We start from the raw sequence: 230,686 nt of genomic DNA on the forward strand, positions 1-230,686 counted from the left end.
CGTAATAATTCAACTCCGGCGTCCAGCTTACCCCGCCGTCATAGTTGTATACTTCGCCTGTCTTCCAGTCGTACTGGTTTCCGTAGTCGCCGCCGGGTATCCTTAAAAAAGACACACCAAGCTTTTTAATTTTTGCGACCGTGACATTGTCCCTGTACGCGCCTACCGGATGCCATGCAGCCAGGTTGTTGCCGTACATTTTGTGTTTGTCAATAGGAAGCTTTCTTATTGATTTGGAAGCGTCTATTGTAACAGCTGATGCTTTTGTCTTTGGAGCGGCGTCCGGTATTAATTCTATCGCGCCAAGATTGTTATCTTTTCCCGCTGCCACAACCGCGGATGAAACTGTCTTATCTTTATATCCGTCCCTTACAACCACAACCTTATAGTCATCGGCCGGAATTGTGGCGGAAAAATTTCCCGATCCGTCTGTCTTTAAAAGCTGATCGCCTATTACTACAAGCGCCTTTTCAAGGCCTTTTCCTGAAGTCTTATCTTTAACAGTTCCCTTTACCTGCGCTGATTCACCTAAAAGTTTGCCCCTTATTGAATCCACATATATAGGGCCCGACCACGCTTCTGTGCTGTTTACAACAATATATACTTTCCAGACTTCGCCTTTTACTTTGGTATTGTCTATCGGAAAAACCACTTCGTTCATTCCCGGCTTTATCTGTTTCTTTAACTGATACCATGCATTTGCCTTACCTGAAATTACAAAGTACATTTCCTGGTACGTCATTCCTTTTACGGACGCTTCCGGTACGTATACATCCATTGTAAGTTCTTTTAACTTGTGAAAATCTGCCGAAAACGGCCCTTCGAATAATGCAATATCCTGGTTCCAGCCTTTAACGCCTTTAAGGTCTATCTTTAAAGCTGATGTCCCTCCGGTTACAAATTCCGCGCCTTTTGCCACAGAGCATGCCGCCGCATTCTTGTTTACACCGTGCCAGCCTTCTGTAGTACCCGAGTCAAAACCCCATAAAGGTTTCTGACCGGAGGTACCCTCGGCAAAAACTGATGCCGAGAAAAGAAGAAAAAGCGCCGTTACTGCCAAAATCACTGCATTTTTCGTCCTCATTTTAATTCCTCCTCCATTTTTTACTGCATATATTTGACTCATTTTTTATAATATTGTTTACCTAAAAAAGCACCACATCATCTATCCATATTTCAATTGCCGCGCCGTTTCCGTTTTTGTGCTGCCACTTAAAAAGGTGTACATTTTTAAGCACGGCCTCAATATCAGCGCCATATTTACGCCCCGCCCATTCCGGCTGCTTAAGGTCATCCCTGAAAACTATATTAACTTCGTTCCAGTCATCACCTATAAATGACGTAATGTCTTTCTGGTAATCTGCGTAATTAGTAAGGGATTCGCAGGTCATTCTTTCTTTTATACAGTTATTGGATTCATGCGGAAGAATAAAATAAACACTGCCTCCCGCTGTATTACCTTTTATCTTAAACCTTATGCCGTTATATTTTGATATATCAGACCCCTGGCACTGCGGGCACTGTGATTTATTGTCAAACCTGACTACAACACCTATATAATTATAATTGTAGCCCAAATTATTACCTGTAGTTCCTGTTATACGCACAGCCCATCCGGTATTTCCATATCCGGGCCTGCTCATTATAAATCCTTCTCCGGGTGTGTTAAATTCAGGCGGCCAGACGTAAGAATTTCCGCCCTGATGAATATCGCTGTAAGTTGACCAGACTCCCCCGCTTTTATTAAATTTATCGCCGTCATCCATGTTATCCACAACAAATATTGTAACAGCTGTAAAGGCAAAAACAGCGGCAATTGATAAAGCCGCGGCATAGCGGTGTATAAAATCAGGTTTTTTAACGCTATTTTTGGAAACCGCGCAATTTATAAGGGCATTTTTCAGGTAATATTTACCTGTTTCATTATTAATCTCTGATAATCTGGCTTTGTTAAGCTTTTCTATCAGGTCTTTTTCTTCCATTTTTATCATCTCCTTACTTATTCTTACACTCTTATAATGCAGGCCGGTTCAAAGCGTTGCGTTTATTTTTCACTTTTTTCAAGTTTTTTTCTTAACATCATAAGCCCTCTTGAAAGCAGGGATTTAACAGTCCCCCCGTTCTTGCCCAGCGCTTCGGCTATCTGCGGCACTGTCATTTCCTGAAAAAATCTTAATACAATTACATCCTGATATTTGGAATCCATTGCATAGAGGGCTGTCTTTATATCCTGATAATCTTTATTTTTGTCAATTTCTTCCTGCGCCTTAGTAAGTTCATGGTCAATTGCCTCTGCTGATTCTTTATCCAATACCCCTTCTTCACCTATTGCGTCGTCATATAAAACAGGATCATATTTTCTTTTTCTGAAAAACATATTTACTTCATTACCTGCTATACGGTACAGCCACGCGGAAAAAGGAACGCCTGTAAACCTGTATGTGTGTAATTTATTAAGGGCTTTGAAGAAAGTTTCCGATGTGATATCAGCCGCAGTTTCCGCGCTGCCGGTTTTATGAAGCACGTATCTAAGGATAGGTTTGTAGTATTTTTCAAACAATTCCCCAAAAGCTGCCGGATTTGTTTTTGCCCTCTCTATTATTTCCTGTTCATTAAACTCAGGCATATATTCCAAATTCCCCGTAAATTTTATTTTATAAAGCCGCAAAAAAATTACTATATTTTTATAACTTATTAACCCTGCCGGCCTACGCTTTGGTAACTCTGTTTCTTCCGTTATGTTTTGAAGTGTAAAGCGCCTTATCGGCGCGTTCTATTAAGCCTCTTCTTGAAATCGCGTCACCCGGATATGTTGCAACACCCATGCTTAAAGTAACGCCGATTACAGTACCATTAAAGTTAAGTTTTGTTTTCTCTATCTCTTTTCTTATTTTAACCGCCTTGATATGCGCCGCTTCTTTATCTGTATCCGGCATTATAATTACAAATTCCTCACCGCCATACCTTGCAACTGTCTCCGCAGGGCTTGTGCTGTTTTTTAAAATTACCGCGATATTCTTCAGTATAAAATCCCCTGCAAGATGCCCGTATGTGTCATTAACTTTCTTGAAGAAATCTATATCACACATCACAAGGGAAAGCTGGTTATCATACCTTCCCGCCCTTTTAACTTCATCTTCCAGTTTTTCCTGAAAATACCTGTGGACATAAAGCCCGGTTAAACTGTCAGTTACGGATATCTGCTGTATTTCCTCGTACAGATTTACCTTTTCAAGCGAAATAGCTATCTGGTTGGCAAGTATTTTCATGCTTTCCACCTGTTTGTCATTGAAAAGATTTTCCGCGGAACCCGATATTATCATCAGGCCAAGCAGCTTTTTTTCAACCACAAAAGGCACTTTTAAAACACTTTTATGAAAATGCACATCATCAAGTCCGGACGCGGCATAGGATATTTCAAGCCCGGTCTTCTCATTGATAACAGATTTAATAATCTGCTTCTCTTTTTCCTTTATATATTCTTCATCATAACCCATTGAAGAAGCAATATAAAAAGAATCCGCCTTTTTAAACACAAGAAGCACGTTTACCTTCTCCGGCTCTATCTCAAAATTATATTTAAGAACTTTTTTCAGTATCTCTTTTATTATCTGTGCCATATCATCATATTTCATGGCAAAACTGAGCCCTTTGGCGGCCGTATAAAGAGATGTAATGCCTTTTATCTCCGACTCTATATTGTTATCTTCTTTTTCGGCAAGATTCACAGATTCGCTTTTCACCAGTTCTAAATCCTGCTTCTTTTTCATTATTTCTACTTCCCTTAATTTCAGTTTAAGTTCATTACGGGCAAAAGGCACTGACAGCATATAAAGCAGAATGAACCACAGGCCGCCTAAAAGGGCTGCCGAAACAGATATGGTTTTTAACTTAAAAGACAGAATAAATATCAGAACAACAGCAGACAGAAGAAATAAATTCATCTGTATTCCCGTGTTTTCCCTTGCCGCCAGAAGGATTATTAAACCAAGAAAGAAAACCGCATACTGCGCTGTTGAAAGCCCAAAAAAATGACCAAGAAGGTATATTAAAGCAGCTCCCGCGATAAGCGCCGGATATAAAATAATCCATTTACTTTTCATCGTAAATATCCTCCCAGAACGTTATGCGGTTTCTTCCATTTTCTTTGGAATAATAAAGCGCTTTATCGGCGTTATTAACCATCTCGCCAAGTTTACACCTGTTATTAAATTCCATTCCTCCGCCGCTTAACGTAAGCCTGGTTTTTTCTGTTTCATTTACATTAATTATAAGCTTTTCAAAATTTCCGCGGATCCTTTCAGCCACAAACCTTGCCCCGTTAAGGTTTGTGTTTGGAAGTACTATGGCAAATTCCTCGCCGCCGTAACGCCCTATTATATCCACATCCCTTAAATTTTCCTTTAAGAACTCTCCAAGCAGCCTTAACACTTTATCCCCAAATGTATGCCCGTGAGTGTCATTGCACTCTTTAAAATGATCTATATCTATCATAAGATAAGAGAATGTTTCATTAAGTTCTTTTGCCCTTTTAAATTCTTCATCCAGTTTTTCCATAAAATGGCGCCTGATAAACAGCCCTGTAAGGCCGTCCTTAGTGGCAAGTTCGCGTGTTTTTGTATAAAGCATCGCGTTCTGAACGGCGTTAGTACACAAATCTCCAAGGTAGTTTAAAAGTCTGGCGTCTTCAGCGTCAAACATTTTTGGAACATTGGAATAAAATTTAAGCAGCCCTATTATCTTTGTATTTACAATCAGCGGGATGGCTATCATGGACTTAAATTTAATCCAGTCCCTTCTTACAAGCTTAAATCTGAAATCTTCATCAATATTTTTTATTATTAAAGTATATTTGTTTTTTATGACCCAGTCGTCAAACGGGTCTTTTCTGTATACCTTTATAGTGCCTCGGATAAAGGTTTCTTTCTCATGATTTTCCAAAGCCGGATAAAAAATGTCATTATCCTCATCACGGATAAGCAGCATAAATTCCGCCTGTTTATCCCCAAGAATACTGTTCATGCCGTCATTAATTATTTTAACTATCACTTTTCTGTCAAGCGCGGATGTCAGTTTCTGCGCTATTTCATTAAGTTTTAAGTAATTTCTTATTCTGCCTTTATTGGCTTCAATAACACCGTGAATTTTATTAATTTTTTCAGTGAATTCAATGTGTTCTTTTTCTATTTCACCTTCCCATAGTTCGTACTGCCCTTCTTTCATCTCTATATCTTCTATCCATTTTAATAACACAAAAGAAAAAATTATGGACAGCAGAACAAATGCGGCGTATGGGACCGGAGATTCCCCCTGCATCGTCCTTAAAAAAAATATAAGGTTTACAAAAATATACAGAAGCCCATAGATAAGCCCCGCGCTCTTTCCCATTGAGAAAAACGAGTAAATCATGGCAAATAATCCCAGCGACATAATTATGGGATTGTCAAAAACCAGGGAAAAAACTATTATCGCAATGCTGATAAGCGCCAGCACAGCTGAATTTACAGCAACAAAAGCGATGTTCTTGTTATTGCGGAAATAAAACCTGTTTAAGACTGCCAGCCTATCCATTAAACACCGCGCTTTTACGCAGGTATCTTATAAACGCGTCCACTATTACCGGGTCAAACTGCGTCCCGGAATTTTTTCTTAATTCAGAAATGGCAAGTTCCGCCGGAAGCATGTCCCTGTAAGCCCTGGCAGAGACCATAGTATCAAAAGCATCCGCTACGTGAATTATCCTTGCGCCCACCGGAATTTCTTCCGCTTTTAACTTGTCCGGATAACCTTTTCCGTCATATCTTTCATGATGGTGAAGTATTATAGGAACAATTGCAGCCAGTGAATCAATTTCCTTTATAATTTTCGCGCCTATTACGGGATGATCCCTTACAATTAAAAATTCTTCTTCGGTCAGTTTGGAAGGTTTCTTTATTATTTCATCCGGCATTCCTATTTTTCCGATATCGTGCAGAAGCCCTGCGTATTTTATTATTTCTATTTCCCTCTCCTGCAGCATCATTTCTTCCGCTATGTGTGTGCCGTACTCTGATACTTTCTGTGAATGCCCGGAAGTGTAATGATCTTTTGCGTCTACCGTAGTAGACAGCGCTTTTATTATATTAACTTCGTCCTTTTTCATGCTTTCATAAAGTTTTACATTTTCTATCGCAAGGGCTGCCTGTTTTGACAGTATTGTCAGCAGCGATAAATCCCTGCTGGTTATGTCGCCTTCAGGCGTGTCAGTTATCAGGTCAAGAAGCCCCACAGGTTTATCGTGCGCGATTAAAGGTACAAGCACAAATGTCAGTTTCTCGCTGTCGTCAATATCCTCTTCTATGTCAGGCAGGGCGATAGTCCTGCCTTTTTTCAGAGCCCATTCAATGACCTTCTTTTTATTCTGCAGGTTAATTTTATTCTCTATTTTTCTGCTTATGTTGCGTTTTAAAGCCACATCAAGTTCCCCTGTTGAATCGTCCGTTAAAAAAAGCAGGGCTCCGTGGCATGGTATGACCTCTGACGCAAGGTCTAAAAGCGAATTTAAAACACGCTCTAAAGTCCTGGCTTCGGCAATTATATCAACAAGCCTGTAAAGGGTTGTCAGTTCTTCAAAGGACTGCCTTAACCCTTCGTTAATGACTTCCAGGTTTTTTATGTATTCTTTAAGCTGTTTTACTTCTTCATCGGAATCCATTTTTTCCCCTTATAATCAGAATGAAGTCATGTTAAAGAATGCCTGAGCTTCATTAAGTTCCGAATCCAGTTTTGCCATAAGTTCATCTTCCGCTTTTTCATCAAGGTTTAAAAGCGCCCTTGCGTCGCCGCTTAACGGCATTATTACAGTATCCCCGGAATTACCAAGCCCTTTTTTATTGCACAGGGTGTTTGCCACATTTACAATTGTTGCCATTACGTTTTCTTCCTGTTCATCTTCCGGATGATGGTGAAAATTAATACCGGCCTGAAGTTCATGCGGCAGATTCCATTTTTCCGCCATTATCCTTCCCACTTCCTGGTGGTCGATGCCTATTATCTGTTTTTCTGACTGATATAAAGGAATTTTTCTCTCTGCCGAATCTTTTAATGCCGCAACAAATTCATCGTGCATGTACTGTTCAAAAAAAGTCTTGCCTATATCATGAAGAAGCCCCGCCGTAAAAGCGCTTTCATGTGATTTGTATTTAATTTTTTTAGCAAGCAGGCTGCAGCACAAAGCCACGCCCACGCTGTGCTTCCAGAATTCCTGATGGGAGAAAAAAGCATTCCTGTCATCGCCGGTGAAAATTTTATGCACAGATACCGTTAACGCCAGGTTTCTTATGGTATCAAACCCAAGGATTGACACAGCCTGCGTGATATTTTTTATTCTGAAAGGAAAACCGTAAAAAGCCGAATTGGCAAGCCTTAAAACCTTTGCGGTTAAAGCCTGATCCACCATTATTATGTTGCTTAAATCAGAGGCCGATGTAAGCGGATTGGAAACAACCTGAATTACCCTTGCCACAACGACAGAGAGCGTAGGAAGGGCTTTTATGCGTTCAAGAATCCTTTGTATTTTCTCTTCCTGCTGGTGAAGTTTATCATCCATTAAAGCCCTCGCTGATTTTATTTACCGCCTTTAACACCTTTAGGCAAAGGTCTTTTTTTGTTTTATTATTATAAATTATATACCTGCTATATGCAATCTTTTTCGGCTCCGGGAATGAAACCTGATATGATTTTATGGTTCTATATTTTTTCTTTTTAAACGGCGCAACCCTTTTATTCCAGACATTTATATCGGTCTTTATGTATATAATCTCATCCGCTTTTCTGTAAAACCCGCTTTCAAACAGCACAGCCATATCCAGGATTACAACTTTTTCATCAAGGCAGTTTATATGTTTTAAAAGCGCTTTATTCATGGCGGGATATACAAGTTTAATAAAATCCCTGTAAGCCCGGCGGGAACCAAAAACAATTTCCCCAAGTTTTTTTCTGTCTATCTGCAGGCCTTCTGCAAGTATTCCCTTTTTATACCTTTTCACAAGCGCAGTATATAAAGCGCACCCCGGCGCGTATATGGAATGCACAAATTCATCCACATCTATTACCATAAAGCCTTTTTTACGCAGAAAATTAGCGGCAACAGTCTTGCCCGAACCCGTAAAACCCGTTAATGCTATTATCTTTTTTACCGCACTCTTTTTCATTTTATTCACCGCTTGGTTTTATTATTCCGCTTATATTTAATTGTTTATGTCTTCGCTTATGCTTAACTGCTTTTCGCTTAATTGCCTATGTCTTCGCTTATGCTTAACTGCTTTTTGCTTAATTGCCTATGTCTTCGCTTATGCTTAACTGCTTTTTGCTTAATTGCTTATACTATCCGCATTCAAACCAGTTTTCCCCCGTACCCACCGTTACGGTCACAGGTACTGTTAAATCCGCCGCGCCTTCCATAAGTTTAACCGCCATGGCGCGCGCTGCAGATGTTTCTTTTTCCGGAACGGAAAAAACAAGTTCATCATGTACCTGCAGTATCATTTTTGTCTTCATCTTTTTATTTTCAAGTTCACTTTGAATATCTATCATTGCTTTTTTTATGATATCCGCGGCCGTTCCCTGAATAGGCGCGTTTATTGCCGCCCGCTCCGAAAGTTCCCTTACAGTCCTGTTGGCGCTGTTAATATCCTTAAAATACCTGCGCCTTCCCATTAACGTTTCCACATAGCCGTTCTCGCGCGCGGACGCAATTGTGTCCTGCTGATATTTTTTCACACCCGGGAAGTTGGCAAAAAATTTGTCTATGTATTCAGACGCTTCATAATTGCTTATCTTAAGCTGCTTGGCAAGCCCGTACGGGCTCATACCGTAAATGATTCCAAAATTAATCGTCTTGGCAAACCGCCTTTGTTCATGGGTAAGTTTTTCTTTGGAAACTTCAAAAACTTCGCAGCCTGTTATTGTGTGAATGTCCTCGCCTTTTTTAAACGCGTCTATCAGTTTTTTGTCATTTGATACATGCGCCATTATGCGCAGTTCTATCTGCGAATAGTCCGCTTTAAGCACTGTTTCGCCCGCGCCAAGCGGGATGAATATTTTTCTGATAGCTTTTGCCTCTTCGCTTCTTACCGGAATATTCTGTATATTCGGATTACTTGATGACAGCCTGCCGGTTGCCGCGACAGTCTGATTATAAGACGGGAATATTTTGTCATCGCGGTTCATAAAAGACAGTATGACATCAAGAAAGCCGCCTTTTAACTTGGTCAAAGACCTGTACTTTAAAATTTCAGCCACTGCCGGATGCGCGTCTTCAAGGTTTGACAGCACTTCAACATCCGTGGAATAGCCTGTCTTTGTTTTCTTCTGTGTTTTTAACTTAAGTTTTTCAAACAATATCACAGAAAGCTGTTTGGGCGAATTTATATTAAACTCCTCACCGGTAAGTTTATAAATTGTTTTTTCTGAAGCGGCTATCTCTTTTTCTGTATCCTTGATAAGCTGCTGCAGAAACTTTCTGTCTATTTTAAGCCCCTCTTTTTCCATAACCGCCAGCACGCGCGACAGCGGAAGTTCTATCCCCGAATACATGGAACTTAAGGAAGCTTTTTTCATTTTTTTGCCAAGTTCAAAAGCAAGGTCTTCAGCGTGGGCGCACAGCGAAAAAACATATTTGTCTATATTCTCTTTTTCTGCCAGTTCTATCATTATCTTTTTTGCGCCCCTGCCTGCAAGTTCATCAAAAGAAAGAAAAGTACCGCCAAGATACTCCGAAAATACACCTGCGGCATCCTTAAAGTTTCTTTCCGGGTCCACAAGATAAGACGCCAGCATTACGTCAAAGATATTTTCTTTATCATCAAGCGCCGAATCCCTGAATATGCCCTTGGCGGAATTGGTTATTATTTTTTTTCCTTTTAAGTATTCAGGCAATCCGGTATATGAAGAACCGAACATATGCCAGTATTTTTTGCCGTCTGACACCGCGGCTATTTCCACGTTTTCTTCCCCGCCAAAAAAAACAGAAACAGTATCAGCGGCAGTAAGTTCTTTTTTTATCTCATCAAAAGAAGTTATATTTACGGATTTCTTCTGCGCCTTTACCTCTTGTTTTACCTGCCCGCCCGATACAAGCGATTTAAAATTATATTTTATAAACTCTTTGTCAAGGGCTGCCGTATCCATTGAACACACCGTACATTCTTCGCTTTTAAAATTAATTTTTTCAAGGGGTGTTTTGTCGGTATTAAGCGTTATTAACTGCCTGCTTATTTTCATTTCTTCAATGCCGGCAAGGATAAGCTTTTTAGCGCGCTCCGGCTTGATTTTTTTCGCGTTTTTTATGATGCCGTCAATGGAATCATATTCTTTTACCAGCGCGTACGCCGTCTTTTCGCCTATGCCTTTTACGCCCGGAATATTATCCGCGGAATCGCCCATAAGCGATAATACATCTATTATCTGGTGCGGCTCTATTCCCATTTTAAGTTTTACAGATTCGGGAGTCAGAATAGTTTCGCCGTCCCTGCCAATCCTTAAGATACTTATATTCTTATTTACAATCTGTATAAGGTCTTTATCCCCGGTTAAAACCGTCACTTTCATTTTTTTCTTTTCAGCGTCATGCGCGGCTGACGCAATTAAATCATCCGCTTCATAACCCTGCTCTTCCAGAAGCGGAATCTTTCCCGCTGCCGCTATTTGCTTTATCAGTTTCATCTGTATTTTTAAGGAATCCGGCATCTTCTGGCGCTTTTCTTTATATCCCGGAAACATTTCATTTCTGTAAGTCCTGCCCGGGTAATCAAACGCTATGCAGAAGCAGTCCGGTTTTTTATCTTTTATTATCCTAAGCAGCATATTGTAGAATCCATAAACCGCGTGGACTTCCATGCCGTCCGCCGTGGTCAAAGGCGGCATTCCAAAAAACGCCCTGTAAGCAAAAGAGTTGCCGTCAGCTATATAAAAAGTTCCCATTATTCATCCCCTTCGTCATCGCTGCCATAGCGTTTTGAAACGTTTCTTTTGTCATATGTTATTTTCACCAGATAAAGCCCCTGCGGCGGCGCCGTATTTCTTACAAGCGCCCTGTCCTGTGTCTCAAGCATTTTTTTAATGTCCTCCGCCGATATCTGCCCCTGCCCGTAAAGGACAATTATGGCGGTAAGGCGGCGGACCATATTATAAAGAAAACTTTTACCTTTAAAATCCAAAATAATCCACTTCCCGTTTTTCTTGACTTTTATCGAGTCTATCGTGCGGGTGTATTCTTTTGTGTCATTGCCGTTTTTGGAAAAGGAAAAAAAGTTATGCCTGCCGGTTAAAATAGATGCTGCCTGCCGTAATTTTTCAACATCAAGTTTTTCAGGTATGTGCCAGCTGCGGCCGTTATACACCGCGTAATACTGCACAGAATTACAGATGACATATCTGTACAATTTTTGTTTTACGTTATATCGGGGGTTTAAGCCTGCCGGCGCGTCTTCAACAGACATTACCCGGATGTCGTCCGGAAGAAGTCCGTTTAATATTGGTTTGAAGTTTTTTGCGGGAATTGAAGTATCCGCGGAAAAAGACACCACCTGCCCGTAAGCGTGAACGCCGGCGTCTGTCCTTCCCGCTCCGAACGTTTTGATATCCGCGCCGAAAAACTTAAACAGCGCGTGTTCCAGTATCCCCTGAACGGTCAGAAACTTATCCTGCCTCTGCCATCCATAATATTTGGCCCCGTCATATGACAGGACCATTTTATACGTCTTTCTGCTCATCTTTTTTTGCCTGTTTCACGTTATTTCTGCCTGAATGCTTTGCTTTATACAAAGCGGCATCGGCCCTTTCGACAAGCGCCTGTTTTAAAATAGCGTGCGTGGGATATTCTGCCACGCCAAGGCTTATGGTGACATTTATAAGTTTATCGTCTCCGTAAAACGCGTGTTCTTCTATCGCTTTTCTTATTTTTTCCGCGGTTTCCATGGCGGATTCAATTTCGGTTTCCGGCATTATTACCGTGAACTCTTCGCCTCCGTAACGGCACAGCGAATCCACGGGTGAAATCTGCCCGCGCACGACTTCTATTGTTTCCTGAAGCACCACATCGCCGATACCGTGCCCGTAAGTATCGTTAATATTTTTAAAATGGTCTATGTCAAGCATGATAAGCGACATCTTATTTCTGAACCGTTTGGCAAGGTTAAGTTCTTCTTCCATCTTGGTTTCAAAATACCTGCGGTTATAAGCGCCGGTAAGCCCGTCAATTATCGCGCGCCTTTCGCTTTCTTCTTTTTGTTCCCTTAGAACGCTGGTGGCGTCTTTCACGTGTTCAATAACTTCCTTTTCAAGCTTCTTTCCCGTCTGCCTTCTTAACTGGCTTACAATTTCAACAGACTTATTTTTAATCTCTGTCTTTACAAGGTTAATTATTTCCGGCAGCTGTTTTTTCATCTCTTTGTCTATCTCTTTTTTAATCTGGTTGCGTACCTGCCCCCTGATACTGCGCCGCATCATTTTCAGGGAAGCAAGTTCTTTGTTTATGGTCTTTTTAATATTGCCTATAACCACAACAGTTATTTCTTTTTCAATCTCGCTGTTCATTTCGCCAAGAAACTGTTCTTCCTTTTTTAACATTTCTTCGTAAATTTCCTGGAATTCCACGCCTATTTTTCTGGCGTCTTTAAGCTGTTCCTTTAAATTCTTAACTTCGCCTATGACCATTTCAAGGTCTTTTTTTATCTCTTTTAATTCTTTATCTTCAGCCATTTACATCCTCTCCCTTTTTGTTATCCCAATTATATCAAAACACGTTTCAAGAGTTTTCTTAAGCGCCTTTATCAGCACAGCCCTTTTGGGCGACACTTCGCCGGTTTCCGATATTACCCTGTGCTTATTGTAAAAAGAGTGGAACTTGGAAACCAGTTCAAACATTGCCGCCACAAGCGTGGACGGCGCGTACCTGGCCGCCGCTTCTTTTATCACGTCCGGCATATTCAGCATATACAACAGTATGTCCTCTTCTTCAGGTTCCAGAGCGGAAAAATCCGCTTCTTTGGATTCATAATCTTTGTCTGCCGCCTCTTTTATCTTAAGCAGAATCCCGCACGCCCTGGCATAAGCGTACTGCACATAAAACACAGGGTTTTTGTCAGACTGTTCCTTTGCAAGCTCTATATCAAAATCCAGGTGCGAATTATAATTACGCATAATGAAGAAATATCTTGCCGCGTCTTTACCCACTTCGTCAATCAAATCATCCAGCGCCGCAATCTTGCCCGCGCGTTTGCTCATCTTTACTTTTTCGCCGTTCTCCATAAGGTTAACCTGCTGCAGTATAAGCACATCCAGCCGTTCTTTCTCATAGCCCAGCCCCTGCACAATGGCTTCCATTCTCTTTATATATCCGTGATGGTCAGGCCCAAGTATATTTATTACACGGTCAAAGCCGCGCTTTTCCAGCTTGTTTAACATGTATGCTATATCGCTTGCAAAATAAGTAAACTGCCCGTCCTGCTTTTTTACAACCCTGTCCTTGTCGTCGCCGAACTCTGTTGTCTTAAACCAGACCGCGCCTTCTTCTTCCTTAAACAAACCGCGCTTTTCTATTTTTTCAAAAGCCTCTTCCACTTCTTTGCTTTTATGAAGTTCAGATTCGTAAAACCAGTTATCAAATGCCACGCCGAATTTTTCCAGTGTCTGTTTCTGCCACTGTATCATCTTTTCAAGGCCAATCTTTCTGAAGTAGTTGTCCTTTAAGTCAAAATTATCTTTATATTCCGCTACAAGAGAATCGCCCTTTTCCGCTTTTATCTTTTCCGCAAGTTCAATTACATACTGCCCAAGATAGCCGCCTTCGGGAATATTGGCGGGCGTACCAAAAAGCTCCATGTATCTTTCTTTAAGCGACAAACCAAACAAATCCATCTGCCTGCCGTAATCATTCACATAATCTTCTTTTACAACATGATATCCTGACATGGACAGAAGTTTTCCAAGCGAATCGCCATAAGACGCCGCCCTTCCGCTTACAACAACAAGGGGCCCGACAGGATTAGCGCTTACAAATTCAAGGTTTATCTTCTTGCCGCTTCCGGTGTTATTACAGAAAAAACTGTCATCAGAAAGAAGCATTTCTACCTGCTGTGCATAGTATGCCGGAGAGATGAAGAAATTCACATAACCCGGCTTTACCGGCTGTGGATCAACTATGTTTTTATTGGTTTTAAGCAGTTCCGCCACCGCGGCAGCCGCATCAAAAGGGCTCTTTTTAATGGCTTTTGAGAGCAAAAAGCCCGCATTTACGCCATAAGTACCGTGTGTGCCAACAGGCGCTTTATCAACCTTTATGGAGTCAACATTCAGCTCTATTTCAAAGTTTTCCCGCGCGCAATCCCTGAAAATCCCTTTTAAATAATCATTAAATGCCATTATATCTCCCTAATTAAAATTTGACCTATTATATGGTTAAAACACTTAAAAATCAATGAAATTTAGGGGTTTTAGCCGCACAAATAAAAAAGCCCGGTCCGGTACACTTTCCGGATCGGGCTTCTTAATTATTTAATAACTTATCAGTTATATTTTCTTCTGATTTCAATTTCCGCCTTAAGCCAGTCCCCAAGTTCGTCGCCTGCTTTTCCTGCGGCTGTCCTTTTTCTGAATATTTCATCCGCCATCGCATGAATCTCTTTCTGAATAGCTTCTTCTGAAGGTTTCTGGTGTGGTTTCTTTTCGTCTTTTGACATTTATTCCCTCCTTCATTTATGTTTCCCTGTTGATAATATTATATCCCATAGAAAATATTAAGCAAGGGAATAAAAAAAGGAGGCTTAGATGGTTTGATGCTTAGAGGCTTGGCAGGAACTGAGGTTTGGATGCTTAGAAGCTTGGTAAAAACGGCTAAATCTTAAACTTATCTTTTATCGCTTAAGTATTTGCTCTCCGCTTATGCTTATCTGCTTATAGCTTAAAACGCTTTCTTTTAAAGCATACTTCCGCGGACTAAAGGCCGCGTCTATAATGTCATAAACCAACTACAACTGCCGCGCCTTAAAAGGCGCGCCTACCAAGACAAAACCAAACTTCTGAGCAGCCGAGCTGCCGAGCCGCGGCTTATTCCAGCCTTGATTCCCTTATCAGTTCCTTATAATCATCAAACCAGTAAGCTTTGGGGTTTCTTTTTGCTATAACAAATTTTGAACTGTTACTTTCAAGCTTTGCCCTGTGATATTTAAAAAATATCCTGTCTTCGGTCAAGCCTACCACTTCAATCTTTCCTGTGGCGTGTGACATTACAAACTTCGCCCTTTTAGCAAGCCCTGAACAGTGCGACTTTGCCTTTTCAAAAATCCTGTATCCCTCTTCTACCGGGACTGCAAAGTCTTTATTAGCAAGGGTTGGCCTGCACTGAAAAACATAATATGGCGGAACCCCCATAAAAGAAAGTTTGCGTAAAAGCTGTGCCAATGTTTCTACATTATCATTAATTCCCCTAAGCAGCGGGGTCTGATTTGCCATTATAGCACCGGCTCTGATAAGTACATTTAACGCTTTAATTGCCTTGGGTGTAAGTTCCCTTGGATGGTTAAAATGCACCATAAAATATATCTTTCTTTCGTCTTCCGAGTATTTTCTGACCATAGCGGCAAAAGACGGGTCTTTTAAAATTCTGTCAGGATTATAAGCCGGCATTTTAGTCCCTATCCTTATAATCTGAACCGTTTTAACCTTTCTTAACTTGCCTATTATTTCGCTTAATTTTTTTGTGGGTAACATTAACGGATCGCCGCCGGTCAATAACACATTGGTTATTTCCTTATGTTTTTTTATGTACGCCGCGGCTTTATTAATATCCACGCAGCCGGCTTCACCTTTTTTGATAAATATGCGCTTTCTGAAACAAAACCTGCATATACTGCCGCAGGTGCCGCTTACTAAAAGCAGGGCTGTTGACCTGTATTTATGCTGCATGCCGGGCATTACAAGGTTTGATTTTTCTTTTGAAGGGTCATAACTTCCCCATCGGTCCATTTCAAGAAGTTCAGGAATAACTATTCTGCGTATAGGATCTTTCTTGTTTTTCCAGTCTATCAGAGATAAATAATAGTCATTAACTTTAAATTCATACTTATCCGTGACTTTTTTCAGATTTGTCTTTTCTTTTTCCGAAAGCCCGCTGATTTTACCGATATCCGTGATGTACTTCATAAAGCACCTCCTTTAAGATTGCATAACCACTATAAAAGATGTGCGGAGTAATGTAAAGGGGGAAATCGCAAGCTAGGCAGCTAGGCAGCTAGGCAGCTTGGCAGCTTGGCAGCTTGGAAGATCGGAAGGTCGGAAGGTCGGAAGGTCGGCGCGATCTCCGCTTATTCTTATCTGCTTATAGCTTAAAACGCTTTCTTTTAAAACGCACTGCCGCGGGCTGAAGACCCGCGTCTACCAAGACAAATACAAACATATATCAACTACAACTACTGCGCATAATACCGAGCAATTTTATTATAGGCTCGGTATTAAAAAGGTGCGCCTGCCAAATCTTAACCAAGCATCCAAGCCTCTAAGCGTCCAAGCATCTAAATGAATGTCTTCCTATGCTCTATTATAAAAGTTTCAATGATTTCCCTGTCATTTTCTTTTAATATCATAAAATCAAGCCCTGTTATGTATCCTTTATGCTTATCTTCCCATCTTGTATTTGCAACTTCACAGCACATCAGCGTTTTTGTGCCTTTATGATTTTCCATCATTATTTCCACTTCTATCACATCGCCCGGTTCGGGTTTTTCAGGCAGAATAATGCTTATCCCTTTTAAAGATATATCGTGAATTTCAGCGTCTTTTTTTTCTTCCGGATTCTCACTTACATAATCATGTATTAAGTTGTATAAAACCCTATTTTTCATTTCAACCCTGCTATGTGACCTTCTTTCATCAATCCTATTTACAGTCATCGCAATCACCTCAACTGATAGTATGCATATAGCATGCCTGAATTTCTTCAGTTGAAACGATTGAATGCGCCTTACGAAAACGCTGTACGTGCCGTGCGGCACACCCTGTATTCAAAGTGTCCCATACGGTACAGACAGCGAAAATTATTTTTTGGAGGTTTTTTTCTTTTTTATAGGTTTAGCAGCATCATCAGATACCCTGTGCGTTACATTTACATGCTTTTTCAAATACTGCCCGGTGTATGATTTGGCGCACTGCATTACTTCTTCCGGCGTCCCTTCAACTACAATATTACCGCCTTTATCCCCGCCTTCCGGGCCAAGGTCAATCACATAGTCTGCATTTTTAATTACATCAAGGTTATGTTCAATAACAATTACCGTATTGCCCCGCTCCACAAGTTCATTTAAAACATGAAGCAGTTTTTCAATATCCGCAAAGTGTAATCCTGTCGTAGGTTCATCAAGAATATACAATGTCTGCCCGGTTGACCTTTTACACAATTCTGTGGCAAGTTTTATCCTCTGCGCTTCACCGCCTGATAATGTGGTTGCCGACTGCCCAAGTTTAATATACCCAAGCCCCACTTCGTCCATTGTCTTTAATACCCTGTAGGCATTGGGAATATTCTGAAAAAAGCCCATAGCGTCTTCCACCCTCATATCAAGGACTTCGTGTATGTTTTTATTTTTATACAGTATCTCCAGCGTTTCCCTGTTGTATCTTTTTCCGCCGCACTCTTCGCACGGCACATACACGTCAGGCAGAAAGTGCATTTCTATTTTTATTATTCCATCGCCCGCGCACGCTTCACAGCGGCCGCCTTTTACGTTAAAGCTGAACCTGCCGGATTCATACCCGCGCATCTTTGATTCTTTTGTTTCCGAAAAAAGATCCCTTATTTCGCCAAACACACCGGTATATGTGGCCGCATTAGACCTTGGCGTCCTGCCTATGGGGCTTTGGTCTATCTCTATGACCTTGTCAATATGATGCCAGTTATTAAGTTCTTTATACCCATCCGGTTTGTAATTGGTATGGTAAACCTTGTGCAGAAGCGCCGGATAAAAGGTTTCCCCTATAAGCGATGACTTACCCGAGCCGGAAACCCCGGTTACGGCAACAAAAGAACCAAGCGGGAATTTTACCGAAACATTTTTTAAATTATTGGTGGTAACACCTGAAATTTCAACAAACTTTTCGCTTGTCCTTCTTTTTTTATTAATCTGTATTTTATCCCTGTTCATCAGATATCCGGCCGTAAGCGAGTTCCTGCATTTCATTATTTCTTTCAGCGTTCCCTGGCATACCACTTCGCCGCCGTGAACACCGGGCCCCGGACCCATGTCAACTATGTAATCACAGTGAAGCATTGTCTCTTCATCATGTTCCACCACAATGACCGTATTACCAAGGTCGCGCAGGTTCTTAAGAGCCTGTATCAGTTTCATATTATCACGCTGATGAAGGCCTATGCTGGGCTCGTCCAGAATATAAAGCACGCCCATAAGGCCCACCCCTATCTGGTTTGCAAGGTGAATCCTCTGGAATTCTCCTCCGGACAGCGTACCTGCTTTGCGTTCAAGGGTAAGGTATGAAAGTCCCACGTTTAAAAGAAATTCCAGCCTTCCTTTTATTTCTTTAAGGATAAGTTTGGCAATTGCGGCATCCCTTTCATTAAGCTTAAGCGTGGTAAAAAACTCATACGCTTTTTCTATGGAAAATTCCGTGGCTTTAATAATTGATTTGCCGTTGATTAAAACCGACAGGCTTTCCGGTTTTAACCTTTTCCCGCCGCAGACATGGCAAAGTTTTTCGCTCATATATCTGCCTAAAATATCTTCCCTTATTTTTTCCGTGGAAGTTTCGCGGTACCTTCTTTCCAGAAAAGGCACAAGCCCTTCAAAACCGCCTGTATACTTATATTCCCCGTCATGCGATTTATATTTGTAATCAAATTTAATATCTTCTTCAAGCCCATATAGAATGGCCTTTCTGGCTTTTTCGGGCAGTTTTTCAAAGGGCACATCAAAACTGAATTTTAAATGTTTGCCCAGCGACGCCAGCATCTGCCAGTAATAGCCATCCTGATTGCGCCACGGCTTTAAAGCGCCCTCTTTAAGCGACAGTTTAGGCTCCAGAATTAATTTTTCATCCACCTGAATCTTTGTCCCAAGCCCCGTGCATTCAGTACAGGCGCCGAAAGGGTTATTAAAGGAGAACATCCTTGGCTGAAGTTTCGCCATTGAAAAACCGCACTTTGGGCAGGACAGTTTTTCGGAAAAAAGCGTGTCTTTCTTTGTGTTAAAATCCGTGATAATAACCGCGCCTTCAGCAAGCTTTATGGCAAGTTCCACAGACTGAGTAAGCCTGCCTTTGATATCAGGTTTAACTTCAAGCCTGTCCACTACAATTTCTATACTGTGTTTTTTATTTTTTTCAAGTTTTATATCCGTATCAAGTTCTTTAAGTTCGCCGTTGACCCTTACCCTTAAAAAACCCTCTTTTTTTATCTTATCAAACAGCTGATGGTATTCGCCCTTTCTTCCGCTGACAACCGGCGCAAGCACCATTATTTTGGCATCATTCATGTCCGTCAATATTTTATCCACTATCATCTGAACTGTCTGTGACTTTATCGGGGTGCCGTCATTCGGGCAGTGCGGAACGCCTATGCGCGCGAATAATAACCTTAAATAATCATAAATTTCGGTAATTGTGCCCACGGTGGAACGCGGATTATTGCCGGCGCTTTTCTGTTCAATGGCAATAGCCGGGGAAAGCCCTTCTATAATATCCACATCGGGTTTCTGCATCTGCCCTAAAAACATCCTTGAATATGCGGACAAAGATTCCATGTAGCGCCTTTGCCCTTCCGCATAAATGGTATCAAACGCCAGTGAAGACTTGCCGGAACCTGATACCCCGGTTAAAACAATAAATTTATCCCTTGGAAGGGTTATGTCTATATTCTTTAAATTATGTTCACGCGCGCCTTTAATTACTATGTCTTTTGCCATGTTAAGCTCCTGTAAAATCATAATAGTTACGAATACTCATTATAACAGAAAAAAATGGGATTGAAAACAAAGGGACAGCAGAATCAGATGCTTGGAGGCTTGGATGCTTAGAAGCTTGGTAAAAACAGCTAAATCTTAAACTTATCTTTTTCCGCTTATGCTTATCTGCTTATAGCTTTAAACGCTTTTTTTAATATACTTCCGCGGGCTGCCGTCACCGCCATAGTGCCTGGTAATACCTCATCTGCCAAACCTAAACCAAACATCTAAACATCCAAGCTTCTAAGCCTCTAAATCCGCTTATCTGCCTATACCTTAATTTTAATATGACCACCATACGCTGGCAGTACTTATTTCAGGTTCGTTTCTTCCTCCCATTATCCACATCTTGCCGTCATATATACACCCGGCAAACGACTCTCTCCAGAGCGCGGATGAATCCGTTGATATCTGTGTCCATGTAACACCGTCCGTACTTGACCAGGCATCGCCCAGCGTTGTCGAATTATACCCGCCTATTACCCACATCCTGCTCTGATGAACAAAACTTACATGTGCTGCCCTTGGGGCAAAACCTGCAGCTGCAGTTTCCTGAATCCATGTTATACCGTCAGACGACGACCATACATCATTTAAATAAGTCTCCGTTGCGTCTAAACCGCCAATTACCCAAATTTTATTGTTATAACTTAAAACCGTATGAAGTTTTCTTTTGGAAAATTCCGGATTTGAAGCTGCTAAATTCCACAAAGCTCCGTCAGAAGAATAATAAACGCTGTTTAATAAAGAATATGCCTGATCTCTGCCTCCAATTATCCACATCTTCTGACCTGTCCCATCATCAAATAAAGCGGACGCATGGTAAGTGCGTCTTCCAAAAGCCGCGTTCCCGGTTGTCATAAGCCAATCAGTACCATTAACAGATTCAAAAACTTCGGCAGACGCATTTGCTCCATCAGAACCTGCCAGCACATATATTTTTCCGTTATACACATGAGCGGTATGCTGAATTTTAAATGGCATAGGCGTATTCTGCGGAACATATGTCCATGTTATACCGTCAGCAGATTTAAAAGTTGGTGTATTTCCCGTTCCCTCAGAATAGTTCATCCCTCCTGTTACCCACATTTTTTCTCCGGTTCCATCATCAAAAACAAAACTTGCAAACTCCCCTCTTCTCCCAAATTCCGCGGCTCCTGTTGCCTTTGTCCATACCGTTCCCGGCAGCGCGGTATTTGTTGCTGTTGCAGTATATGTATGCGTATAAGTTGCTGTGGCTGTATTGGTGTCAGTTCCTGTCTCTGTAACTGTGTGAGTATTTGTATGAGTCTCTGTCGCCGTATAAGTGGACGTTGGTGTATATTCTGTCAGTTGAAAGCTTAGTGTATAATTATAAATGAATCCATCAGGGACATTCGGGCTTGTTATCTTCAGCCCATACAATCCGGGTGTAAGTGAAATTGAAATTTTGGAATAGCCGTTGCCATTACTGTTATCATCAGCTGTAATCAGGCCGCTGCAAGGATCAGAAAAAAGTTGAAGATAGGTATCCCCGCCATCGCCGCCGGAAGTTGTTATATCCGCCAGACAGTGGGCGTTAACGGTGAAATGAACCCAGTCGTCGTCAGTATCCCACGACTGCCTTGTCTGTGTTTCCCCGTTTTCTATGGGCTTTGAAAAACCGCAGCCGTCATCATCTTCATAAATATCGGGGGTTAATTCAGGGGTGGCCGTATTTGTATACGTATGGGTGGGTTCTGCTGTATGGGTATAAGTTGATGTTAAAACAGTATAAAGAATATGATAACCGGGATTATCTTCAAAATTTTCCACTTTTACATAGTAAGTTCCCGCCTCAAGAACCGCATTTATACCGGAATAATTACCGGCAAGATTTCCTGAATCATAACGGTAATAGTCATTTGAAACAACGCCTGAAGCCATATATAAAAAAATTCTATTCGCAGCCGATATCGGCGCCCCGCCTGTAATAATTGATATATATGCCGGTTCCGGCAGCATTAAAAACGCCCAGTCAATTGAATTATCGGGATAGTCCGCCGCGTGCAATTGCATAACTTCAGGCGTCAGCTGCGGTGCTGTAGACCATTCATTATCCTGCGGCTCCCACGAGTCTATGGGGGTCGGAGTTTCAGATGATGTGAATGTGGGTTCGGCAGTATAAGTGTCCGTTGAAGTCGGAAGCACTCCGGGCTCTGTCACAAGCTGTATTGTGTAATTAAGTTCCGCGGGAATACCCATAAAATTGGGCAGGTTTATGAAATATGTTCCCGCCCCAAGCACAGCGTAGCGTATAAAAGTATTTTCTTCTGTATATGAGGATACTTCCCCGTAAATATCAGTTGAAGCGTCAGATTCATAAAGATAAGCGTTAAGCCCGGCGTAAGCGTTTCCTGTCTTGACAATTACTGAAACGCCCTTTGTTTCGTACAGCTCAAACCACATCCAGTCCGTATCACTTATCGGATAAATTGAAGCATAACGGATGGTATCAACAGGCAATTCTACGGCCGTGATACTTGTGTTTTCATCTTCGTAAGCGTCCTGCGAAGGAACCTGCGTGTATGTGAATGTAGGCTGAACTGTATAAGTATAAGTGGGGGTTTCAGTTTCTGTATATGTCTGTGTGTACGTTTCAGTAAACGTTTCCTGTGGCGTATCTGTATAAGTATTGGTAAAAGTATAAGTGCTTAAAGGGTCAACGGTATTTGTTTCAGTAAAGGTGGGTATTAGCGGAGGTGTTAACGTCAGGTTTGGTGTTGGCAATTCGCCGTCCGGAGCCGAAGGACTTGCAGGATTTGTTTTGGAAGAACAGCTTATTACCAGGCCATAAATTAAAAGGACAACAATGACTGCAGCAAGGGTTTTTTTAGCCATATGCTCCTCCATATATTTTAATCAATTATACCAAATAAACTGTCATTTTAAAAACCCGCTTACTTTTCAAGTATTTTAATTACTGCGGAAGGATTTGTAAGCCTGCCTTCTTTTATAATAGCTTCAACCCTTTGATAAGCAAAATCCCTGGTCTTTTTATCTTTTGTTTTTATATAAATTCCCGCCCAGTATTCCGCGGCAAACTGGGGTGTCTTTATCTGCTCGTAGATATTCCCAAGAATCCTTTCCACTATAGCAGGGTGGTCTTCAAAGCGCAGCGCGTCTTCCAGCAGCTTAATATATTCACTTTCTTTATTTTCCTGTTTATAAAGAATGGCGCCAAGATAAAGGCGCAGCTGCCAGATCTTGGGATTAAAATCCAGCCCTTTTCTTATTACCTTTAACGCCTCATCCACCCTGTTAAGATTAAACGCCAGAATAGACGAGCCATAAGTATACGCGAAAGAAAAATAGGGGTCCACATCAGTGATGTCATCAATATAAGTTACCAGATTTTTATGCCTGTTAACATTCTGGCTTCTATCGCCATAATACTGAAGGAAATTTATATATTCAACATCCCCGGCAAGCGACCTTACCCCGAATCCCGCGGCGCCCAGATGAAGAAATTTCCTGTAAGAATCCGGGTTTATAAAGTACCACGAAGGCTGGTTTGAAAAAACTTTAGCCGTTGCTTTTTCGTTTATAAAGGCAGACCCCGCCAAAAGACAGATTATTAAAACGGGTAAAAGATACTTCTTCATATGCTCAGTACTCCTTCTTCTCAAAAAAGTAAGCGGCTGCCATAAGCGTCGCGGTTGAATAAACAGCCGCGTAAAGTAATGTCAGTCCAAGATACTGCGCTGAAAAAAGCCCTGAAGGGCTGAAAATCTTGTCTTTAAGATTAAACAGCTCCAGATTTGGAATTAAATAATAAAAAATATTTATCACAACATTTATCACCGCGTTGTTAATGTTTTCTGACAAATATTTAAGATGTATTGTAAGGTGCCCCAGGATATATACAAAAAATAAGAATATAACCGCGCCCGGCACCGATGTGGAAATAATGCTTAACAACAGGGCTGTTGAAGTAAGAACCGCAAGGCTGATAAAAATAAGCCCTGCTGCTGTTAACAGTTTAAGGCTCCACGGATCGCCGCCCCTTATCTGTATAATTACCATAAGCGTCACAAGCATAAGCAGCACATTCATAAGTATAGTCAGTACAATCCCCGCATATTTTCCGGTTAAATATTCAAGCCTTGACACGGGCTTTACAAGTATCATTGACAGCGTCTTTAATTCCGTTTCTTCAAACATCTGTACCGTTATGGACAGCGCAAGCGTAAGAAACCCAAAAAGCCCTATCGCAAACAGCCCGAAATCAGTAACCATCTTTACTTCCACTTCCTGCGCAAGTTCGCTTATAACAAGTGCAAAACCTATGCCAAACACCGCGAACATAATAAGGACGTTTAATATCTTATTCCTGAAACTCTGCTTAAATACATATTCAGCCACCGCCGCTATGCGCCTCATTTCAGTTTACCTCCTACCGTTTTCACAAAATACTTTTCCACTTCACCGTATTTCCGCTTAATCTCCGATACAGTTTTTATTTCAGTAATTTTACCGCCGTGAAGAATTGCCACTTTATCACATATTTTTTCCACTTCACTTAGGATATGGGAATTAAAAAAAATGGTTTTACCCTGTTTTTTAAGATTAAGAATGATATCCCTTGTTTCTTTATATCCCAGCGGATCCAGCCCTGACATGGGTTCATCCAACAGCAGCAGTTCCGGGTCATTTAAAAGCGCCTGCGCCAAACCAAGCCTGCCCTGCATGCCTTTTGAAAACCCTTTAATCCTTACGTCATTTTTTTTATTAAGCCCTGTCAGTTCAAGTACTTCTTCTATTTTTTGTTTTTTATTTTTTTCATCAATACCGAATATATCAGCAAAATATGATAATACCTCGCGAGCTTTTAAGTACTTTGGAAAATAAGGCAGTTCTGAAAGGTACCCCACCCTTGCGCGTACAGACCTCTCTTCAATTGACCCGCCAAGTATTGACACTGTTCCTTTTGTGGGTTTTAAAAGCCCCAGCAGCACTTTCATAAGGGTAGTCTTTCCCGCGCCGTTTAAACCTAAAAGGCCGAAAACCTCACCCTTTACCACATTAAAGGAAATATCCTGAACCGCAGTCACACGGTCATTTTTCCAGAAATCCTGCGCCTTATAAATTTTTGTAAGGCCGCTTACTTCAATTACATTCATTTAAGGCCTCCGTTATATTAGTTTTCTTTCAACTCCAAAGAAATAGTAAAATAAAAAGCTGTGCCTTTGCCTTCCTGCGATTCCACGCGAATTGTACCGCCGTGCTGTTCAACCACTTTTTTACATACAGAAAGTCCTATACCCGTCCCCGGATACTTATCTTTTGTATGTAACTGCTGAAAAATTACAAAAACTTTCTCAAAATAAGCCTTATCAATTCCTATTCCGTTATCTTTGACATAAAATTCATATAACCCGTTCTTCTTTTCACAGCCAATTCTTATTTCCGGCTTTTTGTCGGATATGAATTTAAGCGAATTTGCCATAAGGTTCTGAAAAAGCTGCACCATCTGCGTCCTGTCCGCGTAAATTACAGGCAGTTTTGTTTCCACAATTACATCCGCGTTTATTTCATGAATCCTTAATTCAAGGCTGTTAATTACCTCTTTTACAAGATCGTCCATATCAACATCCATAAATTCAATATTAGTCCTGCCAAGGCGCGAATACATAAGAAGGTCGCTTATTAACCGCTGCATCCGCTTGGCGCCGTCTGCGGCATAACCAATATAATCTTTAGCGTCATTATCCAGTTTATCCGCGTATTTTTTTTCCAGCAGTTTCACATAACTTGAAACCATCCTTAACGGCTCTTTCAAATCATGCGAAGCCACATAGGCAAATTCTTCCAGGTCTTTATTTGACCTTTTAAGTTCTTCCATAGCCATTATAATCTTCTGCTCTGCTCTCTTTTTATCGGTAATATCCCTTGAAACACCCCTGAACATAAGTGTTTTTTCACCGGCTATTTCAAAAGGTATAACTTTTGTATCCGCAGCTACCCGCGTCCCGTTCTTATGTATAATTTCGCCTTCCATGCTTATTACTTCTTTATTTTCTGATCTTTTGGATAATTCTATAAATTCATTCCATTTGTCTTCAGGTGCAAGTTTGCCCCTGATATCAATTCCAACAATCTCTTCCGGTGAATATCCTGTAAGTTTATAAACCTGCGGATTGCTGTACCGTATTATCCCCAACTCGTCCATTTCCCAAATCCAGTCTGCTGTATTTTCCGCCATGTCCCTGAATTTTTTTTCGCTTTCTTTAAGGGCATCTTCCGCTTTTTTACGTTCTTCTATATTTCGCACAACAGCTATTACCCTGTCTTCTCCGGCTATTACGGCTTTTTTAAGGCTGACTTCCGCCCAGAACGGTTCATTGTCCCACGTGCTTGCGTGCCATTCAAACACCTGAGGTATCCCTTCCGCCGCTTTGCGCGAGTATTCAATTTTCCTTTCTTCGGAATCAAAATGTTTATCATATAAACCGGGGGACAGCGCCTGTTCTTTTGTACAACGGTACATTTCAAGCATTTTTTTATTAACATCAACCAGGTGGAAATCTTTCAGGTCATGAATAAATATAGCGTCATTTACTGAATCAAATATCTCCCTGTAATTATGCTCCGACTGGCGCAGAGCATTCTCAATTCTAAATATATCCTCCATATTTGAAATCATCGCAAAAGCGCCGATAAACTCGCCTGTGTCCGAAAAAAGCGGCGTCCCTTTAATAATTACAGGCACCTTTGACCCGTCTTTTTTAACAAACTCCATTTTGAACGGATCGGTTTTATCATACTGCTGCGATTTTAACAGATACTCTTTAATTATCTCGACACTAACCCCTTTAACAAAAATTGATACCGGCTCGCCTATAAGTTCATCTTTTGTATATCCCAGAATCCGGCACATGGCCGGATTAATATCAATTGTATACCCGTTCTTGTCAATCTGCCAGAAACCTTCCTGCGTACTGTTAAGTATCCTTCTAAGATGCCTTTCGCTTTCCACCACGTGCCTTTCCGCAATTTTTCTTTTGGTCACGCTCCTCAAAGACAAAAACATAAATATAAGGATAAGCATTACTCCGGCACAGCTAATGGCGATTATGCTCATAAAAACCGGCCAAAGTTCTTTGTTAATTGATTCTCTCTCCGCTGTCATGACCATCCATCCGTTATATCCGGCGGGAAGCGCATAATACAGAAACTTTTCTTTATCAGCAACAAACTTTTCCTTCTTAAATACCCATTTTATACCGGATAAATTTAAACCTTCAAAACGCCTTACATCATCCGGCCATTGTCTATTTTTTAATCCGGTAATATCCACGGTTTTAAAAATCAGTTCTTTGTCATTCGAAGCAAAAATAACACCTTCGGGCGTTATAAGAACTGCAATTCCGCTTACCGCATCCATTATTTTTTCTATCTCTTCCATACCCATTTTAACGGCAATAACTATCCGCCTGTTATTAATATTTATGGCTCTGGAACAGTATATTCCCCTTTTTCCGGTTATCACCCCAAGGGCGGAATACATATAATTACTTTCAGTTACCGCATTTTTAAAATACGGCCTGAATGAAAAGTTTTCCCCCCTAAGCGATATGCCTTCAGAAACAGCGGACGCGAACACTTTCCCTTTGCCGTCCATAACGTAAATAAGATCCACATTTGTTGAAGCCGCCAGCACATTAAGCATTGACTGCATTTCACGATTGGAAGTATCGCCGTTGATTTTAAGCAGATTGATGAAATCTTCGCTCAATCTGAGCGAATCCACAATATCATTCAGTTTTGCAAATATTTTGCCTTCAACAAGAAAAGACAGTTTTTCCGCTTCTTTTCTGATAATCCTTTTCTGGCTCTCTGTTTCCATCTTAAAATAAATAACTGAAATAAACGCAATTCCAATAAACACACATATGATAAAAAATATGGCAGGAATCCCAAAAAAATCCCTGTTTTTAAACAAATTAAAATTAATTTTTACGGCCATAAAACCCCCCTGTTTTTTTGGGGCTATGTCCCAATATGCAGCGGTTCCACTATTTTCTTTATCAGCACTATTGCCGACAAGGATGTCAGATAGCTTGTCTTGGGATTATTGGGCGAAGGGAAATTTTCCGTTATCGCCCTGAACCTTCCAAAATCGCCTTCCACAATAAGCTCGTGTTTATTTGTGCTTACAAACGGGTCTGCTATTATTTTTACCCTTGTTGCATCCGGGCCGATGCCCGCTATACTTAATGTGGCCGCCACATTTATATTAGCCGGAAAACCGATAACAGCTTCCCTTGCGGTGCCGTCAAAGATAACCGTTTCAGTTACTATTTCATCAGGGTTAATGCCTTTATCCTCAAGATATTTTACCCCTTTAAAAGCCTTTGGCGGTTTTCTTGTTATAAGGGTAACCTGCTTTAATCCGCGGTATTTGGCGGCATCCAGACCGTCTATACCCACTACCGCGCCAGACGGCACGTATACGTTAATCAGCTTGCTCCTTGCCTGTTCCACCAGATCCATATTTTCCAGCACGCCTCCGGCGCTTAAAAACACAATATCCCTGTTATATTTAATCGCCAGTTTAAAAATATCAGTAACCGCGGCTTTCTGAGCGCATTCCACAACAAGGTCGCATTTTTTAATCAGTTTTTCCATATCAAGAAGGGCCGGTTTTGTTTTTTTAAGTTTAGAAACAAGCAGATGATATTTTGACTTATCCGTATCACAGCAAGCTTCAAGAATCACATTAATATCACCGTTATCAACGGCACAGGCTATCTCTGTGCCTATTGCCCCGCAACCTATAATCCCAAGTTTTTTTTCTCTGCGAAACAGCATTATTTTTTCACCTTTTTCTTTAATATTTTATTTTTATCGTCAACTTTTACAATTTTCGCCTCTTGATACAATAACTCTTCTTCATTCATAAAACCATAAGCAATAATAATGACTTTATCGCCCGCTTCCACAAGCCTGGCTGCAGCGCCGTTTACGCATATTTCCCCTGAATTCTTCCTGCCTGATATCACATAAGTTTCAAACCGCTGCCCGTTATTAAGGTCAAGCACGTGAACTTTTTCATGCACACGTATTCCTGCAGCCTGCGTCAGCGCGGGGTCTATTGTAATGCTGCCTTCGTATTCCAGGTGTTTATCTGTGACTGTAGCACGGTGAATCTTTGATTTAAGCATTTCTATCATCATTTCTTTCCTCCGGTTGTGCCGGACAAATTAATCATTTGTCCTTATAATCGTATTGTCAATCAGCCTCGTTTTTCCGACGTATATGGCGGCCGCTATCAGCGCTTCGCCGGATATTCTGTCGGTTTTTTCAAGCGTGTACGGATTTACCACTTCCACATAATCTATCTCCACTTTTTCTTCCTTTAATTTTCTCTTTATTTCCCTTACAATGACCGCAGCGTCGCGTTCACCAAGTTCCGCCATACTTTCCGCCATCTGAAGCGATTTATAAAGGGCAGGAGCCGTATTGCGCTCTTCAGGTGAAAGGTATGAATTTCTGGAACTTAAAGCAAGGCCGTCTTTTTCCCTTGCCGTGGGGCAGATTACAACACCGGTGTCGTAATTCATGTCTTTCATCATTTTAGTCAATATTATTACCTGCTGCATATCCTTGTGCCCCAAAAACATTTTATCGGGCTTTACCGCGTTTATCAGTTTTGCGACAACCGTGGTTACGCCTTTAAAATGCCCCGGCCTTGAAAGCCCGCACAGCACTTTTGTCATTTCGTTTTCCACATTTAAATATGTGGCGTAGCCTTCCGGATACATTTCATCAGCAGAAGGAATAAATACGCAGTCAACTTCTTTTATTTCTTCAAGTAAAGACAGGTCGCGTTCTTCATCACGCGGGTATTTAGAAAAATCTTCATTTGGGCCAAACTGTGCCGGGTTTACAAAGATACTTACCACAACTTTTGTGGATTCCTTTGCCGCGGCTTTCACAAGCGAAAGGTGGCCTTCATGCAGGTACCCCATAGTTGGTACAAAACCAATCACGTGGGGAGTTTTTCTTGCCGCCCTTCTGATTGAATCTGAATATTTCTGCATTTCATTTATATTTCTAATTATCTTCAAAAAGCCTCCGTTAAAAACTGTGTTTTTTTCCGGGAAACCTGCCGGACCTTACTTCGCCGGAAAATTTTGTTATATCAGCTAAAACCCTTTTGCCTATTGTGTCATATTGTTTTACAAATTTCGGGGTAAAGTCCGGAAAAAATCCAAGCATATCATGTGTAACCAGCACCTGCCCGTCACACCCTGCCCCGCTTCCTATTCCTATTACAGGTATTGAAACCGATTTTGTTATCTTTGCGGCGGCAGATGCTTTCACTTTTTCAACTGTAATTGCAAAAACCCCCGCTTTTTCAAGCGCGGCCGCGCTTTGAATAAGTTCTTTCTCTTCCTTATCCGTCTTTCCAATCACAGGATAACCGCCGTATTTTTTTACCGACTGCGGCTGAAGCCCAATGTGCCCCATGACAGGTATTCCAATTTCTATAATGGCTTTTACCTGCGGAATAATTTCAATTCCGCCTTCTATCTTAACCGCGTTTGCGCCTGATTCTTTTATTATTCTGCCTGCATTTTTCTTTGCGTCGCTGACAGACGCCTGATACGACATAAACGGCATGTCTGTTACAACAAAAGTATCCGCGGCGCCGCGTTTTACCGCTTTTGTGTGATAAATCATGTCATCTACCGTAACCGGAATTGTCTCTTTTCTTCCCTGAAAAACCATACCAAGGGAATCGCCGACAAGAATTATATCTACACCCGCTTTTTCAAGCAGAAAAGCGGTAATGTATTCATACGCGGTAAGCATGACTATTTTTTTATTATTTTTTAATCCGGTTATAGAATTTATGGTAAGCATTTTATTTCATTCTTGGCGTATAGTAGTTTATTCCGCCCTTAATATTAAGGACGTAATCCCGTATAAGTTCGTATGCTTTCCTATCATTAACAAAATCAACTTCATCCGTGTTTACAATTACAAGGGGTGTGCTGCGCGGGAAATGGGAAAAAAAATAATTATATGCCTCTGACAGCTCGCTTATGTAATCCTTGCTTATTGATTTTTCGTATTTTCTGCCGCGCTTTTTTATGCGTTCCATAAGTGTTTCAACGCTGGCCTGCATATAAACAACAAGGTCCGGTTTCAAAAGCCCGCCTTCATCAACAACCGCTTTATGTATTTTTTCATATAAGGAAAGTTCATTCTCTTCAAGCGTAACATAGGCAAACAGGCGGTCCTTATCAAGGATGTAATCCGCAACTATACCGGAATCAAAAAGGTCCATCTGTTTTAAAGGTTCCTGCTGTTTTATCCTGTTAATTAAGAAGAAAAGCTGGGTCTGAAAAGCATAACTGCCCATGTCCTTATAAAACTTTTCAAGAAAAGGGTTGTTGTCCACCTGTTCTAAAACAGGTTTTGCCTTTAAATCTTCGGCAAGCATGCGGGCAAAAGTGGTTTTGCCGGCCCCAAGCACGCCTTCCACAGCTATGTAATGAAAATTATTCATTAACCGCTCCAATTCTTGTTATTTTTTCTTTATTACCGCACGCTTTAACCAGTTCTTTTACACTTAAGTTCAGCCCCGGATGAACGAAATTCCCGGCTATTTCTGTTAAAGGCACAAGTACAAAAAGCCGTTTTTGCATCTCGGCATGCGGAATAATAAGCCTGCCGCTGTTAATCATTATATTACCATAAAATACTATGTCAATATCAATTATGCGGGGGCCCCATCTGCGGACTCCCGCCTGCCTTCTTCCCATTGACTTTTCAATACTCTTTATTGCATCCAGCAGTTCAAAAGGCAATAACTTTGTTTTTGCTTTAACTGCAATGTTGTAAAAGTCAGCCTGACGTTTGTATCCGACAGGTTCTGTCAGATACAGAGCAGAAGTTTTAAGTATCTTAACAGAGATATTTTTTAACCTGCTTAAAGCTTCATGAATATTTTTTTCTCTGCTGCCGGTATTAGACCCCAGCGAAAGATAAATAATCATAACTATTAACTTATCTTTCTTAACCTCTCCAGCGCCTTGTGAATTACCGGTTCATCCACGGTAAGCGCTATCCTTACATATTTATCAGCCGATTTCCCAAAACCTATTCCGGGCGTCAATACAAGCCCCGCCTCTTCAAGAAGTTTTGAAGCAAATTCCATTGATGTATATTTACCCGGTATTTTTATCCACAGGTATAAAGTCCCTTTGGATTCAATCACTTCATATCCAAGCTCACGCAGCCCTTTTGTAAATACTTTGGCGCGTTTTTTATAAAGTTCTCTTATCTCTTTTTCTTCCTTTTCACATTCAAAAAGCGCCCTTGCGGAAGCTTCCTGCAGCGCGGAAACCGTGCCCGAATCCATATTTTCCTTTACAAGGGCAAGCCCGTTAATTATCTTCTCCCCGCCCACTGCAAATCCCACTCTCCACCCTGTCATATTATATGTCTTGGACATTGAATAAAATTCAATGACATGGTCTTTTGCCCCCGGTATCTGAAGCATGGAAACAGGTTTGTCTTTTGGGTCAAAATATATTTCCGAATATGGCGCGTCCTGCGAAATTATAAAACCGTATTTTTTTGCTTTGGCTACCGCTTTTTTATAGAATTTAAGGTCTGCCATGGCCGATGTCGGATTATTAGGATAATTAAGGTGCATGATTTTTGTTTTCTTGTAAATCTTTTCCGGAATTGCTTCAAGGTCAGGAAGAAAACCCGCTGATTCCTTTAACGGCATAAAATACGGCACGCCGCCTGCCAGTATTGTTCCTGAAGTATAACCCGGATAGCCGGGGTCAGGAATAAGCACTACGTCTCCCGGATTTACAAAAGCCAGGGGCAGATGAGTAATTCCGTCTTTGGCTCCTATAAGCGCCATCACTTCATTTTCACTGATAGAAACTTTAAACCTTTTTAACATCCACTTTACTACCGCCTGTTTAAAAACTTTGCCGCCTTTGCCGATAGGATAAGAGTGATTGGCGGCATTATCAGCGGCGTCTTTAATAAAACCAAGTATTTTCTTCGGCGTAGGTTTGTCCGGATCGCCTATACCAATGTTTATGATGCTTTTGCCGGCATCAATAGCGGCTTTTTTCTTTCTGTCAATCTCCGCGAAAATATACGGCGGAAGTTTCTTTAACCTTTTTGATACGTCCATTGTATTCCTCCTGATAAAATAATTAGCACCTTAGCGGTTTAAGCATTTAAGCTATAGCGAAACATAAAACTTTAGCTATTTTTTCCGCTTCTGCTTAATTGCTTATTGCTTAATGTGCTATTTTTTCCGCTTTTGCTTATCTGCCTTATGCTTATCTGCTTATTCCCAACTACTCCACAAAATTCGTAAGTTTTCCTATGCCTTCTATTTCCACTTCCACCACATCGCCTTTTTTTAAAGCGCTTATTCCCGCAGGTGTTCCTGTAGATATTATATCCCCTCTGTACAAAGTCATAACCGAAGATATAAAACTTACAAGTTTTTTCGTTTTAAAAATAAATTTTGACGTATTGGAATTCTGTTTAACTTCTCCGTTTAATAACAGCCTTATATCCAGGTTATCCGGGTCTATATTTTTTCTTACAAAAGGCCCCACAGGCCCGAACGTATTAAACGACTTCGCACGCGTCCACTGCCCGTCTTTTTTCTGAAGGTCGCGCGCGGTGACATCATTAAAACAGGTAAAACCCAGAATATTATCCATCACTTCATCTTCATCTATGTCAGTTATCTCGTTTTTTATCACTATCGCAAGTTCGGCTTCAAATTCCACCTGCGTGCTCTGCTGCGGAATCACTATTTTCCCGCCGTGGCCTATAACAGTGGTGGCAGGCTTTATAAAAATAACCGGTTCTTCCGGTATTGCAAATCCCATCTCTGCCGCGTGATCGCTGTAATTTAATCCCACGCAGACTACCTTTGTGGGTTCACTGGGCGGCAATATCCGCACCTTATCTGCTTCAATTATTTTATCGGTTATATTATACTGCGTGAACATGTCGCCTTCTATTTCAAGAAAATTACCGTCATTACCGACAAGCCCCCACTTAATTTCATTTTCCGCGTTTTTAAACCTTACGTATTTTGACATTAATACCTCTTATTTGTTTTAATAATACCGGCCAATTTTTATAAGCCAAGCACGTCTTTCATTGAATACAATCCGGCTTTTTTGCCCTGAATATATTTTGCGGCTTTTACCGCGCCTGCCGCCAGTGCTTCCCTGGAAAAAATTGTGTGCTTTATTTCCAGTTTATCTTCATCACTCATGTACATTACCGTATGTTCGCCTATCACTCCGCCGCCGCGCACCGCAAACACGCCAAGCTGGTTCCTGGGCCTGTCGTTATCGCGTCCGTCCCTTCCGTATATGACGTTTTCGTCATAATCAAGGCCTTTAGCGTCCATTATTACCTGCGCGCACGTAACAGCAGTTCCCGAAGGCGCGTCTTTCTTATGGCGGTGGTGCGATTCCACTATGTCAATATCATAGTCGTCCTTCATTATTCTGGTGACCTGATCCAGCACTTTCCACATTACGTTTACGCCCACGCTGTAATTGCTTGCAAAAACCACCGGTATCTTTTTTGCCGCTTCATCTATTTTTAACAGTTCTTCTTTTGTGAATCCTGTAGTTGCAAGCACATGTGCTTTTCCGGCTGATGACAGTATTTCCAGCGCTTCAAGCGATGCCTGCGGCACGGAAAAATCTATGTAGACATCTATATCATTAACAACAGATTTTAAATCATCCGTTACTTTAACGCCTTCAACTTCATTACCTACAAATTCATGCCCTTTTCTTTCAACAAGGGCGTTAATCTTAAGGTCTTTACCCCTGGATATAACCGCCGCAACCGACTTTCCCATTCTGCCCGCGGCTCCTGAAATTCCTATGCGTACCATAATTTACCCTCCGTATTTTAAAACTTTATTCCGTAATCCTTCATAGCTTTCTTTAATTTAATCACAGCCTCAGGCGCCGGCTTTGTCATAGGCAGCCTTATTTCATCATCTATCAGCCCCATGATTGCCATAGCCGCTTTAACAGGTATCGGGTTAGTTTCAATAAACATAGCTTTTACAAGCGGTAACATCTTGCGGTGCATTGCCTGCGCTTTTTTAATATCGCCGCTGTTAAAAGCGGTTATCATGGCTTTTACATCCTTGGGAATAATATTTGCCACAACAGAAATAACTCCGTGCCCGCCCACCGCTAAAAGCGGAAGCGTAAGCGCGTCATCGCCTGACAGCACATCAAAGTCTTGGCCGCAGGCGTTTATCACTTCGCTCATCTGCGAAAGGTCTCCGCTGGCTTCTTTAACGCCTGTAATATTTTTAATCTTTGCAAGTTCCGCCATCACGGGAGTTGATACATTAACACCCGTTCTGCCTAAAATATTGTAAACAACAATCGGGATTTTAACCGAAGCAGCCACAGCCTGAAAATGCTGTAGCAGCCCTGCCTGTGTGGGCTTGTTGTAATAAGGATTTACTATAAGGCAGCCGTCTGCACCTGCTTTTTCCGCGGCCTGTGAATACTCTATGGCTTCAGCAGTGGAATTAGAACCCGTGCCCGCCATGACCTTCATCCTTTTATTCACAAGTTTCACGGTAAGCGCTATTAACCCTTCGTGCTCTTCCACTGTAAGCGTGGGAGACTCGCCCGTGGTGCCGCAAGGTACAATACCGTCTGTGCCGGCTTTGGCGTGCATCTCTATAAGTTTGGCAAATGCCTTTTCATCTATTTTCCCGTTTTTAAACGGCGTAACTATTGCAACGTATGAGCCCCTGAACATGTTATGCCTCCTGATAATGATTTATTATTTATATACACTCTCTGAAATTATTCCTTCCGCGACAACTGAAGCCGGCCCTTCAAGAAAAACGTCTGTATATTTTCCGTCTTTATACTTAAAAGATATTTTCAGCGTGCCTCCCGGAGCTTCAAAAGTAACCGGGCTTGCCGCCTTGCCGTAAGCATTCATGATAATCCCGGCAGCCGTGGCTCCCGTACCGCACGCAAGCGTTTCATCTTCAACTCCGCGTTCATAGGAACGGATTTTGAATTTATTGATACCCGCCTTTTCTATGAACATGGCATTGGTGCCTTTGGGCGCAAACTGTTTGTGAAAACGGATCTGCTTTCCAAACTTAACAACATCAAACTTATCCAGTTCTTTTACCTCTGTGACAAAATGCGGGACTCCCGTATTTACAAAACCGCCCTTAAACTCCCCGCCGGTTACTTTGACTTTAATATTAAGCAAAAGCGTATGCGGGTTTATCATCTGCAGTTTCACGTCGCCGTTTTTCTTTATTTCCGCGTAATGAGGGCCGTCTTTTGCTATAAAATTAGTTTTATCCTTAACATACCCTTTTTCATAAGCAAAACGAGCAATACATCTTGCGGCGTTGCCGCACATATCAGCTTCTGACCCGTCGTTGTTATAGAACCTCATATAGAAATCAGCGCCTTTAATACGCTCAAGCAGCAGCAGTCCGTCCGCGTCAATACCGAATTTCCTGCGGCATATCTTTACCACCTGTTCAACGGTCAGCTTAATTTTTCCGGAAAAATTATCTATAAAAATAAAATCATTTCCGGCGCCGGACATCTTTGTAAACGGTATGCCTTTAACCTTGATTTTTTTCATTTCATATCACCCGATATCAACAATTTTATCCCTGGCTATTATATCTTCCAGCGTTTCTCTTTCCCTTACAAGGTAATCTTTATTGCCTTTAACCATAACTTCCGCGGCCCTGCGGCGGGAATTATAGTTGCTTGACATCACCATTCCATAAGCGCCGGCTGTACGCACCGCAAGCAGGTCGCCTTCTTTTACTTCAGGCAGGTGCCTGTCCTTTGCAAGAAAATCGCCGCTTTCGCATATAGGCCCCACTATGTCATAAAGCTTAAGGGCTGCCTTGTTTACGTTTACAGGAAGCACCTTATGGTATGCCTGATAGAGGCTTGGCCTTATAAGGTCGTTCATGCCTGTATCAGTAATAAGAAAGTTCTTCGTGCCGCCTTTCTTATTGTATATAACCTTTGCCACAAGTATTCCGGAATTGCCCGAAATAAACCTTCCCGGTTCAAGGATAAGCTTAACATTCATCCCCTTAAACATGGGCTTAATTTCGCCTGCAAACATATCCGCGGTTGAAGGTTTTTCTTCATTGTAAATTACGCCAAGCCCGCCGCCTATATCAAAATATTCTATCTTCGCGCCGGTTTCATTTAAACCTTCAATTATTCTCTTTACCTTGCTGATTGCTTTTACATACGGCTCTATCGTGGTAATCTGCGAACCAATATGCATATCCACAGCTTTAATATTTACGTGTTTGTATTTTCTTGCCTCTGTAAAAAGCGTTGTTGCCAGTTCTATATCAATACCAAACTTGTTTTCTTTTTTTCCGGTTGTTATGTAATGGTGCGTGGCGGCTTCAACGTCAGGGTTTATCCTTAAGCCGACATTTACAACCTTCTTCATCTTTTTAGCCACAGCGTTTATCTGCTTTAATTCATTTATGCTTTCCACATTAAAAAGCAGTATTTTGCTGTTAATTCCATAAACAATTTCCTCTTCTGTCTTGCCCACACCGGCATATACTGTCTTTCTTGGGTCTCCGCCCGCCTTAATGACCCTATAAAGTTCGCCCCCTGACACAATATCAAAACCGGAGCCTTCCTTTGCAAGAATGTTTAAAAAGGTCAGGTTTGAATTCGCCTTAACTGAATAGCAGATAAGCGTCGGGATATCAGAAAATGCCGACTTTATCTTTCTGAAATGCTCTGTTATTGTCCTGTGGCTGTAAACATAAAGCGGCGTGCCGTACTTCTTTACAAGCGCGTTTACATCCGTGTTTTCTGCAAAAAGCACGTTATTTTTATAGCCAAAATAGTCCATTTCATCCTCCAATTAGTAAATAATTGCACAATAATAACATAAAAAACCACAGTATTCCACAATAAAAACAGCCATAAATTGAACCCGGGATTAAACAGAATTAAAAAGACATGCTAAAAACTTAATTTACCGATGCCCATCAGCCTTTAAATGCTTTTCTATTGCCTCAATTCTCTGCTTTGAATGCGGATGCGTGGAAAGAAAATACATAAACTCATGTCCTTTTTCGCGCGATTTAAAAAGGGATAAAACCTTTTTAGCGCCTGCCGCACTGCCGTACTTTTTCATAAGCAAGTCCGCGGCAAACAGGTCCGCTTTTATTTCCTGATGCCTTGAAAAACCGGTTTCTGCGCTTCCAAGCCCCATATTAACCAGCCCTGAAATATCATTTGACGAACTGTTAAAACCCGCTATAAGCAGGATAAGTATTAAAGAACGCCCAAACCTTCTTAAATGGTCGCGGTTATTAAAATGCCCCAATTCATGCGCAAGGACAAATACAATTTCATTTTCATTATTTAATTTTTCATAAAGCCCTTTATAGAAAAAAATAATACCTCCGGGCAGCGCCGCCGCGTTTTCCGTTTTATCATTAATAAACCTTACGGTAAACGCGCCGGCCGGATAACCCGTTAACTTCCCCAAATCATCGGTCAGTTTCTGAAGTTTCAATTCTTCAGCCGGCCTTTTGACAGACGGTGCGTATTTAGCGGCAAAAACCGAAGATATCTTTCTTTCCGTCTCTTCACTTATATACGGCACAACAAAGTTTACCGCGGCGCCAAGAATAAAATAAACCGCGGCAATCACCGCAAGCAGCCCTATTGACAGATAAAGAAATTCCAACAATGGCGAGCTTTCAGGCGCATTTACACTGCCGTCCGTATACTTCGGCACAAATTTCATTTTTTATACCTGATAGCCGTCCCATAAGAGTACACTTCCACGCAGCCTATGGCTTTATTGCCTGTCATATTTCCTATGGAAGATGTTTCTATCCTTAGATTGAAAATTTCATCACAGCCCCTTTTAACGGCAGCTTCTTTCAGCCTTAGAACAGCTTCCCTTCTTCCCCGGTCAACAAGGGTTTCATAAGAAGTTATTCTGCCGCCAAAAATAGTTTTAAGCGACGCAAGGATAAATTTAAAGTAATCGTGAGAAATAACGCAGGATCCGGATACAAAATACACTTTATCAATAGCTTTATCCGGATCAATTCCTGATTTTGTGTTTAATACAGGAATCTTAACCAGGTTTGATTCCCTTTTGTTCAGGCTCCTGTAATGGTTTTTTTCCGCTATAGTTCCGGCTGAAAAACCCACAGCAAGCAGAATAAAAAAGACAATAAGGTCGCCCATATTATTCCACCATTACCGCTGTCCCGTAAACATAAAGCTCCGCGGCGCCCTGTGTAATTGAAGACGTGGAAAACCTTACATTAATTACGGCGTTGGCTCCCATTTTTTCCGCCTGTGACATCATGCGTTTCATAGCTTCGTTGCGCGATTCCTGAAGCAGTTCCGTATATCCTTTTAATTCCCCGCCTACAATATTTTTCAAACCCGCCATTATGTCCCTGCCAATATGTTTTGCCCTTACAGTACTTCCCGATACAAGCCCATAATGTTCCTTAATTTTCATTCCCGGTACAGTTTCCAGATTTGTAATAAACATAAGACCCTCCTTTAAATTTGATGTTAATAATTATCCCATATTATTTTAAAATTTAAAAACATTTTTATCCTGCCGTACCCTATTATTCAATATCTTAATGTATAGTTTACTTGACATTATGTAAAGTATGCTTTACAATTGATAAAATCATAAAAACAGGAGGTATTACATATGGACAGCAAAAAATACAGATTCGCAATGGCAACAGTTGCAGCACTTACAGCGGCAGGGGTTAGCGCGGGGGTAATTCTTCATAACTACCTTATTCCCCTGTTCACTTTGGCAATTGGCGTACTTCTTGTCATTGTGCTTAAAAGGCATTTAAAAGAAGTAATTATGGAAGATGAACGTATAAAACAGATAAGCGCTTCATCCGCAAGGGCTGCGGTGACAATATTCAGTAATTTAGCTGCGCTTACCGGTTTATTGCTGCTTGCGTTTTTCAGCAAAGGCAATCATGTTATAAGCGCTGTTGGCTATACCCTTTGTTTTTCCACCTGCTTTATCCTGCTGGTTGACCTTGTTGTGTATTTTTATCTTGATAAAAAACAGGTGGGTTAAAATGGAAAATAAAGTGCGGCTTATGCGCGCGGAAAAAAATATCACTCAGGAAGAGCTTGCAGTACAGCTTAAAGTAACACGGCAGACAATAATCGCCATTGAAAACGGAAGATACGACCCTTCTCTTGAACTGGCTTTTAAAATGTCAGGTTTTTTCAAACGCCCTATTCATGATATCTTCACTTATACGGGAGCAAAAAAATGACAAACGGATTCTCTGAAACAACTTACTGGATAATATTCGCCGCTGTTATGGCGTCCTACGCGCTTGTTGTGATGGTCTTTAAATTGAAAAAAGAACACCCTGTGCGCGACTGGGCGCAGGCGGTTTTTGAAGCTATGCTTATAGCCACCTTCCTTCGAATAACAGTGGTTCAGACATTTGCCATCCCCACCCCGTCAATGGAAAACACCATGCTGGTCGGCGACCATCCCGTTGCCATGAAATTTTATTACGGATATTACAACCCGTTTACGGACAAACTGATATTTGATATCAACAAACCCAAGCGCAACGAAGTGGTAATTATGCGCGACCCTACAAACAGGACAAACGAAATGTGGATAAAGCGGTGCGTCGCAGTTGCAGGAGATACAGTTGAAATAAAGGATAAAAAACTTTACGTAAATAATATCCGTCAGGAAGAAGCATATGTTGTACACGCAAGCCCGCTTTCTATATCAGGATTCTTTTCACCAAGGGACAATTTCCCTTTGACAACAATCCCCGAGGGCCATATATTCGTAATGGGAGACAACCGTGACAATTCATATGACAGCAGGTTCTGGGGGCCGCTGCCGTTAAAAAAAGTCCGGGGCAAGGCGGTCTTTGTTTATTGGCCTTTAAACAGGATAAAAGCAATTAATTAAACACCGCTCCGCAGGCAATGCACTTTTTGGTATGGCAGCCGATTACGCCGCCGCATTCGGGGCACTTCCACTTTTTCTTTTGCGCCCTTTCAAAAGCAGCTATGCCTTTCTCTTTTATCTGCATAAGGTTATCTATAAAACTTATCTGATATCGTGTGGTATATCTTTTTTCCAGATGTTTTATCCGCGCGCACGGGAAATCCGGACAGCTATAACAGAAACCCGTACTTTTACTTTTTAATTTTTTGCAGTTATAAATCAGACATTTGGCACAATGCCCTATTTTACCGTCATCAATCCCCCTGCATCCGACACAATGGTTCTTTTCCCTAAGATACCCCATACAGACAGCACAGTTCATCCCGCACGGCGCCGCCATAATGATTTTTTTTAACGGTTTTTTCTTAACCGGATTTTCGTTTTTTATTTTTTTCACTTAAACCCCTTGAACCTATTCAATACGGTTTCTATTTATTAAGTTCACTGTGCGCGGCATACTTGTACTTATTGCCCATGGCAACCGCATTCTCCTGTTTTATTATCACAGAAACCGTTATCCGCTATACCGTCGGCTTTCTGCTATATGAATACAGCACGCATCGGAAATATTGTCCCGCATCCGGCAATACAGACTTTTAACTTGCCTTTTTTATTCTTTTTATAACCGTTATTAAACTGTAAAAAAACTAATGAAATTCGGGCCTTGGGCCTTCCCCGTTTTCACCCACGAAACCTTTAAGGGTTATTAAATCCGCAATCTCATCAAACTGTTTTTTGTAAAATCTTTTATATTCCGGTTCGTAAAAGAAATACGCCCTTGCCACAATATCATCGCTTACAAGGTGGTTTTTCATGGGAACAACAAACGCCTCTTCCGCTGTATCGGGTTTTTCTTCCATGTGCAGAAAATCAACCGCAAGGCTGGCTTCACGGAATTCGTCATCATCCACAAGCCGAAAACCTATGGAAAGCGTAAGCGGAACACCTGTGAGTTTCAGGCAGTAATTATAAACAAGGTCTATATTATAAATTATCTTTTCAAATATATACTTAAGCTCGCCGGGGGTGTATTTGTGATAATTTTCATCATCAATTTCATCAAATTCGGCATCAACTTCTTCCATCATATTTTCAAGGCCGCTCTCTTTTGAAATTATTATATCGTCGGGGTCTTCATTTTCTTCCTCATCCTCTGCCTCTTCCTGCGTGCTGTCTTCTATAACGCTTAAAAAATCCTTTATTTCCTTTAATTCCGGCTCTGACGCGTCTATCAGGGCATCCCTTACATCTTCAAGTTCAAGGCAGGTAAATATGGCTTTATCCACCTGTTCTGCCGATAAAAACTGGTAAATAAAATCCGGCAGCAGCGTGGCAAAAGGCAGTTCAACTTTTATTTTGTCCATTTATATTCCTCTCCGCTTCAAATTTTAAAAACGCTTCTATAAATTCATCAAGGTCGCCGTCCAAGACATTATCCACGTCACCTCTTTCATACCCTGTGCGTAAATCTTTTATCATCTTATACGGGTGCAGCACGTAAGAGCGTATCTGGCTGCCCCAGCTTATGCTGCGTTTTTCCCCCGCTATTTCTTCCATTTCAAGTTTCTTCTTTTCCTCTTCAAAAATAAAAAGCCTTGCCTTTAACTCTTTCATAGCCATCTCTTTATTCTTGCCCTGCGACCTGTCATTCTGGCACTGGACAACTATATTAGTGGGAATGTGCGTTATCCTTATGGCGGATTCCGTCCTGTTAACGTGCTGGCCGCCCGCGCCGGACGCCCTGAAAGTGTCTATCCTTAAATCTTCTTCCTTTATATCCACAACCACTTCATCGTCAAGCTCGGGTATCACTTCCAGCGACGCAAAAGTGGTATGCCTTCTTTTATTGGAATCAAAAGGCGATATTCTTACAAGCCTGTGAATTCCCTTTTCAGAACGGAAATTGCCGTAGGCGTATTCGCCCGCAACTTCAAAAGTAATGTCCTTAAAGCCGGTTTCATCGCCGTGCATAATATCGCTGACTTCAATTTTAAAACCCTTATTCTCGCACCACATTTTATACATGCGGTAAAGCATGGAAACCCAGTCGCACGACTCTGTTCCGCCGGCGCCCGCGTGTATTTTAACAATGGCATTATTTTTATCGTACTGGCCCGAAAATAAAAGCGTAACTTCAGTGCGTTCCAGAAATTTCATTAAAGATACAAATTTCGTCTGCAGTTCGGCTTCAAGCTGCGCGTCCTTTTCAGCATCAAGAAGTTCCAGTACCGTTTCTATCTCTTCAAACGCCGCTTTTAATTCCGCGTGGCGCTGTATGTCATAAGTAACGCCTTTTATTTCAGTCTGAACTTTTTTCGCTTCCCTTGTATCCTTCCAGAAATTTGGCTCCTGCGACTTTCTTTCAAGTTCTCCTCTTCTTAAAATTCTCTTAGGCAGGTCAAAGATACACCTCTACCTTGGAGACTCTTTCGCGGATTTCCGATATCCGGTCTTTTATCTCTTTTATTTCCATTATATCCTCCACTTGTTAATCAAAATCACTCTATCCATTAAATTAAAAAAACCATTTTACGAATATTACTATGATTTAAAGTTTATGGCAAGAAATATGTTTTAATATTGTTATTTCAAGCCTTTAAAATCCATATTTCATTAAAAATAAGTGATTATATGCATTCTTATACCTTTAGGACAAAAATCCCAAAACCTCTATATTTTAAAAGGGTTTATTGGTTTCAAACGCTTATTCCTTTTTCTTAAATGAATACATTAAAATTGACATATTTTGCCATTATTGTATAATCTAAACAGTTATATATAGGTTTAAGAATGCCATTTTGTCTTATATTATACAGGAGGATTACTTTATAATGCTTGCAAGCTACAATTGGATTAAAGAATACATAGATATTAACATCCCTTCAGATGAGTTTGCGTCAAAATTATATATGTCAGGGCTTGCCTGCGAAGAAATTATAGAAAAAAAAGCTGAAATTTCCAACGTGGTCGCCGCAAAGATTCTTAAAATCGACAAACACCCTAACGCAGATAAACTGGCTTACTGTGACGTAACAGACGGCACGCAGACATATAAAGTGGTATGCGGCGCCCCTAATATTAAAGAAGGCCAGACAGTGCCTCTTGCAAGGCTTGGCGCCACCCTGCCGGGCGGCGTTACCATTAAACGAAGCAAAATCCGCGGCATTGAATCCGAAGGCATGATGTGTTCCGGCCGCGAACTTGGTTTTGGCGATGACCATTCAGGCATAATGCTTCTTGACGAAACAAAATACCCTCTTGGCACTGAATTTTCCCCTGTCAAAGCGGATACTGTCTTTAACTTTGAAATAACACCTAACAGGCCGGACTTACTGTGTATAACAGGAATTGCAAGGCTTGCGTCTGCCGTTTATAAAAAGCCCGTTAAGATGCCATCCTGGACTCTGCAGGATGCAAATATTGACCCAAAACTTGATATTAATTCAATGCTTCAGGTTGAAAATCAGTCGCCTGAACGGTGCCCGCGTTACGCCGCCAGAATAATAAAGGACGTAACTGTAAAAGATTCCCCCGAGTGGCTTAAGGAAAAACTTATTTCCGCAGGCGTCCGCCCTATCAATAACATTGTGGATGTAACAAATTTCGTGCTGCTGGAATTGAACCAGCCGCTTCACGCTTTTGATTATGCCAGACTTAAAGGTTCTAAAATAATAATCCGTACGGCAAAAAAAGGCGAAAAAATAACCGCGCTTGACGGCAAAACATATGAACCCAAAGAAACAGATTTGATGATTGCGGATTCAACAGAGCCCGCGGCTATTGCCGGCGTAATGGGCGGCGAGCATTTTTCCGTTACATCTTCCACAACAACTGTTGTACTTGAATCTGCCTGCTTTAATCCCGGCTCTGTCAGAAAAACTTCACGCAGCCTTGCCATTAAATCAGACTCTTCATACCGTTTTGAGCGCGGTATTGATATTGATAATACCATCAACGCTCTAAACCGCGCGGTAAACCTGATTATAGAAACATCCGGCGGAAAAGCATCTTCCGGCATTATAGATATTTACCCGGTTAAGATTCTTCCTAAAGAAGTAAAAGTACGCTTTGAAACGCTTGCCAGAATCATAGGTATTCCCTTTACCCCTGACGCGGCTGCCGCCATAATAAAAGACCTTGGTTTTACGGTAACACAAAAAGATAACGCTTCAATGACCGTCAGTATTCCCGGTTACAGGGTTGATATTGAAAAAGAAATTGACGTAATTGAAGACATTGCCCAGATATACGGCTATGACAACATTCCCATGACCATGCCTTTAACGCCGGTCACAATAGGCACAAGCCCCGGATTGCAGCAGTTTATCAGCAAAGCCCGGTCTACAATGACTTCATTTGGTTACTCTCAGGCGGTTAATTACAGTTTTATGAATAAAAAGCTGTTAAAGGAACTTAAAGCAGAGGCCTATTCACACCCTTCCCCTGCGGCGATTGCCAACCCTTTTAACGAAGAAGAATCGCATATGAAGGCCACCATGATACCCGACATGATTAAAAACCTTATTTTTAATTATAATAAAGAAAATGAGAATATTCACCTTTTTGAAACAGCAAACACTTTTTCACGCCCCCTTGAAGGTAATTATACCCAGACACCGCATTTAAGCGCTGTGTCCTACGGCGATATAATGGAAACTTCATTCAGCGGCAAATCCCTTAAAACAGACCTTTACTACGTTAAATCTGCCGTTTCCGGCTTAACCGCCCTTCTTAACACAGACGCTATCCCCGAATACGCGCAGGATTCTACATACCCTGAATTTATGGAATACTCTGCCGGTATATTTATCCTGAACAAGCGTGTCGGCACTATAGGCCAGTTAAAAGAAGAAATAGCCTATGACAACAAACTTAAAGAAAAAGCATACCTGCTGGAAATAAACCTTGAAGAATTGTATTCCCTTTACAAACCCATAAAGCGGTTTACAAAACTTTCCGCTTATCCGTCCGTAAAAAGAGACCTTGCCCTTATAATAAAAAACGATATCGCCCATTCGGCAGTGGAAAATATAATTAAAGACGGCAGGCAGTCCCTGATAAAATCCATAAACCTTTTTGACATTTACAAAGGCAAACAGGTTCCGGACGGCTGCAAAAGCCTCGCCTACAACATTATCTTCCAGTCAAACAAAAGGACCTTATCCGAAACAGAGATAAACAAGGTAATGGAAACAATAATTGACCGCCTTAAGAAAGAAATAAACGCAGAGCTGAGGTCTTAAATGCCGCTTATAGCGATTGAGATTCTGGAAGAAAAGGTAAGAGAGCTGCTGCTGGCCGTGAATCATCTTCACGCCGAAAACCTTATGCTGAAAAACGAGATAAAGAACCTGTCTTCAGGTACTAATACGGCTTCCCCCGAAATGCAATACGAACTTGAATCCCTTAGAAAAACAGCTGAAAAATTCAGGCAGGAAAGAAGTGTTTTGTCAGTGAAAATCTCAAGAATGCTTGAACAATTAAAAAAGCTGTCACCCGCGGGCCAAGAGGATGACAGCAATGGATAAATCCGTAATCACAGTCACCATTTTCGGCAATGAATATACCATTAAAGGCGTTGCCGAACCGGAATACATCACTTCCCTTGCGGCATATATCAACAATAAAATGACGGAAGTTCAGGACGCCACAGGTCTTAAAGATACCAAGAAAATAGCCATACTTGCCGCTATCAACCTTGCGGACGAACTTTTTGACGCAAAAAAGAATTTGAAAGAAAAATACATTCCCAAAGAACAGTTCCAGATTGTCCGTAACAAAGTGGAAAACCTTATATCAATAATAGATAAAGAACTTCCTTCCGGAATCATCCCCGAAAAAGATGCTGACTTGGGTTTAACCGAGGATACCTCAAAAGATAAAAAAACAACAAATGATAACGGCGAAACGGAAGAATAACAACTATTTTCCCCTGTAAAACCTTACATAGAAACCATTATTAAATATAAACAATTTTTTCTTTGCTATTTAAGAATTCCCTTGTCATCTGTTTTCGCGGCAAAAGCATCATATTCACCTTTGCTGTATGTGCCTGTCCAGCCCGCCGTGACATAACCGCCGTCCGGTGCTTTGACCGTGCCTGCCGCGTATTCATCTTTTCTGCCGCCAAAAGTGGACGTCCACAGCGAATTGCCCATGGCATCAACTTTCATGACAAAAATATCCGAAGAACCATTCCCGTATGAATCAGTGGTTCCACAAATCACAAAATTGTTATTATCATCAATTATGGTTTTAGCCATATCAAGCATTTTTCCGCCATACGTCTTTTCCCAGATTGTATTTAAACTGCTGTCAAGCTTTACCAGATATACCTGTGAAGCATTGCCGTCTTTTACCGTATCTCCCGCTTCACCGGCAGCAATATATCCGCCATCCGAGGTTTTAATTATGTCTTCAAAAGCATCATAGCCCTTATCCCCAAATGTTTTAAACGCCAAGCTGTTGCCCTGCGCGTCCATTTTCATTATAAAGGCGTCATAGCCGCCTTTTGACCACGAAGTGGTCCTGCCTGCCGCTATAAAGCCGTTATCAGCACATATTATTGCTGAACCAAAATCAAATTTCCCGCCGCCATACGTCCTGCTTAAAATCTGTTTTCCATTTTTGTCGGCTAATACAAAATACACCTCTATTGCATTGGAACCGCTGAAAGAAGATGTATTGCCTATTATTGCTATATTTCCATCCGCGGTTTCGCAGATGCCGGATGCTTCATCATTTCCCGCGCCGCCAAAATACGCCTGAAATTTTTCTTTCCCGTTAAATCCGGTTTTAACAAGATAAGCGTCTCTTACGCCTGCACCCTGCGAATCCGAATAGCCGCACATCAACAAGCCGTCTAAAGTGGTGATTACTTTAAAAAATCTGTCATCGCCTTTTCCCCCAAAATTACGGCTGAATTTTTCATTTCCTTTCTCGTCAATTTTTATAAGGTATCCGTCAATTGTATTTCCCGTAAAAGAATTAGTCATGCCGGCAAGAAAATAACCGCCTTTAGGATCATTACATATTGACCTGGCGCTGTCATAAGTTTTACCGCCGTAGCTTTTGTACCCTTTAAAACTTTTAATCCCGTTTACGGTACAGCCTGCTATAAACAAACATAAAAATAAACAATAAAATGCCTTTTTCATTTTTCCTCCGGCATGATGAAATTATAGAAGAATTCTTCCCGATTTTCCGTTTGCTTTATATACATAAACAAGGACTTCCGCGATTAATTTATACAGTTCAGACGGTATTTCCTGCCCAAGGTCAAGCTTTGACAGAACTTCAATCAAATCAGGGTCTTCATAAAGCGGAATATCATTTTTTTTGGCAAGTTCTATTATCTTTTCGGCAATATTCCCTTTCCCTTTTGCCGCAATCCTGGGGGCTCCGTCTTTTTCTTTATCATATTTAACCGCAATTGCGTTTAACTTCTTTTCCGGCATCACAGTTCCCCTTATGCTTTCAGATTTATATTGCCAAGATTTATATAACCGTCCGACTCCGGAGAAATCATTTGTTCCCCTGCTTCTTCTGTTTTTATCATAAAATTTTTCATGCTGTAATTTATGGTTTCAATTCCCTTTAAAAAATCATTTTTCATCCTTGTAAGCTGCTGTTTCGCCTTCTCATTATCCGCAGTAACAGTACATTCAACATCGTTTTTATATACAGTCATCCTTACTTTGACATTTCCAAGTTTGGATGTGTTAAGGACAAACATTATATTTACAGGTTCTTTTGCTTCTATATTCTCTTTTAGTGAACCTTTTCTGTACCACACCTGAAGTTCGCCATTAAACAGTTTATTATCCATTAAAAGCGGTATCTGCGTATAAATAATTTCATATGCGGCCGGTTTTTGGTTTATAAACTGCATCGCGTTAAGGTTATTAAGCGTGTCTTTCACGCTTTCTCTTGCGCCGTTAACAGTGTCCTTAATCATTAAAACAGTGTCTTTATCCGCATTTTTTATTGCCGCCGATGTATTATTACTTTCAATTCTTGATAATTCCGCTTCAAGTCCTACAAGCAGCGACTTCATACTCTGCCTTGCGCCGTTGATCAGCGCTTCTTTGGACTGCCCTTCAGAGAAACCATGTGCTTTACCGGAGAAAATATCCTTAACCTGTGCTTCAAGTGTTATTCCGCTCTTTTCCAGGAAATTCTTTATCTGCCCGTCCATAGCTGTACGGTCAGAGGGCTTAATTGATATCTGTGCCATTGCGTCTTTAATATCGGATGCAAGCTGCGTGCTCTTAATAATATTATATCCCGCCGCGCGCATAGATTCACCGGCCGCAATAAAACGTGAAAGCGCCGTATTTAAAGTTTCCATATTCTGATTTAATTTAATATCCCCTGAAAAATATTTATTCATAATGTCCGTAAACTTTACATTATCAAGGGGCATTTCCCTTGATTTTAAAAATATCAGGGATTCAATTGCCGATTCCACATCAAATTTGGTAACCGGTATATTGCCGGCGGCGCTGCCAAACTGCGGCTTTGCAAATAATTCTTTTAAAGAACTGTTATTAATGTTATTTTCCACAAAACCCTTTGCATTTTCTGTGAATTTCGAAGCATCTTGCGCCGTTACATTCCCGAAGATCACTTTAGAATTGGCTTTTATGAATTCACCAAGTTTCTGTGAAATTTCTGCTATTTCATCTGCCAGCTGCGGATTGCCGGCTTTAACGGCCGCTGCTGCCTGTGCCAGGTCTTTTGCAAACTCTGTTATCGCAGACGCCATATCCCGTGCATTTTTCACCTGCGGTGCCATGTCTTCCCGGCCCGCGTTTGCCTGTAATCCCTGCTGCTGCATATCATTACCTATCGCCATTATCCTTGCGAACAAATCATTATTAAGTTTTAACCCCGCACCGGCTGTAGTATTCTGTCCCGCAAATGTATCTGCAGGCTTAAAAGTTTCCGGTTTAATTGAAGATTCAAAAAATCTGCCTGCCATATTCCTGACCGCAGCAGATGCAATTTCCGGGCTTCCTGAAGGTACAACGGTATTTAAAGCGGCATTCATGCCCTGAAAGTTTACATTAAGTTCAAGTTTAACGGGATTATATGTAAATTCCGCACCTGATACAAACTTTGCGGTAACAGGCTGTTTATCAGATGCCATTGCCATATTTATAAAATTATTTACCTCTGCTGGCTTTGCAAGATTTTCCCCCGCCGCTTTATTCATAAACAGTGTTAAAAGTTCTTTTCCGGTATTTTTAACATTAAGCGTAACCAGATTATCTTTAACATAAAGCGCTACATCATCCGTTGACTTTGCCGCGCCATTTACATTATTAATGTCCTTAATCATCGCCGCGGATATTTCCTGCTTTAACGCATTTATTACCTGCGGATCTTTTACACCTGCCATAGATTTGGCGGCGTCGGCAAGTTTTAAATTCAGCGACATCATGGCAATTATGGAATCCTGCCTGGCAGAAGCGGTCTGCGCAGCCGCTTTGTCAAAAACAGAATTTAAGGATGATGCGTCAATTCCCTTTTCTGACATATAATTATTAAGCGCAGCATGTATCTGATTCATATTTTCTTTTGTGACCGCTATCTGATAATCCGCAAGTTTCATGGCGGTATATATATTCTGCTCATTTACCGGGACTTTTATTGCTGAAAGAAGCGATGCCACCTGTTCTGCCGCGGGTTGAACAGCTGTCAACTGACCCGGAACCATAAGTTTACCCGCTGCTGCAAGGTCAGCAGGAATAAGTTTCATAAAAACCTTATCGCCCATCTGGGAAACCTGAACCGTTATTGAGTCCCCTTTAGATAAAGAAACATTATTTGGCAGCTGCGAAATTACGTTATATCCCTTAAAATTGATTATCGCTTTATTATCGGATGGAATTACATCAATTACCCTGCCTTTTAATGTATCGCCTGTCTTTAACAGGGCAAACAGGTCCGAAACTTTTTTATCCTGTGAATTTAAAAGTTCAAATAAATTACCTGACAAACCCGAAACAGCCATTTTCACCGCCTAAAATTAAATAAAGAAACCATGCCACTTATAAAGAATATATCGGAAAATAAAAGGTTTTCTTTACTGTTTTTTAAGGTTTTTTATAAGTTCAATTTCCCCAAATGACATCCCGGTCACTGAAGCTATTTCCTGAACAGCCATTCCATTATCCAGAAGTTTTCCCACCCTGTCATACTTGTCCTTAACGGTTGTTTTTACGGCTATTTTGGGACTTTTCGGCTCTTCTTTAATTTCAAATACGGCAGGCTGCCTGGGAATTACAACCGGTTCTGCATGCGGTTTAAATTCCTGTAATGCCGGAATTTGTACCGTTGGCTCCTGTGGGGATGTTATTTCCGTCTTATATTCCGCGGTCCTTTGCAGCCGGTTTCTTTCCATTAAATATTTAATTTCTTTAATGACAGTTTCAGATTCTTTCAGCTTTTTTTCCAGTTCTAACTTAGCGCTGTTCATGGATGCCACACCGCTGTCTGCTGTTTTTTCCATTTCTTCCACAAGCTGCCGCATATTATGCTGAAATTCAATAAGCTCGATATCTTCAAGTTCAGACATGACGCCGCTTTTTGCTTTTGGTTTTTTAAACAAAATAAAAACAACCGCAGACATCAGGATAATATTCAGAATTATAAGTGCTATTGTCATTTTTTACGCCTTAATATCAATGATATGATTTTCCGAAGCGGCCTTTTTGGTATCATCCGCTTGCGCTGTTAATTCCGCTTCGTCCCTGTCACTTTTCTGATCAAACGAACCTTTTTTCCACTGCCTGGAATTTTCTTTTTTTTCCGCTATAGCAGAGGCTTCCGACTTATTTTCGGGATCAACCACCTGCTCTTTACGGTGCTCCGCGTCCTTTTGAAGTTTCAGCATTTCTTTGGATTGAGCGGCCTGAACCCCTGCAAGCAGGGCATCATTATACTTTGACGCTAAAACAGACGCCGTGATCATAACCTGCATATCATATAATCTCACCGCGCGTCACCGCCTTTTTATATGGATATATTTATCCGGAGAACGGCAGAACCTGAATTTCGCCGTTCTTTTCTACAAATGTACAGTATTTAAGCTCGTCATTTATTGTTCGCTGGGCTTTATTTATTATTACTTTTACCCCTGTATAAACCATACCCATGCAGTTGACTTTGCCCCTTTTGGTAGTCTGCATTTCCTTTGCTTTCGCATCCAGTTTTGACTTTGTTTCTTCCCATTTTTTCTGGTCAGTCATAAGTTTAAACTGAGTCCTGGTAAGCTTTGCCATTAAGTCCCTTTTATCCGGCGGAAGCTGTCCTCCTGATTTCTGCTGAAGGTCCTTTAAGAACAATATACCTTTTTTTGTCTTATCAAGCTGCTCATTAATTCCGCTTAATTCACTTGTGGCTTTGGCCATTTCTTCCCTCATCTTGGGGGTTTCGCCTATTGTTATTTCTGTGGGGGTTGCCATTTTCGCCCCTATTTCTTTTGCTGTCACTTCATGGCCTGCGGCTATTGTCCCGCCTACCAGCAGCCCTTTTGCACCCATTATACCTATCTTATCACCCGCTACAAGCGTGGAATGCATGGCAGCTTCATTAACTATGATACTTTTTTCAGTTTCCACGTATGCGTTACGGATGTATTTTGTATTTACTTCATCCTGAGCAACAACTTTCGCTTTTTTTCCTACAATACCGCCTTTTACAGTCACTTTTCCGCCGGCATATATTTCAGTGCCGTCCGCGACATCATCAATTATTACATCCTGACCGGCTTTAATAACGTATTCCCCGACACTTCCGTGGATTATAACAGTTCCCACAAAATCAATGTTGCCTATAGCAAGTCCAAGGTCGCCCTGAACTTCAAATATTTCAAGCACTTCAAGTTTGTTATTTTTATAAACCACCTGTCCGTCATTGGACGCCACATAGAGTTCCGCGTTTCCCATTGCCTGCTCTACGCCTTTACCCATAAGAAACTTTACTTCATTGCCCTTGGCGGCAGTCAATTCTTTTCCGGTTACTGTCATGCCGTTAATACCGTTTGTAGGCGACACTTTTTTCGCCAGCGCCTGACCCTTCTTTACATTTTGAAGGCTCTGCACATTTTTATAATCAACCGCACCTTCAGAACCTTCTGATGTGGAAGCTTCTGTTTTAAGCGCGTTATCAAATAAAAGTTCCAGCTTTGCGTCTTCTCCGTTTATTACTCCCTGACCTTCCGCCACCACATCTTCAATAGCTTCAAGCAGGACTGTAGGGTCATTTTTTGCTTCCTTAGCCTTGGATACAAGCGCTTTTATAACATCGTGCTTTATACCAAAAGAAACCGCTTCTGTTTTAAGCGCTTTCATTACATCTTCTTCTTCCATTTCTTTGCCGCCGCCCTGCGGAGGGACAATTGTTATCATGGCGCTCATTTCTTCAGGGTCAACTTTCACAAATATCTGTCCGTCTTTTACATCAATACGTTCCTGCACAATTAAAACAGGCTGTCCCGTGGCTTCCCGGACAGAGCGCTCTACAGCTTTAAAATCAAGGTCTTTTATCTGATGTTTTGCCAGCTCCTGCTGAATGGAAGCAAGGTCAACCTTAAGCCCTTTTCCTTTGGGTGCAAATACCGTAAGATAAACCCCGTCATCTTCCGTAGTAACTGTTGAATAACCGTCCATATCTACCATAAATTCACCTCTCAATTATGCGGTTTTCTTGAAACCGCTTCTTAATCTTAATACCGTTTTAGTGTGTATCTGACATACTCTTGATTCAGAAATATCAAGTACTTTCCCTATTTCCTTGAAATTCATCTCTTCCCAGTAATAACACTCAAGAACCGTTCTTTCTGTCTTATCAAGGGCTTCAATAAAACCTGCAAGCATAGCTGTAACCTCATTTTTTTCAAATTCTATAAGGACAGCAGGTTCATCACCCAAAATATCTTCAAAACTGAACTTTTCCCCGTTCCTGCTTAATATATCCCCGTCAAGCGAAAGCAGGGTAATACCTTTAATTTTATCCAATATATCATAAAACGAATCTGTTGTCACCCCTAATTCTTCTGCCATTTCTTCATCAGAAGCCGGCCTGCCAAGCTTACTTTCCATTGTAATATAAGCATTTTCAACCTTTTTTGCCATTTCCCTGACATTCTTTGGAAGTAAATCTTCTTTTCTCAGGGAATCAATTATTGCCCCTCTGATTCTTTTAGAAGCAAACGTTTCAAACTTGATGTTTCTGGTAATATCAAACTTTCCCACCGCTTCTATTAATCCGATAATCCCTTCAATATAAAGGTCTTCCCTGTCATTTTTTCTTACTTCAGACGGCAATTGATATGAAATTCTGTCTGTGAAGTATTTAACAAGAGGAATATATAATTTAATAAGCTGTTCTCTTGTTTTGTCATCCCTGTTTTTGGCGTAACTTTTCCATAAATCTTCATTTGATTCCAATTAATTCCCCTTACCTGAACAGGTCTTCAATATTATCATTACCCGCCGTTAAATCCAACTTTTTCCCTTTATTTTCTTCTTTTATTACAGCAGCTTTCTGTTTAATTTCCGGAGTATAAGTATCCTTTTTTGATTTTTTTGCCAAGGCCTCCATTTCTTCATGGTAAATCAGATTAATTCCAAAAAAAGCCATAAAAAAAGCGGTAACCCCGATAAGGACCGCGGAAAGCAGTATATCACTGATTTCTTTATTAATACTTATCAGTCCGCCTATAAAGAAACCCGCACTGCCTATCAGCAGGGAAATTTCCGCAGCAAGCCGCCTGTTCATTTGATTTTCTTAGCGGCTTTCTTTACGGCATTCTTTACTTTTAAATCTTCCCTTAAAATATAGCTTGAAAGCCTGTCCCTGTCCGCTTCATCAATCTCTGTTATTTTTATCTTAAGTTCAACCTGGCCTTTTTCAAGTTCATTGGATCCAAGAACTTCACCGGCCATTGACACAGGAGAATCATTTCCGTCTTTGATAAATACATCCATTTCATACTTAATACCTTTTTTGACATCCTTGCCCGCAAGAATGGTAAGTCCGTTTCCGCTTATGGTTGTGGTATAAGAAATGTTTGGCGGGACGGATGCATTTGCATACCTTTCAACTATCTGCCTGAATTCAACCTTAATCTTTTTAGAGAGCCTTACAAAATTCCTTTTTTGTGCCATTTTTACCCTCCGTAAAATTCAGTTTTTACTACCTGAAAATATCAAATACCTTTTTAAATGCTTCAGTTATGTTATTGCCCTTTTTATCCCCGCCGCGTTCTTTTACAAACCTGTCAGATATTCTTTCCGCTATTTCTTTTACGCAGTTAGCAGCCCTGGAATCCGGATGCAGAACAGAAAAGGGCTTTTGTGACATTACACTGTTTAAAACAGCTTTATCCCTGAATATGAAACCGTAAGATTCCACAAATGTATTTAAGAACCTTCTTGAAAGCAGTATAACCCTTGAAGCTATTTCTTTTGCCTCTTCTTTTGAATTGGCCATGTTAACAATAAGCTTTAACGGCACCGCTTCCTTGCTTAAAGAGACAACTTTAATAAGGCCGTAAGCGTCCATAAGGGCTGTCGGTTCCGGCGTGGTAATAACTATCCCGTAATCGGAAGCGTATATAAAACTTAACGTGTTCTTGCTTATACCAGCGCCCGTGTCTATAAGCAGTATGTCCACCATGTCTTCAACTTCTGCAAGCTGGGTAATGAATTTTTCCCTCTGTACATTGCTTAAATTGGCAAGTTCTTTTACCCCGGACCCGCTGGCAATAAGTTTTACGCCGTATTCTGTCTCTGTAATAATATCTTTTATGCTTCTTTCTTCCCTGATTACATGTGTAAGGTTGTAGCGCGGGTTTATTCCAAATATAATATCCACATTTGCCAGCCCAAGGTCAGCGTCAAATATCATAACCCTGTTGCCAAGTTTTGAAAGTTCAATCGCAAGGTTAACGGTAAAATTGCTTTTACCCACCCCGCCTTTTCCGCTTGTAATGGCTATTACTTTTGTGGAGCTTCCGGAATGATGTATTTTATTCTCATTACCCCTGGGGTCCTGATTATCATCACCGTTTTTGCCTGAATCCGGTTCGCTCTGCCTTTTAGCCGTGACTAATTCTCTGAGTTTCTCTGCTTGATCCAAGCTTCAAAGTCTCCTTTTAATATTAGTCTTGCCATCACGCCGGAATCTGCCACTTCAATATCATCAGGCACAGTCTGGCCGACGGTAAGATATGAAACAGGAATTCCTCCCGAACCTACACTTAGGTTAAGAAGCATCCCGTAATTCTTTGTTTCGTCAAGTTTGGTAAACAGTATCCTGTGAATTGGCACCATCCCAAAATTATTAATTATGCTTAACGCATCATAATATTTTGTGACCGCGCTTACCACAAGGTGTGTTTCCATGGGCGAATAAACTTCCATAAATTCCTTAAGTTCCATAAGCTGTTTTTTATTCCTTGGGCTTCTTCCCGCAGTATCAAAAAATATGATATCCTTATCCATGTGCTTATTAATTACTTTTTTGAAATCCGCGGGCGTAAGCACTATTTCCACGGGAATCCCCATTATTTCCCCATATTTTTTCAGCTGGGCTTCCGCCGCTATCCTGTATGTATCCGCGCTTACAAGCACAACTTTTTTGTTTTCCACCAGCGCGTATTTTGCCGCCAGTTTGGCAAGCGTGGTAGTTTTGCCCACTCCGGTAGGCCCTATAAACGAAATGATTTTAGGTGTACCCACAGCCGTCTTAAAAGGCCCGGAAACTTTTATCATTCCTGACAGGTAGTCCAGAAGATAGTTATCTATGTACTGTTTATTATTTATCTGCGCGTCTGACAGCTGGGAATTAATTGTCTGAAGCGTCCTGAAAACCAGATTCTCTTCCACCCCATTATCAAGCAGCAGTTTTTGTATTCTGCCTATGCCGTCTTTTAAATTTACCCCGGCCCCTGAAGGTTCTTTCATTCCCCTTATGTTTCCGCCAAGTGATATTTTGCCTTCATTTAATTCCCTGGCAAAAGCTTCATTTTTAAGCGATATGTCTTCCACACGCCTGTAATTGGCAATCATATCCATGTTGACCTGGGAAGTCTGCTGTTGGGGCGGCGCGGCCTGCCTGTGCATTGTCTGAGGAATATACTGCTGGCTTACCTGCTGCGTTCTGCCATACGAAGGCACCGGCTGCTGTGCCGCAGGCGCAAACTGAGGTGTTCTTGGCTTTTCAATATTGATATCTATTCCGGCGGTGACTTCAGTGCGTTCGCTTCCAAACAGCCCGAAGATGCCGCCTTTTTTATATTTTTTTGTGTGAAGTATGACCGCTTCAGGGCCAAAATCTTTTTTTACTTTGGCAAGCGCCCCCTGTAATGTTTCAGCGTCAAACTTCTTTATTCTCATAGGGGAACTTTTACCATACCCACTGACCGGACTTCAACCTTTGGCACAATTTCATTGTAAGAAAGGACGGCCAGATTGGGAAGTATTTTTTCAACTATTTTCCTGAAATAACCCCTGATAAGCGGCGAACAAAGTACAACAGGATCATATTCTTTGCCTGCATTTCTCTTAAATTCATTTATAACGCTGTTGTATATCCCCTGTATCACATGCGGGTCAAGCCCTGCGCTTGAATATTTATCAGCCTGCCTTAACGATTCAAGTATATGCTGTTCAAGTTCCGAATCAATGGTAATTGCGTAAATAATTCCCTCTTTGGAATACTTATGCGTAAAGTACCTTGCCAGTGCCTGCCTTACAAACTCTGTCAGCACCTCTGTATCTTTTGTGGACTTAGCGTGATCGGCAAGCGTTTCAAAAACCGTAACCAGGTCCCTTATTGAAACTTTTTCCCTGATAAGGTTCTGCAGTACTTTCTGAAGCTCCCCGACAGACAGGGCGCCGGGTATAAGTTCATCCACAACCGCTGCATTTGTTTTTCTGACCATTTCAATAAGCTGCTGAACTTCCTGCCTTGTAAGCAGTTCATCAGCATGGGCTTTAATAATTTCAGATAAGTGAGTGGAAATTACCGACGGTACATCCACCACCGTGTATCCTTTAAGCTCCGCGTTTCTCTTTTCGCTTTCTTTTATCCATTTCGCGGGCAGGTTAAAAGCAGGGTCTTTGGCGGGAATTCCTTCTATATCCATTGCCTGCGAGCCCGGTTTCATAGCAAGATAATACCCTATTTCCACTTTTCCCCTGGATACTTCAACGCCCTTTATTTTTGCCACGTATTCATTTGAAGAAAGCTGCATATTATCGCGTATCCTGATAGGCGGTACCACAAGCCCCATCTCTAACGCTGTCTGTTTTCTTAAGATAGTCACCCTGTCAAGCAGATCGCCGCCCTGCGACGGGTCCACCAGAGGGATAAGCGCGAAACCAATTTCAAGTTCCATTGTATCAACCTGAATTAACGGCATGACATTTTCAGGCTCGCGTTTAGTCTGATCTTCTTTTTCTTTTGTGACAGCAATCTGCTGCGCGGATTTCTTATCAGCCACGCCTATTATATAAGAAACAGTCCACGCAATAACCGCCATCATGAAGAACGGTATTTTTACAAGCCACGAAGGGAAAACAAAACCCATAAAGAACAATACCACACCCACAAGTGCAATAGCCCTTGGCTGTGCGAATAACTCTCCCGCGAAGTCCTGCCCAAGGTTGGCGTCTGATGCCGCCCTTGTCACTATTATACCCGTGCCTACAGATAACAAAAGGGCCGGAATCTGGGTGACAAGGCCTTCGCCTATTGTAAGGACGGTGTATCTCATTGCGGCGTCCGCAAGCGTCATCCCGTGGAAAATTATACCTATAAAGAATCCGGCAATAATATTTATAAGAACAATTACAATTGCGGCAATGGCATCGCCTCTTACAAATTTACTGGCACCATCCATTGAACCGTAAAAATCCGCTTCCCTTTCTATTGACCTGCGCCTTCCCCTTGCTTCTTCATCAGTAATAAGCCCCGCGTTTAAATCCGCGTCAATTGCCATCTGTTTTCCCGGCATAGCGTCCAATGTAAACCTTGCCGCAACTTCAGCCACTCGCTGGGCGCCGGAAGTGATTACCACAAACTGCACAAGTATAATTATTGTAAAAATAACAAGGCCGATTATAAGCCCGCTCATATCCTGTGCGCCTACAACAAAATTTCCGAATGTCGGGATTACTTCGCCCACATCCAACGGCTGGCTTAAGATAAGCCTTGTGGCGGAAATATTCAGCGCAAGCCTGAAAACCGTTACAATTAAAAGTAAAGTTGGGAAAGTGGAGAACTGAAGAGGTTCTTTCGCGTACATAGTTACAATTAACACAACAAGCGCCAGAGCCAGGTTTAATACAAGAAGCAAATCCAGCAGAAATGGCGGCAAAGGAACCACAATCATTAAAACAACCGCGACAATCGCGAAAACTACTATAAAATCTGTGGATCTTCTTAATGAAGCAGAAAATCCGGTATCAGGGCTTGCAGCCGGCATTATAAACTACCTCCAATATACGGTATAATATCGTCCCTTAAAGGCTTATTATCCACTTTTTTTTCATTTTCATCAAGCCTTATTTTTCCCTTTGTTTGATAGACAAAAGCCAGAATTTCAGCCACTGCCTGGAACATTTCAGGCGGTATTTCCCATCCAAGTTCAAGTTTTACAAGAGTCCTTGCAAGAGGCGGATTTTCCACAATTACCACCCTGTTTTTCCTGGCAATTTCCTTTATTTTTTCCGCCATAAAATTCATTCCTTTTGCCACTATAAACGGCGCTTTTTCGCCGCTTTCATCGTATTTAAGCGCAACAGCCACATGGGTCGGGTTGGTAATTACCACATCTGCCTGCGGTATTTCGCTAATCATCCTTTTTCTTGCCATTTCCCTCTGAATACTTCTTATCCTGGACTTAATCAAAGGGTCGCCTTCAAGCTGCTTGTATTCATCTTTTACTTCCTGCTTTGACATTTTTAAATTATCATTATACTGCCATTTCTGATAAAGAAAATCCACAAGGGAAAAAACAATAAAAGCGCCTACAATCTTAGAGGCAAGCTTTAATGCAGTACCTGCCGCAAAAGAAAAATATGTTTCCATATCCATAAGCGGGGTCATAAAAATATCATTCATTACTTTTCTGACAGTAGACCAGAAAATATAGCCGATAATACCTATTTTTATTATTGATTTTATCAGTTCAACAAATGACCTTAACGAAAACATTCTTTTCATTCCCTGAACCGGATTAATATTTGAAATTTTAGGTTTTAAAGGTTCAAAAGTAATATGAAAACCCACCTGAATAACATTGGAGACTATAGCTGTAATAAAAACAGCCGCAAACAAAGGCGCCATAAGCAAAAGCATTTTGACAACAAGCGACTGAATCATTAAATTAACCGACTCTTCCGTCATTTTAAAAACAAAAGCATTTCCCCAATAATACGCGGCAAGCTGTTTTATTCCAAACATCATATACTCACCGGCCACTAAAAGCATTATGAAACCGGCCATAACATTAAGCGTGGAATTAATTTCCTGGCTCTTTGCCACCTGCCCTTTTTTTCTGGCTTCTTCTTTTTTCTTTGGCGTTGGCTTTTCTGTTTTACCCGGTTCAGCCATTTTATATCCTCATGCTTCTTATTATAAAATAAATATCTTCCCACATTGTATTCAAAAGCGTGCTGAAAAGATTTACAAGTATCGGAAGGGCTATAAGCAGCGCGCCTATACCCACCAGAATATTAAGCGGCAGCCCCACAATAAAAACGTTCATCTGCGGCAGCGTCCTTGCCACCAGCCCCAAAGTCAGGTTTGTAAGAAAAAGCGCTATGGTGGCCGGGCCGGCTATCTTAAAAGACAAAACAAACATATTATAAAAAAGGTCTGTAAGTTTATTAACGGTGGCGGTGGTTACACCCACATCATTAAGCGGGACAATATAAAAACTGTCAGAAATCGCCCTGAATAAAAAGTGATGCCCGTTTATGGAAAGAAAAATTAATATGCCCAGTACAAACTGAAACTGCCCCATAATTGACACCTGCGTATTGGACATAGGGTCAATTACGTTTACAATACCAAAACCCATCTGAAGGTCAACTATCTGCCCTGCCAGCTGAATAGCGGCAAATATCATATACGCGGCCAGCCCCACAATCACGCCCATAATTACCTGTTTAAAAACAAGCAGCCCAAAACCCATAATATCTGACGGCATTACGCCTGTCTTATCAATTACCGGAAAAATAATAACTCCGGTAAGAAATGCAATGGCTATTTTAACAAGCGCCGGTATATTGCGGCTGCTTAAGATAGGCGCAGTGAAAAAAATGGCGGTTATTCGGATTACAACCAGGACAAAATATTCAAACTGCCCCATGGCAATGTTGAAGATGTCAACATTTCCCATATAATTCTCACATCTTCATGTAATTGGGGAGGTTAAGTAAAAGCTGGGATGTAAAATTTATAAGTATCCTCAGCATCCAGGGCCCAAAGATTATCATTGCAAGAAGAACCACGATTATTTTAGGGACAAACGTAAGGGTCATTTCCTGTATCTGCGTGATTGCCTGAAAAATACTTATCATTACGCCCACTACAAGCGCAAGCCCCAAAAGCGGCGCTGATACCAGCAGGGTTAAAAGCAGCGCTTCCCTTCCAAAACTTGTAACGAATTCTATGCTCATATTGTCATCCCCTTAGAAACTTACTATAAGGGCTCTGGAAAGAAGGTGCCACCCGTCCACAAGTATAAACAGCAGTATTTTAAACGGCAGTGATATCATGACAGGCGGAAGCATCATCATACCCATGGACATAAGAGTGCTTGCCACAACCATATCAATTATAAGAAAAGGCACATAAATTATAAAACCGACGGTAAAAGCGGTTTTAAGTTCGCTTATAACAAAAGCCGGAATAAGGACGCTTGTGGGGACATCATCAGGATTTTTTGGCCTTGGGCTCTTTGAAAGGTATATAAAAAGGGCAAGATCTTTTTCCCTTGTCTGTTTAAACATAAATTGCCTTACAGGTTTTACCGCTTCATCAACCGCTTTATCAAGAGTTATCTTATTTTCGGAATAGGGTTTCCATGCTTTATCATAAATTTCCGTGCCAACCGGGCGCATAAGAAAAAACGTCATAAAAAGCGCAAGTCCTATTAAAATCTGATTTGGCGGTATCTGCTGGCTTCCAAGCGCCTGCCTTAAAAAAGAAAGTACAATTATTATCCTTGTAAAAGATGTCATAAGCATAAGTATTGCCGGCGCCAGCGTAAGGACAGTTAAAAGCAGTATTATCTGAATGGTGGCGGCCACATCTTTCGGATTTTCTGACGGATTAACGCTAAGAGCAATATTAGGTATTGTGACATTCGCGGCGTTTAATATTCCACCCGCTGATATCAGCAGTATAATAACAAAAAGTAACCTTTTTAATACCGAACCCTTCTTCATTTCTTTCCGCCTTTAAGCTTTTCAATAAGGATTTTTACGGTTTGATTTCCTGAATCAACTATTTTTTTGCCCTGCCTTGCATATGTTGCTTTCATTTCGTCGGCAAATTTATTTTCGCCTTTTTTTCTGTACTTTGATACGTATTCGTCTGCTGACGCTTTAATTTTTTCAATTGTTTCAGCGTCTTTGATTTCGGTTACAGGAACAAGGCTGTTTTCGCCAGCGCTTGCCAGCACAAGCACCCTGTCCGCGAATTCAAGTACATAAACAGCTTTATTCTTATCAAGCTGTTCTTTTGCAAGTATTTTAATTACCCCTTCGGATTTTAGCGGGATGGAGGCTTTAACATAAAAATATTTCAGGCCTGCCATAAGAAGGTATGAAAGGCCAATTACAAACAACAGGGCAAGTATAAGATTTATGGTTGTGCCCACTATCCCCGGGCCTTTTATTTCTGCGGGTTTTTCAAGGTTTGCAATTTCATCCGCAAGATACCCTTTTTCCGCCTGCTTGGTTACAGAAGCAGCGGCATCCTGCGTTTTAGCACAGTATGCCGCTGTCGGTATTAAAACCGCCGCTAAAAAAAAAAGAACTATAACGGCTGTTATGGTTTTCAATTTCATTTTTTTATATTCTCGGTATTCTGTCAGCCGGCCTTACAATATCAGTTATCCTGATACCAAAGTTTTCGTCAATAACAACAACTTCACCTTTGGCTATGTATTTGCCGTTTACAAGAATATCAACCGGTTCTCCGGCAAGTTTGTCAAGTTCAATAACCGAACCGGGTGAAAGGTCAAGCACTTCCCTAACAAGTTTGTTTGTCCTTCCAAGTTCAACAGTAACAGATAAAGGAACATCCATAACAATATCCATTGCCTGGTCGTATACTTTTCCCGATCTTTCTTCCCTTAATTCAGACGGCGCTATGTTCTGTGCCGATGCTTTTGCTCCTGATGATGCTGCTCCACTGGTTACTCCGCCCACAAACCCTCCTGATGACGCGGCAGCTTTCGCTCCGGTTTTAATCATATCTGCCACTTCGCCGGCAAATGCTATTCCAAGTTTCCCGCTTCCAAGGGAACCTATATTAATATCAGCTTCCATAAGCACTACATCCCCGTCAAGCGACGGGATTATTCCCGCGTCAAGGTCTGCCATTGAAACTTCCCCGGGTGATGTCATAAGAGATGATGACAGCTGCGATGCCACGTTGCTGATTACGGCATCCATAAACTGTCCTGTAAGCTCTGTAACAGCGCTTAAATGAAGGTCTTCAAGAACAGCAGGAGGATTTGATCCGTCCTGTCCTATCATAAGATCCGCCATTATGGCAGCCTGTCCCTGCGATACTATAAGAACCGCAGTTCCGGATGCTCCAAGTTCCATTGGGGCCACAAGATTGCTTCCGGAAAATGAAGAACCAATAGAGCCGGCATCTACCATATTAATACCGGTAATATCTATTGTTGTAGGCTGTCCAAGCAGTTCGGATAACATGCTTGCTCCGTTTGGTACTGCCTGATTCAGTATTTCTGTTATATTGTTTTTTTCATTTCCCGTCAATGCCACTTTGGCACCTCCTGTAATTTACTTAACCGAGAATTTTTTCTCGTAGGATTCATCAGCCTTATTAATAAGGCCGGTTACTTTAACAGCTTTTTTCTTGCCTTTGGCTCCGACTTTTGCGTAGAACATCGGTTTTGTTTCAACAAGAACAAGAATGTCATCATTCACATTTGTTTCAAGTTTTACAATGTCACCCTGCCTAAGGTTAATAACTTCCTGCATAGACAGGGTGGAAGTTCCAATATTAACCGAAAGCGGAACCCAAGTATTTTTTACCTTGTTATCAAGAATATCTTTTGTCTCTTCAGAAAGTTCTTCTTTTGTAAGAGTAAACCACTGTTTTGCGCTTAATTTATAAAGAACAGGCTCAATTACCAGATAAGGTATGCAGATGGACATTGAACCAACATGTTCCTTAATCTTAATTTCAAAGTTAAGGTTAAGGCACATTTCGTTAGGCGCCACTATCTGCACAAACTGCGGGTTTGTTTCCCTTGCCTTAATTTCAGGGTCAAAATCCACAATCCTATGCCATGAATCCTTAAGATTAAGGAAAGCTTTTTCTATAAGTTTGCTGACTATAGCCTGTTCTAAGTCGGTTAATTCCCTGGGCTTGCTCATCGCTTCGCCTGCTCCGCCAAGAACCCTGTCTATAATCGGAAATATTATGCTTGGGTTAATTTCATATATTGCAGCGCCTTTTAAAGGTTCCATAGCAAATACAGCAATACTTGTAGGATTGGAAATCCTTTCAATATATTCACTGTAAGTCATCTGCTTTACAGATGTAACTGTAACTTCTGCAATAGCTCTTATATATCCCGAAAGGTCAGCTCCAAAATGCCTGGCGAACCCTTCGTGCATCATTTCTATTGTTCTTACCTGGTCTTTGGAAAATTTATCCGGCCTGCGGAAATCGTATACTTTTATCTTGCCCTTTTTCTTTACGGGCGCTTTAGAGCCTTGTTCCGGCGCATCATCATCACTGTCTGCATCGGACGATTTAGAAGGCCCTGTTTTCATGTCAGATAAAAGGGCGTCTAATTCTCCATCGCTTAAAATATCATCAGCCATTAATCACACCCCGTATTTTTATTGTATCGCGAACGAAGTAAAGAATATTTTTGCTATCTGTCCCCTGTTAAGTATTGCATTTATCTTGTCTTTAATTTCTTTTTTCATTGAATCCCTGTTTTCCGGGTCAGCAAGCTGAACAGATGTCTTTGCTCCAAGCGAACTGATAACAATGTCTTTTATCTGGGGCATCCTGTGGTCTATTTCTTCCGTAAGTTTTGCGCTTGAACCATAATCAAGCTCCATAACAACATCAGCCCTTAAATAGTGCGATTCCGTAGGGTCGGCAAGATTTACCGTAAATTCACCAAGGTTCTGGATCTCGCCAAGTTCGGGTTTTTCCACTATAACCTTCTTGGTTGCAGGTGTGTTTTTTGACATAAGTACAAAAAATGCCGCTCCTGCTGAAATCAGGCTTATTACCAGAACTGCGCTGGTTAACATCACCAGCAACTGCAATGTTTTCTTATCTTCTCCCGCCATACAAAAACCTCCTGATGCTTTTTATTTTAGTATGTTATGCTTTCAATATTTTCTTTTTCTATCTGCCTTCTGATTTTTAAATCTGACGGCAGCGGCATTTCCATTGACGCTTTTTCAGCATCGTTAATAAGGTCGGCCTTTAACAGTACAATATCAATCCTTCTGTTCTTTGCACGTGTCATGTCATCAATATTAGGAACAAGCGGCTTGTACTGCCCATATCCCGCGGCTGACATTCTGTCCGGCGACACCCCTTTTACAATAAGGTGCTGAAGTACATTCACAGCGCGCATTGTGGACAGTTCCCAGTTATCATTGTACTTTGTTACCTTTGTTATGGGATTATCATCCGTATGCCCTTCTATAACTACAGGATTTGTTGTTGTCTTAATCAGTTCTCCCAAATCTGAAAGTATAACTTTTGTCTTGGGAAGCAGTGTCGCGCTTCCCGGGTTAAAGAGCAGTTTGTCTGTCATAAGGCTTATTACTATTCCGCGCTCGTTAAATCTTACTTTAACATCACGCTCTAATTTTTTCTGAAGAATCCATGTCTGAACCCTTTCTCTTGTTGTGGTCAGCTGAACCTGTGACTTGGGCATCATAATCGGCTTTGTGTCCGTTGTTCCGCCTGTATTCATAACCGAAACCTGGCCTTTAATGCCAAACGCATTGCCTAAAGCCATAGCCAGCGCCCTTACTTTCTGCTGGTCAACCTGCGCCATGGAGAAAAGAATAACGAACAGCGCGAAAAGCAAAGTTAACATGTCCGCGTATGTAAGAAGCCATCTCATCATACCGGCGGATTCCATTTCCTGGCTCTCGCCTCCGCCTTTCTTTTTTCCTTTTCTTGACATTATTCAGCTCCTTTGTCTTCGCCTTCAGAAGCTTTGCTTGCTTCCTGTTCTTTAGGCGAAAGGAACGCTTTAAGTTTTTCTTCAACGATACGCGGGTTATCACCGGCGGATATTGACAGAATGCCTTCAATCATAACTTCTCTTATAAGTACTTCTTCAGCCGACTTGGCTTTAAGTTTAAATGAAATAGGAAGGAATATCAAATTAGCAAAACCGATTCCGTAGAAAGTAGCGATAAAGGCAACGGCGATAGCGCCGGCAACCTTTGAAGCGTTTTCCAGCTGCGAAAGGGCGTTAACAAGGCCCATAACCGTTCCGATAATACCGATAGTGGGTGCGTACCCGCCCATGGTGCCCCAGAAGCCTTCTCCAAGTTTATGCCTGGTTTCAAGGAAGGCAAGGTCGGTTTCAAGGATGCTTCTTACAAGTTCAATATCAGTTCCGTCAACAACAAGCTGAATACCTTTTTTAAGGAAACTGTCATTTACATTTGCGATTTCATCTTCAAGTCCTAAAAGCCCTTCTCTTCTTGCCTTTGTGGCAAAACCTACAAGTGTGGCAATAACACTTGCGGGATTCATGTCTTTCTGTATGAATGCCTGCTTAAAAATCGAAAACGCACTTTTTGTAACACCCGGCGGATAGCTTATAACTGTAGCGCCGACTGTTCCCCCTACAACAATGAAAAACGCGGATATCTGAAAGAATATAAGGATATGCATTAAGTTTCCGCCGCTTTCAATTACAAGACCGGCAAAAATGAACCCCCATCCAATAACAAGCCCAATAATAGTAGACAAATCTAGACGCACAGATACACCTCCAAGTTATACTAATTTTCGTTTTTATTATTTATTATCGGTAAATTAATCTCTTTTTTATAGTCTTTAACCATGGCAACAATTTCATTTACCGTATCTTTCACGGTAATTTTTTTGCCGGTTGTCATTGTAATAATAGTGTCCGGTGTGGTCTCTATCATTTCAATAAGTTCGCCGTTTACAACAATCTTTTTTCCGTCAAAACGCTGTACAAATATCAATTTTAAACTCTCCTGGCCTTATCAAATGTAAAATAATATTACAACTTTTACTTTTTTTTGTCAATAAAAAAAAGCGTTTATGTGTTGTTTCATAATTTAGATACTTGTTTTATTTTTCCGAAACACCATATTTATATGCCATTTATATGATATTTTTCATGTGTTTTAAGTATTACAAAACTTCAACCGATCATTTACCCCTAATTATAGGGCTTTTTTAGCGTTTTTATCTGACATATAATAATTACAATATTATTACGAAAATTCATATATCACACGAAAATAATATTTTTTGTCTTGTTGATTTAACCCCGGCAGCCGCAGCAAAAAACTGCTACAGAGGAGACGGCAAAGCGCGTGTTCTATTCCTGATTGGTTATTTCTCATTTGTTTTCTCGTCATGGCAGACACAGGTCTTTGCCCCGCCCATTTTTATTATGTTTTAAATTCTACTGCCGCGCCTTAAAAGGCGCGCCTACCAGTACTTTAACAATTTTTAAACTTTCCCCGCTTCTTGCAATTGCGCACTCGCTCCAACCAGAACAAGAACTTCAACATAAAAAAAAAGGCGGGGCTTTTCGGCCCCGCCTTTTTTGTATTTCAGCGGTTACTTATCCGCTTTTATTTCCTACTACCTTCCAAGCTGTACCAGTGTGTCAAGCATGTCAGAGGATGTTGTTACTATCCTTGCGTTTGATTCAAAGCCCCTCTGCGCGATGATCATGTTTGTCAGTTCAACTGACAGGTCAACGTTGGAAGCTTCCAGCGCGTTTCCTGTTGTTGTTCCAAGCCCTGCATTACCTGCTGTTGAAACCTGTGCAAGTCCGCTGTTAGCTGACTGCATAAACATTGTTCCTGCAGACTTTTCAAGACCGGCAGGGTTTGCGAAGTTAGCAACCGCAAGCTGTGCCATTGTGATGATCTGGTTGTTAGAGAAACTGCAGTTGATGCCGCCTGTCTGGTCTATTGAAACACCTGTAAGTGTTCCTTCGCTGTAACCGTCAACATACGATGTGTAGATTGTCTGCTTCGGAATGTAAAGGCCGGTTGTGGCATCATATCTGCCCGAACCATAGTCGCCGGTGATTCCGTCGCGTAATCCAACTAAGTTTGCGTCCATAGCAGCGTCAGTTCCGATATTAACTGAAATTATCTGCGGTGTTGTTGCACCATTTGTAAGGTTAAGCGTAATTTCAGCATTCAGCGCGCCGGCCGGTCCGCCATTTTCCTGAAGCGATCCATCAGCATTAAATAAGATGTTTGCTGCCGATCCAACGTTAGGTGCAAGTCCGTTTGCAATTGTCATTGTAGGATCTGTTGTGTCGTATGCAGACCATGCCCAGTTTGCGGGCCCTACTGTGATGTCTGCTGTCTGTGTCCAATAGAAAGTTATCTGCCTTGCAGTACCAAGAGAGTCATAAACTGTTGCAGTTGAAACCGCATCAGGTGTATAGCCGGCTGCAGGATATGCGCCGCCGGGTGCGCCTGTTACGTTCTGTGGTGTATTGCAGTCAAGATTACCTTTAAGGATAATACCCATATCCTTCCTTAACGGATCTGTGTTGTTGCTATTGTCTGTTGCTTTCGGCCCTAATACCATATTCTGCGGTATCTTGATGCTTGTGTAAGGCTGGTTTGTGTCAAGTGTGGAAGTGTAAGCAGGTGCCGGTGCTACAGCTGCCGGGTCAAATATGAACTCCCTCTGCCATCCCTGAACAAGTCCGCCGTTTGATGTTGTAAGGTTTCCTTCATTGTCAAAATTGAAGTTTCCGGCGCGTGTATAGAATGTTGCGTCGCCTGATTCAACAACAAAGAAGCCTGCTCCGTCTATTGCAACGTCTGTCGCGTTTCCTGTTGTCTGGATAGCACCCTGTGTCATGATTGTATCAATTGAACCAAGTGTGGATCCAAGACCCTGCTGTTTAGGATTGATACCGCCAAGGTTTGCGCTGTTGTTAGAACCTGACGCGGAACCAAGGGACTGTGAAATTGCTTCTTTGAAAGTTACCCTTCCCATCTTAAAGCCTACGGTGTTAACGTTAGAGATGTTGTTTCCAATTACGTTCATCCAGGATGTGTGGTTCTTAAGGCCTGAGATTGAAGAAAAAAGTGATCCCATCATGATAGTTCGCCTCCGAAAATTTTTTTCCGGCGCATTCGGCGCCGATTTTCGGCCCCCGCTTCACCTAAGTGAAGAAGTCCGGCCGTCTTTCTGTTGCGTTTTTAAGCAATTACCGCGCTGTCTATATTGGTAAACACATTTTCCTGCATGCTTGCCCTGTCAACAGCGGTTATTACAGTGTTGTTCTTAACGCTTACTATCAGGGAGAAGTTCTCAAATACCATAAGCGTTTCGTTCGCTCCCTTTTCTTTTGCCTTTCCAATAGCGTTTTTCAGCCTCTGCATCGTTTCAGGCGTAAGTTCTATGTTGCGTGACTGTAACCTTTTTTCCGCGTGTGAGGAGAATTTAACTTCTTCCTGCTCCGCGACTTTTGTTTCAAGAACCTGCTTAAAACTCTGTGAAGGCTGTACCGGCGCTTTGGAAATACCCTGCTGAAGCTTTTGGGCTTCCTGCAGCTGTGAAAGTTTTTGTAACTGTGTGTTAATATTCACCATGGTACTTACCTCCTTTACGCCGTTATTTCTGATACATCTGATAACTGGTACTGTACTCCGTTGACAACAAGCATGGGCTGTCCGTCAACAAACTTAATTGAACTTACATTGCCCGAAATCTGGCCTGCTTCTGTGTTTACAACAACGTTCTTACCGATTAAAGATGCTGCCTGTGACGTGTTCTGCATCAGCATAAGAGAAATGATATTTGTGTTTAAAGAACTTATCGATTTCTCAAAAGTGCTGTTCAGATTTGTCATCTGTTCCAGTGACGAGAACTGAGCCATATCCGCGACAAAAGATTCATCTTTCACGGGATTGGTCGGATCCTGGTACTTTAACTTTGTGATAAGCATGTTAAGAAAGTCCAGTTTTCCCATTTCCGCGTTCGGATTGTTAAGCTGATCCGTGAACACATTTGTCGTGTTTGTATTCGTTACACCGGTAACTGCCATTTGTATGCGCCTCCTTTCTTATGCTAAAATATTTAAAACACCGGTTCCGTCATCAGAGGATACCGGCTTATTATTTTCCGCTTCCGCGGTATTTTTTAACACATTACCTTCCGGCTTAACATACGCCGGAGCCTGCCTGAAATTACCATTTCCATACGCGCTTTCACTGTTATTCATAACCGTGATATTCATATTGGCAACTTCAATACCTTTATTTTCAAGTGAAGTCCTAAGTTCCGCAAGTCCGGCTTTAAGTGTTTCTTTTACTTCCGCGTTTGCCACCTGAATCATTGCCTTAACAGTCCTGCCTTCGCTTTCAAGCCTTATTGTGACATTTCCAAGATTTTCCGGTTTTAAATCAATTTTAATTATTGTCTTCTCTGAAACCGAAGGCATCTTGTCAATATTTTCTGTTAACTGTTTAATAACCAGGGTTTCTTTTGTTTTGTTTGATACATCCGCCATATTTTCAAACATTAAGTTTTTTGCAACTTTAACGGTTTCAATTTCATTTTTTACTTTAATCATGGAATTGTCCACAAGCCACTTAACATCTTCTTTTACCTTTGCTTCCACTTCCTGCTTTGTCACGCCCGGCATTAATTTTATTTCAGGTTTTGCCTTTGTGTCTGCTGCCGGCGCCGGCTGCACGGTAACTGCCGGTGCTGATTTCTGTTCAACATTAACCTGCTGTGCCGCCACTGCTACTGCCGGTTTTTCAGATTTAACATTCATCGGAACTTCCGGTGTTAATACCTGCTGACTTGCAGGAGCGGGTGTATTCTTTACAGCTGCCGCAGCCTGTTTAATAACCTGCAGTTCGCCGTTCATTTCATTAATAAGGTTTATTATTTTGCTTACAGCTTCTTTTACCTGCGCTGTGGCTTCTTTTACCGCTGTCAGCTGTTCATTAGTACCTTCAAAAGGCACTGCAATTGTTACGGTTCTTACTTTTGAATCCTGCGCCGTATATAAGATATTCTGATTTACCGGATTCTGTGTAACTGCCGGTTTTACTTCTTTATTTATATCTGCCTGAACCATAACCGGTGTTACCGGTATTTTTGTGTCTGCCTGCGGTTTAACATCTGATTTCTGCTGAACTAAAGCAGACGCAGCCTGTACTACCGGAACTGCAGCAGCATCAGCCGCCATTACTATTACATTTACCGCCTGAGTCATCTGTTTGGACGAATAATCGGCAAGCCTGCCCGGTGTCATTGGAAGCTGAACTGTCTTAGATTCTGATGCTGCCGCGTTTACAACAGGCTGAACTGTCATTGAAGAAATCTTTGCTATTTCAACCATTCCCGCCTGAAACAAAACAAGGCTGTTTATATCCGGCGTTATGTTTGAAGGCGCCTGAATTTCATTTTTTAAACCTTCAAACTTTTCTGTTATAAAAGAACCCAGAACAGCCCTTAAATCATCAACTGCCTGCTTTATATTTAAAGTTGTTTCCTTAAGTTTTGGCGTAAGCGGGATTTCTACTGTAGGCGCCATCTTAACAGGCGGTATATTATTTTTGGGTGTCTTTACATTACTTAAAGCTGCCGTATCAGAAGAAGCTTCAAGTTTGTTTAATGGCTGTACTGCAGCCGGGTTAAATTCACCGGTTGATTTAATGGCGGTTTCATTCACGGCAGGATTTGGCTGTTTTGCACCATTGTTTGCCACAGGAATTTCAGTGTTAATAGCGGATGAAATTTGTTTTGCGGCAACTTCTATTACAGCAACTTTCACGGCATTTATGAATAATTCTTTCTGCTCCGCATTTAAAGATAATTTTTCAGCAACTGCAAGTACAACCGGATTTGAAGCTATTACTGTTTTTGGCTGTGCCGCAAGTTTAACTAAATCACCTGACATATCAAGCGCTGTAACCGCAGTATAGACTGCTGTTTTAAGGTTGTTATTGGTTTCAAGAAGTGAAGCAACAGTATTCTTCTGTGCTTCAAAAGATTCTGTGTTGGTATTTGAAATAAGGCCGGTAACAAAAAGCCTGAACGAAGCTGCCTGTTCCTGCGTGGCGATGTTATTATTGGCTGTCGGTGTCCCGTTAGGAGAAATACCCTGTGCCTGCAAGGGCATACCTGTCATGTTTAAAGAAAGCATTGACAAATTTAGATTGACCACAATTTCCTCCTGGTTGCGTTTAGCTAACCGGCGGCCCCCCTTGCGGTCCGGGCCATTTTGCCGGTGGAATATTCTATTCCACGCTAAAAACAAAAACCTAAAACCTTGTTTCAAACTAATTCTACACTTTTAAACGTATTTTGTCAAATTCTTTTTTACTAAACCGTGTGCTGTTCTTTCCTGTTAAACTTGGTAATTGCTATTTCATCCAGGTCTTTCTGTTCGTTGTAAAGAACAGCCTGTTTAAAGAGCTTAAAGTCGCGTTCTTTTAACTTTTCAAAGGTCTTTCTTTCCCTGCTTGCTTCTACCACTTCCTTACGTTTTATATCGGCCTGTTTTTCCAAATCTTTAATTTTATTTTCTGTCATATCTATCTTAAGCAAAAGCATATTTAAATGCTGTTCAAAGTATATAAGCCTTGCCACATTCAAAGAACCCTGATTTTCAAGGTTTTTTTCCTTTATCTTCTGCGCCCTTTTATTTTTTGTTTCCTGAAGAATCTTTTCCTGCTCTATTTTAAGGCCGGTAATGTGCATAAGCTGGCGCTTTAATTCTTCTTCTTTTCTTTCTTTTACCTTTAAAACAGTTTCAAGCCTGAAGCTGAATTTTTTCATAGTTCAGCCGCGCTAAACAAAAAGTTCCATAAGCCGGCTTACAGTCTGATTATAATCTGTTTTTTCTTCTATCCCCTGTATAAGAAACTGCCTTACGTTTGCTATTTTTTTAAGGGCGTAATCAATCTGCGGATTGCTTCCTTCAACGTACGCGCCGATATTTATAAGGTCTTCTGCATTTTTATAAATAGAGAGAACTTCTTTTAATTTTGAAGCCGCTTTACGGTGTTTGTCATCTGTAATATCTATCATACAGCGGCTGACGGATTCTAAAAGGTCAACAGGCGGATAATGGCTTTGCGCTGCAAGCGCCCTTGATAAAACTATATGCCCGTCAAGAATAGCCCTGACGTGGTCTGATATTGGTTCATTCATGTCATCCGCTTCAACCAGCACGGTATATAATCCTGTGATGGAGCCTTTATGGGCTGTGGTGCCCGCCCTTTCAAGCAGTTTTGGAAGAAGCGCAAAAACCGACGGCGTGTAACCTTTTGTTGTGGGCGGCTCGCCTATGGCAAGCCCAATTTCACGCTGTGCCATTGCAAACCTTGTCACGGAATCCATCATCAGCATTACATTATAGCCTTTGTCCCTGAAATATTCCGCAATTGAAGTGGCGACAAACGCACCCATTCTTCTTATTAAAGCCGGCTGGTCTGACGTGGCGGCGATGACAACAGACCTTTTCAAACCTTCAATACCCAGGTCTTTTTCTATGAAGTCCCTGACTTCCCTGCCTCTTTCACCTATAAGCGCTATTACATTTATATCAGCGTTTGTGTTTCTTGCAATCATTCCAAGCGCCGTACTTTTACCGACACCGGAACCCGCAAAGATACCCATCCTTTGCCCTTTGCCTACGGTTAAAGCCGCGTCAATTGAACGTATGCCCATTGCCACGGGTTCATCAATTTTTTTTCTGTTTAAAGGGTCCGAAGGTGTGTTATAAGCGGAGTAAAATTCTTTTGTTTTAACCGGCCCTTTATCATCAAGCGGCCTGCCAAGACCGTCTAAAACCCTTCCAAGCAGGCAGTCGCCCACGGCCACTTTAAATTCTTCTTCGGATGAAATTACCATGGCGCCCGGCCCTATTCCGTGGAGGTCGCCAAGGGGCATTAATAAAGCTTTATCTTCCCTAAAGCCGACAATTTCCGCAATGACTTCGGTTTCTTCGTTACGTGAGATTATTCTGCAAAGTTCCCCGATAGAACCGCGAAGGCCGGAAACTTCCACAACAAGGCCGACTATCTGCGTGACTTTACCGCAGGTTTTTAGGGTTTCAATTTTACGGAGTTTGTCCTGATATTTTTTTAGGTCGATTCCCATGGGTCATTCCCCCAGGGAAAGTTTCTTTTTAATTTCCCCAAACTGATAATTGATATCAGTGTCTATTATTTCATTTTTTGATTCCAGCCTGCATTCGCCCTGTTCAAGCATTTCATCAGGCACTATCCTAAGCGTTCCTACAATGTCACCCAGTTCCGTAAATTCCGCCCTGTGTGACTTTATTACTTCAATATCTTCCGGGTGGCAATATACTATGACTTTTTCTTTATCTTCAAGTTTTAAAAGCGCCTCTTTGACAAAACCCTTTACAATTTCTTTATTTGTTTTAAGTTCCCCGTTAACCACTTTTTTTGCTATATCCACAGATAAAGCTACAATGTCATCTTCCGAGTTTTTTATGATTTTTACTTTTTCAGACAGCGCCTGTGCCGTGATATTTTCCATGGTTTCAATAAGGGAAGCGTATTTCTTTGATGTTTCTTCTTTTCCTTTTTCTATTCCTTCAAAATAACCTTTGTCAAAACCTTCGTCGTGGCCTTGTTTTGACTTTAGTTCTTTTAATTCTTCGCCTTCTTTCATTGCATTTTCAATTATTCTGCGCGCCTGAATTTCAGCCTGCCCTGCGGCATTTTCAATCTGTTTGTTTATTTCCGCCAGTTGGCTTTCTTTTTCGCCGATTACCTGCAATAAAAGCCTTAACTGCTCTTCCTGTCTTTCTGTTTTTTCAAGCGATGATTCTTCTTTAACCATAGGCGCGGCAGAATTCAGTTTATCCTTTTTGGATAAAAAAGTACCGCGCAGTTTATATGGGTTGCCCTTAATAGTGTAATCTTCGGGCTTATAAATATTCTTAAACAAAGATTTCTTCCTCTCCGCCTCTTGCTACCACAATCTCGCCCATTTCTTCAAGCTGCCTGATGACGTTTACAATCTTCTGCTGGGCTTCTTCCGTGGTCTTTATACGTACAGGGCCCATAACTTCCATATCTTCAAGTATCATCTGGCGGGCGCGGCTTGACATGTTCTTAAGTATCTTATTTTTGCACTCTTCAGATGCGCCTTTTAACGCAAGCACAAGGTCCTTAGAGTCAATTTCCCTTAATATCTGCTGGATAGTCCTGTCATCCAGAAGCAGAACGTCGTCAAACACGAACATAAGCCTTTTAATTTCATCCGCAAGATCCGGATTTGTTTCTTCAAGTTTTTCCATAATCGCTTTTTCTGTGCTTCTGTCAACCCTGTTAAGCATTTCAGCAACCGACCTTACGCCGCCGGCTGAAGCAAATTCCTGTGTAAAGACAGACGCAATTCTTCTTTCAAGGACCTTTTCAACTTCCATTATAACTTCAGGGGTTGCCCTTTCCATTGTGGCTATCCTTGTGGCAACGTCAACCTGAATATCCGTCGGCAACGAAGACAGGATATTGGATGACTGTTCAGGCTGAAGATGCGCAAGTACAAGCGCAATAGTCTGCGGATGTTCATTCTGAATAAAGTTAAGTATCTGCTGCGGGTCTGTCTTTTTAATAAAATCAAAAGGCGTCATCTGAAGCGCGCCCTGCAGCCTGTTTAGTATCTCAACAGCTTTCTGTTCTCCAAGGGCTTTTTCAAGAAGCTCCCTTGCGTAATCGATTCCGCCCTGGGATATGTATTCTTCTGCGAGGGCAAGCTGGTAGCTTTCCTCCATAACAGCGTCCCTGTCCTGCGGGGTAATCTTCTTTGTGTTAGCTATCTGTAACGTAAGCTGCTCTACCAACTCGTCGGATAAATTCCTGAAAACTTCCGCCGAAAGATCCGGCCCTAGAGTGATTAGAAGTGTCGCGGCTTTCTGTTCACCGTTCATTGGCATAATCGATCACCTCTTCTCTTCATTCAACCAGCGTTTAATAAGCTGGACGATAATTTTGGGATTTTCCCTTGCAATCTTTGTAATCTGCCTTTTCATCTCTGCGCGTTTCTGGGCTTCAGCAAGTTCTGCAGCAGAAGGAACCGCTTCCAGCGGAACTTCCACTTCGTCTTCCGCACGGACATCTTTTGCCGCCATCTCTATCTGCCTGCGCAGCTTTTCTCTTATTGCTTTCGGTTTCAGTGTTGAGCGAAGGAATAAAAGCGCGAAGAGCAGGATGCCAAGGACAATGCCAAGGCTGGTGAGTGTGGTCATGTATTTTTCCCTTGCACTCATGTCCGCTTTAGCCATTTCCGCTTTTTCTACTGATCTGTCGAAGCTTATATTTTCAACGGCAACCTGGTCGCCTCTTGTAAGGTCAAGCCCCGCCGCCGCAATAACAGCGTTTCTTACGGAATTTACCTGCTGCGGCTGAAGGTTATCCACGATAACGGCCACAGAGAGCCTTTTTACCGCGCCTACAGTTTCCACAACATGTTTTTCTCTTTTTGAAATTTCATAATTTTCAGTGACTTCTGATTTGGTAAACTGCGAATTACCGCTTACCGCGGATTTATAACCCGGAACGTTTGAATCAGTTCCCGGAACTCCACCCGGATAAGTGCCCACTCCGGTGTAATTTTCAAGGTTTCTTTTGGAACTTCTTATAATACCCTTGCCGCCTACAATAGGCTCATATATTTCGTCTTTTTTCTCTACCTGGTCAAAGTTCAGTTCTGCATTAACCCTTACAGTTGCCCTTTTGTCGCCAAGTACGTTTGACAGCATGGAATCAACCCTGCGCTGTATGTCCTTTTCAAATTCTTTCTGCATGGTTATCTGCTGGTTTGTAAGTTTAAGCTGCTTGCTGTATGAATAGGAAGCAGAACCTTCTTCCATAAGCTCATCTTTTATTATGTCGCTTAAAACAATTCCGTTTGAATCTATAATTGTTACATTTACCGGCTTCATTCCTTCAACACTGCCGGCAACAAGGAAAATTATTGATTTTACATTGTCATAACTTAACTTTAAACCCGACTTCATCTTTATTAATACGGAAGCCGTAGGTTCTTTTTCTTTCTCTTCATATAATTCTTTTTTAGGAAGTACAAGGTGTACCCTTGCATCTTCTATAATATCAATATTTCCGATTGTCCTTCCAAGTTCCCCTTCAAGCGCCCTTACAAAATTCACCCTCTGCGTAAAATCTGTTATTCCAAGGTTGGTTTTATCAAATATCTCAAAACCCACGCCTCCGCCTTTTATCATGCCTTTTGAAGCCATTTCAAGCCTTAAATCATAAACATTTTTAAACGGCACGGATATTGTCTTGCCGTTGTTTCCTATTTTATAAGGAATTTTTCTATCTTTTAATTCCGAAATAATATTGCCCGCGTCTTCGGAAGTAAGATTGGAAAACAGCGGCGAATAATTAGGCGCGGTTGTCCAGAATGCAATTGCAATAAGACCTATTAAAATAAGCGACGGAACGGTAATCCATAAAATTCTTCTGGACTTGTCCTGACCCTGCCAGAAAGATTTTAAACGCTCCCATGTCTTTAACAGAAAGTCGTTCACTATTTCACCTCACCCGTAAATTAGATTTGCATTCTCATTATTTCCTGGTAAGCTTCGGTTATTTTGTTTTTAACCTGAAGCGCCAGCTGTAACGTCATACCTGCCTGTTCAACAGCAAGCATTACATTATGAAGTTCTATATCCTGACCCGCGGCAAGCTGCGAAATAGCATTGTCCGCGTTTATCTGCGTTTCATTAATTGACTTTATTGCCGTCTGAAGAACGTCGCCAAAATCAGCTGCGCCGGTTTTTATTTCCGGCTGTACAGGCTGTACAGTATTTAATACCGTTTCCGGTATGTTAACCTTTCCAAGAACACCCTCTAAACCTGATATTGACATTGGCGCTGACATATACAGCCCTCCGGATAAAAACTTTTTTTATTAAGCCTTACCAATTTCAAGTGCTTTTGCCGCCATGGATTTCGCGGAATTCAAAGCCGTAACATTTGCTTCATAAGCCCTTGTCGCGGATATCATATCAACCATTTCTTTAACTATATTTACATTTGGCATTGCCACATAACCTTCTTTATTTGCGTCCGGATGCCCCGGGTCAAAGGTAAGTTTAGGCGGGTTAACATCATTAATTACACCCGTCACTTTTACCCCTTTAAAACCGGCAGTCATCTTCGACTTATCAAACATTGACGGAAAAAGAGAATTTACTTTTTCTCCCCTTGGTTCAAAAACAACACGCTGGCGCTGATACGGCCCGCCATCTATTGTTTTGGTGGTATTAACATTTGCTATATTATTTGAAATTACATCCATTCTAAGGCGCTCTGCCGTAAGGCCGGACGCGCTTATGACAAAAGCATCAAATGCACTCATTAATTATTACCTCCCGCCTTCAGAAATAGCTGTTTTAAGCCCGCTTATCTTCATTGACATCAGCTGTGCAACCGTGGAATATGTTGTTGTATTTTCAGCCATTTTAGCCATTTCAAAATCTATGTCCACATTATTATCATCTGTCCTTAATGACGTTTCTGCGTTTGTCACAACTTCCGGCTGAAGCTGCGCAAGCGTAAAATCGGTGCCGGATGGAATGTGTTTTAAATTGGTGACAGCAAGCGGCAAAAATTCCTTGTCTTTTTTATCAAGTACTTCGGAAAGTTTGCTTTGAAATACAACTTCAGAACGCTTAAATCCGGGCGTATTTACATTGGCAATATTATTACTTATAAGTTTATGCTGAAGAGATGACGCATTAAGCGATTTCTCTAAAACCTGGTATACTTCACTGGAGAAAATACCTTCAAGCATAAAGATTTATCCTCTCTTTTTTTGAGAAATAGTATAAAAACATGTTATTTGTGCATCAAGTGTTTCTATATTACTTAAAACTATTTTTTTTGTCAAGTTTTTTTTTGTTTCTTATTGCTGAAACACCGTTTTACAATCTATAAAAGACTTATAAACCCTTTAATTTACTGTATGCTTTTACGTGTTTCCCGCTGTTTAAAGCAATTGTTTCAGAGACTAAAAAATCATTCTTTTTTTCAATATCAAGCAGTTTTTCAAACGACCCATTTACTGTTTTCACTTTATTTTTTATGCTTTCGGGCGGTTTTCCCGCTTTTAAAAGCCCCTTTATTTTCGAATTCAATACATCCATTTTTTCAACCAGAATTCTCTTTTTTTCATCCAGAAAAATAACCTTTTCGATATCGCCCTGAATTAACCCTTCGTTCTGCTTTACAGCCAGAGCATACAACATTTCAATTACGCTGTGTTTTTCATCAAGGCAAAATTCCATTTCTGCTGCATTCATTTGAATTTAAACCCTTTCATTATCTCTTCTATGGTTTCCTTGGAGCCAAGGTCTCCAAAATCAGGGTGCGCTTCAAGAAAATTCTTCAGCAGCATATTAACAAGCTTATCTTTTGTAATTTTCGAACCCGGCCTTTTTTTGTTTATTTCATTGACCATTCTGTGAAGACCGTCAAAGTTATATTTTTCCACCCTTATGGTCCTTATAAACCTGGCAGAGCTTGCCTTTACATGTTTTTCCGCGTGCGGCAAAACCACCGGCGATACAGGCGTTTCATCCGGTTTTATTCCTGCAGTTTTTTCTTCATTATCAGATTCCTTATCAAAACTGTACTCTTGTCGTTTTGCTTTATGTGCCTTACTGTCTTTGTCCACTTTCAGCCTCTTAAGCCTTTCAATCTGAAGCTGCGCTTCCGTGATATTTTTACCGTCGCCTGTCATTTATTCACCTTTTTCATTGTAACGCTTTATTATTTCACTGAAATAATTTCTCATTTCCTGCAGATTTACAGACGTATCTTTTGCTTCGTTCATTGAATTATCCGCTTCCGCTTTTATTTCTTCAATATACTTTTTATATTCCGGCACCTTACCTTTATTGTCTGTGATTATTTTGCATAAAAGTTCACTGTCCGTAAAGTGTTCGTCAGTGTAATTGGTAATGTTGCCTATTATTTTTTCTATATGGGTAACCGCCCTTACTATTTCTATAAAAAGGTCGCCGGTGCTGTAGAATGTCTTTATATTGTCTTCAAATTTTTCCGTAAGTTTTATTATTTCAATTACCTCTTTTGTCTTCATCTGAATGTTCAGCAGTATTGCCGCTATTTCTTCCGCCGATTGATTGGAACTTGCGGAAAGTTTTTTAATCTCATTGGCTACCACAGAAAAACTTTTTCCGGCCTCGCCCGCGCGCGCCGCTTCTATACCGGCATTTAACGCAAGCATGTTGGTTTTCTTCCCCATATCCGCGATTTTAATGACAAAAAGCTTTATTTTCTCTGACATGTCCACAAGCTCTTCTATTATCTGTGTGGATGACATGATAGAGTGCTTTAATTCGGTGATTCCCTGTATCTCCCTGCCTATTGCTTTTACCCCTCTGGACGCCACTTCTGACTGGCGCTTGGCATCTGCCAGGACGTTCTGTGTTGATTCATCAATATTCTTGGACGCTGTTTTTATTTCCAGGCCTATTGTATTTACTTTTAAAAACATTTTTTCTGTGGCTTCAAAATACCTGACAATGCTGCTTATGTTCATCCGTATTTTTTCAAACTTGTCGGAATCTTCTTCTATTTTCGCCGCCGCGGTTTTCAGCATGGCGGAATATTCAACAAATTTCTCTTTTGGAATCTTAACCCTGTCTTCATCAATTTTTCTATGATGACGTACAGCCTGCGCCCCTGAAAAAAACGCCGCGTTTTTATCCAGCTCCCTGTCATAATCAACTTCTTTGTCCACCAGTTTCGCAATAGTTTTAATAGCGTAATCATTGACATATTTGCTTAATAACCCCGTGACCAGAAAAATAACAAAAGAATCCGCCATTACAAAAGCAAAAACCCACATCGGGTCAACAGATGGGTAAATAAAAGCAATTACGCCCGCAATTATAAGCGATACTGTAAAGATAGCGCAGCCGCAGATAACGTAGATTATCTGTGATCTCATACCGCGTTCTCTCTTTCAATGCGGACCGCGCCGCCAAGGTTTTTAAGTTTAAGGTCAAGATTTTCATATCCGCGTTCAAGGTGGTAAATTCGCCTTACCACTGTCTTGCCCTGCGCCGCCAGCCCTGCCAGAATAAGCGCAGCTGAAGCGCGCAGGTCAGATGCCATTACATCCGCGCCGCTTAATTCTTTTACGCCCGTCACAATTGACGTATTTCCGTTTATCCTTACAGAAGCGCCCATCCTTACAAGTTCCTGCACGTGCATAAACCTGTTTTCCCAAATAGTTTCTTTTATAATGGAATCGCCCTGGGCAAAACACATAAGCGCCATCCACTGCGCCTGCACATCGGTTGGAAAGCCGGGATATGGTTCTGTGACAATATCAACGGCTTTCAACCTGCCTTTATACGGAAATATATCCACTTTGTTTTTTCCCTGTGTTATTTTTACCCCTGTTTCTTTAAGCTTATCTATAAATATGGAAAGGTGTTCGGGATTAAGCCCTGTTACAGTCACCCTTCCTTTTGTAATAACAGCCGCGGTAATAAATGTGGCGGCTTCTATCCTGTCAGGTATTACATTATACCCTTTAACCGCGGATAGTTTTTTGACCCCGTGAATTTTAAGCGTATTGGTGCCTGTGCCTTCTATCTTTGCCCCCATTGCCTGCAGGAAGTTAATGCAGTCAATTACTTCGGGTTCCTTGGACGCGTTTTCAATAACCGTTGTGCCTTCGGCAAGCGATGACGCAAGCAGTATGTTCACAGTTGCGCCAAGGCTGACTTTATCAAATGAAATTTTTGTCCCTTTTAACTTTGCCGCGGACGCGCTTACATAACCGTGTTTAAGGACAATTTTCGCCCCAAGTTTCTGAATGCCCTTTATGTGTAAATCAATAGGCCTTGCACCTATGGCACAGCCGCCCGGAAGTGAGACTTTTGCTTTTTTATATTTTGCCACCAGCGGCCCTAAAACATAAATTGACGCGCGCATGGTTTTAACCAGTTCATAAGGCGCGGTAAATTTATTTATTCCCGAAGGGTCAATGGTAAGAGTATGGTCTTTAAATTCAACTGTTGCGCCTAAGATTTTTAATAGTTTTGACATAGTGCGGATATCGGTCAGGTCAGGAACATTGTGTATTACCGAAGGCCCGTCGCCAAGAATTGCCGCCGCCATTATTGGAAGCGCCGCGTTTTTAGACCCCGACACGGGAATCTTTCCCTTCAGCTTTTTTCCGCCTTCAATTGCCATCATTTTCATCGTTATCATATTGGCAGAAATCTCCTGTTAGTATTTTATATGATTATAATACTTTTAAGGGATTAAGTAAATACGGATAGTTAGATGCTTGGAGGTTTAGATGCTTAGAGGCTTAGTAAAGCAAATACAGATGTCCCGCCGCTTTAGCTCGCAAGCTCGCTCCAACCGCGGGTTGACGTGAATTATCAAATGAGGGTTATGTGTGTTTTTTCAGAAGCACTATGTATGAAACCAGAAGGTCGGATGCACAGAGGGACAAGAAGAAAGATCAAACATCCAGACAATACCGCGCGGACTAAAGACCCTCGTCTACCAAGACAGAAATACTGCAACTACCGCGGGCTAAAGACCCGCGTCTGCCGGGCCATTAAATACAAATTATTAAATATAAAACATTAATTCAAACCCATTACCATCGCCTGTATTTATTTATATATCGTGGATTTGATTGTGACTTCTACGCGGCGGTTCTTGGTACGGCCTTCTTCTGTTGAATTATCCGCCAGCGGGAACATATCCCCGTTGCCTTCTGTCCTTATGCGCGATTCTTCTATACCAAGAAGATTAACCATGAAAAACTTGACCGCATTGGCCCTTTTAAGCGACATTTCAAGGCTTTCTGAACCGGTACCGTCGGTAAACCCGGATACAAGTATCTCTGATTCTTCGTATTTTTCCAAAACTTTTTTCATATCTTTCAGCGCGCTGTACGCGGAAATCTTTACGTCAGCTTTTCCCCTGTCAAAAAGAGCATCAGAAGAATATGTAAGTTTTATCTCTTTTAATAAAACCACCTGTGACTGCGGCTCTGTCTGGGCTTTATTCCCAAGTTTGTCCCACGCCGTCATTGCGTAATAATAAATCTGTCCGGTTACAACATATTCGCCGCCAGTTCCCTTGCCGTCCCATCTGTACTTCTCCGGCGGAGCGCCCCTGCCTGATATTGAGTAGAACACTTTTTTGTCTATATCCCATACACTAAGCTGCCATTTATCAATACCGTTTTTGTCTTCCGCGGACATCGATATAATAGAAGGTATTATAAGGGCGTCCTGCTGGCCCGGCTTTATCAGTTTGGGTTCCGCCGTCATGAAGACCACAGGCGGCGTATTATCCACTTCAAAAGTTTCAGTATTTGAAATTGACTTTCCCTGCCTGTATACAGCATTCGCTTTGGCAGTGTAAATACCGTCAGGAATTATTAATTCTCCTGTGCCGTACCAGCTTGCGCTGTTTTTAACGCTGTCTATCTGCGCTGTGGCAAGCGGGATTTCTGTATCGTAACCGAATATCTCCACATCTGAAGAAAGAACTTTTTCTTTTGACTGATATATGGCTTCAAATTCCACAAAATCTTTATACCCGTCGCCGTTTGGCGAGAATACTTTTTGTTTTACCTTAAGTTTAAGCGGCGGAGTCCCCCAGACATACGACATTGAAAAACGGTGGGTTACACCAAGTTCATCATAACCTTCAAACGCGTAATCAAGGCCAAAACCGCCTAACTTTATTCCGCAGCCTGCCGTTGGCTGGTTAAAGCCTCCGAATTTGTACCCGCCCCTTAAATAAAGCATATCAAAGACCATATATTCCACGCCGAACATATACTGAAAATCATAATCCACGTGAAGGTTAAACTGGGCGCCAGCTGTCAGCACACCGCCCGGAACATCAAGTTTATCCGATACCCCAAGGTGCAGAATCTTGGGCGGTTCGGCGCCCGCGTTTTCCATTTTTAATTCAGAGCCAAGGTTATTAATTGTCACGCCAAAGCCAAGCAGATTTTTATTAATCTCCATCTTATAAAGCATTCCAATGTCAGCCGTAAGGTTAGAACCCGAAAAGTCGCTTATATTCTGCGAGTTGAATCTTATTCTTACACCCGCAGAAAGGTACTCTTTTACGCTCATCGCGTACGCAAGGGCAAAAGAGTAATCAAAAGGGTTGAAACTTTTTACCGTAAATGAATCCCAGTTAAGCCCTGAATTAAGATACCCATAGCTTGATTCCGGCAGCGCTGTTGTCTGCTGCATCCTGCCGCCGGACAAATATGAGAATGAAGCGCCAAGCTTCGCGCTTTCCATAAGCGGGAACGGGAAAACAAGGGCGATATATTCATAATTTATATTCTGGAACCAGCTGACGTGGGTTAAATGCAGGTCATACGCCAGCACGTGGGAAATTCCGGCAGGATTGTAAAACATGCCGTATGTCCCTTCGGAAATACCTTCATACGCCCCTGCCATGGCTGCCGCCCGCGCAAACGGGCTTATCTTTAAAAAATTCACGCTGGTTGTACCGGTAATTTCCGACCCGGCAAAACTGTTTATGGCAACAGCGGCTGATATTAAAAAAAATAAAAAAAACTTTTTCATTTTACCATTTCCCCTTTTTCTTCCAGCTCCGGCAGCTGTTTTAAAAATTCCCTTATCTGCTGCTCGTCATCCATTTTAAAAAGCGCCACCCTTGCGGCTACCGCGTTATTAAACCCTTTAAGATACCGCCCGAAGTATTTACGCATTTCAAAAACCGCCCTGTGACCCCTGTATTTTAACATTTCTTCATAGTGAAAAGAAGCAAGTTCTATGCGTTCCCTGAAAGAAGGCTGGTAGCCGGGCTCTTTTATCTCTTTAAAAATAAACGGGCTGTTCATCGCGCCGCGCGCAACCATTACAGCGTCCACTTCTGTTTCTTTTTTCATGCGCAGCGCGTCTGCCGCTGTCATTATATCGCCGCTTCCCGTTACAAATAGGCGTGATTCCTGTTTTAACCTTTTTAATTCATCCCAGTTTGAATGCTCCCGGAACATCTGCGCCCTTGTGCGGGGATGAAGGCAGATAAAAGACACACCGTTATCTTCCGCCATTTTATTAAAATCCATAAAATTTCTGTGGCTGTCATCCCAGCCGCTTCTTATTTTTATTCCCACCGGAATTTTTACAGCGCCAACAACCGCCTTTACAATTGCTTCCGCTTTGTTTATGTCTTTCATCATGGCGGAACCTGACCCGCCGTTTGTGACAGCCCTTGCGGGGCAGCCGAAATTTATATCCACAGCATCAAACCCAAGCGCCTGTGCCCTTGCAGCGGCCTCGCCGAATAATGCCGGTTCTTTGCCAAAAAGCTGCATGCCTATAGGGTGCTCTTCTTCATCATACCTGTACAGCGGCTCTATCCTGTCGTGAAACCTTGCCATTGTGTGTTCATTTATCATTTCAGTCCAGACAAAAGACGCGCCGAATTTTTTTGCTATTTTTCTGAAAGGCGAATCTGTATATCCGGCCAGCGGCGCAAGCACATATGGAAACTGCCTGATGCTTTCAAAGATGTCCATATTTATCCGCGTTTCTTCCCTGTTTTTTTAACTTTATTTTCAAGTTTCTTTATTTTTTCTTCAACCTCATCTATCCCGATGCCCAGCATATCCGCTATCCTGTTTGTAATAATAAAGATAAATACAATCGCAATTGTGGATACCCCTGCCACCAGATACATCCCCATACCTGTGGCAAGGCCAATTCCCGCCACCGCCCAAAGGCTTGCGGCCGTGGAAAGCCCCGTAACCGTACCGCGGGATTGTATAATTGTGCCCGCGCCAAGAAAACCTATTCCGGTAACTATCTGCGCGGCTATCCTGCCCGGGTCTATCTGCGCTTCATCTTTAAACATATAAAACATGCTTAAAGAGACAAGCGTGAATATGGTTGAACCCAATCCTACAAGCATGTGTGTTTTTATTCCTGCCGGTTTATGTTTTAACTCTCTGTCTATTCCCACTACGGCGCTTAACAATAATATAACGCCGATTCTTATAAGCATTTCTTTTTCAGACATATCCACCCTCCAATATTATTCATAACATATTTTAACACAAAACTATTACCGCTTAACCTGCCGCATTTTTTATTTCCACTTTAAGGTCAGGCTGCGCTTCAATATCCATACCGGATACAAGCCCCCGCTTTATCCTTTCATAACCCACATACGCTATCATAGCGCCATTGTCAGTGCACAGCAGATTTGAAGGCGCAAAAAAGTTTATCTTTCTGTCATCCGAAAACTTCTTTAATTCCTCTTTAAGGCTTATGTTCGCGGCAACACCGCCCGCTATCGCAAGCGACTTTATCTTTCTATTTTTAAGAATCTTTGCAGTCTTATTTAGTATGGTGCGGATTATGGTCTTTTGAAAAGCCGCCGCAATGTCTTCTATTGTCACTTCACCGCTTTTTATCTTATCCTGGTTTCTCTGTATATAATATAACACGGAAGTTTTAAGTCCGCTGAATGAAAAATCCATGCTGTTGTCCTTCATCTGCGCCTGTGGAAAAATAATTTTTTTATGATCGCCTTTCATGGCTGCCTTTGATACTTCCGGGCCTCCCGGATACGGCAGCCCCAGCATTTTTGCAGCTTTGTCAAAAGCTTCGCCCGCCGCGTCATCCCTGGTGGAAGCCATAAGTTCATAATCGCCAAAATCATTCGCGATATATATATTTGTGTGGCCGCCGGAAACCACTATGCCCGCGTAAGGGAAAGTAAAATCTTTGTTTTCCAGAAATGGGCTTAACAGGTGCGCTTCTATGTGATTCACGCCCGTAAACTTTTTACCTGCAGCATACGCAAGCCCCTTGGCGTATGACACCCCGACAATTAGCGGCCCGGCAAGCCCCGGCCCGTATGTGACGGCAATGCCGTCTATCTGCTTTAAAGTAAGCGCGGCTTTACACAGCGCTTCATCCACGACCGCAGGCAGCCTGTTTAAATGCTCCCTTGCCGCTATTTCCGGTACCACACCGCCGTATATCCTGTGAGTATCCACCTGCGAAAATATAACATTGGAAAGAATCTTCTTGCCGTCATAAACCGCGGCTGATGTTTCATCGCACGATGTTTCAATACCCAGTATTTTCAAAATACACCCCTTAACTTTTTATAATAAACTTACTAATTTACAACTTCCGCCGTATAAACAAATTCATAACCTTCGGCTTCAAACTTTGGCATAAGTTCCTGCAGCACTTCAAGCGTTGAAGGATAATCATGCCCTATCCCCACCGCATAGCCCTTCTTTTTTGCCTCTTTTTTTAAAAGCTGCATCTGTCCCGCTATATAAGTTTTCTCTTTAGAGTTGTCAAGAAATACGTCCCTGCCCGCAAACAGCACGCCTGCTTTTCGGGCTTCTTTTTCAGCCACGGAATCAGAAGCGGTCCTGCTGTCAATAAAAAATAAATTTTTGGAAGCAAAATACTCCATGACATACGACATCACTTTGGAATCAGAAGTAACCAGCGACCCTTCGTGATTATTAGCGCCAAAAGGGTTCCCCACAGCTTCAAAATTCTTTTTAATAATGGACGTTACGGCGTTACGGTTCATTCCGGACAATATTGTAGTTTTTTCCATAGGCATTATCCCCTTGGGCTGCATTGGAAGGTGCAGAATAACGCCTTTCTTTGACGCGCGCGCAAGTTCAAAGGCCTGCTGTGAATACCTTAAACCCGGAAGTACCGCGCAGTTATACACCTGTTTTATAGAGCTTAAAAATTTAAAGTCCCTTTTATTGTATCCCCAGTCATCAAGTATTACCACAATCTTGGGGCCGGGATTTTTAATCAGCTCCGCTTTAAGCAATTCCGTATTGTTCATGACAACAGACAAAACTGTTTTAACAGAGCCGTCCGCGCGCTTTTCATCCGCTTTTATTTCCGCGGCGGGATATGCAGACATCTCTTTTTTAAAAAGGTTTAACAGAGAACCGGCATCGTGGCGAAGCGGCATTTTCGCCCTGACAAATCCGCTTTTATCATAAATTATAAGCGCGGGATCCAGCAAGACTTTTTTGATAAGGACACTACGCGCTGCAGAAGCGGCATCACGCATTTCTTTTTCACGGTTTATTTTCTGCTGAGGCGCAAGGTAAAAAAAATACAGCGCCGCCGCTGCCATTACAAGCAGCATTAAAGCCGGAAATATGGAATTCTTGTTTCTTCTGCGCCCCATTATTTTATTTAATTGCGGGAAAGCCTTGCGACAGTGTCCAGAATATCCATCGCGCGCTTTATCTGTGTGTCATTTTCAACGGCAACAGCCCTGCTTGCGCTTCTGCCTTTCTGTTTTAACGCCATTTCAGTCTTAATCCACTTGGCAAGAATTTCACTGTCAGACACAAATTCCTGCGCCTGCACTTCTTCGCCTTTCTGCTTTAACCACTTGCCAAAATCTTCCATTAATTTTTCATCAAAACTTTTCTTAAAAAATACTTTTATATTTGATTCCGACACATTAGCGCCGTTTTTTTCTTTCTTGGAATTATCAAGGCCTTCCGGATTCTTTTTAAGATACTCGGTTACAAATTCAGTGATATACCCTTTTTCCATAAGTTCCACGGAAAAAGTGGAAGCCACAGGGTCTTTTATTTCTATGTCCGGCTTTACGCCCACGCCGTGTATCTTAGTGCCGTTAGGCGAAAAATACTGCTGCGTGGTAAGCCTTATCGCGGAATTATCAGACAGCGGGATTATGGTCTGCACGGAACCTTTACCGAATGTATTGGTGCCGATGATTACGGCTTTTTCATTATCTTTCAATGCCGCCGCAAGAATTTCAGATGCGGAAGCGCTGCCTTCGTTTACGATTATTACAATGTCTCCCTTAAACTCTATATTATCCGACGACTTAAACTTCTGAATTTTATCCTTGTTCCTGCCCGCGGTTGACACAATGACCCTGTCATTGGGAAGGAATATATCCGACACTTTTATCGCCTGGTCAAGAAGGCCGCCGGGATTATTTCTAAGGTCAATGATAACTTTCTTTACCTTTTTCTCCCTGAATTCACCTATGGCGTTTAACACCACGTCTGAAGCCTTGCCCATAAATTCATTTATTCTTATATAACCGTATTTCCCGTTTATAACCGAATATCTTGCTGTCTCTATTTTTATTATAGCCCTTGTAATTACATAATCCTTGGGCTGTTCCTGCCCTCTTTGAACTGTTATGGTGACTTTTGTGCCGGGCGTGCCGCGCAGTTTATGAACGGCGTCCATTACTTCCAGTCCGTCTGTGGTTTCCCCGTCAATAAATACTATCTTATCCCCCGCCTGAATCCCCGCGTTGGAAGCGGGCGTGTCTTCTATCGGAGCCACAACTGTAAGCTGCCCGTCTTTAATTGAAATTTCTATTCCAAGCCCGCCGAATTCGGCTTTTGTGTCTTCGTTCATGTCTTTAAAACTCTGCTGGTCAAGATACTGCGAGAACGGATCAAGCGTCTGAACCATTCCTTTTATGGCGCCTGCAACCAGGTCATCCGGATTCGTTTTTTCCTCATCCACGTATGTGTCCTGAACTATCGCATAAACTTCCATAAGCGGTTTTAACGCCTCGTAGGCGTCCTTATCTTTCTTGGCATAAAGCGGCATCGCCGCCGCCACGATTAACAGAATAACCATAAAAATATTTTTTTTCATATTATTACCTCCAAATAAGCGCATATTAAAAAAAATCCACGGGTATTAAACCGTGGTTAAATTATAATAACAGAAGGCAGAATAAATTGCAAATTATTAAGGGGAAAACGGGGGATCTGTTTAGTCAGACTGATATTTTATTGCCTGACACAAGAAAAAAACTTCATTTATCACCTTTGTTTCTGAAATATTTTAGAAATCTGTCCTTCCGTATCATTTATAAAGTAGGGTCGTTGACTTTGCCCATAAAAAGAATTGTATTTGTTGAATTTTCAACTATTGCAAATATAAAAGGATGATCAATACTAAACGGTTCTGTTATAACCCAGCTTGTACCTCTAATAATTGTACCTGTTGCCGCGGCTGCTTCTGTGCCTATTTCGCCCACTTCAATAAACGCTTTATGAACAACATCTGAAATCATCAGCCCTCCGCTCCCGTTAATCCCTGATAAATCAGCAAGCGGCGAAAAAGCCGTCGGCATCCCCATTTGTTTTAACTCTTCCGTAAGGCTTATATCAAAAGAATAACTGAACTTTGGCAGTGTCAAACGCACAAGTGTGTCTCCAACCGTGTATTTTATTCTTGAAGAGAGCCAGTTTGCAACATTATCACCTGTCATGCGACTCTCCAAAACGGCCATCTGTCCGTTTGAAGGCAGAAATATAAACATAGAGACCTCGTTATCCACATAAGGCAATTCAAGCACCGATGCCGCTCCGTAATAATCCTCTATGTTTCTGTACAAGTCTTTATGCATCATATCCACGGTAACTGTAACGCCCGACTGAGTATAAAAATCCTCCATTCCAGTGTCATTTGGATCGAACTGATTAAGCCAATCCGCCTTGAAATATATTGCATTAGTTAGCACAAGTTTTGTGTCCGATCCAACACTCCCGTCAGGAATCAAATTTTTAATTATTCCTGCTGTCTGATTTTCAACCGCAGTATTAATATACAGCCTGGATGCTTCAGGAGAATTTAAAAAATCCATATTTTGTGAATCCGCGTGATAATAGGTTGTTAAAACATCTGAATACAATGTAAGCAAAGGCATTGTCTGTTCCACCCATATATTATTGGATGTACTAAGCTGATACTGTTTACCGGGCGCATTAATAGTACTTATCATGCCATCAAATGATTCATGGCGCACCGCTTCGTCAATCTGATAATGAAAAACATTTTGAATTTCCGAAGCCGTAGCGCCTTTCGCCCCTTCATACGCCATGCCCATACAGGTATAAATACTGAAAGGTGAAAATAAGACGTTACCTGCCGCGTCTTTTTGTCCGCCATAAAGATCCATACAGAATTTATTTACTCCTGTCTCGGGTTCATAACTTAAAATCGATGAAACACCGCCTTCAATTTCCGTTACCGCCGCGGGTGATCTATGAGCCGAGCACGATAAAAAGAACAATATAGAAATCCCCGACAAAACCAATAAAATCTTTTTCATATAATACCTCCCGATAATATTCAATCCATGAATATAAGACAGAAAATATCTAAAAAAGTTCCTGAATTATTATCAAGATAATTGCACCGGACAATCAAAGTATAAAGCATAAACACATTTAACTTTCACATACATCTTAAACACTTGCGTTTTCTTGTTCCTGTTCCAGGCAAACAGTCAAACTATCTTTTTCCCGCCGATTATAACACCATAAAGTTTCAGTTCCCCGTCAGTTATGATAAAATCGCCAAAATTACCGGCTTTGATAAAGCCAACTTTTTCTTTTATCACAGATGCGGGATTGAAAGTTGCCATCTGCAGCACATCTTCAAGCGGCAGGTTAAGCCATTTTTTCACGTTTCTGCACATCTGTATAAGGGATGTATTGCTGCCTATCAGCCTGCCTGTCTTGTCATAAGCCGAGCCGTCCTTAATGATGAAATGGCCAAGCGCGGCGGTGTAGTATTTTCCGTCTTTCATTGCGTCCATACCCGTGGAATCTGTTATAAGGACAAGCCTTTCTTTTCCAAACAAACGGTATGCAATTTCAACCGCCGCGGGATGAACGTGGTTGCCGTCAGCAATAAGTTCTATTGAAACATCTTTGCTGTGAAGCAGGGCGCCTAACGGGCCGGTCTCCCTGTGGTGAAGCCCTTCCATGGCGTTAAACAGGTGAGTCACGTGCGTGTAACCGCCTTTAAAAGCTGCCAAAGATTTTTTATAACCCGCATTGGAATGTCCAAACGCTATTACCGTGCCGTTTTTAACAAAATTACCCGCAGCGCGCGCCGCACACTTATTCTCCGGCGCTATCGTCATAATCTTTAGCCGCGCTGAATATTTTTTTATACGCTTTAAAACATTTTCGCAATCGCTTTCAGTTATATATTCATTCCCTATCATTCCCTTTTTTTTCGCGTTTACAAACGGCCCTTCAAGATACAGCCCGTGTACCCTTGCCCCGTTTAAATTCTTTGAAAAATTTGCTATGACATCAAGGTGTTCGTTATCACCTTTTAAAGAATAAAATCCTGTTATCAGTGCGGAAGTGGTGCCGTTTTTGGCAAGCGCCGCGCTTATTTTTTCCAGTTCCGCCTTTCCGGATAACTCCGTAGAATTAATTCCCGCGCCGCCGTGAGTGTGAATATCCACAAACCCCGGCGCAAGTATTTTCCCGTTAAGGTTAATTGAATTATCCGAACCAGAAGAAGTATTTCGGGTATAAGACAACGATGATATTATTCCATCATCCCCCACTTCAACTGTGTTCTCCCTGATAAACTCTTTCCCGTTAAATATCCTGGCATTTCTAATTATCACATTCACCCTCCGGTAATAATTACAATTATATTTTATTGGGGGCAAAATGCAAGAGATAATAATAGAGGCTTGGATGGTTGGATGCTTAGAGGCTTGGTTTAGAACCGGCAAGTGCTGGCTGCTGCTAACCATTGAATAAAGATTAAGTGTTTTTCAGTGATTACCTCGTAAGCATGGCGTGTATGCGGCAGGGACGGCTTTGTGTTTGTATTTCCGTCCAAGCCTCTAAGCATCCAAGCCTCTAAGCATCCAAATCCCCCAATTTCCCATTGACTTTACACGCCTTTGCTGTAAAATCTTAACTAGTTTTAACATCAAAGGAGGAAATATAATGAAAATTAAAACCCTATTTATGGTAATTATGCTGTCTCTGGCTTTTGTTGCAGCATACGCAACAGAAACAGTAACCGAAACCGTCACAGAAACCGTTACCGCAACAACAACAGAGACAACAACCGAAACAGTAACGGAAACAAACACTCCTGACTGGACAGCTACGGGAACCCCCACTATCACTGCCACTTTCACAATAACTATGACCGCCACAAACACGCCTACACCGCAGGCAAAAGTTTTTGCTTATCCCAACCCGGCTTATGCAGGGTTTGTAACAATTGCCTACCCTATTGACCCGGCAAAGACAGCAAAACAGGTTGAAATAATTCTTTATTCCACAGACGGTGAAGAAACCGGAAAAATCACGGATGACGCGCCTAACGGCTATTCCCGCTTTGATATTTCAAAACTGTCCCGCGGAGTATATTTTTATAAAACCATAATACGCTATACAGACGGCAGTCAGACAGTTAAAAAGCACGAAAAATTCGCCGTGGTAAGATAAGGAGAAGCGCAGATGAAAAAAATAATAATAACAGCAGCAGTTCTTTTACTTGTATCATCTATTGGATTTTCAGCGGATGCTGATATGAAGAACACATCGGCAACCGCCGGAAGATATCTTGACCTGTACGCGGGAGCCGCAGGTTCCGCGATGGGCGGGGCTTACATAGGTTCATGCGACGATGCCTCTTCTGTTTTCTGGAATCCGGCAGGGCTTGCTTCAATGAAAAACACCGAAAAAAAGTGGAGCATGTTCTTTTCACATAACGTCTGGCTTATGGACATGATGATGGACCACCTGTCAGCTGCAGGTAACTTTGGTAAATTTGGCGCGGCCGCGGTTGGAATAGGTTATTTTAACGCCGGAGAGATGAAAAAATACGACATAGACGCGGAAAATAATTACATTGAAGCGGGTTCCTTTTCCCCTTATGCCATAACCGCTTCCCTTTCATATTCAAACACACTTGAAAAAAACATAGATTTCGGCGTCACATTAAAATACATCCTGGACACAATAGACGGCAGCACAATAAGCACAGGCGCTTTTGACTTGGGCCTGCGTTATAAATCACCCCTTGAAGGGCTTTTCTTTAACGTGCTGGCAAAAAACTTTGCGGGTACGCTTGGCGGAAGCATTCTGCCAAAAGGAATAACCTTTGGCGCATTCTATACAATTGACATTTACGACTATAACTTAAGCGCTGAATATAACCTTGTGGGCAAAGCAAACAATAACGGCGTACACAGGGCCGGAATAAGCTTAAAAACACCTTTTCTTTTTACCGCGCGCGCGGGATATCAGACAGACAATACCGGCGTAACAACCGGCTTAAAGGGCTTAACCTGCGGCGTAGGGCTTAACATTGAAGAAAAATTTGTGGACTTCTCTTATGAACCATACGGCGAACTTGGAAATTCTTTCAAAGTATCCCTTGGCGGGGCTTTTTAACACATTCAACTAATCATACATAACTGTAATAAAAAAGAGGCGCTGTAAAAAGCGCCTCTTTTTTTATTTTAACCTGCCTGTTTTATTCTTATAACTCCCCGGGTTTGCCTATCCCGTACTCTTTCATCTTGCGCCATAATGTTGACCGCGATATGCCAAGTGCCTTTGCCGCTTTAGTGTGGTTATTGTCATATTTATCAAGCGCCCTGTTTATATATGACCTTTCCGCGTCTGCAAGGTTCAGTTCCGGATCAGAACCGTCGCTTCTTAATTCTTCTTTTACCGGCGCCGAAAGCTTTCTAAAAGGCGATATTCCCTGCAGGGTTACAGGAAGATCCGCAATAGTTATGATATCCGATGACGCCATTGCAAAAGCGTGCTGTACTATATTATCAAGCTCCCTGACATTGCCCGGGTATTCATAATTCATTATCGCCGCGCGCGCCCGTGGATCAATACCCACAATATTGCGCCGCTCTAACTTATTATACTTTTCAATAAAAAATCTTAGAAGATACGGAATATCTTCAAGCCTTTCCCTTAAAGGCGGAATATGAATATGAATTACATTAAGCCTGAAAAATAAATCTTCCCTGAAAGTTTTTTCCTGAATGGATTTCATAAGGTCCTGATTTGTCGCAGCAATGACCCTGATGTTCACATTCTTTGACGTTTCATCCCCAAGCCTTCTTAAATCACCGTTTTCAAGTACCCTTAATAATTTTGCCTGCAGCCCAAGGCTTAAGTCGCCGATTTCATCAAGAAAAAGCGTACCGCTGTCGGCAAGTTCTATAAGGCCTTTTTTGTCAGCCGTCGCGCCTGTAAAAGCGCCCCTTTTATACCCGAACAGTTCGGACTCTAAAAGGTTTTCCGGTATTGCCGCGGAATTCACCGCTATAAAAGGTTTTGATGCCCTCCTGCTAAGTTCATATACCGCCCTGGCTATAAGTTCCTTGCCGGTGCCGGTCTCGCCGGTTATCAGAATATTGCTCTCATTTTTTGCCACTTTTTTTACAACAGCCATTACTTTTTTTATCTTATCGCTCTTGCCCACAAACCTGCCTTCAAAATAATCCGGTTCACTTTCCTGCACCGCGTCCACAACAGCGGCGGCAGCTGACCTTTCAAGAATATATTTCAGTTCATTTAAATTTACAGGTTTTACTATATAGTCAAAATTTTCAACCGATGCGGCCTTAATTACCCTATCCAGTTTTTCACGCGGGCACACCATAATTACACGCATTTCAGGAAACCGCTCGCCTATGAATTTAATGATGTTAAGTTCAAGTTCATCGGCAATATCGCTGTCAATAATAAGCATGTCAAAACCGGCTTTTAATTTGCCTATTAATGCCGCGGAGTCTGTGACGATATAAGGGGAGTATGAATTATCTTCAAGGTAGTTATTTATCCTTATCGCGTCTTCCCTGTCGGCCAGAGCGAGAAGTATTTTATTCATTGCTGTGCACTTTCTCCTTTAAGTTTTGTATATAAACCCCACAGCTCTTTATCCTGTGGAAACATCTTTATTCCCGTTTCAAGCTCTTTTACGGCATCTGCCGGCTTTCCGTTCTCTTTTAACGCAAGAACCAAATATGATATCGCTTTAGCGCTTGGCGTCTCATTATTAGACTGCCTAAATTTTTCAGCTGCCTTTTCATAATCTTTCGTTCCATAATGAAACACTCCAAGATTCAAATATATTATATCCCTTTTAAATTTGTTTTCAAGTAATAATTTATATAACTCTTCCGCCTTTTTAAAATCCTTTGTTAATAGGTATTGGTTTGCTTTATTCAGCATCGCCTCGTTCATCTGATATTCAGTAAGGGGCGATAAAGAATCAATTCCCTTTTGCAACAATGGCGTATTGCCGCCGCGTTCTTTCGCTTCAATAAAAGCCTTCTTTGCGTCTTTATAAAAACCCCTGTCATAAAGAAGCGCCCCAAGCCGTTCATATGCCGAAGAGAAACTTGTGCCGCGCAGCGCGGCAAGCCGCAGATACTTAAGCTCATTATCCGAATCAGACATTTGCGCGTAAGCAAGGGATGCATTATAGTAAATATTTCCTTCCGGCTTATCAATCGGAAAATCCAGCGCCTTGATATAAAGTTCTGCCGCCTGCTTTGGGTAACCGCCTGACAAAAGCGCGTTTGCCTGATTTACCATTGAAACAGGATACCAGCCTATAAGGTCATAATCGTTTTTGCTTTCTTTCGCGAATTTTTCAAAAATACTTCTGTAGGAATACAGCTGATACAGCGCGGGCGAATATATTCTTTTCTGCGGATTAAGCTTTACCAGAAGGCCTTTGGGAACGGCTGTATATCCGTTCATAAAAGGGTCAAGTTTTGGCATAAACGCGCTTCTGTAAACATTGGTTTTTAATTTGTAATTTTCAATAATGTTTAATATGTTGCGTTCTGTGTCAAACGGCTTCATTGGAACATTTTCATATTTTTTTATAAAATCATTTATACCCCAGTCAAATATCATAAAAGAAGCGGTGGCAAAAATTACATCAGTTCTTCTTTTTTCTATCTCCTGTATATAGTACACCGGCATAAGGTTATAATCGCCGTCTGCCACGTACAAAGACCCGTCTTCCATTGTCTTTAGAAGGTTATTGCCGTAATCATATGACAGGTAATCGTCATTATGGTTATTTTTAGAGTAATTAACGCATATCATAACCGCCGCCGCTGCTGCCGCAGCGCACAAAATTAAATTTCGATATAACTTTTTATCCTTAAAGGCAGACAGCACATACACAATACCGGCGGAGATAAACAGCCCTATTATATACTCCGCAGGCATGATGAAAATCTGAATCAGCCATTTAACATCCTCCTGAGTCCTGTTATAAAAAACAACAATAACTATTATAAGCAGGGCAAATGACAGAAGTACCGCGTTTAGTTTTTTTGAATACTTATTTACGGCTAATACTCCCGGTATTACAAAAATCCATAACCACCCAAAGTTTCCAGTAAACAGTTTTATAAACTCCATAATCTGATATCTAAAAACCGCCCACGATGCATCAACCGGCCCAAGATACGCTTTTCTTGAAACCACCCATATGAAATTTTCTAAATTTGAAGGATTGCCCCAGTTAAGCGCGGCAGGCACACCCGCGCGTATAAACAAATATATGTATGGCGTAAGGCCTGTAGTAAAAAAAAGAACCATCAGCAGGTTATGCTTAAGATTTATCTTTTTTATATTAATCAGGTAAACAAAAAATAACACCGGCGCAAGTATAATCATGCTTGGCCAATGGTTGGCAAGTGAAAGCCCGTAGATAAAAGAGATAAAATACACTTCTTTTATTTCAAACCTTTCCAGTATAATAACCGTACGCCATATTATCAGCGAGAGAAATAACAGATTAAGCATGTATATTCCGCCCTTTGCTTCTGTCCCCTGATTCCATAACATATATGAAAGCATAATCATCCCGGAAAAAAGCGCCGCGCTTACAGATTCATCCGCTTTTGTTACCCTGTTTAATACTTTTTTTAAAATCATGAAAGTTATTAAAAATATACACAGCGACAGAAAAACCGAATACATATTTAACCTGAAAGCCGGATTAGCCAGCGGGATTAAAGAAAAAAGTTTTCCGGATATCGCGTGAAGCGGATATCCCGGCGGATGGCCGATGCCTAAGGTAAATGCCGCAGCGGCGGTTTCAGGAGAATCGTTATTTTTAAATACCGGATTTGCGGTATAAAAATACAGAGATGCCGTTGCAAAGAAAACAAAGGTAATAATTATATAATTTTTTATTTTTTTAATATCAGCCATTCCCCTAATTACCGGCTGCCTTTATCAGAATCTCTATGCGTTCATTTGTACCGTTTTTTTCCACGAACTGCTTAAGTATTGCTTTCGCGCTCTCTTTATCCCCTTTTACCATATACGCGGTTGCAAGGTTGGTGTAAGCGGTTTCATAGTGCGGCGCCGTAAATACCGCGGTTTTAAGATGGGCAATTGAAAGGTCAATATTGCCCAGCTGCCCGGCTAAGGCGCCGTACATATTATTTACTTCAGGGCAATAAGGGTTTAATTTAAGGTCTTTGCCATATAACTCATAGGCTTTCTGCAGCATGCCCGCTTCCCTGTACGCTTCTGCGGCGTAATAAAACTGCGCCACATCTGTCTGCGGGCACAGCTCCACAGGGGCAAGCTGCATTATGCGTTCATACATGGGTATGGCTTTATCCAATATTTTCTGACGCGTAAGGCTGTTGGCCTTTTTAAGATAAACCGAAGATACAATAGTTGTTCCGTCGCCGGCTGCCGAATATACAAACAGTACCAGCCCCGCAATACATATAATTTTTATTCCGGGATTCTTTAGAATTAATACCCTTTCTTTACCGTTTATCCCCGCGGCTGCAATTAGAAACAGAAAAAAGAAAAGCATTGTAGACGGCACATTATAAAAAGTGTTAAAAAAAGAGGCCCACAGCAATGCAATAAGGGCGGATGCAATTGAGGCATTATACGGATTAATTTCACTTTTTAAACTTTTTGTAAGAAAATAAAAACCGGCAAAAACCGCAGCCAAAAACAGCACAATTCCCGCTATGCCCGTCTCTGCCATTATTAACAGGTAATTCTGATGCGGCATCCACGTCACCACATAATCAAATTTATTATTCTTCGGGTCATTTAAAAGCTCGCCCTGATACTTGGGATAATATAATCTGTAATTCCCGAACCCCTTGCCTATGACAGGCGAATCTTTAAACATAAGTATGCTGGCTTCCCACATTAGCATCCTGTCGCGCAGCGAATGTTTTTTTTCTTCAATGAACTTTCCGCTTTTACTGTAAATAAATGGCATCAAAATAATCCCCGCAATAATAAGCGCCAGAGCCCACAGCGCCGTTTTCTTTCCCGAAGGTTTAAATTTTAACAGCGCAATAATTACAAGCACAGCCGCGCCGGCGGCAAAACCAATATATGTCCCTGCCACTTTGGCGTAAATAAAACACACCATCTGAATAATTGTCGATATCGCAAGCAGCACCCTGTACTTTTTGCCGAATATAAGGTATGAGAGCGTCAGAAAAATTGATATTAAAAGTTCCCCTGCAAAAAAATCCGGGTTCCCTATGGTACCCATAGGCCTGCCCGTAAAATTGGTATTCCATTTAAAGATATCCGCGTCAAAGTGCTGCATAATACCGTATCCCGCAATTATAGTGTGAAAAACTATAATTACCGCGAACACTTTACCCATACCTTTTCTGCCGCCCGCAGAATAAATCAGCCAGCCGCCGGCTATGGAAAGAGTAAGTTCATAAATATATTTAAAACTTATCTGTCTGTTAATTGAATAAAAAAGCGAAACGCAGCATACCAGAATATATAATAGAAGTATAATAACTACAGGATTAATTTTGATTTCAATTAAAGGGGCTTTAATAAAAGATAAAAAATAGAAAAAAAATGCCAAAGGGACAAACACCCTTAACACCATAAGCTGCGCCGGGCCAAACGGGTCAAAAAATGGCTGCCAGAACACCACAGGTATTAAAGCCGTAATAAAAACTATAAGATTATCGTAAAAAAGCTTATACGTCTTTGAATTCACCTGTCCTCCTAAATCCCCTTTATATATTACGCACTAAATTTATTGCGCGCTGAAAAGTTATTTAATGCCGTAATACAAGCTTTCATTTAACACAACGCCGGCAGCGCCTAAAGCGCCGGCAAATTCACCAAGTTTTGCCGGGACTATTTTAGCAGCGTTAAAAGGAGCCGCAAAAGACCTTTTTGCCGTTTCTTTTCTTAACGGAACAAAAAGCCTGTCACCGGCATTAATCACTCCGCCTGCTATAACCACAACCTGCGGATTCAATGAATTTAACGCGGCGGCTATTCCCGTTGCAAGTGATTCCGTAAAATACTGCCATACTTCCTGCGCTGTTTTATCATTGTTAAGAAGCGCTTCATAAACAGTTTTTGAAGTTATCTTATTTAAATCCCCTTTTACCAGCTCTGTAATTGCCGATTTGGCGCCTGCTTTTATTTTTTCTTTTGCAAAAGCCGCAATTGCACTTGCGGACGCGTAAGCTTCAAGGCACCCTTTGTTGCCGCAGCCGCACTGCCTGCCGTTGATTTCAATTATTGTATGCCCAAGTTCCGCCGCTGTATTGGTGACTCCGCGCAATAGACTGCCGTTCAATATTATTCCGCCGCCGACGCCCGTTCCAAGGGTAAAGCCCACAACGTTATCCGCGTTTTTTCCGGCTCCCATCCATTTTTCGGCATAGACCGCGCAGTTAGCGTCATTTTCCACTCCTGTTTTTATGCCTGTCTTTTTTTCCAGAAGCGCCTTTAATTTTATATTTTTCCATCCCGGCATGTTGGGCGCCACAATTACAATACCCTTTTTGCTGTCAAGCGGCCCCGGCGCGCCTATTCCCATGCATCTTACCTGCGCGGCTTTAAGCCCCGCCTCTTTTATCATTTCAAGGGCATTTTTTGCCATATTTGAAATTACAAATTCCGGGCCTTTATCAGCCTGTGTGGCAAACCTTCTGTCCGCCTTTATCTTCCCGTCCTGTGACACAAGCACCATGACCACATTTGTCCCGCCAAGGTCTATTCCCACGGCGTATTTTGTCTTTTCTGTTTTCGCGGTTTTCTTCACAGCCATTTAAACACCTCTTAAGTTTTTTATGATTGCATAATGGATATATGATAATACAAACACTAATCTGTTGCAAGATATAACAAGGTACAGGTAACAAGTAACAAGTTACAGGTACGACAAATGGTTAGTTGTCAGCTGTTACTTGTTACTTGTTACTTGTTACTTGTTACTTGTCACTTGTCAGTTGTTAATTCCCCTTTATAATAAAAAAGGGCCCAATTTCTTGGGCCCTTTTTTTATGGTGCGAGGAGGGGGACTTGAACCCCCACGGAGTTATCCACAGGCACCTCAAGCCTGCGTGTCTACCATTTCACCATCCTCGCAATCTTTAACATTTGCGTTAATCAACAGATTAAACTTATACCAAAAAAGTAAATTCCCGTCAAGGCAGATATTACTTTAATTAATCCCTGTCAATTACTTTATACTTAATATGAGCGGAGCCATTCGCGTTATCAGGTATGAAAAGTCCGAAAATAAAACTTAAAATACTGAATGCCAGCGCCCCTATTATGGCGCCAATAACGCTTGTGACTTCAAAACCCTTAACCAGATACCCGGCAAGGCCGAACATTAAAGCGTTTACAAGAAGCGTAAAAAGCCCCAGGGTTAAAATAGTCAGGGGCAGCGTTAAGATTAAAATAACCGGCTTGATAAATGTATTTACAAGCCCGATTACAAGCGCAGCCACAGCAAGCGTTTTAAAACCCTCAATTCCCTGCTGCGTTATATCAATACCCTTAACCGTGTTTACAACAACAAAAAGGGCTATGGCGTTTACCATCCACCTTATAAAAAGATATTTAATCCCAAATTTAGATTGCGCCAATTCCAAAACCTTCCTTTACAAGCCTTTTGTCAGCATCCCTTAACCTTTGTACAAGGACCTTTATGAAAATTTCATTGAGTTTAACAACTATTGAAGGATGGTCTTTTTTAAACGAATTATAATCCCTGTCGGAAAAACGGATCATTTTTGACGGCTTTATTGTCACGGCTGAAGCGGACCTGGGCGCCGGATAAAGCATTGACATTTCCCCAAAGAATTCGCCTTCTTTTATATTGGCAATCACCTTTTCTGAGCCCTTCTGTTTTTTTGTTATCTTTATAGCCCCTTCAATTATAATAAACATGGAATCATCACCTATTTGATTTTCATGAAACACATCAAACCCTGATTCAAACTCTTCAATAATTAGCCTTTCAGAAAACACCTTAATTTCCTGTTCTGTAAAAGGTTTAAAAAAAGCCATTTTCTTTAACTCTTCGGTTTTAACCATTACTTAACCTCCGTAATTAATTTTAAAAAAAGCATTCTGGTTTCACCGTATTCCTTTTCTTTGAATACCTGCCATTCTTCAAGCGTACCGGCTATTTCTTTATATTCATCCCTGTGAATTTCCAGAACCGTTATAGATTCGGCTTTTAATATACCGCTTATCTTAAGTATTTTCAAGAACATTTCAGCAATGCCCCTGTTATATGGCGGGTCAGAAAAAACAATATCAGCTTTAACCCCTTTTTTCGCAAGCAGGTTAAACGCGGGCCTGAAATCACTGCTTATCATTTCATATTTTAACGGTTCAAGTTTCAGTTTATCCGCGTTCTCTTTTATGATTTTCGCGGTATCCACATCAATAAAATAAGCTTTTTTTGCCCCATTACTTATCGCTTCAAACCCCATGGCACCTGTCCCCGCGTAACAATCAACGCACACCGCTTCGGGCAAAGCTGTCCTTATGATATTAAAAACAGATTCCCTGGTTTTTGCGGAAGTGGGCCTTGTGTTTTTTCCTTTAGGCGCTTTAAGCGGTATCCCTGAATACTTTCCGCTTATAATTTTCATTTTAGTTTTCTTAGGAAAAGATAAGTGATTATTCCCGACAATATCAGCACGCCGTTGACAAAAAGCCAGCCCAATATTCCTTTATCCGCAAACGGAAGGTATATATTCATTCCGTAATAACTGGTAAGCACGGTCAGCGGTATAGCAATTGTAGCGGCTACAGTTAACCCGTGAATGGCATCGTTGGTTTTTTTATTCATTAAACTGTTATACGCGTCCATCAAAGACGGTATCAAATCCCTTAAGTTTTCAAGCGTCGCATTCATTTCTGACAGATGGTCAAAGATATCCCTGAAATACACCTGCGTGGATTCACGGATGTATCTTATTTCCCCTTTTAGAAGCCTTGTAAAAATACCCCTTTCAGCGGTTATTAATTTTCTTAATGTAAGAATGTTTCTTTTCTGTGTTATTATTTCATCTATAATTTCAAGTTTTCTTTCTTCCAGAACGACATCTTCAAATTCATCAAGCCTGTCTTCTATTTTTTCTATTATGGGAAAGTATTCATCTATCGTATTATCCGCCAGCGCGTGAAAAATTAAATCAACTCCCTGATGAAAGCCGTTTTTAGCCCTGCTTCTTGCCCTGGCGATAACCCTTTCTACCGCCCTTATTTTTTCTTCATGAATGGTTACAATGTAGTTTTTACCCATAAAGATATTAAGCTGATCTTCCTTGATTTCACCGTCAGATAATCTTGCGGCATAGAAAATAGCAAAAGCATAATCGTCAAATTCTTCAAGTTTTGGATGGTCTTTCTGAATCATCGCGTCTTCAATGGAAAGCGGATGAAAATCAAATTCCTGAATTAAAAAATCTATTTCCTGTTCGGTGGGATCTTCAAGGTCAATCCAGGTCCTGGCCCTTGAATTCTTAATGTCTTTTACAACTTCAGTAGGGTCGTTTTTCTCTATTACACTATCCGCTGTAAATACAAACCCTCTGAACAATTTAAAACCCCCGCTTTTTTTATCCCGTCTTTATTTCCTGCCTTTTCCTTTTTTCCCGTTCAGGCACTTCATACAGGTCTTTGCAAAAGGAAGCGCTTTTAACCTTTCAAATGAAATTTCCGTGCCGCAGCTGTCGCACGCGCCATAATTGCCTTTATCAATTCTTTCCAGCGCTTCTTCTATATCCATAAGCTGTTTTTTATTTTTTTCCGTAAGGTCATAGTGAAGTTCCTTATCATAGATATTAGTAGCTGTGTCCGCAAAATCCTGAGCATCGTCCTTGAAATTTTCAACGCTTGCAAGATCGTCATTATTCTGCTTGATTTCAGCGAGCTTCTGTTCTTTCATTTTCTGCAGTATGACCTTTATTTCTTTCTTCTTTTTTGCGTCCACGATAATTCTCCTGTGTTTTTTTCAGGAACTGAAGGCTTTTTCTTCATTGTCAGCCTTGTGCCTTAAGTTTGGTATGTCAAGAAGCCCTCTTTTAAGCTCCATAGTGGTGTTCGATTCAGCTTCCAACTCCCTGCTTAAATAGAAGAATGCGTCCCATGGATCAACGCTTTCCCCGCAGGTAAAAAGGTCTACTGCGGCATAACCGTATTCCGGCCAGGTATGAATGGCCAGATGCGATTCCGAAATTACCACAACACCGCTAATACCGTGCGGGGCAAATTTATGGAACACATAGTCAACAACTGTTGCCTTGGCATATTCCGCGGCGCCAATCATCTTTTCCTCTACAAACTTAAGGTCATTTAACTTTTCCCTGCTACAACCGTAAAACTCTACAAGAATGTGCCTGCCAAGACTTTTCAATTTAGTTCCCACCACCTTCGTATAATCTGTATTAATTATAAGAAGAGATGGGGCAAGTGTTACGCTGCCCTTTTCTCTGCCGTCTTTTCGGGTTTTTTCCCTGAAAAGTAATCTTATTTATATATTTATTACAGGTATTTGTCAAGAATTATTTAATTTGTTTTATACCGAAACAGCCAAAGAAAAAGCTTTAAAAATATAAGATAAAACAGAAACGTTTTTTTTGTTGTAAAATGATATAATTAAACACAAATAAGCCATAAATTCGCTTATATTGGAGCTTAAATGGTAAATAACAGCAACATAGAACGTGTGATAGGACTTGTAAAAGAGAGTGTAAAAAAATACAAAGCGCCTGTGCTGGAAAGATTTAACGACGAAATAAAAGACCCCTTTTGGGTTCTTATCCCCTGCATATTAAGCCTGCGTTCCAAAGATGAAACCACGGCAGTTGTGGCAAGGCGGCTTTATAATTTCGCGCCCAGGCCTGAAGATATTTTAAAAATCCCGCAGGCACAACTTGAAAAAATGTTATACAGCACCGGATTCTACCGCCAAAAAGCAAAAAGCGTTTCGCAGATTACAAAACTTATTATTGAAAAATATAAGGGCCAAGTTCCGGATACAATTGAAGAACTTCTTACCCTGCCCGGGGTGGGGCGCAAAACAGCCAATTTGGTTGTAACCGTCGCCTTTAAGAAACCCGGCATCTGTGTTGACACGCATGTTCATAAAATATGCAACAGATGGGGTTATGTTAAAACAAAAAACGCGGATGAAACAGAGATGAAATTAAGGAAAATTCTTCCCAAAAAATACTGGATAAAAATAAATTACTGGCTTGTATTATACGGGCAGAATATATGTTTATCCGTCTCTCCCAAATGCTCCGGATGCCTTTTATTCTCTTATTGTCCGCGCATAGGTGTTAAAAAAAGCAGATAAACCGGCTTATTTGGCTGCATTAAAGCCGGATTTCTTATTGTTTGCGCCAAAAAACGTATCGTTTTTACCGCTATTAATCCGCGTCTTTTACCATGCGGACAGAACGGGTCTTGTTCTGGTTATCAAAATGAAAACACGGATAATATTCCGTGTTTGTTTTTCGGTCAAGCCCTTTATTGTCCAGTTCATAGACGTCAAAACTGCCGTCTGTTGAATCAAATACAATAACCTGCCTGTTAGTGCCGCTTTGATTCTGTGTAACAAAACAGGAATACCTTCCCTGCTGACCTTCCTGAGGATATTCCGGTATTGCCGTTTTTGCGCCAAGCAGAATTGAAGCCGAAAATAAAAACATCACAGCCAGATAAACCTTTTTCATTTTATTCCTCCCATAAAATTATTAATTGTGCGCGGATTTTTTTACAGCGCCGCGCTTGAAAGTTTTACATCTTTCACTTCAAGCGATACTGACTCTTCATCATTCCAGGTATTAATAGACGGATAAAAAGCCACATCTAAAATTTCGCCTTTCTTTATATCCTTAGCATGGCTTTCTGTATGGCCAAACAGTATAAAATTGTAAACTTTGCCCATGTGTTTGCCGTAAAATTTCATCGTGTTGTTTTTAAGCATCTTGACGTCCGCCACCATTACATCCCTTGCAACCAGGACAGGCCTTGGATTGCCTTCGCCCCATGGTTCCAGTTTGTCCATAATTTTAATGTCCTGAATATTAATTATCTCTTTTACCACGGCGTCGACATTCAAAACAGGAACAAAGTCAGCACCTGAATAATTTGACTTTATATAAGTATTTAAGGCCTCCCTGAAATCATCTATCTTCTCTTTTTTAAGGGATACGCCGGCTGCCAGCCTGTGACCGCCATAGCGCACCAGATGACTTTCCACATTTTTCAGAGCCGCATAAATATCAACCGCGGGAACGCTTCTGGCGCTTCCGTGTGCCAGGCCGTCGGAATCATCAGTAAGTATAAAAGCCGGCCTGTTAAACTTTGCCACAATTTTTGAAGCTGCCAGCCCTACAATACCGGTATTCCAGCTGCCGTCATATAATACAATTACAAAGTGTTTATCCGGGTCAAACGAATCTTTGATTTTAGACACCGCTTCTTCTTCCATTTTTTTCATAAGCTTTTTTCTTTCTTCATTAGTGGCATTCAGTTCCATGGCAATATCTTCTATGGCAGCCAGGTCGCCGGATACAAACAGTTCAACAGCTTTATTGGCGTGCTCTATCCTTCCTGCCGCGTTTATCCTTGGGCCTATGACAAAACCAACGTGATAAGCGGTTACAGGAGCGCCATTTTTAAGCCCTGCAGCCTCTTTTAAGGCCCTTAAACCCTCATTTGTGGTGTTCTCTATCTTCTTTAAACCCCTTCTGACTATTATCCTGTTTTCCCTGCTCATGGGCACTATATCCGCAATTGTGCCAAGCGCCACAAAGTCAAGAAAATCATCCTTGATTGGAATTTTCAACTCTTCGGCAACAGCGCACAAAAGTTTATACGCGGTGCCTACGCCGCTTAAGTCTTTATCCGGATAAGTATCAGAGTATTTGGAGTTTATTATAGCTGCCGCAGAGGATGGCACATTTGCCGCATCCGGATTGTGATGATCCGTGACTATAACTTTTACCCCTTTTGACACGCAGAAATCCACATCGTCTTTTGAAGTGATGCCGCAGTCCACGGTAATAATAAGTTTGGTGCCGCCCGCAATAATTGAATTTAAAGCTTCCCTGTTAAGCCCGTAACCTTCTTCGTGCCTGTTAGGGACATAGTAAGATACATTTTCATATTTCATATAGTCCCTGAAAAAAGTGTAAAGTACGGTTATGGAAGTAACCCCGTCCACGTCGTAATCGCCGTATATTGTTATGCGTTCTTTTTTAGCCATGGAATTCTTTATCGTTTCAACAGCTTTTTTCATATCTTCAAAAAGATACGGCGAATTTAGTTTTATATTGTCAATTCCAAAGACTTCACTTGCTTTCTCAAATGTATCAAGGCCCCTGTTTATGAAAATCTTTACAAGATAATCCGGCAGGTTAAGCTTTTGTTTAAGATTTTCAGCCGCTTTGTTTTTGTCATCAACATCCCGTATATTCCATTTCATTTTATCGCCTCTTCTCAGTCAAACATTTCATTTACAAAACGCTGCGCGCTGAACTCTTCTATATCTTCAATCTGTTCGCCAAAAGTCAGGAATTTGACGGGGATTCCAAGGCCGGCTTTTATGTGTATTATGCTTCCGCCTTTTGCGGAACTGTCAAATTTGGTCAGTATCACACCGGTAAGATTAAGCGCTTCATTAAACTCCCTGGCCTGAATATAGGCGTTCTTTCCTATATTGGCATCAACTATTATAAATATATCCAGCGCGTTTTCAGGAATTTCTTTCAGGATAACTTTTTTTATTTTTGTGATTTCCTGCATAAGATTTGTCTTTGTATGAAGCCTGCCCGCCGTATCAACCAGAAGGACATCAACACCCGTCTTTTTTGCTTCAGCGATACCGTCATATACCACAGCTGCGGGATCGCTGTTTTCATCGCCTTTGATAACCGGCACACCAAGCCTTTTCCCCCACATTTCAAGCTGTTCAATGGCGGCAGCCCTGAATGTATCCGCGGCAACCATCATAACTTTTTTCCCTTTATCTCCGTAATAACGCGCCAGTTTGGAAGCGGCTGTTGTCTTTCCCCCGCCGTTAATCCCCACCAGAACTATTACATGCAAGCCTGTTTTTTCATGATGCCCGCCGGGATCTGCCAGTTTCTGGGCAAATTCCTTCTTAAGAAAAAGCCTGGCTTCTTCAAAAGACTTTATTCTGTTCTTCTTTATCATTTCAACAGTCTGCTCCACAATGGCAAGGTCTATATCAGCTTCTATAAGGCACTGCTCTATATCCTCAATGCATTCCGATACGTCATTACCGGTAAAGAAGTTCTTTATCTTATCAAGAAATGAACGCGGCTTGGAAAACTTCAGGTTCATTTATTGTCTTCCGTTTCGCCGGAATTTTCAGGTTTTTCAGAATGCTCATCCTGTACAGAAGTTTCAACCTGTTCAGGCTGCTCTTTAATTTCTTCCTGATCCTCTATAATTACCTCTTCTTCATTTATTACCTGTTCATCGATAACTTCCTGTTCGCTTATCACTTCATCCTCTTTAGCTGTTTCCTGTCCGCTGATTTCTTCAGGCTGCGTTTCATTTTCTTCCGCTCTTTCAGTTAAAGTTTCAGAATCAAGTTTTTCAACATCTATAAAACCCTGCATTCTTTCTTTTCTATATTTGGCCCTTGTCCTAACTTTGCCTTTTTCTTTTTCCCTTAATTCCGCCCCTGCTTTCGCGTCAATTCCGCCTTCTTTGCCTTCAAGTTTAACGGAGATTATTTTTGACACACCGGCGCTTTCCATAGAAACGCCGTATATGGTCCTGGCTATTTCCATGGTTATCTTGTTGTGGGATATAATAAGGAACTGCGTTATATCAGAGAAGCTTCTGATAAGGTTTGTGAACCTTGCGATATTCATATCATCAAGGGCCGCGTCAACTTCATCCATAATACAGAACGGGCTTGTCCTTGTAAGAAAGAGCGCGAACAGCAGCGAAACCGCCGTAATGGCCTTCTCTCCGCCGGATAAGAGAGTTATGTTCTGCGACTTTTTCCCCGGTGGTTTTGCAATAATATCAACACCCGATTCAAGTATGTTTTCCTGATCCACAAGGACAAGGTCTGCCTCGCCGCCGTTCATCATTCTTGTAAAGACTTCCGCGAATTTAACCCTGACTTCGCTGAACGCCTTTGTAAACAGCTGCTTGGATTCATCATTGGTCTTTTTAATTACCTTTTTAAGGTTTTCCCTGCCGCTGGCAAGGTCATCGTACTGAACCTGTAAAAACTGCTGCCTGCTTGTAAGTTCATTGTACTCTTCAATTGCCACAAGGTTAATTACGCCCATCTTATCCATTTTATCCTTTAATTCTTCCACCCTTAACTTAATTGCTTCGTGCTCTTCGTCCGGTATTTCAACAGCCATAATCGTCTGCTCGTCCGGCTGCACTTTAAACTCTTCCGCAAGTTTATTCTGAAGATTCCCAAGATTTAAACTTATTTCATTCATCTTTATTTTAAGGTCATACTGACGCTGCCTTAAAGAATCCCTGTCTTTTCCCATCTCTTTTATATAACTTTCAAGGCCTGACATTTCGCCCCTGTACCGGTCATAAGACACTTTTCTTTCGGTATATTCCGATTCATCAGAACCAAGCGCCTTTTTATCCGCCTCTATCTTTAATTCGCTTTCCGTCCTGTCGCTTTCAGCTTTCTGCGCTTTCGCGTTCATTTCTTCTATTTCATGGGCAGTATTTTCATAATATTTCTGAATTTCTTCAAGCCTGCCTGAAAGCATTTCCTTGCTGTTCTGTTCAACTTCAAAATCATTCTTTATCTTCATTATTTCCATGCGTTTTTCTTCCAGGTTGTGCTTGCTGGCATTAAGTTCTTCTTCTTTTGCCGCGATATCCGAAATGGAATTATCCACGGCCTGCCTTAACGACGTTATTCCCGATTCCACTGTCTCTTTTGCCGACTTAATGGCAGACGTGGAATCAAGCAGCAGTTTCTTTTCAGTTTCGCTTAATACTTTCTGTTCGTCCACTTTAGTCAGCGATACCGCTACAATTTCCTTATCCTCTTCCTTCTGCCTTATTCTTTCATCATCCTTTACCACTTCCACGTATCTGTTATGATATGTGGATGATAAGTCTTCAATTTCCGCCTGTATGTCCGCAAGTTTGGCTGCCTGTATCTGCCTTTCTTCATCCACGGACGCGTATTTTTCCCTTGCCATAAGAATTTCGTTGTTTATTTCATTTATTTCCCTTTCGCGGCTTAAGAACCCTCCGCCTGTCTCCGCGGTTGATTCTCCCCTTTTATAAACACTGAAATTGGATATAAGTTCTCCGTTTAAGGTCAGCAGAAAATACTCTTCAGGAACCGGAAAAGCCGCAAATACTTCATCGGCCTTTTCAATGCTCTCAACAGTATAAATATTGCTGAACAGCAGTTTTACAGCTTCATTTTTAGGTTCAACCGTGATGACATCCGGCAGATATGCCAGGACATCCTGATGCCTTACCAGCCCCTTAAACCGCTCCAGAACCGCGGCTGTATCCACCTTAAGGCCGCCGCCGTTAACAAGGCTTATTTCGCCCTTGGATTCCCTGTATTTGTTAAATACATCCGTAATTACACTTTCATTTCTTACAAGCACGGTCTGAAGAATTCCTGTCAGTGTTTTTTCAACCGCCGCTTCATAAGGTTTTTCAACCGCTATCAGGTTGGCAACAACATCAACAATATCTTCTTTTTTATCTTCAGATAAGGTATCCTTATATTCAGTCAGAACCTTTCTTACCGTTTCTCCAAAACCTTCCATTCTTTCATGCAGCTGCCTTAAGAAACTGTGCCTTGATTCCATTCTGCTTATGCCCAGGTTTAATTCTTTCAGAATGTTATCAACGATATCAAGCGATTCCGATTTTAATATTTTTTCTTTTATCAGAACTTCTTCCCTGTCTTTAATCTTCTTAATTTCCCCTTCTTTAAAACCCCTGTTCTCTGACAGCCTTGACAATTCGGCATTCACGGCGCGCGCCCTGTCTTCAAGAGCTTTTTTCTCATCTTCGTGGCGTTTTATGGTCTCGTCAATATTTCTAAGGGAAGATTCCGCTTCAACAATTTTATTTACCATTGTGTTTAATTCTAAAGTCTTCTGCTGTACAAGCTGCGCGTTGCGTTCCTTTAACCTGCGGGCTTCTTCAAAGGACAATACAAGCCCGTCATATTCCGCAGTCAGCACATTTAACGCTTCCTGCCTGAAATTTATTTTATCCGTAATTTCAGACAGTACGCGTGTTTTATCATTAATTTCAACTTTAATACCTTCTATTTTGCCCACATTTTCCACATTCTGGGCCCTTAACTCTTCTATCCTCTGTGAAAGTTCCACGTGGCGCTGGGAAAGAAATTTTAAATTATCTTCCAGCCTTTTTATTTCCTGCTGCCTTATAAGCCACTTTTCTTTTTTTTCGTTTATTTCCCGCTCTCTCTCTATTGAGAGAAGCTTCATCTCTTCAAATTTCATTTCATGCGTGGAAAGTTTTGTGTTTTCTTCTTCTATGCGCCTTTCAACTTCCCCGTTTTCACTTTCAAGTTCCCTGTTTTTCAAAGTCCTGTCTTTTAATTCTTTGGTAAGAAGCCTTACCGCTATGGAACTCCACTCTTCTTTTATTTCTTTGTATTTCTCCGCTTTTTTAGCCTGCCGTTCAAGGGAAGCCGTCTGCCTTTTTACCTCTACAAGAATGTCATTTATGCGGAGCATGTTCTGCTCTGTGGCTTCAAGTTTTCTTAAGGCCTCATCCCTTTTTTTAATATATTTTGTAATACCCGCGGCCTCTTCAAAAATTTCCCTTCTTTCAACAGGTTTTGCATTTATAATCCTGTCCACTTCTCCCTGGCTTATAATGGAATATGAATCAATACCCACGCCTGTATCCATGAAAAGTTCAAGGATGTCCTTTAACCTTACGGGGTTGTCATTAATGAAGTATTCGCTTTCCCCCGAACGGTACAGCCTGCGAGTGACTTTTACCTCTTCATAATCTATATTTAAAGACCGGTCATTATTTAAAAATGTAAGCGAAACTTCCGCCATTCCAAGGGTTTTTCTGTCATCAGAACCAATGAATATAACATCTTCCATCTTACTGCCGCGCAGGCTCTTAGCGCTCTGCGACCCAAGCACCCATCTTATGGAATCGAATATGTTAGATTTACCGGAACCGTTGGGCCCCACTACAACTGTTATTCCTTCGTCAAACCTGATATAGGTGCGGTCAGCGAATGATTTAAAACCGAATATTTCAAGCTCTTTTAGTTTCACCTTTACGCTCCGTTAAATGTTTTAAAAGCTGTTTCAATTTCATAAAAATCCGCGTCTGTCAAAAGCGGATGCACCGGAAGGCTTATGACCTCTGATGCAAGTTTTTCCGTAACCGGAAATGACTGTTTGTTTTTGATAAGTTTCAGGTAAACCGGCTGCTTGTGCAGCGGAATGGGGTAAAAAATCTTGGCACCCACGCCTTTCGCGTTTAGGTGTTCCAGAAATTTGTCCCTTAATCCGCCGGAAACCCGGATTGTGTACTGATGATAAATGTGGTCTCTGCCGGGCATCTGCTGCGGGCATTTAATAAACGGATATAAGGCAAGAAGCTTGTTCATTTTGTGGGCGTTTTCTTTTCTTTTCGCGTTGAATCCGTCAAGTTTTTTTAACTGCTCAATACCTATCGCGGCTTCTATGTCGGTTGTCCTGTAATTGTAGCCCACTTCTGTATGATAGTAGACTTTAGGCATCCCATGGTTAATAAATATTCTTATTTTTTCCGCAATTTCATCATTATTTGTTGTTACCATTCCGCCTTCACCTGTTGCCATATTCTTTGTGGCATACATGCTGAAAGTTGCGGCATCGCCGAACACGCCGGCCTTTTTGCCGTTAAACTTTGCGCCATGAGCCTGCGCTGCGTCTTCAATAACTTTAATTCCGTATTTCTGCGCTATGGCTGATATTTTATCCATCTGGCATACCTGCCCGTAAAGATGCACGGGAATTACGGCTTTTATCTTTTTAAAGATGTCTTTCTTTAACGCCTGCTCAAGTTTGTCAGGGCTGATATTAAAACTTTCCTCTTCCACATCGGCAAAAACAGGCTGTGCGCCCGCGTGTATAATTGAATTAGATGTGGCTATAAATGTGAAAGGCGTGGTAATGACCTTATCGCCTTTTTTTATGCCGCATCCGTGCAGCGCGGCGTGTATGGCGCAGGTGCCGTTTGATACCGCAACCGCGTGCTTAACGCCGCAGTATTCGGCAAAGTTTTTTTCAAATTCTTTTACTTTTGGCCCCGATGCTATTATTCCGGAATCCAGCACTTTCATTACCGCGTCTTTTTCTTCTTTTCCGATATTAGGCCTTGATATTGGTATCATCTTTTCACGCTCCGTATATGAATAAACCATTATTTTTTGCGTACAGTTTAACTTTTTCCGGTTCAAGTATAAATGTCTTTCCGGCTTCCACTGCAATTCCCGCGCCGTTTAGCGCTTTGATTGCTTTAAGCGTCTTTAATCCCATTACAGGGACGTCGTATCTCATGTCCTGATTGGGCCTGGCGGTTTTCACCACAACAAACCCGGGCCCGGCTATCCCGCCGCCCCTTTTAATGCAGTTATCAGTACCTTCCTGTGCTTCAAGCGCTATGATTCCGCCTTTTTTTATAACCACTGTCTGCCCCGCGTCCATTGCGGCTATTGTTCTGGCAGTTTTGTAACCAAACTGTATGTCAGCCATCTGTTTTTTATCAGGTTTTTTCAATGAAATATTGCCCTTGCCTGCAAGCGAATTTTCCATCAGATGCGTTGAAGGCAGCACTTTTATGCCGTCTTTTTCAAACTGTTTAATTATTCCGCCCATTATCTGTACGGCTGTAAAACCCTTAAGCCCGGCGATTATAGAAAGCGATTTTAAATCAAATTTAATGTTTTTAAAAAGATTTGTGTGCCTTACATATCCAAGAAACAGCACCTGCTTTACCCCTCTGGCTTTACACTCTTTAATTATGGAAGAAAGGGCGGTAAGGTTAACTTCCACGTATTCTTCTGCCGTTTTTTTAATTGTATTTCCTGTTTCTCCGGCAATACCAAAAGTTATAACTTTCTCTTTTTTCTCTGCGGCGCCTTTTAAAAATTGCAGCGGAAGGCTGCCTCCGCCCGCTATTAATCCGGTTGCGCTCACCTTGTCAGGCCTCTTTTTGAATTGCGCGCGAATTCAACAAACAGCTTCACTTCAGCCGTCATCGGGACTTCACTTTCAATCTTTTTTAAAGCTTCGGCAAGCATCATTTTTTCCCTGAATAAAATGTGATACGCGCTTTCAAGAGCTTCCAGCTGCTGTTTTGTAAAACCGCGCCTTTTTAACCCCACTTTATTTAAACCAAAAACCTGCAGGGGGCTCTCTGAAACCATAACAAAAGGCATAACGTCCTTTGTCACCCTTACTCCGCCGCCTACCATTGAATGCGCGCCTATCCTTACGTTCTGATGCACGGCTGTCAAGCCGCTGACAAATGCAAAATCCCCCACTTCCACGTGCCCTGTAAGCCCGGCATAATTGACAATTATTACATTATTTCCTATTTTACAATCGTGGGCTACATGCGCCATAGACATAATAAAACAGTCATTTCCAATCCGTGTCTCTTTGCCTTCGGCTGTCGCTTTATGAACGGTAACGTATTCCCTTATGACATTGTTATTTCCGATAACCGTCAGGCTTTTTTCGCCTTTATACTTTAAATCCTGAGGATTATCGCTGATGATGGTTCCTTCGCCGATAAAATTATTATTTCCAAGCCTTGCCCCGTTTACAATGTGTGCTTTGGGCCCAATTTCACACGAATCACCTATTTCCACATCATCATCAATAATGGCAAACGGCCCAATCTTTACATTTGCCCCTATCCTGGCCTTGTTAGAAACTATAGCGCTTGTATGTATCATTTTTCAGCTTCCTTCCCGACAGTATAAATTTAAAAAATATTTTCTTATAATGCTCCGCTTATTTATAAATATACCTGCGTTAACCCGCAATCATCGCCATCATATCAGCTTCCGCCGCTAGCTTGCCGTCAACAAAAGCCTCTCCGTGAATTTTTCCTATTTTGCCTTTGAACTGAACTATCTTAACTTCAAATTTAAGGGTATCCCCCGGAACTACTGTCTTTCTGAATTTCACGTTATCTATTGTCATAAAATATATTGATTTCCCCTGCTGGCCTTCAAGCATTTTCATCATGAGCACTCCGCCTGTCTGAGCCATGGCTTCCACAATAAGCACGCCCGGCATAATTGGTTCGCCGGGATAATGGCCCTGAAAAAACCACTCGTTCATTGTTACGTTTTTGATTCCGGTTATTGATTCGCCCGGCACCATGTCAATAATTCTGTCCACAAGCAGCATAGGAAACCTGTGAGGTATTAATTTCTGAATTTCTTTTATGTCCATCATAATCTTTTGCCTCCTGTTTTTAGTTAGAGTATATTTTAGCTATTCTTTTAACCATTTCTGTATTATGCCTGTGGCCTGTTTTTACGGCTATTACAAGCATGTTAAGCCCGCCTTCCAGCAGTCCAAAATCACCCACTACATCAAGCAGTTTGTGGCGCGGCACTTCGTCTTTAAACCGTAACTTTGTATTTACCGGTTTGGCGCCGTCAAACAGTATTGCGCTGTTTAAATCCGCGCCTTTTATCAGGCCCGCTTTAATAAGGTGATCAATTTCTTTTTTAAATCCAAAAGTCCTTGCAGGCGCTATTTCTTTATTAAAAACTTCCGTCTTTATAACCGCGGAATATTCCATCGCCGGAATACCTTTGCCTGAAAAATCAGAAAAATAATATACTTTAAACCCCTGATACGGCAGAACCGTCAGATAGCTGCCGTCCTGTACCAGTGTCAGAGGATTTTTAACCGTCACCATTTTTCTTTCATCTTTCAAAATCTTAACACCGGCTTTTTTTATCGCGCTGACAAACTCTGCCGCGCTGCCGTCAAAAATAGGAGGCTCGTTGCCTGATAAAAATTCAATTCTAACGTTATCAATACCCTGCCCTTTAAAAGCAGCCGTCATGTGTTCCACAGTATGTATCTTTATACCTTTATACTTTACAGTTGTTCCGCGTTTTGTATCGCATACCTGATTCGGTGAAAGTTTAAATTCTTTGCCGCCGCATTTTACCGTGATGCCGCTTCCTGCCGATGCAGGATGAAAGACCAGCCTTGAAAGGCTTCCTTTGTGAAGCCCCCTTCCGGCAAGTTCAAACGGCGCTTTTAAAGTTAACTGCTTCATTCTTTTGTACTTTTATCTTCCAGCAATTTCACCCTGTCAAATAATTCCTTTAATTTGCCTATATATGCCTGCTGTTTCTTTTCTTCCATAAAAGGTTTGGCGGGCGTGCCTGTTATTACGGCTTTATCCTCTATATCTTTTGATACCCCCGCCTGCGAGCCCACCTGAACAAAATTCCCCACTTCTATATGGTCCGTGACGCCCACCTGCCCGCCTATTATGCAGCCGGAACCAATTTTTGTACTGCCCGCGACACCTGTCTGCGCCGCAATTATTGTGCAGTCACAAATTTTTACATTATGCGCGATATGAACAAGATTATCCAGCTTAACCATATTGCCGATTTTGGTGGGGCCAAAAGCGCCCCTGTCAATGCAGCAGTTATTTCCAATCTCTGCAAAACTGCCTATTTCTACAAAACCCACCTGCGGCACTTTTATAATTCCGTCTTTGCCGGGTATAAGGCCAAAACCGTCTCCGCCTATTGTAGTGCCGGCGTGTATTATTGTACTGTCGCCGATTATGGTATTATCATAGACCGATACGTTCGGTTCAATGACAGTATTATTTCCTATTTTTACGTTTTTACCCAGCACCACACAGGAACCGATAATTACATTATTTCCTATATGATTATCTTCGCCAATTACCGCGAAATCATGAATGGCCGTATTATTGCCAATAACTGCAGACTTTGAAACAGAAACAAAGGTGCCCCTGAACTCTTTTCTTTCAGGTTCAGGATAAAAAATATTCAGGACAGCAACATATGCCACCTTCGCGTTTTCCACTTTAATTACGGCTTTTCCCGGCAACGAATCAACGCTGTCAGATAAAATAACTATCGCGGAAGAGGTTTTAGCCTCTTCCGCGTATTTTTTACCCAGTATAAAACTTACATCTTTGGGACCTGCTCCCTTTAATTCATTGATGCCGGAAACTTTTATTCCGGAATCACCATTTAAGGAACCGCCCAGCTTTTGCGCAAGTTCTGCGGCTGTGATTTCCATAATACTCCTTAATAAATCTTATTGTTCGTTCATCTTCTTTACAACAAAGGCCGTGATATCATCGCCGCCATAAAGCAGCAGGTTCTTTTCAAATACCATATCATACTTTTTTTCTTCGGCAATTTTCTTTACAATAGCCCTTATTTCTTCAATTATGTTTGCTGTCATTTCTTTTTCCTGGCCAAGAAGTTTCTGCTGAATTTCCATTGCGTCTGACTGCAATTTTTCAAGTTTAGTCTGAAGTTCCATTTTTTTCGCGTCAACTTTTGATTTTTCAAGAACGGAAGCCTTTTTTTCAAGGTCATCTTTAAGCTTTAAAATCTCTGTTTTCTTTTCCTCTATTTTTTTCTGTTCTTTTTCAAGTTCGCCCTGAAGTTTTTCTTTAGCTTTCTTTGTCCCCGAATACTGATTAAACACCTTTTCTATATCCACATAACCCACATTCATAGCAAACGCCCCTGCCGTCACGGAAAGAAAAATCGCAGTCATTACCAATACCATAATCTTTTTCATAACCTTCCTCCTATTTGAAAAATTTTTTTATTCCTTTATCACATACAGTTTCATACCTGTAAGTTTTATTTAAAATATATTGCCTATATTAAAGTGTATTTTTCCGCCGTTCACGTGGTAATTAGGGTCAAGCGCGTAGCCCCAGTCAAGCCTTATAAGCATAACAGTGCCCGGCACCGTGAACCTTATCCCAAAACCAAAACCCGGATAAAGATAAGGATTTGACCAGTCTACATCCCTGGCATTTTCCCAGCAGTTGCCGCTGTCATAAAAAGATACCAAAGTAAGCATCCTGTCTATAAGTTTAAGTTTAAGCTCCACATTTGTTACCGCAAGAAAGTTACCGCCGGCAATCGGCCCAAGCGCCCTTTCGTCATATCCGCGAACTGTATCTGTGCCGCCCGCGTAGAATTTTTCAGTAGGGGGCATTGCCGCGTCACCATAACTGGAGCCATAACCCCATCCGTTGCCTATGCGCGCGTGCACACCAAGTACAAACTTCCAGTAAACAGGAACAAAATACCTGAAATCCCATAAACCTTTAATGTAATTATAATCGCCGCCCAAAAGGCCGCCGCCAAACTGAAGCGACATAGTGTTATATATGCCCCTGTTAGGGTCAAAAATATCATCCCTGTCATCAAATACATACATCGGGGTTAAACTGGAAACCTGGCTTCCGCCTTCTTTTACATATGGTTTCAACGCATCATCTATCGCGGAATATGTATCCTGCTGATATCTATAAGTAAGAAAAACTTTATTATTATTGTTAAGCCTTCTTCCAAAACTTAAATCCAGGCCGTACGTATCAAGGTCATAACCCTGGTTGTTATAAAGTTTATTTTTAAAGATATTCCACACATCCACACCAAACGAAGTCGGGGTGTCAAAGAACCACGGGTCTTTATAGCCAAGCTGCCAGCTTTTCTTCTTATTACCAAACTGAACATCAGCGCTGAAACTTTTTGCTTCGCCGAAAAGATTCGCGTTGGTAAGCTGAAGGTAACCCACAAGCCCTTCCACCGTGCTGTACCCGGCGCCAAGCCCTATTGTATTTGTCTTTCTTTCCACAACTTCAAATATAAGGTTCAGTTTATCCATGCTTACCTGTTCGGTATCAATTACAACATTATCAAAGAAACCAAGGTTATAAACAGCTTCCTGTGACTTTTTTATTTTGGTGCTGTCAAACGGCTCATTTTCCTCTACAAAAAGTTCTCTGGTTATTACTTTATCTTTTGTCACATAATTACCGCGCACTTTAATCTGGTTTATGTAAGCAACAGGCCCTTCTTCAGCGGAAAGTTTTATTGCAACTTCCCCTGTGTCATCATCATATATATAAGCGTCTTTAAACTGGGCAAAGATATGCCCCTTTTCGGAATACATACTGCGGATAAGCATAAGGTCAGATTCAAACTTAATTCTGTCAAAAGACCTTCCCTGCTTGCTTTCAAGTTTATCCATTATCTCTTCAGTGGTAAATAATTCATTACCTTCTATTTCAATTGCTTTAATTTTATACTGCATGTTTTCTGTTATTGGAATCTCTATATTTATGGCATTATTCTGCACGTCAAACACGACGTAATTCTTAACAATATCCGCTTTATTACCTTCCAGTTCCCCAAGCGTATATCCGTTTATCTTTGCCTTAACATAACCTTCCTGATAATACGCGCGGATTATGCTTTTAAGATCCTCTATAAACTGATCATCGTCAAATACACCGCTTACAAACCAGCCTTCTTCTTTTGTCTTCATTAAGCCTTTTATCTTATCCACGCTGAAAACATTATTACCCGCGGCTTTTATACTTTTTACTTTTACCTTATCGCCTTCATTTACTTTAATGGTGATCTGTACAAACTTTCCATTTTTCTCATTAACCGCGGCAGGTTCAGATACTTCATACGATACTGTCGCGTAATAGAAATTCTTTTCTTTGTACATTTTCTCTATCTGAACAATTACTTTTTTTAATATGAATTCGTCAAAAAATTCATTTTCTTTTATCTTTGGTTTTTCCGTTTTTGTGTCTTCATCTTTAACAGAGGTCGGTACCGCGGGCTTATCTTCATCAGATATCTCGAATTTGCCCTTTATATCGCCTTCACCAACGCCTTTATTGCCGGAAATCACTATTTTTTCAATTTTTGGCTTCTCTGTAAGTTCATAAACCAGTATTGTTTTATCATCTTCCGTCAGGGTAAAAACAGAAACATTATCAAACCTTCCTGTTTTATAAAGATTTCTGATATCTTCCCTTGTTTTATATGTGGAAAATACCATTCCCGGACCATAAGAAATCTTTCCAAGCATATCTTTTTCTTCAGATTTTTCAATACCCAGGATTCTTACATCGTCAATTATTTCATCTTCCGCGTAAACGCACAATGAAGCAAAAACGATTAAAAACAGGGCTAAAAACGCCTTTTTTGTCTTGTTTAACATAATTCCTCCGCTATTTTTATATAAAACAGAGCCATTATAACACAAGGCTATATTTTTGCAACTCCATAAAGTTGTTAATTTAATGTTAGTTTGACGCATGCCGCGGTAAAATAGTTGTCTGATAATTGAATAAATAATCCGGCATAAAACCGTTTAAGTATAAGTAATAACGAAAATAAAAATACCTTTTCGCTGCTGACTTTCTATCTGTGTAAACCTCTCTATTTTTCTTGATTCGCGCTCTTTTTTGCAGTAAAATAATTTCAAGCCAGGTTAATAACACCTGCCGATAAGAGGTAAATGCTATGGAACCCGAACACAGGGTACTACTGTTAAACGCCACTTATGAACCGCTTGCGGTCCTGTCAGGACGCAGGGCTTTAAAACTATTGTTCAACAACAAAGCCCATGTAGTGGAGCAGAGCAATAAGGTCTTTTCCACCGTCAGGGCCCGCCTTAAACTGCCCTCGGTAATCCAGACAGAATATTTCGTAAGAAGGCCTTATAAAAAACCAAAATTCTCCAAGAAAGCCGTCTTTATCAGGGATAACTTCACCTGCCAATACTGCGGCAAAACTATTAATAAACCCACCCTTGACCATATTCTTCCACGGTGCCGCGGCGGGGTAAACAGCTGGACAAACGTAATAACCGCATGCCACACCTGCAACAATAAAAAAAGCAATAAGATACCCAAAGAGGCAGGAATGAAACTGCTTTCATCCCCCTGTGAGCCGCGTTATCTTATTTACACCGAACTATCCACGCCGGGAAATCTTGAAAAATGGCGCAAATATTTTGACGCTTACTCCGGCGCGCAGCCACAGGAAGAATTCGCAGCCGCGCAGGCGTGAGGAAAGCGCGAGGGACGGATGCACGCAGGGACAAAGGGACAGAAGGTTATCGAGATTCGAAAATTAGATTAACGCCTTACAGGGATTGGGTGTGTTTTTTCAGGGTGTGCCGCGTTAACATACTGTGTCCGCGGCGGGGGCTGTTTAATGCCGCGGCGGCATATTTGGATGTGACGCGAGTTCCCGATTGCCAATGAATTAACTGCCTGTTGATTTCAAGTTTCTTTGCCTTCAAGAATACCAATTTGCGGCGCGCCCTGAAAAAATATACCCGAGCCCTGTAAAACAGAGAATTGGAGGGTCAGAGGGTCAAAAGGTCGGCAGTAAAGAAAAATCTAAATCAACTGCCGCGGGCTGAAGACCCGCGTCTACCATTGCAAATACAAACATAAACCAACATCAACTACCGCGCCTTAAAAGGCGCGCCTACCACTGCATAGAATAAAACACGCGGGCTTTAGAAATAAAAAAAAGCCGCGGCACGCAATAACGCGGCCGCGGCTTTAAAGATTACAACCTTATTTTTCTATTGAAACCTTTGTCATCTTATCCCCTGCCCTTAACTTAAGAACAGTTTCCATTCCTTCTGTCACCTGTCCAAAAACCGTATAGTTGTTGTCAAGAAAAGGCGCAGGCGCAAGGCAGATATAAAACTGGCTTCCCGCGCTGTCGGGATTAGCGGAACGCGCCATGGCCACAGTTCCGGCAATGTGCGGATTCTTATTGAATTCAGCTTTAATGTTGTATCCGGGGCCGCCGGTACCATTACCTTTTGGATCCCCGCCCTGTATAACAAACCCGGGTTCATACCTGTGAAAAACAAGCCCATTATAAAAGCCTGATTCTGTAAGTTTAACAAAATTTGCCACCGTGCCCGGCGCATCTTCACTGAAAAATTTAAACTTAATTGTACCTTTTTCCGTTTCTATTACCGCTATCTGACTTCCCGCTGATGCCGCTTCCACTTTTACCTCCGCGCTTTGCACTTCCGCTTTTTTTGTTTCCTTGCCGCATGACACGGCAAATACCGCCATTACAAATACCATTGATACAGCCAACATCTTACGCATTTGCATCTTCCTCCTTAGCTTTTGATATTTTTTTAAGGTCAAGCCCTTCTGTCATCATAAATATTAACCCCAGCAGAATAATAGGCAGTAAAATCATCGCGTGTATTATTACTATATATGCCGTGGCCTCTTCTTTTGGGTAAGAGAACAAAAGCATTATTCCGACTCCAAAAAATTCAAAAGGCCCAACCCCGCCGGATGTGGACGGCGCCATAATGGCAAAATTCGCCACCGCCATTATAAGGCAGACAAGCAGAAAGTTTATGTGTATTCCCATCGCGTATGCCAGCGCGTAATATGTTCCGGCTTCAATTGTCCAGGCAATCGCCGAATAAAAGAACACCATAAAAACAGAACTCTTTGAACGCAGAACGCCAAGCCCTTCTATGAAAGTATCAATAAGGTTATTAAAAGTGGCGCCTATTTTCCCCGGAAACTTTGAAAATATTTTATGTAATATATTTACAGTGGGCTCTTTTTTCCAGATAAGGAGGACGCTTACCGTAAAAATCCCTATAAAAAGCGCACCTCCAATTACCGCAAAAATAGTTACGGCATCTTTTGTTCCAAACACCCTTCCGAACAGTTCCACAGAAATAGGGTCTGTTACAGTCCTTTCAACAAAATGAAAAGCGCCATACCCTATTATAAAAAACGCTATCATGACAAGCCCGTCAAACACGCGTTCAATCATAATTGACGCAAACGCCGACGATTTGGAAATTCCTTTTTTTGCCCCCACAAGATATGCCCTGATAAATTCCCCTGCCCTTGCGGGAAGAATATTATTTGCCATGAACCCCATTACAAGGTAAGGAAACAATTCCGCCGGCCTGAAATTCTTTATATGCTTTAACAGATGGTGCCACCTGATTGCCCTTAAATAATACCCAAACAGGTACACGGCAACAGTTGCCAGCAGCATCCAAATATTAATTTTTTTCAGGATCTCGTATATCTTTGCGATGTCCAGCCCGCGAAAAACAAAATACAAACATACAAGCGTGACAATTATGCCAATCCAAAACCTTTTCTTTTTAACCATTTTTTTTGCCTTTTTTTCTTTGTGCTTTCTGTATCTCTTTAACATAAAACGGCGATATGACATCAAAAAGTTTCTTATTAAACTTGGGATACTTCTTTATCCCCCATTTATTGAAGAGAAACTGAAACATTATGGAAAGAGTCTGCAGCCCGTATACCGTGCTTCTTGCAAGATTAATGGAAGACGCTTCTTTAAAATACCTTGTGGGCACCGGTATTTCCGTCGTGGGAAACTTTCTGGTTTCAATCTGCGCCAGCACTTCGGTATCAAAAACAAAATCGTCGGAATTTAAAGTAAACGGTATTTCCAGAAGCGCCCTTCTGCTGTAAGCCCTGAAACCCGTGTGCAGTTCCGAATAATGTTTGCCAAAGCATAAGTTTTCAAAAAAGGTCAGAAGCTTATTGGCAATGTATTTATACAAAGGCATTCCGCCCTTTAACGCGCCTTCGCCAAGCATTCTGGAACCAAGGACAAAATCAGCGTGCCCGTTAATAATGGGCGCAATCATTTCGGGTACAAGCCGCGCGTCATACTGATAATCGGGGTGCAGCATAACAATTACATCCGCGCCGTCTTTTAACGCCTCTATGTAACAGGTCTTCTGGTTTCCGCCGTATCCCCTGTTCTGTATGTGCACAAGCACCTTAATGCCAAGCTTTTTTGCCACTTCAACAGTTTCATCCTTGCTGACGTCATCAACAAGTATCACTTCATCAACATAATCCTTTGGAAGGTCTTTATATGTTTTTTCAAGGGTCTTTGCCGCGTTGTACGCCGGCATTATGACCATTACTTTTTCTTTTATCTTTTTCTTAGTCCGGGATAAGGACTTCACTTGGCACCACCTCCATGGATTCTTCGCCCGGCTGCCGCCAGAAGAACTGCATTTTGGAGTAATTCACGCTTTCATAATAACGCACCATTATGCTGTGCCTTCCCGCGGATAAATTTACCGTGCCGGATGCGCCTGTAATTCCCCCGCCGCCGCCTGGATTTTCCACAATCTTCTTCCCGTCAATATAAACATCAGAGTAATCATTTGATACAGTCTGAAATTCATATTTGCCGGCTTTTTTTATGTTTATAGCGCCTGTCCACTTAACCGAAAACGGACCCATGATTGGGTCAACTGTCCAGTTAAACAGAATGAACGGGTCAAGCCTTGAAAATACAGGCTGCCCTTTCCAGTGATTTTCCATTAATTTCAGATTTTTCTTGTGATCATCCCTGTAATAACGGCCGGTAAGCCCGCTTTTTACAGCCCTGTCCTGATATTTTTTAACCTCTGCATACGGGACTTCGTAGGTAAAGTAAAGAATCCTGTTGCCGTACTTGTGCCTGAAGTCCGTGTACTTTCCGCCGGGATACATGCCTTCAAAAACAGATTTAAGCGGAAGGTACGAAACATCAAGTATATAGACGTAATTTTTCTGTATTTTGGATTTAATTGGTATCCATTCCGCAGGGTCAAACTTTTCAAAGTTCTGATTGGGATAAGTTGCAAAATTGAAAGTATAACTGTCGTACCACGACGGCAGCACCAGCCCCACCCAGTCCGGCCCAAGTTCTTTTAAATATTTGCCCATGTTATATTCATCCGTGGAAAATTCCGCCCACGCGCCGGAATCCTTTGCCCAGCCATTAAAGTAATTGTCATAATTCTTAACCCCGATAAATGCCAGAAGAATAACAAGCGCTATAGTAAATATTTTACTGTTTTGTTTTCCGTACTGTTCCATCCACATTGAACGCAGCCTTGCAAAAACTATAGCCACTGCAATTACCACAAGCGGGATTACCCCTATCGTTCTGTAAGCCTGGGGAGATTCAATTGACAGAAGGCCCGCCTGCAGCAGGACAAAGAACATGGTAATATATAAGAAGTAATACGGGTTAAAAAACCGCGTCAATATGTATCCGAATCCCAGCACAAAAAATATTCCCGTGGCAAAATCAAGCATGGGTGCCGTATTGTAATTATGCCTTGGGTTTCCGTCACCGATATAATTAAACATTAACAGTGTGTTCTTTAAATTATGCGCGTACATCTTTGACCAGTGTTTTACATTCCCGTCCTTTTCTATGTATGGCCCGCCTATTGCCTTTAACATTCCGTCATTAAAAATCGAAACCGTGGATGTCCTGCTCATAAAAGCGCCAAAATTTTTGGCGACATAAATACCCAGAGGCGCGATAACTATCATAAAAGCCAGCACTGCCGCAGCCATCTTTTTTAAATTCTTTTTAAAGAAACCCTTTTCTTTTAATATAAGATATACAAAGAAAACCACAAGCCCAACCGGGATAAGCCTTGCCGCAATGTACGAATAAAGCGACCACGCGGTAACCGCGCCTAACATAATAAAATCAGGAAGCTTTCGGTGCCTGTACGCCCTGTAAGCAAAATATAAAGCGGCTATAAATAAAAGCACCGTGAAAATACCAAGAAAACCTATCCTGCTGAAATTTACGTGCCAGCGCATTACCGCCAGTATAAAGGTGCCTGCCAGCGCCATCCGCCAGCCCATTAAAAACCTTAAAAGAAAGAAAATAGCGGCCACGGACAAAGAACCCAATATAACAGAGACAAACCGTTCCTGTAACACACCTATTCCGAATATTTTAAACATCCCGGCGATAAAATACATAAACATCGCCGCATTCTGCGTCCACCGTTCAATATAAACAGGAAGTTTTGTCCCGTCCATTTCTATTTCATTCATTATATTTAGGGCTTCATTAGCGTTCTGCCCTTCGTCCCGGTAACAGCCGGTCGGTGTTTCAGTTATCATATAAACACGGTAAAATATGGCCAGCAGCACTATTAAAACAAAGGCGGCATATTCAACTTTTTTCCAGTCAAACCCTTTCTTTTTCCCTTTTACAGCGGGCTGCTGAATTTCATCGGCAGGCGGCCCTGAAAGAGGGTCTTTTTTATCCTTTGAAACTTTATTGGCAATCAGGAAAACTATCAGCGCCGCGGCAAAAAACAGCAGCCCCGGTACAAGCATTCTTCTTGTATAAAGAAAGTACTGCCCTACAAAACCAAGCCCAAGCGAAACCGCCGCGATATTAAAAGGCCCGAATGAATTTAAAATTTTAAAGATTCCTGACGCCGGCTTTCTGCTTTTAACTTTTTTCTTTTTTTTGGCCATTTATCTCACCTTTCAACAAAGTTTTGTACTGTCCTGTCATACGCAATGAACTTTATTTTATTGTTATTTTCAACAGTCCTGCTGAAATATAACATAAAATTAAACAGTATTATAAAAGCAATTACGCTGTAAAAAACAGCGTTTTTCATATTTTTATTATTACCCGCTAAAAGTTCTGAAATTTCCGCCGCGCCTGAAAGCCCCGCTATGCCTAACACAATAAAAAACGGCGCCATGTATAGGTGCGTGACTGTAACATCGGAAAATACCGCCGTCATTTCAACGGACAACGCGGCCGCTGTTATCATTGCCGCGTAGGAATAAAACCCGGCTTTTTTATCCGACATTTCTTTTGAAGTACCTGTAAACACAGCAAAAAAGAAAAACAATGCCAGTAAAGGGCATACCGCTTTTGACCATAAAAAACCGTCCTTAAAAAAGGTATCTACCATGAAAGTTCTTGTATTAAGAATGCCCTTTTCCTGCAGGCTTTCTATCGCAAATTTATCAATAAACGTAAACGCACTGAAAACAAGCATAAGAATGAAAGAAACCCCCAGCAGAATATAAAACATGCGCGGTGCGTCTTTTTTAAAACTTTTTTCCATATATTTATAACCTGTAAACAATAACGCCGCGGCGCCAAAAGCCATGCCTATCCTGGTTGTCAGCAGCAATAAAACTGCCGTGACTACAGCGCCTGTATAACTGCCGTTCTTAAGCCCAAAAACAGAATAATATAAATTCAGAGAAAGTAATAAAAGTACAAGCATCCCGTCGCCGCCGCTGTACGCGCCAAGAATTATATAAGGCATAGTGGAAAAAACAAGAAGCACCGGCCATAAACCCGCTTGGGGCAGAACCTCCCTGCTGACTTTATAAAAAGCCGCAGCTGATATAAAGAAAACCGCAAACGCGAATATGTAGGCAAACGTTATAACCGACGCTTTTCCGGCCAGTTTATACACCGCCGATATGATAACCGGGTAAATAATTCCCTGTGTTTCTTTGGCGTCCCCTGTTGCCGCAAATGATTTAAAACCCGAATCCGCGAATTTTGCCGCTTTTTCAAAAGACCTGAATGTTTCAATATTGGGAAAGGTAAGGCTGAAGTTGTTATAATAAAGGACTAAAAGCACCTGCAGAAAAAAAACAGCAATAGCCGCTGCTGCCAGTGAATTTATGGGAAGTGAATCAAAAAAGCCTTTTTGTTTTTTCATTAACCCTTCTCCTTCTGCAGAAACCAATAATAAAAAGCATTATACCTGTTTTGCGTTGCGGCTTCAATACGTACTTTGACTTTATCGCCTTTGATAAAATCACCCGGTATGTCTATATAGAATTCATTAAATCCCTTTTTTTCTTCTGTTTGCCATTCAACCGCTTTTACGCCGTTTACAGTGACTATAAGATGATTTAAAGCCGGGGAATGCGCGCGCCTGGCAATCCTTAAATCAGTGCCGGGGGTCAAGCCGGTCACGGTAAATTCCTCTCCGCCGCTGGTTATTCTTCCGGCATCAAGTACAGTATCCCCCGGTGTACCCTGTTCTGTCGGGCCTTCTTCAAGAAGGTTACCCGGGTATTCAGACACAAATTTCGTCCATATTTTATAGCCGTGCTTCTTTTCTGAACGCATATCACATACATCAATTGAATCCTTTGTTACATAGCCCGCCTTAAAAGCTTCTTTTGTTTTCATTGTATCACCGCTGCCTAACAGGGAAAAATCTGTTGCCACGCAGACTTCAGGCGACCCCACCACAAAATACGGCGGCTCTCTTTTTATATTAAACTCTTTCAGCCTTGGTTTTTTAAAAAGCGTATATGGTTCGTAATTAAACCAGCCCACATGTACCATAAAATAATCCGGCCTTACGTGTTCTATTTCCTCAAAAACACCGGCTTTGCCGTTCTGAAATATTTTTGCCTGCCCGTTTGTGACAAGGCCCACAAGGTCAAATACCCTCTTTTCAGAGTAAAACGCTATTGCTCCCGCGTCATTAATAGCGATCTTTGCGTCTTCAGGAATATTATTTTTTATCCACAACCCCGCGGATATTGACTGAGCCTTAATATCCCTGCAGTCCCTGCCAAAATTAACAGCATTGGCGCCAAGCGTAAATACAGTAAAGAGAATCATAAGAGAAGCGGAGGCCGTGAAAAAAACTTTCTTCTGCCCCGCATTTTTAAATTTCATCGCTTCAATTATGACGAATATCCCGTAAACAAAAAATATCGAGTATATTACGGTAAACGGCATTGTGTACCTGTAATTATGCACCGTGGCAAAACTTGAAAAGACGGTTAATAAAACTCCCGCAAAAAACAGCATGATTCCGTTTAAAAACGGGCCGGAATTCCTGTTCTTTATCTCCGCATAAGCTCCCGGCAGTATGCCTAAAAGGAATACAAAAAAAGCGTATTTGGGAAAATAATGCTCTGCCCCGCCGTTAAAGATGATGTCAATAAACCTGTTAAAAAGGGCCAGCCCCTGGGCCACAATATCAGTATGATAAAAATAGAAAAGCGAAAAGTTGGACTTTGCCCGCATTGTGTTAGGCATGTAGTCGCCGGTAAAAATATAATTCAAAATAAAATGAACCGCCCCGGCAGCCAGCGGTATTATATACAGAAGAAGGTTTTCTTTCCTGCCTGATATTATCCTGTTTACAATCCTTGAAAAAATAATCAGCATTGAAAGCGCGAAACCTTCCGGCCTGATTACGGCCAGCAGCGATAAAGCAATGGCGGATTTTACAGTACCGGGCTGTGTCATAAAATAATAGAAAACAGCCGCCAAAAAGGCGCCGAACATTCCTATTTCCATCCCGGAAAAATAGCCCCACAACACGTTCCCGTTTACCGCGCATACAAATGCCGCAAGATAAGCGTATTCTTTTTTTGAAGTGAGTTTAAGAACTGACAGAAAAATAAAATACGCCGTAAAAAAAAGCGAAGCCGCGCCTATGGCATATGTGACTATTATTATGGAGCCGCCTTTAAAAATAAGCGCGAAAGGAGTAAGCAGTAAAGCGTAAAAAAGGCTGGTAGCGCCTGAAGAATAACCTTCCCCCCTGACGTATTCCATAAAATGGCCGGCGGCAGTATTTTTCGCGTACTGAAAATAAATGAACGCGTCATCAAGAGGGGCTGAAATACCGCGGGAATAAACAAACATTATTAGAACGAACGCAGCTGCCGCAATTGCCGAATATATTAAAAATATTTTTTTTGCGGCCGCCGCATCTTTCATGAAATAATTGTCCTTAACTCCGCCTTTCTCTGTTTAGAGATCATGACCATAAGGGAATCACCTTTTTGAATTACGGTATTTCCGTGGGGAAATACCACTTCCCCTTCCCTTATTATGGAGATAATGAGGCAGTCTTCGGGCAGTTTTATATCTTTTATCTGTTTATTGATAAGTTTGGAATCTGAATCCACTTCTGTTTCCAGCACTTCAACTTTTCCGCCCTTCATTTCAAGGACAGGTACAAGCATTCCTGAATCAACCTCTTTTTCTATAAGAGAATTTACTATTTTTGTTGTGTTGACCACCGCATCCACACCCAGCGTGGAAAAAATATCTTCATTGCGCGGGTTGGATATTCTGGCTATGGTACGCGGAATCATATACATTATCTTTGCCATCTGACAGATAACAAGGTTTGTGGCGTCGTCACCGGTTACAGCCACCATTACATTGGCGCGGTTTGTACCTATTGCTTTTAAAGTTTCCGACTCTGCGGCGTCGCCCATGTATATGTGTTCGCCAAGTTCCGGGTCAAGTTCTGAATACCTTGACCTGTCTTTTTCCACAAGCAGCACTTCGTGGCCTTCTTTTATTAAAAGCCTTGTCAGGTTATATCCCATCTTGCCGCCGCCGACTACTATTACAAAAAGCTGTTCTTCCCGGGGTGATTCCTGTTCATTCTTCATCAGGGGCCTCCGTTTCTTTCTTACGCGAATCTTCCACAATTTTTGCTATTTTCTTTTCACCCAAAGTGGTCGGGCAGAAAGTAAGTATTCCAAGTTCTTCAAAAGCTTTTGCCCTTATCGGGTCGTCCACCCTTGCTATCGCCGTTTCCGCTTTAAATTTCTGTTTTGCTATTTCAGCAGCCATTATATTTGTATTATCGCTGCTTGTTATAGCTATAAATAAATCTGTCTTTTCTTTCATTACTTCCGTATATGCCTGCATATCCGTGCCGTCCGCCTGTATTACCTGACCGGAAAAATCCTTACCAAGTTTGTTAAGAGCGTTCGCATTCTTATCCATTACAATAACAGAATTAGCTTTATCTTTTTCCATCTTTTTAGCCACGCGTTCCCCAAGCCTTCCGCAGCCAAGAATAACTATTTTCATTTTTCCTCCTGATTTCAACTTTAAAACAAGTTATATGTAAGCTTAAAGTTCAGCGTCTTTTTCTATTGATATTTCGGCTTCGCGCATTTCTGCCACGTCCACCCATACCCTGCAAGGCGCGTTTTTTGCCACATAATTTATTGTCCTGCCTGACAGAATATCCGAAACTTTTGTTTTATGCGGATGCCCCAGCAGTATTAAGTCCGCCTTTCTTTTTGCCGCTTCTTCCACTATGGCCTTGCCTGCGGAGCGTGCCTGTACAAGTTTGGTATCAACTTCCACACCATACTCTTTGCCTATCATTTCCGCCTGGTCAAGCGCGCGTTCTCCCTTTTCCTTTTCCGCCGGTATTACAGCATCAATAGGAAGGGTCATGGGCACTTCAATCACGTATATCGCAAGTATTCTTGACTTATCCCTCTGCGCTATTTTACACGCGGCCTGTATCATTTCCGCGTCAAGATCTCCTACTGTGGGGACTATTATATCATAAAAATCCACGGGCTGATAAGCCGCCTCTACCACCCTTTCTATTGTAACCTCGTCATGCACGGGAAGTTTATGTTTCTTCCTGTAAATCACATAAAGCGCGAATCCGCCCACTATCCATAGAATACCCACATTGCCTGTCCACTTATCCCCGGTTGCTATTATTACCCATACAAACATATTTACAATAATACTTATCACGGCAGTTATGGGAATCTGTTTTCCCGCAATTGTTAAATTGAATTTGGTTTTATAAGGCCTTTCCATATCAGGAAATTTAATCCTAAGCGCTATTATGGAAACGTGCGCCATTGTAAATATAAGCATCGCGGAATACGCGTAAAGGCTTGCCAGTTTTATAAAAATATCTTTGTAAAGCACGCCGACACAAAGCAGAGCGACCGCGCAGAGGCTGAAAAATATTACCGATATGTATGGCGTATTAAATTTTCTGTGCAGTTTAAATATGGGCGTGGGAAGCTGCCTGTGCTGCCCCATAGAATAAGCAAGGCGCGATGCGCCCATTATGCCCGCGTTTGTTGCCATAAAAAGAATTGATACCGCAAGTATGGCAACCCATGGCCCTAAAATGGCGCTTAAATCTAAATTCAAACCAAAAACCGCGATATCCGGCATATAGTGAGCTATTCCCGCAATTGGGTCTTCCGCCCATGTCGTGGCAAGTTCCTTTGGATCCATAACGCTTCCCGCTATTACAGGAAGGCCGACAGACATTACAAGCACTACAATGATTAACAGAAAATATGACTTTGGAACGGTCTTTTTATAATCATATGCCTCTTCGGACATCTGGGAAATGGTGTCTATTCCGGTGTAGGAAATCATGGCTATGGCAAACCCCTGAACAAAACCCCTTAATGTCGGCCAGTATTCAGGCCCAAGATACGGGTAAGTTAATATTTTGCCGATATTTAAAACCAGCACAGCACCAAGAATAATTAAAAGCGCCTGCGTGGCAATATCCAAAATAGCAAAGAAGATATTAAAGGAAGTGGCTTCTTTTACCCCCCTTACATTCAGAGCCATTAGCCCAAGCACAACAACAACCGCGGCCATTATACTGAAAAAATGCGGGCTTGTCTGAAAAGCAAAATCACCTATGGTAACAGGTATGGGGGTTTTTAAAACCGGCATAAAATACGCCATGTATTTTACCGCGGTATAGGAAGATATGGCAATGGTTACCACATAGCATAAAAGGTCAACCCATCCGGTAAAGAAACTCACCGATTCGTTGAAACCTTTTCTGGAAAAATACGAAGCCCCTCCTGCATAAGGCATCATAGATGTGCCTTCAGAGAAACTCCATACTGTAAAGACGAAGAAAATTCCCGCCAGTGCTATGGCAAGAGGGGATGCGCCAAGCGCGAATACAGCAGTCGCGCCAAGCGCGTAATATATTGAAGAACCGACGTTTCCATAGCCCGCGCTGAAAAGCGCGGCCGTGCCGATTTCCCTCTTAAGTTTTTCCTTCTCTACTATTACCTTTCTTCGGATAGAGCGTAATTGCTCAGCCATTTTTGGCCACTTAAACCTTTAACTGCCCTTTATCCAGCCGCATGATATTATTTAGCCACGGCTTTATCTTTTGCAGCTGCAACCGCTTCAAGAGCGATTTTTGCAAGCTTTGTAAATGCCGCCGGATCCGCGATTGCCAATTCTGAAAGCTGTTTGCGGTCAAGCATAATTTCGGACTTCTTAAGCCCGTCTATGAACCTGCTGTAGGATATTGCATTTTCCCTGCAGGCAGCGTTGATTCTGGCAATCCAAAGGGTCCTGAAGTCCCTTTTCTTGTACTTTCTTCCTTTATAAGCCTGAACCATTCCCTTTTCAACCTGCTGCTTGGCTTTTGTCCATAAATTCTTCTTTCTTCCGTAAAAACCTTTGGCAAGCTTTAATATTTTTTTATGTCTTGCTTTTGATGTTACTCCTCGTTTGACGCGCGGCATATCTGTTCCTCCTGATAATATTGTTTATTTTTTATCCGTTTTTAATGGCACTTCTGTTACGAGTAAGGCATCATGCTTTTAATGGCTTTAGCCTGATTTTCCGGCACATATCCTTTTTTTCTTTTAGGCCTTTTAAGGCTGCTTGGTTCCTGATGAAGAAGGTGGCGAAGCCCCGGCTTTTTGTACTTAATCTTTCCGTTTGCCGTAAGCTTGAACCTTTTTTTCGCGCATGAATTTGTTTTTAATTTCTGTTTCATTTAAGAGTCTCCTTTATTTTGTTATTTTTTTCTTGGCTGCATCTGAAAAATTATCGTCCTGTCTTCTGTTGCGGGAGGACTTTCAATTTCCCCTATGTCAGAAAGCGCCTTCATTGTTTCATCAATAAGAACTTTGCTCTTTATTTCCTTATATTCAAGCTCCCTGCCCCTGAACTTAATGGCAAACCTTACCTTAAACCCTTTTTCAAGGAATTCACGGGCGTGGTTAAGCTTAATTCCAAGGTCATGTTTATCAATGTTCGGCCTGAACTGCACTTCTTTTACAACAATTATTATCTGATTTTTTCTTGCCTGTTTGTCTTTTTTAAGCTGCTCGTATTTAAATTTTCCGTAATCCAGCAGTTTGCAGACCGGCGGTTTTGCGTTAGGGCTTATTTCCACCAGATCCAGGTTACGTGAGTCCGCAAGTTTCAGCGCTTCGTCTTTCTTGAGAATGCCAAGTGAATTGCCATTTTCCTCAATTACCCTCATTTCAAAAGCTCTGATCTGCTCGTTAACCTTTAATTCTGCGAATGAAATATTGCACCTCCTAAAATGATAAAAGGATGACAAATGCCATCCTTTAAATATGATAAACTTATCATTTTTAAACCCGGGCGCCTGCGGCCCCCAAGGGTGAGAAGCGATGGCTTCTTCTTCCTATTTTTATGCCCTAAAGGTTTCCCCTTAAGGTTTGATAATATTACAATACGAAACACTTCAAGTCAAGGAAAAAAACCGTATTATTCCCTTAAGGCAGCTCGGCGGCTCGGTTATAACAAGCCTGCGAAGCGGAAATATCAGGACCGCAGTGTAATAATTGCCTTGGTAGACGCGGGTCTTCAGCCCGCGGCAGTTATTCCGGTTTCAAAAAAACTAGTTAATCTTATCCTTGCCCCTTTTTAACGGCCAATCGTCACGTAATAACAAAGTTTTAACCACCGCTTTTGCATACTTTTATTCAACAACCTTTATTACCACACTGCCCTTTTTACGGCCGGCTTCCACATATCTGTGGGCTTCCCTTATTTGCTGCAGCGTAAATGACCTGTCAATTACAGCCTTGTACCTGCCCTCTTCTATTATATCTTTAACTAAAGACAGGTCCTTTCTTTTATCACTTTGTTTTCTAAGGCCCGCGGCAATAAACTTCACCCGTTTGTTAAACAGCATATCAACAACAGGAATTGTTGTAAGAAAAACCCCTTTTGAATTCAGAATATTCTTACAACGTGAAAAAGATGACTTGCCTGCAACATCAAAGACAATATCATATTTTTCGTCAGTCTTAGTAAAATCAGCCGCAGTATAATCAACAACTTTATCCGCGCCAAGATTCTTTACTGTTTCAAGATTACCCGTGCTGCATACACCTGTAACTGTTGCGCCATAGTATTTGGAAACCTGCACCGCGGCAGAACCAACCCCGCCTGACGCGCCGTTAATAAGTATATTCATCCCGGCTTTTATTTTACCCGCGTCACGCAGAAAAGGAATTGCGGTTATTGCGCCGTCTGTAACCGACGCCGCCTGTTCAAATGTCATATTTGACGGCTTTAATACCACTGCCCCGTCCGCGGGAACACAAAGATACTCCGCGTAAGCGCCCATACTCATACCCATATTGCCAAATACTTCGTCTGCGATTTTCAAACCGCTTACATCCCTGCCAACCGCTTCAACAATACCTGAAAATTCAAGCCCAAGCACAGGTTGTTTTGGTTTAAAAATGCCGTTAAGCCCCGGCATTTTTCGCATTAAAGGGTCGTCTTTTTCAACTGTTGTTGCGTAAATCTTTACAAGCACTTCATTATCTTTTGGCGAAGGCTTTTCACTATCCGTAATGTGAAGAACCTCCGGAGCGCCAAACTTAGTACATACTGCCGCTATCATATCCACTGCTCCTTTTTGTTATGCGTCCACGCGTACCACGCAATGAAAATACAGCATGATATTTCAATTACAGAAAAGAAGATGTAGTAATTTGAAGGCCCTGACCCCACAAATAACGAACCAATCTGAACAAGCGTCATTAATAACGCAGCCGATATGTTTGCCCATCTGTTTGCTCCATATGAAAGCAGCCTGGACAGCAATATCATTACAATCGGTATTTCCATAAGCACAGCTGCCGCCATAAGCTTGCCCGAATCCATCTGAACCGCCCCGTCACCTGAGACGATTCCTTTTAGAATCACAGGGTCAAACAGCCCCAGAACATCGCAGTAAAGATAATTCATCATAAGAAATATCCACAGCGTAAACAGAATTGATTTTGGCTTTTCAAATAAACTTAATCCGTTTGAATTTTCCATATTCATCTCCTTTATATTCCCGTCATAACAAGCCATTTATAAATAAGCAGTGCCGGCCAGACTATCGCCTTAAGGACGCCAAGCACACCCATCCAGAAACTATCGGCATACTGGATAAAATAAATAACCGCTCCTATAAAACCCAAACCATAAACCGCATTGCCGCCGCCTTTATACACAGTTTTCCTGTTATCACAACATCCGCCTTTTTCCCTTTCTTTGTCTATTTCCGCGCCGATTGTCTCCCCTATTTTCCTGCCCACTTCTTTTGCCGATTTTTTCGCCTTTGCTTTTGCCATGATAATCCCTCCTGTTTTATTTTTCTTCCTGATTATATTCCATTATATCGCCCGGCTGACAGTTAAGTTCCCTGCAGATGGCGTTAAGCGTTTCCATGCGCACCGCTTTTGCCTTTCCTGTCTTTAAAATAGAAAGATTTGAATCTGTAAGGTCTATCCTTTTGGCAAGTTCGCCCAGTGATATTTTCCTGTCTGCCATTACACGGTCCAGCCTGAATACAATACTCATATATGCCACCTCATACCGTTAAGTCATGTTCTTCCTGAAGCGCGGAAGCATTTTTAAATATTTCGCCCAGCATTAGAAGAAGCACACACGTGAAAAGCCCGCTGAAATTAAATGTAATAATAGAAAACACAATAAGCAGTTTGTTTGCGGCGGAAATTATCTGCACATTGCCGGCATTGAAAACCACATCATTCCTGAAATTTTCGAACAGGCTGCGTGACTTGCGGATGATTAAAAGAAGAAACGTGACTACCGCTATGCCATAAGGAAAGATAAGCATCTTGACGAAAAGAGGAACTGACATGAATTCATTCCACTCCGCTAAGTCTTTGGCATTCTTAACTGCATCCTTTGCCATTTCTGAAGAGATGAAGTTCTGAATCTGAGGCGAGAAGATAATTGCGCTTATTGCTATAACCCCCACTACTGCCATTACAAGAACCAGATACCATGAAACATTTAAAATAACACTGATAACCGAAGACACCGACTTTTTACCGAAGTACTTCATTGCACAATCCTCCTTTTGTTTTATTGATGCAAATATAGCGGAGAATTGGTTGTTTGTCAAGTATTATTTATTGATATTCAATAAATAATTAGTAAATAGCAGTAAAATATATGCATTTTTCAATAAAAAAACTTAAAAAATTGGTTTACCTTTATTTATAAGTTCATTAACTTTTACAGCCACAGGTGTCGCGACATTATATTCCAAACCCAGCCTGATTACCGTTCCGCCAAATAAATCCCTTTCGTCAGATTTATTGCTTATTTCATAATCCCTCTGAAAAGAGGTCTTTGTGGTAGGCGGAAACCCTGATGCTTTTTTGAATGCTTCTTCTATTATATACGGCTTCATATTAATACCCTTTGACTTTGCAATAGCTTCTATCTCACTCATTATCCCGCGGGTAATCGTGCTTAGTTCCCCGGATTCCGTTACTTCACCAAGGGTTTTATTGTATGCGGCAGTCACCATTCCAAATGCAGCTATAAAAATATACTTGCCCCATATTTCAGTATACTGGTCCTCAAGCCATTTGTAATCTATTCCGGCGGGCGGGAAAACATTTTTAAAAGGATCTGACGTATCCGGATGTAACGGGTCTTTGCCTGTCATGATAACCGCAGCGCCGCCCTTTTGGGCAATTACTCCCGGGCTTTCTATGTGCGTGCCAATATAGACACACGATGGCAGTACAATTCCGGTTTTAATTACACCGCGCACCCTTTCATATATATCTATGCCGTTAAGCAGCGGAAGAATTACTGTCTTATCTTTAACTTTGTCTTTTAACCCTGCCAGCACTTCATTTAAACTGTAACTTTTTACGCACAGTAAAAGAATATCCGGCTGCGGCATTTCATTCATATTATCAGTTGCAAGGTGCGGCATGCAGACAGCACTTGTATCTGCAGTTTTTAAGAGCAGTCCGTTTTGCTTTATTGCCGCCAAGTGCTGCCCACGCGCGAAAAAACTTACCTTTACATCCGGATTTATTTTCTGCAGCGCGCATAGCCTGCCGCCAAAATATCCACCCACCCCGCCTGTGCCGATTATTGATATGTTCATTTTCATCCCACCTTCATATAATTATCGGGTTCATTAGATTGTAATACCCGAAAAATATCACCGCACAAGATATGATTCTTTCATTTTGACATCCTGTAACTTTCCTGCACCCCGCCCTACTCCGGCTTAAAAGTGCGCATATTCATATTTTATATTTATGCCTTTATAATTGTTTTTTTCTTAAATAGTTTTATATTATAACTTAGTAGTTTGAAATTTTTTCTTGCTTTCTTTCCATATGTCCTGTTCCCCATATTTAGCTGCCTCTTCTTTCAGTAAAAAATCCTCTTTTTCCCTCTCCAGTTCGTGCAGCAGCTCCCTTTCTGACGGCAGAAATACTTTATACTTGGAAACAAACATCTTATTATCAAGCCCGTTTGTGGAATATCTTACTTTTGCCTTATCCTTATACGTACACAGTATAATCCCTACCGGAGGGTTGTCTCCCGGTTTCATTATGTTTTCCCTGAAGTAGTTTATATAGAAGTTCATTTGACCCGCATCGGCGTGTGAAAACTCTCTTATTTTAAGGTCTATAAGCACATGGCATTTGAGGATTCTGTGATAAAAAACAAGGTCTATCCTGTCATGTTCTCCCCCGGAAGATATCCTGTACTGCCTGCCTTCAAAACAGAATCCGCTGCCAAGTTCCATCAGAAATTCCTGTATATGATTAATCAGCGCGTTTTCAAGGTCATTTTCGGAATATTCCGGTTTTTCCCGCAAGCCTGCAAATTCAAGAATGTACGGGTCTTTGATTGTATCTTCAATATTAAACTTTTCCGATACAGATTCCGTTTTTTTTAACAGTCCTCTTTTGCGCTTTGAAAGTGCTGCTCTTTCATATAAAAGTGAACCCATCTGCCTTTTCAACTGCCTTACCGACCAATTGCCCAAAATAGCTTCGTTCTCATAAAACATGCGTTTTGGCAGAGCATCAGCTTTAAGCAATTCTACAAAATGCGTATATGAAAATACCGATAGCAGTTTTTTAATTCTTAATATGCCTGTTTTGTTATTTTTTGACAATGCGGTCAATTCTTCAGTCAGTGACTGAAGAATGTTATTTCCGGAATCTACAATAAGTTTTGAGTGTTTTTCATTAATAATCCGTCCAATTTCAGGGTATGCCAAATAAAACTGCCTGAAAATATTCAAATTAGTAAAAGACATACCTTTCATATTTTTAGTTTTTAATCTGTCTGCCAGTTCCTGCATAAGGCGATTTCCATATTTTGCCCTGTCTTCACCTTTTTGTTCATACCTGACGATGTGATATCCTATCAGCCAATTTCGAAGCGTAAGGGAAACATTAACCGCCGTAAGCGCGTTTTTCTTTAGAGTTCTCTGTGTGATATTAATTAATTCAATCAGATTATTTATTTTCATACATAAGCTCCATGATTTTTATGGGAGATTTTATGATTTCAGGTAATAAATTCAAAATATAAGCAAAGAATAATCCCAAAACCCCAAATCCACAAACACCAAGAATAAAATCTAAACAACGCACCCTAAAGGGTGCGGCTACAAGAACATAAAACATTACACATTAAATACCAGGTTTTAAAAGAACCAGGCGTAATGTATTACGCCTCTACGATAAAGGAAAAACATAAAATAACTAATTAAACAACCCCTGCTACTTCATTGGTTCTGCGGGGAGTTCTACTTTAGCTATTTCTTTGGTCCTTGGGTCAAGGACATATATATTCCCGTTCACATCAACATCCATGGATGAAGGGTTAACAAAAGACATGTTATCCCCTCTCATCTCCACTGTCCTTGCTTTCTTTCCATCAAGCGTGATAAAAAGTATGTTCTTCGTGGACTGGATGGATATTGCCATAAACGGCTCCGGAGTGTTTTCAAATATCTCTATCTGCGGCCCGTGAATTGTGGAAGCAGTTCCAATTTCAAAAGACCTTATATATTTCATATCAGGGCTGAATACCTGTACCCTTCTGTTTATGGTATCCAGAACATACCTGTTTCCCTTTGAATCAAAGGTTACATAACACGGCTGCGACATCTGCCCGCACGACCCGCCTGTGGATGTGGCGTAATAGCCCATTGGCTGCCCATTACTGCCAAAGAACACCAGCAGGTTCTTTCCCGGAGAAGACACAGCAAACGTGCTGTTATCTTTTGAAAGGGCTATGCTTCTTGCGCCGTGAACAAAAGAATTAAATACTATAGTCTTTTTCTCGTTACCGTCAAAATCAAACTGCCTTATGGTGTCTTTATTGACATCCATAACATACAGCATGCCCGCCTGCTGATCCAGTTCCATATAAGCATGCTCTTTAAGGTCCTGCGGCCTGTCATCCACATCCCCAAAAACACCTTTTTTTGTCGCCATAGATATGGTTTTTTTAAGTTTGTAAATATCCGCCTGCTTCTCAAGAATATAAACCTTGTATGCCATTCCGTCCGCTATGAACATCCTATTGCCGTCCAAAGAAACAGCAATATCGCTTGGCGTGTCAAATTCCGCTTCACATTTTATTTTTGTAACCTTAGCCTCTCTAAGAGGTATTGGCGCTTTGTAATCTGTGTTTTTGCAGATACCAGAAAAATTATCTATAGGCTTGTATTCAAAACCGGGTGATACCTGCTGATCCCCGCTTTGAACGCTTACCTGAGCGAAAGCTGAAAAAATATTTGATTTTTTGCCGTCTGCCGCTGCAATTTTTGCCGCCGTTTTTCTTCTTGGTTCATGCCGCGCAAATGAAGGCGAGTAAAGTTTTCCCCTGACAACAGGTGTTTTTACGGGGCCGCGTTCAACCGCATACTGTGTGCTTCCTGTATTCCAGTATTCCCTGAATGCGGCGTAATACTGTTCATCAGAGAAATCATAGACAAATAATATCTGCCTGTGCATCTCGTTGTATAGTATCTTGCCGTCTTTTACAAGGTTGTCTATTCCCGGTTTCATGGCCGCTGTGGACGCAGATAAAATAACCGCCTTGCCTTTAAGTTCATCCCTGTTTAAAACAGCTTCAAACACTTCAGGGTCCATCCTTTCAAACCTTGCTCTAAAGCCATACAGTTCCGAAAGCAGGTTTAACATATGAAATTCCTTTGAGACAAGGACAATACTCTTCTTTTTACCGTCTTCAAGTATGTACCTTACCGCAACCGCTTCCGCGGTGTAAGGAAATACTTTCGGCATGTAAATGTAAAATTTATACGCGCTGGAAGCTATTATCCCTGCCATCACCGTAATAAGAATACCTTTATAAATCTTCGCCCCATTTTTGCCCTTTGACACGGCAGCTGCCAGCCTTGTAATACCTACCGCCGCAAGAATAGCAAGCATAGGCGAAAGGAAAATAAGCCTTGTATTCGGCGGATAGCTGTACTGCACAATAGCCCCGATAAAAAATACAAGCACTGCGTAACCTACAAGCAAAAACCTTGCGCGCCAGTCCCTGAAAAAAGCCACTACTGCCCAAGTAAGCCCGGCAAAGATTCCAAAAGCGCTTACCAAATCGGCCGTCCTGCCTGGAACATAATGAGACATTAACTCCCTGTATATAAACGCAAAGAACGCATGAAAGTAATTCATTATAAGGAACAACGGCCTGTCCGCAGGGTTTGAAATTTCGCTTCCTGTGACAAACGACTGCATGGTTAGATGGTCAACAAACTTCGGATTGATTACAATAAATATTATCGTCCCAAGAAACAAAAGAATTCCGGGTATTATTCTGTTCCACGAATACTGCCTTCTTAAAGGATGAAAGAACCAGTAAATGACCCCTAACACCGGTACAAGCCTGCCCGAATAAAAAGAATAACATCCCATACCTATTACCGCTGCAGCCACAAATGTCCAGAAATGTGAATTTCTGCGTATGGCAAGTTCAAGAAATAATATCCCCGCCACAAGGGGCATAATTGAATGGATGTTATTATGCGACAAATGCGCGAAAGCAAGAATCGGCAGTGCAAAAGCAAAAGCCACTGATGCCACCGCGGCTGTAGATTTATTAAAAACCATCCTTGTCCACAGATAAAGCGGAATAATACTGACGGCCGGTATTAACGCAGTGCTTAGCTTCCATCCAAAAAAAGGATTGATATGCATAAATAAAGACTGATACACCGAACTCCATACCGGATGATAGCCGTAAACCCCGTCTTCATAAAGCATTTTAGGCAGCGTGGAACCTTTTATCATTCCCTTTGCGTATTCATAAAACGCGTATTCATCGCCGATAAAAGAGTATCTCCATGATTTCCAGTCAAACATATATACCACAAGCATTACAGCGGCAAAAATTAAAAGCCTGCCGAATTCTTTTGCGTCAGGAAAAGCGTTCGCGTCGCTGACCGGTTCGTTTTTCAGGTCAAGCGCGGCAAAATATAAACCGCTGATAATAAGAAGCGCGAAGAACAGGATATTCTGCGCCATATAATGCTTATTATTAAGGAACAGCCATACAAGTATTCCGTATCCCACAAGCACCAGAGGTATTGTTATTCCAATTTTAAAACCTGCCTGCTTTTCCGCTGTACGTTTTTCATCTGCGGGAAGCTGTTTAAGAAACCATGCAGCGCACAGAATAAAAATTAAAAAATTAACAGTAAAATACGGCGGAAGCGCAAGGTCAAAACGCGCCACACGTACATATTCAAACGGCAGTAAAATAAATGCATAAAAAGCCGCAAGCGGCTGGGTTATCCAGGAAAAACCAGCCATCGCCATAAATACGGCCGCGCCGATTAATGCCAGCAATACCATTTTTGTCTTTTTTCCAAGTTTTGCCGCAGCTTTAAAAGGAAAAGAAATAACGGCAAAGAGGAATTTAAACAGCTTTATAAATAAATTCGTTTTTTTGGGCGGTTCAGAAATTGCGATAACCGGTTCTATAACAGGTTTGACTTTCTTTTTACGTTTAACCGAAACAGGCTTACCCGTTTTAGTTGCCTTTTTTTTCATTTTTTCCCTCCGGAATATTAAAAATCTTCCCTTAAACTGCTGAAATTATAACAAAAAAACACTATGTTATAAAGGAATATCTGTCCTATGACTTATATTTTAAAAAACAAGAGCCCGGCATAACCTGTTATATTTGTGATGTGAATTAAATCTTGCCCGGTATATATTCCAGAAGTTCCATTGTATATGTTTCCGTATCCGAATACATAAGCCCCACACCTTCGCCATACCAGGTTTCCTCTTTGAATATCTTGCCGTCCCCCCTGTCAATTTCGCTCTTTATGATATATACATGTACAGGCTTGCCCGCCAATAAAACGTCCGCCTGTGAATCAACCATAAATTTAGTTTTGCTCTGTACTTTTATGGGAAAAAGCCCCAGCAGTTTTACGACACCGGTGGATATTTCCGTCCACGCCTCCCCTATCTTTGGCGGGAACTTAAGGTAATGAATTTCAGGCTGAAGTTCAACATCAAGAAATATAAAACTGAAAACCGGAAATTTTAAATTCTTTATATACGCGCCATCCTTGTCAAACCTTACAAGATTGCCTTTATTTTCCAGCGGCACGCCATAAAAATAATAGTTTTTGCCGTTTTCAGCTTTGGTATATTCAATCAAGCCCGTTACATTTAACACCTGCGACGGATTATCCTTATGCATTATTCTGAACTGCCATCTATCTTTCTGGCTTAACGGAGACAAACACTGCCAGTCTTTCGCGCCGGCGGAAGTGTGCGCGCAGCCTGTAAGCATGGTTGTCTTTAAATACCCAAAAGCGGGGTCTGCCGCATTAACGGCGGAGCATGCAGAAAACACAATTAAAATAAAAACAATTATTTTTTTCATTTTATAAGCGCGCACGGGCGCCTTGCGATAATTACTTTCACGCCTTTCCTTTTGATAAAATCATTAATCAGCACCCGAAGGTCTGCCACTTTAAGAGGGTCAATGACCGCAATATGTTCAACGCCTATTGCCGATAAAAGTTTTTCAAAATCAACAGCATAACTGTCCGCGCCTTTTATTGTCTTCCCCGTTCCCGGATGCGGCTGCCTTCCTGTCATCGCTGTCGTGCGGTTATCCAGAATTATGTTCAGCGTATCAGCGCCGTTATAGACCTGGTTAATTACAGCGGTCACTCCGGAATGCATAAATGTGGAATCGCCGATTACCGCCACAACTTTTTCCGGCGATTCGCCGGCTTTCTGCGCGCCATAAGCGTGGCTTAACCCGCTGCCCATATCTATGCATGTATGAAGCGACGAAAAAGGCGGAAGCGCGCCAAGTGTATAACACCCTATATCGCCCATTACTATAAGGTTCATCTCGTTTAACACTTTAAACACACCTCTGTGGCCGCAGTCCGCGCATAAAGACGGAGGCCTTGGCGGAACAGCAGAAGCTGTTTTAGGGTGTTCTTTTTTGTAAAAACTGTCTCTTATTATATCCGGATCAAGTTCGCCTATTAAAGGGAAGATACTTTTGCCTTCCAGATTTATACCCTGTGCTTTTAAATAATCCTCTATATAGGGCTCCAGTTCTTCAAGCACATATACCTTTTTAACTTTTGACACAAAATCTTTTATCCGTTCTATTGGCAGCGGGTTTAATAATCCGATTTTAAAGAGTGACTTGCCCGGAAAAACCTCTTTAGCATATTCATAACACACGCCCGAAGTTATAAAACCGATATCCGTATCGCCCATTTCCACCTTATTTAAGTCCGTCGTTTCGGCAAACTGTTTCATCTTATTATAGCGGTCTATTAAAACCACCCTGCGTTTTTTTGCATTCAACGGCATCATCACGTATTTATCCCACGGGACAGATATGGGTTTCTTTTTCTTTTCAGGTTTTAAACTTTCATCAATTTCCACAACTCCCCTTGCGTGGGCTATCCTTGTGGTAAAACGGAACAGCACCGGCACGTCAAATTCCTCGCTTAAATCATACGCTTTAATCATAAAATCCCTGGCTTCCTCTGATGATGAAGGCTCTATAACCGGCGCGTACGCGAATTTACCAAGAATCCTGTTGTCCTGTTCGTTCTGCGAACTGTGCATGCCCGGGTCGTCGGCGTTTGCAATTACAAGGCCGCCGTTTATGCCGGTATAAGCAAGGGTCATAAAAGCGTCAAGCGCGACATTAAGCCCCACGTGTTTCATTGTGACAAGCGCCCTTACGCCGCCTAACGAAGCGCCGGTTGCGGCTTCAAGCGCCACTTTTTCATTTATTGACCATTCCGCGTAAACGTCATATTCCGAAAATGCTTCCATTATTTCCGTGGACGGCGTTCCCGGATATCCAAAACCGCACGAAACGCCCGCTTCAAAAGCGCCGCGCGCTATTGCTTCATCGCCTGACATAAGTAACTTTTTCAATTTTTCTCCTGAATTTATAATCACCTGACAGCTTTAGTTTAGCCTTAAGCCGCCAAAACACCTTTATGATTAAATATTTTTTATCTCTTTTCCCTGTAAAATCTTAATTTTTTTATCTGTAAGCGCTTCAATTCCAAGGTCTATATTATCCACCCTGAAAACCATTAAAGCGTTATTGCCCTTTTTTTCCACAAAAGCGTACATGTATTCTATATTAACCCCGGACTCTTTAAATACCGCAAGCACGCCGGCAAGTCCGCCCGGCCGGTCAGGCACTTCCACAGCTATTATTTCCGTGGTCTTAACCACAATGTTATTCTTTTTAAGGGCGTCCATCGCTTTTTCATTATCATTAACAATCATCCTTAACACGCCAAAATCCGCGGTTTCCGCAAGTGACAGCGCGCGTATGTTTATCTTCGCGTCTGCCAGTGTATCCATCACGTCAAAAAGCCTGCCTTTTTCATTGGAAAGAAAAACGGAAAGCTGAACTATTTTCATGATAACCTCCCCATTATAGGTTCCTCTTATCTATTATGCGTTTTGCCTTGCCTTCGCTTCTGGCAATTGTCTTTGGCTCCATCAGTTTCACTTTCACGCTGACGCCAAGGACAGAATGAATTTCGTGCGCGATATCTTTTTCAGTCTGTTCAAGGACCTTTATTTCATCGCTGAACATGCTTTCATTTACTTCCACCTGAACTTCCAGCCTGTCCATACCGTGCTCCGGCCTGTCCACAATAATCTGATAGTGCGGTTCCACGCCTTTAAACTTCATTATTACCATCTCTATTTCTGACGGGAACACGTTAACGCCCCTTATTATAAGCATGTCATCAGTCCTGCCGCTTACCCTTTCCATCCTTATAAGTCCGCGCCCGCATTTGCATGGTTCGGGAATTAATCTTGTTATATCCCGCGTGCGGTATCTTAAAAGCGGAATCGCTTCTTTTGTGATGGTGGTAAAAACAAGTTCGCCTTTCTCGCCCGGCTTTACCGGTTCGCCGGTTTCCGGATTTATTATCTCCGGTATAAAATGATCTTCATAAACGTGAAGCCCGTGTTTTTGCAGGCATTCATTTGCAACGCCCGGCCCTATTATTTCGCTTAAACCATAAATATCAACAGCGTCAATTCCCCACGCTTCTTCTATTTCTTTTCTCATATTTTCCGACCACGGCTCCGCGCCGAATATGCCGGCTTTTAATTTTATGTCTTTTCTTGATATTTCCGGCGTTTCTTTTAATGTCTCGGCAAGGTTTAAAGCGTAAGAAGGAGTGCAGGTAAGAATTGTGGAGCCAAAGTCCTTCATTATCTTTAACTGCCTCTGCGAGTTTCCTCCGGAAACAGGAATCACGGTCGCGCCAAGTTTTTCCGCGCCATAATGAACGCCAAGGCCGCCTGTAAAAAGCCCGTAGCCATAAGCGTTATGTATCATATCACCGGGCGTGCCGCCTGCCATGGCAATTGACCTTGCCATCACGGTTGCCCAGACATCTATATCGTTTTTTGTGTAGCCGACAACGGTCATTTTACCCGTGGTGCCGGAAGACGCGTGTATTCTTACCACGTCTTTTTGCGGCGCGGAAAACATGCCATAAGGATAGTCGTTATCCCGCAGGTCATTCTTATAAGTAAAAGGCAGCCTTACTATGTCATCAACGCTTTTTATATCCGAAGGTTTTACCCCAAGGTCATCCATTTTTTTCTTATAAAATTTGTTATTATTGTAAACCCGCTCTACAGTCTTAATAAGCCTTTCAGACTGAAGCGCTTTAAGCTGGTCTCTTGAATATGACTCTTCCGCGGAATAATAGTTCATTTAACTGACTCCTTTCCTTTTAAAAACGCCTTTACATTTTCATCCGTATATTTGCCGACGCGTTTTGTAAACGCCTCCCTGAAATCATTTTCGTTAAAATCCAGATAAGCACATAAAGCTCCCGTCATGACGGAACTTACAAATTTTATATTTCCTTCTTCTTTGGCCGCGGCAATCGCGTCAATGTATTTTACATGCTGATGTTTAAAAGCGCCCTTAACGTCCGGGTATTCCTGTTTTGTAAACGCGAAGGAAGCGGGTTTAATCTGCTGGGTGTTTACAATTACTTTTGTTTTTGGGTTGATATAATCCTGCCAGCGCAATATTTCCATCTCTTCAAAAGACGCAATAAAATCAACTTCTTCCTTAAGCGGAAGCGGCGAATAGACCTTTTCACCGTAACGGACAAAACTGTAAACCACGCCGCCGCGCTGGCTCATTCCGTGGATTTCTGATTTTTTTACATCATGGCCCTTTGCAAGCGCCATATCGGAAATAATGTCAGAACTGCTTACAATTCCCTGCCCTCCAACACCGACAAGGAGAATATTCGTTATTTTAGCCAAATCCTGCCTCCAATAAATTAATAAATGTGATTATTTTACAACAGGAAAAATGAAATGTAAACAATATATGGTGCGGCATCCATTACAAAATCTGTATCCCATAAATAAGAGCAGACGCTTAGAAGCTTGGATGGTTAGATGCCTGATAAAACCAACTGCAACTGCCGCGGGCTAAAGACCCGCGTCTACCACGACATAATACTAAAATACCAAATCTAAACAACGCACCTTAAAAGGCGCGGCTACCAAACATTTTGAAACAAAATCGATGAACACTAACGCGGGACGCGCAGGAGCACGTCCCCTACAAGATCTAAACCAAGCATCCAAGCATCTAACCCTCTAAGCATCCGTACCTCAAACCGCCCCTTTTTTCATTGCCGCTTTCGCGCCTTTGGCGTTGGCGAAGGAGGCGATTTCACGCAGTTGTTTTTCATCCAGACATAACCCTTTTCCCATCTTATCAACCATATAAAGTACGCCTGCCATAAAAGCATCCCCTGCGCCGGTGGTATCAATCGCCTTAACTTTTACCCCGGGCGAATGGAAAAACACATCCCCAAACTTAACATAACACCCATTTTTGCCCGCGCTTATAAACACAAGCTGGTTTTCCCTGAATACGCCCTTTATGCTTTTCTTATCCGGAATTCTGCCAAACAAAAATTTAAGCTCTGTATCGCTTACCTTTATAATATCCGCGTATTTAAAATACCGCTTAATGTGTTTTTTTGCGGCGTTGTGCCTGCCTTCCCAAAGGTTAAGCCGCACATTAGGGTCATAAGAAACTATTTTACCGTGCTTTTTAGCAAGCGTAATACCTTTTAATGTGGCAGCACCGCTATTTTTATACATCGTGCTGATAGAACCAAAATGCAGAATAGAACATTTTTTTATGAAACTTTCCTTAACTTCAGAAGGTATTAACATCGTATCTGCCGAAGGATTTCCGTAAAAGGTAAAATCCCGCTCCCCTGATTTGTCAAGAAACACAAATACAAGGCCTGTTTTATACCCTTTAATTTTATATATGCAGGAAACATCCACGTTGTTTGATTTAACAAAACCGGTAAGAAAGCGGCCAAGAAAATCATCGCCCACTTTTGAAATTATCGCGGCATCAGCGCCCCACCGCGCAAGGTTAACCGCCACATTTGAAGGCGCTCCCCCGGGCCGCAGTATATGCCCTTTGCCTTCAGGGACAAAATCCCCCAGTATCTCGCCTATGCTGATTATTTTGGACATTAATTATCATCCTTTATATGATTACCGTTCGCAAATATACCAATACGGCGGTTTCTCGGCCATCAATTCCTATCCCATAAACTGTTATCCCATATCCCATAAATAAAACACGAGGGTCGGAAGGTCAGAAGGTCGGATGGTCGAAAGTAAAAACAAATCCAAATCAACTGCCGCACCCTAAAGGGATGCGCCTACCACTTCCAAACCAACCCGCCGAGCTTCTAATCCTCCAAGCGTCCAAGCGTCTAACCTTCCAGCTTACCTGAACGTATGCTTTGATTCTTCTGCCACCCATTTTGTCTTCATGGCAATCATAAGCTCTTCGTTTGTCGGTATTACCATTACTTTCACTTTGCCTTTGCTTATAACTTTTTCTTTCTCTTTTGATTCGTTTTTTAAATCGTCAATTTTTATTCCAAGGAAACCAAGTGTTTCACATACTTCTTTCCTGATTGCAACTGCGTTTTCCCCTATTCCGCCGGTAAATACCACCGCGTCAAGGCCGCCCATGGCAGCTGCATATGCGCCGATATATTTTGTGATTCTGTAGCAGAATATATCTATGGCAAATTTCGCCCTTGCATTATCATTTTTCGCCGCTTCCATAATTTCCCTTAAATCATTTGAAACGCCGGAGATTCCTTTAAGCCCGCTTTTTTTGTTCAGCAGGCTGTCCATTGCGTCAGCATCAAGGTGTTCTTTTTTCATTAAAAAAGTCACAACCGCGGGATCCATATCGCCTGTCCTTGTTCCCATTACCAGCCCTTCAAGAGGGGTGAAACCCATAGACGTATCATATGACTGGCCGCCATTAACAGCAGTTATGCTGGCGCCGTTGCCAAGATGGCAGGTGATAAGCTTTGTATTTTTAATATCCTTCTTTAAAAGCTCCGCAGCCCTTTTGGAAACGTATTCATGCGACGTACCGTGAAAACCGTACTTTCTTACGTGATAACGTTCATATAGTTCATACGGAAGCCCGTATATGTATGCCTGTTTTGTCATTGTCTGATGGAAAGCCGTATCAAAAACAGCCACCTGCGGCACATCCTTGAATATCTTTTCGCAGGCTTCAATACCCGCCATGTTTGGCGGATTATGCAGGGGCGCTATTTCAAAACAGTCTGTAATTACTTCTTTTACACCCTTTGTGATAAGGGCGGATTTGCTGAACTTTTCCCCGCCGTGAACAACCCTATGGCCTACGGCATCTACCTCTATTTTATCCTTAAACAGCCCTACTTTAGGGTCAATTAAAATCTTTTCAACCGCTTCAACCGCTTCTGTGTGGTTTTCAGCTTTAATCTCTTTGACCACCTTTTCATCTTTTTTCATTTTATGCGTTTTAAAATTGAACTTGGATTTTTCTTTGCCTATTTCTTCAATGACACCTTCAGCTAAAAGCACATTGTTCTTTTCCATGTCAAACAGCTTGAATTTCAGCGAAGAACTTCCGCAATTAATAACCATAACTTTCATATTATTACCTCCGGTATATTATTTTTTATTTGTGATTCTGAAGCCTTACAACATTGATTGCAGTTACATTAATAATATCGCTTGCCTTGCAGCCGCGCGATAAATCGCTGCACGGTTTTGCGGTCCCCTGATAAATAGGCCCGTAAGCTTCCGCCTTTGCAAGCCTTTCGGTAAGTTTATAAGCTATATTTCCGGAATCAAGGTCCGGGAATATCAGGACATTTGCCTGCCCCGCAACCGCGGAACCGGGCGCTTTTTTCGCGCCTACAGCGGGTATTAACGCCGCGTCGCCCTGCATTTCTCCGTCTATCATCATTGAAGGGTCTTTCTGTTTTGCAAGCTCCAGTGCTTTAATAACCTTGTCTATCCTTGCGTGTTTGGCGCTTCCTTTTGTGGAAAATGAAAGCATTGCCACTTTTGGCTCTTCTCCCATTAACTCCCTATATGTATTTCCTGTTGTTACCGCAATGTCAGAAAGCTGATTTTCATCAGGGTCTATTACAAATCCGCCGTCAGAATAAAACAGCACGCCGTCTTTGCCGAAAGATTTATCCGGAAGTATCATAACAAAGAAACTGGAAAGAGTTTTAATCCCGGGTTTCATTCCTATAAGATAAATAGCCGCCCTTGAAACATCCGAAGTGGTGTTAACCGCGCCGGCTACAAACGTATCAACAACGCCTTTTTTTACCATCATTGCTCCGTAGTAGACGTCTTTTTTCATGATTTCCATTGCCTGTTCCGGGGTGACGCCTTTTGCTTTTCTCATTTCATAAAATTCATTTGCGTATTCCTGAATATTCGGCAGGTTTGCAAGGTCCAATATCTTAACCCCGTCAAGTTTAAGGTTTTTATTTTTTGCAATTTCATTTATCTTATCCGGATTTCCCAGGATGGTTATATCCGCTATCTTCATTTCCGCGCACTTCGCCGCCGCTTCAACTGTTCTTTCATCATTACCTTCCGGAAGGACTACTTTTTTGGGGTCTTTCTTTGCTTTTTCAAAAACCTGCTCCATAAATGATGCCATCTTTGATTCTCCTTATTATGATTGTTATAAAAACAAATTGATTATAAAACCGCAACGGGGTTTTGTAAAGAGAAAACGGCACAAAACATAGCACTTTAGCAGATTAAGCAATTAAGCTATAGCGGAAACACCTAAGCATAAGCCATAAACATTAAGCAGTTAAGCTATAGCGGAAACATAACGCCTTTGATTTCGCTAATGCTTAATTGCTTATCTGCTTTTTGCTTATGTTATCGCTTCTGCTTATCTGCTTATAGCTTAAATCGCTATGTTTCCCTATCCTAAAAACGGATTATCCTTCATAAGGTAATTCTGAACATAATCCTTAACACCCTCTTCAAGGGTGTGTATTTTGCCGTTAAAGCCCGCCGCGCGGATTTTGTCTGTTTTCGCCTCTGTAAAATACTGGTACTTTTCCCTTATTGATTCCGGCATGTCTATGTACTCTATATTTACCGGTTTCCCCATCGCGTTAAATGTTGCTTTCGCAAGGTCTGCAAAACTTCTTGCTTTTCCGGTGCCAACATTATAGATACCGGATAATCCTTTGTCATACGCGTGCAATGTCATGGCAACCGCGTCTTTAACGTAAACAAAATCCCTTAACTGCCCGCCGTCTTCATACCCTTTTTTGTGGGATTTAAACAGCTGAATCTTGCCTGTCGCGTTTATCTGTCCAAACGCTTTATGCACAACGCTTCTCATGTCGTCTTTGTGGTATTCATTCGGCCCAAATACATTGAAAAACTTAACGCCCGCCATTTTTGATATTATGCCGCTTTTTAAAGCCCAAAGGTCCATAAGTTGTTTGGAATAACCGTACATATTAAGCGGCCGTAAGGATTCTATTTTTTCGTGCGCGTCGTCAAACCCCTGCGCTCCGTCGCCGTAAGTGGCGGCAGAACTTGCGTAAACAAACTTCTTTCCATACTTTGCGCACCACTTGCCTGTTACCTGTGTATATTTGTAATTGTTTTCTATCAGAAAAGACGCGTCTTTTTCCGTGGTCGCACTGCACGCACCCATATGAATCACGCCTTCCAAAGAGTCACGAAGCAGTTTATCGTCATATACCACGCGTTTAATGAAACTCTCTTTTTCTTCGTAATCCGAAAATTTAAGCCCGTTTAAGTTTTTCCATTTTTCATCCGTGCCAAGCTCATCCACCACGTGAATATCCGTAATCCCCCGCTGGTTAAGTTCCCATATTATGGCACTTCCTATAAATCCCGCTCCGCCTGTTACCGCTATCATAATATTCCTCCTGGTTATTTAATAATATTAATTATTATACAACAAAGTGTGTTTTTGTTCTATTATTTCGTGGATTGATATAAGGATCTAACCCATAAACTTTTATCCCATATCCAATAGATAAAGGCCGAGAAAGAAAAGACGCAAAAAGATATTATTAAGACGCTCTCATTTAATAACTTAAATCATTTAATTTCCCAAGCACCTAAACACTATAAATTTTCCGCTCCGCTGCATTCCAATAGGAATTCTTTTACTTTTTCCGCCACCATATCTACAGAATAAATCATATCCGCAGAAATCCCTTGTCCTGATTCATCCTCTGATGTAACTGTCGTTTCAGCTAACTTAGTTTTTGTTTTTCTATCGTATAATTTTATGCTTACTGTAAATTTTGAAGTTCTAACCATTGGATAATATCCAATATTACTGTACCTTTTAATCTTATAAAATGTGACCGGTTCTATAATCATAAGAATTTGGCCCTTAAACGCCTCCTCATCTATAAAAACCTCTGTAAATAAAGAGTTTTTAACTATGTCCGTTTCTATCCAGTTTCTAAGCCGCAGCATTTCATCCATAGCATCTCTTACATATACACTACTGGAATTTCTAAACATAATCCCAATTGAATTGGATGAAGAAATTGAAGTGTCCGGTATTGTTTTTCTTATAATTCATACATCCTCCGCCATGATTGTTGAATAAATTTATCACATATCTCCAATCAACTCAATCCACATTTTTATCAGTACGAACAGACGGAAGTTAAACTTAATAACGTTTTTGTTCCGGCAAGCAAACCTTTAATGGTGCGGCAGTTAACTTTATAGATTATTTTTAAATAAAAAGGACACGCGCCTTAAAAGGCGCGGCTGCGAAAATCGCTTTATTTACAAACAAATGCGAGAAACCTTATATTTTATTAGCGTTTATTTTAATAATGTCACGCGTCAAGGCACGGTGTCAGTTTATTAGTCAGTTTATTAATAAATTTTCTGCTCCGTTGCATTCCAACAGGAATTCTTTTACTTTTTCCGCAACCATATCAACAGAGTAAATCATATCCGCAGAAATCCCTTGTCCTGATTTATCCTCTGATGTAACCGTCGTTTCAGCTATCTTAGTTTTTGTTTTTCTATTGTATAATTTTACGTTTACTGTAAATCTTGAATTTCTTAACATTGTGTAAAAAAGAGGAGAAATATAAGATGCAGCTATATAAGCTCCAACATTACCTCCCTTTTCAACCTTATAAAATGTCACCGGTTCTATAATCATAAGAATTTGACCCTTAGACGCATCCTCATCTATAAAAACCTTTGTAAATAAAGCATTTTCAACTATGTCCGTTTCTATCCAGTTTCTAAGCCGCAGCATTTCATCCATAGCATCTCTTACATAAACACTACTGGAATTTCTAAACATAATCCCAATTGAATTGGATGAAGAAATTGAAGTGTCCGGTATTGTTTTTCTTATAAGTATTAATAAAAAGAGAGATAAAATAATTATAGTTTTCTTCATACATCCTCCGCCATGATTATATGATTAATTTATCACATACCGCCAATTAACACAATCTGCGTTTTAATAGACATAGTGGGACAGAAGGTTTGGTAGACGCGGGTCTTTAGCCCGCGGTTGAAGCGAGCGTGCGAGTGGAGAAGAGACGGTTAAATCCTAAAACAACGATCCTTAAAAGGCGCGGCTACCAAGACATCAACGAAATGCCAGATCTTAAAATCTAAATCAACTGCCGCGGGCTAAAGACCCGCGTCTACCACTACGCAAACCAAAAATCTAAAAACAACGCACCCTGAAGGGTGCGGCTACCAAGGCAAAAACAAAAACAAACCTAAACAACACACCCCTTAAACCTCTTTTATTACCACCAGTTTTCCCATCTTCCTTAATTTCTCCGCCAGCATGTTAACTATCACTTCCCTTGGCAGGATTCCAAGCTGGGTAAAGGCAATGTCATTATGCCCGGGGTTTAAGGCCTTTCCTATATATATGTTTATTACATCACAAACCCTTGCAAGCACGGCTATTTCTGTCACGCACGATTCACGGTCAAGTTTTAAACTTTCCTGATCTATAATATTATACAGCTGGTTTAACACAACCGCCCCTTCTGTGACCACTTCAATGCCCTTCATAAAATATTTTGGAGGCCTGAAAAAACCCGTATATGTTTTGCCATAGCCCACGTCTATTCCCGCTTCCCTGGAAATAATATCCGCAGTGGTGGAGCCGCATACCACTTTAATACCGTCCGCAGCCATAAATTCACTTACCGCGGCAGCGTCATTATTTTTTTCAGAAGGCGGCCCTGTAAATATATTCATTACCCTTCCTTTTCTACAGGAAAAATACGCCGCGCTTGCGTCATCGTGAAGATACCCGCCGGATACCGCGGCAGCCCTGTTTACAAGCAGCTCCGGCATTTCATTTTCCTTAAAACCCGCGGCGTGGCTTCCGCTTACAAAGTCGCGTACACCTTCTTCTGTCCAGCCAAACGGCAGGTCGCGCCCCATTCCTGCCTGTGTGATGCCGTCCGACATTACAATAAGCCCGTCGCCTTCCTTTAATCTTATATTTAATTCCCCGGCAACCTGGCCTTCTATCGTTGTATATTTCATCTCCGGAACGTACGCCTGCCTTCCCGTGATTAAAACCGGCATAGGCGCGTCATAAGTTATCACGCCGGCAGCGCCGTCATTTAATATTCTTATAACCGTGAATGCCGAATAAGCGGCTTTACCGCCTTCTTTAACCCTGCGCGCAGTTTTTATAACGCACGCCGCAGCTTCTTTCATGCTAAACCCGGCTTTTATCATTCCAATTATGGATGCGCACGCCATTCTGGATGCAACAGAGGCCTTTATGCCGGAACCAAGCCCGTCCGCCAGTACTGCCGTTACCGCGCGCGCGTCCCTGAATACTTCAAAATAATCCCCGCACGCGGAATAACCCGTTTTAACCGCGCATAAATTGTGGCAGTCTGTGTAAAGCATCCCTGTTTTATTTTCTGTTTTCATCTTTACCGCCCGCGGCTACAACAAGCCTGTGCAGAAGTTCTTCGCTTTTTGCGGTGTTCTCGCCAAGATAAAGCGCCATGTCCTGCGCCATTTTAAGCTGGTGTTCCAGAAGCTGTTTAGCCTGATTAATTGTTTTTTCCTTAAGTTCCGCAAGCCTTTTATCCGTATTTGTAAGCCTTGTCAAATCAACAAAAATTCCCACGTAATGGTTTTCTTCTTTCATCCTGTAGAATATCTGATGGCAGGTAATCCCCGCCCTTGGATGGGCAGCAGTTTCCTGAATCATATCTTCTGTTTCAGACGCAAGTTTTTCAAAAGGCAGCGGGTCAATTACATCAGAAACATGCGCGCCCTGCCTGCCCGCGCACCGAAACATTGCGCCAAACGCGGCGTTCATCTTTATTATTTTCATCTCCCTGTCCACTATCACTATCCCGTTAGGGCTTGTTTCTATTATTCTGTCTGTCCTTTGTTCCGCCAGCCTGCGCATCACAGGCATGCACATTTCCGGTTCTGCCATTCCCCTTATTACGGCTATGGCTTTTTCCCTGCAGCTTTCATATCCGCAGGCGCCGCAGTTAAGCCTTTGCGCGGGATTGCCTTTGCCTGTCTTTTCAAGCATCTTTTCTATTTCCGCTTCCGTAATGTCCGCGCCTTTGGCGCTTTTAAATAAAAATTCCGCTTTCATCACCGGCTTAAAACCCGCTTCACCGTTCACAGGAGCGGATTCTATATACTCTGCAAGGCGTTTTTTTGCGACGTAAAAATTTACGTCTTTTCTTCCGCCCGGCCCTTTCACGCACCCCCCCTTACAGAAGAGAGGCTCTACAATAATACCTTCATCACTTTCAATTACAGATTCTAACGCATCTTCAATCTCCGTAAAACCTTCCGGAACGCAGGTCTTTACCGCGGAAATATCATCGCCATACGCGGTTTTTAACAGCCCGCCCCCAAGCGGATACCACCTTGCATGCCCTTTTACGCCTCCGTCAAAAAAACTTTCTTCGCAGTTTTTAAGTTCAATCCCCTTTTCTTCAAACATCTTTTCTATTTCTTCAAATGTAAGCACCGCTTCCAGAAGCTGCGGATACTTTAAAGCCTCTTTTTTCTTTGCTATACACGGGCCGATAAAAACCGGCTTCATCATCCCGGAATATTTCATGAATATTTCGTTGGCGTGCTGAATCATGGGCGAGACAACCGGCGTCAGCAGCTCCACTGCATCTTCACGGTATTTTTCCGCGAACTGCGTAAACGCGGGGCAGGCGGTGCAGATGTGTTTTCTTTTTGCATTTCCGGCTATTGTTTTCACGTTCATAGAAACGTCATACGCGTGCTCCGCGGTTTCTTCCACCAGCTTAAAGCCCAGCCTTCGTAACGCGCCGATAAAACGCAGCCTTTCCCATTTATCATAAAACGCGGCAAAAGAAGGCGCCACCATTGCCACTGCGCTGCCGCTTTCTATCGCGCGCTTTGCGCTTTCCACGCCGCTTAGATACGCCTTTGCTTTTTGCGGGCATTCCCGCACGCAGGTGCCGCAGGCAATGCACAGGTTTGGGTCAACCTGTGCCTGCCCGTCTTTCATTTTAATGGCCTTTACAGGGCATACTTTAAGGCACCTGTAACAGTCCATGCATTTTGCTGTAAGTGTAAATACAACCTGTGTTTCGCTCATACGCCACTTCCTTTTTGCGCGTCAGACCGCCGCTTTCACTTTGCTGTCAATTTCTCTCAGCACGCTTTCCAAATCCCCTTTTTCAATTACTTTTCTGCCGACTCTTACTACCGGCCCCCTGTCGCACCTTTCAAAGCAGAACGTTGCCCTGACTTCTGTTTTGTCTTTAATTCCATTTTCTTCAAGATACGCTACAATCTTTTTCATCATATCCTGTGAGCCCCTTATAAAACACCCGGTTCCAAAACACACTTCAATTTTAAGTGCATCCGGGGTTTTTCCGCCGCATACAAGTATGCCGTCAGAATCCGTTCTTTTTCTGTTTTTATACCCTGTATGCAGAAGTTCATGCGCTTTCTTGTGGTCGTTAAAACCATGTTTTTCGTAAAGTTCCTTTATATACGGATTCTCCTGCGATTTGTGAAGCTGCTGCATTTTGTCATTTTCATAAATGCCTTTGGCCCTTTCCTTTTTTATATCTGTTTCCTTATAACAGGGCTGTCCGGCTCCGCCAATACAGCCGCCCGGGCAAGCCATTACTTCCACCAGGTCATAACTTTTTGTGCCGTTCTTTACGCTTTTCAGCATACGCCTTGCGTTCATAAGCCCGTGAACAACAGCCAGATTATAGGTCCTGCCGTTAAGTTCCACAGACAATTCCCTTATGCCGTCTTCCCCTCTGGCGTTTTTAAACTCGTATCCTTCAAGCGCTGTACCTGTTGCTTTCTCTGCCACATACCGCAGCACCGCTTCTGTGACCCCTCCGCTGCTTCCAAAAATTACACCGGCGCCGGTCTTATATCCCAAAGGCATATCAAAAGATTCCGGAGTAAGATTTTTAAAATCAATTCCACATTCGCCTATCATTCTGGCAAGTTCCCTTGTGGTAAGCACGTGGTCCACATCCGCGATTTTGTCCTTTATGAATTCCGGCCTTTTGGCCTCGAATTTTTTCGCGGTACACGGCATTATAGAAACCACGCTTAAATCCTGCTGCCGAATATTTAATGCGGCAGGCAGCATTTCTCTTGCCACGCTTCCAAACATCTGCTGGGGCGACTTACAGCTGGAAAGGTTGCCAAGGTATTCCGGGTAATACTGCTCCGCGAATTTTACCCATGCAGGGCAGCAGCTTGTAAACTGCGGCAGTTTTTCGCCTTTTCCCGCCCTTTCAATAAATTCATTGCCCTCTTCAATTACTGTCAGGTCTGCAGTGAAAGAAGTGTCATATACTTTATCAAAACCCATCATCTTAAGCGCTGCCACTATACGCCCTGTTACTGCTTCCCCTGTTTTTAAACCAAACTCTTCACCAAGCGCCACCCTTACCGCGGGCGCAATCTGCACCACAACAGTCTTTTCCTTGTCATGAATATCTTTCCATACGCTTTCAACTTCACTTTTAATTATAAGGGCGCCCGTCGGGCATACCCTTGCGCACTGCCCGCAGTTAACGCATTCAACCTTATTTAAATCCCTGCCAAAACTTGGCACCACTTCGCACTTGCTGCCGCGGAAAGCAAAATCAATAGCTCCTACTCCCTGAACCTCAGCGCACATCCTTACGCAGTCGCCGCACAGCACGCATTTGGAAGGGTCCCTTACTATGCTGTATGCCGAAGCATCCACAGGTTTAGACTGCTCCCTTTTCTTAAACCTTACCTCCTGTATGCCAAGCCTTCTGGACAGTGTCTGAAGCTGGCAGTGCTCGCTTTTCCTGCAGGTCACACAGTCATGGTTGCCGTTGGCCAGAAGCAGTTCAACAATTATCTTTCTCATATTTCTTATCTCTTCGGTGTTGGTCTTTATCTTCATCCCCGCTTCCGGAATTGTGGAACACGCCGGCTGAAGCCCCCTGCCTTCCACTTCCACCATACACAGCCTGCACGCGCCGTATACGGAAAGCTCCGAATGATAGCAGAAAGTGGGCAGTTCTATGCCGGACTTTCTTATTATTTCAAGCAGATTTTTTTCGCCTTCGCACTTTACATCCCTGCCGTCAATTAACACTTTTGTATTTTCCATATTAATTGCCTCCTTTAAAATTTATCGCTTTAAACCTGCAGGTATCAATACATACCCCGCATTTAACGCACTTGCTTTTATTTATTACATAAGGCTCTTTAACTTTTCCTGTTATCGCCGCCGAAGGGCAAACCTTGGCGCACAGCCCGCACCCTTTGCACAGCGCTTTATCTATCACCACGTCCATAAGCCCTTTACATTCATTGGCAGGGCACTTCTTATCCTTTACGTGCGCTTCATATTCCTGCGGAAAATAACGCATCGTGGATAACACAGGATTCGGCGCTGTCTTTCCAAGCATGCAAAGCGAACCTTTGTTTATCGCGCCGGCAAGTTCTTTTAACACGGGTATAACGGACTCATCGGCTTTTCCTTCGCATATGTCATTCATAAGCCACAGCATCTGCTTTGTACCTTCCCTGCAAAGCACGCACTTGCCGCAGCTTTCATTCTGCGTAAACTGCATAAAATACGCCGCTATTTTTACCATGCAGGTGCTTTGATTCATTACCACAAGCCCGCCCGACCCGACCATTGCCCCTACGCTTTTTAAATTTTCAAAGTCCAGTTCCAGGTCAAGGTGTTCCGGGGTTAAGCACGCGCCGGAAGGGCCGCCAATCTGAACCGCTTTAAAATTACCCTCTTCCACTTTTCCGCCTTCGCCTGTAACACCGCCTGCTATCCCGAATATTATTTCCCTTAATGTGGTGCCAAATGGCACCTCTATAAGCCCGGTGTTTGCAACCTGACCTGTCACGGCAAAAGTCTTGGTCCCCGGAGATGTCTTTGTTCCCATCTTTTTATATTCCAGCGGCCCGTCCATTAATATCAAAGGGATTGTTGCCAGCGTCTCTACGTTATTTATAACTGTCGGTTTATCCCAAAGACCTTTCTGTGCCGGAAACGGGGGTTTGGGTTTTGGCATCCCGCGCCTGCCCTCTACAGATGCCATAAGCGCAGTTTCTTCGCCGCATACAAACGCGCCCGCGCCTTCCATCACGCTAAGGTTAAACTTCTTTTTTGTTCCAAGCAGGGTGTCGCCAATGATGCCCGATGCCTTGGCGTCAATTACGGCTTTCTTCATTCTTTTCACGGCAAGCGGATATTCAGCCCTTACATAAACAAAACCTTCGTCTGCGCCGATGGCGTGCGCCGCGATTGCCATACCTTCAATCACACTATGCGGATTGCCTTCCATTACGCTTCTGTCCATAAACGCGCCGGGGTCGCCTTCATCCCCGTTACAGATAATGTATTTTTTATCCGAATTTTGAAGCCTTGTTAAATCCCACTTTTTTCCCGTTGGGAATCCGGCTCCGCCCCTGCCGCGAAGGCCGCTTTCAAGTATGTCAGCGCACACTTTCGCGGGATTATCCTTCAGCGCTTTTTCAAGTGACGAATACCCGCCGCAAGCTATGTATTCAGTAATATCCTCCGGATCAATGACTCCGCACTGCTTTAATACATACCTGTGCTGTTTTCTGTAAAAGTCAATCTCTGCCTTGTTAACACATACTTTTCCGTCAGCAGGATTCTTGTATAATAGCCTTTCTATAATTACGCCTTTTTCAATTGTACTTTTCACTATTTCCTCAGCATCTTCAGGTCTTACTTTTGTATAAAGAATATCTTCCGGCATAATTGTTACAAGGGGGCCCATCTGGCAAAACCCCTGACAGCCGCTTTTGCTTAAGTGGTTGCCGCCTTTGTCATCATGTTTAAGTTCAACAACAACCTTAATACCTTCTTTTTCAGCAGCCTGCTTTATAGCGTCAAATAACTTCAGCGCCCCATTTGCAACACACGCGGTTCCGGCACATATAATAATTCTTCTTTCTTTTAATCCCGCACGTTTCTCATAATCTTCTTTAATTCTGTCCAGATTCAGTACCTCAATTGTTTGCATTATTTGCCGCCTCCTTCTTTATAATTCCTTCAAGTACAGCCGTTACTTTATCCGCCGTCATCTGTCCGTAAATATCCTCATTTATTACAACCACCGGCGCAAGGCCGCACGCGCCAAGGCAGGATACCGTTTCCATGGTAAAAAGCATATCGTCTGTTGTGTTTTTACCGTCGCTTAGTTTTAGTTTTTTCTGAATCGCGTCTATAAGTGTTTCGGAGCGTTTAACGTGGCACGCGGTCCCGTCACACACTTTGATTATGTACTTGCCTTTGGGGGCAAGCGCAAAATGCGAATAAAAAGTGGCAACCCCATAGACCCTTGCAGGCGGAATTTTAAGGCATGTCGCGGTGAAGTCCATAATTTCTTCCGGCAGATACCTGTATTCGTCCTGTATTTCCTGCAGTATCGGGATAAGCCTGGCGGCATTCGCGCCGTTTCTTTCTATTATTTCCATTACCTTTTCAAACTTCTTCTGCTTTTCCATGGTTTTCATCGTGTTCTCCTTTGCGATATGATTTCCTGTTATTTTTCTTTCTGCTGCTTGATTCTCTGCGATAAGACCGCAAGTGATGATGCAAGGTTCTCATTCTGTACAACCACATCTGCCGGAACATTCAGCATTACCGGCGCGAAATTCCACAGCGCTTTAACTCCGGCTTTCACAAATAAGTCCGCCATTGCCTGGGCGCTTTCAACAGGCACCGTAATGATTCCAATTCCTATTTTATTTTCTTTAACAAGCGCGCCAATCTGGTCCGGCGAAAAAATCTTTCTGCCCGCCACTTCCTTACCCTGTTTCTTTTTATCCTCGTCAATCCCGGCAATTATATCCAGCCCGTAATTTTTAAATCCCTGATAGCTTAAAAGCGCTTTGCCAAGGTTACCAACACCTGCTATAACCGCGTTTGACATCTTATTCCATCCAAGGATGTATTCAATTGCCTCTATTAACATTTCCAGGTTGTACCCAATCTTAGGCCTTCCCGAAAGGCGGGTGTATTCAAAGTCTTTTCTGACCTGAATTGGAATCAGGTTTAAATCATTTGCCACAGCAGTTGTAGAAATGTAAACAACCCCTTTTAATGTTAGGGACTTAAGGTAATTGCAGTACGCCGGCATCCTTCTTAATGCGGGAACCGGTATCGCCTTTCTGTCTATCTGTGTCATATTAATACCTCCTTTATGCTGATATCTTATAGATAATTTTTTATCAATATAAATATATCTATTAGACCACTATTTGTCAAGTGCTTTTTTTCACAACGAATAGAATGAACGTTAGATAATATTGATTTTAAAGGATTTTCTTGAAGTTTTTATTCTTAAATAATTATTTTTTTTGTGAGATTATATTAATTTAAAAGCCTGTCCCCTGCCGAAAGGTATCAGCGTTTCTGTTTTAAGTACGCTTCCACAGACCTGTCATATGTTTTCTCGGCCTCTTTTGAAAAATAGCACGCGGGAAGTTCCCCCATTCTTCTGTGATAACTGACGCATTCACAGCACCTGCCCTTTCTGTCGCATGGATATGTGCAGTTGCACATTTTTATATTTTTTTCAAAATTATCACAGTTCATATAAAACCTCCTAAACCATTTATGCAGGTGTTAAGACCCTTAAATTTTCAAATATATCAGACCGCAAAATGTAATAGTAACATGGTGCACCGACAAAAAAAACGAGACGCAATATATTGCGTCTCTATATTATAAAACAAAACATAAACACCGCGGTAAAACCGTCAGCGGCGGCCCCGATCTTACTTTTTCTCTGCTGCAAGTTCTGCAAAAGCCGGAATGTTCACAATCATCCATTTATAAAACGGATATATCTCATCATAAGCTTCCGGGGATAATTCTTTTTTTAGAACAGCCAGCCACCCTTCCAGTGTTGCCGAAAAATATAAGCCACCAAAACCATGGCTGCCATAAACCTTAAATACCCAGATAACCGTATCAGCAAGGACTTCAGGGTTAAAAGCGGTAAATAAGGATTCCATGAACATAGAGTGATTGTTATTATTATCCTTCATCATTTCAAGATTATTATTCCCGGTAAGTTCAAGAATATCCTTCCTTGCCGCCATCAGAATATTCATTTCCGCGGCAATTTTCGCCCTTTTTTCGGAATATTCACCCGTGCTTTTTTCTGAAGGCTGTTTTAACTTTTTTGCGCTTTCAACAAGCATGTCCCTGTTCATTTTCCCACACCCCTTTTTTTTGGAAAAGCAAAAGTAAATTTTGCACCCTTCCCTGTATTATTTTCAACACTTATATACCCGCCGTGCTGTTCCACTATCTTTTTACAGATTATAAGCCCAAGGCCTGTGCTTTTATCGCCCGAAGCTTTTACCGCTCCGGTTTTCCCAAAATACTTAAACAAAGAATCCATTTTATTTTCCGGGATACCCGGCCCTTCATCCGTCACTTCAAAAACCACATAACCCTCATTCATAAAAACATTCAGCATTACATTCCCGTTAGACGGCGTAAATTCAACAGCATTACCCGCTATGTTATCCAGTACCTGCTGCAGTTTCATTTTATCCGCTGAAATAACCCCGGTATCAGGGGATATATTTATATGCAGTTTAATTTTTCTGTTTTCCGCTTTTATCCTGTTTAGGTGAAGCATCTCTTCAATTTCTTTTTCAAGGCTGATATCAGAATAAACAAGCTCCAATGTCCCCGATTCAATGACAGAAACATCAAGAAAATCATTTACCAGCGCTTCCATGTGAACCGATGAAGATTCAATGGCGGTTATAAATTCAGACTGCCTTTTGCCAAGCTCCCCGGCAGCGCCGTTTAAAAGAAGGCTTGTGTACCCCTTAATAACCGTTATCGGTTTTCTTAAATCATGGGCAGCCATTCCAAGAAACCTGTTTTTCATGTCATTCATCTTCTTTAATTCCGCATTACTCTTATGAAGTTCACGCGACATATTGCTAAGTTCATTATTAAGGGCAATCAGTTTGGACTGAAACTCTTCTATCTCCATCACATCCATCCTTCCAAGAATCAGATATTCGCCGTTAATTTCATAAAAAGAAAAATAAAAAGCTTCAGGAATACCCTTATGGCTGTTTATACTGAACAAGTGCTCTGATTCAGGGTTTTCTGTAAGCTGTTGGATGTTCATGCGCTCGAAAAAATCAATAAACACTTCTTTAATAGAATTTATGGGAATTCCATTTTTGACAAAAAGAGAGGCAAATTCATTATAATCGGTGACTTTCCCGTCTTTTTGGACAACAAAATAAAAAATAAGGTTATTTTTGTGCATGTATTCATTTATTATATTCTCTTTAGTTGTTTTCATTAATATACCTTTCAAGTTCTGAAATTGAATCTATAACAATTATCTTTTCGTACTGACTGAATTCCCCCGCGTAACGCTTTAATCCCTGCCCGCCGGCTAATATAACAAGGTCAGCAAATTCCTGCCGTATTCGCTTTACCGTATTTATAAGCTTTGGCATATTAAAATAAATACTTATAGACAAACCTAAAACATTCGGTTTTTTGTCTTTTATAAGGGTAATAAGATTTTCAACCGGAGTATTTGCCCCAAGGAAATAACCATGCCACCCGTTCATTTCAAAAATATCAGCCACCATTTTTGCGCCTATCTGATGAAACTCATTTGCCAGGCACGATATAACAGCAGTTTTGTTTTTATGTTCCGCTCCAAATATCAGCGGATAAGACAAAGACATGCAGTATTCGGTTATTCCGGTAGCCATATGTTCAACCGCCGGTGTGATTGTATTTTCTTCCCAAAGGCTGCCGACTTCATACATTGCCCTCTGAAATAAATCCACATACAATTCTTTTAAGGTTATTCCTTTTTTGATAAGATCCGCGGTTATTTCGCTGCATGCGATACGGTTTCCGGAAATAAGATTTCCCCTGTAAGTTTCATATATCTGCTGCGTTATCATGCCGGCCATCCTTAAATTTATGTATTTATGCCATAATTTTCAGCTTAAAACATTAAAGGACTTTTCTTTGCCTTTTATACTTCCGACAGTTCAGGTTAACTTTTACCACTGTTCATTTCCCTTATAAACAAAGTTTACCACAAAGAATCCGCAAAAACACAGTGTTTTTGCCCCGATATTCTTGGAGAGGCTTTAAGGTTTGAAGGTTGGGGGTTGAAGTAAGTTTATATATGAAATAAGCCCGGACAGTAAAAGTCTAAACAACACACCCTGAAGGGTGCGGCTACCAGAACAAAAACTAACGCTAAAAACTCACACCCTGCAGTCTCCGCAATAGAGTCATTATTACTGCGACGGCCGGTAAAGACCCGCGTCTACCAAACATTTAAAAACAAAAAAACGAGACGCAATATATTGCGTCTCTACGTTATAAGACAAAAAGATCTTGAAAACTAACATTAACATCCACCAACTTGTTACTTGTTACTTGTTACTTGTTACTTGTTACTTGTAACTTGTAACCTGTAACCTGTAACTTGTAACTTGTAACCTGTAACTTGTAACTTGTAACCTGTAACCTGTAACCTGTAACCTGTAACCTGTAACCTGTAACCTGTAACCTGGTAACCTGTAACCTGTAACCTGTAACCTGTAACCTGTAACCTGTAACCTGTAACCTGTAACCTGTTACCTGTTACCTGTTACCTGTTACCTGTTACCTGTTACCTGTTACCTGTTACCTGTTACCTGTTACTTGTAACCTGTTACTTGTTACTTGTAACTTGTCATCTGTAACTTGTAACCTGTCAGTTATACTACCCTTCTGTCTTTAAAATTATATTTTTCTTATACTTAATTTCATATTCATGAAGTGTTTCTATGTATTCTGTCTGAAGTTTTTCTTTTATCTTTTCGGGGACAAGAACCGCCACGTTTTCTTCAAGCATCTTTTTGCATTCATACTTTATCTTTCTCATGTATTTTATGCAGATATTTTCATCCGTCAGTATTCTGCCGTGGCCGTTGCATTTGGGGCATTCTTCAAAATATATGTCTTCCACCCTTCTGCTGTCACGCTTTCTTGTAAGTTCCATAAGCCCAAATTCGCTTATATTCCCCACTTTATGAAACATCTTGCTTTTAGCAAGTTCCTGTTCCATTACCTCTTTTACTTTTTTTCTGTTCTCTTCCGACTGCATGTCAATAAAATCAATTACTATAAGCCCGCCTAAGTTACGCAGTATTATCTGGCGCGCAATTTCCCTTGCCGCGTGAAGATTTACCGCAAGCAGGCTGGCTTCCACATCTTCCGCGCCTTTAAACTTGCCGCTGTTTATATCAAAGACTGTAAGGGCTTCTGTTAAATCTATTTTTATATAACCGCCTTTTTTGAACGAAACTATATTGCTGAATATCCCTTCCACCTGCCCCTGCAGGTTATAGTATTCAAACAGCGGGTCATTGCCTTCGTAAAGGTTAAGGTCAACCGTCCTGTTGTACGCCGTTTTCAGGTATTTTTCCATCTCTTCATATATTTCCCTTGAATCGGTGACAATTGATGATGTATTGGAATCCAAATATTCCCTGACTATTTTTACCGGCAGGTTCTGCTCACAGTAAATCTGCGAAGGCGCTCGCGATGAATCCGCGGCTTTTTTTACCGCCTTCCACTTTTCGTGAAGCCCGCGTATCTCTTCCTGCAGGGCCGCGGCATCCGCGCCTTCCGCCTGTGTGCGCGCTATAATCCCGTAATCGCCGGGGATGTTATTTTTTGCATCCGCTATTATTGTTTTCAGCCTGTCCCTTTCACCATCATCCAAAATCCTTCTGGATACTCCGGTCTGTTTAAGGTAAGGGCTGTACACCACATAATACCCCGGCAGCATAAGGTTAGTGGTAAGCCTTGCGCCTTTTGTCTGATACGGTTCTTTAATCACCTGTACCAGAATTTCCTGCCCTTTTTCAAAAATACCGGTAATACTTTCCTGCGGCTTTATCACAGCGGCTTCGCTTACATCTTCAAGCATTCCCGATTCAGCTATGTTTGAAGAGTCAAAATATTCCCTTTCCGATAAAAAAGCCGGTTTGGCGTCGCCTATGTCCACAAAAACAAAATTCATTCCCGCCACAAGCTTTTCTATTTTTCCTTTATATATATTTCCCGCTTTGGCATAAACCTTTTTTTCTATGAAAAAATTACAAAGCCTGCCGTCTTCCGCTATAGCCACCGACGTGTCAAAATCTTCCGAATTTATAAATATTTTTTTCATTATTCTTCCGCCTTTATGTATTCCCTGTATATATTCTGAAGCATACCCAGGGCTGTCATCGTCACAATAACAGATGTCCCGCCGTAACTTAAAAGCGGCAATGTTATGCCGGCAACCGGCATTATTCCCATATTCATCCCGACATTAACAAAAAACTGCGCGAATATCATTGTCACAAGGGCTCCGCCAAGCATTTTACCTCCCGTAAACCTGCACAGTTTAATAATTTTAAGGGCTTCCATAATTAAAAACAGATATATCCCTATAATTATCAGCCCTCCCCAAAGTCCAAACTCTTCGGCAAGTACGGCAAAAATAAAATCCGTATGTTTGATGGGTATGAAATTAAGCTGGCTTTGCGTCCCTTTACCCCAGCCCTTTCCCAACACCTCACCTGAACCAACGGCAATCTGCGATTGAATTACATTATAGCCCGACCCTAAAGGGTCAAGGTGCGGGTTTACAAACGTGTGAAGCCTTTGTTTCTGGTAATCATGCAGCGTGTAATACGCGACAGGAAGTATCAGCACCCCTATTATAAGTATTACCGAAAGTTTTTTTATGGGGATATTGCCAAGGAATAAAATGGCAAGCGTCATCGGGATAAGCATAAGCGCGCTTCCAAGGTCAGGCTGTTTTAATATCAAAAAGAACGGTATGAAAACAATAACAAAAACCAAAGCCAGATTTTTAAAAGAAAACGCTTCCTTCCCTTTTATTACAAGAAACCTGACGACCGTTGCCGCCACAACCAGCTTCATAAATTCACTGGGCTGAAACCCGTGCCCGGCAATTTTCAGCCATCTCTGCGCTCCAAGGGAAGTGTGACCTACAATAAGAACAAGAATAAGCAGAAATATAAATATTACAAAAAGGTGATTTGCCGCCGCTATCACAAGGTTATAATTAATATTGGCAATAATTATCATCAGAATAAAACCAATTCCATACCACACTGACTGTTTTGAAAAAAACACTTTCCCTGCATCAGGCTCTGCGCTGTATATTCCAAGCAGCCCTATTCCCATAAGCAATATTGTGGCACCCAGCATAACCGGGTTCATATTCTTTGTATACTGACGCAGCTGTTCGGTAAGCTTAAAAATTCCCCTGAACTTTCTCATCTAAAGCTCCTTTAGTGTTCTGAAATAAAAATCAAGCAGGTCTCCCGCTATCGGCGCAGCTGCATCGCCGCCGCCGCCGCCGTGTTCCAGCAGGACATATACGGCAATTTCCGGATTTTCAAAAGGCGCGTAACACGAAAACATAGCATGGTTATCACCGTGAACGTTCTGAACAGTACCTGTCTTTCCTGCCACTTCAATACCCCTTACCTGTGAAGCCTTTCCTGTGCCTGCCCAATTGGTTACAACGCGCTTAAGCGCTATCTGCATTACCCTTATATTTTCTTTCTTCACATCAATTTCAAAAAGTTTTTTGGGCTCCGGATTCATAAATATGCGCCTGTTATCCATTGTCACCGCTTTTAAAAGGCGCGGCTGCATGGCATAACCGCCGTTTGCCATTGCCGCCATAATGTTAAGTATCTGCAGCGGCGTGCTTGTAATATAACCCTGTCCGATAGCCATCATAACTGTATTTCCGGGAAACCACGGCGTTCTGGATATCCTTCTTTTCCATTCCCTTGTGGGTACCAATCCTGATTTTTCTCCGGGAAGATCAATTCCTGATTTTTGCCCCAGCCCGAACATGACAGAGTATTTATATAATAACTCCACCGTCATCTTAAGGGAAACCTTATAGAAATATATGTCACACGACTGCTCTATTGCCTTATAAAAACTTACCCATCCGTGCCCCGTCCTCTTCCAGCATTTATACGGCCAGGTTTTTATCCAGTATATTCCTTCGCAGAAAAACGCGTCATCTGTTTTTACAATATTCTCATTAAGCGCGCCGGAACCTGTTACAATTTTATAAATTGAACCCGGAGAATACAGCCCCTGTATGGCCCTGTTATTAAGCGGATTTGCTTTGTCCCTTAAAATCTTTTTCCAGTATTTCGCATTTATCCTGCCGCTGAAATTATTAAGGTCATAGTCAGGTTTTGATACCATGCACAATATATCGCCTGTTTTGGGTTCAAGCGCTATTATTACGCCGTTAAAATCCGAATTTGCCATCAGCTGTTCCGCGTATTTCTGAAGCCTGAAATCAATTGTAAGCACCAGATTTTTTCCCTGCTGCGATTCAACTTTTTCCGCTATCTTTTTCTGCCTTCCCATAGCGTCAGTAATAATATAAACTAGGCCGTCTTTTCCCCTTAACATTTTGTCATAATAGTTTTCTATACCCGTATGCCCTATTATGTCGCCTGGCCTGTACCCTTTATATTTTGTGTTCTTTATCTGATTCGCGGTTATTTCCCCGGTATACCCAATAACATGCGAAGCAAGGCTTCCGTAAGGGTACTGCCTTTGGGGTTCCTGTAAAACCGTGATACCGTTTACTTCAACTGTTTTTTCGGTAAGTTCTGACAGCTGCCTTAATGTAAGCGCCCGCCTTAATATTATCGGTTCAAACACATGAACACCGCTTGCCTGAATTTTTTCCTCTATTTCTGAAGGTTCTATTTCAAGCACATCCGCAATTTCCCTTATAACCTTTTCCATTTTATTATTGGTCTTAAAATAATACGGAATTATACCGGCTGAATAAGCGGGGGAATTTGTAACTATAGCCCTGTAATTGCGGTCATATATATATCCACGCGGAGCGCTTTCCCTGACAAACGTCACGCTGTTGGATTCGGCAAGTTTAGCGTAATAACCGCCTTTAATTACCTGAAGATAAAACAACCTTCCGGCAAGTATCATTACAGCTATGGCTGCCACCCAGCCATAAAATTTAACCCTTAAAAAATTCTGATAAACTGATTTTATATTTTCGCGAATATCGTTTTTAACCATCTTGCCCCTTCTCCGTTATAAAGTTCAGATATTTTCAGGACAAAAATTCCGGTTATCGCTGTTGCCATAAAAAACTTAACCGCAGAAAACGGAAACACCGCGGAACCAATTCCCCAATAAAACAAAGATGCGGACATCCACTGTAATGACACGGCAGTTGCCGCCCCGCACGCCATAATGACCGACCGGGCTATGAAATTTTCTTTATAAAAGTTGGCGTAAATAAACTTAAACACAAAAAAAGTCACAAGCCCCGCGCACAAACCGCCGCCAAAATAAGGCATAGTAAGCGCGTCCATGTACGAATACATAATTATGGCGGCAAATGCCGCAAGCGTATCCCTTTTTTGCATTACAAGGATGCTTAAGGTTATAAATGCCATATCCACGCCGTGAATTAAGCTTCCAGGAATAAAACTGTAAGCGTGCACGGCTGCAGCGACAAACATAATAAGAATTAAATTAAAAGTTTTGATGTTAAAACTCCTTTATTTTTTACGGACTACAAGTACTTCCCTTACAGTATTTGTATTTACATAAGGCTTTATTCGGACTACAAGAGAAAGGTTATTGCTTTTTTTATCCACCGCTATAACTTCGCCGATTTTAATACCCGCCGGAAAAGAAGCGCCAAGTTCGGAAGTTAAAATTATATCCCCAAGCTGTACATCTTCTTCTTTTGGGACGTATTTCAGTTCACAGATGTTATTTCCCGCGCCTATCAGAATTCCCGCCACACCGCTTCGTTCCACCCTTGCGCTTATGCTGCTTTTTACATCCGTTAAAAGTTGAACCATACAGGTGGAAGCGCCGACGCTTGATACCCTTCCAAGCACGCCTCCGGGCGCGAATACGCCGTCGCCCTCTTCCACACCGTCATTTGACCCTTTATCAAGTGCGTAAAACTGAATAAACCCGCTGCCTGTGCTTATGGCATTGGCGGGTGTCCTTACCCTTTTACCGTAAGCTTCATTGTCATTTAAGGATTTTAAACGGCCAAGCCTTGCCAGTTCCGCACGAAGCGACTGGTTTTCCATATCAAGGGCCATATTTTTTTGGGTTAAATATTGAATGTTTTTTCCGGCATTGAAGAGATGTTTTATTGACTTTGCTGTGTCCGTTGTATAAAAAACAAAGTCCCCTGTTTTTTCCTGAACAGAATGGGCAGCCTTTGCAACAGGGGCGGCTGCCCCTTTTTTCCATGCAAATATCCCGGCAATTATGGTAATTACAATAACTGCCGAGTAAAATAACTTTTGTGAGAGTTTAAGCCTTCGTTTCATCTTCCCTTTTTAAGAAGCAATGTGCGTTTCTTCGCCTTCAAAAGAGAGCCTTCTTAAGACGTCAAGCTGCTCTTCAAGCATCTTGCCGGCGCCTTTTACGACGCATTCCTGGGGGGACTCGCCAATGTGAACCGGCACTCCGGTTTCCTCCCTTAACTTCTTGTCGAAATTCCTAAGCTGCGCTCCGCCGCCGGTCAGCACAATACCCTTGTCAATTATGTCGGCCGCAAGTTCCGGTTTGGTCTGTTCAAGCGTAAACTTGATGCCGTCAATTATTTTGGTTATCGGCTCTTCAATGGCTATTGCCATTTCGTCCGAATTTATTCTTATTGTCCTTGGAAGCCCTGTTGTTAAATCGCTTCCCTTTACATCCATTTCTTCTGTCTTGTCAAGTTTAATGGCGCAGCCGATCTGAATCTTTATTTTTTCGGCTGTGCGCTCCCCAACGTGGATATTATATGCTTTTTTAAGATATGCTGTTATGGCATCATCAAACTTATCGCCGGCAGTCCTGATTGAATTAAAAACAACAAGGCCTCCCATTGAAATTACCGCTACTTCAGTTGTTCCGCCGCCGATATCTACAACCATATGGCCCACCGGATCTTCTACAGGAAGGCCCGCGCCTATTGCCGCTGCCATTGGTTCATCAATAAGATAAACTTCCCTTGCGCCCGCCTGAATCGCGGATTCGCGTACGGCGCGCCTTTCAACCGGCGTTACGCCTTTAGGAACGGATATGGCAATTCTTGGGCTTACAAGCGAATGCCTGTTATGTACTTTTACGATGAAATATCTTAACATCTTTTCTGTTACGTTAAAGTCAGCTATAACACCGTCTTTCATCGGCCTTATTGCCTGCACGTCTCCGGGAGTTTTGCCTACCATTTCTTTCGCGGCATTACCCACGGCAATTACTTCGCGGCCTTTGTAAAGCGCCACAATTGACGGCTCTTTTAATACGATTCCTTTGCCTTTAAGATATACAAGCGTCGTGGCCGTTCCAAGGTCAATGGCCATGTCGTTGGAAAACATTCCAAGAAAATAATCCAATATCATTTATTTTTTCCCCTTTCCCTTTACAACTTTCTTAGGCGCTGCCTTTTTAGCTGTTTTGGGGGCTGTTTTTGCGGCTGTTTTTGCCGGCTTTTTCTCTACTGACTTTTTAGTATCCGCCTTTACTGATGGTGCGGGCGCGGAAGCAGATGACCCTTTTTTATTCATAAATTTTTCAAAATCAAATCCGCCCCACTCTATCATTCCCTGAAGGACCACAAGCCCTATTAATAACAATAAAAGCAATACCCCTAAAATTACTCCAACCATAAATAATACCTCCTGAAATATAATTTTTTAATTAAGTGTTTTACCGTTGAAATCAGAAAAATTATAACAAAATAAGGGGGTATTGGCAACCACAAATAAAGACAGCTTACAACTTACAACTTACAGCTTACAACTTACAGCTTACAACTTACAGATTACAACTTACAGCTTACAACTTACAGCTTACAACTTGTTACTTGCAACTTGTTACTTGCAACTTGTTACTTGCAACTACCTACCCTAAAATGTGACATTCACTCCCGCGTTAATGGTTCTGCCGCGCATGGGGTGCTTATTTACCACCTGATATTCCCTGTTATCCAGCACATTATCCACGTTTGCGAATATTGACGCGTTTTCACTTATTATGTGCCTTGCGGACAGGTCGTAAATATAGTATTCTTTCATGTATTCCCCCGCATTATCCAGCCTTGAATCAATATACCTTACGCCGGCGGAGAGTTTTGTATTAAAAGGCAGTTTGAATTCCGCCTTTGCATAAACGCTGTCTTCCGGGCTGTATGAAAGTTTTTTGCCTGTAATAGCGTCCCTTGCGTCAAGATATGAATATGCGCCTGTTATGGTTACAAAATCAAAAAGCGTGAATTCCGCTTCTAATTCCGCTCCAAGTATAACGGCGCGGTCCAGGTTTACCGGAGATGATACATCATATGTCATATACCCATCCGTTTCTGTAACCCACCTTATCATATCCGTCACATCACGGCGGTAAAGCACTATTTTTTCAGACATATTTCCGTCTTTTTTTGTTATTCCCGCCTCGTATGACATTGCTTTTTCCGGCTTAAGCGCCTGATTTCCCTTTGTCGTGCTGGTATAAACACCGTAAAAATCCAGCGTTTCATCCCAGAATAAATCACCAAACGTGGGTTCAGAAAATGCCTGTGATACAGAGGCAAAAACGTCTGTGCTTTCCGCCAGCGCGTATCTTGCGCCGCCGCTGAAACTTGTAACCATGCCATAAACCGAATGCACATCTTCCCTTACCGCGGCTGTTAAAACAAGTTTTTCAAAAAGGTAAGCGGTTGCATTTGTAATCACCGCATGATTGCCTGTTGATTTATTTCCGGTCTTTAAACTTTTGGCGCTTTTATTTGAAAACTCATACCCGCCGTATACATTTACAGGGCCTGCCGTATACGAAGACATTACACTTACCTTTCCTTCGTTTTTAATATGCCTGTCATTCACAAAGATATCGGGATTTTTAAATGCAAGGTCGCCGCCTCTGTAATAACCGCTTACCACAACCTTTGTTTCGTTAAACTTTAATGTCTCTTCCGCGCCCAGCGCGAATATTTCATCAAACTGTTTTGCCAAAGGCGACGGCCCAAACTGATTAAAAGGTATGCCTTCTTCACGCTTCATATAATAACCTGATATTTTTGAATCTATCGCGTCGCCTGAAAAAGAAAGCCTTGCCCCCGCCGAACGCTTTAAAAAACCGGAATTTTCCATATAACCGCTGCTTTTTTCTTCATTGCCTGTTATCGAATACTTAACCCCTGCTATCTTATAATCCGAAGACAGCGAATACTTCTGAAAATCATCAGAACCATAAGAAACTGACAGATCTGCAATTGTCATTTTCTTTTTTTCTTTAAGCAGGTTTACAACGCCGGCTGCCGCGTCAGCGCCGTATATGGACGACATTCCGCCTTTTATCACTTCTATTCTGCCTACCCCGGACATTTCCACCATGTTCAAGTCCACGCCGCCGGTAAAAATATCATTAAGCGGAATCCCTTCATAAAGCACCAGCGACTGTTTGGAAGAAGCTCCGCGCATATTAAGAGAAGATAAACCTTCATAAGGTCCGTATTTTAAAACCGACAACCCCGGAATTTCCGACAGGGCTTCTTCCAGTTTAAGGTAAGCCGCGGCTTTTATTTTTTCTTCAGTTATAATATTTATACTTCTGGTGACAAGGCCTTCGTATTCGGCCATTTTTCTTGCAGTCACCACAATTTCGCCAAGCGAATTATCCGCCGCCGGTGTTGCCGCAGCCTTGGGTTTAAAATCATACAAACCGGTATTCTTGCCCGGCTGCGGCGGAGGCACCTGCTGGATTGCATTATCGCCGGCTGCGTTTCCGCCCTGCGATTCATAAATAGACTGAATGCTGTTGTAATCGTTGGTAAAACCAATTGCCGCTGCCGAAAAAACAATAACCGCTAAAAAAACAAATAATAATCTTTTCATCTTTCCTCCATAAAATTTATATTTTTAAAAAAATATTATTTTTTCCTGTTATCTGATTCCGGGATAACCCGAACCCATTAAAGCCATAAGCTTCTTTAATGTTATTTTCAGACAGCACAACTTCAGGCGCACCTGCAGCCATAACCTTGCCGCCGTTCATCAGTATTACGTTGTCCGCAGTTTCAAAAACCGCATTGATGTCATGCGTAACCATTATAACGGTTCTGCCTTTGTCCCTGTACCCGCGGATTATTTCATAAACCTTTGCCTGATGCCCTATATCAAGAAAAGCAGACGGCTCGTCCAGAAGCATTGCCCCGGCATCCTGTGCCGCGGCGCGCGCCAAAAGCGCAAGCCTCTTTTCCCCGCCTGAAAGCGTCCTGAATTCACGGCTGCTTTTATCCGCCATGTCAGCTGATTCCAGCGCTTTTTCCACCGCTTTTATATCTTCCGGATTTAAAATCCCAAGCGCGCTTCCGTGCGGCCGCCTTCCCATTGATGCTATTTCCTTAACCGTGTAGGCAAATTCCTGTTCTTCAGACTGCGGGACGTAAGAAAATATTCTGCCCTTTTCAGTATTTGATATTTTTTTCATTTCCCTGCCATCAACAGTAATAATACCTTCATGCCTGCCGGCTATTCCGGCAATAAGTTTTAAAAGCGTGGTTTTGCCCGCGCCGTTTCTGCCCGCTATGACAGTCAGAGCGCCTATTGGTATTTCAAGGGACGCAATATCAAGTGTAAAGTCACGGCCATATTTAAAGATTACGGATGAAAGTTTTATACCATTCATACTATTTCACCCTTTTTGCCAGGATTATAAATATAGGCGCGCCAATAAGCCCTGTTATAACTCCCACCGGAAGCTCGCCCGGAAGAAAAATCGTCCTTGCAAGGGTATCGCACACAAGCAGAAACAGTGCGCCAAAAACCGCGGAAGCCGGCAGAAGAAACCTTAAATCCGGGCCTGTAAACTTTCTGACAGCGTGCGGCACCACAAGGCCTATAAACCCAATTACCCCGCTTAAAGAAACCGCGGCAGCGGTTATAATGCTTGCCAGAATAAAATAAAAAAGTTTTAAAAATTCCGGATTAACGCCAAGGGTGGAAGCGGTCTCTTCTCCCGCGGACATTATGTTAAGGTCATTGGCAAAAAACATTCCGGCAGCAAGGGCTGCTAAAAGTATTATTGCCGCACCCTTTATCTGCTGATAATTACTTCCTGAAAGGTCGCCCATAAGCCAGTAAATAACCTTTACTATGTCACGGCTGTTTACCGCGCTTAAAAGCATAACAGCCGAAGACAGCATTGTCCCTGTCATTACACCGGTTAACAGAAGGCGTGATGAATTTACTCTGCCGTCTTTGATGGAAACTGTGTAAACAAAAAACACAGCAAGCATGGCGCCCGCAAACGCCGGCGCGATTATAAAAGTAAAACCTGATATTATGCCAATTGAAGCGCCCAATGCGGCGCCGGAAGAGATACCTGTAATAAACGGGTCCACAAGAGAATTTCTGAAAAGCGACTGCAGCGCCGCCCCGCTTATGCCAAGCATAGCGCCTACGATAATTGCAAGAATAATTCTGGGCAGCCTTAAACCGGTTATTATCATGTAATCGGGAGTCCCCTGATTACCGCCTGCCAGTATGGATAATACCGCTGACGGTGATATCTCTGCCGAGCCGATACATAATGACACGCCGGCAGCGATAATAAGCACGCCAAGCATTGTTATAGAAATTATAATTCCTTTTTTCATTTTAGTGCGTCCTCTTGCAGTAGTATTTTAAGTTCTTCTATGGCTTCCACAACTCTGGGCCCCGGCCTCATTATCCGGTCAAGCGTCTCCCCCGTGACAGCCGTTATCGTCTTATTTTTTCCGGCTTTGGTCGCCAAAAAGTACGGCCTTTTTAAGTAATTTTTTTCCGGATTGTAGAAAAGCAGTATTTTTTCAGGGTTTGCTTTTATTATCTCTTCTTTTGATATTTTCGGATACTCGCCATTGTCAGATGCCACCACATTTTGTCCGCCGGCGGCATTTATAAGTTTTCCGGTAAAAGAATTTTCCGATACAGCCATAAGCGGCTCGCCCCATATTTCTGCGTATACTTTTATTTTATCGCGCTTTAACGATACCGCTTTTTTAAGTTTCTTTTCAAACTCAGCTATTCTTTTTTCCGCTTTCCTGCCGCCGCCTAAAAGCATATTTAGTTTTCTCATATCAGATGCAATTTCAGATAATTCTCTGGGATAAAGGACAATTACAGCCACGCCCATTGATTCAAGCTTGTAAATGGCGCTCTTCTGCACACCGCCGCCGGAGATCACAGCCTGCGGGCCAAGTTTTATTATCTGTTCTTCATCCGGATTCATGAAATCACCGGCTTTAGGAAGCAGCTTTGCCTGCGCCGGGTAGTCGCAGTTCTTTGATACTGCCGCAAGTTTACTTTCAAGCCCAAGGTAATAAATCATCTCTGTATGCGCGGGAGATATACATACTATTTTATTTACCGGCCCTTTAACTTCCACTGTCCTTCCGACATCATCGGTTATTGACATTGAAAAAATTAAAACCGGAGCCGCCAGCAGGCATATTATCAGAACACTTATTTTCTTCACCAAATCTCCTTATTATTTTCTTTACTCTTTAGGAACACGTTCCCTACAATAAAAATAACCGGCAATATAAATCAGTACTCTATGCCCTTTCTTGCCTTTAATCCGGCTTTAAACGGGTGCTTTACCTCTTTCATTTCAGTCACAAGGTCTGCCGCGTTTTTTAATATCTTTCCGGCACCCCTGCCCGTTAAAATAATTTCAGTACCTGCCGGCCTTTGGTTAATTAAACGGATCAGTTCTTCCTGCTTTATCAGTTTAAGATTAATCAGATGAACAGCCTCATCAAGCACCGCCAGCTGATACTTTCCTGAATTTATCTCTTTAAAAGTAAGTTCTAAATCCTCCGCTACCCTTTCTTCAAGGGCTTCCATATCAATATTTTTTTCAAAAAACGGGGACATTTCATCAAACTTCATGTACTTAACATTATTCATACCCTTCAACATTTTTTCTTCACCGGACTCCAGTTTCCCATTCTTTAGAAACTGGCAGAATAAAACCTTTAACCCACAACCGCATGCCCTGACTGCCGCGCCAACAGCTGCCGTGGTCTTGCCCTTCCCATCCCCTGTATAAATCTGAACCAACCCCTTTTTCATATACCCTCCTATCAAGTAACAGCTATCAGCTGACAAGTTACAGCTGATAACCTGCCACCTGTCAACTGCAACTTGTTACTTGTTACTTGTCACCTGTCTTTAACTAAATTCCCTTCAAATGCTCCCTTATTTCTTCCCTGTCCTGTTTTGATAAATGAGAGATGCTGTTAAAAAGAGTTACAAAATAGGCGTTTCTTTTCTCATTAAGATGAACCTCGGAAATTGACGCGTTATACATCCTTAACCTTTTATAATTTTTCAGTTCCAGAACAAGCGCAAGTATCCCTCTTACCACACCGCCATGACATACAATTATGATATTAGCCTCTGCTTTGTTTTCCTTAATTACCTTTAAAAATCCCTTTTTTATCCTTTTAAAGAAACTGTAGTCAATTTCCACACCGTAATCTTCATCCCTTAAACCGGATTCATATTTTTTTCCTTCCAGCTGCCCATAATTGCGTTCACGGAATAGCCTGTCTTTCTGAATCCTGCCTTTGAATCCCAACACGGATTTTATCTGTTCTGCTGTCTGAACGGCACGCATAAGGTCACTTGAAATAATAGCGTCTATCTTTTTACCGCAGAATTCTTTTCCTATGCGCTTTGCCTGTGACAGCCCTTTTTTGTTAAGCGGTATATCTGTATGTCCCTGAAATAAAAGCCGCCTGTTCCAGTCGGTCTCGCCGTGCCTTACAAGGTATATATTCATAATTTTCTCCGTATAAAATAAAAAAACCCGGCATCGCGCCGGGTGAAATTTCATAATATCTTCTTCCTTTTGCGCGAAAGTACTTCCCGTTATGGCAGTGGACCGGGCTCGCCTTTTGGGCTTTACCGTTGCGCGACAGCGCCCCGAATCTAACGGGGACTTCCTCTGCTAAAACGTCTTGTGTATAAAAGTTATCACATATAAACGCCGGTGTCAACCCGGGCTTTTTTAGATGCTTGGACGCTTGGAGGATTAGATGCTTGGTCAAATTCTAAATCAACTGCCGCGGGCTGAAGACCCTCGTCTACCTATGTCAAAACTATAATCACGGGATGCGCAGGAGCACGTCCCCTACAAAAACAAAACAGAGGCGTAATATATTGCGCCTCTACAATTAAGAACAAAACATAACTTCCTCTACAAATAAAAAAGCCCCGGATTTCTCCGGGGCTTTGGATACTTTAAAATTAAAAATTAGTTTCCGTCGTCGCCAATTGCCGATGACGGGCAGGAATCCATTGCTTCTTTGCATGCCGCTTCCTGGTCAGCTGTCGGCTGGGCGCTTACAAATGCATATGAGCCGTCATCTTTTAATTTGAAATTATCCGGAGCCATTCCTTCGCATATCCCGCAGGATGTGCACTGATCATCAACGTAATACTTGCCCGCGACGTTGTCCGCGTTCTTTGCTGCTTTGTTTGCCATTTCTTCTTCCTCCTTGAAATTTAAAATATGTTAATGCCTTATTATTTTTTTACCGTCTGTCATATCTATGACAGTTGACGCTTTTCCTCTGACTATCTTATCAAATTGAATACAAATATCAACATTTTTTAAAAATTCTTTATCGATGTCCCTGAATTTATCCGGAGTTGCCGCGCCGGAAAAATTGGCAGAAGTGGCCGCAAGCGGGCCATTTAAACCATTTATTATTGTGTTTATTATATCCAATTCAACAAGCCTTATCCCTATTGTTTTATCAATAAAATCCATTTTTTTTACACCTTCGGGTTTTGCTTTAAATATAAGCGTATAAGGGCCTGGAAGTTTTTCTTTAAGAAAACGTTTTTGACTATTGCCAATGCCGGCAAGTTCACGCATCTGTTTCAGCGAAGAGACAAATACCTGAAGGGGCTTTGAAAAGTCCCGCCCTTTTAAATCATATATTTTTTTTACGGCTTTCTTATTTTCCGCAGAACAAAAAACCCCATAAACTGTATCCGTGGGGATAACCGCAATTCCGCCTTCTTTAAAAACATTTATTACCTGTTGAAGCTGTTTATCGGACAAAGAACCTTTTATTACCTTTACTATTTTCACTTATTCTCCGGATTGATTGTTATATTAACTTCCGGACAGCGCAGGAGCGCTGTCCCTACAAAAACATCTGTTTTCGCAGGGGACGTGCTACTGAGCGTCCCGCAAAACAGTTTTCTGACAATCTAAATATAAACTTTTTTTACCCGTCTATTTTTATTTTATATATACGCCATGCCTGCAGATTTACTTTTTACCCTTCAAATATCCTTTAATCCCAGACTTCTGAAGTTTTTCATCTTTTTCTTCAACAGATTTAGCAAGTTTCTTTTTGTAATCGGCCAGTTTCTTCTTCAACTCCGGGTATTTAACCGCAAGTATCTGCGCTGCAAACACACCCGCATTAACCGCGCCCGCTTTTCCTATTGCCATGCATCCCACAGGAACACCCTGCGGCATCTGCACCATTGAATATAAAGCGTCAAGCCCGTTTAACGAACCGCCCGCCATAGGTACGGTTATTACAGGTTTTATAGTCTCTGCCGCCATTACACCGCCAAGATGCGCTGCAAGACCTGCCGCAGCAATTATTACTTCGCACCCCTTCTTATCCGCTTCCGCCAAAAACGCTTTTACCTTTGCCGGCGTCCTGTGCGCGGAAGTTATGCTTACAAACGATTCTATGCCAAACTGTTCTAAAGTATCAACCGTTTCATTCATTGTTGTTAAATCACTGTCACTTCCCATTACTATAGCCACTTTCATATCATTACCTCCTGATTTCTTTAACAAAATATAGCGCCTTAGCGCCGTAAGCAATTAAGCTATAGCGAAAATCGTAAACATAGAGGCGTTCGCTTCTGCTTATCTGCTTTTTGCTTAATTGCTTAAGTTCTTTAGTCTTTAGTACTTCCCCGCTCTTTTCCCTATATCCCGCCTGAACTGCGCGCCTTCAAAATTTACTTTTCCAATTTCATCATAAACCTTTTTAATCGCGCCATTGATACTTGTATCCATCGCGGTTACGGCAAGCACCCTGCCCCCGCTTGTCACTGTTTTATTACCGTCCTGCTTTGTACCGGCGTGATAAATTGCCATATCATTACGGCCGTCAAAAGAATCCAGCCCTTTAATCTCTTTGCCTTTTTCATATATGCCCGGATAACCTTTAGCGGCCATTACCACGCATATTGCAGCTTCATTATGAATTTCAAGCTCTATCTCATTTAACTTGCCTTCCACGCACGCCAGGAAAACGTCCACAATATCGCTCTTTACAAGCGGCAGCACCACCTGGGTTTCAGGGTCGCCAAAACGCACATTGTACTCCAGCACTTTTGGGCCGTCTTTTGTTATCATAAGCCCGGCGTACAGGATGCCTTTGTACGTAATGCCTTCGCGCTTAAGCCCGTTCACCGTAGCGGCAAGAATTTCCCTTTCAATCTTTTCAAGCATGTCCGGTTTTATAAGCGGAGTGGGCGCGTAAGCCCCCATACCGCCGGTATTTGGCCCTTCGTCGTTGTCAAAAATTCTCTTGTGGTCCTGCGACGGCGGAAGCGGTATTATGGTCTGCCCGTCAGTAAACGCCAGTATGCTGGCCTCTTCGCCTTCAAGAAATTCTTCAACTACCAGCCGCGAACCCGCTTCACCAAATTCTTTTTTTACCATTATGTCATTTACCGCGGCTATTGCTTCCTGTTCATTTTTGCATATCAGTACGCCTTTACCCGCCGCAAGGCCGTCAGCTTTTATCACTAACGGATATTTTTTATTATTATCTATGTATTTAAGGGCGGGTTCCACTGAATCAAACTCGCCAAATTCCGCTGTGGGTATATTATTTTTTTTAAGCAGGTTTTTGGTGAATATTTTGCTTCCTTCCATCTGCGCCGCGTCTTCACACGGCCCAAAAATCTTAAGTTCATTTTCCGTGAACAGGTCAACAATCCCCGCCACCAAAGGGGCTTCCGGCCCCACTACGGTTAAGTCAACCGCGTTATCTATGGCAAAGTTCATGAGCCCGTTTAAATCATCCGACAAAATATCCACATTCTGCGCCACCCTTGCGGTGCCCGCGTTGCCCGGCGCGCAGAATATTTTTGTAACCTTTTTGCTTTTGGAAATACTGGTGCAAATGGCGTGTTCCCTGCCGCCGCTTCCTATTACAAGTACTTTCATTTTTTCCTCCAAATTATCATATCTGAATTATACCTTCCAGTTATACATTTCAAACTGCCTGTCAGGAACGTGTATTATGGCAGAACCCTTTTCAGGTATGCGTTCAAGTTCCGCGCCATCCTTATAAATCACAGCTGTAAACTTTATTTCACCCGGGTATTTTATCCCCCTGAAATTTTTGTAAGGTACAGCAGCTTCAAAAATTCCGTCAGCCGCGCACCTTACGCCTTCGCTTTCCACATTTATGGATTCAAACACGCGGCCGCGGGTGTTAAATTTAATCCGCGAGGAATTCTCGCCTTCAGTAAATTTTACGTCTATTTCAAGCCCGCTGTCTTTTTTTATTCCTTCATCGGCGTCCATGCGCAGATAAAGTTCATCGTTATTAAAGCCGTAAGAGAGCCGTTTAATAAACTTCTCAATTTTATGCATGGCGCCGCCTTCTTTTGAAAGGTCAAAATACCCCGCGCCTTTCCATTCAAAAAAGTGAGATACCCTGCCGTTGATTTCGGGATAAATAAACCTTGTAGGCGTAACGTGAAAAGCCGCGTCCACTTTTGATATCGGGACAAACAGTTCATCCGGTATTACCATGCCGGTAATGTTATATATATTCATCAGGTGAAGCCTGTAAAGATTATCAAATTCGGAGTCATTTTTGGAAGAATGGTCGTCTCCGTACCACCAGTTCCAGTCGCTTCCTTCTGCTATGTAAAGCGCTTCCCACGCCCTTTTTAATTTATCGCTTTCCCCGGGATGTTCTTTTTCCCAGTTTACAAGCGCTTCCCTTGACCGCTTTAAAAGCTTCCATGACTTTCTGTCATCTTCGTGGCCAATCCAGATATGAAAATCATGGTTTATCCAGGAACCCGGCCATAATTTTTTTATTTCGGGCGCGTCTTTCCATCCCGCTATCATATCGCCAATGGTTGAAGTGATTATGTCTTCGGTTTCGGAGAGTTTTGTATACAGCGCGTTTAAAAAGTCTTTTCCGTCGTTATTGTAATATTCCCAGCAGTTTTCTCCGTCCAGAATTATATTGATGCAGTTGGGTTCCTCCGGAAGCGATTCTTTAATTTTCTTCAGTTCATTTATAAAGTGATCCGCGGCTTCCTGCGGATTCCACAACGCGTATGAAAAACCTATAAGATCGGAAAGTTTTAAACTTCTGAAAACCATATCCACACGGCCGCTGTCAGTATTAAAATAATGCGGTTTGTATATCGTTTCCTGTTTGAAATCCTCTCCGGAAATCCATCGAGATTTGTAAAGAATTTCCTGATCGGTGGCGCCCCATTTAATTCCGTTTTTTGCCAGAAGGTTAAGGACATCTTTGCTTACAGAACCTTCAGACGGCCACATTCCTACAGGACGTCTGCCGAATTTTTCGCCGATGTATTCAAGCCCTTTTTTTATCTGCGCGTCTGCGTCTTCCGGATGCGAGAATTCAAAATCCAGCGGAAGCCCTTCCATGCAGGTTTTTGCCGTTTTCACATCATAGACCAAAGGAAGAATGGGATGGTAAAAAGGCGTCGTGGAAACTTCTATCCTGTTTTCATTCCACGCCTGCGCGTATTTTGGTATTATCAATTTTAAGATATCTATATGCCTGTCAAGGACGTGATTCTTTTCTTCTTCCGTAAAATTCTCGCCCTTCTGTTTAATCACGTTAAGCTCCGGAAAAATTTCCATAAAAACAGGGTCAATCCAGGTCAGGTTAAACCACGTCTGAACATCGCGCATTTCCTGTTCCGTAAAGTTTTTATGGGTTTTTTTAAGCTCATCAGGGTGGGAATTTTCACCCCTTTTTTTTAGCAGGTACTTATACCGCGGATAAGGAAATATCATTGTATCCCAGTTGGCCATAAAAAAATTAAACAGTATGAATATCCTTTCGTCGTCGTTTAATTCAGAAGGTTTTTTTCTGGTCATGTCCATAAATATATCGGTTGTCCCGCCTATGTATTCCTCTATCTGCAGTATCAGCGAAGGCACAAGGTTAAAATTCTGCCTTATTTTAGGATACTTATCAAGTATGGAAACCATGTCGTAATAATCCTTGACCCCGTGCATTCTGACCCACGGCAGTATAAACTTGTCGGTTTCAACGTTTTTATAATATGGCTGGTGCATGTGCCATAAAAATGTAAGAAAAAGCGGCTGTTTCAAGCTTATTACCTCCAAGCATTTTAAGAACCTGTTAATTATAATATATATATAATATAAAGACAATTATTATCCCAAGCGATATTCAGTGATAGTTTTCATTTGTTTTTATGGGCTTATTTTTTTATAAATTACCACCCTGTCTTCCTCTTTATCAGTCCAGAACAGGTGGCGCGACGGGAATTCGGAATTCTCATCGTAATTATCCGGATAATCAATGGTTATCATCTGATACTTATTCCTGTCCATCTTCTGCCGTATATATTCCGCTGTCTTTTTATCCTTCTCTTCCATTACATGTTTTCTTATAATCACCCAGTCTGCTTTATCCGGCAGAATCTCCCCTGTCAGTCCGCCTTTTACAGACATCTTTGTATAAAGTTTAAGCGGAAGGTCGCCATAAGTTATAAGGACAGTATCATCTTCGCTGCCGTTTTCATTTAAGTACTTTACCATGCCTTCAACCGGGCCGTCATAATCATGGGTAATTTCATAAAAATACTTAGGCAGGCTTCCCGTCCCTAAAAAAATAAGGGTCAAAAAAACGCCTATATAAAACTTTATGTGAAATGCCGGCGCCAGAATTAAAGCCGCTATTATTGCCATAACCGGTACCGCTGCCGCAAGATTCCTGTAAAACGGGGTGTGCCCCGCCACAGACATAAATAAAATACTGAAAAACACAAAGGTTATAAGCAGAATTAAGCCGCTTAAGTATTTTTTACCTTCAGTACCCAGTCCGTTTTTTACCTTTTTACGAATAAAAAAATAAATGACAACAAGAGCCAGAAGCCACCACGGCAGAAGCTCGCCGTCAATATACGCGGAATACATTCGCGCCGATTCTATTATATGCGGCAGTTTTAAAAGACCGGGATGTGCCCCGCCTATGTTTAAGCTGTATATGGTTAAAAGAAACGGTATATTCAGAATCATTGCCGCTATGGACGTTATATAAAGCATCATCGCCTTTTTTTTATCAAAGAAAGAAACATGCGACAGGCATACTGCGATAACCACAAAAAAGTATACGTATAAAGTATGAAAAATACAGGTCAAAGAAATAAAATAAAGAATTAATGACATTTTTTTGCCTTCAAGATAACGGGCGTAGGCAAAGAGCGCCAGCAGGCAGAAAAACATCTCCGGCGAGTAATAGCGGGACATTCTGCCCATTATCAGAAACGGGACATATAACGCAAGTATAAACGAGGCTAATGCCGCTTTTCTATTACTGTTAAAAAGCTCTTTTGCCAGAAAATAAGAAAGCAATACTGAAGCCAACGCGAAGAGAGCAAACGGAAGCCTTGCCGTAAAATTACTGAATCCAAATATTTTAATAAACGGCGCCGTAACATAGAACTGCATCCACGGATGCCATTTCCAAAGGTAATTGTCCCCATATTCCACCCCGTCAGACTGCGAATAGAAGTTTTTCCCGTCCGTACCGTAAGGCAGCCCTTTTTCCACTACAGTCTGCGCGATTAAAACTGTCTGCGCTTCATCCTGCCACATGTACCGGTTGCCAAGATTGGAAAAAAGCATAAAAGAGGCCAACAATGTGAGTAATATTAAAAAAACAGGTTCATTGAATTTTATATCGGGCAGTTTAATTTCCGCGTTCAGGTTAAGCTTCAAAATAACTCTCCCTGTGTTTTATCCTTACTTTTATTTTTTGCGGTTTTGGGTTTAACTGATTTTACCGCATTCTTCTTATCCTGTTTTATCATTTCAAGAAATTCCATTTCATCAACAACCTTAACCCCAAGCTTTTTTGCCTTATCAAGTTTAGACCCTGCCTGCGGGCCCGCCACCAGGTAATTTGTATCTTTGCTTACCGAAGAACTGACCCTGCCGCCAAGTGATTTCACTATATTACCCGCTTCTGTGCGGGAATATTTTACAAGTTCCCCAGTAAACACAAATACCGCGCCATTTAAAACATTATCCGTGATACGCTCTTTAAGGCGTGTAGTGTTAACGCCGGCTTTTTCAAGTTTCTTAATCACTTCCTTAGTCTCCCTGCGCTTAAAAAAATCAGCTATACAGCCTGCGACAACAGGCCCTATTTCATGTATCTGCGACAATTCATCGGCAGAAGCGCCGGATAGTTTATCCAGCGTGTCATAATTATCAGATAATATTTCCGCAGTGCGGGTTCCCACGTTGCGGATACCAAGCGAGTATATAAGCCTGTCCAGTTCCCTGCCCTTAGACGCTTCAATTGCCTTAACCGCGTTTTCAGCCGACTTTTGGCCCATGCGTTCCAGGCTTGCAAGGTCAAATATGGTTAATTTATAAAGGTCAGCATAGTCGGAAATCATCTTTACTTTTAAAAGCTGCTGAATGATTGCAGGGCCCATGCCGTCTATGTTCATACCGTCACGGGATGCAAAATGAATTACGCTGCCTTCAAGTATTGCCGGGCATTTAATATTGATGCAGCGGCGCACAGCTTCATCTTCATACTTAACAACCGCTTCATTGCATACAGGGCACTTGTCAGGCATTTTAAATTTTTTCAAACCTGCAGGCCTTTGTTTAATTACCACATTAACAACTTCCGGGATTATTTCACCGGCCTTTTCAACTATTACAAAATCCCCTTCGCGTATATCCTTGCGTTCCACTTCTTCTTCGTTATGCAGTGTCGCGCGTTTTACAGTTGTGCCTGCAAGCTGTACCGGTTCTAATTCCGCCACAGGAGTAAGCGCACCTGTTCTGCCCACCTGAACAGTAATTGACTTAAGCTTGGTCATTGACTGCTCTGCCCTGAATTTATATGATATTGCCCAACGCGGGCTTTTTTGGGTCATGCCCAGTATTGCCTGCTTGTCAAACTCGTTTACTTTTATTACCATGCCGTCAATTTCATAAGGAAGTTCGTTGCGGCGTTTTTCCCATTTCGCGCAGGTTTCTATCACTTCATCAATATTTTTGCAGAGGGTGACATTTTCATTAACCGGAAAACCGGCACCTTTTAATTTTTCCAGCGCTTCCCACTGTGTCTTTATTCCATATTTGGCAGCATCTGCCAGATAATACGTAAATACCGCCAGTTTACGCCTGGCTACCGCTTTGGGATCCAGCTGTTTTAATGTGCCGGCACATGAATTACGCGGATTGGCAAATAACGCTTCGCCCTGCGCCTCGCGTTCTTTATTTATCTTTTCAAACTGTTTTTTGGAAAGATAAACCTCGCCTCTGACTTCAATATTTTCCAATTTTCGATTATCAATTTTCAACGGCAAACTTATTATTGTCCTCACGTTTGCCGTCACATCATCCCCGCGCTCTCCGTCGCCGCGCGTAATGCCGGCTTCAAAATAACCATTCTTATAAATAAGCGCAATTGCCACACCGTCAATCTTTAATTCAACGGTATAGGTGTACTTCTCGGTTATCTTTTTTACGCGTTCGTCAAATTCACGCAGGTCTTCGGGATTGTATGTGTTATCAAGAGAAAGCATGGGTGACTTGTGGGCAACGGTTTTAAACCCGTCAATAGGCGCCCCGCCGACGCGCTGTGTGGGGGAATCTTTTGTTTTCAGCTCCGGATTTGCTTCTTCAAGGTCAATTAATTCTTTCATAAGCCTGTCATATGCCGCATCAGATATCTCCGGCTGCGCGTCTATGTAATACCTGTGATTATGGTATTCAAGCTGTTTTTTTAACTCTTCCGCCCGTTTTTTATCTGTCATGTTTTTTCCATTCCATCCTTATCATTTCTTCATACAAATAATAGTTATCACAACCGCCTCATAACCACTAATATATTTCGTTTTCATTTTTTACCCGCAGTCTTAACAATGTAATAACCGCCCGTCTTTGGGCTTCCTATAAAAACTATCATTTTTTGCTTTTTTAACTTCCTCAATCGCTTTTCAAGCGTATCAACGGAAACCCCAAGCGCCGAAGATATCATAGGCACTCTCTGTCCTTCGTTTTTTTCTATATATTTAAATACAGATTCAAGATCATTTACTCCGCCATTTACTGGGACATTTACTGGAACATTTACTGGGACATTTACTGGGACATTTACTCCGCCACTTTGATTTAAATCCTTTTTATTTCAGCTGAGAATTTTTTTATCTCGGCAACCCAAAATATATTACTTATTCTCCTCAAAGAATTCCTTTATCTGCTTCTCCCTGTCGGGGTGTTCTTTGCTGAACCCCCCGTCCTGGTTGCAGCGGAGGCACTTTGATTCAAGTTCCCTTATTTCTTCATACATCTCTTCAATTACTTTTCTTATCGGATCAGGAAGGTCGCCGTGCATAAGGTCAGATTCCGGTTTTTCGCCGCCTGAACGCGCTACAACTCCCGGAACACCGACAACGGTGGAGCCGTCCGGCACGTTATGAATTACGACAGAACCTGCGCCTATCTTTACATTATTGCCTATATTAATATTGCCCAGCACTTTTGCTCCCGTGCCCACAACAACATCATTTCCAATTGTGGGATGCCTTTTGCCTTTTTCTTTGCCGGTGCCGCCAAGGGTAACTCCCTGATATAAAAGCACGTCATCGCCTATTATCGCGGTCTCTCCTATTACCACACCCATACCGTGGTCAATAAAGAACCTTTTTCCTATTTTTGCTCCCGGGTGGATTTCTATCCCGGTAAAAAACCTGTTAAAAGCGGATATCATCCTTGGGATAAACGGTATTTTTATACTGTGTAGAAAATGGGCTATCCTGTGGGAGATTATAGCGTGAAGCCCGGGGTACATTAATACCACTTCAAAAACATTCTTTGCGGCAGGGTCTCTTCTAAAAACTGTCTTTATATCATCCACAAGAAACATATAAATCCTCCGTATATGGGTTGTATTTATTGTGATTATATCATAAGAAAGGACCCTTTAAATAAAAAAAACCACCGGCTTAAAAGCCGGTGGTTTTTAGGCAGTTTAACTTTTAATAAGCTTCGTATGTCATAACAGTTCTCATCGTCATCATTGGCATTCCGGAAAGCGACTGGGTTGCATTAATCTCTATTGGCAGATCCTGCGCGTTATATGTGTAATATATATCCATATTCATGGACATCCCCATAAACGACATAACAGAATGTACCTCGGCCGGATTTCCTGCCGCATTATAGGTATAAGTTGTAGTGCCGGTAACAGTATCCGTACTGTCATACGCTGTGGCCAATGTCATTTTACCTGCCGCGTTATAATCCATAATGGTATACGAATACAACGTACTGCCCATATATGTTTCTGACCTTGTCATAAGGTTGGAAGCATTATATGTATTCACCATCCTTGAAGAGAGCGTTGTCCCCGAATAGCTTTCAATTGTAAGCACAGAACCGGCGGCATTATAAGTCTTTACCTCTGACGTCTGAATTACACCCGAAGCATTATAGATATCCGTCCTTATAATATTATTCGCGGCATCATACAGATAAGTCGTGTACTGCATAAGATTACCCGCGCCGTCATAAACATCCTGCCTTACAACTTTACCGCCTGAAAGTGTTGGAACTATTTCTTGTATCAAGATGCCCGAATCATCATAAACTAACATATTTGAAGTATTTCCAATATAATCAAACCCCACGCTTGACGTGGTCGAAACCGAGCCCGCGCTGTCATACGCTGTTACAGATGCAGCCGTAGGAGTCAATCCGCCCGCCCCATAGGAAAACGTCATTGACATCCCTATAACACCCGAATTGGATATATCCATAGTTTTAAGTCTATAACCGCTTCCCGTTGTATTTGTGGCCGTATAAGTGGCTGTTGCGGATAATGTGTTCGTGGAAGTATGTGTATTAGTCGCCGTATAAGACGCCGTGACAGAACCCGTGCTTGTGGCGGTCGCGGATGCAGCAGGTGAAAGCGTGATATTAGAAGTCGGAACCCCTGTCGCCGCTTCGATTACCGGTTCTTCAACAGCAGCCGGCGAAACGTGTTTTGTGCACGAAACAGCTATAAAAGACAAGACAATAAAAGAAAACACCCAAAAATTAATGATTTTTTTCATATATAACCCTCCCTGCTTATTGTAATTATTAACCGCCCTCCCGGTTAATAAGGATATTATAACAAGTTCATTTTACCATTACCACACTATATTTTCGTTTTTATGAACTTCCCTGCCAGATAAAACGACCCGCCTATTACAACCACTCCCCTTCCTTTTATCTTACGCGCAAGGGCAAATGCTTTATCATTGTCCGGTTCAAGATATGATTTTAACCCTGCTTTATCAGCAAGTTTTTTTATTACAGAGGGATCTTCCGCCCTATCATTATTAATAGCAGTTATGACAAGCTGGACATTTTTGTATTTTTTAACACTCTGCAGGACAGACTTTATATCTTTATCCTTTAACGCAGAAAAGATATAAGTAACTTTTCCGGCGAGCATTTTTGCAAGCGCGCTAAACATGGCATCAACCGCTTCCGGGTTGTGTGCCACGCTTACAAAAGTATCTTTTGATATCTTCTGCAGCCTGCCCGCAACCCTTACCCTTTCAACCGCCTTAACCGCCTTTTTCATATCAACATTAACATCCATACTTCTTATTATTTCTGCCGCAGCAAGTGCCATTGCCGCGTTCTGCGCCATTACATCTTCGTGCATTAACAGTTTAATCATAATAGGCCGTTTATTTTTAACATCTTTCAGCTTTGCATTTATCCCTGAAATATTATGGCTTATATTTTCAACTTTAAAATAATCCTCCGGGAAAAAAGCGATCTGTCCAAAACGTTTCTTAACATGCTTTCTTAAATTATTATCTTTAAGGTTAAACAGCCCGGCGCCTTTTACAATCTCTTCTTTTTCTTTAAGAATCTTTAAACAGGTATTGCCCAGCAGCTGCGTGTGTTCAAGCGAGACAGATGTTATTACAGAGAGCAGTTTTGCGGCGTAATTGACGTTTGTCGCGTCATATCTTCCGCCAAGGCCGGCTTCAATAACCGCTATTTCCACCCCGCACTCCCTGAAGACAAGAAATGCCAGCACAGTCATAAATTCAAAATAAGTAAGATACGTGGAGTTTTTCTTAATGGTTTTTTTCAGCAGATTTACATTTTTTGATAAGATATCTTCAGGCGCGGATTTCCCGTTTACGGCAACCCTTTCCCTGAAATTGTTAATATGCGGCGATGTGTATACGCCCGTTTTATATTCCGAAGCCCTGAATATCGCTTCAATAAACGCGGCAGTTGTGCCTTTGCCGTTGCTGCCGGCTATGTGAATTACCCCAAAAGCGTCCTGCGGATTATCCAGTAATGCCAGAATATTTTTTATTCTGCCAAGCGAATAATCAAATTTAAATTCATTAAGCGATGAAATATAACCGTCAATATCTGTCATTTTATTATAAGGTTATTCAGGAAACCTTTTTTCCTTTATACCTTCCGGCGCCCGTCATTTTTGAAAGCGCCATGTGAATGGTGTTCTTCATGTCTTTTCTTTCGGTTATTATGTCTATCATGCCGTGTTCCAGAAGGAATTCAGAACGCTGGAAACCTTCCGGCAGTTTCTGCCTTATCGTCTGTTCTATTACCCTGGGCCCGGCAAACATTATAAGCGCTTCGGGCTCCGCTATGTTTATATCCCCAAGCATGGCAAAAGACGCGGTGACGCCGCCGCCTGTGGGGTCTGTCATTACAGATATAAAAGGAAGCCCGGCGTCTGACAGCCTTGACAGCGCCGCGGATATCTTTGCCATCTGCATAAGCGATATAATACCTTCATGCATCCTTGCACCGCCGCCTGAAGCCGACACTATAATCACCGGAAACCTTTTTTCAATTGCTGTCTCGCATAACGACGTAAGCCTTTCTCCCATAACAGAACCTAACGAACCGCCCATAAAGGAGAAATCCGTGACTCCCAGCGCCACATCCATATCGTTCATCTTTCCCGTTCCGGTTATTACCGATTCTGTAAGCCCGGTTGCTTTCTTTGATTTTTCAAGCTTATCTTTATACTGCGGAAACGACAGGTAATCCACAGGCGTAACATCTTCAAACATTATATTAAAAGTACCGCTGTCAATAAGCATTTCCACGCGTTCTTTTGCGGTTACCCTTTTGTGCTGTCCGCATTTGGGGCATACGCTTAAGTTATCCGAGAGTTCTTTTTTAAGCACTATGGAATCGCAGCGGTCGCACTTTACCCACATGCCTTCCGGTATCTTTGTCTCTTTTTTCTCCACGTTCCTTATAATTGTGTATTTAGGCCTGTGAAACCATGCTGCCATTTTAAATTCTCCTTTTACTTTTTAACTTTTTTTGAAAAATACTTTTTAATTGCCTTTATCGCAACCGCCACAATTTCCGGGTCAAACTGCGTGCCGGAACAGTGCTGTATTTCCTGAATGCAGGTTTCAAGCGGAAGCCCTTTTCTGTACGGCCTGTCTGTCAGCATCGCGTCAAGCGTGTCAGCGATGCTGATTATCCTTGAATGCATGGGTATATCTTCGCCTATAAGGCCCGCGGGATAACCATTGCCGTCAAACCTTTCGTGATGATGCCTGATTACCGGCAAAATATCCTTAAGCTGAGGTATCGGTTCAAGTATATTTGCGCCTTCATCAGGGTGTTTTTTGATTTCAAGAAATTCCTGTTCGGTTAATTTTGCGGGCTTTCTAAGTATGCTTTCATCCACGCCTATTTTTCCTATGTCGTGAAACAGCGCGGCAATTTTCAGTTCTTTTAATTCCGCATCCGGAATACCAAGCGCTTTGCCTATTTCCATACTGTATGTGGTGACGCCGTCAGAATGATGCCTTGTATAGTTGTCTTTTTTGTCTATAGTTTCCGCAAGGCACTTGATGGTGTTCATAAACATGTCCTGCGTTTCGGTGTAAAGTTTTGCGTTTTCAATTGCTACCGCCGCCTGATTGGCAAGCGCTTCAAGCAGGTTTTTATCGTCTTCGTTGAAAAAATCCCCGCCTTTTTTGTTGATTACTTCCATTACACCCACAAGTCTCTGTTTGGTCTTAAGAGGAACCGCAATTATAGATCTTGTCTTAAATGTGGTTTTTTCATCAGCTTTTTTAAAAAACCTTGGGTCATTCTGCGCGTCCGCTACAAGCACAGAGCGGTCTTCCCTTGCCACCCATCCCGCAATACCTTCGCCTATCGGAACCCTTATGTTTTTTATTGTTTCTTTTTGGGCTCCTGTTGCTGACGCAAAAACCAGTTCATCCCTTTCAAGCAGAAGAATAGAACCCGCTTCCGCTTGAAGCATATGTGTGGACGCGGCAAGCATTTTATCAAGCAGAATATCAAGTTCAAGCGTTGAATTTACGTATTCAGTTATACCCATAAGATGTTCAAGACGTTCAATTTTTTCCTTATTGTCCGTTAAAAGCCCCGCGTTTTTAACAATAGCAGAAATGTAAGGCGTAAAGATAAGCAGCGTTTCAAGGTCTCTGTTATCAAACGCCTTCCCTTTCTTTTTATTCAGCATTTCAATAACGCCAAGTATATCGTGGTCAAATTTAAGAGGCGCGCACATAATATTGCGTGTCTTGTATTTTAAATTTTTGTCAAAACGGGTTGTATGCCTTTTATCAGCTGCAGCGTCCGGCGTAATCATCGGTTTTCCTGTCTGTGCAACCCAGCCGGCAACGCCTTCGCCTATGGCAAGCTTGAACTTTTTTATCTGGGATGCTTTGCCGCCTTTGGCAGATGCAAAATACAGGGCGTTTGTATGTTTTTCCACAAGCAGTATGGATCCGGCTTCGCTTGAAGTGGCATCCATAACAGTTGATAAAAATCTGTCCAATATATCGCTAAGTTTAAAATCCTTGGCTGTTATTTCGGATATTGCCTGCAGAATATTAACCTGCTTCTGCAGGACAATAATTTCCGCGCGCAGACTGTCAACTTCAGATACACCTTTAGATGCATTGACAGCAGGCTTTTTTGACTTTACACTCTCATACTTGTTTGTTTTCTTCCTGCTTTTTGGCATCCGTTTCCTCAATTTTTTATCAAACTAAGAATTCAAGCATTTAGGAATTTTTTCACAAACATCTCTGCTTTTTTCAACATCACACTCTTGTTTTTGCCGTATTTTTCACAGAGCGAAACAAAAGCGCTTCCAATTATTACTCCGTCTGCTATTTTAAGGATTTCTTTAGCCTGCGATGGTTCTGAAATACCAAAACCGGCAAAAACAGGCAATTTCGAAAGCTTTTTCAAATACTTAAGCAGTTCAAACCCGACAATACTGCTTTTTGCGCTGCCGGTTACGCCTTTCTGAAGGATATAATACACAAAACCGCTGCTTTTTTCCACAATTTTTTTGGCGCGCTCCCTTGTATTTGACGGCGCCGCAAGGTAAACAAGGTTAAAATCATGTTTTTTGGCGTAAGAATAAAACTTTGGCTCCTCGTCAAACGGCAAATCCGGGATAATTGCCCCGTCTAATCCCGCTTTTAACGCGCTGTCCACAAATTTTTCCGGCCCAAAGTGATATATAAGGTTATAGTATGTCATTGCCACTATAGGTATTTCTATCCCTTTTGCCCTTACCCTTTTAACAATTTCAAGGCAGTCCTTTATTGTCACACCCCGGCTTAACGCCCTTTCCCCGGCTTTTTGAATAACCATCCCGTCCGCGATTGGGTCAGAAAAAGGTATGCCAAGTTCCACCAGCGAAACCCCGCTTCGTGCCAGTGTTATTATTAAATCTTCTGTTTCTTTTATTCCGGGATCACCCGCCATTAAATAAATAACAATTTTTTTGCCTTTAGACTTTAACATCTCCATCCTGTTCATGTTATTTACCCCCTTTTATAAGGGAATAGACCGTGTTTATGTCTTTATCACCCCTGCCTGACACATTGACAATGACAATATCTTTTTTCTTAAGCTTCATTTTTTCAAGGTACGCGCATGCATGTGAAGATTCAAGCGCGGGAATTATGCCTTCTTCACAGCACATCATCTTAAAACCTTCAAGCGCTTCAATATCTGTTATTACATCAAACTGTGCCCTGTTTGTTTTTGAAAGATAGCTTAATTCCGGCCCAACACCCGGATAATCCAGCCCTGCTGAAACTGAATGCGTCTCTGTTATCTGACCGTGTTCCGTCTGAAGCACATATGTCTTGGCGCCATGCAGAATACCCACTTCATTATTCACAATACTTGCGGCGTGTTTACCTGTTTTTAAACCAAGTCCGCCGGCTTCCACACCTATTAATTTTACATTTTTATCATCTATAAACGGATAAAAAAGGCCCATGGCATTTGAACCGCCGCCCACGCACGCCACCAGATAATCCGGAAGCCTGCCTTCGGCTTTAAGTATCTGCTTGCGCGCTTCTTTTCCAATAACGGACTGAAAATCCCTGACCATCATGGGATACGGGTGAAAACCTGAAACAGTGCCTATGATATAAAATGTATTGTCCACATTTTTTAACCAGTCGCGCGTGGCTTCGTTAAGCGCGTCTTTTAAGGTCTTGCTTCCGGAAGTAACCGGAATTACGCGCGCGCCAAGCAGTTCCATTCTGAAAACATTTAACGACTGCCTTTTTATATCTTCTTCGCCCATATAAACGTCGCATTCACAGTTGAAAAGCGCGGCCACCGTGGCTGTTGCCACGCCGTGCTGTCCCGCGCCGGTTTCCGCTATTATTCTTTTTTTACCCATCCGTTTTGCCAGCAGTATCTGACCTATTGTGTTGTTAATCTTGTGCGCGCCGGTGTGATTTAAATCTTCCCGTTTCAGATATATCTTTGCCCCAAAGCGTTTGGAAAGTTTTTCGGCAAAATACAAAGGCGACGGCCTGCCCACGTAATTTTTTAAGTAGTAATCAAATTCGCGTTTAAACGCCGGATCTTTTTTTGCTTTTTCATAATTTCTTTCAAGGTCATCCAAAAGCGCCCTTAATGTTTCAGGCGCGAACTTTCCGCCAAAATCTCCAAAAAAACCTTTTTTATCGGGTATTCTCATTTTATGCTCCGTTTTATTTTGTATTGTGGTTTTATGACGTGAATTGGGATATGACTTTCACCATCGGGCTTTGTTAACGTTTTCAAAAAGCCTCTTTAGCTTTGACGGATCTTTTTTACCTTTGGTTTTTTCCACGCCTGACGATATATCAAGGCCGTATGGTTTTATTGTCCCCGCTATAGCGTTCACCGTTTCCGGCTTTATGCCGCCCGCTATAAAAAAAGGCGCACTGATTTTTTTCAGGATTTTCCAGTCAAACCGCTTTCCTGTTCCGCCGTGAAGCGACGGGTCATATGTGTCAAAAAGAAAACAATCCACGTGATTTTTATATTTTTTTACCTGTGATTCTGTATATGATGCATCTTTTGCTTTTACCACTTTTAAAATTTTAGCGTTTTTAATTTTTTTAAGGCAGGAAAGGCTTACTTCGCCGTGAACCTGGGCTATATCAAGCCCCAGCATAGAAACAGTTTTATTTATTTTAGCGCCGTCGGGTTCCACAAACACTCCGGCTTTCATGGTAAATGGCTTAAGTTTTTTTATGATTTGACCTGCCTGTTTTTCACTTACTTTTCTTGGGCTTTCAGCAAATATAAAACCGACAATATCCGCACCAAGCGTTTCAGCAAGAATGGCATCTTTAAGGTTTGTAATTCCGCATATTTTAACTTTCGGTTTCATGTTTACCTCTGGATATATTCAAGTGTACAGAGTTTCACTAACCCTTTGTACCTTCCGGCCAGACTTTTTTTAACTTCTGACGTTAATGGCCGTACTTGTTAAGTATCTGCCCTGCCAGGTCTTTTATCTGTTTTTCGCCCTTGGCTTTCATAAACATAGTTCCAATAAGGACGCCTTTTATCTTTGCGTCCACCATTATTTCATCCACGTCTTCAGGAGTGTTTATTCCGCTTTCACACATTACAAATTTATCTTTAGGCACATATTTCACAAGGGTCTTTACCCTTGCAAGGTTAATCTTAAATGTTTTTAAATCCCTTGCGTTAATACCAATTATTTCCGCCCCTGCGGCTGCGGCTTTCTTTATTTCTTCTTTTGAAATACACTCTACAACAGGCGTTACATTTAAAAATCTGGCTTTTCTTATAAAAGAAGCAAGCTCCCTTTTTTCAAGTATGGCCGCTATAAGCAAAATGGCATCCGCCCTTGCCGCGCGCGTTTCATATATCTGGTATTCATCTATTACAAAGTCTTTACGTAAAACAGGCATAGAGCAGTGCTTTTTTGCTTCTTTTATATATTCAAGATTGCCGTCAAAAAACTTTTTATCTGTTACTATGGACAACGCTTTTATTCCCGCTTTTTCATATGTCTGAACGATATTCTTTATATTAACAGTGCTTTTTATAACACCTTTTGAAGGCGACTTTTTCTTAATCTCCCCCACTATTGTAAAGTCATTGTTTTCAAAGACGTCCCTGAAATTACGGTTGGCAGGCAGTTTCATTATTTCGGCTAACAGCATGCTCATTGGTATCTTTTTCTTTGCCGCAGCCACTTCCTGTTTCTTATGTTTTACAATCTTGCTAAGGATGTTTCCGGCCATTTTCCACCTCTTATTTTTTCTTATTTATTGCTGTATTCCACAAGCTGCTTTAACTTATCCGCGGCACGCCCTGAATCTATGGCATCTTTTGCCATTAAAACGCCGTCTTTTATGGATTTTACAGCATCCGCCGTATACAGCGCTATTGCGCCATTATACACTATTATGCGGTAATACGCGTCTTTTCTTTTGCCTGCAAAAACCTCTGCCATAATTGCCGCGTTCTCTTCGGGGGAGCTGCCAATAACTTCCTTCTGTGTACACGGCTCTATCCCGAACTCTTCCGGGTTTATGGAATATGTGGTTATTTTCCCGTCCTTTAATTCAGCCACGGAAGTATTGCCCCATAATACGGCTTCATCAACATTACCTTCGCCGCATATTACAAGCGAATGTACATTTCCCATATTTTTTAAGACAGCCGCTATTTTCTCTGTAAGCGAACCCGCGTAAACTCCCATAAGATGGTGCGTATTGCGGGCGGGATTAATAATAGGCCCCAGGACATTAAATATATTTCTTATGCCAATTTCACGCCTTACCGGCGCGGCGTATTTCATTGCCATATGGCAGCCGGGAGCAAACAGAAAACCGATACCAATATTTTCAATGCTGTTTTTTATATTATCATGGCTTGCGTCCACGTTTACGCCAAGCGCCTTTAATACATCCGCGCTGCCGCTTTTGCTGGTTAACGCCCTGTTGCCGTGCTTGGCAACTGTTACGCCGCAGGCTGCAGCCACAACAGATACAGCCGTGGAAATGTTAAATGTTTCCGCATAGTCCCCGCCTGTGCCGCAGGTATCAAGAATCACTTCTTTGTCTATTTTAATATAGTGCGCTTTCTCCCTCATTACCATTGCCGCGGCGGATATTTCTTCCACGGTTTCACCTTTCATTTTTAAAGCGGTTAAAAACGCGGCTATCTGCGCCTCGCTTGATTTTCCCGTCATCATTATTTCCATAGCTTCTTTCATCTCTTGTGACGTAAGATTTTCCCGCTCCGCGGCTTTCTTAATATATGGCTTTAGCATAATTTCTCCTTTTAAATCCCAAGCACCCTGCACGCAGTTGCCGTGGTTATACTTATAACTTCCTGAACATCTATATTTTTTATTTCCGCCAGCTTTGCCGCAATAACCGGGATATAGGAAGCTTCATTCCTTTGCCCCCGGAATTTTTGCGGTGCAAGCCACGGCGCGTCAGTTTCAAGCACAATATTTTCAATGGGAATCTGTTTTACCGCATCCCTTAAAGCCGAAGAATTGGGGAATGTGATTACCCCGCCTATCCCAAAAACATACCCTAATTCCATAAATTTCTCTGCCGCTTCATAATCAGCCGAGAAACAGTGAATTACTCCGGCTTTCTTTACCCTGTTCGCCCCAAGAATATCAATTACATCGCTGTGCGCGTCCCTGCTGTGAATAATTACCGGCTTTTCAAATTCCCGCGCAAGCGAGATTAGTTTTTCAAATCCCGCTTTTTGAACCGCCCTGTCCACCGTACTTTTATAATAATCAAGGCCAATTTCGCCCACTGCTGCTATCCTGTCATTTGCAGTTAAATAGCCTCTTAATTCATTTATTATTTCTTCATTTAAAACATCCACGTAGTGAGGGTGAAGCCCTATGGCAGCCCATACGCCATCTTCTTTAAAAACCGCCACTTTTCTTGTCTCTTCTATTTCCGCGCCGATGTTTAAAAATTTATTTACGCCCGCCTGCCTTGCCCTTTGAAGCATTTCTTTGCGGTCAGCGTCGTACTTTTCATCGCATATGTGAATGTGGGTATCTATCATTTAATATACATCAAAAGTTTAAAAGCCATTACTAAACCGGTTTTAACCCTTGGCCTTTGACTTCAGATTTTTCTCCTTTTCTTCTTCGCTCTGAATACGCGGGAACAGCGGGTCGCCTTTTGCCACTTTTGTCCCCTCTTTTAAAAGACCAAACTGCATCTCTTTTTCCAGGTCAAGGGATTTCATATCATATGCCACTCCAAGCTTGACCCAAATTTTCTCCGCGGTTGCCGGCATTACAGGCGCTATTGCCAGCGATGTAAGCCTAATGGCTTCTAAAAGCAGATACAGAACATTTACAAGCTGTTCTTTCTGTCCGTTTTTAAACAGGTTCCACGGCGCCGACTGGTCTATAAGTTTGTTTGACATTCCTATTATTTTCCAGACAGATTTTAAAGCATCTGAAAAATTCATTTTTTCCATCGCGCTTTCATATTTAGCCCACAGTGCTTTTTCTTCAGACGCCACCAGTTTCATATTATCATCAGCTGCACTTTCGTCATATATACCGGATAGCCCTTCGCTGTATTTTTCCACCATGTTAAGAGAGCGGTTAATTAAATTGCCAAGGTCATTTGCAAGGTTTGTGTTAAAACTTAACTTTATTGCTTCTTCATTAAAGTCGCCGTCTTCTCCGTTTACAACATCGGATGCAAAATAATACCTTATGGCTTCCGCGCCGTACTGTTGCGCCATTTCTATCGGGTCAACCACATTGCCGCGCGACTTGCTCATCTTTTCGCCTTTGTTCAGAAGAAACCCGTGTCCAAAAACTTTTTTTGGCAGTTCAAGTCCGGCGGACATAAGCATTATGGGCCATATGATGCAGTGAAACTTGGTAATGTCCTTGCCTATTATGTGAATATCAGCCGGCCAGTACTTTTTGAATTTTGCGTCATCAGTGGCAAAACCCGCGGATGTTATGTAATTTATCAGCGCGTCAAACCATACATATACCGTCTGCGTCGGGTCTATCGGCAGCGGTATGCCCCAGTTAATGCCCGGCCTTGATACGCTTATATCCCTGAATCCCGATTTCAGCATTGACAGAATTTCATTTCTTCTTGTGGCCGGTTCTATAAACAGCGGATTATCTTCAATGTGTTTTAAAAGCCTGTCGGTATATTTTGTGATTTTAATAAAGTAGTTTTCTTCTGTTATTAGGTCGGCTTTTGTTTTGTGCGTGGGGCAGCAGCTGTCTTCTGTAAGGTCGGTCTTGTTGTAAAAAGCCTCGCACGATTTGCAGTACCACCCTTCGTATTTGCCCTTGTAAATATCCCCCGCGTCGTAAATACGCTTAAACAGTTCGGTAACAGATTTGTGGTGGCGTTCTTCGGTGGTCTGAATAAAATCGGTAATTGATATGTTATACAGCGCGCAAAGTTCTTTATATGCGACAACCATTTCATCACAGTACTCTTTTGGATCCTTATTTAATTCCTTTGCCCTTGCCTGTACATTTAAACTGTGTTCGTCAGTGCCGGTGCAGAAAGCCACGTCATATCCGCGCATCCTTTTATAGCGCGCCATTATATCCGTCACCACTTTTTCATACGCGTGCCCCGCGTGCGGCTTTGAATTGGCGTAATCTATAGCGGTAGTTATGTAAAATTTTTTCATTAATCCTCCGTTTTTTCCGGTTCACCCCGTAAATAAAAAAATACCGCCCTGCATTAAAGCGTATTTTTTATACCGGCCGTATTTTAAGCTGGTTAATTTTTTTAGGTTACGTCAGCTTCAGCGTCATCAAGTTTTTTAATTTCTTTTGTATCCACGCCTGCATCAAAGTACTGGACAACAGGCCTTACCGGCGAATCGTATTTTTCATACGCCAGGCAGCATAAAAGCCTGCCGCACACGCCGGATATTTTGGTTGGATTAAGCGGAAGCCCCTGTACTTTGGCCATTTTAATAGTTATGGGAGAAAACGATTTAAGGTACTGTTTGCAGCAGCAGACCCTTCCGCAGATGCCCACTCCGCCTATCTTCTTGGCGTATTCCCTGCGGCTTATCTGCCTTAATTCAATTTTTACGCGCAGCGTCTTAACAAGGTCCTTTAAAAGTTCCCTGAAATCAACCCTGTTTTCCGCGACAAAAAAGAAGACCACCTTTTTAAGGTCGTCGGTATAATTCACTTCCGTAAGTTTCATCGGAAGCTTTCTGCCTTCTATTCTTTTCGCGCAGAACTCTTTTGCCTTTTCTTCCATGCGGGCTTTCTTCTGCTCGAATATTTCCTGTTTGTCTGTCAGGTATTTGACAACCCTTCTGACAGGCGCGTAAAGTTTATCCGGCTCTATAAAGAAATTAGAAAGCGACACTTCCGCTTCCCGTTCGCCGTCAATGGTTTCAACCAGGCATTTTTCGCCTTTTTCAAGGTGAAGTTTGCTTGGATTATAATAGTATATCTTTTCGTCTTCCTTAAACTTTATTCCTACAATTTCAATCATTGCGTAAACCTTCCTTTCGAATGCCGAAAAACAGCCCTGAAAATAGAAGACCCGTATTGGCGTTTGCCATAAGGTCACGCTGTGCCGACTCTATAAGCCCTATTATATTAACAATCTTTTTTTCGCTTAATTCACGGATTTCCGAAGAATTAATGGAATACTTCTGTTTCATTACATCCTTTACGCCGGCTTTTGCCAGCAGTAAATCCTTATAAATATATGATAATATCTTCAAAATATCAAGGAAAAAAACCCTTGTGTTGCCGTCTTTATCCTCTTTTTTGGCCTTTTTAGCCGTTTCAAGCTCCTGTACCTTAAGAAATATGCCCTCTATATTGTCTGTTTTCCCGGAAATCGCCCTTGCAATACCCGCGGCAGCAGCCACCTTTTCTTTTATTCCCTCGTAGTCAAATGCATCCCCAATTTTGCCTTCGCAGAACAGCACTGCCTCTTCAAGTTTTTCCCCTGTCAGTTCCGGTTTGATAATTTTAAGCTTTGCCCTTATTTCCTGAACAGGAGCCCGTTTAATTTCCACCCTGTGGCATCTGGAAATTATGGTGGGAAGCAGTTTTTCCTGATTATTCACGATAAGGATTATGGCCGCGTTTTCATTTGGTTCTTCCAGTTCTTTTAAAATTGCGTTGGAAGCCACGTTGTTCATTTTTTCCGCGTCATTCATGATTACAATTTTCTTTTTAAGTTTTATCGCCCTGTACGCGTTTATTTCCTGAAGTTTATCCAGCACCATGTCTATTACAATATTGGCTTTTTCTGTATTTATATACAGCACATCCGGATGCGGGTTTAACTGCATGCCGTCCTCGTCAAGCTCTGTAAACACCCTGTCTAAAAGTTTGCAGCTGGAGCACCCGTCACAGCAGTCGGAATCCGGCATGGGATTTTCGCAGTTTAACGCCTTTGCAAACTGAATCGCGGAATATTTTTTCCCGGTATTTTCCTCGCCCGCAAAGATATACGAAGTGCCTGTTTTAGGGGATTTTACATAAGAAAGCAGTGAGGTCTTGGCAAGGCCATTGCCTGCGATATCTTTAATGGCCATTAATAAGCCCTCTTTTTGCAGAGCAATTTAATGGTTTCATCAAATATTTTTTCTTTTGACTTGCCGTCTGTCTTTATAAGATAAATGTTTTTATTTTTTGCGGCTTCTGCCAGATAGCCCGCCCTTACTTTTTTATGAAACGCCGCCGCTTCAGCGTCTAACCTGTCGTGTTTTTCCCTTTTGCTCATCCTTTTTTTTGCCTCTGCCGCTGACACATCAAAAACCACAGTCATAAATACCTTTACTCCTTTAGCCACATAATCATTAAGCATTTTTATCTGCTTTTTATCCAGCCCGCGGGCATAACCCTGATATACAAGCGTGGAAAGGCTGAAACGGTCAAGTAATACAGTAGTTCCGCCGTCTAATAACGGTTTTAATTTTTCCTCTATTATCTGCGCCCTGCTGGCTATGTACAGCAGAAGTTCTGTTTTTTTGGTCATTGCCTTATGGGCAGGGTCAAGAATTATGGAGCGTATTTTTTCCGATATCGCGTTGCCGCCCGGCTCTCTTAACAGCACAGTTTTGACATCATTATTCTGTAAATAATCAAAAACCATCTCTGCCTGGGTGGACTTTCCGCACCCTTCCGGCCCTTCAAAAACTATAAGCTTCCCTTTCATAAACTCTCCTGTTTCCTGTTGTTTCATATTTAATATTTAAGAGTATATCACGGTTGCCGAATATTTTAAACCCGTGAAATAATTGGTTTGGACGCCGGTTAAAAATGTTATATAATCAAAGCATAAAATAATAGGAGTGATTATGGCAATTGTGAACTGTTCAAGGTGCGGTAAGGTTTTCAGCCCGGAAAAGATTACTTATATTTGTCCGGATTGTATGGTGCTGGAAGCCAAGGACTTAAAAACAGTTACCGATTACCTTAGAAGCTTTCCCCTTGCCAACGTTATGGAAGTGTCCAACAGGACAGGCGTTGACCCTATGCAGATACTGCGCTTTGTCAAATCCGGAAGCCTGCGCATGACAGACCCTCCCGAACAGTTAAAATGCAGGTTGTGCGGAAAAGAACTTAAAAAAGGCACCCTGTGCCAGGACTGCATGGATAAAGTCTCTGAACTTAAAGAACGCGAGAAGAAACGGGATAAGAATATACATAGGAACAGGAGATAAGATAGACGCTTGGATGCTTTGAAGGACAGAGGAACGGATGGTCGGATACACGGAGGGACGGAAGATCGGGAAAGACACTATCAAAACTCAAACCAACTACCGCGGGCTAAAGACCCGCGTCTACCAGTACTAAAACAAGCATAAACCAACTGCAACTGCCCCGCCCTAAAGGGCGCGGCTACCACTACTAAAAAGACTAAACATAAATACAATCCTTATTTCGTTTATCTTTTGTCCTAATAAATGATTTCAAACAACGACGGTGAGAGCCAATACCCCAATAATGCACCGCCTACGGCGGCGTATGACGCGTCTTGCGGGGTTCCCAGTATTAAAACAAGCCCGCCTGCTGCGGCTGCGGTTATGACTGATGCTGTGGAAACAAAGCCATTCTTTAAATGGCGGCGCATTGCATCTTTTGACTTTAAATTCTGGTCAAATATAAAACTTTCAACCCCTATTGTTTTATCCGATAAATTATCCTTTATCACGCTTTCTGCCGGGGACACGGCGCTTCCCTGTTTTTCAGATGTAATAAAAGCGGAAACACGCGCGGATAAAAACAGCTTATTTTTTACAGGGTTCAGCATGATACTTTCATTATAGTTGTATGAAGCCGAGATAAAGACATTATCAAAAGCAGATATTTGCACCTGCCCTCCCCACAAACCTTCATAAAAATACTCTTCAGAATACGAACCTGCTATTTTTAAAGCCAGGTCATTTTCAAACTTAAATAACGCACCAGCGCTGATATGTGAAATTCCCGCGCCAAGCCCCCTGTTATATACATCAGCCATTCCTTCTGCTGACAATTCTATAAAATCAGCCGGCATAATCCTGTCCCATTTCACACCCGCTTTCAGCGTGTCATAAAAACCATAATATGAAATCACCGGCCCTATCCGTCCCGTGCGCCCGGTTTCAAACAGTTTCATAAAATTCAAATCCGTCAGATTGCCGGAAAGATTTACAGACGCCATAAGGTCAAACCCGTAAAGATTAATATGCGCAAAGCCGGCATCATCCGAATTTTCATCAAGTATCCACCCAAGCGAACCTCTGATTACCTGATTGGCGCCCCTTACACCTATAAGATACTGCCTGCTTTCAGTAATATAACCCGGTTTACCGGCATCCGCCCTAAGATATATCGGAGAAAAGAAAATGCCGCCTTTGTATTCCCTGTTTCTTAAAGGTTCCCAGAAGATAAACGCGTTTGTTGGCCCAAGATAATTGTCATAAGCGCTGATTTCATTACCTTTGATGGCTGTAAAATCAGCAAGAAATATCAGATTATTATTTTCAATTGATTCATCCGCGGATGCGTATGACGAAAAAATGGGCTGATGAACGTTATCAAACAGAAGATAAGCGTAATTAAAAGGCACGCTTCCCGCGTATGAAACGCAGGAAAAAAGGGCTATTAAAACTGCAAAACCGGTTATTTTTTTCATAAATAGATTTTAACAGGCATAATTTGTTTACACAAGCATATTTCTATTTTACCGGTTCGCCGCGCCTGTATATTTTTTTTCCTGTCACATTGCCATCCTTATCATATTCTTCCCACAGCCCTTCTTTAAGGCCGTTTTTATACGATCCTTTTTCCTTAATTTCACCGGTTTTATAAAGGCATTTCCAGTTGCCTTCTTCTTTGTCTTTTAAAAAAATACCTTCTTCTTTTACTTCCCCGCTCTCATAAGTACACGACCAGAAACCTTCTTTTTCGCCTAACCTGTATGTGGTCTTTTTTTCAACCAGACCGCTTAAGTAATAATCTTTCCACTCCCCGTCTCTTTTTCCTTTTGCATACGCCCCTTCTTCTTTTACTTCTCCCGTTTCAAAATAATACTTTGCCGGCCCTGAAAGGATGCCGTCCTGATAAAACAAAACCGCTTTAATCCCGCCGTTTTCATAATACTGCTGCGATTCTCCGTTTTTCATGCCTTTTCTGTAAACGTGCCTTGCCTTGGGTTTATTACCTTCAAAATACTCCGTAACAAGGCCTTCTATTAATATTCCGTCCTTTAAAACTTCGCCTTTTTCACCATAAGAATACGTGGCAATAAGTTTTCCATTTTCATAAAAAAGGTCTTTTTGCGCTTCTGTCTTAAGCGTTATGGATGTACAGGAAGCCAGTAATAAAGCGGCAATAAAAACAACACCAAATTTTTTCATATTTCCCCCGATAAAACGTTTTATTTAAAATTTAATATTATCAAAAAGCAGCTGCAAAGCTTTGGTCTTGGTTTTTTCAACAAACTGATTGGCCAGCGTTTTTTCAAGGCCTCCCTTGGACACGCACATAAAAGTTATTCCGGCGGCAGATAAAGTAGACATAACATCACTTAGTTCCGGTACCACATCCGCTTTTAAAGCCAGTTTGTTATTTGAAACCGCGAGTATAAAGGAAACATCCGCTTTGACACCTTTGCTTTTTATTAAAGGAACTCCAAACGCGGAGCCGCAGTCGCACTGTTCCGGATTAATGGACATCTTCACGGGAGCAGTGGTAATAGTCCCGGCTGCGGCATCAGAACCCTGAATATTATAACCAAGCATGGGCATTATTTTAAGCGCGGCTTTAAAAATATAATCAGAACCGCCGGGAATCTGCTGTTCAAACAGCGTGGGCTGTATCTGCGGTTTTATGTACATTGAAGCACAGGATGTAAGAAAAAGTGATACAGTCACCAATACAAGTATTTTTTTCATCTAATCCTCCGGTTATGCTGAATAATTCACCCGTTTATTATATCAGCCAAACACTTTATTATCAATTTATTAAGGTCTTTTTATTAAAAGCGAATACGCGGCGTTTACCGCTTTTATCATCTCGTCATTTTTTCCGGGGTTTCCATTACTGTCAGGGTGGTGTTTTTTTGCAAGTTTTCTGTAGGCATTTTTTATTTCATGCTTTGTAGCGCCCTGTTTAAGCCCCAATATCAGATACGCTTTTTTAACAGCTTCATCAAGGTCTTTTTGTACTACCTGCCCGGACTGCTTTCTGTTATCAGATTCACTTTTAACATTAAGCTGCTTTTTATAGATAAAAAATCCTGAAATAAAAGCCATTCCCAGATAAATGACAGAGTTTGTATGACGGCCGGCAATTAAAAATATAACCGATGTCACAAGGGCAAATACCGCCGCCACAATATAGTTTTTTCGCAGTAAGAAAAAACCGTAAAGCAATATTGTCGTTGCCCACATAAGGACAGAGCTGATTTTTAAATTTTTTTCATAGGCGGGATTAATTTCTTTTGCTTTTTCAAGATAGTACTGTGCCCGTTCCCTGTCTTTAAGCGCGGAATAAACATGATTAAGCTTAATATAGGCGTCGTAACTGTCAGGATTTATAAGTACGGCGCTTTCAAATTCCTTTGCCGCCCTCTGTTTCTCCCCGGCTTTAAATAACACCACACCAAGGCCGTAATGCGCGTCAAATAAGTTTACGTCCATATTAATAGACTGTATATAATAGTCCTCTGCCGCCTCTAAAAGGCCCCTTTTCTCGCTGACTAATCCCAGAAGTAATGGCAGCTGCGGGTCATCGGGAAATTCCGCCCACATTGCCGCTAACATAGTTTCCGCCGCCCTGTACTCTTTTTGCTGTATGAATGCCTTTGCTTTGGATATTTCTTCTGCCGGAGCAGCCGCAAAAGACACACCAAAAGTAATTGATAAGCAGATTATAAGTATTAAAAACCTTTTCAATTGTTTACTCCTTGTATTCTTTTCCTATATCTTCATAAAACTTCTTTAATTTACCGTCAAGTCGTTCGTCCTGCGCTTTGAATATATCATCCATTGTTACGCCAAGAGTCTTGCTTAATACGCCCATTAAACGGGCGCCCGTCTTCATGTATTTATCCATTTCCGCCTTTATAGCCGCGGCATCTTCGGTGTTTATGTTTTCTTCCACAAGTTTCTTCAGGCCGCTGTCTTCGCTGTATATAATCCTTAACAGGGCGGTGGCCACCTCTTTAACGGCAGGTAATTTGCTGTTCATATAAGTTTGAATACCAATAAGTTTTTCAAGAGAATTCCTGCGGATATCCACCGCCGTATTTTCAAGGTCTTTAATCGCGGACGCAACCGCTATTTCCGGATCAATCTTGGCAAGAGCTTCAAAACCATTCGCGTATTCAGCCGCGTCAGAGCCAAATTTATGCATTGCGTCAATTATCTGCGGTACCGCCTTTTTTGCCTTTACCGACATTTTACCAAGCGCCAGATAAGCAGCCTGCCTTGCTTTAGAAGAACCTTCATTAAGATATGACGCTATCTTTTCCGCCATCTCTTCTTCTGCCGGCTGCGCTTTATTTATGAAGTCATTTATAGTGGCTGTAATTGTAAGTTTTGTATTTACCGCAAGCGCTTTTATAAGCGACGGTATAACATAAGAACCTGCCCCGTTATCCGCAAGCGCCTTAATAATACGCACCTGTGTGTCCGCATCACTTTCTTTCTCAAGCTGCGCGGCTGTCATTAATAGCACTTCTTTTTTGTCATCAGCGCTTAAGGTTTCAAACTGCTTTTCAGCCATAAGTTTTACATCAGCATCTTGGGAATACAGCCTCTGATGTATTGGTTTTAAGGGTTCCGGAGTGGTGTCAATGCCGGCGCAGGACACCATTATTAAAGCAATAATAAAAACCTGTATCATATGAATTTTTTTCACGGTTTCCTCCGACGGAGCCTGTTTATTTTTTAGATCCGGGTTTCTTAAGGCCCATGGCCTGTTTGTACATATTTATCCTTGGGTCAACGGGAGAGCCGCCCGTCTTTTTTGATTTTTGTTCTTTTTCCGCTTTTTCCCACTTATCCCCCGGGCCCTCTTTAAGAAGCTCCCTTATAACAGCAGAGCGCAGCATCCTGTTTATTTTATCTTTTTCTTCACGTTCACGTTTTAATTTTTCTTCCCTTTTTCGTGCCTCGGGCGATAACGTTATATGCCTGTATTCTTCAGGGGTTATTTCCACAAAAGGGGCTTCGCCTATAGGATTTTCATCATCCTGTTTCTTTACAGAAATATTCTGTACGGGTTTAACCGCTTCCGGCGCTGCCGCAAGCGCCCCTCCGCATAATCTGCAGAACTTTGAATCCTCTTCCACCTGTTTCCCGCAATGCCTGCAGTACATTATTTCCTCCGGTTACAATATTAAAATTACTGCTCTTTTGTCATGTGCAATATAATCAATTATTCAACCCTTGGTATATTAACCTTTCTTGCTTCTATATCATTCAATTTCTCAAGCCGTTTAACCAGTTCATTATACCAAAAAGTACCCGTATCCGTGCAATCAAGAATTCCGGTTATAACATCCGTTTCTGTAACTGAATAATCGTTAAGGATTTCTTTCTTTCCGTTTTTATACCGGACAATCATATATGAACCCATATATATCAGCTTTGGTTTTTTAATTTCAAAACATCCAAAATCATTGGAAATATTATGAACATCATTCTCTACGTCTCCCACTTCCCCTAAACAATACTCTCCTTTTTTAATATTCTGGTTAAAAAATATTTTCCCCTTAACGGATGCATATAAGTAAGGGTGTTCCGTAGGCGGTTCGTATTGTTCAATCGTTACCCATTTAAGATCCGTGTATAGCCCGTCAAGATTTAAGCTGCCATATATAAAAGCTGTATCAGCATCAACCCTCTCCTTTACGCGCGGAGAAGTGGCGCAGCCGTTTATAATTATAGCAATAATAAGAACTGTCATAATACAGGTAGTTTTTTTCATTGGTTTATTTTCGCTCCAAGTTTTTTTGCCAGCGGTGACTCAAGTTCTTCCAGAATACGCTTGACCTCATAAGCCCCTGCCTTATCCCCGTTTTCAAGGGCTAAAATACCAAGAGTATACTGTGCATCTTCATTGGAAGGGTCAACTTCCACGGCTTTTTTTATTTTCTCAATAGCCACATCCCTGTTTCCGCCATCTACAAGAATCGAAGCATGTTTCAAATAAAGATCTGAAGGATTTTTAACTGTTTTTATGCCTTTATCAAGTATCTTCAGGGCATCTTCCTGCATATTATTAATCAGATATACCGAAGCAAGGTTATAATAAGCCGCATCATCTTGCGGCGACACCTTAATTTCTTCATAAAATTCCTTTGCGGCAAGGTCATAATATTCCATTTTCTTATACAAAACACCAAGCGCGTTATGCATATATTCTTTTTTGGGATTTAGCTTAACCGCAATCTTCATATACTTCTCGGCTTCTGTGTTTCTTTCAAGTTCATAAAACGCGTTTGCGGCAAGCCTGTAAGCGTCGCTCTTCTTTGGCTGTTTTTTAATTAAGGAAAAGGCGGTTTTTAAAGCATTTTTGTAATCTTCTTTATCTATAAGCCTGTATCCAAAATTTACTGCAGCCCTGTATGTCACAGGCTCAAAACAATATCCTTTTTCTTTCCATGCCTTAAAATCCATTCCAGCGTTCTTTTTTGTCATCGGTACAAGTTTATCCGAAGGCATTACAAAATTGAGGTTCTGCCCCTTTTTATACTGCATTGTTGCCACACCAATAACACCGCCATTTTCATTCATCACAGGGCTTCCGGAAGAACCCGGGGAAATTGGAGCGGTAATCTGATACACATAATCTTCTTTATATTCTTTGTCATCTTCCCTTACCGCGGAAATTATCCCTGTTGATACTGTTTGTTCCAGCCCCATCGGGTTGCCAATAACCATAACCGAATCGCCTACATCATGCTTCGCCGGCTGCAGGGCAAGATACTTTGAAGTTGAATTGATACCGCTTACAGTAAAAATGAATAAATCATAATCTTCATCAGAATTTATCACTTTTAAGAGTTTAAAAGTCTTTCCGTCTTTGGTTTTTATCCCCACGGATTCCGCGTCTTTTACGACATGAAGATTAGTCACAATATGCGCTTTATTATTGATAAAAAAACCTGTCCCCGTTGCGGCTTCCCTGCCATTCTTGTCATAATTTATAACCATTACCACGCTTGCCTGTCCCAGCAGTATCTGCTGCTTTGTCATACTTAAACATATAACGGGCAGTAATAACGATAAAAATATAAGGATATTTTTTTTCATCAATAAGGGGCTCCTATTTTTAGTATCGCATCTTCGGCAGGCTCTCTTATAAGGGCTTTTCTTAATTTCATATTACCAAAATACCTTCTGAACTTCGGCATTTCTTTATCATAATCATCCCTTATAATGATTCTTTTTACATTATAGAAATTATCCCTCTGGTATATTATCGTTCCGATGTATACGGCGCGGTCCCCGGGTTTGATATTAATATGAAAACTGCCCGGGAATGACAGATATTCATAATTAATCTGTGTGCATTTGTATCCGCAGGAAGACGTATATATGTTCTTATACATAACGCCGGCTTCAATGTAAAAAGCCTCCGGTTCGCTTACCGCATAAAAAGTATCATCAAGGTACCCCTCTATTCTATAATGTTTTGCTAAACGGCTGAAAATTTCATTTTCTTCCTTAAGCGGTGTTAATTTTTCATCACAGACAAACATCATAAGGTACCTATAAATTTCCTGCCCTTCAAGCGACTGCGATTCCTCTGTCATGGGCGGGTCAAACAGCACCCTGCCTACAACAAGCACCTTATCAGACGGCAATTCAGACGCGCTGTAAATTGTCTTTTTAACATTGTTTAAGCCGCAGGATGTTGTAAATACCAACATTAATAAAGCCAAAAAAATCAAATTCCCTTTTTTTTCCCGGTGCTTTAGCTTTGTTAAAAAATTATTATTTAAAAGGTCCATACCACACCGCCTTTAAAAGAAATACCGTTATTCAGAGCATATTTGGACATGTCTTCCGAATTGCTCCCGGGATCTTTATATTCAACAGGCGTCATAGCAAAATACCCTCCCGAAACATCAACTGAAAGAGACTCTGTTATATTATAGTAAGCACCGGCATAAACCCTACCCGCAAAACCGATATACGTTTTATCAACCGCGGTTTTTTCAACCTCAACAGTTTCCCACCAATAAGGTTCATAAGAAGATGAAGGATAATTGTCAAGTTTGTCGTTTATTAACGCTCCCCCAAACCCTACCAAGCAATAAGGAACAAGCGGGAAACTTTCAGATATAATTATCTTTATTCTGGCATTCACAATCAGCATATGCTTGGTTGTGGTTATGTTTGTCACGCCCGAAAGCGCCGAACCCGGCTGACCGTACTCAAGAACTCCGGACGAAGAAGTGGTCATTAAAGAAACCGAACCGTCAGTATGAAATTTTGTATTTATAAAGCCAATATCAATACCGAACGAGTTCATATTTCCCTTATAAGTGTTTTTAAACTCTTCATTCAAAACGGATACCGTTTCAAAAAAAGGCATCACCGTCAGTTTTATAAAGCCCAGCCTGTTCACGGGACCCTTAAAAACTTCGCCTTCTAAAGCACCGCTTAATTCAGCATCACTTGAATTCCAGTAAATGGCAGATATGCTGTCTTCATTTAAATTATATTTCTTTCCGTTAATTTTAATAACAAACATGCCTTTTTCATAATCCAGAATTACGCCTTTATACTTCTTCCCGTCATTCATCTTAACTGAATCTTCCGCGTAGTTTACTGCCGTCAGGACAATAAAAAACAAACAAAAAAACAATACCACTGATAACTTTCGCACAAACCGCCGCCTCCCGGACATTTTTTCTATAATAACAACATATAAATTATTAGGCAATATTTATTTACCTGTTTCAAAAGCTTTTTTTGCCGCTTTAAGATTATTTCCTTCCGGCCTGCCGTTATATTCATCCCACGCTTCAAAAAGCGATCGCATTCCCGCGTAGCCGCCGTCCGGGTGGCCAAATACGCCGCCGCCGCACAGAAACATGAAATCATTATTCCCTATTTTCTTTAAGTTATCCGCCAGTTTGCCCGCCCACATGCCGCCGGACGATACAGGAAGCGCGGGTTTTAGCCCTGCCATGGGCGCGGTACACGCCCGCATGGACTGCAACATTTCTTCATCGCTCTCATATAAATATCCGCCAAGGCCGCCGCACTGTATCTGGTCGGCTCCGCACATTCTGGCAAGCTTTACATATACAACCGGCGAAATGCCGATATAAGAACTGCGCAGTGATGCCGCGGCAAAATCCCTGTGCAGGTGTATGGGAAGTTTGGTATGCCTTGCAAGCACGCAGAGATTATTAAACCCGCCGGTAAACGAATTAAACATTAAAGCCCCTGCTCCGCCTTTTCTGACTATATCGTGGAACTTCATCGTTTTATCAGGGTCATCGGTTATGTTAACCGCGTACATGGTGCACTTGCCTGTCTCCCTAAAAGATTTCTTCATGGCAATACCTACCGCTTTAGCCCTGTCTGCAATCCTGTTATATGGGGCGTCAGCCAATAATTCATCATCTTTAATAAAATCCGCGCCGGCGCTTGCCGCCTGATAAGCCAGCTCCGCCTGCTGCTTCGTCGTAAGCCCTACGCACGGTTTTGTAATTGCCCCAAACAGAGGCCTGCCAAAAGCGCCGGATATTTTACGCGAGCCTTCTATTCCAAACTGCGGCCCCGGAAAAAGATTTACAAAATCATCAGGCATTTCAATATCAATAAGTTTTACGGCTGTCAGTTCATACATGTCAAATATCTCGCCCGCCACTGTGGTCAACAGCATGGAAATTTTAGGCCCAAAATTCTCCCACGGATAAGAAATAATAACTTCCGCAGATGTAACTTTCCTGCCGGCAGGATATCTTGTCGGCAATGAATAACTGTCTTTATTACCTGTAATATTAACGCTTTCAACTTTTGCCCCAAACCTGGCTGCCAGAGCCGCTTCCCCGTCTAAATCTTTCCACGTGCCTGTGGACTGCATTTTGGCCATTAAAGATGCTGTTTTACCCGCATCATCAGGTGTTTCAATGTAATACTTTGCTAAAATACGGCTCATTTTTCACCGTCATAATAAATTCTTTTACCCGCGTTTATAAACGCTTTTGCGCCGTCTTTGCCGTAATGATTGACTTCCAGCGCCCCGTTCTTTTTGTCAATTCCTTTAAACATACCTTCATAATAATTACCCGTATTTGACAGTATTACCCTTCCCTTTGCGGCATTTATAACCAGCATAGAGTTGGGATTAAAAACAGCGCCCTGTTTAATTCTAAGTTTAATATCGCCGTCAGCGGCTTTTAAAAAAACAGAATTAAATACAGCGCCAGGTTCTGCCGTGAAATTAACATCCCCTTTTGCGGAATAAAGAATCAGGCTGGAATACATTCCCTTTGCGTTAAAGTTTATGTCGCCTTTTAAGGTTTCTACTTTCAGCGTGTACGACGAATCCGGAAGGGATACTTCTGTATCCGCAACAAGCTCTGTGAACACGCCTTTTTTGGACGCCCTGTAATTAATTACGCCGCCGCCTTCTTTTTCCTTATAAGTATAATCATCCATAATATCATTGCCTTTAAGCCCGAATCCATTTGAAGCGGATTTTACAACGGCCCTTTTTTCACCGGCAAGTATATATACGGAACTTTGCTGCGTGTATATATTTACCGTATTATCCGGCGCCACCGCCGAATTGTATATTTTTTCCCTGTAAAAAGGCGTGGAAAAAAGAAAAGCCGAACCTGCCAGCGCCACTGCCATAACTGCCGCCGCTATGCCCGCAGGTTTTAAAGCACCGCTTCTTTTACGGTTGTAATCAAAATCACCTGTTTTTATTAAAAAGTCATCCGCAAGCGAAGCCGTCAAAATCACAATGCCGCCCGCCCAGATTACGTCGGATAAAAAGTGCGCTCCCTGCGCCATCCTTCCAAAACCCATAAGAGCCCCGTAAGAAACGCCCGCAATAAGCACTTTGTTCGCTGTGTTTTTATCACGGTGCCTTAAATAGAAGTACATAACCGCGACCATAAACCCGGCAGAGGCGTGTCCGCACGGAAAGGAATGGCCTTTTCCCGGCGTTCCCGGCACAAGCGGTTTTGAATACTGCCACTTGCCGCCAAATTCAACAACCTCACGCGGCCTGGGATTACCCATATAACCTTTTAAAATAACATTCACAATAAGCCCCGGCCCCACAAGAAAAACAAACAGAAACAAAAGCGCCGGTTTTCTGTTTTTTCTGAATTGTTCGGAAAAAAATGAAGCGGCAACAGCACCGGCCGCTATTACACCAAGCCCAAGCGGTATTAAAGTGCCGTATTTATAAAGCAATAAAACAAAAAAATTACCGCCGAATTTCCATACGCCGGAAGATGAATCATACAGAAACGACTGCACCCGTATATCAATATCAGACATCCAGAAAGGAACCGTAACGGCAAGAAGCGATAACAGCATCAAAAGATTTCTTCTAATTTTATTTTCCGGCAATTGCCACCACCCCGGGGTACAGGCAACAAGTTAAAAAACAGAAAAGTTTATTCCGTTTTAAACTTTATAACCCGAATTTTATTTTATACAAAACCCACTTCAAGATTTTTTTCAAGTTTATGAAATATGGATTCCACTTCAAAGTTTTCCATTATTTTAATCTCGCACTTTTCAGACAGTACCCTTACCCCGTGCCATATCTTTTTATTTATGCATATCGGTTTATCCAGCAAAAACGCTTCTATTTTATCGGGCGTCTTTTCTTCTGCCACCAGCATTATTGCGGTGCCTGACACCGGTTCAAAAGTCTCATAAGATTCCGGATGCGCTTCAAGGCTGTCTGTCTTCCCGGGTCCCATTACAAGGTATCCTATCCTCCACCCTGTCTGTGCGGGTTCTGACAGCACCACCTGGAATATTTCATTTTCTTTTTCCTGGCAGATAATTTTTCCGTATTTCGCAAAATCTTTGCCTTTAAGGGGTTTTATCTCTATCACTTGCCTGCCTCCCGTTTTTTCTTTACCGCGGCGCCGACAACAGCTTTAGTCAGGCCGTCCAGTTTAAAATATTTGTCTATGACAGCATTTACCTCTTCTTTTGTGACCGCATTTATTCTGTCCGGGAACGTCTCCACATTTTCATAACCCAGCCCAAGTATTTCATAAGCCGCGTAGGAATCGGCCCTGCCCATATAGTCCTGCATGCCTATCTTATACATACCGCTGATATATGACTTGGCGGTCTTTAATTCTTCATCAGTAATGCCGTTCTTTTTAATATCATTAAGAATTTCAAGAATGGCGTCATACGCCGCCTGCTCGTTTTCCGGCGATGTGGCCGTGTATATCTTAAAAGCTCCCCGCTCTACTGTCCGGTCAAACATGGAATAAATTGTATAGCACAGGTTTTTTTTATCCCTTACCTCTGAAAACAACCTGCTGTTCATGCCGCCGCTTAAAACGGAATCCAGCACCCTAAACGGGTAATAATCGCCGGATCCTGTTTTAGGCCCCAAAAAGCCCAGCACCATATGTGTCTGATTTTTGTCAAAAGTCTCACGTTTCTCTTTTTTCTGCTCTGTTATTTTTACGGGTATCTTAGCGCTTGGCTGTTTACCTTTTTTCCAGGAACCAAAAGATTTTTGCACCATATTTTTCGCTTCATCGTACTCTATATTTCCCACCACAGACACCACAAGGGTATTAGGCATAAGCCTGTTCTTGTGCCACTCTTTAATCAGCGAAGAACTTATGCGGTTTACGGTTTCAACTTCGCCTGCCACGGAATATCCGTACGGGTGCCATTCATAAAGCGTCTCATTAAATATTTTCATCGCGTAACCGGCAGGATTATCTTTTCTGCGTTTTATCATGTTCACTATATCCGCTTTTTCTTTCTTAATCTCCGCAAGCGAAAAAGCAGGATTAAAAACGATATCCGAAAAAAGCGATATAAGCCCTTCAAAGTTTGAATTTAAGGATTCAAGCCCCCATCCAAAACTATCCCTTGAAATATCCTTAATTAAAACAGCGCCTAAATTATCAATTTCTTCCGCTATCGCGGATGCGCTTCTTGTTTTAGTCCCTTTCATCATGGTTTCCATCATCAGGTTCGTAATACCCCTGTAATACCCTTCCTGCGCGCTTTCATATGGCTGCCCGCCGGTGAACATAAACTTAGCGGAGACAATATCGGTATTTGAAAGTTTTTTATGTATAAAGAGAATGCCGTTTTTAAGTTTTTCCGACTTTAAGACACCGGCACCTTCTATTTTCGTTTCCGGTATTACAGTTACAGAATCTTTAATCCCTGCCGCGTCAAGCATCCCGGTAAATTCAGTTTCTGCTTTCGCGGGATAATAAAGCACAATATTGGCATTTTTTATGTCAAGATACCGGCTTGCCATTTTGGGAATATCGCTTTCTATAACCCTCTGCAGCCCGTCATAATACGTATAATACATTTCGTGGCTGCCAAGCATCTGATAGTAGCCAAGGTTAACCGCCATATTTTCCACTTTCATATTCTCTTTTGATTCTTCCCTCATCATGTCCGCTTTCACCCTTGCAAGCACTTCGGGCTTTACAGCTTCTGTCTTTGCCCTTTCAATAAGCGTAAAGAGTTCTTTCAGTGTCTCCGCGTACTTGCCTTCCCTGACTGTGGCAAAAAACGCAATTACCCCGCCGGACTTTCCCGCAAAGATATCTACGTCTATTTCATCCACCAGCTGTTTTTCTTCTTTAAGCGTCCTGTACAAAACAGTGCTTTCAGAACCGGCAAGGACACGCGCCAGCACCTCTATAGCCGGCATATCTGAAGAGACAGCCGTAGGTATCCTGAAAGAAACCGCAAGATACCTGCTTTCAATCTGACCCGAAAACGCATTATATGTAAACGAATCCCTTTCCTGAATCCGGTCTACTCCGTTATCTCCGGAACCCGGTTTGGCCGTTAACGATCCAAAAAGGTTTTCCGCGTAAGCCATTGTTTTTTCCGCATCCACATCACCGGCTATTACCACTATGATATTTTCAGGTACGTAATGCCTTGAATAAAAATCCACCACTTTTTCCCTGTTAAAATTTTTCAGCCTGTCTTCATATCCTATTACAGGGTCGCGGTAATACTTTTCAAAAGAATTGTACATAAGCTTCTGCCACGTGAAAACATGGGGATTATCCAGACCCCTGTTAAGCTCTGTTATTACCACTTCCCTTTCTTTATTAATTTCTTCTTCAGCGAAAATTGAAGCGGTAAGCGCGTCATACTCTATTTCAAGGGCTTTTTCAACATGTTCCGAAGGAAGCACGATCACATAATTTGTAGCATCATAAGTGGTGAATGCATTATTGTATCCGCCAAGCTCTGTTATTTCCTTATCTATCTGCCCCAATCCCCTTTTTTGCGTCCCTTTAAACAGAAGGTGCTCTATAAAATGCGTCATTCCTTTTTCTGAATCGCTTTCATAAGCAGAACCCGTCTTAACCCAGAAATTACACGCCACTACGGGCGCCGCGTGGTTTTCTTTTATAATTATTGTAACACCGTTCTGAAGCACTTTTTTTGTTATATCCGTATTTGCCATTATTGCCCCTCTCATCACAAGTATCGATAACACCGCTATGGATGCTGTTTTAATTAGCCTGTTCATTTTTAATACCTCCGCCTCTCAGCGTCCTATTTAATCTTTGAAATTAAAAAACCGTCCTTTGCTTCCACAACTATCGTTTTTCCTTCTGTAAGGCTGCCGGATATTATCAGTTTTGCCAGTTCATTTTCTATCCTTGACCTGATAATCCGCTTTAACGGCCTTGCTCCGTAAACCTCGTCAAAACCTTCTTCCGCTATCAGTTTAACCGCATTCCCGTCAATTTCAAGCATTATTCCTTTCTCTTTCAGCCTTTTTTTAAGCTCGTCTGCCTGTATCCTTACTATTCCATATATGTTTTCTTTTGATAACCTGTTAAACACAATTATTTCGTCAAGCCTGTTTATAAATTCAGGCTTAAACCGCCGCCTGACTTCTTCAAGCACCTCTTTTTTAATACTGTCATTATCGCCGGAAGATGATATTTTTTCGCTGCCTATATTGGAAGTCATAATTATAACCGAATTTTTAAAATCCACCACCCTGCCCTGCCCATCAGTTAACCTTCCGTCATCCAGCACCTGCAGCAGGATATCAAATACGTCCGAATGCGCTTTTTCCACTTCATCAAAGAGTATGACAGAATAAGGTTTTCTTCTTACCGCTTCTGTAAGCTGCCCGCCTTCTTCGTATCCCACATAACCGGGCGGGGCGCCTATAAGGCGCGATACTTCGTGTTTTTCCATGTACTCTGACATGTCTATCCTTATCATCGCTTTTTCATCGTCAAACAGAAAACGCGAAAGCGCGCGCGCAAGTTCCGTCTTGCCCACGCCTGTAGGCCCAAGAAATAAAAAAGTCCCCATAGGGCGCGCCTCTTCGGATATTCCGGCGCGCGCCCGCCTTATGGCATTGGCCACGGCTTCCACCGCGCCGTCCTGCCCTACAAGGCTTTGTTTAATATTTTCTTCCATCTTCATCAGCTTGCCGGCTTCGCCTTCCAGCATTTTGGATACCGGTATTCCCGTCCACTGCGAAACCACTGCCGCTACGTCTTCCTCGTCAACTTCTTCCTTTAACAGGGTTCCTTCTTTGGTTAATTTTGCAAGTTCATTTTCAAGGGCTTTTATTTCTTTGTCCAGCTGCGCAAGTTCACCGTACCTTATCCTTGCCACCGCTTCAAGGTTTCCTTCGCGTTCAAACTTTTCTTCTTCCTGTTTTTTTATCTCTATATTTTTTTTTGCGGCGCGCATTTTCTCTATCACTTCTTTTTCCCTGCCCCACCGCGCGCCAAAAGCGTTCTTTTTTTCCTTTAAATCTTCTATGTCTGCCGTAAGTTCTTTCAGTTTGGCGGCGGTTTCCTTTTCGCCGGGTTCCTTTTTTACCGCTTCTTTTTCAATTTCAAGCCGCCTTAACCTGCGCTCTATGGAATCCATTTCCGCCGGCATGCTGTCAATTTCCATTTTTATTTTGGACGCGGCTTCATCCATCAAATCTATGGCTTTATCCGGAAGAAACCTTCCCTGAATGTACCTGTTTGAAAGGTTTGCCGCCGCGACAACCGCCCCGTCTTTTATCCTTACGCCGTGATGCACTTCATATTTTTCCTTAAGCCCCCTAAGGATTGAAATTGTATCATCCACAGACGGCTCATTTACCATTACAGGCTGAAACCTGCGCTCCAGCGCCGGGTCTTTTTCTATGTACCTGCGGTATTCATCAAGCGTGGTTGCGCCTATTGCCCTTAATTCACCGCGGGATAATGACGGTTTTAATATATTGGCGGCGTCCATTGCGCCTTCGGTTTTTCCGGCGCCTACCAGCGTGTGAATTTCATCAATAAAAAGTATTATTTTACCGCCGGAATCTTTTATTTCCTTTAAAACCGCTTTCAATCGTTCTTCAAATTCACCCCTGTACTTTGCCCCTGCCACCATTGCACTTATATCAAGCGCTATAACGCGCTTGTCTTTTAAATTTTCCGGCGCGTCACCCTTCATTATGCGCACCGCCACGCCTTCAGCTACAGCAGTTTTACCCACGCCGGCTTCGCCTATTAAAACGGGATTATTTTTTGTGCGCCTTGATAACACCTGCATTACACGCCTGATTTCGGCATCCCTGCCAATGACGGGGTCAATTTTTCCGGCCGCCGCAGCCGCCACAAGGTCTGTCCCATACTTTGAAAGCGCCCTGTATTTGTCTTCCGGATTCCGGTCTGTCACCCTTTGCCCACCGCGGACTTCACGCATGGCTTTTAATATTATGTCATATGACGCACCGTTATTTATTAATACATTACCTGCCGCGGAATTTTTATCATCCGCCATTGCAAGCATAAAGTGTTCTGTATTTACATACTCATCTTTAAATTCCGCAGCTTTTTTTACAGCTGCCGATGCCATGACATCTGTTTCTTTTGAAATATAAACTTCTGAAATGCCGCTGACTTTTGAAAGTTTGTTTATGGCTGTTTCAAGACTGCCTGTTATTTTATATAAATCCGCCCCCGTTTTTTTCAGCACCTGTGCCGCCGCCCCGCTTTCATCTGCCAGCATTGCTTTTAATATGTGCTCCGGCATCAGCTGCTGGTTCCCGTACTCCGACGCAATTGAATGCGCCTGCCGAAGGGCTTCCTGCGCTTTTACAGTAAGTTTTTCAAAATCAATCATTATTTCACCTCCGTAAATATTATCCGCGCCCCTTTACTGAATTTAATTATATAATTGCGGTACGAATACGGCAGAAAAATAACATCGCCCCTTTTAAAAACATTACCGCCTTCAAGGCGCATCTCCCCTTCTATCACGGCAGCCACAACGGGTTTTCCGCCTTTTTCCATGTAAGATAACTTTCCGGAAGTTTTTACCTCCGTGGACTGAAAATAACAGCATCCCAGAAGTTTTCTTAACGACATGCCGCCGCGCGATTTAAACCTGCTTTCTTTTAACGCTTTTTCAAGGCCGAATTTAAATGACATAAGGGCTTCTTCAATATGAAGCTGCCTTGGCTTTCCTTTTTCCAGCCTTCCCCAGTCAAAAAGCCTGTATGTTATATCCGCGTTCTGCTGGACTTCAAAAATAAGCAGCCCCGCGCCTATTGCGTGCACGGTGCCTGCCGGTATTAAAAAACAATCTCCGGGTTTTACCCGGTATTCCCGAAGCATTTCCGGAATATCGCCGTTTAAAGCCGCGTTTTTTATTTTCTCTTTTGAATAATTCTTTTTAAACCCCACCTGGATAACCCCGCCCTTACGCCCCCCTATTATGAACCACATCTCTGTCTTGCCGCAGTTAAGCCCTTTTTTGCGCGCTATCTTATCATCGGGATGTATCTGCACAGAAAGTTTGTGGGCAGTGTCTATGAATTTAAACAGCAGCGGAAACCTGCCGCTGTATTTTTTATTTACAGCCGGGCCAAGCAATTCTTCGCCGTGTTTTTTTACGGTGTCAGTCAGCTTTTTGCCCTTATATTTTCCGTTGGTTATAACGGATGACACGCTGTCTGTTGACGCAAAAAACCAGGCTTCGCCTATCCTTGCGTCAGGCGCCTTCATAAAATCCTTAAGTGTTTTTCCGCCCCAAATCATATCCTTATAAATCGGCTTAACTTTTATAGGGTACATATTACTCTCCATACAATTTTTTAATTACCGAACCCCTGTAATAATGCCTTAAAATTTCCTTATACTTTTTGCCTTTCAGTGACATACCTCTTAAACCGCGCTGGCACATCCCGACGGAATGGCCCCAGCCCGCGCCGTAAATATAGATATACCTTATATATCCTTCTTCGTCCAATGCGTATTCCCATTTTATCACATTTGACCTTATTTTGCCCATAACGGTGCGAATAGGGTCAAACTTAACTTCCATACTGCCTTTATCACCGGTAATTCTAAGGCGGGTCAACGCGCCGCCGCGCGCCCTTTTTAAAGGCTCCACTTTTTTTATCCTGCCTATATCTTTTCGTTTGGCAGCATACCGTTCAAAATCTTCCGCGTTTAAATACCTTATCCATCTGAAACTTGTTTCATTCGCGCCTTCGGCCTTGCAGTAAACATCAGGCATGCTTCTTACATATTCTTCAAGGTCAAAAGGAGAAAGCGGGAATTTCCATTTCCAGTTAAAATCCCCGTCATAAACGCCTTTTAAGCTTTTTGACACTTTATAACCCCACACTTCATAGACATCTTCTGTATGACCGCCGCAGCAGTTGGAAAAAAAAGTGCTTATCAGTTTATCATCAGGGTCATACAGCGCCTCGCCGCGCGTGGCATCAACGGCGGCAACAGTCCTTTCCCTTTCCCCGTTAACGCCTTTATAAACCGCGCAATGCTGGGTTGCGCAGACATCATAACCGTCTTTTTTATGGCTGTTTAAATGTTTTAAAGTATACGTTCTGGCCGATACTGCCTGCGCTTTAAGCGCTTCTTCCGGCCAGTCAGAAGGTATTTCCGCGGCAATAAGGCCATAAAGGTATTCTTCCATATTAAGATTATTAACAACATTTATTTTATCAGAACGCAGTATCAGTGAAAAATCACCCCTGTAGGTGGTGTCTGATTTTTCCGCCCAGTAAAATCCCTGCCCGTAAGCTATATTATAAAAGGCAGCAGTGGCATTTAAACTGTTTGCCTTTATATCGGCATTCCTGCCTATAAGCGTCTTTGAATTGCCGTCAGCATCCGATATAAATATCCCCTTTTTTTCAATGGATAACTCGTATTCAATAAGTTTGCTTCCCCTGAAAAGTTCTTCTTTGTCATCGCCTGTTATCATAAAATCGGAACCATGTTTAAAGCTGACCGTTTCAGCGCCGTTAATTATGCCCACACGCACCTGTTTAAAATTTTCTGAACCTTTAATACCCCGCTTTTCCGGAGGGTTATAGGTGTCGCGCCCTGTCTTTTTTCTCTGTTTATCAGCATCAATCATCTGTTTTATGGAAGGCACCAGCTGCGCGTACTGCTGCGCTTTTTCCCTGGCTTCTGTATCTTTTGTATCAACATCAATAACCTTATTCCAATATTTATAAGCGCTTATAAACTCTTCTTTCTTTTCATGCAGCACCGCTATGCGCCGGTTTAGTTCGGTGTATATTTTGTCTTTATTTATGGCTTCTTTGTAATATTCCAGCGCTTTATCAATGTCGCCGGTTTTCTCGCAGGCTTCAGCCATTTTAATGTAGGAAATATTTCTATATTTATTTGACTCTATTGCCTGAAGAAACCTTGCTTTAGCCTCTTCGTATCTTCCGGTTTCTAAAAGCATGCATCCGTGCCAGTAAAGAACTTCCCAGTTGGCCATCTGTTTTTGTTCAAGTACATTAACCATTTCTTCGCCTTTTGCGGCATCACCCATAAAATAATACATCTTAGCAAGTTCAAAGTGCGCGCGGACTTCGCCGGGGTTTAATTTAAGGATTTCAAGGTATGCTTCAACCGCTTTCTGATTTTCACCGTATTCTTTATACACAGACGCAAGCGAGTAATAATTTGACCTGTTAGAAGGACTTTCAGCCGATTTTATCACATAATACGCTGCAGTCTTTTCAGGATTTGAGCCGTAATAAAAATCCGTCATGCTGTCCGCGTTTAAATTTACGCATACGGACAATAAAATAAGTAACGATAATAAAACGCGTGTCATAGAGTAAACTTTTCACCCAGATAAATCTCGCGGGCTTTCTTATCGTGGGCAAGCTGGTCTGCAGGACCGTGAAGAAGTATTTTACCTTCATAAAGTATGTAAGCGCGGTCGGTGATTGACAAAGTCTCTCTTACGTTGTGGTCGGTAATTAAAATACCTATATTTTTCTTTTTTAATTCCCTTATTATGTTCTGTATATCAAATACGGCTATGGGGTCAATTCCCACAAAGGGTTCATCCAGAAGAATAAAACTTGGCGACAGGACAAGCGACCTGGCTATTTCCGTCCTTCTTCTTTCCCCTCCCGACAGTGTGTACGCTTTCTGCTTTGCAAGGTGCGAGATTTTAAACTCTTCAAGCAGCTGTTCCAGCCTGTGTTTTTTATCCGCCTGCGGCATATCCATAAATTCAAGCACAGACATAATATTTTCTTCAACCGTTAAACGCCTGAAAATTGACGGTTCCTGCGAAAGATAGCTTATGCCGTTTAACGCCCTTTTATACATCGGCATTCCGGTTAAATTCATGCGGCCGCCGTCTTTATCATCCAGAAAAATACCGCCCGCATCGGGCTGAATTACGCCAAGGACCATATAAAAAGTGGTGGTCTTGCCGGCGCCGTTAGGCCCTAAAAGCCCCACTATTTCGCCCTGCTTTACATCAACACATACGTCATTTACCACGCGTTTTTTATTATACGTTTTTACAAGGTGTTCAGTTTTAAGGTGTTTCATTTTGTACCTCCCTGCGCGCTTTTTCAGCGTCTGAATAATATATTTTAGACCAGATATTATCCTGAAGTTTTATCTTTTTTGTATTGGTGTCTATTACCGCCCTGTCAGAAAAAAACAAACTCTTTTTTCTTTTAAAAATAGGTTTACCGGTCAGTTCAAGTTCTTTTTTCTCATCGTTATATATTACAATATCCGCAAAAGCCACAATGTCCTGAAATTCCATCCTTACGCGGTTAGTGATTTTTTTCGCTTTTATCTCATTTATTACCGTATTAAAATCCGCCTCGTCGCAGTAGATGGTGATTGTATTTCCGTCCGCCGTATTTTTTACCGCTTTTACCTTATCAGAAACCGTTATGATATTTAACCCGTCGGCATAAAACAGTTTCTTTGACGTCAGGTTAAGCCCGTACTCTTTGTAAAAAACCTTTACATTTCCGTCAGCTTCCGCGCTTTTTTTGTAATCCCTGCTTTTAAGCCTGTCGGCAGAAACACGTGCGCCCGCGGCATTTATTATCACATCACCTGCAAAGACCGCCATTTTATCTTCCACGGAAAATTTCATATTATCAGCGCTTATGTTAAGTTCTTTTACGCGCGGCTTCTTTTTTACCGGTGGTGCCGCCGTCTTTACCGGCTGAACTTTCGCCGCCGCAGTCACTTTCACAGGAAGCGCAGATGGTGTTTTATCCGCTGCCGGTGTTAATCCCGGAACAGGGGCTGCATCTTCCCCTGTCTTTTTTGCTTCCTGTATTCTTTCAGAGACATTTTTAAAATACTCATTTTCATACTTCGCGTCGTCTATCTTAAAACAGCCCGCAAAAACAAAAAGAATAATTACAGCCGCCGCTTTTTTCATTGCTCTCCCACATCCACCGCTTTTAACCTGACCTGTTTCTTTATCTCCAGATTCTTAAAACCGGCGTCGCTTTCAAGCCCTATGCCCCTTAATACCGTACCGTCCCTTGTAACCTTTACTGCTTCTTCCGTATACATTTTTTTAAGCCTGTCATCCCAGAATAGTTTCTGCGTTTCTATAACCGCCCCGTCGCCGGATATAGCTTTAACATTGCCTGTTATTTCCATAAAATTGGTGTCGGTATTAATAATTGCGCGGTCGCCGTATAATACCGTTTTACTGTTTGCTTCGTCAAGGTAGTTCATCACAAAACCCTGGGCGTACGCCTTCTTTTTAAGTTCAAATATTTGGGCGCCTTTGGCGTTTACTTCCCATTTCACTTCGCCCTTCTGTGCCGACTTTAAAGTAAAGTTTTCCATGACAAAATTCGGAACAGAATCTGCTTTATCACCCACAGGCAGGCTGGGTTTTATCTTTTTTTCCCTGCCGCAGCCGGGAAACAGCGTTGCTATTAAAACCAACATCAGTACTGCCGCCGTTATTTTTTTCACAGTTTTATACCTTTTTCTTCCATAGATTTTTCCGCAGTCATTCTAAACCGCCTGTGCACCCAGACCCACTGCTCCGGGTACTTGAAAATAAATTCCGAAATTTCTTTGTTATACTCTTCAGCCAGCTGTTCTGTTGTTTTACCTTCTGTTTCAATCGGCTTATTAATCTGTATGCCATAGTAATTATCACGCCTTCTGTATATACATACCGTCATAAGCTTAAGCCCCAGTTTCTGCGCAAGCACAGCAGGCCCTGACGGGGTCTTTGCCATAACGCCAAGAAACGGGACATAGACGCTTTCCACGCTTGTATCCTGGTCTGACAGTATCCCGAATATCATACCCTGCCTTAAATATTTAATCATGGAGCGTATGTCGTCATCTTTTAAAAATATCTTTACGCCTGTTTTTGTCCTTGCCGAATTCACGGCAGATTCAATTAAGGGGTCAAACATACGCTTTGCCGCAGCACCCGCAATATTTCCGTTTAAAGCGGTAAAATGAGCTAAAAGTTCCCAATTGGACAGGTGAAGCGTCACCACAATTACGCCTTTTTTTGTCTCTTTGGCTTCGTTAAAATATTCCAGTCCGTGCGTTTCTTTTACCATATTTTTGATTTTATCCGCGGGCCATACGGTGAACTTTAAAAACTCAAAAAAACCCCTGCCGTAATTACGGATGTTGCGATTTTCCAGTATTCCCTTTTCTTTTTCAGGCATTTTGGCGCCATAAACTATATCCAGATTGCGCCTTAATGTGCGCCTGTCTTTATTAAGAAACAAGAAAACAAAAAGCGCAAAATACTCGCATGCTTTCGCGCCGATTCTCCAAGGTATAAAAAACACAACAAGCCTGGCCGATTGTATAAAAAGATAAAGCAGAAAATTTCTAAATGCCTTCAGCTTCATCTTCATCGTTAAGATACCCTTTTACCGCCGCGTCCCAAAGGCCGCGCGCTTTAAGAACCATGTCAATTACTTCCCTTACGCAGCCCTGCCCGCCGTTTTTTTTGCATACATAATCAGCTTCTTTTTTTGCCTCGTTTGCCGAATCCGCGGGTGCCGCAGCAAAACCGCAGCGGCGCATTACAGGTATATCAATTATTTCATCGCCTATAAAACACACTTGCGCATCATCCAGTTTAAGTTTTTTCTTTAAGTCCTGATAAGGGGAAAGTTTGTTCAGCGCCCCCTGATATACGTGCGTTATTTTTAATTCTTTCGCCCTTATTTCTATTGCTTCTGAATGCCTGCCGCTGATTATGGCAAACTGAAGCCCCGCGTGGCGGCCAAGGGAAATTCCCGTGCCGTCCTTTACGTTATACTGCTTGAATTCCGTGTTATTACTGCCAATTATTATGCCGCCGTTTGTAAGCACGCCGTCCACATCAAGGCAGATAAGCTTTATCTTTGAAAGTTTCTTATTTTTTTTTAAGGCTGCCACTTAAACAACCCCTGACTTTAATATATCATGAAGGTGAATAATGCCCGCAGGTTTCCCGTCCTTTGACACCGCAAGCAGCACTGTAATTGATTTTTCTTCCATCACCGCAAGGGCTTTCATTACAAGGTCTTCTTCGGATATTATTTTAGGATTTTTTACCATTACTTCCGACATTTTCATCATAAACGGGTTGGCCTGTTTTTCCAGCAGGCGCCTTAAATCGCCGTCTGTAAAAATGCCGGCAAGCTTTCCTTTTACGCCGGTTACCGCCACACAGCCAAACCTTCCCGCGGTCATTACAAGCAGCCCCTCTTTTAATACCGCTTTTTCATCAATTGACGGAATGCTGTCCCCGGAATGCATTATGTCTTTTACCTTAAGCACAAGCTTTTTTCCAAGCGAACCGCCCGGATGAAGCATGGCGAAATCCTCTTTCTTAAAGTTTTTCATGTTTAAAAGCACAACCGCAAGCGCGTCGCCAAGGGCCAGCTGTACCGTGGTGGAACATGTGGGCGCAAGGTTAAGCGGGCATGCTTCTTCTTCAACAGAAGAGCTAAGCACGCACACGGCTGATTTTGCAAGCGAAGAATTCTTCTTGCCGGTTATGGCAATTATTGGAATATTAAGCCTGCCTAAAGCGGGAAGAATGTTTATTACCTCTTCGGTTTCGCCGCTCTGCGACAGCATTATGACAACATCGCCTTTCATAAAAATTCCCATATCCCCGTGAGCGGCCTCTACCGGATGAAGAAAAACAGCAGGCGTGCCCATGGAGGCCATTGTGGCGGATATTTTCTGCCCCACAAGGCCGGACTTGCCTATTCCGGATACCACCACTTTTCCTTTACACGCGCCTAATACCTCAACCGCTTTTTTAAAATCTTTTCCAAGCCTTTTCTTTGCCGATATTATTTCTTTAGCTTCCATCGCCAGTACTTTTTGCGCTTCTTTAATTATGTCCATGGGAATTTCCCGCCTTGTCGTTATAATTTTTTAATCATTCAGAAACGTAAAGTATCCTGGCACAATTGCTGCAGTACTCTATCGCCAGTTTCTTTTTAAGTTTACTTACCATCTGCGCGCGTATTGCCATCCTGCATCCGTCACAGCTGCCGTCACCGCGCGCGTCCCTTGTTACTGACGCCACCGCTACACCACTTTTCGCTTTTCTTATTTTTTCATACCTTTCAAGCCACAGCTTGTCTACCATTGCCGCCTTTGCTTCACGCGCTGAATTTAAGCCGGTTATTCCCGCTTCTTTGGCTTCTTTTTCCGACTGTATTACTTTTATCTCCGCGTTTATTATTTCTTCTTCTTTTTTAAACAGAACTTCCTGTTCTTTTAACCAGATTTTAACCTCTTCTTCTTCCTCGTCAATTCCAAGTATT

General features: G+C 41.9%; 220 protein-coding genes and 1 tRNA gene (1 of these 221 running past the window's edge). 13 read left to right on the plus strand and 208 right to left on the minus strand.

The features are described 5' to 3' along the window. The 35 genes from CVV21_05980 to CVV21_06150 form a co-directional block, all read right to left on the minus strand. Positions 1–1,126 (minus strand): hypothetical protein (locus tag CVV21_05980; protein PKL91570.1); only part of this gene is annotated, 1,126 nt, incomplete at its 3' end. Between the two features lie 19 nt (positions 1,127–1,145). Next, a complete protein-coding gene (locus tag CVV21_05985; GenBank protein ID PKL91571.1) occupies positions 1,146–1,982 on the minus strand; it encodes a hypothetical protein in 837 nt (278 codons plus the stop codon). A 62-nt stretch (positions 1,983–2,044) separates the two neighbouring features. Continuing rightward, positions 2,045–2,668 carry a hypothetical protein gene (locus CVV21_05990; protein ID PKL91572.1) on the minus strand — a complete coding sequence of 208 codons (624 nt, stop codon included), beginning with the start codon at positions 2,666–2,668 and terminating at the stop codon, positions 2,045–2,047. A 40-nt stretch (positions 2,669–2,708) separates the two neighbouring features. Beyond that, positions 2,709–4,103, minus strand: coding sequence for a hypothetical protein (locus tag CVV21_05995; protein PKL91573.1), 1,395 nt, complete (start codon positions 4,101–4,103; stop codon positions 2,709–2,711). Further along, positions 4,093–5,571 carry a hypothetical protein gene (locus CVV21_06000; GenBank protein PKL91574.1) on the minus strand — a complete coding sequence of 493 codons (1,479 nt, stop codon included), beginning with the start codon at positions 5,569–5,571 and terminating at the stop codon, positions 4,093–4,095. The genes CVV21_05995 and CVV21_06000 overlap by 11 nt, the downstream gene beginning before the upstream one ends. After that, positions 5,564–6,694, minus strand: coding sequence for a hypothetical protein (locus tag CVV21_06005; protein ID PKL91575.1), 1,131 nt, complete (start codon positions 6,692–6,694; stop codon positions 5,564–5,566). Before CVV21_06005 ends, CVV21_06000 begins: the two co-directional genes overlap by 8 nt. Positions 6,695–6,709: 15 nt before the next feature. Beyond that, positions 6,710–7,588, minus strand: coding sequence for a hypothetical protein (locus CVV21_06010; protein ID PKL91576.1), 879 nt, complete (start codon positions 7,586–7,588; stop codon positions 6,710–6,712). Further along, positions 7,581–8,192 carry a dephospho-CoA kinase gene (gene coaE / locus CVV21_06015; GenBank protein PKL91577.1) on the minus strand — a complete coding sequence of 204 codons (612 nt, stop codon included), beginning with the start codon at positions 8,190–8,192 and terminating at the stop codon, positions 7,581–7,583. The genes CVV21_06010 and coaE overlap by 8 nt, the downstream gene beginning before the upstream one ends. A 172-nt stretch (positions 8,193–8,364) precedes the next feature. Then, complete coding sequence (locus tag CVV21_06020) at positions 8,365–10,962, minus strand: DNA polymerase I (GenBank protein ID PKL91578.1); 2,598 nt, start codon at positions 10,960–10,962, stop codon at positions 8,365–8,367. Further along, on the minus strand, positions 10,962–11,753 hold the full coding sequence (locus CVV21_06025; protein PKL91579.1) for a tRNA pseudouridine(38-40) synthase TruA: 792 nt from the start codon (positions 11,751–11,753) through the stop codon (positions 10,962–10,964). The genes CVV21_06020 and CVV21_06025 overlap by 1 nt, the downstream gene beginning before the upstream one ends. Next, positions 11,734–12,741 (minus strand): hypothetical protein, encoded by a 1,008-nt coding sequence (locus CVV21_06030; protein PKL91580.1) that lies wholly within the window; start codon positions 12,739–12,741, stop codon positions 11,734–11,736. Before CVV21_06030 ends, CVV21_06025 begins: the two co-directional genes overlap by 20 nt. Continuing rightward, positions 12,742–14,403: an arginine--tRNA ligase gene (locus tag CVV21_06035; GenBank protein PKL91581.1), complete on the minus strand. Its 1,662-nt coding sequence runs from the start codon at positions 14,401–14,403 to the stop codon at positions 12,742–12,744. A gap of 684 nt (positions 14,404–15,087) precedes the next feature. After that, the gene (locus CVV21_06040) at positions 15,088–16,182 is read right to left on the minus strand and encodes a KamA family radical SAM protein (protein ID PKL91582.1); all 1,095 of its coding nucleotides are present in this window, start codon (positions 16,180–16,182) and stop codon (positions 15,088–15,090) included. A 368-nt stretch (positions 16,183–16,550) separates the two neighbouring features. After that, positions 16,551–16,928, minus strand: a complete 378-nt coding sequence (locus tag CVV21_06045; protein PKL91583.1) for a hypothetical protein — start codon at positions 16,926–16,928, stop codon at positions 16,551–16,553. Positions 16,929–17,072: 144 nt separating this feature from the next. Beyond that, positions 17,073–19,949, minus strand: coding sequence for an excinuclease ABC subunit UvrA (locus CVV21_06050; GenBank protein ID PKL91584.1), 2,877 nt, complete (start codon positions 19,947–19,949; stop codon positions 17,073–17,075). A gap of 321 nt (positions 19,950–20,270) precedes the next feature. Further along, positions 20,271–22,847, minus strand: coding sequence for a hypothetical protein (locus tag CVV21_06055; protein ID PKL91585.1), 2,577 nt, complete (start codon positions 22,845–22,847; stop codon positions 20,271–20,273). 59 nt (positions 22,848–22,906) lie between these two features. Beyond that, a complete protein-coding gene (locus tag CVV21_06060) occupies positions 22,907–23,611 on the minus strand; it encodes a hypothetical protein (protein PKL91586.1) in 705 nt (234 codons plus the stop codon). A 4-nt stretch (positions 23,612–23,615) separates the two neighbouring features. Continuing rightward, entirely contained in the window at positions 23,616–24,389 is a 774-nt protein-coding gene (locus CVV21_06065; protein PKL91587.1) for a hypothetical protein, read from the minus strand. Continuing rightward, positions 24,386–25,129, minus strand: a complete 744-nt coding sequence (locus CVV21_06070) for a multidrug ABC transporter ATP-binding protein (protein PKL91588.1) — start codon at positions 25,127–25,129, stop codon at positions 24,386–24,388. The genes CVV21_06065 and CVV21_06070 overlap by 4 nt, the downstream gene beginning before the upstream one ends. 17 nt (positions 25,130–25,146) lie before the next feature. Continuing rightward, on the minus strand, positions 25,147–27,975 hold the full coding sequence (locus CVV21_06075; GenBank protein ID PKL91589.1) for a hypothetical protein: 2,829 nt from the start codon (positions 27,973–27,975) through the stop codon (positions 25,147–25,149). Positions 27,976–27,998: 23 nt separating this feature from the next. Beyond that, a complete protein-coding gene (locus CVV21_06080) occupies positions 27,999–28,820 on the minus strand; it encodes an aspartate dehydrogenase (protein ID PKL91590.1) in 822 nt (273 codons plus the stop codon). After that, positions 28,820–29,185, minus strand: a complete 366-nt coding sequence (locus CVV21_06085) for an aspartate 1-decarboxylase (GenBank protein PKL91591.1) — start codon at positions 29,183–29,185, stop codon at positions 28,820–28,822. Before CVV21_06085 ends, CVV21_06080 begins: the two co-directional genes overlap by 1 nt. Before the next feature lie 27 nt (positions 29,186–29,212). Next, positions 29,213–30,079: a pantoate--beta-alanine ligase gene (locus CVV21_06090; GenBank protein ID PKL91592.1), complete on the minus strand. Its 867-nt coding sequence runs from the start codon at positions 30,077–30,079 to the stop codon at positions 29,213–29,215. A 10-nt stretch (positions 30,080–30,089) separates the two neighbouring features. Beyond that, positions 30,090–30,878, minus strand: coding sequence for a 3-methyl-2-oxobutanoate hydroxymethyltransferase (panB, locus tag CVV21_06095; protein ID PKL91593.1), 789 nt, complete (start codon positions 30,876–30,878; stop codon positions 30,090–30,092). A gap of 1 nt (position 30,879) precedes the next feature. Beyond that, the gene (locus tag CVV21_06100; GenBank protein ID PKL91594.1) at positions 30,880–31,527 is read right to left on the minus strand and encodes a deoxynucleoside kinase; all 648 of its coding nucleotides are present in this window, start codon (positions 31,525–31,527) and stop codon (positions 30,880–30,882) included. Further along, complete coding sequence (gene folK, locus CVV21_06105; protein PKL91595.1) at positions 31,520–32,017, minus strand: 2-amino-4-hydroxy-6-hydroxymethyldihydropteridine diphosphokinase; 498 nt, start codon at positions 32,015–32,017, stop codon at positions 31,520–31,522. Before folK ends, CVV21_06100 begins: the two co-directional genes overlap by 8 nt. A gap of 5 nt (positions 32,018–32,022) precedes the next feature. Continuing rightward, positions 32,023–33,180 (minus strand): LL-diaminopimelate aminotransferase, encoded by a 1,158-nt coding sequence (locus tag CVV21_06110; GenBank protein PKL91596.1) that lies wholly within the window; start codon positions 33,178–33,180, stop codon positions 32,023–32,025. A 169-nt stretch (positions 33,181–33,349) separates the two neighbouring features. Continuing rightward, the gene (locus CVV21_06115; protein ID PKL91597.1) at positions 33,350–34,111 is read right to left on the minus strand and encodes a hypothetical protein; all 762 of its coding nucleotides are present in this window, start codon (positions 34,109–34,111) and stop codon (positions 33,350–33,352) included. Between the two features lie 38 nt (positions 34,112–34,149). Beyond that, complete coding sequence (locus CVV21_06120) at positions 34,150–34,926, minus strand: 4-hydroxy-tetrahydrodipicolinate reductase (GenBank protein PKL91598.1); 777 nt, start codon at positions 34,924–34,926, stop codon at positions 34,150–34,152. A 17-nt stretch (positions 34,927–34,943) separates the two neighbouring features. Next, positions 34,944–35,819, minus strand: a complete 876-nt coding sequence (locus CVV21_06125) for a 4-hydroxy-tetrahydrodipicolinate synthase (protein ID PKL91599.1) — start codon at positions 35,817–35,819, stop codon at positions 34,944–34,946. A 24-nt stretch (positions 35,820–35,843) separates the two neighbouring features. Continuing rightward, positions 35,844–36,677: a diaminopimelate epimerase gene (locus CVV21_06130; protein ID PKL91600.1), complete on the minus strand. Its 834-nt coding sequence runs from the start codon at positions 36,675–36,677 to the stop codon at positions 35,844–35,846. Between the two features lie 6 nt (positions 36,678–36,683). After that, on the minus strand, positions 36,684–37,937 hold the full coding sequence (lysA, locus tag CVV21_06135) for a diaminopimelate decarboxylase (GenBank protein PKL91601.1): 1,254 nt from the start codon (positions 37,935–37,937) through the stop codon (positions 36,684–36,686). 126 nt (positions 37,938–38,063) lie between these two features. Next, positions 38,064–38,843 carry a hypothetical protein gene (locus tag CVV21_06140; protein PKL91602.1) on the minus strand — a complete coding sequence of 260 codons (780 nt, stop codon included), beginning with the start codon at positions 38,841–38,843 and terminating at the stop codon, positions 38,064–38,066. Further along, positions 38,840–39,295 carry a hypothetical protein gene (locus CVV21_06145; protein ID PKL91603.1) on the minus strand — a complete coding sequence of 152 codons (456 nt, stop codon included), beginning with the start codon at positions 39,293–39,295 and terminating at the stop codon, positions 38,840–38,842. The genes CVV21_06140 and CVV21_06145 overlap by 4 nt, the downstream gene beginning before the upstream one ends. 1 nt (position 39,296) lies before the next feature. Next, positions 39,297–39,611 carry a hypothetical protein gene (locus CVV21_06150; GenBank protein PKL91604.1) on the minus strand — a complete coding sequence of 105 codons (315 nt, stop codon included), beginning with the start codon at positions 39,609–39,611 and terminating at the stop codon, positions 39,297–39,299. A 171-nt stretch (positions 39,612–39,782) separates the two neighbouring features. Here CVV21_06150 and CVV21_06155 point away from each other — a divergent pair, with 171 nt between their 5' ends. Genes CVV21_06155 through lepB form a run of 3 tightly spaced genes read left to right on the plus strand, consistent with a single transcriptional unit; the run spans position 39,783 to position 41,042 of the window. Beyond that, positions 39,783–40,172: a hypothetical protein gene (locus CVV21_06155; protein ID PKL91605.1), complete on the plus strand. Its 390-nt coding sequence runs from the start codon at positions 39,783–39,785 to the stop codon at positions 40,170–40,172. 1 nt (position 40,173) lies between these two features. Next, complete coding sequence (locus CVV21_06160) at positions 40,174–40,377, plus strand: transcriptional regulator (protein ID PKL91606.1); 204 nt, start codon at positions 40,174–40,176, stop codon at positions 40,375–40,377. Beyond that, the gene (lepB, locus tag CVV21_06165; GenBank protein PKL91607.1) at positions 40,374–41,042 is read left to right on the plus strand and encodes a signal peptidase I; all 669 of its coding nucleotides are present in this window, start codon (positions 40,374–40,376) and stop codon (positions 41,040–41,042) included. The genes CVV21_06160 and lepB overlap by 4 nt, the downstream gene beginning before the upstream one ends. Here lepB and CVV21_06170 read toward each other — a convergent pair. From CVV21_06170 to CVV21_06180, 3 genes are all read right to left on the minus strand, one after another. Beyond that, positions 41,035–41,478 carry a hypothetical protein gene (locus CVV21_06170; GenBank protein ID PKL91608.1) on the minus strand — a complete coding sequence of 148 codons (444 nt, stop codon included), beginning with the start codon at positions 41,476–41,478 and terminating at the stop codon, positions 41,035–41,037. The two genes, lepB and CVV21_06170, sit on opposite strands and share 8 nt — an antisense overlap. A 250-nt stretch (positions 41,479–41,728) precedes the next feature. After that, on the minus strand, positions 41,729–42,445 hold the full coding sequence (locus tag CVV21_06175) for a hypothetical protein (GenBank protein ID PKL91609.1): 717 nt from the start codon (positions 42,443–42,445) through the stop codon (positions 41,729–41,731). Further along, positions 42,426–43,554 (minus strand): peptide chain release factor 2 gene (locus CVV21_06180; GenBank protein PKL91610.1). Its coding sequence is split into 2 segments (ribosomal slippage): positions 42,426–43,493 and positions 43,495–43,554, totalling 1,128 coding nucleotides; the frame shifts between segments, so codons are not numbered across the junction. The genes CVV21_06175 and CVV21_06180 overlap by 20 nt, the downstream gene beginning before the upstream one ends. Positions 43,555–43,912: 358 nt before the next feature. Between CVV21_06180 and CVV21_06185 the strand changes: the two genes are divergently transcribed. From CVV21_06185 to CVV21_06195, 3 genes are read left to right on the plus strand one after another with little or no spacing between them, the layout of a single operon-like run. Continuing rightward, the gene (locus tag CVV21_06185) at positions 43,913–46,324 is read left to right on the plus strand and encodes a phenylalanine--tRNA ligase subunit beta (protein PKL91611.1); all 2,412 of its coding nucleotides are present in this window, start codon (positions 43,913–43,915) and stop codon (positions 46,322–46,324) included. After that, positions 46,325–46,609 (plus strand): hypothetical protein, encoded by a 285-nt coding sequence (locus CVV21_06190; GenBank protein PKL91612.1) that lies wholly within the window; start codon positions 46,325–46,327, stop codon positions 46,607–46,609. Next, complete coding sequence (locus CVV21_06195; GenBank protein PKL91613.1) at positions 46,593–47,000, plus strand: hypothetical protein; 408 nt, start codon at positions 46,593–46,595, stop codon at positions 46,998–47,000. Before CVV21_06190 ends, CVV21_06195 begins: the two co-directional genes overlap by 17 nt. A 65-nt stretch (positions 47,001–47,065) precedes the next feature. Here CVV21_06195 and CVV21_06200 read toward each other — a convergent pair whose 3' ends face one another. From CVV21_06200 to nagA, 47 genes are all read right to left on the minus strand, one after another. Further along, entirely contained in the window at positions 47,066–48,238 is a 1,173-nt protein-coding gene (locus CVV21_06200; protein ID PKL91614.1) for a hypothetical protein, read from the minus strand. 21 nt (positions 48,239–48,259) lie between these two features. Then, a complete protein-coding gene (locus tag CVV21_06205; GenBank protein ID PKL91615.1) occupies positions 48,260–48,538 on the minus strand; it encodes a flagellar biosynthesis protein FlhB in 279 nt (92 codons plus the stop codon). 11 nt (positions 48,539–48,549) lie between these two features. Further along, positions 48,550–51,099, minus strand: coding sequence for a hypothetical protein (locus tag CVV21_06210; protein ID PKL91616.1), 2,550 nt, complete (start codon positions 51,097–51,099; stop codon positions 48,550–48,552). Positions 51,100–51,171: 72 nt separating this feature from the next. Then, entirely contained in the window at positions 51,172–51,753 is a 582-nt protein-coding gene (locus CVV21_06215; GenBank protein PKL91617.1) for a hypothetical protein, read from the minus strand. Positions 51,754–51,756: 3 nt separating this feature from the next. Continuing rightward, positions 51,757–52,083, minus strand: a complete 327-nt coding sequence (locus CVV21_06220; protein PKL91618.1) for a hypothetical protein — start codon at positions 52,081–52,083, stop codon at positions 51,757–51,759. Positions 52,084–52,114: 31 nt separating this feature from the next. Beyond that, complete coding sequence (locus tag CVV21_06225) at positions 52,115–53,767, minus strand: hypothetical protein (protein ID PKL91619.1); 1,653 nt, start codon at positions 53,765–53,767, stop codon at positions 52,115–52,117. Positions 53,768–53,782: 15 nt separating this feature from the next. Next, positions 53,783–54,538, minus strand: a complete 756-nt coding sequence (locus tag CVV21_06230) for a FliA/WhiG family RNA polymerase sigma factor (GenBank protein ID PKL91620.1) — start codon at positions 54,536–54,538, stop codon at positions 53,783–53,785. A 10-nt stretch (positions 54,539–54,548) separates the two neighbouring features. Next, a complete protein-coding gene (locus CVV21_06235) occupies positions 54,549–54,869 on the minus strand; it encodes a hypothetical protein (GenBank protein PKL91621.1) in 321 nt (106 codons plus the stop codon). Then, positions 54,866–55,258, minus strand: coding sequence for a hypothetical protein (locus tag CVV21_06240; protein PKL91622.1), 393 nt, complete (start codon positions 55,256–55,258; stop codon positions 54,866–54,868). The genes CVV21_06235 and CVV21_06240 overlap by 4 nt, the downstream gene beginning before the upstream one ends. Before the next feature lie 28 nt (positions 55,259–55,286). After that, positions 55,287–56,231: an ATP-binding protein gene (locus CVV21_06245; protein ID PKL91623.1), complete on the minus strand. Its 945-nt coding sequence runs from the start codon at positions 56,229–56,231 to the stop codon at positions 55,287–55,289. Further along, positions 56,201–57,490, minus strand: coding sequence for a flagellar biosynthesis protein FlhF (flhF, locus tag CVV21_06250; GenBank protein ID PKL91624.1), 1,290 nt, complete (start codon positions 57,488–57,490; stop codon positions 56,201–56,203). Before flhF ends, CVV21_06245 begins: the two co-directional genes overlap by 31 nt. Further along, on the minus strand, positions 57,487–59,583 hold the full coding sequence (gene flhA, locus CVV21_06255) for a flagellar biosynthesis protein FlhA (protein PKL91625.1): 2,097 nt from the start codon (positions 59,581–59,583) through the stop codon (positions 57,487–57,489). The genes flhF and flhA overlap by 4 nt, the downstream gene beginning before the upstream one ends. Next, entirely contained in the window at positions 59,583–60,713 is a 1,131-nt protein-coding gene (flhB, locus tag CVV21_06260; GenBank protein PKL91626.1) for a flagellar biosynthesis protein FlhB, read from the minus strand. The genes flhA and flhB overlap by 1 nt, the downstream gene beginning before the upstream one ends. A 1-nt stretch (position 60,714) precedes the next feature. Next, positions 60,715–61,503, minus strand: coding sequence for a flagellar type III secretion system protein FliR (locus tag CVV21_06265; protein PKL91627.1), 789 nt, complete (start codon positions 61,501–61,503; stop codon positions 60,715–60,717). 7 nt (positions 61,504–61,510) lie between these two features. Continuing rightward, positions 61,511–61,783 (minus strand): flagellar biosynthetic protein FliQ, encoded by a 273-nt coding sequence (gene fliQ, locus CVV21_06270; protein PKL91628.1) that lies wholly within the window; start codon positions 61,781–61,783, stop codon positions 61,511–61,513. A gap of 12 nt (positions 61,784–61,795) precedes the next feature. Continuing rightward, positions 61,796–62,554 carry a flagellar biosynthetic protein FliP gene (gene fliP / locus CVV21_06275; GenBank protein PKL91629.1) on the minus strand — a complete coding sequence of 253 codons (759 nt, stop codon included), beginning with the start codon at positions 62,552–62,554 and terminating at the stop codon, positions 61,796–61,798. Further along, positions 62,551–63,177: a hypothetical protein gene (locus CVV21_06280; GenBank protein PKL91630.1), complete on the minus strand. Its 627-nt coding sequence runs from the start codon at positions 63,175–63,177 to the stop codon at positions 62,551–62,553. The genes fliP and CVV21_06280 overlap by 4 nt, the downstream gene beginning before the upstream one ends. 4 nt (positions 63,178–63,181) lie before the next feature. Next, entirely contained in the window at positions 63,182–64,054 is an 873-nt protein-coding gene (fliN, locus tag CVV21_06285; protein PKL91854.1) for a flagellar motor switch protein FliN, read from the minus strand. A gap of 90 nt (positions 64,055–64,144) precedes the next feature. Then, positions 64,145–65,197 (minus strand): flagellar motor switch protein FliM, encoded by a 1,053-nt coding sequence (locus CVV21_06290; protein PKL91631.1) that lies wholly within the window; start codon positions 65,195–65,197, stop codon positions 64,145–64,147. An 18-nt stretch (positions 65,198–65,215) separates the two neighbouring features. Continuing rightward, the gene (locus CVV21_06295; protein PKL91632.1) at positions 65,216–65,680 is read right to left on the minus strand and encodes a hypothetical protein; all 465 of its coding nucleotides are present in this window, start codon (positions 65,678–65,680) and stop codon (positions 65,216–65,218) included. A 26-nt stretch (positions 65,681–65,706) separates the two neighbouring features. Next, entirely contained in the window at positions 65,707–66,534 is an 828-nt protein-coding gene (locus CVV21_06300) for a hypothetical protein (protein PKL91633.1), read from the minus strand. Continuing rightward, a complete protein-coding gene (locus tag CVV21_06305) occupies positions 66,534–67,346 on the minus strand; it encodes a motility protein A (protein ID PKL91634.1) in 813 nt (270 codons plus the stop codon). Before CVV21_06305 ends, CVV21_06300 begins: the two co-directional genes overlap by 1 nt. 20 nt (positions 67,347–67,366) lie before the next feature. Then, the gene (locus CVV21_06310) at positions 67,367–67,576 is read right to left on the minus strand and encodes an endoflagellar protein (GenBank protein PKL91635.1); all 210 of its coding nucleotides are present in this window, start codon (positions 67,574–67,576) and stop codon (positions 67,367–67,369) included. 631 nt (positions 67,577–68,207) lie between these two features. Continuing rightward, on the minus strand, positions 68,208–69,698 hold the full coding sequence (locus tag CVV21_06315) for a hypothetical protein (protein PKL91636.1): 1,491 nt from the start codon (positions 69,696–69,698) through the stop codon (positions 68,208–68,210). Positions 69,699–69,799: 101 nt separating this feature from the next. Further along, complete coding sequence (locus CVV21_06320; protein ID PKL91637.1) at positions 69,800–70,192, minus strand: flagellar protein; 393 nt, start codon at positions 70,190–70,192, stop codon at positions 69,800–69,802. Between the two features lie 14 nt (positions 70,193–70,206). Then, a complete protein-coding gene (locus CVV21_06325) occupies positions 70,207–70,647 on the minus strand; it encodes a flagellar hook assembly protein FlgD (protein PKL91638.1) in 441 nt (146 codons plus the stop codon). Positions 70,648–70,665: 18 nt separating this feature from the next. Next, positions 70,666–72,762, minus strand: a complete 2,097-nt coding sequence (locus CVV21_06330; GenBank protein PKL91639.1) for a hypothetical protein — start codon at positions 72,760–72,762, stop codon at positions 70,666–70,668. 179 nt (positions 72,763–72,941) lie between these two features. Beyond that, the gene (gene fliJ / locus CVV21_06335) at positions 72,942–73,397 is read right to left on the minus strand and encodes a flagellar export protein FliJ (protein PKL91640.1); all 456 of its coding nucleotides are present in this window, start codon (positions 73,395–73,397) and stop codon (positions 72,942–72,944) included. Positions 73,398–73,409: 12 nt separating this feature from the next. Next, a complete protein-coding gene (fliI, locus tag CVV21_06340; GenBank protein ID PKL91641.1) occupies positions 73,410–74,723 on the minus strand; it encodes a flagellar protein export ATPase FliI in 1,314 nt (437 codons plus the stop codon). 3 nt (positions 74,724–74,726) lie between these two features. Next, positions 74,727–75,542 (minus strand): hypothetical protein, encoded by an 816-nt coding sequence (locus CVV21_06345; protein ID PKL91642.1) that lies wholly within the window; start codon positions 75,540–75,542, stop codon positions 74,727–74,729. Continuing rightward, positions 75,535–76,533, minus strand: coding sequence for a flagellar motor switch protein FliG (locus CVV21_06350; protein ID PKL91643.1), 999 nt, complete (start codon positions 76,531–76,533; stop codon positions 75,535–75,537). The genes CVV21_06345 and CVV21_06350 overlap by 8 nt, the downstream gene beginning before the upstream one ends. A gap of 6 nt (positions 76,534–76,539) precedes the next feature. Further along, positions 76,540–78,153 carry a flagellar M-ring protein FliF gene (fliF, locus tag CVV21_06355; GenBank protein PKL91644.1) on the minus strand — a complete coding sequence of 538 codons (1,614 nt, stop codon included), beginning with the start codon at positions 78,151–78,153 and terminating at the stop codon, positions 76,540–76,542. 17 nt (positions 78,154–78,170) lie between these two features. Then, the gene (locus CVV21_06360; protein ID PKL91645.1) at positions 78,171–78,503 is read right to left on the minus strand and encodes a flagellar hook-basal body complex protein FliE; all 333 of its coding nucleotides are present in this window, start codon (positions 78,501–78,503) and stop codon (positions 78,171–78,173) included. A 30-nt stretch (positions 78,504–78,533) separates the two neighbouring features. After that, the gene (gene flgC, locus CVV21_06365; protein ID PKL91646.1) at positions 78,534–78,983 is read right to left on the minus strand and encodes a flagellar basal body rod protein FlgC; all 450 of its coding nucleotides are present in this window, start codon (positions 78,981–78,983) and stop codon (positions 78,534–78,536) included. A gap of 6 nt (positions 78,984–78,989) precedes the next feature. Further along, a complete protein-coding gene (flgB, locus tag CVV21_06370) occupies positions 78,990–79,418 on the minus strand; it encodes a flagellar basal body rod protein FlgB (protein ID PKL91647.1) in 429 nt (142 codons plus the stop codon). A gap of 148 nt (positions 79,419–79,566) precedes the next feature. Continuing rightward, entirely contained in the window at positions 79,567–79,926 is a 360-nt protein-coding gene (locus CVV21_06375) for a hypothetical protein (GenBank protein ID PKL91648.1), read from the minus strand. After that, on the minus strand, positions 79,923–80,366 hold the full coding sequence (locus tag CVV21_06380) for a hypothetical protein (GenBank protein ID PKL91649.1): 444 nt from the start codon (positions 80,364–80,366) through the stop codon (positions 79,923–79,925). The genes CVV21_06375 and CVV21_06380 overlap by 4 nt, the downstream gene beginning before the upstream one ends. Then, positions 80,367–81,599 carry a hypothetical protein gene (locus CVV21_06385; GenBank protein PKL91650.1) on the minus strand — a complete coding sequence of 411 codons (1,233 nt, stop codon included), beginning with the start codon at positions 81,597–81,599 and terminating at the stop codon, positions 80,367–80,369. Further along, a complete protein-coding gene (gene murA / locus CVV21_06390; protein PKL91855.1) occupies positions 81,596–82,864 on the minus strand; it encodes a UDP-N-acetylglucosamine 1-carboxyvinyltransferase in 1,269 nt (422 codons plus the stop codon). The genes CVV21_06385 and murA overlap by 4 nt, the downstream gene beginning before the upstream one ends. A gap of 425 nt (positions 82,865–83,289) precedes the next feature. Beyond that, a complete protein-coding gene (locus CVV21_06395) occupies positions 83,290–85,239 on the minus strand; it encodes a hypothetical protein (protein PKL91651.1) in 1,950 nt (649 codons plus the stop codon). Further along, positions 85,236–86,198, minus strand: a complete 963-nt coding sequence (locus CVV21_06400; GenBank protein PKL91652.1) for a tRNA dihydrouridine synthase DusB — start codon at positions 86,196–86,198, stop codon at positions 85,236–85,238. Before CVV21_06400 ends, CVV21_06395 begins: the two co-directional genes overlap by 4 nt. Positions 86,199–86,200: 2 nt before the next feature. Next, a complete protein-coding gene (locus CVV21_06405; protein PKL91653.1) occupies positions 86,201–86,698 on the minus strand; it encodes a magnesium transporter MgtC in 498 nt (165 codons plus the stop codon). A 52-nt stretch (positions 86,699–86,750) separates the two neighbouring features. Continuing rightward, entirely contained in the window at positions 86,751–87,779 is a 1,029-nt protein-coding gene (gene tsaD, locus CVV21_06410; protein PKL91654.1) for a tRNA (adenosine(37)-N6)-threonylcarbamoyltransferase complex transferase subunit TsaD, read from the minus strand. Positions 87,780–87,808: 29 nt separating this feature from the next. Beyond that, a complete protein-coding gene (locus CVV21_06415; GenBank protein PKL91655.1) occupies positions 87,809–88,864 on the minus strand; it encodes a hypothetical protein in 1,056 nt (351 codons plus the stop codon). An 8-nt stretch (positions 88,865–88,872) separates the two neighbouring features. Further along, positions 88,873–90,357, minus strand: a complete 1,485-nt coding sequence (locus CVV21_06420; protein ID PKL91656.1) for a peptidase S41 — start codon at positions 90,355–90,357, stop codon at positions 88,873–88,875. 193 nt (positions 90,358–90,550) lie between these two features. Next, positions 90,551–91,798, minus strand: a complete 1,248-nt coding sequence (locus CVV21_06425) for a hypothetical protein (protein PKL91657.1) — start codon at positions 91,796–91,798, stop codon at positions 90,551–90,553. 177 nt (positions 91,799–91,975) lie between these two features. After that, positions 91,976–93,250 (minus strand): N-acetylglucosamine-6-phosphate deacetylase, encoded by a 1,275-nt coding sequence (gene nagA, locus CVV21_06430; GenBank protein PKL91658.1) that lies wholly within the window; start codon positions 93,248–93,250, stop codon positions 91,976–91,978. Between the two features lie 199 nt (positions 93,251–93,449). Here nagA and CVV21_06435 point away from each other — a divergent pair, with 199 nt between their 5' ends. Then, on the plus strand, positions 93,450–93,959 hold the full coding sequence (locus CVV21_06435) for a hypothetical protein (protein PKL91659.1): 510 nt from the start codon (positions 93,450–93,452) through the stop codon (positions 93,957–93,959). A gap of 12 nt (positions 93,960–93,971) precedes the next feature. Then, positions 93,972–94,910 carry a hypothetical protein gene (locus CVV21_06440; protein PKL91660.1) on the plus strand — a complete coding sequence of 313 codons (939 nt, stop codon included), beginning with the start codon at positions 93,972–93,974 and terminating at the stop codon, positions 94,908–94,910. Positions 94,911–94,998: 88 nt separating this feature from the next. Here CVV21_06440 and CVV21_06445 read toward each other — a convergent pair whose 3' ends face one another. From CVV21_06445 to CVV21_06495, 11 genes are all read right to left on the minus strand, one after another. Further along, the gene (locus tag CVV21_06445; protein ID PKL91661.1) at positions 94,999–96,372 is read right to left on the minus strand and encodes a hypothetical protein; all 1,374 of its coding nucleotides are present in this window, start codon (positions 96,370–96,372) and stop codon (positions 94,999–95,001) included. Continuing rightward, positions 96,369–98,723: a hypothetical protein gene (locus CVV21_06450; protein PKL91662.1), complete on the minus strand. Its 2,355-nt coding sequence runs from the start codon at positions 98,721–98,723 to the stop codon at positions 96,369–96,371. The genes CVV21_06445 and CVV21_06450 overlap by 4 nt, the downstream gene beginning before the upstream one ends. 4 nt (positions 98,724–98,727) lie before the next feature. Next, the gene (locus CVV21_06455) at positions 98,728–100,521 is read right to left on the minus strand and encodes a hypothetical protein (protein ID PKL91663.1); all 1,794 of its coding nucleotides are present in this window, start codon (positions 100,519–100,521) and stop codon (positions 98,728–98,730) included. Positions 100,522–100,578: 57 nt separating this feature from the next. Continuing rightward, positions 100,579–101,589 carry a transcriptional regulator gene (locus CVV21_06460; GenBank protein PKL91664.1) on the minus strand — a complete coding sequence of 337 codons (1,011 nt, stop codon included), beginning with the start codon at positions 101,587–101,589 and terminating at the stop codon, positions 100,579–100,581. Between the two features lie 236 nt (positions 101,590–101,825). Further along, a tRNA-Leu gene (locus tag CVV21_06465) sits at positions 101,826–101,909 on the minus strand. An 80-nt stretch (positions 101,910–101,989) separates the two neighbouring features. Further along, positions 101,990–102,394, minus strand: coding sequence for a hypothetical protein (locus tag CVV21_06470; protein PKL91856.1), 405 nt, complete (start codon positions 102,392–102,394; stop codon positions 101,990–101,992). A gap of 7 nt (positions 102,395–102,401) precedes the next feature. After that, a complete protein-coding gene (locus tag CVV21_06475; GenBank protein PKL91665.1) occupies positions 102,402–102,866 on the minus strand; it encodes a hypothetical protein in 465 nt (154 codons plus the stop codon). Then, positions 102,866–103,432, minus strand: a complete 567-nt coding sequence (rsmD, locus tag CVV21_06480; protein PKL91666.1) for a 16S rRNA (guanine(966)-N(2))-methyltransferase RsmD — start codon at positions 103,430–103,432, stop codon at positions 102,866–102,868. Before rsmD ends, CVV21_06475 begins: the two co-directional genes overlap by 1 nt. Beyond that, a complete protein-coding gene (corA, locus tag CVV21_06485) occupies positions 103,429–104,385 on the minus strand; it encodes a magnesium and cobalt transport protein CorA (GenBank protein ID PKL91667.1) in 957 nt (318 codons plus the stop codon). Before corA ends, rsmD begins: the two co-directional genes overlap by 4 nt. Positions 104,386–104,415: 30 nt before the next feature. Further along, positions 104,416–104,778, minus strand: coding sequence for an RNA polymerase-binding protein DksA (locus CVV21_06490; GenBank protein ID PKL91668.1), 363 nt, complete (start codon positions 104,776–104,778; stop codon positions 104,416–104,418). Between the two features lie 21 nt (positions 104,779–104,799). Then, entirely contained in the window at positions 104,800–105,201 is a 402-nt protein-coding gene (locus tag CVV21_06495; protein ID PKL91669.1) for an S-adenosylmethionine decarboxylase proenzyme, read from the minus strand. 285 nt (positions 105,202–105,486) lie between these two features. Between CVV21_06495 and CVV21_06500 the strand changes: the two genes are divergently transcribed. Then, positions 105,487–106,146 (plus strand): endonuclease III, encoded by a 660-nt coding sequence (locus tag CVV21_06500; protein PKL91670.1) that lies wholly within the window; start codon positions 105,487–105,489, stop codon positions 106,144–106,146. Between the two features lie 73 nt (positions 106,147–106,219). On the opposite strand, the gene CVV21_06505 is transcribed toward CVV21_06500, so the two are convergent. The 12 genes from CVV21_06505 to bamA form a co-directional block, all read right to left on the minus strand. Then, the gene (locus CVV21_06505; protein PKL91671.1) at positions 106,220–106,525 is read right to left on the minus strand and encodes a hypothetical protein; all 306 of its coding nucleotides are present in this window, start codon (positions 106,523–106,525) and stop codon (positions 106,220–106,222) included. 41 nt (positions 106,526–106,566) lie between these two features. Beyond that, positions 106,567–108,282 (minus strand): single-stranded-DNA-specific exonuclease RecJ, encoded by a 1,716-nt coding sequence (gene recJ / locus CVV21_06510; GenBank protein PKL91672.1) that lies wholly within the window; start codon positions 108,280–108,282, stop codon positions 106,567–106,569. A gap of 14 nt (positions 108,283–108,296) precedes the next feature. Then, the gene (locus CVV21_06515; GenBank protein ID PKL91673.1) at positions 108,297–109,163 is read right to left on the minus strand and encodes a signal recognition particle-docking protein FtsY; all 867 of its coding nucleotides are present in this window, start codon (positions 109,161–109,163) and stop codon (positions 108,297–108,299) included. Then, complete coding sequence (gene smc / locus CVV21_06520; GenBank protein PKL91674.1) at positions 109,160–113,116, minus strand: chromosome segregation protein SMC; 3,957 nt, start codon at positions 113,114–113,116, stop codon at positions 109,160–109,162. Before smc ends, CVV21_06515 begins: the two co-directional genes overlap by 4 nt. Before the next feature lie 2 nt (positions 113,117–113,118). Then, entirely contained in the window at positions 113,119–114,222 is a 1,104-nt protein-coding gene (locus CVV21_06525) for an aminotransferase DegT (GenBank protein PKL91675.1), read from the minus strand. Between the two features lie 4 nt (positions 114,223–114,226). Continuing rightward, on the minus strand, positions 114,227–115,060 hold the full coding sequence (locus CVV21_06530; protein PKL91676.1) for a DUF1009 domain-containing protein: 834 nt from the start codon (positions 115,058–115,060) through the stop codon (positions 114,227–114,229). Then, positions 115,024–115,791 carry an acyl-[acyl-carrier-protein]--UDP-N-acetylglucosamine O-acyltransferase gene (locus CVV21_06535; GenBank protein PKL91677.1) on the minus strand — a complete coding sequence of 256 codons (768 nt, stop codon included), beginning with the start codon at positions 115,789–115,791 and terminating at the stop codon, positions 115,024–115,026. Before CVV21_06535 ends, CVV21_06530 begins: the two co-directional genes overlap by 37 nt. 79 nt (positions 115,792–115,870) lie before the next feature. Next, on the minus strand, positions 115,871–116,299 hold the full coding sequence (fabZ, locus tag CVV21_06540) for a 3-hydroxyacyl-[acyl-carrier-protein] dehydratase FabZ (GenBank protein PKL91678.1): 429 nt from the start codon (positions 116,297–116,299) through the stop codon (positions 115,871–115,873). Positions 116,300–116,318: 19 nt separating this feature from the next. Then, on the minus strand, positions 116,319–117,140 hold the full coding sequence (gene lpxC / locus CVV21_06545; protein ID PKL91679.1) for a UDP-3-O-[3-hydroxymyristoyl] N-acetylglucosamine deacetylase: 822 nt from the start codon (positions 117,138–117,140) through the stop codon (positions 116,319–116,321). Beyond that, the gene (gene lpxD, locus CVV21_06550; protein PKL91680.1) at positions 117,137–118,150 is read right to left on the minus strand and encodes a UDP-3-O-(3-hydroxymyristoyl)glucosamine N-acyltransferase; all 1,014 of its coding nucleotides are present in this window, start codon (positions 118,148–118,150) and stop codon (positions 117,137–117,139) included. The genes lpxC and lpxD overlap by 4 nt, the downstream gene beginning before the upstream one ends. A gap of 18 nt (positions 118,151–118,168) precedes the next feature. Continuing rightward, complete coding sequence (locus CVV21_06555; GenBank protein PKL91681.1) at positions 118,169–118,663, minus strand: hypothetical protein; 495 nt, start codon at positions 118,661–118,663, stop codon at positions 118,169–118,171. 69 nt (positions 118,664–118,732) lie between these two features. Further along, positions 118,733–121,219, minus strand: a complete 2,487-nt coding sequence (bamA, locus tag CVV21_06560; GenBank protein ID PKL91682.1) for an outer membrane protein assembly factor BamA — start codon at positions 121,217–121,219, stop codon at positions 118,733–118,735. 206 nt (positions 121,220–121,425) lie between these two features. Between bamA and CVV21_06565 the strand changes: the two genes are divergently transcribed. After that, complete coding sequence (locus CVV21_06565) at positions 121,426–121,974, plus strand: HNH endonuclease (GenBank protein ID PKL91683.1); 549 nt, start codon at positions 121,426–121,428, stop codon at positions 121,972–121,974. 518 nt (positions 121,975–122,492) lie between these two features. On the opposite strand, the gene CVV21_06570 is transcribed toward CVV21_06565, so the two are convergent. The 12 genes from CVV21_06570 to CVV21_06625 are packed head-to-tail and all read right to left on the minus strand — an operon-like array spanning position 122,493 to position 134,818. Further along, entirely contained in the window at positions 122,493–123,050 is a 558-nt protein-coding gene (locus tag CVV21_06570; protein ID PKL91684.1) for a peptidyl-prolyl cis-trans isomerase, read from the minus strand. Beyond that, on the minus strand, positions 123,037–124,155 hold the full coding sequence (locus CVV21_06575) for a hypothetical protein (GenBank protein PKL91685.1): 1,119 nt from the start codon (positions 124,153–124,155) through the stop codon (positions 123,037–123,039). The genes CVV21_06570 and CVV21_06575 overlap by 14 nt, the downstream gene beginning before the upstream one ends. Continuing rightward, positions 124,082–124,879 (minus strand): glycosyl transferase family 2, encoded by a 798-nt coding sequence (locus tag CVV21_06580; protein ID PKL91857.1) that lies wholly within the window; start codon positions 124,877–124,879, stop codon positions 124,082–124,084. The genes CVV21_06575 and CVV21_06580 overlap by 74 nt, the downstream gene beginning before the upstream one ends. A gap of 22 nt (positions 124,880–124,901) precedes the next feature. Continuing rightward, entirely contained in the window at positions 124,902–127,244 is a 2,343-nt protein-coding gene (locus tag CVV21_06585) for a hypothetical protein (GenBank protein ID PKL91686.1), read from the minus strand. A gap of 5 nt (positions 127,245–127,249) precedes the next feature. Next, positions 127,250–128,464 carry a hypothetical protein gene (locus CVV21_06590; GenBank protein ID PKL91687.1) on the minus strand — a complete coding sequence of 405 codons (1,215 nt, stop codon included), beginning with the start codon at positions 128,462–128,464 and terminating at the stop codon, positions 127,250–127,252. Next, a complete protein-coding gene (locus tag CVV21_06595) occupies positions 128,464–130,497 on the minus strand; it encodes a hypothetical protein (GenBank protein ID PKL91688.1) in 2,034 nt (677 codons plus the stop codon). The genes CVV21_06590 and CVV21_06595 overlap by 1 nt, the downstream gene beginning before the upstream one ends. Further along, on the minus strand, positions 130,494–131,183 hold the full coding sequence (locus CVV21_06600) for a portal protein (protein ID PKL91689.1): 690 nt from the start codon (positions 131,181–131,183) through the stop codon (positions 130,494–130,496). The genes CVV21_06595 and CVV21_06600 overlap by 4 nt, the downstream gene beginning before the upstream one ends. Beyond that, on the minus strand, positions 131,173–131,610 hold the full coding sequence (locus CVV21_06605) for a hypothetical protein (GenBank protein PKL91690.1): 438 nt from the start codon (positions 131,608–131,610) through the stop codon (positions 131,173–131,175). Before CVV21_06605 ends, CVV21_06600 begins: the two co-directional genes overlap by 11 nt. A 42-nt stretch (positions 131,611–131,652) precedes the next feature. Continuing rightward, a complete protein-coding gene (locus tag CVV21_06610; GenBank protein ID PKL91691.1) occupies positions 131,653–133,638 on the minus strand; it encodes an amino acid permease in 1,986 nt (661 codons plus the stop codon). Between the two features lie 47 nt (positions 133,639–133,685). Then, on the minus strand, positions 133,686–134,069 hold the full coding sequence (locus CVV21_06615) for a 50S ribosomal protein L20 (GenBank protein PKL91692.1): 384 nt from the start codon (positions 134,067–134,069) through the stop codon (positions 133,686–133,688). A gap of 56 nt (positions 134,070–134,125) precedes the next feature. Beyond that, the gene (locus tag CVV21_06620) at positions 134,126–134,326 is read right to left on the minus strand and encodes a 50S ribosomal protein L35 (GenBank protein PKL91693.1); all 201 of its coding nucleotides are present in this window, start codon (positions 134,324–134,326) and stop codon (positions 134,126–134,128) included. 21 nt (positions 134,327–134,347) lie between these two features. Continuing rightward, positions 134,348–134,818 (minus strand): translation initiation factor IF-3, encoded by a 471-nt coding sequence (locus CVV21_06625; protein PKL91694.1) that lies wholly within the window; start codon positions 134,816–134,818, stop codon positions 134,348–134,350. Between the two features lie 81 nt (positions 134,819–134,899). Here CVV21_06625 and CVV21_06630 point away from each other — a divergent pair, with 81 nt between their 5' ends. Beyond that, entirely contained in the window at positions 134,900–135,232 is a 333-nt protein-coding gene (locus CVV21_06630) for a hypothetical protein (protein ID PKL91695.1), read from the plus strand. A 51-nt stretch (positions 135,233–135,283) separates the two neighbouring features. On the opposite strand, the gene CVV21_06635 is transcribed toward CVV21_06630, so the two are convergent. From CVV21_06635 to CVV21_06810, 36 genes are all read right to left on the minus strand, one after another. Continuing rightward, the gene (locus tag CVV21_06635; protein PKL91696.1) at positions 135,284–136,219 is read right to left on the minus strand and encodes an NAD(P)-dependent alcohol dehydrogenase; all 936 of its coding nucleotides are present in this window, start codon (positions 136,217–136,219) and stop codon (positions 135,284–135,286) included. Beyond that, positions 136,216–136,641, minus strand: a complete 426-nt coding sequence (locus CVV21_06640; GenBank protein ID PKL91697.1) for a hypothetical protein — start codon at positions 136,639–136,641, stop codon at positions 136,216–136,218. Before CVV21_06640 ends, CVV21_06635 begins: the two co-directional genes overlap by 4 nt. An 11-nt stretch (positions 136,642–136,652) precedes the next feature. Then, positions 136,653–136,940 carry a hypothetical protein gene (locus tag CVV21_06645; GenBank protein PKL91698.1) on the minus strand — a complete coding sequence of 96 codons (288 nt, stop codon included), beginning with the start codon at positions 136,938–136,940 and terminating at the stop codon, positions 136,653–136,655. 16 nt (positions 136,941–136,956) lie between these two features. Beyond that, positions 136,957–137,169: a transcriptional regulator gene (locus CVV21_06650; GenBank protein ID PKL91699.1), complete on the minus strand. Its 213-nt coding sequence runs from the start codon at positions 137,167–137,169 to the stop codon at positions 136,957–136,959. A 10-nt stretch (positions 137,170–137,179) separates the two neighbouring features. Then, complete coding sequence (locus tag CVV21_06655; GenBank protein ID PKL91700.1) at positions 137,180–137,680, minus strand: hypothetical protein; 501 nt, start codon at positions 137,678–137,680, stop codon at positions 137,180–137,182. Between the two features lie 132 nt (positions 137,681–137,812). Beyond that, positions 137,813–138,751 carry a 2-dehydropantoate 2-reductase gene (locus CVV21_06660; protein PKL91701.1) on the minus strand — a complete coding sequence of 313 codons (939 nt, stop codon included), beginning with the start codon at positions 138,749–138,751 and terminating at the stop codon, positions 137,813–137,815. Positions 138,752–138,940: 189 nt separating this feature from the next. Continuing rightward, on the minus strand, positions 138,941–140,134 hold the full coding sequence (locus CVV21_06665) for a cytoplasmic protein (protein ID PKL91702.1): 1,194 nt from the start codon (positions 140,132–140,134) through the stop codon (positions 138,941–138,943). Positions 140,135–140,387: 253 nt separating this feature from the next. Further along, positions 140,388–143,693 carry a hypothetical protein gene (locus CVV21_06670; GenBank protein PKL91703.1) on the minus strand — a complete coding sequence of 1,102 codons (3,306 nt, stop codon included), beginning with the start codon at positions 143,691–143,693 and terminating at the stop codon, positions 140,388–140,390. Positions 143,694–143,838: 145 nt separating this feature from the next. Continuing rightward, entirely contained in the window at positions 143,839–144,558 is a 720-nt protein-coding gene (locus tag CVV21_06675) for a hypothetical protein (GenBank protein ID PKL91704.1), read from the minus strand. Next, positions 144,540–146,078 carry an indolepyruvate ferredoxin oxidoreductase subunit alpha gene (locus tag CVV21_06680; GenBank protein ID PKL91705.1) on the minus strand — a complete coding sequence of 513 codons (1,539 nt, stop codon included), beginning with the start codon at positions 146,076–146,078 and terminating at the stop codon, positions 144,540–144,542. The genes CVV21_06675 and CVV21_06680 overlap by 19 nt, the downstream gene beginning before the upstream one ends. Before the next feature lie 69 nt (positions 146,079–146,147). Next, entirely contained in the window at positions 146,148–146,579 is a 432-nt protein-coding gene (locus tag CVV21_06685; GenBank protein PKL91706.1) for a hypothetical protein, read from the minus strand. 13 nt (positions 146,580–146,592) lie between these two features. Beyond that, complete coding sequence (locus tag CVV21_06690) at positions 146,593–147,900, minus strand: phenylacetate--CoA ligase (GenBank protein PKL91707.1); 1,308 nt, start codon at positions 147,898–147,900, stop codon at positions 146,593–146,595. After that, positions 147,897–148,466: an indolepyruvate oxidoreductase subunit beta gene (locus CVV21_06695; protein PKL91708.1), complete on the minus strand. Its 570-nt coding sequence runs from the start codon at positions 148,464–148,466 to the stop codon at positions 147,897–147,899. The genes CVV21_06690 and CVV21_06695 overlap by 4 nt, the downstream gene beginning before the upstream one ends. A gap of 357 nt (positions 148,467–148,823) precedes the next feature. Beyond that, positions 148,824–149,711: a carbohydrate kinase gene (locus tag CVV21_06700; GenBank protein ID PKL91709.1), complete on the minus strand. Its 888-nt coding sequence runs from the start codon at positions 149,709–149,711 to the stop codon at positions 148,824–148,826. Between the two features lie 258 nt (positions 149,712–149,969). Continuing rightward, on the minus strand, positions 149,970–151,190 hold the full coding sequence (locus CVV21_06705) for an acetate kinase (GenBank protein ID PKL91710.1): 1,221 nt from the start codon (positions 151,188–151,190) through the stop codon (positions 149,970–149,972). A gap of 25 nt (positions 151,191–151,215) precedes the next feature. Next, on the minus strand, positions 151,216–152,220 hold the full coding sequence (gene pta / locus CVV21_06710) for a phosphate acetyltransferase (protein ID PKL91711.1): 1,005 nt from the start codon (positions 152,218–152,220) through the stop codon (positions 151,216–151,218). A gap of 276 nt (positions 152,221–152,496) precedes the next feature. Further along, the gene (gene rfaD / locus CVV21_06715; GenBank protein PKL91712.1) at positions 152,497–153,474 is read right to left on the minus strand and encodes an ADP-glyceromanno-heptose 6-epimerase; all 978 of its coding nucleotides are present in this window, start codon (positions 153,472–153,474) and stop codon (positions 152,497–152,499) included. 212 nt (positions 153,475–153,686) lie between these two features. Next, a complete protein-coding gene (locus CVV21_06720) occupies positions 153,687–154,055 on the minus strand; it encodes a hypothetical protein (protein PKL91713.1) in 369 nt (122 codons plus the stop codon). Between the two features lie 397 nt (positions 154,056–154,452). Beyond that, positions 154,453–155,001 (minus strand): hypothetical protein, encoded by a 549-nt coding sequence (locus tag CVV21_06725; GenBank protein ID PKL91714.1) that lies wholly within the window; start codon positions 154,999–155,001, stop codon positions 154,453–154,455. A 347-nt stretch (positions 155,002–155,348) separates the two neighbouring features. Continuing rightward, positions 155,349–156,518 (minus strand): hypothetical protein, encoded by a 1,170-nt coding sequence (locus tag CVV21_06730; protein ID PKL91715.1) that lies wholly within the window; start codon positions 156,516–156,518, stop codon positions 155,349–155,351. Next, positions 156,502–158,196 (minus strand): hypothetical protein, encoded by a 1,695-nt coding sequence (locus CVV21_06735; GenBank protein PKL91716.1) that lies wholly within the window; start codon positions 158,194–158,196, stop codon positions 156,502–156,504. The genes CVV21_06730 and CVV21_06735 overlap by 17 nt, the downstream gene beginning before the upstream one ends. Before the next feature lie 21 nt (positions 158,197–158,217). Continuing rightward, on the minus strand, positions 158,218–160,221 hold the full coding sequence (locus CVV21_06740; protein PKL91717.1) for a ferredoxin: 2,004 nt from the start codon (positions 160,219–160,221) through the stop codon (positions 158,218–158,220). Position 160,222: 1 nt separating this feature from the next. Beyond that, positions 160,223–162,127 carry an NADH-quinone oxidoreductase subunit F gene (locus CVV21_06745; GenBank protein ID PKL91718.1) on the minus strand — a complete coding sequence of 635 codons (1,905 nt, stop codon included), beginning with the start codon at positions 162,125–162,127 and terminating at the stop codon, positions 160,223–160,225. Further along, positions 162,114–162,611: an NADH-quinone oxidoreductase subunit NuoE gene (locus tag CVV21_06750; GenBank protein ID PKL91858.1), complete on the minus strand. Its 498-nt coding sequence runs from the start codon at positions 162,609–162,611 to the stop codon at positions 162,114–162,116. Before CVV21_06750 ends, CVV21_06745 begins: the two co-directional genes overlap by 14 nt. A 38-nt stretch (positions 162,612–162,649) precedes the next feature. After that, positions 162,650–163,294, minus strand: a complete 645-nt coding sequence (locus tag CVV21_06755) for a redox-sensing transcriptional repressor Rex (GenBank protein PKL91719.1) — start codon at positions 163,292–163,294, stop codon at positions 162,650–162,652. Between the two features lie 218 nt (positions 163,295–163,512). Next, the gene (locus tag CVV21_06760) at positions 163,513–163,704 is read right to left on the minus strand and encodes a hypothetical protein (GenBank protein PKL91720.1); all 192 of its coding nucleotides are present in this window, start codon (positions 163,702–163,704) and stop codon (positions 163,513–163,515) included. 182 nt (positions 163,705–163,886) lie between these two features. Next, complete coding sequence (locus CVV21_06765) at positions 163,887–164,327, minus strand: hypothetical protein (GenBank protein ID PKL91721.1); 441 nt, start codon at positions 164,325–164,327, stop codon at positions 163,887–163,889. Beyond that, positions 164,324–165,448 (minus strand): hypothetical protein, encoded by a 1,125-nt coding sequence (locus CVV21_06770; GenBank protein ID PKL91722.1) that lies wholly within the window; start codon positions 165,446–165,448, stop codon positions 164,324–164,326. Before CVV21_06770 ends, CVV21_06765 begins: the two co-directional genes overlap by 4 nt. Next, positions 165,435–166,079 carry a cobalamin-binding protein gene (locus tag CVV21_06775; GenBank protein ID PKL91723.1) on the minus strand — a complete coding sequence of 215 codons (645 nt, stop codon included), beginning with the start codon at positions 166,077–166,079 and terminating at the stop codon, positions 165,435–165,437. The genes CVV21_06770 and CVV21_06775 overlap by 14 nt, the downstream gene beginning before the upstream one ends. Positions 166,080–166,885: 806 nt before the next feature. Beyond that, entirely contained in the window at positions 166,886–168,340 is a 1,455-nt protein-coding gene (locus CVV21_06780) for a hypothetical protein (protein ID PKL91724.1), read from the minus strand. Continuing rightward, on the minus strand, positions 168,340–169,464 hold the full coding sequence (locus CVV21_06785; protein ID PKL91725.1) for a rod shape-determining protein RodA: 1,125 nt from the start codon (positions 169,462–169,464) through the stop codon (positions 168,340–168,342). The genes CVV21_06780 and CVV21_06785 overlap by 1 nt, the downstream gene beginning before the upstream one ends. Continuing rightward, positions 169,465–171,270, minus strand: coding sequence for a penicillin-binding protein 2 (mrdA, locus tag CVV21_06790; protein PKL91726.1), 1,806 nt, complete (start codon positions 171,268–171,270; stop codon positions 169,465–169,467). Beyond that, on the minus strand, positions 171,240–171,719 hold the full coding sequence (locus CVV21_06795) for a hypothetical protein (GenBank protein PKL91727.1): 480 nt from the start codon (positions 171,717–171,719) through the stop codon (positions 171,240–171,242). The genes mrdA and CVV21_06795 overlap by 31 nt, the downstream gene beginning before the upstream one ends. 39 nt (positions 171,720–171,758) lie before the next feature. After that, a complete protein-coding gene (mreC, locus tag CVV21_06800; GenBank protein ID PKL91728.1) occupies positions 171,759–172,553 on the minus strand; it encodes a rod shape-determining protein MreC in 795 nt (264 codons plus the stop codon). A 9-nt stretch (positions 172,554–172,562) separates the two neighbouring features. Further along, on the minus strand, positions 172,563–173,612 hold the full coding sequence (locus tag CVV21_06805) for a rod shape-determining protein (GenBank protein PKL91729.1): 1,050 nt from the start codon (positions 173,610–173,612) through the stop codon (positions 172,563–172,565). Next, the gene (locus tag CVV21_06810; protein ID PKL91730.1) at positions 173,613–173,879 is read right to left on the minus strand and encodes a hypothetical protein; all 267 of its coding nucleotides are present in this window, start codon (positions 173,877–173,879) and stop codon (positions 173,613–173,615) included. A gap of 71 nt (positions 173,880–173,950) precedes the next feature. On the opposite strand from CVV21_06810, the gene CVV21_06815 reads away from it, so the two are divergent. Continuing rightward, positions 173,951–174,130: a hypothetical protein gene (locus tag CVV21_06815; protein PKL91859.1), complete on the plus strand. Its 180-nt coding sequence runs from the start codon at positions 173,951–173,953 to the stop codon at positions 174,128–174,130. On the opposite strand, the gene CVV21_06820 is transcribed toward CVV21_06815, so the two are convergent. The 28 genes from CVV21_06820 to tmk form a co-directional block, all read right to left on the minus strand. Beyond that, the gene (locus CVV21_06820) at positions 174,120–176,102 is read right to left on the minus strand and encodes a hypothetical protein (protein ID PKL91731.1); all 1,983 of its coding nucleotides are present in this window, start codon (positions 176,100–176,102) and stop codon (positions 174,120–174,122) included. The genes CVV21_06815 and CVV21_06820 overlap by 11 nt on opposite strands. 16 nt (positions 176,103–176,118) lie before the next feature. Then, positions 176,119–176,895 (minus strand): hypothetical protein, encoded by a 777-nt coding sequence (locus tag CVV21_06825; protein ID PKL91732.1) that lies wholly within the window; start codon positions 176,893–176,895, stop codon positions 176,119–176,121. 1 nt (position 176,896) lies between these two features. Next, on the minus strand, positions 176,897–177,865 hold the full coding sequence (locus CVV21_06830; protein ID PKL91733.1) for an iron ABC transporter: 969 nt from the start codon (positions 177,863–177,865) through the stop codon (positions 176,897–176,899). Beyond that, positions 177,862–178,725, minus strand: coding sequence for a hypothetical protein (locus CVV21_06835; GenBank protein ID PKL91734.1), 864 nt, complete (start codon positions 178,723–178,725; stop codon positions 177,862–177,864). The genes CVV21_06830 and CVV21_06835 overlap by 4 nt, the downstream gene beginning before the upstream one ends. Positions 178,726–178,796: 71 nt before the next feature. Next, on the minus strand, positions 178,797–179,324 hold the full coding sequence (locus CVV21_06840) for a hypothetical protein (GenBank protein PKL91735.1): 528 nt from the start codon (positions 179,322–179,324) through the stop codon (positions 178,797–178,799). A gap of 103 nt (positions 179,325–179,427) precedes the next feature. Further along, positions 179,428–180,090 carry a hypothetical protein gene (locus tag CVV21_06845; protein ID PKL91736.1) on the minus strand — a complete coding sequence of 221 codons (663 nt, stop codon included), beginning with the start codon at positions 180,088–180,090 and terminating at the stop codon, positions 179,428–179,430. Between the two features lie 420 nt (positions 180,091–180,510). Beyond that, complete coding sequence (locus CVV21_06850; GenBank protein ID PKL91737.1) at positions 180,511–180,741, minus strand: ferredoxin; 231 nt, start codon at positions 180,739–180,741, stop codon at positions 180,511–180,513. Between the two features lie 30 nt (positions 180,742–180,771). After that, positions 180,772–181,356 carry a threonylcarbamoyl-AMP synthase gene (locus CVV21_06855; GenBank protein PKL91738.1) on the minus strand — a complete coding sequence of 195 codons (585 nt, stop codon included), beginning with the start codon at positions 181,354–181,356 and terminating at the stop codon, positions 180,772–180,774. Between the two features lie 183 nt (positions 181,357–181,539). Next, a complete protein-coding gene (gene purE / locus CVV21_06860; protein ID PKL91739.1) occupies positions 181,540–182,058 on the minus strand; it encodes a 5-(carboxyamino)imidazole ribonucleotide mutase in 519 nt (172 codons plus the stop codon). Positions 182,059–182,196: 138 nt separating this feature from the next. Beyond that, positions 182,197–183,471 carry a phosphoribosylamine--glycine ligase gene (locus CVV21_06865; protein ID PKL91740.1) on the minus strand — a complete coding sequence of 425 codons (1,275 nt, stop codon included), beginning with the start codon at positions 183,469–183,471 and terminating at the stop codon, positions 182,197–182,199. Positions 183,472–183,498: 27 nt separating this feature from the next. After that, positions 183,499–185,640: a glycoside hydrolase gene (locus tag CVV21_06870; GenBank protein ID PKL91741.1), complete on the minus strand. Its 2,142-nt coding sequence runs from the start codon at positions 185,638–185,640 to the stop codon at positions 183,499–183,501. A gap of 105 nt (positions 185,641–185,745) precedes the next feature. Next, positions 185,746–187,275 (minus strand): hypothetical protein, encoded by a 1,530-nt coding sequence (locus CVV21_06875; protein ID PKL91742.1) that lies wholly within the window; start codon positions 187,273–187,275, stop codon positions 185,746–185,748. Continuing rightward, positions 187,272–189,338, minus strand: coding sequence for a DNA ligase (NAD(+)) LigA (locus CVV21_06880; protein PKL91743.1), 2,067 nt, complete (start codon positions 189,336–189,338; stop codon positions 187,272–187,274). The genes CVV21_06875 and CVV21_06880 overlap by 4 nt, the downstream gene beginning before the upstream one ends. A 413-nt stretch (positions 189,339–189,751) precedes the next feature. Continuing rightward, positions 189,752–190,456 carry a serine O-acetyltransferase gene (gene cysE, locus CVV21_06885; GenBank protein PKL91744.1) on the minus strand — a complete coding sequence of 235 codons (705 nt, stop codon included), beginning with the start codon at positions 190,454–190,456 and terminating at the stop codon, positions 189,752–189,754. A 106-nt stretch (positions 190,457–190,562) separates the two neighbouring features. Further along, entirely contained in the window at positions 190,563–191,639 is a 1,077-nt protein-coding gene (locus CVV21_06890) for a hypothetical protein (GenBank protein ID PKL91745.1), read from the minus strand. 86 nt (positions 191,640–191,725) lie between these two features. Further along, on the minus strand, positions 191,726–192,979 hold the full coding sequence (locus CVV21_06895; GenBank protein ID PKL91746.1) for a hypothetical protein: 1,254 nt from the start codon (positions 192,977–192,979) through the stop codon (positions 191,726–191,728). Between the two features lie 16 nt (positions 192,980–192,995). Next, positions 192,996–193,871 (minus strand): acetyl-CoA carboxylase carboxyl transferase subunit beta, encoded by an 876-nt coding sequence (locus CVV21_06900; GenBank protein ID PKL91747.1) that lies wholly within the window; start codon positions 193,869–193,871, stop codon positions 192,996–192,998. 14 nt (positions 193,872–193,885) lie between these two features. Beyond that, positions 193,886–195,592: a hypothetical protein gene (locus tag CVV21_06905; GenBank protein PKL91748.1), complete on the minus strand. Its 1,707-nt coding sequence runs from the start codon at positions 195,590–195,592 to the stop codon at positions 193,886–193,888. 32 nt (positions 195,593–195,624) lie between these two features. After that, positions 195,625–196,401: a tryptophan synthase subunit alpha gene (locus CVV21_06910; protein ID PKL91749.1), complete on the minus strand. Its 777-nt coding sequence runs from the start codon at positions 196,399–196,401 to the stop codon at positions 195,625–195,627. 1 nt (position 196,402) lies between these two features. Further along, the gene (gene trpB / locus CVV21_06915) at positions 196,403–197,584 is read right to left on the minus strand and encodes a tryptophan synthase subunit beta (GenBank protein ID PKL91750.1); all 1,182 of its coding nucleotides are present in this window, start codon (positions 197,582–197,584) and stop codon (positions 196,403–196,405) included. 57 nt (positions 197,585–197,641) lie between these two features. Further along, on the minus strand, positions 197,642–198,265 hold the full coding sequence (locus CVV21_06920; GenBank protein PKL91751.1) for an N-(5'-phosphoribosyl)anthranilate isomerase: 624 nt from the start codon (positions 198,263–198,265) through the stop codon (positions 197,642–197,644). 82 nt (positions 198,266–198,347) lie between these two features. Next, entirely contained in the window at positions 198,348–199,151 is an 804-nt protein-coding gene (locus CVV21_06925) for an indole-3-glycerol phosphate synthase TrpC (protein PKL91752.1), read from the minus strand. A gap of 20 nt (positions 199,152–199,171) precedes the next feature. Next, entirely contained in the window at positions 199,172–200,185 is a 1,014-nt protein-coding gene (gene trpD, locus CVV21_06930; protein PKL91753.1) for an anthranilate phosphoribosyltransferase, read from the minus strand. A gap of 11 nt (positions 200,186–200,196) precedes the next feature. Continuing rightward, positions 200,197–200,952 carry a hydrolase TatD gene (locus CVV21_06935; GenBank protein ID PKL91754.1) on the minus strand — a complete coding sequence of 252 codons (756 nt, stop codon included), beginning with the start codon at positions 200,950–200,952 and terminating at the stop codon, positions 200,197–200,199. A 42-nt stretch (positions 200,953–200,994) separates the two neighbouring features. After that, a complete protein-coding gene (locus tag CVV21_06940; protein ID PKL91755.1) occupies positions 200,995–202,572 on the minus strand; it encodes a methionine--tRNA ligase in 1,578 nt (525 codons plus the stop codon). Positions 202,573–202,673: 101 nt separating this feature from the next. Next, positions 202,674–203,399 (minus strand): hypothetical protein, encoded by a 726-nt coding sequence (locus tag CVV21_06945; protein PKL91756.1) that lies wholly within the window; start codon positions 203,397–203,399, stop codon positions 202,674–202,676. Beyond that, complete coding sequence (locus CVV21_06950; protein PKL91757.1) at positions 203,392–204,459, minus strand: hypothetical protein; 1,068 nt, start codon at positions 204,457–204,459, stop codon at positions 203,392–203,394. Before CVV21_06950 ends, CVV21_06945 begins: the two co-directional genes overlap by 8 nt. After that, a complete protein-coding gene (gene tmk, locus CVV21_06955; GenBank protein PKL91758.1) occupies positions 204,459–205,109 on the minus strand; it encodes a dTMP kinase in 651 nt (216 codons plus the stop codon). Before tmk ends, CVV21_06950 begins: the two co-directional genes overlap by 1 nt. Positions 205,110–205,224: 115 nt before the next feature. Between tmk and CVV21_06960 the strand changes: the two genes are divergently transcribed. Continuing rightward, positions 205,225–205,590, plus strand: a complete 366-nt coding sequence (locus tag CVV21_06960; protein PKL91759.1) for a hypothetical protein — start codon at positions 205,225–205,227, stop codon at positions 205,588–205,590. 236 nt (positions 205,591–205,826) lie between these two features. Here the strand turns inward: CVV21_06960 and CVV21_06965 are convergent, their stop codons facing one another. The 24 genes from CVV21_06965 to CVV21_07080 all read right to left on the minus strand — a co-directional run. Beyond that, complete coding sequence (locus tag CVV21_06965; protein ID PKL91760.1) at positions 205,827–207,047, minus strand: hypothetical protein; 1,221 nt, start codon at positions 207,045–207,047, stop codon at positions 205,827–205,829. Positions 207,048–207,090: 43 nt separating this feature from the next. Next, a complete protein-coding gene (locus tag CVV21_06970) occupies positions 207,091–207,771 on the minus strand; it encodes a hypothetical protein (GenBank protein ID PKL91761.1) in 681 nt (226 codons plus the stop codon). Between the two features lie 24 nt (positions 207,772–207,795). Beyond that, entirely contained in the window at positions 207,796–208,308 is a 513-nt protein-coding gene (locus CVV21_06975; protein ID PKL91762.1) for a hypothetical protein, read from the minus strand. A gap of 69 nt (positions 208,309–208,377) precedes the next feature. Continuing rightward, on the minus strand, positions 208,378–209,310 hold the full coding sequence (locus tag CVV21_06980; GenBank protein ID PKL91763.1) for a hypothetical protein: 933 nt from the start codon (positions 209,308–209,310) through the stop codon (positions 208,378–208,380). A 4-nt stretch (positions 209,311–209,314) separates the two neighbouring features. Continuing rightward, entirely contained in the window at positions 209,315–210,277 is a 963-nt protein-coding gene (locus CVV21_06985; GenBank protein PKL91764.1) for a hypothetical protein, read from the minus strand. A gap of 22 nt (positions 210,278–210,299) precedes the next feature. Beyond that, positions 210,300–210,737: a hypothetical protein gene (locus CVV21_06990; GenBank protein ID PKL91765.1), complete on the minus strand. Its 438-nt coding sequence runs from the start codon at positions 210,735–210,737 to the stop codon at positions 210,300–210,302. Between the two features lie 59 nt (positions 210,738–210,796). Further along, complete coding sequence (locus tag CVV21_06995; protein ID PKL91766.1) at positions 210,797–211,348, minus strand: hypothetical protein; 552 nt, start codon at positions 211,346–211,348, stop codon at positions 210,797–210,799. Next, positions 211,345–212,676: a hypothetical protein gene (locus tag CVV21_07000; GenBank protein ID PKL91767.1), complete on the minus strand. Its 1,332-nt coding sequence runs from the start codon at positions 212,674–212,676 to the stop codon at positions 211,345–211,347. The genes CVV21_06995 and CVV21_07000 overlap by 4 nt, the downstream gene beginning before the upstream one ends. Beyond that, a complete protein-coding gene (locus CVV21_07005) occupies positions 212,676–213,377 on the minus strand; it encodes a hypothetical protein (GenBank protein PKL91768.1) in 702 nt (233 codons plus the stop codon). The genes CVV21_07000 and CVV21_07005 overlap by 1 nt, the downstream gene beginning before the upstream one ends. Next, positions 213,365–214,237 (minus strand): hypothetical protein, encoded by an 873-nt coding sequence (locus tag CVV21_07010; protein ID PKL91769.1) that lies wholly within the window; start codon positions 214,235–214,237, stop codon positions 213,365–213,367. The genes CVV21_07005 and CVV21_07010 overlap by 13 nt, the downstream gene beginning before the upstream one ends. A gap of 81 nt (positions 214,238–214,318) precedes the next feature. After that, positions 214,319–215,542 carry a ribulose 1,5-bisphosphate carboxylase gene (locus CVV21_07015; protein ID PKL91770.1) on the minus strand — a complete coding sequence of 408 codons (1,224 nt, stop codon included), beginning with the start codon at positions 215,540–215,542 and terminating at the stop codon, positions 214,319–214,321. Beyond that, entirely contained in the window at positions 215,539–216,972 is a 1,434-nt protein-coding gene (locus CVV21_07020; protein PKL91771.1) for a hypothetical protein, read from the minus strand. Before CVV21_07020 ends, CVV21_07015 begins: the two co-directional genes overlap by 4 nt. Before the next feature lie 83 nt (positions 216,973–217,055). Next, the gene (locus CVV21_07025) at positions 217,056–217,469 is read right to left on the minus strand and encodes a hypothetical protein (GenBank protein ID PKL91772.1); all 414 of its coding nucleotides are present in this window, start codon (positions 217,467–217,469) and stop codon (positions 217,056–217,058) included. Then, positions 217,466–220,123 (minus strand): hypothetical protein, encoded by a 2,658-nt coding sequence (locus tag CVV21_07030; GenBank protein ID PKL91773.1) that lies wholly within the window; start codon positions 220,121–220,123, stop codon positions 217,466–217,468. The genes CVV21_07025 and CVV21_07030 overlap by 4 nt, the downstream gene beginning before the upstream one ends. A 26-nt stretch (positions 220,124–220,149) precedes the next feature. Continuing rightward, positions 220,150–222,729: an ATP-dependent chaperone ClpB gene (gene clpB / locus CVV21_07035; GenBank protein ID PKL91860.1), complete on the minus strand. Its 2,580-nt coding sequence runs from the start codon at positions 222,727–222,729 to the stop codon at positions 220,150–220,152. 2 nt (positions 222,730–222,731) lie between these two features. Continuing rightward, the gene (locus tag CVV21_07040) at positions 222,732–223,697 is read right to left on the minus strand and encodes a hypothetical protein (GenBank protein ID PKL91774.1); all 966 of its coding nucleotides are present in this window, start codon (positions 223,695–223,697) and stop codon (positions 222,732–222,734) included. After that, positions 223,687–225,711 carry a hypothetical protein gene (locus CVV21_07045; GenBank protein PKL91775.1) on the minus strand — a complete coding sequence of 675 codons (2,025 nt, stop codon included), beginning with the start codon at positions 225,709–225,711 and terminating at the stop codon, positions 223,687–223,689. The genes CVV21_07040 and CVV21_07045 overlap by 11 nt, the downstream gene beginning before the upstream one ends. Next, complete coding sequence (lptB, locus tag CVV21_07050; protein PKL91776.1) at positions 225,708–226,445, minus strand: LPS export ABC transporter ATP-binding protein; 738 nt, start codon at positions 226,443–226,445, stop codon at positions 225,708–225,710. The genes CVV21_07045 and lptB overlap by 4 nt, the downstream gene beginning before the upstream one ends. After that, on the minus strand, positions 226,432–227,304 hold the full coding sequence (locus CVV21_07055) for a hypothetical protein (GenBank protein PKL91777.1): 873 nt from the start codon (positions 227,302–227,304) through the stop codon (positions 226,432–226,434). Before CVV21_07055 ends, lptB begins: the two co-directional genes overlap by 14 nt. After that, positions 227,301–227,828: an LPS export ABC transporter periplasmic protein LptC gene (lptC, locus tag CVV21_07060; protein PKL91778.1), complete on the minus strand. Its 528-nt coding sequence runs from the start codon at positions 227,826–227,828 to the stop codon at positions 227,301–227,303. Before lptC ends, CVV21_07055 begins: the two co-directional genes overlap by 4 nt. Positions 227,829–227,851: 23 nt before the next feature. After that, complete coding sequence (locus tag CVV21_07065) at positions 227,852–228,769, minus strand: hypothetical protein (GenBank protein PKL91779.1); 918 nt, start codon at positions 228,767–228,769, stop codon at positions 227,852–227,854. Further along, complete coding sequence (locus CVV21_07070) at positions 228,744–229,298, minus strand: phenylphosphate carboxylase subunit delta (GenBank protein ID PKL91780.1); 555 nt, start codon at positions 229,296–229,298, stop codon at positions 228,744–228,746. The genes CVV21_07065 and CVV21_07070 overlap by 26 nt, the downstream gene beginning before the upstream one ends. Next, complete coding sequence (locus tag CVV21_07075) at positions 229,299–230,261, minus strand: D-arabinose 5-phosphate isomerase (GenBank protein ID PKL91781.1); 963 nt, start codon at positions 230,259–230,261, stop codon at positions 229,299–229,301. Positions 230,262–230,295: 34 nt separating this feature from the next. Next, on the minus strand, positions 230,296–230,686 hold the 3' portion of the coding sequence (locus tag CVV21_07080) for a hypothetical protein (GenBank protein PKL91782.1). It continues 335 nt past the right edge of the window; 391 of the gene's 726 nt are visible here — the last part of the coding sequence; its start codon lies beyond the right edge, outside the window; the stop codon is at positions 230,296–230,298.

The organism is Candidatus Goldiibacteriota bacterium HGW-Goldbacteria-1, assembly GCA_002839855.1.
Classification (GTDB): Bacteria; Oederibacteriota; PGYV01; order PGYV01; family PGYV01; genus PGYV01.

What these genes read in the sequence shown, in the direction of transcription:
- pta (PKL91711.1), bottom strand. Translation starts at nt 152,220, where the DNA reads ATGGCATCATTTATGGAGCAGGTTTTTGAAAAAGCAAAGAAAGACCCC.
- CVV21_06505 (PKL91671.1), bottom strand. Translation starts at nt 106,525, where the DNA reads ATGAAAAAGGTTTATCTGGCTGTGATGTTTTTATTTTCGGCTTCAATT.
- CVV21_06920 (PKL91751.1), bottom strand. Translation starts at nt 198,265, where the DNA reads ATGAAACCGAAAGTTAAAATATGCGGAATTACAAACCTTAAAGATGCC.
- CVV21_06615 (PKL91692.1), bottom strand. Translation starts at nt 134,069, where the DNA reads ATGCCGCGCGTCAAACGAGGAGTAACATCAAAAGCAAGACATAAAAAA.
- CVV21_06035 (PKL91581.1), bottom strand. Translation starts at nt 14,403, where the DNA reads ATGGCATTTAATGATTATTTAAAAGGGATTTTCAGGGATTGCGCGCGG.
- CVV21_06350 (PKL91643.1), bottom strand. Translation starts at nt 76,533, where the DNA reads ATGCCAATGAACGGTGAACAGAAAGCCGCGACACTTCTAATCACTCTA.
- CVV21_06650 (PKL91699.1), bottom strand. Translation starts at nt 137,169, where the DNA reads ATGAGTATTGTATTCAGGCTGGACCGTGTAATGGCAGACAGGAAAATA.
- CVV21_06765 (PKL91721.1), bottom strand. Translation starts at nt 164,327, where the DNA reads ATGAACAGGGACATGCTTGTTGAAAGCGCAAAAAAGTTAAAACAGCCT.
- CVV21_06665 (PKL91702.1), bottom strand. Translation starts at nt 140,134, where the DNA reads ATGAAAATAAATAATCTGATTGAATTAATTAATATCACACAGAGAACT.
- CVV21_06155 (PKL91605.1), top strand. Translation starts at nt 39,783, where the DNA reads ATGGACAGCAAAAAATACAGATTCGCAATGGCAACAGTTGCAGCACTT.
- CVV21_06600 (PKL91689.1), bottom strand. Translation starts at nt 131,183, where the DNA reads ATGAAGAATGAACAGGAATCACCCCGGGAAGAACAGCTTTTTGTAATA.
- lptC (PKL91778.1), bottom strand. Translation starts at nt 227,828, where the DNA reads ATGTTGGTTTTAATAGCAACGCTGTTTCCCGGCTGCGGCAGGGAAAAA.
- CVV21_06625 (PKL91694.1), bottom strand. Translation starts at nt 134,818, where the DNA reads ATGAGGGTAATTGAGGAAAATGGCAATTCACTTGGCATTCTCAAGAAA.
- CVV21_06110 (PKL91596.1), bottom strand. Translation starts at nt 33,180, where the DNA reads ATGGACGTATCAAAAAGGTTAAAGAAACTTCCGCCGTATATTTTCGCG.
- CVV21_06265 (PKL91627.1), bottom strand. Translation starts at nt 61,503, where the DNA reads ATGGGAAATGTTGACATCTTCAACATTGCCATGGGGCAGTTTGAATAT.
- CVV21_06065 (PKL91587.1), bottom strand. Translation starts at nt 24,389, where the DNA reads ATGAGGCGCATAGCGGCGGTGGCTGAATATGTATTTAAGCAGAGTTTC.
- CVV21_06740 (PKL91717.1), bottom strand. Translation starts at nt 160,221, where the DNA reads ATGGAAAATACAAAAGTGTTAATTGACGGCAGGGATGTAAAGTGCGAA.
- nagA (PKL91658.1), bottom strand. Translation starts at nt 93,250, where the DNA reads ATGGTTAGCAGCAGCCAGCACTTGCCGGTTCTAAACCAAGCCTCTAAG.
- CVV21_06440 (PKL91660.1), top strand. Translation starts at nt 93,972, where the DNA reads ATGAAAAAAATAATAATAACAGCAGCAGTTCTTTTACTTGTATCATCT.
- CVV21_06380 (PKL91649.1), bottom strand. Translation starts at nt 80,366, where the DNA reads ATGACAGGCGACGGTAAAAATATCACGGAAGCGCAGCTTCAGATTGAA.
- fliJ (PKL91640.1), bottom strand. Translation starts at nt 73,397, where the DNA reads ATGAAAAAATTCAGCTTCAGGCTTGAAACTGTTTTAAAGGTAAAAGAA.
- CVV21_06290 (PKL91631.1), bottom strand. Translation starts at nt 65,197, where the DNA reads ATGGCTGATGATATTTTAAGCGATGGAGAATTAGACGCCCTTTTATCT.
- CVV21_06645 (PKL91698.1), bottom strand. Translation starts at nt 136,940, where the DNA reads ATGGCAAAAGCAAAGGCGAAAAAATCGGCAAAAGAAGTGGGCAGGAAA.
- CVV21_06840 (PKL91735.1), bottom strand. Translation starts at nt 179,324, where the DNA reads ATGAAAAAGGGGTTGGTTCAGATTTATACAGGGGATGGGAAGGGCAAG.
- CVV21_06005 (PKL91575.1), bottom strand. Translation starts at nt 6,694, where the DNA reads ATGGATTCCGATGAAGAAGTAAAACAGCTTAAAGAATACATAAAAAAC.
- CVV21_06185 (PKL91611.1), top strand. Translation starts at nt 43,913, where the DNA reads ATGCTTGCAAGCTACAATTGGATTAAAGAATACATAGATATTAACATC.
- CVV21_06820 (PKL91731.1), bottom strand. Translation starts at nt 176,102, where the DNA reads ATGAAAAGATTATTATTTGTTTTTTTAGCGGTTATTGTTTTTTCGGCA.
- CVV21_06935 (PKL91754.1), bottom strand. Translation starts at nt 200,952, where the DNA reads ATGATAGATACCCACATTCACATATGCGATGAAAAGTACGACGCTGAC.
- bamA (PKL91682.1), bottom strand. Translation starts at nt 121,219, where the DNA reads ATGCGTCAAACTAACATTAAATTAACAACTTTATGGAGTTGCAAAAAT.
- CVV21_06160 (PKL91606.1), top strand. Translation starts at nt 40,174, where the DNA reads ATGGAAAATAAAGTGCGGCTTATGCGCGCGGAAAAAAATATCACTCAG.
- CVV21_06720 (PKL91713.1), bottom strand. Translation starts at nt 154,055, where the DNA reads ATGGATGAAATGCTGCGGCTTAGAAACTGGATAGAAACGGACATAGTT.
- CVV21_07030 (PKL91773.1), bottom strand. Translation starts at nt 220,123, where the DNA reads ATGAACAGGCTAATTAAAACAGCATCCATAGCGGTGTTATCGATACTT.
- purE (PKL91739.1), bottom strand. Translation starts at nt 182,058, where the DNA reads ATGAAAGTGGCTATAGTAATGGGAAGTGACAGTGATTTAACAACAATG.
- CVV21_06940 (PKL91755.1), bottom strand. Translation starts at nt 202,572, where the DNA reads ATGAAAAAATTTTACATAACTACCGCTATAGATTACGCCAATTCAAAG.
- panB (PKL91593.1), bottom strand. Translation starts at nt 30,878, where the DNA reads ATGCTTACCATAAATTCTATAACCGGATTAAAAAATAATAAAAAAATA.
- CVV21_06320 (PKL91637.1), bottom strand. Translation starts at nt 70,192, where the DNA reads ATGGTGAATATTAACACACAGTTACAAAAACTTTCACAGCTGCAGGAA.
- CVV21_06050 (PKL91584.1), bottom strand. Translation starts at nt 19,949, where the DNA reads ATGGCAAAAGACATAGTAATTAAAGGCGCGCGTGAACATAATTTAAAG.
- CVV21_07055 (PKL91777.1), bottom strand. Translation starts at nt 227,304, where the DNA reads ATGAAAAAAGCGGCGGCTGTAATTATTCTTTTTGTTTTTGCGGGCTGT.
- CVV21_06405 (PKL91653.1), bottom strand. Translation starts at nt 86,698, where the DNA reads ATGTCTGAAAAAGAAATGCTTATAAGAATCGGCGTTATATTATTGTTA.
- CVV21_06850 (PKL91737.1), bottom strand. Translation starts at nt 180,741, where the DNA reads ATGGCAAACAAAGCAGCAAAGAACGCGGACAACGTCGCGGGCAAGTAT.
- CVV21_06210 (PKL91616.1), bottom strand. Translation starts at nt 51,099, where the DNA reads ATGGCTGTTTCGGGTTTGTCAGGTAATTTATTTGAACTTTTAAATTCA.
- CVV21_06375 (PKL91648.1), bottom strand. Translation starts at nt 79,926, where the DNA reads ATGAATGCAGCAGAAATGGAATTTTGCCTTGATGAAAAACACAGCGTA.
- CVV21_06830 (PKL91733.1), bottom strand. Translation starts at nt 177,865, where the DNA reads ATGAAAAAAGGAATTATAATTTCTATAACAATGCTTGGCGTGCTTATT.
- CVV21_06970 (PKL91761.1), bottom strand. Translation starts at nt 207,771, where the DNA reads ATGAAAAAATTTGGTGTTGTTTTTATTGCCGCTTTATTACTGGCTTCC.
- rfaD (PKL91712.1), bottom strand. Translation starts at nt 153,474, where the DNA reads ATGATAGCGGTAACAGGCGGAGCGGGATTTATAGGAAGTGCCATAATA.
- lepB (PKL91607.1), top strand. Translation starts at nt 40,374, where the DNA reads ATGACAAACGGATTCTCTGAAACAACTTACTGGATAATATTCGCCGCT.
- CVV21_06745 (PKL91718.1), bottom strand. Translation starts at nt 162,127, where the DNA reads ATGCAAACAATTGAGGTACTGAATCTGGACAGAATTAAAGAAGATTAT.
- CVV21_06030 (PKL91580.1), bottom strand. Translation starts at nt 12,741, where the DNA reads ATGGCTGAAGATAAAGAATTAAAAGAGATAAAAAAAGACCTTGAAATG.
- CVV21_06730 (PKL91715.1), bottom strand. Translation starts at nt 156,518, where the DNA reads ATGAAAACAGAAAATAAAACAGGGATGCTTTACACAGACTGCCACAAT.
- CVV21_06535 (PKL91677.1), bottom strand. Translation starts at nt 115,791, where the DNA reads ATGATACATACAAGCGCTATAGTTTCTAACAAGGCCAGGATAGGGGCA.
- CVV21_06585 (PKL91686.1), bottom strand. Translation starts at nt 127,244, where the DNA reads ATGGCCAAAAAAAAGAAAAAAGTTAAAAGCAGAAAGCCGGCGTCAGGA.
- CVV21_06865 (PKL91740.1), bottom strand. Translation starts at nt 183,471, where the DNA reads ATGAAAGTACTTGTAATAGGAAGCGGCGGCAGGGAACACGCCATTTGC.
- fabZ (PKL91678.1), bottom strand. Translation starts at nt 116,299, where the DNA reads ATGATGGACATAAAAGAAATTCAGAAATTAATACCTCACAGGTTTCCT.
- CVV21_06145 (PKL91603.1), bottom strand. Translation starts at nt 39,295, where the DNA reads ATGGGCGACCTTATTGTCTTTTTTATTCTGCTTGCTGTGGGTTTTTCA.
- CVV21_06775 (PKL91723.1), bottom strand. Translation starts at nt 166,079, where the DNA reads ATGGCCGGCATGATAACGCAGCAGATATATGAAACTTACAGGGGAAAT.
- CVV21_06760 (PKL91720.1), bottom strand. Translation starts at nt 163,704, where the DNA reads ATGAACTGTGATAATTTTGAAAAAAATATAAAAATGTGCAACTGCACA.
- flhA (PKL91625.1), bottom strand. Translation starts at nt 59,583, where the DNA reads ATGCCGGCTGCAAGCCCTGATACCGGATTTTCTGCTTCATTAAGAAGA.
- CVV21_06195 (PKL91613.1), top strand. Translation starts at nt 46,593, where the DNA reads ATGACAGCAATGGATAAATCCGTAATCACAGTCACCATTTTCGGCAAT.
- CVV21_07000 (PKL91767.1), bottom strand. Translation starts at nt 212,676, where the DNA reads ATGAAAAAAAATATCCTTATATTTTTATCGTTATTACTGCCCGTTATA.
- CVV21_06190 (PKL91612.1), top strand. Translation starts at nt 46,325, where the DNA reads ATGCCGCTTATAGCGATTGAGATTCTGGAAGAAAAGGTAAGAGAGCTG.
- CVV21_06655 (PKL91700.1), bottom strand. Translation starts at nt 137,680, where the DNA reads ATGAAGTACTTCGGTAAAAAGTCGGTGTCTTCGGTTATCAGTGTTATT.
- CVV21_06420 (PKL91656.1), bottom strand. Translation starts at nt 90,357, where the DNA reads ATGCGCTTATTTGGAGGTAATAATATGAAAAAAAATATTTTTATGGTT.
- lpxC (PKL91679.1), bottom strand. Translation starts at nt 117,140, where the DNA reads ATGAAGCAGTTAACTTTAAAAGCGCCGTTTGAACTTGCCGGAAGGGGG.
- CVV21_06475 (PKL91665.1), bottom strand. Translation starts at nt 102,866, where the DNA reads ATGGTTAAAACCGAAGAGTTAAAGAAAATGGCTTTTTTTAAACCTTTT.
- fliN (PKL91854.1), bottom strand. Translation starts at nt 64,054, where the DNA reads ATGTTATCCGAACTGCTTGGACAGCCTACAACAATAGATATTACCGGT.
- CVV21_06075 (PKL91589.1), bottom strand. Translation starts at nt 27,975, where the DNA reads ATGGCCGTAAAAATTAATTTTAATTTGTTTAAAAACAGGGATTTTTTT.
- CVV21_06330 (PKL91639.1), bottom strand. Translation starts at nt 72,762, where the DNA reads ATGCTTTCTTTAAACATGACAGGTATGCCCTTGCAGGCACAGGGTATT.
- CVV21_06400 (PKL91652.1), bottom strand. Translation starts at nt 86,198, where the DNA reads ATGGACATCTTTGAAAGCATCAGGCAGTTTCCATATGTGCTTGCGCCG.
- CVV21_07075 (PKL91781.1), bottom strand. Translation starts at nt 230,261, where the DNA reads ATGGACATAATTAAAGAAGCGCAAAAAGTACTGGCGATGGAAGCTAAA.
- CVV21_06060 (PKL91586.1), bottom strand. Translation starts at nt 23,611, where the DNA reads ATGAAGAAGTATCTTTTACCCGTTTTAATAATCTGTCTTTTGGCGGGG.
- CVV21_06570 (PKL91684.1), bottom strand. Translation starts at nt 123,050, where the DNA reads ATGCAAATGCGTAAGATGTTGGCTGTATCAATGGTATTTGTAATGGCG.
- murA (PKL91855.1), bottom strand. Translation starts at nt 82,864, where the DNA reads ATGAAAATGATGGCAATTGAAGGCGGAAAAAAGCTGAAGGGAAAGATT.
- CVV21_06415 (PKL91655.1), bottom strand. Translation starts at nt 88,864, where the DNA reads ATGGGGCGCAGAAGAAACAAGAATTCCATATTTCCGGCTTTAATGCTG.
- CVV21_06845 (PKL91736.1), bottom strand. Translation starts at nt 180,090, where the DNA reads ATGAAATTTCACCCGGCGCGATGCCGGGTTTTTTTATTTTATACGGAG.
- flgB (PKL91647.1), bottom strand. Translation starts at nt 79,418, where the DNA reads ATGCTTGAAGGTATTTTCTCCAGTGAAGTATACCAGGTTTTAGAGAAA.
- CVV21_06795 (PKL91727.1), bottom strand. Translation starts at nt 171,719, where the DNA reads ATGTTTGTCGCTGCAGCCGTGCACGCTTACAGTTTTATTCCTGGAAGC.
- CVV21_06965 (PKL91760.1), bottom strand. Translation starts at nt 207,047, where the DNA reads ATGAAAAAAATAACCGGTTTTGCAGTTTTAATAGCCCTTTTTTCCTGC.
- CVV21_06040 (PKL91582.1), bottom strand. Translation starts at nt 16,182, where the DNA reads ATGAAGTACATCACGGATATCGGTAAAATCAGCGGGCTTTCGGAAAAA.
- CVV21_06590 (PKL91687.1), bottom strand. Translation starts at nt 128,464, where the DNA reads ATGAAAAAACAAAAAGGCTTTTTTGATTCACTTCCCATAAATTCACTG.
- CVV21_06810 (PKL91730.1), bottom strand. Translation starts at nt 173,879, where the DNA reads ATGGTTGGAGTAATTTTAGGGGTATTGCTTTTATTGTTATTAATAGGG.
- trpB (PKL91750.1), bottom strand. Translation starts at nt 197,584, where the DNA reads ATGAGAATACCCGATAAAAAAGGTTTTTTTGGAGATTTTGGCGGAAAG.
- CVV21_06910 (PKL91749.1), bottom strand. Translation starts at nt 196,401, where the DNA reads ATGAACAGGATGGAGATGTTAAAGTCTAAAGGCAAAAAAATTGTTATT.
- CVV21_06685 (PKL91706.1), bottom strand. Translation starts at nt 146,579, where the DNA reads ATGAAAATAGTTCAGCTTTCCGTTTTTCTTTCCAATGAAAAAGGCAGG.
- CVV21_06735 (PKL91716.1), bottom strand. Translation starts at nt 158,196, where the DNA reads ATGAGCGAAACACAGGTTGTATTTACACTTACAGCAAAATGCATGGAC.
- CVV21_06325 (PKL91638.1), bottom strand. Translation starts at nt 70,647, where the DNA reads ATGGCAGTTACCGGTGTAACGAATACAAACACGACAAATGTGTTCACG.
- CVV21_06300 (PKL91633.1), bottom strand. Translation starts at nt 66,534, where the DNA reads ATGTCAAGAAAAGGAAAAAAGAAAGGCGGAGGCGAGAGCCAGGAAATG.
- CVV21_06295 (PKL91632.1), bottom strand. Translation starts at nt 65,680, where the DNA reads ATGGCGGGAGAAGATAAGAAAACATTGCAGTTGCTGGTGATGTTAACC.
- CVV21_06595 (PKL91688.1), bottom strand. Translation starts at nt 130,497, where the DNA reads ATGAAAGATGCGGCGGCCGCAAAAAAAATATTTTTAATATATTCGGCA.
- CVV21_06580 (PKL91857.1), bottom strand. Translation starts at nt 124,879, where the DNA reads ATGGTCATAATGCCGGCGTACAACGCGGCAAAGACCCTTGAAAAAACA.
- CVV21_06605 (PKL91690.1), bottom strand. Translation starts at nt 131,610, where the DNA reads ATGAAAATAGTTATTCTTGGCTGCGGAAGGCTTGGGGAACGCGTGGCT.
- CVV21_06515 (PKL91673.1), bottom strand. Translation starts at nt 109,163, where the DNA reads ATGAACCTGAAGTTTTCCAAGCCGCGTTCATTTCTTGATAAGATAAAG.
- CVV21_06450 (PKL91662.1), bottom strand. Translation starts at nt 98,723, where the DNA reads ATGGCTGATATTAAAAAAATAAAAAATTATATAATTATTACCTTTGTT.
- CVV21_06610 (PKL91691.1), bottom strand. Translation starts at nt 133,638, where the DNA reads ATGGCTGAGCAATTACGCTCTATCCGAAGAAAGGTAATAGTAGAGAAG.
- CVV21_06960 (PKL91759.1), top strand. Translation starts at nt 205,225, where the DNA reads ATGGCAATTGTGAACTGTTCAAGGTGCGGTAAGGTTTTCAGCCCGGAA.
- CVV21_06925 (PKL91752.1), bottom strand. Translation starts at nt 199,151, where the DNA reads ATGGCCGGAAACATCCTTAGCAAGATTGTAAAACATAAGAAACAGGAA.
- CVV21_06120 (PKL91598.1), bottom strand. Translation starts at nt 34,926, where the DNA reads ATGGTACGCATAGGAATTTCAGGAGCCGCGGGCAGAATGGGAAAGTCG.
- CVV21_06080 (PKL91590.1), bottom strand. Translation starts at nt 28,820, where the DNA reads ATGCTGTTTCGCAGAGAAAAAAAACTTGGGATTATAGGTTGCGGGGCA.
- CVV21_06125 (PKL91599.1), bottom strand. Translation starts at nt 35,819, where the DNA reads ATGTTCAGGGGCTCATACGTTGCAATAGTTACGCCGTTTAAAAACGGG.
- CVV21_06000 (PKL91574.1), bottom strand. Translation starts at nt 5,571, where the DNA reads ATGGATAGGCTGGCAGTCTTAAACAGGTTTTATTTCCGCAATAACAAG.
- CVV21_06235 (PKL91621.1), bottom strand. Translation starts at nt 54,869, where the DNA reads ATGAACAGGCGGCTTGCTGCGGAAATTTCCCTGCTGATAGGCAGTGCG.
- CVV21_06770 (PKL91722.1), bottom strand. Translation starts at nt 165,448, where the DNA reads ATGAAAACAACTAAAGAGAATATAATAAATGAATACATGCACAAAAAT.
- CVV21_06460 (PKL91664.1), bottom strand. Translation starts at nt 101,589, where the DNA reads ATGGCTGTGAAGAAAACCGCGAAAACAGAAAAGACAAAATACGCCGTG.
- CVV21_06445 (PKL91661.1), bottom strand. Translation starts at nt 96,372, where the DNA reads ATGAATAAAATACTTCTCGCTCTGGCCGACAGGGAAGACGCGATAAGG.
- CVV21_06975 (PKL91762.1), bottom strand. Translation starts at nt 208,308, where the DNA reads ATGAAAAAAATACTTGTATTGGTGACTGTATCACTTTTTCTTACATCC.
- lysA (PKL91601.1), bottom strand. Translation starts at nt 37,937, where the DNA reads ATGGACTATTTTGGCTATAAAAATAACGTGCTTTTTGCAGAAAACACG.
- lpxD (PKL91680.1), bottom strand. Translation starts at nt 118,150, where the DNA reads ATGGAAATCACAGCCGCAGAACTTGCGCAAAAGCTGGGCGGTTCCTTA.
- CVV21_06055 (PKL91585.1), bottom strand. Translation starts at nt 22,847, where the DNA reads ATGGCTAAAAAAACCCTTGCTGCAGTCATTGTTGTCCTTTTAATTTAT.
- CVV21_06635 (PKL91696.1), bottom strand. Translation starts at nt 136,219, where the DNA reads ATGATAGCGGCAGTATGTACTAAGTTTGGCGCTCCGGAGGTTCTTCAC.
- CVV21_06565 (PKL91683.1), top strand. Translation starts at nt 121,426, where the DNA reads ATGGAACCCGAACACAGGGTACTACTGTTAAACGCCACTTATGAACCG.
- CVV21_06660 (PKL91701.1), bottom strand. Translation starts at nt 138,751, where the DNA reads ATGAAAATGAACATATCAATAATCGGCACAGGCGGGGTGGGTGGATAT.
- CVV21_06990 (PKL91765.1), bottom strand. Translation starts at nt 210,737, where the DNA reads ATGTACTGCAGGCATTGCGGGAAACAGGTGGAAGAGGATTCAAAGTTC.
- CVV21_06085 (PKL91591.1), bottom strand. Translation starts at nt 29,185, where the DNA reads ATGATGATAGAAATGCTTAAATCAAAGATTCACCGTGCTACAGTCACA.
- CVV21_06070 (PKL91588.1), bottom strand. Translation starts at nt 25,129, where the DNA reads ATGAATGTAATTGAAGTAAGCGGCCTTACAAAAATTTATAAGGCGCAG.
- CVV21_06500 (PKL91670.1), top strand. Translation starts at nt 105,487, where the DNA reads ATGGTAAATAACAGCAACATAGAACGTGTGATAGGACTTGTAAAAGAG.
- CVV21_06755 (PKL91719.1), bottom strand. Translation starts at nt 163,294, where the DNA reads ATGACACAGATAGACAGAAAGGCGATACCGGTTCCCGCATTAAGAAGG.
- trpD (PKL91753.1), bottom strand. Translation starts at nt 200,185, where the DNA reads ATGCTAAAGCCATATATTAAGAAAGCCGCGGAGCGGGAAAATCTTACG.
- recJ (PKL91672.1), bottom strand. Translation starts at nt 108,282, where the DNA reads ATGAAATGGAATATACGGGATGTTGATGACAAAAACAAAGCGGCTGAA.
- CVV21_06130 (PKL91600.1), bottom strand. Translation starts at nt 36,677, where the DNA reads ATGAAAAAAATCAAGGTTAAAGGCATACCGTTTACAAAGATGTCCGGC.
- CVV21_06690 (PKL91707.1), bottom strand. Translation starts at nt 147,900, where the DNA reads ATGAACTATTATTCCGCGGAAGAGTCATATTCAAGAGACCAGCTTAAA.
- CVV21_06640 (PKL91697.1), bottom strand. Translation starts at nt 136,641, where the DNA reads ATGGAAAATTCAAACGGATTAAGTTTATTTGAAAAGCCAAAATCAATT.
- CVV21_06020 (PKL91578.1), bottom strand. Translation starts at nt 10,962, where the DNA reads ATGGGAACTTTTTATATAGCTGACGGCAACTCTTTTGCTTACAGGGCG.
- CVV21_06435 (PKL91659.1), top strand. Translation starts at nt 93,450, where the DNA reads ATGAAAATTAAAACCCTATTTATGGTAATTATGCTGTCTCTGGCTTTT.
- CVV21_06240 (PKL91622.1), bottom strand. Translation starts at nt 55,258, where the DNA reads ATGGCACAAAAAAGGAATTTTGTAAGGCTCTCTAAAAAGATTAAGGTT.
- CVV21_06750 (PKL91858.1), bottom strand. Translation starts at nt 162,611, where the DNA reads ATGGAAAAGCAGAAGAAGTTTGAAAAGGTAATGGAAATAATAGAAAGA.
- coaE (PKL91577.1), bottom strand. Translation starts at nt 8,192, where the DNA reads ATGAAAAAGAGTGCGGTAAAAAAGATAATAGCATTAACGGGTTTTACG.
- lptB (PKL91776.1), bottom strand. Translation starts at nt 226,445, where the DNA reads ATGAAACACCTTAAAACTGAACACCTTGTAAAAACGTATAATAAAAAA.
- CVV21_07045 (PKL91775.1), bottom strand. Translation starts at nt 225,711, where the DNA reads ATGACACGCGTTTTATTATCGTTACTTATTTTATTGTCCGTATGCGTA.
- CVV21_06280 (PKL91630.1), bottom strand. Translation starts at nt 63,177, where the DNA reads ATGAAATTGAAAACCATAACAGCCGTTATAGTTCTTTTTTTTTTAGCG.
- CVV21_06010 (PKL91576.1), bottom strand. Translation starts at nt 7,588, where the DNA reads ATGGATGATAAACTTCACCAGCAGGAAGAGAAAATACAAAGGATTCTT.
- CVV21_06995 (PKL91766.1), bottom strand. Translation starts at nt 211,348, where the DNA reads ATGAAAAAAACTACCTGTATTATGACAGTTCTTATTATTGCTATAATT.
- rsmD (PKL91666.1), bottom strand. Translation starts at nt 103,432, where the DNA reads ATGAAAATTATAAGCGGAAAGTATTCAGGGATACCGCTTAAAGCGCCT.
- CVV21_06785 (PKL91725.1), bottom strand. Translation starts at nt 169,464, where the DNA reads ATGAGAAAGTTCAGGGGAATTTTTAAGCTTACCGAACAGCTGCGTCAG.
- CVV21_06945 (PKL91756.1), bottom strand. Translation starts at nt 203,399, where the DNA reads ATGATTGAAATTGTAGGAATAAAGTTTAAGGAAGACGAAAAGATATAC.
- flhB (PKL91626.1), bottom strand. Translation starts at nt 60,713, where the DNA reads ATGGCTGAACCGGGTAAAACAGAAAAGCCAACGCCAAAGAAAAAAGAA.
- CVV21_06315 (PKL91636.1), bottom strand. Translation starts at nt 69,698, where the DNA reads ATGATGGGATCACTTTTTTCTTCAATCTCAGGCCTTAAGAACCACACA.
- CVV21_06950 (PKL91757.1), bottom strand. Translation starts at nt 204,459, where the DNA reads ATGGCCATTAAAGATATCGCAGGCAATGGCCTTGCCAAGACCTCACTG.
- CVV21_06025 (PKL91579.1), bottom strand. Translation starts at nt 11,753, where the DNA reads ATGAGCAGAAAGACGTATAAAATGGTCCTGTCATATGACGGGGCCAAA.
- CVV21_06805 (PKL91729.1), bottom strand. Translation starts at nt 173,612, where the DNA reads ATGATATTGGATTATTTTCTTGGAATGTTTTCCAACGACATGGCCATT.
- folK (PKL91595.1), bottom strand. Translation starts at nt 32,017, where the DNA reads ATGATTATTTATCTTTCGCTGGGGTCTAATACCGGCAGCAGAGAAAAA.
- CVV21_06705 (PKL91710.1), bottom strand. Translation starts at nt 151,190, where the DNA reads ATGAAAGTTATGGTTATTAATTGCGGAAGTTCTTCGCTGAAATTCAAG.
- CVV21_06150 (PKL91604.1), bottom strand. Translation starts at nt 39,611, where the DNA reads ATGTTTATTACAAATCTGGAAACTGTACCGGGAATGAAAATTAAGGAA.
- CVV21_06895 (PKL91746.1), bottom strand. Translation starts at nt 192,979, where the DNA reads ATGACAGATATTGACGGTTATATTTCATCGCTTAATGAATTTAAATTT.
- CVV21_07040 (PKL91774.1), bottom strand. Translation starts at nt 223,697, where the DNA reads ATGGAGAGTAATATGTACCCTATAAAAGTTAAGCCGATTTATAAGGAT.
- CVV21_06620 (PKL91693.1), bottom strand. Translation starts at nt 134,326, where the DNA reads ATGAAACAGAAATTAAAAACAAATTCATGCGCGAAAAAAAGGTTCAAG.
- fliQ (PKL91628.1), bottom strand. Translation starts at nt 61,783, where the DNA reads ATGAGCATAGAATTCGTTACAAGTTTTGGAAGGGAAGCGCTGCTTTTA.
- CVV21_07005 (PKL91768.1), bottom strand. Translation starts at nt 213,377, where the DNA reads ATGGACCTTTTAAATAATAATTTTTTAACAAAGCTAAAGCACCGGGAA.
- CVV21_06880 (PKL91743.1), bottom strand. Translation starts at nt 189,338, where the DNA reads ATGACAGATAAAAAACGGGCGGAAGAGTTAAAAAAACAGCTTGAATAC.
- mrdA (PKL91726.1), bottom strand. Translation starts at nt 171,270, where the DNA reads ATGGTTAAAAACGATATTCGCGAAAATATAAAATCAGTTTATCAGAAT.
- CVV21_06140 (PKL91602.1), bottom strand. Translation starts at nt 38,843, where the DNA reads ATGAAATTTGTGCCGAAGTATACGGACGGCAGTGTAAATGCGCCTGAA.
- CVV21_06385 (PKL91650.1), bottom strand. Translation starts at nt 81,599, where the DNA reads ATGAGATCACAGATAATCTACGTTATCTGCGGCTGCGCTATCTTTACA.
- fliP (PKL91629.1), bottom strand. Translation starts at nt 62,554, where the DNA reads ATGAAGAAGGGTTCGGTATTAAAAAGGTTACTTTTTGTTATTATACTG.
- mreC (PKL91728.1), bottom strand. Translation starts at nt 172,553, where the DNA reads ATGAAACGAAGGCTTAAACTCTCACAAAAGTTATTTTACTCGGCAGTT.
- flhF (PKL91624.1), bottom strand. Translation starts at nt 57,490, where the DNA reads ATGAGAATAAAGAAGTTTGACGCTGAAACATTACAGGGGGCGCTTGCC.
- CVV21_06425 (PKL91657.1), bottom strand. Translation starts at nt 91,798, where the DNA reads ATGAAAAAGATTTTATTGGTTTTGTCGGGGATTTCTATATTGTTCTTT.
- CVV21_06825 (PKL91732.1), bottom strand. Translation starts at nt 176,895, where the DNA reads ATGAATGGTATAAAACTTTCATCCGTAATCTTTAAATATGGCCGTGAC.
- CVV21_06360 (PKL91645.1), bottom strand. Translation starts at nt 78,503, where the DNA reads ATGTCAGCGCCAATGTCAATATCAGGTTTAGAGGGTGTTCTTGGAAAG.
- CVV21_06900 (PKL91747.1), bottom strand. Translation starts at nt 193,871, where the DNA reads ATGGCAGCATGGTTTCACAGGCCTAAATACACAATTATAAGGAACGTG.
- CVV21_06115 (PKL91597.1), bottom strand. Translation starts at nt 34,111, where the DNA reads ATGTCAAAATACGTAAGGTTTAAAAACGCGGAAAATGAAATTAAGTGG.
- CVV21_06225 (PKL91619.1), bottom strand. Translation starts at nt 53,767, where the DNA reads ATGGTAGATATGGACGGTTATTCAACAGTTACTACGGAAGATGACGGG.
- CVV21_06200 (PKL91614.1), bottom strand. Translation starts at nt 48,238, where the DNA reads ATGAAAAAGGCATTTTATTGTTTATTTTTATGTTTGTTTATAGCAGGC.
- CVV21_06395 (PKL91651.1), bottom strand. Translation starts at nt 85,239, where the DNA reads ATGAAAAAGTTTTTTTTATTTTTTTTAATATCAGCCGCTGTTGCCATA.
- CVV21_06780 (PKL91724.1), bottom strand. Translation starts at nt 168,340, where the DNA reads ATGAAAAAAATATTTATAAATTCGGAAGATTTTGACACGTCGGTGGCT.
- CVV21_06215 (PKL91617.1), bottom strand. Translation starts at nt 51,753, where the DNA reads ATGACAATAGCACTTATAATTCTGAATATTATCCTGATGTCTGCGGTT.
- CVV21_06100 (PKL91594.1), bottom strand. Translation starts at nt 31,527, where the DNA reads ATGAATAATTTTCATTACATAGCTGTGGAAGGCGTGCTTGGGGCCGGC.
- fliI (PKL91641.1), bottom strand. Translation starts at nt 74,723, where the DNA reads ATGGGAATCGACCTAAAAAAATATCAGGACAAACTCCGTAAAATTGAA.
- CVV21_07065 (PKL91779.1), bottom strand. Translation starts at nt 228,769, where the DNA reads ATGAAGATGAAGCTGAAGGCATTTAGAAATTTTCTGCTTTATCTTTTT.
- CVV21_05985 (PKL91571.1), bottom strand. Translation starts at nt 1,982, where the DNA reads ATGGAAGAAAAAGACCTGATAGAAAAGCTTAACAAAGCCAGATTATCA.
- CVV21_07015 (PKL91770.1), bottom strand. Translation starts at nt 215,542, where the DNA reads ATGAGCCGTATTTTAGCAAAGTATTACATTGAAACACCTGATGATGCG.
- flgC (PKL91646.1), bottom strand. Translation starts at nt 78,983, where the DNA reads ATGAGTGCATTTGATGCTTTTGTCATAAGCGCGTCCGGCCTTACGGCA.
- CVV21_06045 (PKL91583.1), bottom strand. Translation starts at nt 16,928, where the DNA reads ATGACTGTAAATAGGATTGATGAAAGAAGGTCACATAGCAGGGTTGAA.
- CVV21_05995 (PKL91573.1), bottom strand. Translation starts at nt 4,103, where the DNA reads ATGAAAAGTAAATGGATTATTTTATATCCGGCGCTTATCGCGGGAGCT.
- CVV21_06670 (PKL91703.1), bottom strand. Translation starts at nt 143,693, where the DNA reads ATGAAAAAAAAGGCAACTAAAACGGGTAAGCCTGTTTCGGTTAAACGT.
- CVV21_06555 (PKL91681.1), bottom strand. Translation starts at nt 118,663, where the DNA reads ATGAAAAAGATTATGGTATTGGTAATGACTGCGATTTTTCTTTCCGTG.
- tmk (PKL91758.1), bottom strand. Translation starts at nt 205,109, where the DNA reads ATGAAACAACAGGAAACAGGAGAGTTTATGAAAGGGAAGCTTATAGTT.
- CVV21_06205 (PKL91615.1), bottom strand. Translation starts at nt 48,538, where the DNA reads ATGCCGGAAAAGAAGTTAAACGCAATTGCGGTTAAATATGATAAAGAA.
- CVV21_06905 (PKL91748.1), bottom strand. Translation starts at nt 195,592, where the DNA reads ATGCCAAAAAGCAGGAAGAAAACAAACAAGTATGAGAGTGTAAAGTCA.
- CVV21_06725 (PKL91714.1), bottom strand. Translation starts at nt 155,001, where the DNA reads ATGAAGAAAACTATAATTATTTTATCTCTCTTTTTATTAATACTTATA.
- CVV21_06700 (PKL91709.1), bottom strand. Translation starts at nt 149,711, where the DNA reads ATGTCCAAAATAATCAGCATAGGCGAGATACTGGGGGATTTTGTCCCT.
- CVV21_06630 (PKL91695.1), top strand. Translation starts at nt 134,900, where the DNA reads ATGCCATCCTTTAAATATGATAAACTTATCATTTTTAAACCCGGGCGC.
- CVV21_06175 (PKL91609.1), bottom strand. Translation starts at nt 42,445, where the DNA reads ATGGACAAAATAAAAGTTGAACTGCCTTTTGCCACGCTGCTGCCGGAT.
- CVV21_06890 (PKL91745.1), bottom strand. Translation starts at nt 191,639, where the DNA reads ATGAAAAAAATCATTAATTTTTGGGTGTTTTCTTTTATTGTCTTGTCT.
- CVV21_06525 (PKL91675.1), bottom strand. Translation starts at nt 114,222, where the DNA reads ATGATACCAATATCAAGGCCTAATATCGGAAAAGAAGAAAAAGACGCG.